205 protein-coding genes, 1 tRNA gene, 7 pseudogenes and 2 riboswitches (2 of these 215 cut by a window edge) are annotated in these 230,686 nt (G+C 53.3%); of the genes and pseudogenes, 131 read left to right on the plus strand and 82 right to left on the minus strand.

From position 1 onward, the window contains the following. The 7 genes from ABA45_RS01745 to ABA45_RS01775 form a co-directional block, all read left to right on the plus strand. Window positions 1-1,455: the 3' portion of a thiamine pyrophosphate-dependent enzyme gene (locus ABA45_RS01745; protein ID WP_048383974.1), read on the plus strand. It extends 198 nt beyond the left edge of the window; only the last 1,455 of its 1,653 coding nucleotides appear in the window; the start codon falls outside the window, past its left edge; it ends in the stop codon at window positions 1,453-1,455. Between the two features lie 39 nt (window positions 1,456-1,494). Further along, window positions 1,495-2,856 carry an NAD-dependent succinate-semialdehyde dehydrogenase gene (locus ABA45_RS01750; RefSeq protein ID WP_048383976.1) on the plus strand — a complete coding sequence of 454 codons (1,362 nt, stop codon included), beginning with the start codon at window positions 1,495-1,497 and terminating at the stop codon, window positions 2,854-2,856. Between the two features lie 519 nt (window positions 2,857-3,375). After that, on the plus strand, window positions 3,376-3,768 hold the full coding sequence (locus tag ABA45_RS01755; protein ID WP_048383978.1) for a LysR family transcriptional regulator: 393 nt from the start codon (window positions 3,376-3,378) through the stop codon (window positions 3,766-3,768). Window positions 3,769-3,770: 2 nt separating this feature from the next. Continuing rightward, window positions 3,771-4,331, plus strand: coding sequence for a LysR family transcriptional regulator substrate-binding protein (locus ABA45_RS01760; protein WP_198147026.1), 561 nt, complete (start codon window positions 3,771-3,773; stop codon window positions 4,329-4,331). A 728-nt stretch (window positions 4,332-5,059) separates the two neighbouring features. Beyond that, window positions 5,060-6,142: a TRAP transporter substrate-binding protein DctP gene (gene dctP / locus ABA45_RS01765; RefSeq protein WP_048383982.1), complete on the plus strand. Its 1,083-nt coding sequence runs from the start codon at window positions 5,060-5,062 to the stop codon at window positions 6,140-6,142. 115 nt (window positions 6,143-6,257) lie between these two features. Beyond that, window positions 6,258-6,803: a TRAP transporter small permease gene (locus tag ABA45_RS01770; RefSeq protein WP_048383984.1), complete on the plus strand. Its 546-nt coding sequence runs from the start codon at window positions 6,258-6,260 to the stop codon at window positions 6,801-6,803. After that, window positions 6,800-8,077 carry a TRAP transporter large permease gene (locus tag ABA45_RS01775; protein WP_048383989.1) on the plus strand — a complete coding sequence of 426 codons (1,278 nt, stop codon included), beginning with the start codon at window positions 6,800-6,802 and terminating at the stop codon, window positions 8,075-8,077. The genes ABA45_RS01770 and ABA45_RS01775 overlap by 4 nt, the downstream gene beginning before the upstream one ends. A gap of 236 nt (window positions 8,078-8,313) precedes the next feature. Here ABA45_RS01775 and ABA45_RS01780 read toward each other — a convergent pair whose 3' ends face one another. Continuing rightward, entirely contained in the window at window positions 8,314-9,297 is a 984-nt protein-coding gene (locus tag ABA45_RS01780; protein ID WP_048383991.1) for an aldo/keto reductase, read from the minus strand. A 99-nt stretch (window positions 9,298-9,396) separates the two neighbouring features. Between ABA45_RS01780 and ABA45_RS01785 the strand changes: the two genes are divergently transcribed. Continuing rightward, on the plus strand, window positions 9,397-10,305 hold the full coding sequence (locus ABA45_RS01785; protein WP_048383992.1) for a LysR family transcriptional regulator: 909 nt from the start codon (window positions 9,397-9,399) through the stop codon (window positions 10,303-10,305). A gap of 149 nt (window positions 10,306-10,454) precedes the next feature. On the opposite strand, the gene ABA45_RS01790 is transcribed toward ABA45_RS01785, so the two are convergent. Continuing rightward, window positions 10,455-11,612, minus strand: coding sequence for an iron-containing alcohol dehydrogenase (locus tag ABA45_RS01790; protein WP_048383994.1), 1,158 nt, complete (start codon window positions 11,610-11,612; stop codon window positions 10,455-10,457). A 434-nt stretch (window positions 11,613-12,046) separates the two neighbouring features. Between ABA45_RS01790 and ABA45_RS01795 the strand changes: the two genes are divergently transcribed. Further along, entirely contained in the window at window positions 12,047-12,310 is a 264-nt protein-coding gene (locus ABA45_RS01795; protein WP_048383996.1) for an aldehyde dehydrogenase family protein, read from the plus strand. Between the two features lie 207 nt (window positions 12,311-12,517). On the opposite strand, the gene ABA45_RS01800 is transcribed toward ABA45_RS01795, so the two are convergent. The 6 genes from ABA45_RS01800 to ABA45_RS01825 all read right to left on the minus strand — a co-directional run bounded on the left by ABA45_RS01800 (window position 12,518) and on the right by ABA45_RS01825 (window position 19,257). Beyond that, a complete protein-coding gene (locus ABA45_RS01800; RefSeq protein ID WP_041635026.1) occupies window positions 12,518-13,327 on the minus strand; it encodes an ABC transporter permease subunit in 810 nt (269 codons plus the stop codon). After that, window positions 13,324-14,256, minus strand: a complete 933-nt coding sequence (locus ABA45_RS01805) for an ABC transporter permease subunit (RefSeq protein ID WP_048383998.1) — start codon at window positions 14,254-14,256, stop codon at window positions 13,324-13,326. Before ABA45_RS01805 ends, ABA45_RS01800 begins: the two co-directional genes overlap by 4 nt. After that, window positions 14,253-15,392, minus strand: coding sequence for an ABC transporter ATP-binding protein (locus ABA45_RS01810; RefSeq protein ID WP_048384001.1), 1,140 nt, complete (start codon window positions 15,390-15,392; stop codon window positions 14,253-14,255). Before ABA45_RS01810 ends, ABA45_RS01805 begins: the two co-directional genes overlap by 4 nt. An 81-nt stretch (window positions 15,393-15,473) precedes the next feature. Then, window positions 15,474-16,556 (minus strand): polyamine ABC transporter substrate-binding protein, encoded by a 1,083-nt coding sequence (locus ABA45_RS01815; protein WP_048384006.1) that lies wholly within the window; start codon window positions 16,554-16,556, stop codon window positions 15,474-15,476. Window positions 16,557-16,597: 41 nt separating this feature from the next. Then, entirely contained in the window at window positions 16,598-17,908 is a 1,311-nt protein-coding gene (locus ABA45_RS01820; protein WP_048384008.1) for an NAD(P)/FAD-dependent oxidoreductase, read from the minus strand. Further along, window positions 17,908-19,257: a glutamine synthetase family protein gene (locus ABA45_RS01825; protein ID WP_048384010.1), complete on the minus strand. Its 1,350-nt coding sequence runs from the start codon at window positions 19,255-19,257 to the stop codon at window positions 17,908-17,910. The genes ABA45_RS01820 and ABA45_RS01825 overlap by 1 nt, the downstream gene beginning before the upstream one ends. A 124-nt stretch (window positions 19,258-19,381) precedes the next feature. On the opposite strand from ABA45_RS01825, the gene ABA45_RS01830 reads away from it, so the two are divergent. Beyond that, window positions 19,382-20,074, plus strand: a complete 693-nt coding sequence (locus ABA45_RS01830; RefSeq protein WP_048384016.1) for a GntR family transcriptional regulator — start codon at window positions 19,382-19,384, stop codon at window positions 20,072-20,074. Window positions 20,075-20,302: 228 nt separating this feature from the next. Here ABA45_RS01830 and gabT read toward each other — a convergent pair whose 3' ends face one another. Then, entirely contained in the window at window positions 20,303-21,574 is a 1,272-nt protein-coding gene (gene gabT, locus ABA45_RS01835; RefSeq protein WP_048384018.1) for a 4-aminobutyrate--2-oxoglutarate transaminase, read from the minus strand. A gap of 31 nt (window positions 21,575-21,605) precedes the next feature. After that, on the minus strand, window positions 21,606-23,066 hold the full coding sequence (locus ABA45_RS01840) for an NAD-dependent succinate-semialdehyde dehydrogenase (RefSeq protein WP_048384020.1): 1,461 nt from the start codon (window positions 23,064-23,066) through the stop codon (window positions 21,606-21,608). 116 nt (window positions 23,067-23,182) lie between these two features. Here ABA45_RS01840 and ABA45_RS01845 point away from each other — a divergent pair, with 116 nt between their 5' ends. After that, the gene (locus tag ABA45_RS01845; RefSeq protein ID WP_048384022.1) at window positions 23,183-24,100 is read left to right on the plus strand and encodes a LysR family transcriptional regulator; all 918 of its coding nucleotides are present in this window, start codon (window positions 23,183-23,185) and stop codon (window positions 24,098-24,100) included. 131 nt (window positions 24,101-24,231) lie between these two features. Here ABA45_RS01845 and ABA45_RS01850 read toward each other — a convergent pair whose 3' ends face one another. Continuing rightward, window positions 24,232-24,960 (minus strand): NUDIX hydrolase, encoded by a 729-nt coding sequence (locus ABA45_RS01850; protein WP_048384024.1) that lies wholly within the window; start codon window positions 24,958-24,960, stop codon window positions 24,232-24,234. 128 nt (window positions 24,961-25,088) lie between these two features. On the opposite strand from ABA45_RS01850, the gene pncB reads away from it, so the two are divergent. The 15 genes and pseudogenes from pncB (at window position 25,089) to ABA45_RS01920 (ending at window position 40,730) form a co-directional block, all read left to right on the plus strand. Beyond that, window positions 25,089-26,321: a nicotinate phosphoribosyltransferase gene (gene pncB, locus ABA45_RS01855; protein ID WP_048384026.1), complete on the plus strand. Its 1,233-nt coding sequence runs from the start codon at window positions 25,089-25,091 to the stop codon at window positions 26,319-26,321. An 11-nt stretch (window positions 26,322-26,332) separates the two neighbouring features. Further along, window positions 26,333-27,193 carry an ammonia-dependent NAD(+) synthetase gene (nadE, locus tag ABA45_RS01860; protein ID WP_048384027.1) on the plus strand — a complete coding sequence of 287 codons (861 nt, stop codon included), beginning with the start codon at window positions 26,333-26,335 and terminating at the stop codon, window positions 27,191-27,193. Between the two features lie 15 nt (window positions 27,194-27,208). Continuing rightward, window positions 27,209-27,907 (plus strand): isochorismatase family protein, encoded by a 699-nt coding sequence (locus ABA45_RS01865; protein ID WP_227506099.1) that lies wholly within the window; start codon window positions 27,209-27,211, stop codon window positions 27,905-27,907. Between the two features lie 304 nt (window positions 27,908-28,211). Beyond that, the gene (locus ABA45_RS01870) at window positions 28,212-29,354 is read left to right on the plus strand and encodes a transporter substrate-binding protein (RefSeq protein WP_048384028.1); all 1,143 of its coding nucleotides are present in this window, start codon (window positions 28,212-28,214) and stop codon (window positions 29,352-29,354) included. A gap of 8 nt (window positions 29,355-29,362) precedes the next feature. Continuing rightward, the gene (locus ABA45_RS01875) at window positions 29,363-29,935 is read left to right on the plus strand and encodes an ANTAR domain-containing response regulator (RefSeq protein WP_227506100.1); all 573 of its coding nucleotides are present in this window, start codon (window positions 29,363-29,365) and stop codon (window positions 29,933-29,935) included. 3 nt (window positions 29,936-29,938) lie between these two features. Beyond that, window positions 29,939-30,796 (plus strand): ABC transporter permease, encoded by an 858-nt coding sequence (locus ABA45_RS01880; RefSeq protein ID WP_048384032.1) that lies wholly within the window; start codon window positions 29,939-29,941, stop codon window positions 30,794-30,796. Continuing rightward, complete coding sequence (locus ABA45_RS01885) at window positions 30,796-31,722, plus strand: ABC transporter permease (protein ID WP_014869730.1); 927 nt, start codon at window positions 30,796-30,798, stop codon at window positions 31,720-31,722. Before ABA45_RS01880 ends, ABA45_RS01885 begins: the two co-directional genes overlap by 1 nt. A gap of 24 nt (window positions 31,723-31,746) precedes the next feature. Next, the gene (locus tag ABA45_RS01890) at window positions 31,747-33,366 is read left to right on the plus strand and encodes an ABC transporter substrate-binding protein (RefSeq protein ID WP_198147028.1); all 1,620 of its coding nucleotides are present in this window, start codon (window positions 31,747-31,749) and stop codon (window positions 33,364-33,366) included. Beyond that, on the plus strand, window positions 33,366-34,313 hold the full coding sequence (locus tag ABA45_RS01895; RefSeq protein ID WP_048384034.1) for an acetamidase/formamidase family protein: 948 nt from the start codon (window positions 33,366-33,368) through the stop codon (window positions 34,311-34,313). The genes ABA45_RS01890 and ABA45_RS01895 overlap by 1 nt, the downstream gene beginning before the upstream one ends. A gap of 11 nt (window positions 34,314-34,324) precedes the next feature. Further along, complete coding sequence (locus ABA45_RS01900; RefSeq protein ID WP_048384036.1) at window positions 34,325-36,094, plus strand: ABC transporter ATP-binding protein; 1,770 nt, start codon at window positions 34,325-34,327, stop codon at window positions 36,092-36,094. A 93-nt stretch (window positions 36,095-36,187) separates the two neighbouring features. Further along, window positions 36,188-36,349: pseudogene (locus tag ABA45_RS19855) on the plus strand (IS30 family transposase); the annotation flags it as partial. Window positions 36,350-36,897: 548 nt separating this feature from the next. Continuing rightward, the gene (locus ABA45_RS01905) at window positions 36,898-37,947 is read left to right on the plus strand and encodes a type 2 periplasmic-binding domain-containing protein (protein ID WP_048384038.1); all 1,050 of its coding nucleotides are present in this window, start codon (window positions 36,898-36,900) and stop codon (window positions 37,945-37,947) included. Window positions 37,948-38,029: 82 nt separating this feature from the next. Then, window positions 38,030-38,551 carry a TRAP transporter small permease subunit gene (locus tag ABA45_RS01910; RefSeq protein WP_048384040.1) on the plus strand — a complete coding sequence of 174 codons (522 nt, stop codon included), beginning with the start codon at window positions 38,030-38,032 and terminating at the stop codon, window positions 38,549-38,551. Continuing rightward, window positions 38,548-39,873 carry a TRAP transporter large permease gene (locus ABA45_RS01915; RefSeq protein ID WP_048384042.1) on the plus strand — a complete coding sequence of 442 codons (1,326 nt, stop codon included), beginning with the start codon at window positions 38,548-38,550 and terminating at the stop codon, window positions 39,871-39,873. The genes ABA45_RS01910 and ABA45_RS01915 overlap by 4 nt, the downstream gene beginning before the upstream one ends. A gap of 281 nt (window positions 39,874-40,154) precedes the next feature. Continuing rightward, a complete protein-coding gene (locus ABA45_RS01920; RefSeq protein ID WP_048384045.1) occupies window positions 40,155-40,730 on the plus strand; it encodes an LOG family protein in 576 nt (191 codons plus the stop codon). A 42-nt stretch (window positions 40,731-40,772) separates the two neighbouring features. Here the strand turns inward: ABA45_RS01920 and ABA45_RS01925 are convergent, their stop codons facing one another. Next, window positions 40,773-41,174, minus strand: a complete 402-nt coding sequence (locus ABA45_RS01925) for a LysR substrate-binding domain-containing protein (RefSeq protein ID WP_084708250.1) — start codon at window positions 41,172-41,174, stop codon at window positions 40,773-40,775. Window positions 41,175-41,561: 387 nt separating this feature from the next. On the opposite strand from ABA45_RS01925, the gene ABA45_RS19750 reads away from it, so the two are divergent. The 3 genes from ABA45_RS19750 to ABA45_RS19530 all read left to right on the plus strand — a co-directional run bounded on the left by ABA45_RS19750 (window position 41,562) and on the right by ABA45_RS19530 (window position 42,456). After that, a complete protein-coding gene (locus tag ABA45_RS19750) occupies window positions 41,562-41,720 on the plus strand; it encodes a M48 metallopeptidase family protein (protein WP_198147034.1) in 159 nt (52 codons plus the stop codon). Then, the gene (locus tag ABA45_RS19755; RefSeq protein ID WP_406564659.1) at window positions 41,717-41,800 is read left to right on the plus strand and encodes a hypothetical protein; all 84 of its coding nucleotides are present in this window, start codon (window positions 41,717-41,719) and stop codon (window positions 41,798-41,800) included. The genes ABA45_RS19750 and ABA45_RS19755 overlap by 4 nt, the downstream gene beginning before the upstream one ends. A gap of 530 nt (window positions 41,801-42,330) precedes the next feature. Continuing rightward, window positions 42,331-42,456 (plus strand): hypothetical protein, encoded by a 126-nt coding sequence (locus ABA45_RS19530; protein ID WP_264753045.1) that lies wholly within the window; start codon window positions 42,331-42,333, stop codon window positions 42,454-42,456. A 238-nt stretch (window positions 42,457-42,694) separates the two neighbouring features. On the opposite strand, the pseudogene ABA45_RS19650 reads toward ABA45_RS19530, so the two are convergent. The 4 genes and pseudogenes from ABA45_RS19650 to ABA45_RS01945 form a co-directional block, all read right to left on the minus strand. Continuing rightward, window positions 42,695-43,144 (minus strand): annotated as a pseudogene (locus ABA45_RS19650) (GGDEF domain-containing protein). 6 nt (window positions 43,145-43,150) lie between these two features. After that, window positions 43,151-43,699: a sensor domain-containing diguanylate cyclase gene (locus ABA45_RS18210; RefSeq protein WP_053076104.1), complete on the minus strand. Its 549-nt coding sequence runs from the start codon at window positions 43,697-43,699 to the stop codon at window positions 43,151-43,153. After that, on the minus strand, window positions 43,699-44,244 hold the full coding sequence (locus ABA45_RS01940; RefSeq protein ID WP_048384047.1) for a hypothetical protein: 546 nt from the start codon (window positions 44,242-44,244) through the stop codon (window positions 43,699-43,701). The genes ABA45_RS18210 and ABA45_RS01940 overlap by 1 nt, the downstream gene beginning before the upstream one ends. A gap of 186 nt (window positions 44,245-44,430) precedes the next feature. Continuing rightward, a complete protein-coding gene (locus ABA45_RS01945; protein WP_048384049.1) occupies window positions 44,431-47,010 on the minus strand; it encodes a bifunctional diguanylate cyclase/phosphodiesterase in 2,580 nt (859 codons plus the stop codon). A gap of 798 nt (window positions 47,011-47,808) precedes the next feature. Between ABA45_RS01945 and ABA45_RS01950 the strand changes: the two genes are divergently transcribed. The 7 genes from ABA45_RS01950 to ABA45_RS01980 all read left to right on the plus strand — a co-directional run bounded on the left by ABA45_RS01950 (window position 47,809) and on the right by ABA45_RS01980 (window position 55,083). After that, window positions 47,809-48,360 (plus strand): DUF4402 domain-containing protein, encoded by a 552-nt coding sequence (locus tag ABA45_RS01950; protein WP_048384051.1) that lies wholly within the window; start codon window positions 47,809-47,811, stop codon window positions 48,358-48,360. A 37-nt stretch (window positions 48,361-48,397) separates the two neighbouring features. Next, the gene (locus tag ABA45_RS01955; protein ID WP_048384053.1) at window positions 48,398-48,616 is read left to right on the plus strand and encodes a hypothetical protein; all 219 of its coding nucleotides are present in this window, start codon (window positions 48,398-48,400) and stop codon (window positions 48,614-48,616) included. A gap of 136 nt (window positions 48,617-48,752) precedes the next feature. After that, window positions 48,753-48,841, plus strand: a riboswitch (cyclic di-GMP riboswitch). Window positions 48,842-48,975: 134 nt separating this feature from the next. After that, the gene (locus ABA45_RS01960; protein WP_048384055.1) at window positions 48,976-49,530 is read left to right on the plus strand and encodes a DUF4402 domain-containing protein; all 555 of its coding nucleotides are present in this window, start codon (window positions 48,976-48,978) and stop codon (window positions 49,528-49,530) included. 51 nt (window positions 49,531-49,581) lie between these two features. Beyond that, window positions 49,582-49,670: riboswitch (cyclic di-GMP riboswitch) on the plus strand. Between the two features lie 135 nt (window positions 49,671-49,805). Then, entirely contained in the window at window positions 49,806-50,363 is a 558-nt protein-coding gene (locus tag ABA45_RS01965) for a DUF4402 domain-containing protein (RefSeq protein WP_048384059.1), read from the plus strand. A 331-nt stretch (window positions 50,364-50,694) separates the two neighbouring features. Next, window positions 50,695-51,168 carry a DUF4402 domain-containing protein gene (locus ABA45_RS01970; RefSeq protein WP_048384060.1) on the plus strand — a complete coding sequence of 158 codons (474 nt, stop codon included), beginning with the start codon at window positions 50,695-50,697 and terminating at the stop codon, window positions 51,166-51,168. Window positions 51,169-51,327: 159 nt separating this feature from the next. After that, the gene (locus ABA45_RS01975; protein WP_264753029.1) at window positions 51,328-52,089 is read left to right on the plus strand and encodes a fimbrial biogenesis chaperone; all 762 of its coding nucleotides are present in this window, start codon (window positions 51,328-51,330) and stop codon (window positions 52,087-52,089) included. A gap of 69 nt (window positions 52,090-52,158) precedes the next feature. After that, the gene (locus tag ABA45_RS01980; protein ID WP_048384062.1) at window positions 52,159-55,083 is read left to right on the plus strand and encodes an SPOR domain-containing protein; all 2,925 of its coding nucleotides are present in this window, start codon (window positions 52,159-52,161) and stop codon (window positions 55,081-55,083) included. A 136-nt stretch (window positions 55,084-55,219) separates the two neighbouring features. Here the strand turns inward: ABA45_RS01980 and ABA45_RS01985 are convergent, their stop codons facing one another. Beyond that, the gene (locus ABA45_RS01985; RefSeq protein ID WP_227506180.1) at window positions 55,220-55,504 is read right to left on the minus strand and encodes a site-specific integrase; all 285 of its coding nucleotides are present in this window, start codon (window positions 55,502-55,504) and stop codon (window positions 55,220-55,222) included. A gap of 79 nt (window positions 55,505-55,583) precedes the next feature. Here ABA45_RS01985 and ABA45_RS01990 point away from each other — a divergent pair. From ABA45_RS01990 to etfB, 7 genes and pseudogenes are all read left to right on the plus strand, one after another. Further along, a pseudogene (locus ABA45_RS01990) lies at window positions 55,584-55,926 on the plus strand (transposase); the annotation flags it as partial. Window positions 55,927-56,726: 800 nt separating this feature from the next. Continuing rightward, on the plus strand, window positions 56,727-57,809 hold the full coding sequence (locus tag ABA45_RS01995) for a dipeptidase (RefSeq protein WP_048384066.1): 1,083 nt from the start codon (window positions 56,727-56,729) through the stop codon (window positions 57,807-57,809). Window positions 57,810-57,879: 70 nt separating this feature from the next. Continuing rightward, a complete protein-coding gene (locus tag ABA45_RS02000; RefSeq protein ID WP_048384067.1) occupies window positions 57,880-58,413 on the plus strand; it encodes a DUF5943 domain-containing protein in 534 nt (177 codons plus the stop codon). A 10-nt stretch (window positions 58,414-58,423) separates the two neighbouring features. Further along, window positions 58,424-60,490: a dimethylglycine demethylation protein DgcA gene (dgcA, locus tag ABA45_RS02005; RefSeq protein WP_048384069.1), complete on the plus strand. Its 2,067-nt coding sequence runs from the start codon at window positions 58,424-58,426 to the stop codon at window positions 60,488-60,490. A gap of 45 nt (window positions 60,491-60,535) precedes the next feature. Beyond that, window positions 60,536-62,518 (plus strand): (Fe-S)-binding protein, encoded by a 1,983-nt coding sequence (locus ABA45_RS02010; RefSeq protein WP_048384071.1) that lies wholly within the window; start codon window positions 60,536-60,538, stop codon window positions 62,516-62,518. Then, complete coding sequence (locus ABA45_RS02015) at window positions 62,511-63,830, plus strand: electron transfer flavoprotein subunit alpha/FixB family protein (RefSeq protein WP_048384073.1); 1,320 nt, start codon at window positions 62,511-62,513, stop codon at window positions 63,828-63,830. Before ABA45_RS02010 ends, ABA45_RS02015 begins: the two co-directional genes overlap by 8 nt. Next, window positions 63,820-64,665: an electron transfer flavoprotein subunit beta gene (etfB, locus tag ABA45_RS02020; RefSeq protein WP_048384075.1), complete on the plus strand. Its 846-nt coding sequence runs from the start codon at window positions 63,820-63,822 to the stop codon at window positions 64,663-64,665. Before ABA45_RS02015 ends, etfB begins: the two co-directional genes overlap by 11 nt. A gap of 5 nt (window positions 64,666-64,670) precedes the next feature. Here the strand turns inward: etfB and ABA45_RS02025 are convergent, their stop codons facing one another. After that, window positions 64,671-65,957 carry an aromatic ring-hydroxylating oxygenase subunit alpha gene (locus tag ABA45_RS02025; RefSeq protein WP_048384077.1) on the minus strand — a complete coding sequence of 429 codons (1,287 nt, stop codon included), beginning with the start codon at window positions 65,955-65,957 and terminating at the stop codon, window positions 64,671-64,673. 311 nt (window positions 65,958-66,268) lie between these two features. On the opposite strand from ABA45_RS02025, the gene ABA45_RS02030 reads away from it, so the two are divergent. The 12 genes and pseudogenes from ABA45_RS02030 to ABA45_RS02095 all read left to right on the plus strand — a co-directional run bounded on the left by ABA45_RS02030 (window position 66,269) and on the right by ABA45_RS02095 (window position 80,590). Further along, window positions 66,269-67,363 carry a hybrid-cluster NAD(P)-dependent oxidoreductase gene (locus ABA45_RS02030; protein ID WP_048384079.1) on the plus strand — a complete coding sequence of 365 codons (1,095 nt, stop codon included), beginning with the start codon at window positions 66,269-66,271 and terminating at the stop codon, window positions 67,361-67,363. 59 nt (window positions 67,364-67,422) lie between these two features. Next, a complete protein-coding gene (locus ABA45_RS02035; RefSeq protein ID WP_048384081.1) occupies window positions 67,423-68,673 on the plus strand; it encodes a sarcosine oxidase subunit beta family protein in 1,251 nt (416 codons plus the stop codon). Between the two features lie 24 nt (window positions 68,674-68,697). Next, the gene (locus ABA45_RS02040) at window positions 68,698-69,045 is read left to right on the plus strand and encodes a sarcosine oxidase subunit delta (protein WP_048384082.1); all 348 of its coding nucleotides are present in this window, start codon (window positions 68,698-68,700) and stop codon (window positions 69,043-69,045) included. After that, complete coding sequence (locus ABA45_RS02045) at window positions 69,042-72,059, plus strand: sarcosine oxidase subunit alpha family protein (protein WP_048384084.1); 3,018 nt, start codon at window positions 69,042-69,044, stop codon at window positions 72,057-72,059. The genes ABA45_RS02040 and ABA45_RS02045 overlap by 4 nt, the downstream gene beginning before the upstream one ends. Continuing rightward, window positions 72,052-72,696, plus strand: coding sequence for a sarcosine oxidase subunit gamma (locus ABA45_RS02050; RefSeq protein ID WP_048384086.1), 645 nt, complete (start codon window positions 72,052-72,054; stop codon window positions 72,694-72,696). The genes ABA45_RS02045 and ABA45_RS02050 overlap by 8 nt, the downstream gene beginning before the upstream one ends. A gap of 16 nt (window positions 72,697-72,712) precedes the next feature. Beyond that, window positions 72,713-73,912, plus strand: coding sequence for a formaldehyde dehydrogenase, glutathione-independent (fdhA, locus tag ABA45_RS02055; protein ID WP_048384087.1), 1,200 nt, complete (start codon window positions 72,713-72,715; stop codon window positions 73,910-73,912). Between the two features lie 128 nt (window positions 73,913-74,040). Further along, entirely contained in the window at window positions 74,041-75,135 is a 1,095-nt protein-coding gene (gene gbdR, locus ABA45_RS02060) for a choline metabolism transcriptional regulator GbdR (protein WP_048384089.1), read from the plus strand. Between the two features lie 130 nt (window positions 75,136-75,265). Continuing rightward, entirely contained in the window at window positions 75,266-76,645 is a 1,380-nt protein-coding gene (locus ABA45_RS02065; RefSeq protein WP_048384091.1) for an L-serine ammonia-lyase, read from the plus strand. A 77-nt stretch (window positions 76,646-76,722) separates the two neighbouring features. Continuing rightward, window positions 76,723-77,589, plus strand: a complete 867-nt coding sequence (locus ABA45_RS02070; protein WP_048384093.1) for a formyltetrahydrofolate deformylase — start codon at window positions 76,723-76,725, stop codon at window positions 77,587-77,589. 206 nt (window positions 77,590-77,795) lie between these two features. Continuing rightward, window positions 77,796-78,729, plus strand: a pseudogene (locus tag ABA45_RS02075) (IS3 family transposase). Between the two features lie 288 nt (window positions 78,730-79,017). Then, window positions 79,018-79,593, plus strand: coding sequence for a hypothetical protein (locus tag ABA45_RS19190; RefSeq protein ID WP_227506102.1), 576 nt, complete (start codon window positions 79,018-79,020; stop codon window positions 79,591-79,593). A 757-nt stretch (window positions 79,594-80,350) separates the two neighbouring features. Then, window positions 80,351-80,590, plus strand: a complete 240-nt coding sequence (locus ABA45_RS02095; protein WP_048384095.1) for a hypothetical protein — start codon at window positions 80,351-80,353, stop codon at window positions 80,588-80,590. A gap of 1 nt (window position 80,591) precedes the next feature. Here ABA45_RS02095 and ABA45_RS02100 read toward each other — a convergent pair whose 3' ends face one another. From ABA45_RS02100 to ABA45_RS02115, 4 genes are all read right to left on the minus strand, one after another. Then, window positions 80,592-81,074, minus strand: a complete 483-nt coding sequence (locus ABA45_RS02100; RefSeq protein WP_053076106.1) for a nucleotidyltransferase domain-containing protein — start codon at window positions 81,072-81,074, stop codon at window positions 80,592-80,594. 4 nt (window positions 81,075-81,078) lie between these two features. After that, on the minus strand, window positions 81,079-81,318 hold the full coding sequence (locus tag ABA45_RS02105; RefSeq protein WP_048384097.1) for a hypothetical protein: 240 nt from the start codon (window positions 81,316-81,318) through the stop codon (window positions 81,079-81,081). A 91-nt stretch (window positions 81,319-81,409) separates the two neighbouring features. Next, on the minus strand, window positions 81,410-82,138 hold the full coding sequence (locus tag ABA45_RS02110) for a metallophosphatase domain-containing protein (protein WP_084708257.1): 729 nt from the start codon (window positions 82,136-82,138) through the stop codon (window positions 81,410-81,412). Next, window positions 82,135-82,749 carry a 3'-5' exonuclease gene (locus ABA45_RS02115; RefSeq protein ID WP_048384098.1) on the minus strand — a complete coding sequence of 205 codons (615 nt, stop codon included), beginning with the start codon at window positions 82,747-82,749 and terminating at the stop codon, window positions 82,135-82,137. The genes ABA45_RS02110 and ABA45_RS02115 overlap by 4 nt, the downstream gene beginning before the upstream one ends. Window positions 82,750-83,246: 497 nt before the next feature. On the opposite strand from ABA45_RS02115, the gene ABA45_RS02120 reads away from it, so the two are divergent. The 3 genes from ABA45_RS02120 to ABA45_RS02130 all read left to right on the plus strand — a co-directional run bounded on the left by ABA45_RS02120 (window position 83,247) and on the right by ABA45_RS02130 (window position 88,007). Beyond that, on the plus strand, window positions 83,247-83,735 hold the full coding sequence (locus ABA45_RS02120; protein WP_053076107.1) for a tetratricopeptide repeat protein: 489 nt from the start codon (window positions 83,247-83,249) through the stop codon (window positions 83,733-83,735). A 1,275-nt stretch (window positions 83,736-85,010) separates the two neighbouring features. Continuing rightward, a complete protein-coding gene (locus ABA45_RS02125) occupies window positions 85,011-86,468 on the plus strand; it encodes a type ISP restriction/modification enzyme (RefSeq protein WP_227506104.1) in 1,458 nt (485 codons plus the stop codon). 594 nt (window positions 86,469-87,062) lie between these two features. Next, entirely contained in the window at window positions 87,063-88,007 is a 945-nt protein-coding gene (locus tag ABA45_RS02130; RefSeq protein WP_157035517.1) for a competence protein CoiA family protein, read from the plus strand. Window positions 88,008-88,827: 820 nt separating this feature from the next. Here the strand turns inward: ABA45_RS02130 and ABA45_RS02135 are convergent. Beyond that, complete coding sequence (locus tag ABA45_RS02135) at window positions 88,828-89,142, minus strand: type II toxin-antitoxin system TacA family antitoxin (RefSeq protein ID WP_048384102.1); 315 nt, start codon at window positions 89,140-89,142, stop codon at window positions 88,828-88,830. Between the two features lie 331 nt (window positions 89,143-89,473). On the opposite strand from ABA45_RS02135, the pseudogene ABA45_RS02140 reads away from it, so the two are divergent. The 3 genes and pseudogenes from ABA45_RS02140 to ABA45_RS02150 form a co-directional block, all read left to right on the plus strand. Next, window positions 89,474-89,638: pseudogene (locus tag ABA45_RS02140) on the plus strand (helix-turn-helix domain-containing protein); the annotation flags it as partial. Between the two features lie 398 nt (window positions 89,639-90,036). Beyond that, the gene (locus tag ABA45_RS19040) at window positions 90,037-90,705 is read left to right on the plus strand and encodes a helix-turn-helix domain-containing protein (protein WP_053076108.1); all 669 of its coding nucleotides are present in this window, start codon (window positions 90,037-90,039) and stop codon (window positions 90,703-90,705) included. A 10-nt stretch (window positions 90,706-90,715) separates the two neighbouring features. Continuing rightward, window positions 90,716-91,438 carry a nucleotidyl transferase AbiEii/AbiGii toxin family protein gene (locus tag ABA45_RS02150; protein WP_048388596.1) on the plus strand — a complete coding sequence of 241 codons (723 nt, stop codon included), beginning with the start codon at window positions 90,716-90,718 and terminating at the stop codon, window positions 91,436-91,438. Window positions 91,439-91,814: 376 nt separating this feature from the next. On the opposite strand, the gene ABA45_RS18220 is transcribed toward ABA45_RS02150, so the two are convergent. From ABA45_RS18220 to ABA45_RS02170, 3 genes are all read right to left on the minus strand, one after another. Beyond that, entirely contained in the window at window positions 91,815-92,543 is a 729-nt protein-coding gene (locus ABA45_RS18220) for a nucleotidyltransferase domain-containing protein (RefSeq protein WP_053076109.1), read from the minus strand. A gap of 91 nt (window positions 92,544-92,634) precedes the next feature. After that, entirely contained in the window at window positions 92,635-93,363 is a 729-nt protein-coding gene (locus tag ABA45_RS02165) for a metallophosphatase domain-containing protein (RefSeq protein WP_084708258.1), read from the minus strand. After that, complete coding sequence (locus ABA45_RS02170) at window positions 93,360-93,974, minus strand: 3'-5' exonuclease (RefSeq protein ID WP_041635206.1); 615 nt, start codon at window positions 93,972-93,974, stop codon at window positions 93,360-93,362. The genes ABA45_RS02165 and ABA45_RS02170 overlap by 4 nt, the downstream gene beginning before the upstream one ends. Before the next feature lie 1,914 nt (window positions 93,975-95,888). Between ABA45_RS02170 and ABA45_RS02180 the strand changes: the two genes are divergently transcribed. Beyond that, window positions 95,889-96,245, plus strand: a complete 357-nt coding sequence (locus tag ABA45_RS02180) for a hypothetical protein (RefSeq protein ID WP_048384109.1) — start codon at window positions 95,889-95,891, stop codon at window positions 96,243-96,245. Between the two features lie 2,468 nt (window positions 96,246-98,713). Here ABA45_RS02180 and ABA45_RS02185 read toward each other — a convergent pair. Together ABA45_RS02185 and ABA45_RS18395 are read right to left on the minus strand one after the other, a co-directional pair. Next, a complete protein-coding gene (locus tag ABA45_RS02185; protein WP_084708259.1) occupies window positions 98,714-98,953 on the minus strand; it encodes a helix-turn-helix domain-containing protein in 240 nt (79 codons plus the stop codon). Between the two features lie 13 nt (window positions 98,954-98,966). Continuing rightward, window positions 98,967-99,236, minus strand: a pseudogene (locus ABA45_RS18395) (DDE-type integrase/transposase/recombinase); the annotation flags it as partial. A gap of 148 nt (window positions 99,237-99,384) precedes the next feature. Between ABA45_RS18395 and ABA45_RS02190 the strand changes: the two are divergent. The 3 genes from ABA45_RS02190 (at window position 99,385) to umuC (ABA45_RS02200) (ending at window position 101,717) form a co-directional block, all read left to right on the plus strand. Next, window positions 99,385-99,732 carry a RepB family plasmid replication initiator protein gene (locus tag ABA45_RS02190; protein WP_048384111.1) on the plus strand — a complete coding sequence of 116 codons (348 nt, stop codon included), beginning with the start codon at window positions 99,385-99,387 and terminating at the stop codon, window positions 99,730-99,732. Between the two features lie 241 nt (window positions 99,733-99,973). Next, entirely contained in the window at window positions 99,974-100,417 is a 444-nt protein-coding gene (locus ABA45_RS02195; protein ID WP_048384113.1) for a LexA family protein, read from the plus strand. A 22-nt stretch (window positions 100,418-100,439) separates the two neighbouring features. Next, on the plus strand, window positions 100,440-101,717 hold the full coding sequence (gene umuC / locus ABA45_RS02200) for a translesion error-prone DNA polymerase V subunit UmuC (protein ID WP_048384115.1): 1,278 nt from the start codon (window positions 100,440-100,442) through the stop codon (window positions 101,715-101,717). A gap of 230 nt (window positions 101,718-101,947) precedes the next feature. On the opposite strand, the gene ABA45_RS02205 is transcribed toward umuC (ABA45_RS02200), so the two are convergent. Continuing rightward, complete coding sequence (locus tag ABA45_RS02205) at window positions 101,948-102,676, minus strand: HNH endonuclease family protein (RefSeq protein ID WP_227506105.1); 729 nt, start codon at window positions 102,674-102,676, stop codon at window positions 101,948-101,950. A 699-nt stretch (window positions 102,677-103,375) separates the two neighbouring features. Between ABA45_RS02205 and ABA45_RS02210 the strand changes: the two genes are divergently transcribed. The 3 genes from ABA45_RS02210 to ABA45_RS02220 all read left to right on the plus strand — a co-directional run bounded on the left by ABA45_RS02210 (window position 103,376) and on the right by ABA45_RS02220 (window position 109,699). Beyond that, window positions 103,376-103,951, plus strand: a complete 576-nt coding sequence (locus tag ABA45_RS02210) for a hypothetical protein (RefSeq protein ID WP_048384117.1) — start codon at window positions 103,376-103,378, stop codon at window positions 103,949-103,951. 100 nt (window positions 103,952-104,051) lie between these two features. Continuing rightward, entirely contained in the window at window positions 104,052-106,319 is a 2,268-nt protein-coding gene (locus ABA45_RS02215) for a site-specific integrase (protein WP_157035518.1), read from the plus strand. Further along, window positions 106,316-109,699: a site-specific integrase gene (locus ABA45_RS02220; RefSeq protein ID WP_048384122.1), complete on the plus strand. Its 3,384-nt coding sequence runs from the start codon at window positions 106,316-106,318 to the stop codon at window positions 109,697-109,699. Before ABA45_RS02215 ends, ABA45_RS02220 begins: the two co-directional genes overlap by 4 nt. A gap of 356 nt (window positions 109,700-110,055) precedes the next feature. On the opposite strand, the gene ABA45_RS02230 is transcribed toward ABA45_RS02220, so the two are convergent. Genes ABA45_RS02230 through ABA45_RS19655 form a run of 3 tightly spaced genes read right to left on the minus strand, consistent with a single transcriptional unit; the run spans window position 110,056 to window position 111,776 of the window. After that, window positions 110,056-110,346 carry a hypothetical protein gene (locus ABA45_RS02230; RefSeq protein WP_048384126.1) on the minus strand — a complete coding sequence of 97 codons (291 nt, stop codon included), beginning with the start codon at window positions 110,344-110,346 and terminating at the stop codon, window positions 110,056-110,058. Further along, the gene (locus tag ABA45_RS02235; protein WP_048384127.1) at window positions 110,336-111,547 is read right to left on the minus strand and encodes an Arm DNA-binding domain-containing protein; all 1,212 of its coding nucleotides are present in this window, start codon (window positions 111,545-111,547) and stop codon (window positions 110,336-110,338) included. The genes ABA45_RS02230 and ABA45_RS02235 overlap by 11 nt, the downstream gene beginning before the upstream one ends. Next, the gene (locus ABA45_RS19655; protein WP_048384129.1) at window positions 111,540-111,776 is read right to left on the minus strand and encodes a hypothetical protein; all 237 of its coding nucleotides are present in this window, start codon (window positions 111,774-111,776) and stop codon (window positions 111,540-111,542) included. The genes ABA45_RS02235 and ABA45_RS19655 overlap by 8 nt, the downstream gene beginning before the upstream one ends. 157 nt (window positions 111,777-111,933) lie before the next feature. On the opposite strand from ABA45_RS19655, the gene ABA45_RS02245 reads away from it, so the two are divergent. From ABA45_RS02245 to ABA45_RS18225, 16 genes are all read left to right on the plus strand, one after another. After that, window positions 111,934-112,176, plus strand: a complete 243-nt coding sequence (locus tag ABA45_RS02245; protein WP_048384131.1) for a helix-turn-helix domain-containing protein — start codon at window positions 111,934-111,936, stop codon at window positions 112,174-112,176. Between the two features lie 41 nt (window positions 112,177-112,217). Then, window positions 112,218-112,655 carry a transposase gene (locus tag ABA45_RS02250; protein ID WP_227506106.1) on the plus strand — a complete coding sequence of 146 codons (438 nt, stop codon included), beginning with the start codon at window positions 112,218-112,220 and terminating at the stop codon, window positions 112,653-112,655. A gap of 358 nt (window positions 112,656-113,013) precedes the next feature. Then, a complete protein-coding gene (locus ABA45_RS02255) occupies window positions 113,014-113,622 on the plus strand; it encodes a hypothetical protein (RefSeq protein WP_157035519.1) in 609 nt (202 codons plus the stop codon). Between the two features lie 720 nt (window positions 113,623-114,342). Next, the gene (locus ABA45_RS02265) at window positions 114,343-114,651 is read left to right on the plus strand and encodes an Ada metal-binding domain-containing protein (protein WP_048384137.1); all 309 of its coding nucleotides are present in this window, start codon (window positions 114,343-114,345) and stop codon (window positions 114,649-114,651) included. 156 nt (window positions 114,652-114,807) lie between these two features. Beyond that, window positions 114,808-116,379: a transposase gene (locus tag ABA45_RS02270; protein ID WP_048384139.1), complete on the plus strand. Its 1,572-nt coding sequence runs from the start codon at window positions 114,808-114,810 to the stop codon at window positions 116,377-116,379. Window positions 116,380-117,077: 698 nt separating this feature from the next. Further along, window positions 117,078-117,647, plus strand: coding sequence for a hypothetical protein (locus ABA45_RS02275; protein WP_048384141.1), 570 nt, complete (start codon window positions 117,078-117,080; stop codon window positions 117,645-117,647). A gap of 72 nt (window positions 117,648-117,719) precedes the next feature. Beyond that, window positions 117,720-118,133, plus strand: a complete 414-nt coding sequence (locus ABA45_RS19660; RefSeq protein WP_084708261.1) for an excalibur calcium-binding domain-containing protein — start codon at window positions 117,720-117,722, stop codon at window positions 118,131-118,133. Window positions 118,134-118,283: 150 nt separating this feature from the next. After that, window positions 118,284-119,180 carry a hypothetical protein gene (locus tag ABA45_RS02280; RefSeq protein ID WP_048384143.1) on the plus strand — a complete coding sequence of 299 codons (897 nt, stop codon included), beginning with the start codon at window positions 118,284-118,286 and terminating at the stop codon, window positions 119,178-119,180. 99 nt (window positions 119,181-119,279) lie between these two features. Continuing rightward, window positions 119,280-120,104, plus strand: a complete 825-nt coding sequence (locus ABA45_RS02285) for a hypothetical protein (protein WP_048384145.1) — start codon at window positions 119,280-119,282, stop codon at window positions 120,102-120,104. A gap of 28 nt (window positions 120,105-120,132) precedes the next feature. After that, window positions 120,133-121,038 carry an AbiTii domain-containing protein gene (locus ABA45_RS02290; protein WP_048384146.1) on the plus strand — a complete coding sequence of 302 codons (906 nt, stop codon included), beginning with the start codon at window positions 120,133-120,135 and terminating at the stop codon, window positions 121,036-121,038. Between the two features lie 130 nt (window positions 121,039-121,168). After that, window positions 121,169-121,579, plus strand: coding sequence for a hypothetical protein (locus ABA45_RS02295; RefSeq protein ID WP_048384148.1), 411 nt, complete (start codon window positions 121,169-121,171; stop codon window positions 121,577-121,579). A 91-nt stretch (window positions 121,580-121,670) separates the two neighbouring features. Next, window positions 121,671-122,204 (plus strand): hypothetical protein, encoded by a 534-nt coding sequence (locus ABA45_RS02300; protein WP_048384149.1) that lies wholly within the window; start codon window positions 121,671-121,673, stop codon window positions 122,202-122,204. Window positions 122,205-122,502: 298 nt separating this feature from the next. After that, window positions 122,503-123,351 carry a hypothetical protein gene (locus ABA45_RS02305; protein ID WP_048384151.1) on the plus strand — a complete coding sequence of 283 codons (849 nt, stop codon included), beginning with the start codon at window positions 122,503-122,505 and terminating at the stop codon, window positions 123,349-123,351. Next, complete coding sequence (locus ABA45_RS02310; RefSeq protein WP_048384152.1) at window positions 123,348-126,344, plus strand: hypothetical protein; 2,997 nt, start codon at window positions 123,348-123,350, stop codon at window positions 126,342-126,344. Before ABA45_RS02305 ends, ABA45_RS02310 begins: the two co-directional genes overlap by 4 nt. After that, window positions 126,341-127,759 (plus strand): hypothetical protein, encoded by a 1,419-nt coding sequence (locus ABA45_RS02315; RefSeq protein ID WP_048384154.1) that lies wholly within the window; start codon window positions 126,341-126,343, stop codon window positions 127,757-127,759. The genes ABA45_RS02310 and ABA45_RS02315 overlap by 4 nt, the downstream gene beginning before the upstream one ends. Beyond that, window positions 127,756-128,367, plus strand: a complete 612-nt coding sequence (locus ABA45_RS18225; RefSeq protein WP_053076110.1) for a condensin complex protein MksE — start codon at window positions 127,756-127,758, stop codon at window positions 128,365-128,367. The genes ABA45_RS02315 and ABA45_RS18225 overlap by 4 nt, the downstream gene beginning before the upstream one ends. A gap of 900 nt (window positions 128,368-129,267) precedes the next feature. Here the strand turns inward: ABA45_RS18225 and ABA45_RS19200 are convergent. The 4 genes and pseudogenes from ABA45_RS19200 to ABA45_RS18845 all read right to left on the minus strand — a co-directional run bounded on the left by ABA45_RS19200 (window position 129,268) and on the right by ABA45_RS18845 (window position 132,470). Then, on the minus strand, window positions 129,268-129,678 hold the full coding sequence (locus ABA45_RS19200) for a hypothetical protein (RefSeq protein ID WP_227506107.1): 411 nt from the start codon (window positions 129,676-129,678) through the stop codon (window positions 129,268-129,270). A 12-nt stretch (window positions 129,679-129,690) separates the two neighbouring features. Continuing rightward, window positions 129,691-131,442 carry an ATP-binding protein gene (locus ABA45_RS02325; protein ID WP_227506108.1) on the minus strand — a complete coding sequence of 584 codons (1,752 nt, stop codon included), beginning with the start codon at window positions 131,440-131,442 and terminating at the stop codon, window positions 129,691-129,693. A 152-nt stretch (window positions 131,443-131,594) separates the two neighbouring features. After that, window positions 131,595-131,921 (minus strand): annotated as a pseudogene (locus ABA45_RS19205) (transposase); the annotation flags it as partial. A gap of 45 nt (window positions 131,922-131,966) precedes the next feature. After that, entirely contained in the window at window positions 131,967-132,470 is a 504-nt protein-coding gene (locus ABA45_RS18845) for an HNH endonuclease (RefSeq protein ID WP_157035520.1), read from the minus strand. Window positions 132,471-133,281: 811 nt separating this feature from the next. On the opposite strand from ABA45_RS18845, the gene umuD reads away from it, so the two are divergent. Continuing rightward, window positions 133,282-133,725 carry a translesion error-prone DNA polymerase V autoproteolytic subunit gene (gene umuD, locus ABA45_RS02330; RefSeq protein WP_048384156.1) on the plus strand — a complete coding sequence of 148 codons (444 nt, stop codon included), beginning with the start codon at window positions 133,282-133,284 and terminating at the stop codon, window positions 133,723-133,725. A gap of 31 nt (window positions 133,726-133,756) precedes the next feature. Continuing rightward, entirely contained in the window at window positions 133,757-135,025 is a 1,269-nt protein-coding gene (gene umuC, locus ABA45_RS02335) for a translesion error-prone DNA polymerase V subunit UmuC (RefSeq protein ID WP_048384158.1), read from the plus strand. 212 nt (window positions 135,026-135,237) lie between these two features. Here the strand turns inward: umuC (ABA45_RS02335) and ABA45_RS02340 are convergent, their stop codons facing one another. Continuing rightward, window positions 135,238-135,531: a helix-turn-helix domain-containing protein gene (locus ABA45_RS02340; RefSeq protein ID WP_048388606.1), complete on the minus strand. Its 294-nt coding sequence runs from the start codon at window positions 135,529-135,531 to the stop codon at window positions 135,238-135,240. A 330-nt stretch (window positions 135,532-135,861) separates the two neighbouring features. Here ABA45_RS02340 and ABA45_RS02345 point away from each other — a divergent pair, with 330 nt between their 5' ends. Together ABA45_RS02345 and ABA45_RS02350 are read left to right on the plus strand one after the other, a co-directional pair. Continuing rightward, the gene (locus ABA45_RS02345) at window positions 135,862-136,176 is read left to right on the plus strand and encodes a type II toxin-antitoxin system TacA family antitoxin (protein ID WP_048384160.1); all 315 of its coding nucleotides are present in this window, start codon (window positions 135,862-135,864) and stop codon (window positions 136,174-136,176) included. Next, on the plus strand, window positions 136,145-136,645 hold the full coding sequence (locus ABA45_RS02350; protein ID WP_048384162.1) for a GNAT family N-acetyltransferase: 501 nt from the start codon (window positions 136,145-136,147) through the stop codon (window positions 136,643-136,645). Before ABA45_RS02345 ends, ABA45_RS02350 begins: the two co-directional genes overlap by 32 nt. A gap of 255 nt (window positions 136,646-136,900) precedes the next feature. Here the strand turns inward: ABA45_RS02350 and ABA45_RS02355 are convergent, their stop codons facing one another. Next, a complete protein-coding gene (locus ABA45_RS02355; protein WP_048384164.1) occupies window positions 136,901-137,767 on the minus strand; it encodes a WYL domain-containing protein in 867 nt (288 codons plus the stop codon). A 767-nt stretch (window positions 137,768-138,534) separates the two neighbouring features. Between ABA45_RS02355 and ABA45_RS02360 the strand changes: the two genes are divergently transcribed. Next, a complete protein-coding gene (locus ABA45_RS02360) occupies window positions 138,535-138,882 on the plus strand; it encodes a hypothetical protein (RefSeq protein ID WP_048384167.1) in 348 nt (115 codons plus the stop codon). 511 nt (window positions 138,883-139,393) lie between these two features. Here ABA45_RS02360 and ABA45_RS02370 read toward each other — a convergent pair. From ABA45_RS02370 to ABA45_RS02395, 6 genes are all read right to left on the minus strand, one after another. Continuing rightward, window positions 139,394-139,810: a hypothetical protein gene (locus ABA45_RS02370; RefSeq protein ID WP_048384171.1), complete on the minus strand. Its 417-nt coding sequence runs from the start codon at window positions 139,808-139,810 to the stop codon at window positions 139,394-139,396. A 107-nt stretch (window positions 139,811-139,917) separates the two neighbouring features. Then, window positions 139,918-141,207, minus strand: a complete 1,290-nt coding sequence (locus ABA45_RS02375; protein WP_198147041.1) for a GIY-YIG nuclease family protein — start codon at window positions 141,205-141,207, stop codon at window positions 139,918-139,920. After that, window positions 141,153-143,231: a DEAD/DEAH box helicase gene (locus ABA45_RS02380; protein WP_048384175.1), complete on the minus strand. Its 2,079-nt coding sequence runs from the start codon at window positions 143,229-143,231 to the stop codon at window positions 141,153-141,155. The genes ABA45_RS02375 and ABA45_RS02380 overlap by 55 nt, the downstream gene beginning before the upstream one ends. Then, on the minus strand, window positions 143,228-145,879 hold the full coding sequence (locus tag ABA45_RS02385) for a class I SAM-dependent DNA methyltransferase (RefSeq protein ID WP_084708263.1): 2,652 nt from the start codon (window positions 145,877-145,879) through the stop codon (window positions 143,228-143,230). The genes ABA45_RS02380 and ABA45_RS02385 overlap by 4 nt, the downstream gene beginning before the upstream one ends. Before the next feature lie 343 nt (window positions 145,880-146,222). Beyond that, window positions 146,223-147,833: an N-6 DNA methylase gene (locus tag ABA45_RS02390; RefSeq protein WP_198147043.1), complete on the minus strand. Its 1,611-nt coding sequence runs from the start codon at window positions 147,831-147,833 to the stop codon at window positions 146,223-146,225. 61 nt (window positions 147,834-147,894) lie between these two features. Further along, complete coding sequence (locus ABA45_RS02395; protein WP_157035521.1) at window positions 147,895-148,188, minus strand: hypothetical protein; 294 nt, start codon at window positions 148,186-148,188, stop codon at window positions 147,895-147,897. Window positions 148,189-148,576: 388 nt separating this feature from the next. Here ABA45_RS02395 and ABA45_RS02400 point away from each other — a divergent pair, with 388 nt between their 5' ends. Beyond that, on the plus strand, window positions 148,577-149,119 hold the full coding sequence (locus ABA45_RS02400) for a recombinase family protein (RefSeq protein ID WP_048384182.1): 543 nt from the start codon (window positions 148,577-148,579) through the stop codon (window positions 149,117-149,119). A 1,989-nt stretch (window positions 149,120-151,108) separates the two neighbouring features. Here ABA45_RS02400 and ABA45_RS02405 read toward each other — a convergent pair. Both ABA45_RS02405 and ABA45_RS02410 read right to left on the minus strand, forming a co-directional pair. Next, a tRNA-Arg gene (locus tag ABA45_RS02405) sits at window positions 151,109-151,185 on the minus strand. 134 nt (window positions 151,186-151,319) lie between these two features. Then, window positions 151,320-151,856, minus strand: a complete 537-nt coding sequence (locus ABA45_RS02410) for a YaeQ family protein (RefSeq protein ID WP_048384185.1) — start codon at window positions 151,854-151,856, stop codon at window positions 151,320-151,322. A 103-nt stretch (window positions 151,857-151,959) separates the two neighbouring features. On the opposite strand from ABA45_RS02410, the gene ABA45_RS02415 reads away from it, so the two are divergent. The 12 genes from ABA45_RS02415 (at window position 151,960) to ABA45_RS02470 (ending at window position 163,401) form a co-directional block, all read left to right on the plus strand. Continuing rightward, window positions 151,960-152,328, plus strand: coding sequence for a CidA/LrgA family protein (locus tag ABA45_RS02415; RefSeq protein ID WP_048384187.1), 369 nt, complete (start codon window positions 151,960-151,962; stop codon window positions 152,326-152,328). Continuing rightward, window positions 152,321-153,052: an LrgB family protein gene (locus tag ABA45_RS02420; RefSeq protein WP_048384188.1), complete on the plus strand. Its 732-nt coding sequence runs from the start codon at window positions 152,321-152,323 to the stop codon at window positions 153,050-153,052. Before ABA45_RS02415 ends, ABA45_RS02420 begins: the two co-directional genes overlap by 8 nt. 178 nt (window positions 153,053-153,230) lie before the next feature. After that, window positions 153,231-154,793 carry an ABC transporter substrate-binding protein gene (locus ABA45_RS02425; RefSeq protein WP_048384190.1) on the plus strand — a complete coding sequence of 521 codons (1,563 nt, stop codon included), beginning with the start codon at window positions 153,231-153,233 and terminating at the stop codon, window positions 154,791-154,793. 113 nt (window positions 154,794-154,906) lie between these two features. Beyond that, on the plus strand, window positions 154,907-155,956 hold the full coding sequence (locus tag ABA45_RS02430) for an ABC transporter permease (RefSeq protein ID WP_014869779.1): 1,050 nt from the start codon (window positions 154,907-154,909) through the stop codon (window positions 155,954-155,956). Continuing rightward, complete coding sequence (locus tag ABA45_RS02435; RefSeq protein ID WP_048384192.1) at window positions 155,953-156,885, plus strand: ABC transporter permease; 933 nt, start codon at window positions 155,953-155,955, stop codon at window positions 156,883-156,885. Before ABA45_RS02430 ends, ABA45_RS02435 begins: the two co-directional genes overlap by 4 nt. Window positions 156,886-156,889: 4 nt before the next feature. Beyond that, window positions 156,890-157,888 (plus strand): ABC transporter ATP-binding protein, encoded by a 999-nt coding sequence (locus ABA45_RS02440; protein ID WP_048384193.1) that lies wholly within the window; start codon window positions 156,890-156,892, stop codon window positions 157,886-157,888. Next, window positions 157,885-158,898: an ABC transporter ATP-binding protein gene (locus ABA45_RS02445; RefSeq protein WP_048384194.1), complete on the plus strand. Its 1,014-nt coding sequence runs from the start codon at window positions 157,885-157,887 to the stop codon at window positions 158,896-158,898. Before ABA45_RS02440 ends, ABA45_RS02445 begins: the two co-directional genes overlap by 4 nt. A 73-nt stretch (window positions 158,899-158,971) precedes the next feature. Then, window positions 158,972-159,889: a LysR family transcriptional regulator gene (locus ABA45_RS02450; RefSeq protein ID WP_198147045.1), complete on the plus strand. Its 918-nt coding sequence runs from the start codon at window positions 158,972-158,974 to the stop codon at window positions 159,887-159,889. Continuing rightward, entirely contained in the window at window positions 159,879-161,183 is a 1,305-nt protein-coding gene (gene pepQ / locus ABA45_RS02455) for a Xaa-Pro dipeptidase (protein WP_048384196.1), read from the plus strand. Before ABA45_RS02450 ends, pepQ begins: the two co-directional genes overlap by 11 nt. A gap of 76 nt (window positions 161,184-161,259) precedes the next feature. Beyond that, window positions 161,260-161,466, plus strand: coding sequence for a bacterioferritin-associated ferredoxin (locus ABA45_RS02460; protein WP_048384197.1), 207 nt, complete (start codon window positions 161,260-161,262; stop codon window positions 161,464-161,466). Between the two features lie 93 nt (window positions 161,467-161,559). Beyond that, window positions 161,560-162,036: a bacterioferritin gene (bfr, locus tag ABA45_RS02465; RefSeq protein WP_048384198.1), complete on the plus strand. Its 477-nt coding sequence runs from the start codon at window positions 161,560-161,562 to the stop codon at window positions 162,034-162,036. Between the two features lie 9 nt (window positions 162,037-162,045). Continuing rightward, entirely contained in the window at window positions 162,046-163,401 is a 1,356-nt protein-coding gene (locus ABA45_RS02470) for a phosphohexomutase domain-containing protein (RefSeq protein WP_048384199.1), read from the plus strand. Window positions 163,402-163,510: 109 nt separating this feature from the next. Here ABA45_RS02470 and ABA45_RS02475 read toward each other — a convergent pair whose 3' ends face one another. After that, window positions 163,511-164,668: a phospholipase A gene (locus ABA45_RS02475; protein WP_048384200.1), complete on the minus strand. Its 1,158-nt coding sequence runs from the start codon at window positions 164,666-164,668 to the stop codon at window positions 163,511-163,513. Window positions 164,669-164,726: 58 nt separating this feature from the next. Next, complete coding sequence (locus ABA45_RS02480) at window positions 164,727-165,062, minus strand: hypothetical protein (protein ID WP_048384201.1); 336 nt, start codon at window positions 165,060-165,062, stop codon at window positions 164,727-164,729. A gap of 198 nt (window positions 165,063-165,260) precedes the next feature. On the opposite strand from ABA45_RS02480, the gene ABA45_RS02485 reads away from it, so the two are divergent. Continuing rightward, entirely contained in the window at window positions 165,261-165,674 is a 414-nt protein-coding gene (locus ABA45_RS02485) for a c-type cytochrome (RefSeq protein WP_014869791.1), read from the plus strand. Between the two features lie 44 nt (window positions 165,675-165,718). On the opposite strand, the gene rep is transcribed toward ABA45_RS02485, so the two are convergent. Next, complete coding sequence (gene rep / locus ABA45_RS02490) at window positions 165,719-167,737, minus strand: DNA helicase Rep (RefSeq protein ID WP_048388609.1); 2,019 nt, start codon at window positions 167,735-167,737, stop codon at window positions 165,719-165,721. Window positions 167,738-167,899: 162 nt separating this feature from the next. Here rep and ABA45_RS02495 point away from each other — a divergent pair, with 162 nt between their 5' ends. Genes ABA45_RS02495 through gshA form a run of 3 tightly spaced genes read left to right on the plus strand, consistent with a single transcriptional unit; the run spans window position 167,900 to window position 173,645 of the window. Then, a complete protein-coding gene (locus tag ABA45_RS02495; RefSeq protein ID WP_048384202.1) occupies window positions 167,900-169,624 on the plus strand; it encodes a putative bifunctional diguanylate cyclase/phosphodiesterase in 1,725 nt (574 codons plus the stop codon). 60 nt (window positions 169,625-169,684) lie between these two features. After that, window positions 169,685-172,036, plus strand: coding sequence for a Tex family protein (locus ABA45_RS02500; protein WP_048384203.1), 2,352 nt, complete (start codon window positions 169,685-169,687; stop codon window positions 172,034-172,036). 52 nt (window positions 172,037-172,088) lie between these two features. Next, window positions 172,089-173,645: a glutamate--cysteine ligase gene (gene gshA / locus ABA45_RS02505; RefSeq protein ID WP_048384204.1), complete on the plus strand. Its 1,557-nt coding sequence runs from the start codon at window positions 172,089-172,091 to the stop codon at window positions 173,643-173,645. A gap of 15 nt (window positions 173,646-173,660) precedes the next feature. Here the strand turns inward: gshA and ABA45_RS02510 are convergent, their stop codons facing one another. Continuing rightward, complete coding sequence (locus ABA45_RS02510) at window positions 173,661-174,104, minus strand: flagellar basal body-associated FliL family protein (RefSeq protein ID WP_048384205.1); 444 nt, start codon at window positions 174,102-174,104, stop codon at window positions 173,661-173,663. Window positions 174,105-174,172: 68 nt separating this feature from the next. Between ABA45_RS02510 and ABA45_RS02515 the strand changes: the two genes are divergently transcribed. Both ABA45_RS02515 and rsd read left to right on the plus strand, forming a co-directional pair. Beyond that, the gene (locus tag ABA45_RS02515) at window positions 174,173-174,703 is read left to right on the plus strand and encodes a disulfide bond formation protein B (RefSeq protein WP_048384206.1); all 531 of its coding nucleotides are present in this window, start codon (window positions 174,173-174,175) and stop codon (window positions 174,701-174,703) included. Between the two features lie 114 nt (window positions 174,704-174,817). Beyond that, window positions 174,818-175,300 (plus strand): sigma D regulator, encoded by a 483-nt coding sequence (rsd, locus tag ABA45_RS02520; RefSeq protein ID WP_048384207.1) that lies wholly within the window; start codon window positions 174,818-174,820, stop codon window positions 175,298-175,300. A gap of 71 nt (window positions 175,301-175,371) precedes the next feature. Here rsd and ABA45_RS02525 read toward each other — a convergent pair whose 3' ends face one another. The 3 genes from ABA45_RS02525 to ABA45_RS02535 form a co-directional block, all read right to left on the minus strand. Further along, the gene (locus tag ABA45_RS02525; protein WP_048384208.1) at window positions 175,372-176,088 is read right to left on the minus strand and encodes an FKBP-type peptidyl-prolyl cis-trans isomerase; all 717 of its coding nucleotides are present in this window, start codon (window positions 176,086-176,088) and stop codon (window positions 175,372-175,374) included. A gap of 193 nt (window positions 176,089-176,281) precedes the next feature. Continuing rightward, window positions 176,282-176,662 carry a DUF4124 domain-containing protein gene (locus ABA45_RS02530; RefSeq protein ID WP_048384209.1) on the minus strand — a complete coding sequence of 127 codons (381 nt, stop codon included), beginning with the start codon at window positions 176,660-176,662 and terminating at the stop codon, window positions 176,282-176,284. Continuing rightward, a complete protein-coding gene (locus ABA45_RS02535; RefSeq protein ID WP_048384210.1) occupies window positions 176,659-177,219 on the minus strand; it encodes a TIGR02444 family protein in 561 nt (186 codons plus the stop codon). The genes ABA45_RS02530 and ABA45_RS02535 overlap by 4 nt, the downstream gene beginning before the upstream one ends. Before the next feature lie 37 nt (window positions 177,220-177,256). Here ABA45_RS02535 and ABA45_RS02540 point away from each other — a divergent pair, with 37 nt between their 5' ends. Beyond that, entirely contained in the window at window positions 177,257-179,197 is a 1,941-nt protein-coding gene (locus ABA45_RS02540) for an ATP-binding cassette domain-containing protein (protein WP_048384211.1), read from the plus strand. 80 nt (window positions 179,198-179,277) lie between these two features. Here ABA45_RS02540 and ppx read toward each other — a convergent pair whose 3' ends face one another. Then, window positions 179,278-180,804, minus strand: a complete 1,527-nt coding sequence (gene ppx / locus ABA45_RS02545) for an exopolyphosphatase (RefSeq protein ID WP_048384212.1) — start codon at window positions 180,802-180,804, stop codon at window positions 179,278-179,280. Between the two features lie 276 nt (window positions 180,805-181,080). On the opposite strand from ppx, the gene trxA reads away from it, so the two are divergent. After that, the gene (gene trxA / locus ABA45_RS02550) at window positions 181,081-181,407 is read left to right on the plus strand and encodes a thioredoxin TrxA (protein ID WP_018402620.1); all 327 of its coding nucleotides are present in this window, start codon (window positions 181,081-181,083) and stop codon (window positions 181,405-181,407) included. Window positions 181,408-181,623: 216 nt separating this feature from the next. Then, window positions 181,624-182,229, plus strand: a complete 606-nt coding sequence (mobA, locus tag ABA45_RS02555; protein ID WP_048384213.1) for a molybdenum cofactor guanylyltransferase MobA — start codon at window positions 181,624-181,626, stop codon at window positions 182,227-182,229. 8 nt (window positions 182,230-182,237) lie between these two features. On the opposite strand, the gene ABA45_RS02560 is transcribed toward mobA, so the two are convergent. The 4 genes from ABA45_RS02560 to moaB all read right to left on the minus strand — a co-directional run bounded on the left by ABA45_RS02560 (window position 182,238) and on the right by moaB (window position 184,857). Beyond that, entirely contained in the window at window positions 182,238-182,720 is a 483-nt protein-coding gene (locus ABA45_RS02560) for a molybdenum cofactor biosynthesis protein MoaE (protein WP_048384214.1), read from the minus strand. A 3-nt stretch (window positions 182,721-182,723) separates the two neighbouring features. Beyond that, complete coding sequence (moaD, locus tag ABA45_RS02565; RefSeq protein ID WP_048384215.1) at window positions 182,724-182,984, minus strand: molybdopterin converting factor subunit 1; 261 nt, start codon at window positions 182,982-182,984, stop codon at window positions 182,724-182,726. A 2-nt stretch (window positions 182,985-182,986) separates the two neighbouring features. Continuing rightward, window positions 182,987-184,201, minus strand: a complete 1,215-nt coding sequence (locus ABA45_RS02570) for a molybdopterin molybdotransferase MoeA (protein ID WP_048384216.1) — start codon at window positions 184,199-184,201, stop codon at window positions 182,987-182,989. 83 nt (window positions 184,202-184,284) lie between these two features. Then, window positions 184,285-184,857: a molybdenum cofactor biosynthesis protein B gene (moaB, locus tag ABA45_RS02575; RefSeq protein WP_048384217.1), complete on the minus strand. Its 573-nt coding sequence runs from the start codon at window positions 184,855-184,857 to the stop codon at window positions 184,285-184,287. A 431-nt stretch (window positions 184,858-185,288) separates the two neighbouring features. Between moaB and rho the strand changes: the two genes are divergently transcribed. From rho to ABA45_RS02590, 3 genes are all read left to right on the plus strand, one after another. Beyond that, window positions 185,289-186,551 carry a transcription termination factor Rho gene (gene rho, locus ABA45_RS02580; protein WP_048384218.1) on the plus strand — a complete coding sequence of 421 codons (1,263 nt, stop codon included), beginning with the start codon at window positions 185,289-185,291 and terminating at the stop codon, window positions 186,549-186,551. Between the two features lie 175 nt (window positions 186,552-186,726). Continuing rightward, entirely contained in the window at window positions 186,727-188,238 is a 1,512-nt protein-coding gene (gene ubiD / locus ABA45_RS02585; protein ID WP_048384219.1) for a 4-hydroxy-3-polyprenylbenzoate decarboxylase, read from the plus strand. A 1-nt stretch (window position 188,239) separates the two neighbouring features. After that, window positions 188,240-189,241 (plus strand): 2Fe-2S iron-sulfur cluster-binding protein, encoded by a 1,002-nt coding sequence (locus tag ABA45_RS02590; protein ID WP_048384220.1) that lies wholly within the window; start codon window positions 188,240-188,242, stop codon window positions 189,239-189,241. A 26-nt stretch (window positions 189,242-189,267) separates the two neighbouring features. Here the strand turns inward: ABA45_RS02590 and ABA45_RS02595 are convergent, their stop codons facing one another. The 6 genes from ABA45_RS02595 to ABA45_RS02620 all read right to left on the minus strand — a co-directional run bounded on the left by ABA45_RS02595 (window position 189,268) and on the right by ABA45_RS02620 (window position 195,378). Beyond that, the gene (locus ABA45_RS02595; protein WP_048384221.1) at window positions 189,268-190,509 is read right to left on the minus strand and encodes a heme biosynthesis HemY N-terminal domain-containing protein; all 1,242 of its coding nucleotides are present in this window, start codon (window positions 190,507-190,509) and stop codon (window positions 189,268-189,270) included. Next, entirely contained in the window at window positions 190,506-191,669 is a 1,164-nt protein-coding gene (locus ABA45_RS02600) for a uroporphyrinogen-III C-methyltransferase (RefSeq protein ID WP_048384222.1), read from the minus strand. Before ABA45_RS02600 ends, ABA45_RS02595 begins: the two co-directional genes overlap by 4 nt. Window positions 191,670-191,682: 13 nt before the next feature. Beyond that, a complete protein-coding gene (locus ABA45_RS02605) occupies window positions 191,683-192,489 on the minus strand; it encodes a uroporphyrinogen-III synthase (protein ID WP_048384223.1) in 807 nt (268 codons plus the stop codon). Next, entirely contained in the window at window positions 192,470-193,411 is a 942-nt protein-coding gene (gene hemC / locus ABA45_RS02610; protein ID WP_048384224.1) for a hydroxymethylbilane synthase, read from the minus strand. Before hemC ends, ABA45_RS02605 begins: the two co-directional genes overlap by 20 nt. Before the next feature lie 124 nt (window positions 193,412-193,535). Continuing rightward, entirely contained in the window at window positions 193,536-194,285 is a 750-nt protein-coding gene (locus ABA45_RS02615; protein ID WP_048384225.1) for a LytR/AlgR family response regulator transcription factor, read from the minus strand. A 52-nt stretch (window positions 194,286-194,337) separates the two neighbouring features. Next, window positions 194,338-195,378: a sensor histidine kinase gene (locus tag ABA45_RS02620; RefSeq protein ID WP_048384226.1), complete on the minus strand. Its 1,041-nt coding sequence runs from the start codon at window positions 195,376-195,378 to the stop codon at window positions 194,338-194,340. A 115-nt stretch (window positions 195,379-195,493) separates the two neighbouring features. On the opposite strand from ABA45_RS02620, the gene argH reads away from it, so the two are divergent. Genes argH through ABA45_RS02665 form a run of 9 tightly spaced genes read left to right on the plus strand, consistent with a single transcriptional unit; the run spans window position 195,494 to window position 206,061 of the window. Further along, window positions 195,494-196,912 carry an argininosuccinate lyase gene (gene argH / locus ABA45_RS02625; protein ID WP_406564642.1) on the plus strand — a complete coding sequence of 473 codons (1,419 nt, stop codon included), beginning with the start codon at window positions 195,494-195,496 and terminating at the stop codon, window positions 196,910-196,912. Window positions 196,913-196,916: 4 nt separating this feature from the next. Next, window positions 196,917-197,102, plus strand: a complete 186-nt coding sequence (gene lptM, locus ABA45_RS02630) for an LPS translocon maturation chaperone LptM (protein ID WP_048384227.1) — start codon at window positions 196,917-196,919, stop codon at window positions 197,100-197,102. 13 nt (window positions 197,103-197,115) lie between these two features. Next, window positions 197,116-198,366: a diaminopimelate decarboxylase gene (gene lysA, locus ABA45_RS02635; RefSeq protein WP_048384228.1), complete on the plus strand. Its 1,251-nt coding sequence runs from the start codon at window positions 197,116-197,118 to the stop codon at window positions 198,364-198,366. Next, window positions 198,363-199,349 carry a diaminopimelate epimerase gene (gene dapF, locus ABA45_RS02640; protein WP_048384229.1) on the plus strand — a complete coding sequence of 329 codons (987 nt, stop codon included), beginning with the start codon at window positions 198,363-198,365 and terminating at the stop codon, window positions 199,347-199,349. The genes lysA and dapF overlap by 4 nt, the downstream gene beginning before the upstream one ends. A 15-nt stretch (window positions 199,350-199,364) precedes the next feature. Next, window positions 199,365-200,108, plus strand: coding sequence for a DUF484 family protein (locus ABA45_RS02645; RefSeq protein WP_048384230.1), 744 nt, complete (start codon window positions 199,365-199,367; stop codon window positions 200,106-200,108). Window positions 200,109-200,111: 3 nt separating this feature from the next. After that, complete coding sequence (gene xerC / locus ABA45_RS02650) at window positions 200,112-201,086, plus strand: tyrosine recombinase XerC (protein WP_048384231.1); 975 nt, start codon at window positions 200,112-200,114, stop codon at window positions 201,084-201,086. Window positions 201,087-201,125: 39 nt separating this feature from the next. Then, a complete protein-coding gene (locus ABA45_RS02655; protein WP_048384232.1) occupies window positions 201,126-202,508 on the plus strand; it encodes a GGDEF domain-containing protein in 1,383 nt (460 codons plus the stop codon). 56 nt (window positions 202,509-202,564) lie between these two features. Further along, window positions 202,565-205,414, plus strand: a complete 2,850-nt coding sequence (locus tag ABA45_RS02660; RefSeq protein WP_053076111.1) for a transporter substrate-binding domain-containing protein — start codon at window positions 202,565-202,567, stop codon at window positions 205,412-205,414. A 47-nt stretch (window positions 205,415-205,461) separates the two neighbouring features. Continuing rightward, window positions 205,462-206,061, plus strand: coding sequence for a hypothetical protein (locus tag ABA45_RS02665; protein WP_048384233.1), 600 nt, complete (start codon window positions 205,462-205,464; stop codon window positions 206,059-206,061). A gap of 20 nt (window positions 206,062-206,081) precedes the next feature. Here ABA45_RS02665 and cls read toward each other — a convergent pair whose 3' ends face one another. Continuing rightward, window positions 206,082-207,512, minus strand: coding sequence for a cardiolipin synthase (gene cls, locus ABA45_RS02670; protein WP_048384234.1), 1,431 nt, complete (start codon window positions 207,510-207,512; stop codon window positions 206,082-206,084). 179 nt (window positions 207,513-207,691) lie between these two features. On the opposite strand from cls, the gene ABA45_RS02675 reads away from it, so the two are divergent. Together ABA45_RS02675 and ABA45_RS02680 are read left to right on the plus strand one after the other, a co-directional pair. After that, window positions 207,692-208,501, plus strand: a complete 810-nt coding sequence (locus ABA45_RS02675; protein WP_048384235.1) for an alpha/beta fold hydrolase — start codon at window positions 207,692-207,694, stop codon at window positions 208,499-208,501. Window positions 208,502-208,628: 127 nt separating this feature from the next. Further along, entirely contained in the window at window positions 208,629-209,609 is a 981-nt protein-coding gene (locus ABA45_RS02680; RefSeq protein ID WP_048384236.1) for an NADP-dependent oxidoreductase, read from the plus strand. A 4-nt stretch (window positions 209,610-209,613) separates the two neighbouring features. Here the strand turns inward: ABA45_RS02680 and ABA45_RS02685 are convergent, their stop codons facing one another. Next, complete coding sequence (locus ABA45_RS02685) at window positions 209,614-211,464, minus strand: cation:proton antiporter (RefSeq protein ID WP_048384237.1); 1,851 nt, start codon at window positions 211,462-211,464, stop codon at window positions 209,614-209,616. Between the two features lie 18 nt (window positions 211,465-211,482). Continuing rightward, a complete protein-coding gene (gene tcdA / locus ABA45_RS02690; RefSeq protein WP_048384238.1) occupies window positions 211,483-212,274 on the minus strand; it encodes a tRNA cyclic N6-threonylcarbamoyladenosine(37) synthase TcdA in 792 nt (263 codons plus the stop codon). Between the two features lie 200 nt (window positions 212,275-212,474). On the opposite strand from tcdA, the gene ABA45_RS02695 reads away from it, so the two are divergent. After that, on the plus strand, window positions 212,475-213,206 hold the full coding sequence (locus ABA45_RS02695) for an SDR family NAD(P)-dependent oxidoreductase (protein WP_048388616.1): 732 nt from the start codon (window positions 212,475-212,477) through the stop codon (window positions 213,204-213,206). A gap of 45 nt (window positions 213,207-213,251) precedes the next feature. On the opposite strand, the gene ABA45_RS02700 is transcribed toward ABA45_RS02695, so the two are convergent. The 5 genes from ABA45_RS02700 to glnK all read right to left on the minus strand — a co-directional run bounded on the left by ABA45_RS02700 (window position 213,252) and on the right by glnK (window position 216,865). Beyond that, window positions 213,252-213,893 (minus strand): ChrR family anti-sigma-E factor, encoded by a 642-nt coding sequence (locus tag ABA45_RS02700; protein ID WP_048384239.1) that lies wholly within the window; start codon window positions 213,891-213,893, stop codon window positions 213,252-213,254. Beyond that, the gene (locus ABA45_RS02705; RefSeq protein WP_048384240.1) at window positions 213,890-214,489 is read right to left on the minus strand and encodes a sigma-70 family RNA polymerase sigma factor; all 600 of its coding nucleotides are present in this window, start codon (window positions 214,487-214,489) and stop codon (window positions 213,890-213,892) included. Before ABA45_RS02705 ends, ABA45_RS02700 begins: the two co-directional genes overlap by 4 nt. A gap of 185 nt (window positions 214,490-214,674) precedes the next feature. Beyond that, the gene (locus ABA45_RS19550) at window positions 214,675-214,803 is read right to left on the minus strand and encodes a hypothetical protein (RefSeq protein WP_264753024.1); all 129 of its coding nucleotides are present in this window, start codon (window positions 214,801-214,803) and stop codon (window positions 214,675-214,677) included. 382 nt (window positions 214,804-215,185) lie between these two features. After that, window positions 215,186-216,454 (minus strand): ammonium transporter, encoded by a 1,269-nt coding sequence (locus tag ABA45_RS02710; RefSeq protein WP_048384241.1) that lies wholly within the window; start codon window positions 216,452-216,454, stop codon window positions 215,186-215,188. Window positions 216,455-216,526: 72 nt separating this feature from the next. Continuing rightward, complete coding sequence (gene glnK, locus ABA45_RS02715; RefSeq protein WP_007350272.1) at window positions 216,527-216,865, minus strand: P-II family nitrogen regulator; 339 nt, start codon at window positions 216,863-216,865, stop codon at window positions 216,527-216,529. A 410-nt stretch (window positions 216,866-217,275) separates the two neighbouring features. Here glnK and ABA45_RS02720 point away from each other — a divergent pair, with 410 nt between their 5' ends. From ABA45_RS02720 to trmB, 3 genes are all read left to right on the plus strand, one after another. Continuing rightward, a complete protein-coding gene (locus tag ABA45_RS02720; protein ID WP_048384242.1) occupies window positions 217,276-217,527 on the plus strand; it encodes an accessory factor UbiK family protein in 252 nt (83 codons plus the stop codon). Window positions 217,528-217,555: 28 nt separating this feature from the next. Then, a complete protein-coding gene (locus ABA45_RS02725) occupies window positions 217,556-219,091 on the plus strand; it encodes a YifB family Mg chelatase-like AAA ATPase (protein ID WP_048384243.1) in 1,536 nt (511 codons plus the stop codon). A 101-nt stretch (window positions 219,092-219,192) separates the two neighbouring features. After that, window positions 219,193-219,933: a tRNA (guanosine(46)-N7)-methyltransferase TrmB gene (gene trmB, locus ABA45_RS02730; RefSeq protein ID WP_048384244.1), complete on the plus strand. Its 741-nt coding sequence runs from the start codon at window positions 219,193-219,195 to the stop codon at window positions 219,931-219,933. A 64-nt stretch (window positions 219,934-219,997) separates the two neighbouring features. On the opposite strand, the gene ABA45_RS02735 is transcribed toward trmB, so the two are convergent. The 10 genes from ABA45_RS02735 to ABA45_RS02780 all read right to left on the minus strand — a co-directional run bounded on the left by ABA45_RS02735 (window position 219,998) and on the right by ABA45_RS02780 (window position 229,177). Further along, window positions 219,998-220,558, minus strand: a complete 561-nt coding sequence (locus ABA45_RS02735) for a hypothetical protein (protein ID WP_048388619.1) — start codon at window positions 220,556-220,558, stop codon at window positions 219,998-220,000. Window positions 220,559-220,640: 82 nt separating this feature from the next. Continuing rightward, entirely contained in the window at window positions 220,641-221,792 is a 1,152-nt protein-coding gene (hemW, locus tag ABA45_RS02740; protein WP_048384245.1) for a radical SAM family heme chaperone HemW, read from the minus strand. Then, on the minus strand, window positions 221,789-222,400 hold the full coding sequence (gene rdgB / locus ABA45_RS02745; protein ID WP_048384246.1) for an RdgB/HAM1 family non-canonical purine NTP pyrophosphatase: 612 nt from the start codon (window positions 222,398-222,400) through the stop codon (window positions 221,789-221,791). Before rdgB ends, hemW begins: the two co-directional genes overlap by 4 nt. Window positions 222,401-222,422: 22 nt before the next feature. Continuing rightward, window positions 222,423-222,878 carry a DUF4426 domain-containing protein gene (locus ABA45_RS02750; RefSeq protein WP_048384247.1) on the minus strand — a complete coding sequence of 152 codons (456 nt, stop codon included), beginning with the start codon at window positions 222,876-222,878 and terminating at the stop codon, window positions 222,423-222,425. Continuing rightward, entirely contained in the window at window positions 222,875-223,480 is a 606-nt protein-coding gene (gene metW / locus ABA45_RS02755; protein ID WP_048384248.1) for a methionine biosynthesis protein MetW, read from the minus strand. Before metW ends, ABA45_RS02750 begins: the two co-directional genes overlap by 4 nt. Beyond that, a complete protein-coding gene (gene metX, locus ABA45_RS02760) occupies window positions 223,477-224,625 on the minus strand; it encodes a homoserine O-succinyltransferase MetX (RefSeq protein WP_048384249.1) in 1,149 nt (382 codons plus the stop codon). The genes metW and metX overlap by 4 nt, the downstream gene beginning before the upstream one ends. A 114-nt stretch (window positions 224,626-224,739) precedes the next feature. Continuing rightward, window positions 224,740-226,704 (minus strand): dynamin family protein, encoded by a 1,965-nt coding sequence (locus tag ABA45_RS02765; protein WP_048384250.1) that lies wholly within the window; start codon window positions 226,702-226,704, stop codon window positions 224,740-224,742. Window positions 226,705-226,959: 255 nt separating this feature from the next. Continuing rightward, window positions 226,960-227,544 carry a YggT family protein gene (locus ABA45_RS02770; protein WP_048384251.1) on the minus strand — a complete coding sequence of 195 codons (585 nt, stop codon included), beginning with the start codon at window positions 227,542-227,544 and terminating at the stop codon, window positions 226,960-226,962. A 25-nt stretch (window positions 227,545-227,569) separates the two neighbouring features. Beyond that, window positions 227,570-228,400, minus strand: coding sequence for a pyrroline-5-carboxylate reductase (gene proC, locus ABA45_RS02775; RefSeq protein WP_048384252.1), 831 nt, complete (start codon window positions 228,398-228,400; stop codon window positions 227,570-227,572). A 72-nt stretch (window positions 228,401-228,472) separates the two neighbouring features. Next, the gene (locus ABA45_RS02780; protein WP_048384253.1) at window positions 228,473-229,177 is read right to left on the minus strand and encodes a YggS family pyridoxal phosphate-dependent enzyme; all 705 of its coding nucleotides are present in this window, start codon (window positions 229,175-229,177) and stop codon (window positions 228,473-228,475) included. 136 nt (window positions 229,178-229,313) lie between these two features. Here ABA45_RS02780 and ABA45_RS02785 point away from each other — a divergent pair, with 136 nt between their 5' ends. Then, window positions 229,314-230,348 carry a type IV pilus twitching motility protein PilT gene (locus ABA45_RS02785; RefSeq protein ID WP_048384254.1) on the plus strand — a complete coding sequence of 345 codons (1,035 nt, stop codon included), beginning with the start codon at window positions 229,314-229,316 and terminating at the stop codon, window positions 230,346-230,348. A gap of 73 nt (window positions 230,349-230,421) precedes the next feature. Next, a protein-coding gene (locus tag ABA45_RS02790; protein WP_048384255.1) for a PilT/PilU family type 4a pilus ATPase crosses the window boundary here: on the plus strand, window positions 230,422-230,686 show its 5' end (the start). The gene runs 857 nt beyond the window's last position; only the first 265 of its 1,122 coding nucleotides appear in the window; the start codon lies at window positions 230,422-230,424; the stop codon falls past the right edge of the window.

Here is a 230,686-nt window from a genome sequence, read left to right on the forward strand (position 1 = left end):
ACTCCGGGTATTGCCATGGTTACGCGTGGGCCGGGCGCTGCGCAAGCCTACACCGGTGTCCATACCGCATGGCAAGACGGTGTGCCGCTGATTTTGTTTGTTGGTCTGATTCCCGTTTCCGATAGAAATCGAGAGTCTTTCCAAGAGTTTGACCTTAACCAATGGTTCTCTAGCCAATGCAAGCGTGTCTTGATATTGGACGAGGTCTCCAGAGCGTCCGAGATTGTGGCTAAAGCCTTTCACGCCGCGCTAGAAGGCAGGCCTGGCCCTGTTGTTGTAGGATTGCCTGAAGATATCATCCGGCAGGAGTTCCATGGACAACTGCATCCCGTCATACCCGTTGCCGAAGGCGGTGTCGACGACGACAGGCTCAACAGCATACTGAATGCGCTATCAAACGCTGCGAAGCCGTTGGTTTTTGCCGGTGGCCAAAATTGGACGGCGGAAGCTTCTAAACAATTAACGCAGTTTGCAGAAGCTAATCACCTACCGGTGATTCATGATTGGCGCGCTTCGGACCGTGTTGCTTTTGATTCTCCGGCAAATGCCGGGTATCTGGGCTATGGGCGTTCGGACGAATGTGCTGCACTAATTGAAGCAGCTGATGTCCTGCTCACCTTGGGAACCGTTTTGGGTGACGTTGCCAGTGATGGGTATCGTTTACGACAGTCCTTTGAAAAGCCCAATTACATCGTTAATTTAGACACCAGTTTGCGGGGGCACAGCGGCTCAGTCACAGAGCATATTGTCGCCAGTCCTATTAGCTTTATTAAAGCGCTAAGCAGAGCATCGTTGCCAAGTTCAGAATCTCGCAACGCTTGGTTCAAACATTGTCATCAACAGCAAAGAAAAGATTGTGATTTATCAAAGAAAGAAAGTGAAAGTGTTGGCGCTGGGCAATTATACGCGGATATGACGCAAGTGATCAGGGAGGTAGCAGCGCTATTGCCTGCAGACGCTGTGTATAGTTTTGGCGCTGGTAACCACTGTTTATGGGCGCAGCGCTATTTACCTACTCACACCTTTCCAAGCCAACTAAGCACTAGAAACGGCGCTATGGGTTATAGTTTGCCGGCAGGTATCGTTGCAGCGCTAGAGTCACCAGAACGCCTATCTGTTGTAGTCACTGGCGATGGCGAATTCATGATGAATGAAGCGGAGTTATCCACATCAATCCGTTATCAGGCGCCTGTTCTAATAATTTTGATGGACAACCAACAGTTCGGCACGATACGTCAACACCAAGAAGCAAATTATCCTGATCGGGTGTCCGGTACGCAGCTACACAATCCTGATTTCGCCGCGCTAGCCAATGCGTTTGGTGCACATGGCATACGAGTTGATAATGATAGGGATATCAAGATGAGTGTGGCCGAGGCGATGCAGGTTGTGACAAAAGAGCGAAAGAGCGTATTGCTGCATGTAATTACCGATCCCGGCAAGTTAGTGCCATAAGATTATAGCGCTATCAGTCACTTATAAAATGGAAATATCATGATAAGCTATCAAGTAACGAACCCTTCTAATGGCGAGATCGAAGAGAAGTATCAAGGCCATTCCCATCAGGAGGTTCAAGATGTTATTGCGGAATCGCACAATGCTTATCAAGCATGGCGTAAAAGTGATGTTGATGAGCGAGCAGCGATATTAAATACTATTGCTGATTTATACGAAGAGCAATGCGAAGATCTGGCAAAAATAATGGCGTGCGAGATGGGCAAGCCTGTTGCGCAAGGGGAAGGGGAGATTGCGTTAGTTAGTCAGATCTTTCGCTATTATGCCAAGTTTGGTGAGCAATTTTTAGAGACGTCGGAATTACCCGGCGCTAAAAACGCTGTGATAAAAAAAGAATCTATTGGCGTTCTGCTGGGCATTATGCCGTGGAACTATCCTCACTACCAGGTGGCACGCTTTATTGCACCAAACTTGATGTTAGGTAATGCGGTTGTACTGAAACATGCGCCTTCATGCCCAAGATCTGCGACAGCGATTATGTCTATATTGGCGCAAGCAGGCTTGCCTAAAGGTGTGTACAACAATATTTTTGCAACAAATGAACAAGTTAAAACAATCATTGGTGATAAGCGTATTCAAGGTGTGTCTTTGACAGGGTCAGAGCGAGCAGGTGCTGCCGTAGCGCAGGTGGCGGGTGCTTCGCTGACAAAAGTTGTGCTCGAGCTAGGGGGATCGGATGCATTTATTGTATTAGCAGATGCGGATATTGACCGATCAGTAGAATGTGCATTTATCGGTAGATTCGGCAATGCGGGGCAAGCTTGTAATGCGGCCAAACGTATAATCCTGCACGCAGATATTTATGATGAGTTTGTAGAAAAACTGACTCATAAAGTTAAGTTATTAGAGCCAACTGATCCACTAAATAAAGACACATTTTTAGGTCCATTGTCCTCCAGTCAAGCGTTAAAAACGATTCAAGCGCAATATGATGATGCGATCGATCAGGGTGCAACTGTATTAGTGTCTGGCGGAAAAATATTAAAGTCTGGAGCTTGGTTTAAACCTGCTTTGTTGGCCGATATTACACCAGATATGAGGGCCTACCATGATGAATTGTTTGGGCCAGTAGCCGTAGTCTATAAAGCGAACGATGTTGAAGACGCTATCCGGCTCGCTAATGACACACCATTTGGTTTGGGCGCATGCATTCATACACACGATATGGACGGCGGGCAACGCATCGCCGAGAGGTTAGAGGTCGGAATGGTGTCATTTAACCAAGCGCCAGGAACAGCGGCAGAGCTACCCTTTGGTGGTGTTAAACAATCCGGTTTTGGCCGGGAGCTTGGACCTTATGGTATGAGCGAGTTTGTAAACTTTAAGCTGTATAATAGATAGAGGATTAGGCAGGCACTCCACTCCCAGGTTTGGATTAGCAGTCAAGGAAATTCTGCTTAAATCCGTAGCGCTTGAGCTTCTAGCGAACTGGCCATTTTTGCAACTTTCTCGCACGGGTGTTGCCGTGCAGAGAACGAATTCTGCCAAAACACAGTGCTCCACTGAGAAAAAACGGCGCTCTCTATGCTCGGTCTGGCTAGTTTCGTACTGGCGAGCACCAAAAAGCCGCTTCAGTGCTCCCGAATCTGGCCAAAAGGGTGAGGAAAGCTCTTGTAGTGTTCTTGTTGCTCATATAATTCGACGGCAAACTTGAAAACCGATAAATTTTTTGCTTTGTAGAATCGAACTTACCGCTTTGGAGTGATAAGCTTTCGGCTAGTATCCCTTTAAAAGCAGTGACGAAAAGCAAATTAAGCCCCTGCAGGGTTAGCTAACATAAATATTAAGCGGTAGCAAATCCTGGTGAGTTTTTGCATTTTTGGTTATCAATATATTTAGAGTATAAACGCTAAAATTATTATGATACAAAAAAAATTGGCAGATAATTTGAATTGGACATTACTTCATGTATTAATTGTTATATATGAAGAGGGAAGTATTAGTGTTGCCGCTAACCGTTTAAAAATCACCCAGTCGGCTGTTAGTCAAAACCTTAAAAAGCTTGAAGAGCAAATCGGAAGTCAGCTTGTTATACGTAACACAAAGCCTTTAAAGCTCACGCCTATGGGCCATTACTGTTTGCAGGTTGCTCAAACAATATTTACAGAGATCACTTCTATTGAAGCTATGAAAGGCTTTAATTCTCATCTCTTAGAAGGCGAGATTAAACTCCTGGTAGCTAGCCGAATTCACAATCAAAAGTATAACGATTTTCTAGTATATTTCAAAAAAAATATCCAAACATCACTTTAGATTTGACGGTAAAATCAAGCAAAGATATTTTAAACGATATCGAACAAAAGAATCCTGCTGTGGGCATTTGTTTAGCTAGGCACACACCGGAAATCCTTAATCAAAAATTGTTATTTAAGCAACGTTATTATTTATACTGCGGATACCATCATCCTTTGTTTGCAGAAAAAGATGTGCGTTTTGACAGTCTATTGAAAGAAGATTTTGTAGCATTCAGCAGTGAAGATGTTGGCGAGGTCCTCTTCCCAATTACCGTATTCAAAGAAACTAACGGTTTAATAGGTCGTACCAGCGCCTACACCAATAACTTGGATGAGGCAGTACGTTTAATTTATACCGGATACGGCATAGGCGCTTTGCCTGATCAATTTATTGCTTCGACCTATCTAGAATCGAAGCTTAGGCGTTTGCCGCCAAAAGAAGGCGTTGCTGACATACCTGTCCATGTTTTTTGGCATAAAAATCGAGCTTTATCAATTATCGAGACTAAGTTTATTGAAGAAATTGTAGATTTTGATATCTCTGTAAGTGATCAGGCTACTGAGAGCGATGAAACCGTATAAAGACCTTATCTCAGTGGGTTTTTTAAGATATTTTATAAACAGAACTTAACCAAAAACGAGACAATGCTTCGTCTTCTATCTGATTTCCCCCTCTGGTTGACTTGTCCACAGAAATTCTGTTGTTGCTCTGTAATATTCACGGATTATATGGGTGTTGTGCCAGAATCCGATGCCGCGAGTACCACACTAAAAAGTGCAAGACTCGCTAGGAAATTGTGTTAGATAGGGTTGGTAAGCGGGTATTTTGTGCGCAATTCAAAATGGATGTAGTCCGGTTTTTTCAAAAACAACAAGCTGTTTTTGTTGGCCGCGTTCAGCACTCTTTAATGTGTAAAATACAGGCCGGTGTAGAGCCAGTACGTCTGAATTCCATCAAAACGGCGGAAAATTAAAAGTTACTCAGACCTTGACCAACATTACGGCTCTTAATTTATAAGCTGCACTTATATCTGATATTACTTTATATCGTTTGACTCCCGATATTCAGTGCCATACATTTAGTGGATACTACTTATCTAAGCTTTCAGAGAAAAACGTCTTCTGGATAAAATTCTTTATTGAAATTATTAGTGATAAACATAGACAATGCGGCTTTCAAGCTGTTTTAAAATTTTTATAAGTCTGAATTACCTGAATCAAAGATGGGTATATAGATTTACGACTTTTACGGCCAGCATTACTGGTGTTGGATAATAAGTACAGAAATATCAACCAGAGATTCTTCGCATATGAAATTAAAAATGTTCTCACGTATTGCCGTGATCGCCGCTTTGCCACTGGCTATGGCTGCCGTACAAGCTCAGGCCAAAGAAATGGCGATTGCCACTATTTTGCCCGAAAACATGAGCAACAACTCCGTCTACCCCGCGTTAATGCGCTTCAAAGACTTGGTTGAGACGCGCACCGACGGTGAAATAACCGTCAGGGTCTTCGGTAATAGCCAGCTGGGCTCGGAAGTTGACACCGCTAAGGAAGTTCAAGGCGGGCGCACCCTGCAGTCAACGATTATCACTACCGGTGCTATGTCTTCTTATTTTAGTGATTATCAGCTAATGACAGCTCCCTTCGTGTTTGATAACTGGCGTCAGGCCTGGGCTTTTCTCGACGGTGACTGGTTTGCGGACTTGATGTCCAACACTGTTGAAGAAACCAATATGCGTTATCTGGGCACCTTTGATGACGGCGGCGGTTTTGTGGCGTTTACCAACAACGAGCGTCTCATTAAGACGGTGGAAGACCTTAAAGGGCTTAATATCCGCACCGAGGAGAATCCCGGGCATGTTGCGATCATAAAGTCACTGGGAGGGTTTGCCACGCCGTTGCCTTGGGGTGAAGTGATCACCGCACTTGAAACCGGTCTGGCTGATGGTCAGTTCAACGCGCCGGTGCTCAACACGACCTATAACTTCCATGAGGTGACCGATTACACCACTCTGACTGGCCACGTCTACAACAGTGCTGCTTGGCTGATTAGTGAAGACTGGTACCAGGGGCTGACTGAGGAGCAGAAGGAAGCGATTGTTACCTCGGCGCGCGAAGCCATCGCGATTGGGCATGGCATGTCCGCAGCTTTGGCAACAGCAGGCTGGCAGGAGTCCTGCAAGACGTTTAAGGATTGTTACATCATGCCTACTGAGGAACGTGAGCGTATGGCTGATGTTGCGCGTCCGGCCTGGAAGAATTGGATCGTTAACGATTTTGGCATCGACGCTAAAAAGGTTGATGATTTTCTGGCAGAGGTGAAGCGTGTCGGTGAAGAAGTGAAGTCGTCTGACATGGACAACTATGGTTCAGTAAAAACGGTTCAGTAAAAACGGGTCAGTAATACTGGGCAATGAGCTTGGCCAGTGACGACTGATATTGTTTGCTCATCCATCGGCCGCCCAAGAGTTTCGGGTCGGCCGATGTTGCTTTTAAGGTGCATTAATGAAACTCCTTCAGCCTCTTCGGCAGCTGAGTGACTGGGTTAATCAGGCCGCGATTATAGCTTGTGTAGCCTGCGTGCTTATCATGTTGGGCATCTCTTTCACGGCTTTTATCTACAAGCTAGCCACTGGCAGCAGCCTGAGCTGGACCTATTCATTAGCGAGACTTTTTCTACCCTGGATTGGCTTTCTTTCCATGACCATCTCATTGCGCTACGGCGAGCATGTGGCTATGACATTATTGGTTCGCAGCCTGCCTAGGGCGCTGCTGACTCTTGCTGCTGCGCTTTGTCTGATCACTATCGCACTGTTTGGGGCGCTACTGCTCTGGTATGGCTGGACTTACTTTGCGACCGCAAACCAGGTTTACATGGTGTCTGACCAAATACAGATCTCTGCCAAGTTTACCACCGTCGTGGTGCCGATCAGTGGCGCCATCATTTTGCTGCACGTGACACAGGGCTTTGCTCTACTCGAGCATTTCATTGATGACGATGCGCTGATGGATGAGCTTATCGGAACCCAAGATACGGAGACTCGCTCATGATATTCGCTATTGTTGCGTTTGTGGTGCTTTTGCTTATCGGTATGCCAGTGGCCGTGGTGATGGCTCTCTCCGGTTTGGCCGGCGGTTTTTCCATGGGTGGAGAACAGATGCTCAGCATCATTGCTGACCGCATGTTTGCCGGTGTTTCGGGTTTTATGCTCATCGCGGTGCCTTATTTCATCTTTACTGCTGAGCTGATGAACCAGGGTGGCTTGACCCAGAAGTTGATTGATTTCAACAATGCGCTTTTTGGCCGGGTGCGCGGAGCGCTGTCGCACGTCAATATTTCGGTGTCGGTATTCTTCGCAGGACTAACCGGGGCGGCGATCACTGATACCGTGGCGATTGGTAAGATAATGATCCCCGAAATGAAAAGGCAGGGTTATGACGCCGAATATGCGGCGGCGATCACTGCTTGCTCCTCGATTATCGGGCCGATTATTCCTCCCAGCATTGTGATGGTGATCTACGCCACACTGCTGCGCGATATCTCGGTTATTGACCTATTTGCCGGCGGCATCATTCCCGGTCTTCTGATGGCTTTAGCGCTGCTTGCGGTGAGCTTTTTTCTGGCGTGGAAGCGCGGCTACCCCAAACAGGCACCTACGCCGCTCAAGGCGGCAGGGCTGGCTTTTCTGGTGGCCTTGCCGGCTATGTTCGTGCCTGTGATCATTCTTGGCGGGATTCTGTCTGGGCTGACCACTATCACCGAGGCTTCGGGCTTTGCCGCTGTTTATGCCATCGTTATTGGTGTGGTGTTTTACCGCAACCTCACCTGGAAGAAAATCTGGGATGCACTGATAGTGACCGTGCGCTTCTCGGGCGTGGTGTTCTTCCTATTGGCGACCTCGGCAGTGCTTGGCTGGTTTGTAACCCGCTCGGGCATAGCCCAAGACGCGGCAGGACTCATCATCGGCTTTAGTGATTCGATGTTCCTCCAGCTACTTCTGGTGTGCCTGCTGCTGCTGCTGGTTGGTACCGTGATGGATGTGCTGCCGGCGCTTGTCGTTGTGGCGCCGGTGCTGGTGCCAGCAATGATTCAGCTGGGTGTGGATCCGCTGCACTTTGCGATTCTGATGATCGTGGTGCTCAATATCGCCAACGTTACGCCACCTGTGGGGATGACGTTAATGACGGCGGCCCGAATCGCCGACGTGCCATTTGAAAGGGCGATCATAGCCTCACTGCCGTTTTACTTTGCCTTCGCTGCGGTGATTCTGCTGCTGGTGACATTTCCGGCACTTTCCACCTGGGTGCCCTCGCTGCTCAAATGAGGTTGCCTGGCGTCTTTTCTGCAGCGAATAGGGGTTTCATTAGGGCCGATGAAGCTCAATCGCTGACGCACTGACCGAGCAGTTTTACATATTAGATTCAGAGACTTGCAGACCAATCGGTCTGTAATGCCTTTGGGTAAAGACTGTGCGGTCATCGTGGCTACGAGTTCTCTTGATCGAAGGCTTCGATTTAGCTCAGAATCAGTTGATTCAAGCTTAGGTTGGCATGAAGGGGCTTAGGCATCCAGCCCCTTCATGCCTTCATCAGTATAGCGCCCACCGGCCACACTCAGTTCCGATACCCCGGCTTCCAGTGCTGTAACCTCGTCTGGTGACAACACTACATCGATGGCTGAAACGTTTTCTTCGAGGTACTTCAGTCGTTTGGTACCGGGAATCGGTACGATATGGTCGCCCTTCGACAATAGCCAGGAGAGTGCAATCTGTGCTGACGTGCAGCCTTTGGTTAACGCTAGCGAGTGCACGACATCGACAATGCGGCGGTTAGCGTCGATGTTTTCCGCCGAAAAACGCGGCAGGTTTGCACGAAAGTCGCCGTCGGAAAAGTTGCTTTGACCATCGAATGTGCCAGTAAGAAACCCCCTGCCAAGGGGCGAATAAGGTACGAACCCAATACCGAGTTCACGGCAGGTGGGCAGAACGTCCGACTCCACATCCCGAGACCAGAGCGAGTATTCGGTCTGCACCGAAGCAACCGGATGAACGGCGTGGGCGCGGCGCAGCGTGGCCGCGCTTACTTCGCTTAAGCCAATATGGCCGATCTTGCCGGCGCGAACCAGACTGGAAAGCGCCTCCATAACTTCTTCAATGGGGCGGCTGCGGTCGATTCGGTGAACGTAGTAAAGATCAATCCGCTCGACCCCGAGACGTCGCAGTGAAGCCTCGCAAGCGGCTCTGGCATACTCAGCACTGTTGTCAATTGTGCGGGCATACTCACCGGGCTTGCGTACGATTCCGAACTTGGTGGCGATTTCGACTTGCGGCTTCCGTTCCCGTAAAAAGCGCCCTAACAATTCTTCATTATGATGCGGGCCGTACATGTCGGCGGTGTCGAAAAAAGTTACGCCAAGATCGGCGGCGCGGCAGAGCACTTGCATCGATTGCACATCGTCCCGTGGACCGTAAAATTCACTCATGCCCATACAGCCAAGGCCGAGAGCAGAAACGTTTAAACCGGGGATGAGAGACCTGCGTTGCATGATGATGCTCCTTTGTTGGATTCTGCATCATCATGACTTTCCGATATCGGCTAATCTACAGTCTATAATGCAAATCTAATTTTCATTTTTGGAAAGCTGATGGCTGAACGCCTGAACTGGGATGATGCACCGGCTTTTCTTGCGGTTGCACGCACTGGAACCCTGACCTTTGCCGCCAAGTCTCTCGGTACCGGTATCGCGACGGTATCGCGGCGAATCGCGCGGCTGGAAAGTCGTCTTGGCGTGCCGCTCTTTGTGCGGCACCAGTCCGGCTATCGCCTGACCGACCAGGGCGCGACCCTGCTGCCCAGAGCCGAAGCTCTGGAGCAGGCCATGGGAGCATTTCGCGCCCAGGCGGCAACGGAAACAGAGGCCATTGGACATGTTCGGTTAGCAACGGCTGAGAATCTCGCCAATTCGATCATTATCCCGGGCCTTGCCCCACTGCTTGCGCGACATCCCGGTTTAAGCATCGAGATTTTGACGGACGTAAGTACCATCAATCTGCACGGCCGCGACGCGGATCTGGCGTTGCGCATGGTGCGTCCTGAGCGCGGCAACGTCAGCGTTCGCCGTGTTGGCACCTTAGGTTTTGGCCTTTACGGATCGCTGGATTACATGGCTGCGCGTGATACCGGCCCTGATGCGGGCCGTTTCGATGGTGACCGGTTCATCGGGTGGTCGGAACGTCAGGGTGGGCTTCCCGCAGCTCAATGGATTGAACGCACCTTGCGTGGCCAGATGCCTGCGATTACCACCACAACATTGTCCGCGCAGCTAAGCTCCGCGACCGCCGGATTGGGCCTGGCAGTTTTGCCACATTTTCTGGCGCGCGAGGCGGGCTTACGGGAAATGCCGCTTGAGTTGGGGCTGGATCAGCCAATCTGGCTGGCGCTGCACAGCGATTTATCCGCCTCGTTGCGCATTAGAGTCGTGGCCGATTATCTTGCGGAAATTGTCGAGCGTAATCGTGAGCGACTGGCGGGGTCAGATAGGCGACGTCAATAACCTGCTGGATGTTACGAGCGCTTATGATACGGTGCCAGGTTTGGAGGATTGGGTTGAACCTGACTCTGTTTCTGCGGCTGTTCGCCGAGAAATATTTTGGCGCCCTTAGACTTAGCAACGGTTGAACGCCCGAATGTCGGGCGGCTGTTTCAGAATGCGGCTTGGTAGATAGCCAGTGCGTCGGCTTCCGAGACTTCTCTTGGATTGTTTACCAGTAGGCGGGATTGTTTCATGGCATCGACTGCCATGACTGACAGATCGGACTCACCGATACCGACTTCACGCAAGGTCTGCTCAAGCCCCAGATCAGCACTCAGTGTTTCAAGACGATTGATAAACTCGTCCACCCGCAGCTCTCTCTGAACGGAGGCCAAGTCCGGAAAAACATCTGGCGCCAGGGTGGCATAGGCATCGGCGCACACGCTGGCGTTAAAACGCATAACATGGGGTAATACCAAAGCGTTGGAGAGCCCGTGCGGTACGTGAAAAATGCCACCAATGGGGTATGCCAAAGCGTGCACTGCTGCCACCGGCGAGTTTGCAAAGGCTTGTCCGGCTAACATGGCACCCAAGAGCATGCCTGAACGCGCCTGAACGTTACTGCCTTCTTTTACCGCTGTTTCTATATTAGCGCCGAGCAATCGAAGGGCTTCACGAGCTAAAGCACGCGACACGGGGTTGTTGTTCGCGGATGCGGAGGTATAACTCTCAATGGCGTGAACCATGGCGTCGATACCCGTTGCTGCTGTTACAGCTGCTGGCAGCCCAAGAGTAAGCTCGGCATCCAGTAGGGCAATATCTGGCAGCAGTTGAGGCGCCACCACACCTTTTTTCTCCGTTTCACCGACGGTGATGATTGAAATAGGCGTCACTTCAGAGCCCGTGCCGGCAGTGGTGGGGATCTGGATCAGCGGGAGTCTCTGGCCTTTGGCCTGTCCAACGCCGTAGACGTCTTCCAGTTTTTCGCCGCCTCCAATTAAGAGCGCAATCAGTTTGGCGACGTCCATTGAGGAGCCGCCGCCGAAACCGATAACGCCGTCGATGTTTGCCGCTCGGGCTTCTGCAAGGCCGGCCTCCACCACGGCAACGGAGGGGTCGGCGACAACGCCATCAAATACGCGATAGCTTACGCCAGCCTGAGTCAGAGAGTCTGTTGCGGCGCCCAGCAAACCCGCTTTGATCAGCCCTGCATCGGTCACCAAAAGAACGCTCTTACCAATCTGTGCTCGCACAAGAGCGCCGAGACGTTTGATAGATCCTGGCTCGCAAATGATGCTTTTGGTCGTGTTAAAAGTAAATGCTGTCATGATTCTTTCCTTGGTCAATGGCCCTAGCCAGGGCGACCCGCTTTTGTTGGCCACCGGACAACTGCAGCGCGCGTCGATCGGAAGATAGGATTCGAACCTGTGACCACGGCCCAAAAGTTATCCTTGGCGCTAGTTGATCAGAGTTTACGCGTTGGTGGTTGGTTCGCAACTGTTAGGTAATGAGTGGCCAGAATCCGGACATCAATGAATTGGGTGAGCGCAGCATGTGGTTGTATTGAATTAACCATAATGGGTGGATAGCCCATTCGTTTTCTTCTGGCTTTTTATTCATCGCCATCGCCTTGCCGATAACCGCGAATTTGATGTTTCGAGCTGAGGAATGAGGACAAATATTATACCCCTTGAGGTATATAGAGTTGCAGCGGACAGGCATTTAATCTGGAAAATTAATTAATCCGCGAAGGAAGCTGCTTATGAAAACGAAAGGCGAGTGGCAGGCACTCAGTAAAATAATAGTACTCCGGAATCTGGCCTATATTGGTGGACGTTTTCAGCCCGCTTCCTCTGGTGAAACTTTTCCTTCAATCAACCCGGCTACCGAAAAATTGCTGGCTGATGTTGCGAGTTGTGATAAGGCCGATGTGGATTTGGCCGTGGCGGCGGCGAAGAAATCATTTATGTCTGGGATCTGGTCACGGGTGACTGGATTGAACTGTCTTGGTTACATGCCAAGCTGATCCAGCATGGTGTAGTACAAGGCGCCAATGGCTGTGAGCAGAATGCGAAGTAAGCGCCCACCCGGGAAACTGTACTGAGGCAGACATGCAAACACATCGAAGCTTTTGACCAAGGAATCGGCTGTTTTGAGTGGGTTGCTGGATACGACAAGCCTGCTTCAGAGCCCACCATGAAGCGCATCAAACTCATCCTATTTTCTTTGCGTCTCAATTCTGGGACATCTTCTTGCTGCGGCTTACCTGCAAGGCCGCAACAATGATCCCTATCGAAGCAACGCCGATAATGATCGCCGCTAGTGCGTTCACATCCGGGCTTACTCCCAGTCGGACTTTAGAAAAGATCACCATCGGGAGGGTTGAAGCACCTGGGCCAGAGACAAAGCTGGCAACCACCAGATCGTCCAGGCTAAGGGTAAAGGCTAGCAGCCAGCCAGACATCAATGCCGGGGCAATGACCGGCAGTGTTACGTCGAAGAACACCCGGACAGGGTGTGCTCCAAGGTCCAGCGCCGCCTCTTCTATCGACAGATCCATGTCCACCAAGCGTGACTGTATAATCACCGCCGCATAGGCCGCTCCAAAGGTCGAGTGCGCGATAATAATCGTCATAATTCCACGTTGGCCGGGCCAACCAAGAATGCTCTCCATCGCAACAAACATCAGCAGCAACGCCAGCCCGATAATAACTTCGGGCATAACCAGCGGTGCGGTGATCATCATGCTCAGCAGCGTTTTAGTGCGAAAGCGCCTGAACCGGACCAACACGAAAGACGCCACCGTACCAATCACCACCGACAGAGTCGCGCTGGCCAGGGCGACACGCAGACTGACCCAGGCCGCATCCAGGATTTGGGGATCACGGAACAGCTCGCCATACCATTTGGTCGAAAATCCGCCCCAAACGGTCACCAGGCGGCTCTCGTTAAAGCTGAAAACCACCAGTGACAGGATGGGCGCGTAAAGGAACACGAAACCCAGAACGCCGAAGATCATGAGAGACCGGGATCTACGTTTCATCGGTTTTCTCCTTCGCCCGCTGACTGAGCCCAGCGCAGCAGCATGATGGGAATCACCAGCACAAATAGCATCACAATAGCCACCGACGAGGCGACGGGCCAATCCCGGTTCGAGAAGAACTCGTTCCAAAGTACCTGGCCTATCATCAGCGTATCCGGCCCGCCCAGAAGCGCCGGGATAACAAACTCGCCGACGGCGGGAATGAACACCAGCATGCAGCCCGCAATGATCCCACTCAGCGATAGCGGCACGGTGACGGTAAAAAACGTAGTGACCGGGAGCGCGCCCAAATCGGAAGATGCCTCAAGATACGCTTCGTCCAGTTTCACTAAATTGGCGTAAAGCGGCAGAATCATAAACGGCAGATAGGTATAAACAATGCCAACATAGACTGCAAAATCGGTCTGCAGCATCACCAGCGGCTCGTCGATGATGCCAATACTCATCAGCAGGTTGTTGATAACCCCATTGCCTTTGAGAAACCCGATCCACGCGTAAACGCGCAGCAGGAAAGATGTCCAGAAAGGGAGCACAACCAGCATTAGCAGCAGGTTACGCTGATCAGGAGGCGAGCGCGCAATCAGGTAGGCCATCGGATACCCGATCAACAGGGCAATGAGTGTCGCAACGCCGGCAATCTTGACCGACCCCAGATAGGCTGCAAGGTAGAGAGGGTCTTCTAACAGAAACAAATAGTTATTGAAGTTAAGATTTACCCTGAAAAACCCGTCAATCCACTCCACGACTGGCAGATAGGGCGGCCGGGCAATGGCAGCCTCGGAAAACGAAATTTTCGCGACCACCAGGAACGGAATCAGGAAAAAAACCAGAAGCCAGACGGTCGGGATAGCGATAACCAAGAGGCGTCCCTTCAGGCCCATTCGGCCCAGCAGCGACCCGATGCGCGATCCCAACGGCAGGCTGCTCATGACGTCACCACAATCCCGGCGTTACCCGCCCAGCCCAGATTCACCCGGTCGCCGTAATTCAGAGAACTCTCTTCGGACCGAAAAAGGTTGGATTGGTTGACGCGCACGCGTTTTCCGCTGTCCAGGCGTATCTGGTAAATCGACGAATCGCCCATATAGGCAATCTCATCGATGATGCCGCTGAGTTTGTTGCGCAAGTCGCCCAGGTCGTCTTTGCTGATCTGCATTTTTTCCGGTCGCACCGCAACGGCGACCTTTTGGCCAATAACACCGCTGATGCTGTGGGGTACGTAAATCCCCAAACCGGCTTCGGGGCAGGCCACAACAACGTGGCTCTCGCCGTCTTCGGCAATACGGCCCTCAAAGATATTCACCGAACCAATAAAGTCCGCAACAAACCGGTTCTGCGGATACTCGTATATCTCGCGGGGAGTTCCAACCTGGACGATCTTGCCCGCGGTCATGACGCCGATCCGGCTAGACAAGGTCATCGCCTCTTGCTGATCATGGGTAACAACCACGAAAGTGACACCCAGGCTTTCTTGAATCTTGATCAATTCGAACTGGGTCTCTTCGCGCAGCTTCTTGTCCAGCGCACCCAGCGGTTCGTCCAGCAGCAGCAGCTTGGGCTTTTTCACCAGCGCGCGCGCGAGCGCGACCCGCTGGCGCTGGCCGCCAGACAGTTGATGTGGTTTGCGGGCGGCGAACGCCCCCATCTGCACCAGCGACAACATGTCTGTAACGCGCGTAGCAATCTCTGCCCTGGGCAAACCGTCGCGTTTCAGCCCGTACGCGATGTTTTTTTCCACCGTCATGTGCGGAAACAACGCGTAGGATTGAAACATCATGTTGGTGGGTCGTCTGTAAGGCGGAATGCCGGCCTGGTCTTGACCGTCGATAATGATCTGGCCGGAGGTAAGGTCTTCAAATCCCGACAGCATCCGCAGTAACGTAGACTTACCGCAACCCGATCCGCCCAGAAGACAAAAAATCTCGCCCTTAAATATTTCCAGCGATACGTTGTTGACTGACGTGAACTCGCCGAATTTCTTGGTCACATTATTGATTTTTAAAAAAGGTACAGCGTTTGGATCTGTCCAGGGTTTTAAACCTGTAACTGTAATAGCGTCGGACATGATGATTCCCCATTTCCCCAAAAGAAACGATCTTGGAAAAGGATTGCCGCGCGAAGCGAACCCGCGCGGCAGTGCATAGGCTTACATGCCAGTCTTGATGGTAGTCCAGGCGCGGGTCAGTGCTCGGTCATAGCGCGCTGCGTGCGGCTTGGAAACGAACATTTTCTTTTTAATGTCCTGAGAAGGGTAAATGCCGGGATCATTAGCCACGTCTTCGTTCACGAATTCCGTCGCAGCGGTATTCGGGTTACCGAAGTAGACGTAGTTGGTGATGTCTGCGGCAACTTTTGGCTCGAGGATGTAGTCAATAAACTTTAACGCGTTTTCAGGATTGGGTGCATCGTCCGGGATTGCCAGCATGTCGAAACCGATCACAGCGCCCTCTCTGGGGATCGTGTAAGCGATATTGATGCCTTGTCCTGCTTCGGCGGCACGATCACGCGCTTGCAATATGTCACCGGAATAACCAATGGTTATGCAGATATCACCATTGGCCAAATCGTTGATGTATTGCGACGAATGGAAGTAGCGGATGTGCGGGCGCACGCCCATCATCAGCTCACTGCCCTTTTCCAGATCAGCACTATCTTCGGAGTGCGGATCCAGCCCCAGATAATTCAGCGCCGACGACATCACTTCGGTCGGGGAGTCCATTATCACAACGCCGCAATCGGCCAGCTTGGCCACGGTATCCGGATCAAACAACATGTCCCAGCTGCCAATCTTGTCGGCATCGATGCGCTCTTTGATCATATCAATGTTATAGCCGATCCCAACGGAGAACATCATGTAAGGCACTCCATAGGTGTTGCCGGGGTCATTCACCTCGATGATTTTGAGAATGTCGGGGTCAAGATTGCCGTAGTTCTTCAGTTTGCTCTTGTCGATCTTCGCATAAAGGCCTGCCTGCGCTTGGCGGGCGAGAAACTCGATAGACGGAACCACCACATCGTAACCGCTGGCGCCCGTCAGCATCTTGGCTTCCAATACTTCGTTGCTGTCGAACACGTCGTAATTAACCGTGATGCCGGTTCTTGCCTCGAAATTTTCAATCGTGTCGGGAGCCACGTAATCAGACCAGTGATATACGTTCAGCTCACCCTCGGCACAAGCTACGCCAGTGGTCAGCGCCAGCGCGCTAAAGATCAGTGTTTTTTTTAGCATGGTGTTCTCCTAAAGAATTTTTATATTTCACTGTTACTTTATTAGATACCGATTTTGTCGCGCACCCCGTACCACCAGGAACCCATTACCGAATACGGTATACGGAGCATGCGTCCACCGGGAAACGGATACCACGGTACTTTGGCAAACACGTCGAACCGGGTCAGGTCGCCGTGGATGGCTTCGGCCAGAATGCGCCCGAAGGTGTGCGCCCCGGTAACGCCATGGCCGCTGTAGCCATGGGCAAAATAGGTGTTCCCGCCGATGCGGCCCATCTGGGGGACACGGCTGAACGAGAGGGCGAAATTACCGCTCCACGCGTAGTCGATTTTGACCCCTTTAAGCTGTGGAAAGACCTTGTCCATGTTGCGCTGCAACTTGGCTTTGATGTCACTGGGATCGGCGCCACCGTAAACCGTGCCGCCGCCAAATAACATGCGGTTGTCGCCGGACAAGCGATAGTAATCGAGGATGTAACGGATATCCTCGACGCAGGCATCCGTCGGTATCAATTCCCGCGCACGTGCCTCACCCAGAGGCTCGGTTGCCATCACCTGCGTTGACACCGGCATCACCCGCGACGTCAGCGTTGGCACCACGTGGCCCAAGTACGCATTACCGCACAGAACCAGCGTCTTGCAGGTCATGGTGCCTTTGGCCGTTTTGATAACTGGCTGAACCGCCGCTTGATCAACGTCGATCACCGGCGACATCTCATAGATGATTCCGCCATTCTGCTCAAACGCCGCTGCCTCGCCCAAGGCCAGGTTCAACGGGTGCATATGGCCGCCGGAATGGTCGATCAACCCGCCCGCGTAGAGGTCGGAATTCACGTGTTCGCGCAATTGGTTCTTGTCCAGCATCTCTTGATTCTTGAGGCCGTAACTGGCCCAAAGCTTCATCCGCTCTTCCAGTTCGCCCATATGGGCGCTGGTCAGACCGGTAAAGATGTTCTTTTCCTTCAGATCGCATTTGATGTCGTAGGTGCTGATCCGCTCGCGGATAATCTCGCCACCTTCCTGCACCAGACCGGCGACGAATGTGGCTGTGTCTTGTCCGTAACGTTTCTTGATTGTCTGCAGACTGGCGTTCAGCCCGTTGACGATCTGCCCCCCATTGCGTCCCGAGGCGCCCCATCCAACCCGCGCACCCTCAATAATGGCGACCTTGTAGCCTTTTTCCGCAAGGTAAAGCCCCGTCGAGAGCCCGGTATATCCGGCGCCGACGATGCAGACGTCTATTTGATGGTCACCGGTCAGTTCCGCCCGTTCCGGCGCGGCATTAGCCGAGGCGGCGTAATAACTTGCGGCGTGGCTGCCGTTGCCGGCATAGGAGTCATTCCGGGGGTTCATCACACGATCTCCAGGTAGCTGTCATATTCAAACTTGGTCACGTAGCGGGCAAATTTACGCAATTCCTGCATCTTGCATTCGACCAACATGGTTTGCAGCCGTTTGGAGAAGATGGTCGGCACATCGGCACCCTTGCGAAAGGCGTCGATGGCGGTTGCCCAGTCCAGCGGCAAATTGTCGAGGTTCATCGAATACGCGTTCCCGGTGATGGGTGCCGCCGGTTGCATCTCGTTTTCGATGCCCAGCAGCGCTCCGCCCAGAATGCTGGCCAGCACCAGATAGGGGTTGGCATCGGCGCCCGCGACGCGATGCTCTATACGCCGCGCTATGGGATCACCGCCAGGAATACGGATGGCCGCGGTTCGGTTCTCGTAGCCCCAAGAGACGCTTGTCGGCGCGTGGGCGCCGGGCAGCAGACGGCGATAAGAGTTTTCGTGCGGCGCAAATGTCAGCGTGTTTTGCTGCATCGTGGCCAGCAGCCCGGCCACCGCGTTCAACAACAGGGGCGTGCCTTCGTCGCCGCCGTTGTCGAACACGTTTATCCCGTTTTCATCGATCAATGAGAAATGCGTGTGAAATCCGCTGCCAGACAGGTCGCCATAAGGTTTCGCCATGAAGGTAGCTGCAAGCCCGTGCTTGCGGGCAATGCCGCGCACGAGTCGTTTGAACAGCACAGCATCGTCGGCGGCGCGCAGAGGGTCCGCAACGTGGCGCATGTTGATCTCGAACTGCCCCGCCCCGTTTTCCGAGATCGCGGCATCGGCAGGAATGCCCTGCAATTCGCAGGCATCGTAAACGTCGTTCAGAAATTCATCGAAGTGTTGCAGTTCGTCCAGCGACATCGCGCCGTCGGACTCCAGCCGCTTGCCGGTGACCGGGGATCGCGGCGCCTGTGGGTAATCTTCCGAGGGGTCGACCAGATAGAATTCCAGCTCGGTCGCCACCACCGGCGTCAGTCCGAGTTCTTTGTATTGCTCGGCAATGCGCGAAAGGGCCCTGCGCGGGTCGCCCGGAAACGGTGCGCCTTCTTCTTGCCGCATCCACAGCATCGCCAGCGCCGTCGGGCGACTGGTCCAGGTGACCGGCATCAAAGGGCGGCCGGTAAAATCGCACAAGCCATCGGAATCGCCCGTCTCGAAAACCAGCTCGCTGTTTTCGACATCCTCGCCCCAGATATCCATGCCGACAATCGACAACGGCATCCGTAACCCGCCGTCTATTACCTTGGACAACTGATCAACAGGAACACGCTTGCCACGCATCGTGCCGTTTAAATCGCAAACGCAGGCAAAAATGGAATCAATCTCTGGATGCTGTGCCAGCCAGATTTCGGCCTTATTGTCAGACATGCGTCACCTTTCAATACCTTTTTTTAAATTGTGATATCATTTTTTAAATTTGTATATCATTCCCTTCATTGTGTCAATCTTTTTAGGTAATATAGTCCCAATCAACACACTTTAGGGCGGCCTGATGACCAGCAACGGCGAACTCAATATCCCAGATATTCCAGCAATATCCGGGACGACACAAGAATATGTATACAAGCGCCTACGCAACGCAATCATGCTGGGCGCGATCGAGCCTGGCACCTCACTGACAATGCGTGGGTTAGCTGAACGTCTAGGCCTAAGTCCGACTCCGGTTCGCGAAGCGGTACGGCAGCTCAGCTCGGAACATGCGATACAAATCAAAGACAACCGGCGCATGATGGTGCCTTTAATGACACTTGACCGCTTTGAAGAATTGGTTTCACTCCGCGTTGTGGTCGAAGTCCACACAGCCAAACGCGCGCTACACTACATGTCGGATTTCATCATCGAAAAGCTGACGGAAATGGATAACAGAATGGACGAGCTCATCTTTGAGAGAGATCTCGATCAACTGACCCTGCTCAACCAAGCCTTTCATCGCACTCTGTACATGGCTAACCCGGCCCGGGCCTCAATGCCCATCATTGAAAGTATCTGGTTGCAACTTGGCCCGTTCCAGCGCCAAGTCCTCACTCGGCTCACGGAATATTATGAGATTGATCGTCACAAGGAGATTCTGGCTGCCCTGACGACTCGCGACGAAACCGCCCTGCAAGACGCCATTACCAACGACATCAGAGACGGCGTCTTGAACTCAGGCCGAAACCTGCTGGTCTCGACAGGCGCGGCATGAGGGCTTGGACGTTGCAATGTCTGGGCTTGAATGGCGTTCAAGGTTAAAAACCGCTTAAGCGTCGGATTTCGTTTGTCATTGGCGAAAACTGCATAGAATGAACTCGAATGGCGCAGCGCAGTGCTGGCTGTTCATGAAATCGTGTCCGGCAACTGAACACCGGCTATCACTGACAAGGTGTGACAGCCGGACGATTATCGTTTGAGTGGCCTGCATAGATGCGTGTGCTTAACCTGCAAGTTCCGCAAGACACGCTTCAACGATTGCCAAGCCCTCATCGAGCACCTCATCTTCAATAGTGACCGGCATGAGAAAGCGAATCGAATTCCCATAAAGACCACAAGAAAGCAGGATCAGGCCTTTCTCGCGCGCGCGTTTGCAAAGCGCAGCCGTGAGCTCCGCATCGGGTGTTTGATCGGCTGACACAATATCTATCGCCGCCATGGCGCCCAGATGACGCACATTTTCAACGCAGGTGAAGCTCTCCTGCCACTGCAAAAAGCGCTGACCCAGCGTTGCCCCTAGCGAGAGGCTCCTTGCGAGGATGTTTTCCTCTTCAAACACCTCAAGTACTGCCAATACCGCTGCGCACGATGCGGGGCTGCCAGAATAGGTGCCGCCAAGCGAGTTCGGCCCGGGGGCATCCATATAAGTATCTGTTCCCACAACAGCAGAGATTGGCATGCCGGCCGCCATGCTCTTGGCCATGGTCATCAGGTCGGGCTCGACACCACTGTGTTCGATGGCGAACATCTTGCCCGTGCGGCCAAAGCCTGACTGAACTTCATCAACGATCATCAGCATGCCGTGTTCATCACAGATGTCGCGTACCTGTTTGAGAAAGCTCGCTGGCGCGGGATAGAAACCGCCCTCGCCGAGAACGGGTTCAATCACGATGGCTGCCGTATCACGTGGGTTAGCATCGGTTTTGAGCGTCATTTTCAACCCACGAATGGCATCTGCTTCACTAACGCCAAGAGAAGGCACTGGATACGGCGCACGGAAGACGTTACCTGGCATTGTGCCAAAATCGGCGGCATAGGGCGCCACTTTGCCGTTCATCGCCATGGTCATAAACGTGCGGCCGTGGTAACCGCCGTCAAAGCAGATGACGTTATTTTTACCCGTTGCCGCTCGCGCAATTTTGACCGCATTCTCCAAAGCTTCAGCGCCGGAGTTCACTAACATGACTTTCGCATGCCCTCGCACCGGGGTGATCTGGCTCAGCTTCTCAGCGACTTGGACGTACCCCGCGTAGGGCATAACGGTTTGGCACGTGTGCATCACCCGCTCTAGCTGCGCTTTTACGGCCGCCACAACTTTTGGGTGGCAATGGCCAATGTTTAGCACCCCAATACCACCGGCAAAATCGATAATACGGTTGCCATCTGCATCCCAAATCAGGGCATTCTCTGCGCGATCCGCAAACTGCGTGGCAGAGCTAGCAGCGCCGTTGGCAACATATTTTTTCTTCAATTCATTCAATTGCGCGTTAGTCATCAACTCTCTCCTTATCCGTTAAGAGCAACGCTCAAAGGCCGCCCATACACAAGTATTTGATTTCGACAAAGTCATCAATGCCATAGCGGGAGCCTTCCCGGCCGATGCCCGACTCCTTGATACCGCCAAATGGCGCAACTTCGGTAGAAATCAGCCCTTCATTGATTCCGACCATGCCGTACTCCAGAGCTTCCGCTACGCGCCATACTCGGCCGATATCGCGGCTGTAAAAATAAGCGGCGAGGCCAAATGGCGTGTCGTTTGCCAGCTCCACAGCTTCTGATTCTTCGGTAAAACGAAAAACCGTTGCCACTGGGCCGAAAATTTCTTCCTGTGCAATGCGCATGCCTGCGGTTACGCCGGTCAAAACAGTGGGCGGATAGAAGTTCGGGTTATCCGGAGTCCCAGAATTTTGCTGAGTGATCAGGGCGCCATTGGCCAGCGCGTCGTTAACAAGCCCGCGTACTTTATTGACCGCCTTGTCGTTAATCAGCGGGCCTATGGTTACCGCCTCACCGAATCCATCACCAGTTTTTAGCTTTCGTACGGCCGCGTTCAGTTTTTCAACGAACAGGTCGTGAACGCCGTCCTGAACAAGAATGCGGTTGGTGCATACGCAGGTCTGGCCGGCATTGCGGAACTTGGAAGCCATCAAGCCGAAGATGGCCGCATCCACGTCGGCATCGTCAAAAACAATAAACGGCGCATTACCACCCAGTTCCAGAGACACTTTTTTTACCGTATCCGCACATTGACGCATCAGTAGCTTGCCCACTGGCGTTGAACCGGTGAACGACAGTTTGCGTATCCGGGAATCTTCACACAGCGCGCGGCCCACTTCCGGTGCCTGCAGTGTGGTGACCACATTCAAAACGCCTGCGGGAATACCGGCCTGCTGGCTAAGTTCTGCCAGCGCCAGCGCGCACAACGGGGTGTCTTCACCCGGTTTGATCACAACCGTACAGCCCGCCGCCAGCGCCGGAGCGACTTTCCGGGTGATCATGGCAATCGGAAAGTTCCAGGGCGTGATCGCCGCAACCACACCAATCGGCTGTTTGATGGTTAGCAACCGCTTATCGGCACCGTGAGCGGGAATAACGTCGCCATAAATGCGTTTGGCTTCTTCCGCAAACCATTCAACAAAGGACGCGCCGTAGGCGACTTCGCCCTTGGCTTCTGCAAAGGGTTTGCCCTGTTCGCTGGTCATGATGGTGGCCAAGTCATCCTGATTCTTAAGGATCAGGTTGAACCAGTTGCGCAGGAGAGTAGCGCGGTCTTTTGCGGTAAGGGCCTGCCAGGGTTTTAGCGCTTTTTCTGCAGCGTCGATGGCGGCGCGGGTTTCGTCTGCGCCCAGATCAGGAACAGAGGCCAGCGTAGAGCCGGTGCTTGGATTGAAGACCGGAAACGTTCGCGCTTCGGCAGCCTGGACCCACTGCCCGTCAATAAAGGCACGATCCCGAAACAAGTCTGGCTGATTGAGATTTAACGTCATAAAGGGCTCCAAAACGTGCTGGCCAAAGTGGCTTATGCAGTTGAAGAGATGGTATAGCGAGGTGTTTGTGTGATAAATAAGAATGTTTGGGTGTATACGTTGAGAGCCATCAAACAATGAAAAAAGATCTGAAGATCAGGTTGGGGCAGATCGGTGATTACGAGATCCGTCTTCTTAAAGTGTTCGAGGCTGTTGTCGAGAGCGGCGGGTTTTCAGCGGCTGAGAGAGAGCTTAGCATTGGACGCTCAACCATCAGCACTCATATTGCAAACCTGGAAGGCCGCCTGAACCTCAAGCTCTGCTTACGCGGCAGGGGCGGTTTTTCATTGACGGAGGAGGGTGCTGAGGTTTATGAGCTGATGAAAACACTGCTGTCGGCACTCGAAGGCTTCCGTACCGGTGTCAACGCGTTGCACGTCAGCCTTACCGGTGAGCTTCGAATTATTGCCAGCGATGCCATTTGCATGGATCCGCAATCCGGGCTTTCACCGGCGATTGCGCGATTCTCGGAAGCTGCGCCCAGCGTGAATGTGTTGCTGGACGTGAGGCCACTCAGCGATATCGAACGGATGGTGCTGAACGACGAAGCGGATATAGGTCTGATTCCTTATCATCGCCGGCTCACCGGGCTGGATTATCGCCGTCTGTACGCTGACGCATGTCACCTTTATTGCAGTCGCACACATCCGCTATTCAATGCAAAGCCATCGCCACAGCTACGGGATCAGGTTCTCTCCAGCAAGGTTGTTCACGCAGGGATTCACACCAGCCCCGAGGTTGGCGCTCAATTGGCGGATATGAACAAGGCGGCCATTTCCTATTTCTACGAAGCACGTCTGGCGATGATTTTGTCCGGTGCCTACATCGGGTTCATGCCAGACGCCTACGTTCAGCGGCACGTTGAGGCCGGGGATTTGTGCGCTCTGGTGCCAGAAACCAAGCAATATTCGTTGGATGTTTGCGCTATTACGCGTACATACGGCAGAGCTAAGAGCGCGCGGGAACTTTTTTTTGAGCATTGGACGATTGCGTAAAAGCATGATTAAACTTGATGCTCTAACCCTAAACAGACTGTTTTGACCTGCCTGTTTCAGCCGTGTGGATTACGCTGAAATCAGCACATGCCAACATAGAGCCATCATGGAGAGGGCAGGGTTTCTGAAAATCAGGAGCGAGCGGCAGACAGCGCTTTGTTGTAGCTCTTGCCAATCTCGCTGTCGAAATAAGACAGAGATTCCTCTTCCAGTCCGTAAAGCTTTGATGGCTGGCCCTTTGCCGCCATCGAACGCTTCTCTCCGGTTTCCGCCAGTAGCCCCGTATTTACCCACCGACTGAACACCGTTTGTTTTTTCACGCAGATACCAAAGATATCGTACGCTTCAACGATCTGACGCACGGCAACCTTTTCGGGGAGCAGGTAGAGCAGCAACGACGAGTATTTGATTTTGTTCAGGAACGCTTCGTAAGCGATGTTCACGAGCTTGCGATGATCAAAAGGCAGAGGGTATTCCCCGGCCAGAATCGACTCGATGGGTTCCCACTTAATTCCGTCCTGCTGATCCAGCTCGGCCATATCCGGGCGATTGAACAGACATAGAAACGGAATCGTCACGGACCATCCCAGTGATGCGTCCCGGGTCACGCTTCCTTCCGGTGGGAGCTTCTCCAGATGACTTGGCAAGAAGCCAACCTTGCCTTTTAGAATGCGGGTTACGGCATCGCCTAGGGTTTCATCTGAAGAACCTCCGTCAGATGCAGGTTCTTCCCATATCCAACCACCCACAAGGGCGAACCGACCGCTCTCTGGCCCCTTCTGGCGCTCTTGCAGCATGACCTCCGGAAGCCCGGATTCCGGGTTCAGGCGCAGGCAAATGAAATCGAGTGTGACAACCATTAAGGCGTCTCCGGTCAGTAAGTGTTGACCCAAGAATACCATCCGAACTTTTTCTGTCAAATCAATTGACACAAGAATAATTAGGCGCTACGTTTATCAGTCAAATGAATTGACTGAAGAGTAGAGCGATGAATGCAACCGTCGATAAATCACTGTTCCGCCAGCAGACTATCACCAGCGCAATGGATACCGACGCCTACAAGTTGCACATGCAGCAAGTTGTTTTCGAAAAGTACGCACCGGTGATCGTGAAGTACAAATTCCGGTGCCGGACCGATGAGAACCTGGCGCAATATGTCGATGAAATTCGCAAAGCCTTGCACGATCTCGACGGGCTGGGTTTCACCGAAGACGAATTGACGTACCTGAGCAAGATTCGGTTCCTCAAGCCAGCCTTTATCGACTTCCTGCGCCAGTACCGCTTCGATCCCAAGCGCTACCTGTCAATCCGGGTGGAGCAGGGCAAGCTGGTCATTGAGTGCAACGGCCCGTGGCTCTACGCCATCCTGTTCGAGATTCCGGTACTGGCCATCGTTAGTGAAGTTCGTAACCGTCGCCGGTACGGCAATGTCGATGAGGGTCTGTTTCAGGATGTGCTCTATGAAAAAGTCGAGCAGCTGAAATTGGAGCTGGATCGTCGCGGCATTGAATCGTTCAAGTTCGCCGACTTCGGTACTCGCCGCCGCTTCTCCTACACCGTGCATAACCGCGTGGTGGGTTATCTGACCAAAGCACTGCCCGACAACTTCATCGGCACCAGCAATTACCACTTGGCCCAGAAATACAATCTCACAGCCATCGGCACCATGGCGCACGAGTATCTGCAGGCGCATCAGGCGCTTGTAAATGTCGCCCAGTCACAAAAAGAAGCTCTGGAAGTATGGAATCAGGTCTACCGCGGTCGCCTGGGTGTTGCCCTGACCGATTGCATCACCGCGGATGCCTTCCTGGCGGACTTTGATTATTTGTTCTCGGTGCTGTTCTCCGGTGTGCGCCACGACAGCGGTGACCCCATCATTTGGGGCGAAAAGTTCATCGCCCACTATGAAGCCTTGGGCATCGATCCGATGACGAAAACGCTGGTGTTCAGTGACGGCTTGAACTTCAATCGAGCTTTGGATATCGCGGAACATTTTCAGGGTCGGATTCAGACGAGCTTTGGCATTGGAACGTTTTTGAGCAACGACTTGGGCGACTACGTGACGCCCGACGGTGACGTTTACACGCCTCTGAACATCGTTATGAAGATGGTTGAGTGCAATGGCATGCCCGTGGCGAAGATCAGCGATGAGCCCGGCAAGAGCATGTGTGATGACCCTGTGTACCTGGCCAACCTGAAGGCCCGGTTCAACGTTCAATAAGGAGCAGACTGATGAGCAAAGAACTCTACATGACCGCCGGCCGCATTCTGGAAGAGTTGGGCGTTCAGCCCACAGAAGATCGCGATTGGGGCATGGAAATCACCAAACGTGTCACGTTCCTGTGCGAGACAATTCAAAGTGCCGGGCGCAGCACGTTGGTTCTCGGTATCAGCGGAGGCGTTGATTCACTGGTCGCGGGCAAGCTCTGTCAACTGGCGGCTGACCGAATGAAAACCAATAAACCGGAAGCCAGATTTATCGCTGTTCGCTTGCCTTACGGTGAGCAGGTTGATGAAGACGCTGCGCAGGCGGCGCTGCAATTCATTGACCCGGACCGCATCATGACCGTCGATATCAAGCCGAGCGTAGACGCACTTCATGCCGCGGTTGTGGTGAATGACTCTGAGATCAGCCTGGAACGCGCTGACTTTGAACGGGGCAACGTTAAAGCACGTGTGCGGATGACCGCCCAGTATGAGATTGCCGCCCTGAACAACGGGCTTGTCGTGGGCACCGACCACAATGCGGAAGCGGTAACCGGCTTCTTTACCAAGTGGGGTGATGGCGCCTGTGACCTGCTGCCGCTGCGTGGTCTTAGCAAACGTCAGGTTCGTCGTCTGGCTTCAGAGCTGGGCGCCAGCGATGAGATGGCCGGCAAACCGGCAACGGCTGATTTGGAATGCCTGCGGCCACAACTGGCGGACGAAGATGTGCTGGGGTTTTCTTACGACGTCATCGATGATTTCCTGGAGTTCAAGGGCGGTTCCGACGATCAAGTTCGGAAGCTGGTCGCTCAGTATGAAAAAACTCAGCACAAACGGTGTGACCCGCTGGCGGTTATGGGTGCCTTTAAGCCCGCTGACACACAGTAAGCACGGAGTTCTGATATGACCTGCATTGCCGCGTTTGACGTAGACGCACAAAAGACGTTCACGCCTTTGTGCCCGAATGAACTGCCGGTACCGGAAGGTGACCAAGTCGTCGATGAGCTGAACGCTCAGGCCGAGCTGGCCGCTTTCCGGGTTGGTTCCCGGGATGCTCACCCCTCAAATGCTAAGTGGATTGCTGACACGCCCGACGAGGTTTTCAGTAAGGTTGAGGGCGAAAATATTGATATTAAGTGGCCTCGGCACGCCGAACTGGGAACCCTCGGTTTCGAGTTGCTGGACGGCCTGCCGCACCCCGTCACCGGCTATGACTTTATGGTGAACAAAGGTCTGGACCCGGACTGCCACCCATACGGTGCCTGCTATCACGATCTGGCTGATACCGTGACCACGGGTGTTATCGAATTCCTCAAAAGCAAGGGCGTGACCGTTGTCATTGTTGGTGGTCTGGCGCTTGATTACTGCGTCGCCAAAACCGTTCTGCAGTTAAGAAACGCCGACTTTCAAGTCATCGTCAATCTGGCCGCCGTCCGGGGTATCGCTGAGGACAGCGTTGAGCAAGCGATGACCGACATGAAGCAGGCCGGTGCTGAGTTCGCCAACAATGCGGACGACATCAAGCGATCATTAACGGCAAGGAGGTTTGACGGCAACACCTGGGCTTTTAGTCCGGCGTATCCCTTCGGCGCACCCGTGTAGCTCAAACTTGCTTTTAGCGCACCAAACTGAGGCATTTTTGCCGACAGGCGGATTGCCGTGCGCACTCATAACTTGACCTGTCATGCACTAATTATCTTAATTATTTCAACATTTTATAATTTTATTACAATTGAATTACGCTTCTGGCACTGATTTTGTATGTCAGCTATTGAAGTATTCGAAGCTGGTCAGAGACCGTAAGTCTTCGCACAAAATGCGTTAATTTTAGCGCACAGGTGTCGATGCCTGAATGCCCGCTTGCACCGGGCATTCAGGTTTTTTTTGTTTCAGGGACACACTTTTTATGCAGCAAACGGCCGAAGTCGGGATTCTGGTGTCCACCGAAGGGACGTACCGGCGCATGGGCGCAAGCACCCTTGCGGGGCTTCGTCATGCCATCGCGGAGATCAATGACGACACCCGCCGTCGGTTTCGAATTGAACACCAGCATTATGACCCTGCGGGTCGGCTTGAAGGTTACGCTCAGGGCATTATCCAACTGATTGACGGTGGCGCCCGCCATATCTTCGGCACCACCACCTCCGCCAGCCGTAAGGAAATCATTCCCGACCTGGAACGAACTCAAAGCTTGCTCTGGTACGCCTGTCCCTATGAGGGCTTTGAATGCAGCGAGAACGTTCTCTACCTCGGCGGTTGTCCCAACCAGAATTTGATTCCGCTGCTCGGCTACGCCCTCGGAGAGTTCGGCGCCAATGCGTACCTGGTAGGTTCGAACTATGTCTGGGGCTGGGAAAGCAATCGGATCGCCCGGGAATTGATCGAACTCAGCGAGGGCCAAGTGCTTGGGGAAAAGTACTTTCGCTTTGGATGCACCGATTTTGGACCATTGATCGCCAACATTCTGAAGGACGAAGCGGCTTTTGTGCTCAATAACCTGGTTGGGGAATCGTCCTATCATTTTCTCCGCCAACTCAGCGATGCTTGCGCCTTTAAAGGGGTTCGCATGCCGGTTCTGAGCTGTAATTTCACCGAAGCAGAATTGCCCTGTATCCGCGGTGCGGACCAGATCCAACTGCTTTCCTGCGGCGCCTTTTTTGAGGCGGTGAATCCGGCCTTTGCAGTGACCCAGCGCCAACGCCACGAAGACCTGCCGTTGTCCCACTACTACGCTTGCGCCTACACCGCGATGCACCTCTACGCAAAAGCCTGTGAACTCGCAGGCACTGACGACCCTGATCGCATCTGTGATCTGCTTTCCCAAGGCCAGCATGAGACCGTGTTGGGAAGGCTCTCCTTGTCTGCCCACAACAATCACTTTTCCCTGCCCAGTTATATAGCAGCGGTCGAGGGGGATGGATTCGAAATTCTTCACAAGGTAGGGGGCTGCCTGTCGGCAGACCCCTACCTTGTGAAGACGGACCTGCGTGACTATCGCCAGCCGGCGCTACAAAAGATGACCGCTAGCAACCTGAGGATCGTGAAATGAGAGGTGCTATGGCAACCCCGACGCGCACCCTGCTGCTGGTGGACTGTGACCCTCACACCGAGGCCACACTGTGTAAGAGTCTGCACCGCCTCGGCATTGCTACCGCAACCCTGCAGCGGGACCAGGGCGACACATCTTTGGATGTCATTGCCCTGATCGTGGAGCTGGACCAGTTTGAAAGTCCCGATCTACTGGCGCGAGCACGGGTGTCAGGGCTTCCCATTATCGCCCTGAGCCATCACGAAACCCTCTCCCAAATTCAATGTGCGATGCGCATGGGCGCAACTGCCATGCTCAACAAGCCCATCACGCAGAGCTCGGTTTACACCACTCTTATGATGGCGCAAGGCCTGCGAAACCGATTGACGGTGCTAGAGAACACTAACGAAGACCTGAGCACCAAACTGCAGGCACGACACCTGATCGCGAAGGCGGTTGCCCGCCTGATGATCGACTGCACAATCGATGAGCATGAGGCGTTCGAACGTATCCGTACCCTGTCCATGAAGCTCAACCAAAGTATCGAGTCTATTTGTCAAGACATCGAGTGCCACACCCAACTCATGCGGCGGCGGAGCTAAGCGATGGCATTTCCAACGCTGATACGTAACTTGTGCCGGCACAAATCAGTCGCGGTATCACTGGTGGTCATCGTCACCGTGGTCTGCCTCGCAGTACTGGCACCTTGGGTCGCCCCTCATGACCCCAATATGCAGTATTTCGAAGGCCTAACGATGGAAGGCGCCCCGCTGCCACCGAACGAAAAGTTTCTTCTGGGTACCGACCTGCTGGGTCGTGATCTGCTATCCAGGCTTATTTACGGCGCTCAAACGTCGTTGATCATCGGCGTCGTGGCCAACGGCATTGCCATATTGATCGGTACATTAGTGGGTGTATGTGCAGGCTTCATTCGGGGCTGGACGGGGGCGGTGCTGATGCGGCTGACCGATCTCATGATGGCATTTCCGGCGCTGCTACTGGCCATCGCTCTGGCGGCAATTCTTCAGCCGAGTATCTGGATCGTGGCACTGGTGATTGCCATGGTGAACTGGGTGCAGGTAGCCCGCGTTATATATTCCGAGACCATCGCAATTGCTTCGCGGGAGTTTATCGCGGTAGAGCGCACTCTGGGGGCGAGCAGCCTCCGTATCCTTTTTTCTCATCTGTTACCCCATCTTTTGCCCACCATTTTGGTCTGGGCAACCTTGGGTATTTCGACAACCGTGCTGCTTGAAGCAACTCTGTCGTTTCTGGGAGTGGGGGTACAACCCCCCACTCCGAGCTGGGGCAATATTATTTTTGAAAGCCAGACCTACTTTACCTCTGCGGTTTGGCTTGTGCTGTTCCCGGGACTGGCGATCGTTCTTCTGGCCTTGAGCTTCAACCTGGTTGGCGACGCCCTGCGGGATGAGCTGGACCCATCACTGAAAGGGCGCGAATAATGCCAATGTATATTCTACGTCGCTTGGGTTATGCCATCCTGATTCTGCTTGGCGTGTCCTTCATTACTTACTTGTTGCTGTACATGATACCGGCAGATCCGGCGCGACAATTGGCGGGTCGCAGTGCGACGGCAGAAACCGTGGCCAACATTCGGGCCCAGCTTGGGCTGGATCTCCCGTTCTACCAGCAGTATTTCAACTACCTGACAAACCTTTTGCAGGGCGATCTGGGCCGTTCCTATATCCAGCGCACTGAAGTCTCGACTCTGATCATGTCACGCATTCGTCCCACCATGGAGCTGATGGCCTGGGGCATCAGTTTTGAGCTAATAATTGGCGTAAGTCTGGGCATGCTTGCTGCGCTCAAGCGCAACACCGCGATCGATCGGTTCCTGATGGCCTTGTCTTTTGTCGGTGTATCTTCACCCCATTTCATTGCCTCGATGCTGTTCCTGTACTTGTTCGCCGTCAATCTTGACTGGTTCCCCCTTGGGGGTTATGGCGAGTTTCAACATGTGTTGCTGCCCGCTCTAACTCTGGGGTTGTTGGGCAGCGGCTGGTATTCACGCATGGTGCGCTCGTCGATGATCGAGGTGTTGCAGCAGGACTACATCCGCACCGCTCGTGCAAAAGGCCTAACCCGTGCCCGGGTGCTTTTCCGCCATGTTCTTCCCAACGCCATCATTCCAGTGATTCCAATGATTGGTATCGACATCGGTATCTTTATTGGCGGCCTGGTGGTGGTTGAATCCGTTTTTGGATGGCCCGGCCTTGGGCAGCTTGCCTGGCAGGCGATCCAGCGGGTCGATATTCCCGTCATCGTCGGCGTCACCATGGTGTCCGCCGTCGCCATTGTTATTGCCAACCTGATTGCGGACCTGCTGGTACCTCTTGCAGATCCGCGTATAGCGCTCGATAAGTCCTAACCCTGAGTCAAAGGAAAACGCCCGATGAAAACGATGTTAATCCGAAGCTTGCTGGCAACTGCCATCGCCTCATTGCTCACCCCAGCCAATGCGCTGGCAGCCGAACCTAAGCCGGGGGGTGACATTATCGTCACCTACCAAAACGACGTCGCCACGCTGGATCCAGCTATTGGCTACGACTGGCAGAACTGGTCGATGATCAAAAGCCTGTTCGACGGTTTGATGGACTACAACCCCGGCACCACTGAACTGGTGCTTGACCTAGCACAAAGCTACGAACTGTCCGATGACGGCAAGACCTACACGTTCAAACTTCGAGAGGGCGTCGAGTTTCATAACGGACGGGAGATGAAGGCAAGCGACGTCAAGTATTCCCTAGAACGCACTGCCAATCCTGAAACTCAGAGCCCTGGAGCAGGCTTTTTCTCACCCATTCTTGGCTACGACGCTGTTTCGGCCGGCGACACCGATGAACTGGCAGGTGTCACCGTGATTGACGATTACACCGTTGCCATCGAATTGACGGCGCCCAACGCCACATTTCTTCACGTGATGGGGCTTAATTTTGCCTCCATCGTGCCCCGTGAAGCAGTAGAGGAATATGGTAAGGACTTTGGTAAAAATCCCGTAGGTACCGGTGCGTACGAACTCACCGACTGGACCCTTGGTCGGCACCTGATATTTTCAAAGAATCCGGACTATTTCAAACCTGGCGTTCCATACATCGACTCCATCACGTTTGAAGTAGGCCAGGAGCCTATGGTGGCTTTGCAGCGTTTGGAGCGGGGTGACGTTGACATCGCTGGAGACGGGATTCCGCCGGCGAAATTTCTGCAGTTCAAGAATGAGCCCCAGTTTGAAAGCCTGATGGTCGTCGGGGATCAACTTCACACCGGCTACCTGACCCTCAATGTCACCATACCCCCGCTGGACAACCTGAAAGTTCGTCAGGCCATTAATATGGCCATAAACAAAGACCGTATTGTCCGCATCATCAACGGTCGGGCTACCCCTGCAAACCAGCCCTTGCCACCGGCGATGCCTGGCTACGATAAGAACTATGAGGGCTATCCCTTCGATCCGGAGCAGGCCAAGGCCCTGCTTACAGAAGCCGGCTACGGAGATGGTTTTGAAACTGAGCTGTTCGTGATGAACACAGACCCTCAGCCGCGTATTGCTCAAGCCATGCAACAGGACTTACTCAACATTGGTATCAAGGCCGAGATTCGCTCCCTGGCTCAGGCCAATGTGATTGCGGCGGGCGGCGCCCAAGACCAGGCGCCTATGGTCTGGTCTGGTGGTATGGCATGGATTGCTGACTTCCCTGACCCGGCTAATTTCTGGGGTCCGATCCTTGGCTGTGAGGGCGCTGTGCCTGGTGGCTGGAACTGGGCCTGGTACTGCAACGAAGAACTGGATGCGATGGGTGACAAGGCTGACGCCATGGTTGCTGAAGATCAGCAAGAAGAGCGCGCGGCACTTTGGGGCAAGATTTTCACCGACGCCATGGCTGACGCACCCTGGGTACCGATCTTTAACGAGCAGCGTTTCACTGTGCGCTCTGAGCGTATGGCGGGTGACGAGTCATTGTATGTGGACCCGGTCCATGTTCCTGTCAACTACGACTACATCTGGGTGAAGTAATGTGCCAACAGACGCTCGTTAAGACTATCCATGGTGGCCATCACCACCATGGCTGGGATAACAGCTTCGCCCCTGTGGCCCGGGTAGCACCGGGCAGCATGGTGGAGTTGGAGTGCAAAGACTCCGGCAATGGTCATTTCACAACGGATTCAACCGTAGCGGCCGTGTCGTCAATGCCTTTTGACAAGATCAATCCGGTTACCGGGCCGATCTATGTGGAGGGCGCCGAGCCTGGTGACATACTCAAGGTGACGATCGACAGCTTTCGCCCGAGCGGCTTCGGCTGGACCGCAAACATTCCCGGTTTTGGATTGCTGACGGATCAGTTTCAGAACCCGGCGTTGATGCTCTGGCACTACGATCGTAACAGCATGACGCCAGCCGCCTTCGGTAAATTCGCCAAGGTTCCGCTGAAACCCTTTGCTGGCACCATCGGCTTGGCTTTGGCTGAGCCCGGTCTGCACTCGGTGGTACCCCCGCGGCGGGTGGGCGGCAATCTGGACATCCGCGACCTTAATGCGGGTTCTAGCCTATACCTGCCAGTCGAGGTGGCAGGGGCCCTGCTGTCCATTGGCGACACCCATGCCGCCCAGGGGGACGGCGAAGTCTGTGGCACCGCGATTGAAAGTGCGATGGATGTAACCGTAAAGCTCGACCTGATCAAGAACACGCCATTGGCCATGCCCCGCTTTACGACGGCAGGACCGGTGACACGCCATCTGGATGGTTCCGGCTACGAGGCCTTCACCGGGATCGGTCCGGACCTCATGCAGGCTGCGCGGGACGCGGTCAGTGGCGCTATCGACTGGATTACCCGGGAGCATCACATGCCCCCTGAACAGGCTTATATGCTGTGTTCGGTCTGCGGCGATCTGCGCATCAGCGAAATTGTCGACATGCCCAACTGGGTGGTGGCGTTTTACGTTCCTCGACTCGTGTTTGAGTGATAGAGACCCCCATGAGTGCAACAAAAGAAGTGACAGGAACAGCGCGCCCGCTCATCTCGGTTGAGAAACTCTCCATCGAGTTTGGTCAGGGTCCGGACTGTAAACGTGTAGTGGACAATCTCAGTTTCACACTGAGCCGATCGGAGACCCTCTGCATTGCCGGTGAATCCGGCAGTGGCAAATCTCTGTCGGCACTGGCGATTATGGGGCTGCTGCCGAAAATGGCGCGAGTGCCAGAAGGCGTCATCCTGTTCAATGATAAAGATCTCCTCAGTCAGTCTGAGCGGCATCTGCAGAACCTGCGCGGCAAAGAGATTGGCATGATCTTTCAGGAGCCCATGACCTCCCTCAATCCAACCATGCGGATTGGCGATCAGATGCTGGAAACAGTGCGCCGCCATCGGCTCGCCACTGGCGGTGGGGCTCAGCAGCATATCCGGAACATGCTTGATGCGGTAAAGATCCCTCGCGCCAACGATCGGGTAAAACAGTATCCGCACGAACTCTCAGGCGGGTTGCGCCAACGAGTCATGATCGCCATGGCGATGCTGTGTAAACCTCAGGTGCTGATCGCTGACGAGCCTACCACCGCTCTGGATGTAACCATTCAGGCCCAGATTCTGGACCTGGTACGCGAACTTCAGAGTGAGTTTGGGACCGCTGTTCTGTTGATCACCCATGACATGGGTGTTGTCGCAGAAATGGCGGACAAAGTGGTGGTAATGAATCAGGGCGTGGTGGAGGAAACAGCGGATATCCGCAAAATCTTTACCAATCCGGACGCTGCCTACACGCGCAAGCTGCTGGCGGCAGTGCCGCGCCTAGGGACGGCGCCGGCACGACCGCACCCGGTTTTTGGCGAGCCAGTGTTGGAAGTGCGTAATCTGCGGGTACGCTACCCCATGCGCCGTCAGGGGCTATTTGCCCCTGCTCGAGAGCTGATAGCCGTTGAAGACATCAGTTTCACCCTGCACCAGGGAGAAACCCTGGGCATCGTCGGTGAAAGCGGTTGCGGTAAATCCACCACCGGACGTGCGTTGATGAATATGGTGGATTTCGAAGGTGAAATACGCATTCTGGACACTGACATTCAAGGCCTCAAGGGCGCCGCACTGAAAAAGCAGCGTCAGGACATCCAGATGGTCTTTCAGGACCCTTACGCCGCGCTCAATCCCCGCAAAAACATTGCCGAACTGGTTGCAGAGCCTCTGCTTATCCATGGCCGCGGCACGCCCGCGGAACGTCATTCCAGAGTCAAAGAACTTCTCGCTCAGGTAGGACTTCCCGATGCCGATACCATGACTCGCTACCCCCACCAGTTTTCTGGTGGTCAGCGCCAGCGCATCTGCATTGCCCGAGCCTTGGCGCTGAACCCTCGCATCATCGTTGCGGACGAGCCGGTATCGGCCCTCGATGTATCGGTGCAGGCTCAAGTGTTGGATCTATTGGAACAGCTACAGCAAGAATACGAACTCAGCTACCTCTTCATTTCTCACGATATGGCGGTCGTGGAACGATTATGCCATCGCGTTGCCGTCATGTTCGCCGGGCGCATACTGGAAATCGGCAGCCGCGAGCAAGTGTTGAACAACCCATGCCATGCCTATACCAAACGCCTGCTCGCAGCGGTCCCCATACCGGCACTGGATAGCAAGCTCGCCCCCGCCGTCATGTCCAAAGACACCGAAACAGTGGATCTCATCAAACCCCGGGGCGCGGTACTGCAACCGATACGTTACGACCAGCCCGAGGCGGGGCATTTCGTGGCGGTTGCGGTTTAATTCTGGCCAAAGAGCGAGCTAGAACATATGAATCAGGAAAACCCGCGAAGAATCTGAACAGGAATGCTCAAGTCCTGGGTTCATAGAACAAGTGCAGCAACGCTTGTAGAACGGCAGTCTAGATTTACGATGCTAGTTCACGTTGAGGGCAAAGATACATCAAGCGTTGTTTCGGCACTTTGTCGCGGGGTTGGCTAGCCACCCAACGAGTTGAAGAAAAGTTTGACTTGGGACCGAAGGAGTGAAGCGGGTAACTAAAGAATGTTTACGCTGGCGACCGCCCAGCTCTATTCAACGTTGAATTCGTTTGAACAGATCCCGTGCCGCTTTTGCTACATCTATAAGCGGTTTAGTCCAACCAACTCAGACGCAGGCTGGTGGCGGTTAAATGTGTTGAGCACTCGTTCAAAGAAATGACAGAAGATGAGTTGGTTCTGGCTCTTGGTGCTCTTTGGGGTGAAGGTAAAAATACACTCATAAAATGTGGTAAGAGCTTCTCAAAGACAAAGAGGTTTTGCCTGTTTATTTTGATGCATTTGTAAATGGCTATCGAACGTTTGATCAGGTCGCCTCATCGCCTTTGAAGACATCACTGCCGTAGTCACCTTCAGAATGTTGGCCTTATTTTTGCAAATATTAAGTGCAAGCATCGAGCTTTTTAATTATCCAGTTTCGGCTCAAGTCTGCGCGTACTCCGGCAAGACGCCTTGTATGGAAGGCTCAAAGGTAAACTTTCTACCTGAAACCCTAATGAGTGATGCTTGCACCAAAACGAACCATGAGGAGATGAAACAGTGCACAAGATGACTCGAATTGCGATGTCTATGGGTCTTGCTACCAGCTTGATGGTAGGTTCGGTGGCGGCTGAAGCCGCCGAGAGCTGGCGTATGGCCACTCCTTGGAGTGGTGGCCCGTGGCTGGAGCGTGATGCCAAAACCTTCGCTGATTACGTCAATCAGTTGACTGGTGGGGATATTGAGATTGAGGTGTTTCCGGGCGGAACACTTGGTGGGGCGCTGCGTGTTACCAACACTGTGAAGTCCGGCGTGGCTGAAGTTAGCCACAACTATATAAATTATGACTACGGCACTGATCCCACCGCAGCACTGCTGGCTGGCCACTCAAGCGGCCTGACTCCGGAGGAGTTTATGCTGTGGATGTACGAGGGCGGCGGCGCAAAGCTCTATGAGGAGTTTCGTTTAGAGGTGTTTGACGTAGTGGCTTTCCCTTGCTCCACCTTGGGTACCGAGATATTTTTGCACTCCAACAAGAAGGTCGAGACCCTGGAGGACTTTCAAGGTTTGCGCCTGCGCACTTCCGGAGCCTGGGCTGAAATCGCTTCTAGCCTTGGCGCCTCTACCGTGGTGATGGCTGGTGGGGAAATCTACAGCGCTTTGGAACGAGGCGTGATCGATGCCGCCGAGTGGGGCAGCCCTGAGATGAATCGCCCCACCGGTTTTCAGGAAGTGGCCCAGTACGTGATCCTCCCCGGCGTGCACCAGTCTGGAGGATTTCTGGAGTGTCAGGTCAATCAAAAAGCTTGGGACGGTCTGAGCAAAGAGCAGCAGGAACTGCTTCGTCTGGCCGGCAAGCTGAGCGTCTTTGACTCTTGGCTGGCAAGCTCTTTCGCCGACCTAGATGCCTATCAGGAGCTGATCGACGGCCCCAACGAGATGGTACAGCTGGACCAGTCTTTTATTGATGCGATCTATGAAGAGACGGAAAAGTGGGAGAACAAATATGCCGCGGAGAACGAGTGGTTCGCCCGCGTGCTCACGTCTCAGCGTAGCTTTGAGGAAACAATGAGCCGTTGGCCCGAATATCGCCTGCCTATCGGTAGTGCGAATAACTGATTCACGCCCTTTCAGGGATCATTGAAAAGAGGCCACCAGGCCTCTTTTCTTCTGTTAGAGACGGCTTTGGGGAATTCGTTACATGAGAGTTATCAACCTGATTGAATCTGTGACCCGCCGGGCCGGCTGGTGTGGCGCGGTGCTGATCTTTCCGCTGATCGGTGCCTTGGTCTATGAGGTATTCAGTCGCTATGCGCTTGGGCGCCCGACCATGTGGGCCTTCGAGATTAGTTACATGGTAATGGGGGCCATTTTTATGCTGGGCATGGCCGATGCTCTGCGTGTTGGCCAGCACGTCACCGTGGACATTCTCAGCCTGCAACTGGGTGATCGCAGTAACGCGTTTGTTCGGCTGGCGGGCTATGCGCTCCTTTTGCCGGTGTTGGGGTGGCTGGTTTGGGAACTGTCTAAGTATGCCTTGGCTGCCTTCGAGTCCAACGAACGATCCGGTCGGTCGGCCTGGAACCCTGTCATATGGCCTGTTTTCACTGTCTGGTTTGTAGGTTTCCTGCTGTTGGTCCTGCAGGTGGTGGCGGAGGTTCTTAAATCTTTGGCTATCATTCTGGGCCGATCGTCGGGCGGAGAAGGAGGGGGAAAGGGATGAGCGATTTTCTGTCTCTGCTGATGTTTCCATCACTGATGGTTTTCATCATCGCCGGTTTCCCCATCGCTTTCTCGATGATCGTGGTGGCGACGATTTTCGGTATCACGCAATTTGGCGATGCCGCTGCTTACCAGTTGCTGACCAAGATCGAAGATACCGCTTCGAACTCGATCTTGGCGGCGGTGCCGCTGTTCATCTTTATGGGGGCCGTGCTGGAGCGCTCCGGAATTGCCGAGCGTCTGTTCGGAGCCATTCACCTCTGGACCACCAGACTGCCCGGCGGGCTGGGCGTCGGTGCCATCATCATGGGTACTCTTTTTGCAGCCTCGAGCGGTGTGGTTGGGGCGACCGAAGCGGTGATTGGCATGCTGGCGGTGCCGGTGATGTTGAAGCATCGTTACGACAAGCGACTGATTTCCGGCACCATCTGTGCCAGTGGCTCGCTGGGCACTGCCATCCCGCCCTCCATCACTGTGGTTGTCCTCGGCCCGGTGGCCGGGGTCTCGGTCGGCTCGCTGTTCAGTGGTTTGCTGATCCCGGGCCTCTTGATGGCAACACTGTTCCTGCTCTATATAATTGGAGTGTCTTACCTGAAGCCGGAGATGGCGCCGCGCATCGAAGAAACTGATCAGGTGTCGCTGGGCGAGAGGTTACGCATCAGCCTGTTTGCACTGCTGCCTACTTTGGCACTGATCTTCGTTGTGCTCGGTACCATCCTGATGGGCGTGGCTACTCCTACCGAGGCAGCCGCCTGTGGTGCACTCGGAGCGGTGGTGTTGGCACTGGCATACCGTAACCTGACGTTCAAAGTGCTTTGGCATGCGGCTGTCAGGACCATGAACATTTCGGCCATGATCTTGCTCATCGTGATGGGCGGGAGCATGTTTGCCGGGGTGTTCTTCGCGGCTGGAGGTATGGCTACGATGCAGTCGCTGTTGATCGGTACAGGCCTCGATCCATGGATGATTTTAGCGCTGATCCTCTTAATTACTTTTATTGCCGGCTTCGTCCTCGATCTGATATCGGTGGTGCTGATTGTCATCCCGATCGCCATGCCCATCGTGCGGATACTGGGATTTGATGAAATTTGGTTCTGTGTGGCTTTTCTGGTGGTGCTGCAGACCAGCTATCTGACGCCTCCCCTGGCGCCTGCGATCTTCTACTTGCGAGCCATTACTCCACCCGAGGTAACGCTGAAGCACATGTATGCAGGGGTGGTGCCCTTCATCGTTGTCCAGTTATTTGTTCTGGGGCTGGTGCTGGCCTTCCCGTCACTGGCCATGTGGCTTCCGGACGCCATGAGTGGCCCATCCTGGAAATAAGCCAGGCATATAAGTCGTCAGCCAAGTGTCTAGTCTTGGGATAGGTGTAAATCTATTTCAGGACTAGACACAGAAATCTGACCGCTTCGTGATTATGAAGCGCCATCAGACGTTTATTAATCGGTTGTTGCACTTGGCCTTGGGTACCGCCTACTCAAAAAAGTCGATCGGTTAGGGTATAGAACGAAGTTGATGTCGGGCAAGGCCAGACATGATCAGGATCTTGCCCATAACCCGTCGTCTTAAATCTTAGAGCCGACACTGAAAGGAGCTCCTTACACATGCGAAATATTCGCAGCATTGCTGTTTTCTGTGGCTCCAACATGGGGGCCAGTTCTGTCTATGCCGAGCAGGCTGAGGCGCTTGGCGCGACGCTGGTGGAAAACGGCGTCACATTGGTTTACGGGGGCACGCACAAGGGCCTCATGGGGGTTCTGGCTGATGCAGTGCTTAGCCGGGACGGCCGCGCCCATGGGGTCATAACGGAACGCTTGCAGGCCAAGGGGCATATACATCCCAACCTGACGAACAGCGAGATTGTACCGACCATGCGGACGCGCAAGGAGCGCATGGCAGAGCTTTCGGATGCCTTCATCGCATTGCCCGGTGGTATTGGAACCATGGAGGAATTCATGGAAGCCTGGACGCTTAACCAGTTAGGCGAATTGGACAAGCCTGTGGGCCTGCTTAATATTAACGGTTTTTTCGAGCCTTTCATGGCCTTTATCGACCAGATGATCAAAGAGGCCTTCCTTCCGCCGTCTCATCGTCAATCCATGGTGCTGGAATCCGATCCCCAGCAGTTGCTGAATGGCCTGCGTAATTTCCAGCCAGTTACCGTACCCAAGTGGCTTTAATGGCGCGGGCTTGACGGGCCTTGTCGCTCCAGTGTCATTCCACTAGCCGATGGGAGCGGTGGAGTTAAGGGCGACACTTACCCGATCCGCAAATTTAGCCGCCGCCACGGATAAGGTTCTGCCGCGCAACTGGGCACAGACCAGCGGAGCGGAGGGTAGGTCACGCCGACTAATCGGCGTGGACACTAGTTTATTATGATCGTCGTCCGACGCAGCACCGATTTTCACCTGAAAACCGATACTCTGAGCATCCACAAGCAGTCCACGCATCAGCTCGAAGGAGTCGGTTTCTGCCGAGACCTGCACGTTATTACAGCGTCGCAAAAGCACCGTATCCAACAACTCTCGCACGCCTAGTTCTGGGTCGGGCAGCACCATTGGATAATCCAGATATTCACTAAATCTGAGTCCGGGTTTGCCAGTTAGGGGATGCTGCCGCCCGATGGCCGGGTGCGGGTATCAGCACCTGAAAAGATGGTCGATACGACAATTCGCATGGCGTTTATCAGCCGTATTCCCTGGATTTAAAAGCAGCAAAGCGACTTTGCCAGGTAACCCAGACAGTCTGACCGCGAGATGCTGAACGGCGAAAGCTATTACCTGTGGGGCCGGCGCCACGGATTAAACGCAGTGGAACGGGCAGGGCGCCACGAGGTTAAAGTCGCGCCGGATAAAATGTATCTCTATGTAAATGCTTGCACTTGTACCGAAAACAGAGCCTTGCTCCTGTCGCAGTCCTATCGTGCCGCTCTGAAATCACGCATCAACGAGCTTTTGCAGCCCTGGTAGGAAGAAATTGGCGTTACAGCCAATAGCTGGGGCATGAAAAAAATGAAAACCAAGTGGGGCAGTTGCAGCATAGACGTAAAGCGTATCTGGCTGAACCTAGAGCTTGCCAAAAAGCCCCCCGAGTGCCTTGAATACATACTGGTGCATGAACTGATCCCCTGCGTGAGCGCAGGCACAACGAGCGTTTTAAGGCGTTCATGAATACGCACCTGCCTGATTGGCGAGAGCGCAGAAATCTTTTGAATAAGATGCCGTTGGCTCACAATAGCTGGATTTATTGATTTTAAATGATGGGCACAGCCAATAAAAAAGGCCCTACGTTTTCACGTAAGACCTGGAAAATATGGTGCGCCCGACAGGATTCGAACCTGTGATCACTGCCTTCGGAGGGCGGTAATTTCACACGGTGAGATGAGATGTTAGTCGGCATAAAGTGTGTTTTTCAACAGCTTATGACCGCTGTGCTAAAAAGGTTAAAACCTTTCTAGCACAGATATTTACACGTTTTACGCCACTTGTGGGCACACGATTGTCCGGTTTCTGGTGTCGAACTTTGCCCAATTTGAGTTCTACCTAAATCGCTACTTCTCGATGAATTTGCTGAAATGCAGGGCTAAGCGATTCTAAAAATCGTCTGGTCTAAAGTGTCGCATTTTCGCCGAGGGTTCTGGCCACTGATTTCATGCGAAGCCTGCCACCCATTCCACGCGAAAGCTGCCACCCCGGCAGGTTGCCTGACTCACCCCATCGAAACCGTTCGGCACAGGATAACTTAACGGTACTCTGAGGCTTTTCATCCGGAGAAGACCAAATGCCTGCGGAGAGGTTATCCACGCGCAAGGTCAAAGAAGTTCTTCGCCTGAAATGGGAGCAAGGGCAGAACAACCGACAGATTGCGGCGACCTGCGGCGTCAGCCGCCCCACGGCAAGCGAGTAACTTCGGTGTTTAGCCGAGGCCAGTCTGAGCTGGCCATTGCTGGAAGATCTGGGTGAGTTGGGTCAGTTACTGCGCCGCGAGAACCTCTATAGTAACCAGCTTCTCGACTGGCGAAAGCAGTTGCAGCAAGGCGGTGAGGATGTACTGTCCAAGTCATCACCGCCCTTCCCATCTATCGGTACCACAAACCAGTTATTGGCTTGAGCTTGCGTTGGGCTGGAATTCTGTTGGTCGGCGCTCAATCAACAAGTGAGTTTTCGTGGTTACGCCCCATTACCTTTGCCTTATAAAGCTGTTGGTCAGCGCGTTTTATGGCCAGTTTTAGTGAACTCTCTTCAGGATAGATAATCGTCACGCCAAGTGACGCAGTGTATGCCAGCTGCCCACCGTCAACCAGATCGGGTCCGATATCAACGGGGGTTGTTTCTAATGCCTGGCGCTGGCGTTCGGCAATCCTCCTAGCCTGTTCTATATTGGTGCCAGGAAGCAGTGCGGTGAATTCTTCGCCGCCCGTCCGGCACAGTAAATCTCAAGCCCGTAACTGCTCTTGTCCGGTTTGCGCGAAGTCTTGCAGAACCAGATCACCCACATCGTGACCATAGAGGTCGTTAATGCGCTTGAAACGGTCTAGATCGATGGCGATCAGGCACAAGGGTTCGCCGTTTCGCCGGGCCCTGGCCATTTCCATGTCCGCCTATTTTTCCAGGCACCTTCGGTTACCGAGCCCAGTCAGCATGTCGGTCATGGCCTGTCGGGTTAACAGGTCTTCCAGCTTCTTTTGTTCGGTCAGGTCGAACACCATGGCCCGGCTGTACTGAAAACCATCGGAGTTTGTCTGGGTGTTGGCTTTGATCGCGACCCGGAGGGTGCTGCGATCACGGCACATCAGTTCACACTCCACTGAGCCCCCATGGCCTTCCTCCAGAATTCGCCGGAAAGCTTCATCAAAGGCGCCCCGGGTTTCTGAGGTAACCAGTTCACGATACAGCTGTTTGCCAATGAGTTCGTCAGCGCTGTAGCCCAGCCACTGCAGCTCGGTACGGTTGATCTTGAGGATCACGCCGTGTTCGTTAAGGGAGTGGTATCCACAGGGCGCGTGTTCGACGAGATCGAAGAGTTCCCGGGCGTAATCTATTGTTTCCAGCAATAGTTTCTGCGCACAGGCCCTCAGAGTTCGCTGGTGGTGATTGGTCAGTACCCAGCCACTAACAAAGGCAATCGCCAGCACATAAACGAGCACCACTAACGCCCCGCTCCAAGGGTTTTCAGCCAGCAGGTAGGTGAGGCCTGGGTGCCCAGCAGCCCAAGGGCTTGCCCGCTCTGGCTGCGGAAATGGTGAGTGCTGATGTCATGGGTACGGGAAAAAATCAGGTGGTCACCGAGAAGCGCTTCGCCCCGGTTGGAGGAACTCATAGCCTGCCCGAACACGGGCGCGGTAACGTCCACAACAGCCGTGGTGATTTCCGGGCCGGCAGCTCCTGGCCGAAGGTAGGGAGATGCGACATAAAGATTACGCGCCTTCAATGTCATGGCATCCCGGAAGTACAAGGCACCTGCATGGACCGGATTAGCTGCTGCTGATGTGGGACTCTGTGTAAGGAAGTGTTCATCACCGTTTGTGTCAATTAGGGCCAGGCGGGTATAGCGGCCGAAGTGGTTTAATAGGGTGCTGAAGATCGCCCCCAAGTGGCCCCGATTCTGTTTTAGAAGGCGTTCCTGATAGGGCAATTGGGTTTCTTGCGCATTGCTGAGGTACTTCACCACAGAGGGAAACTCTGCAATGGCCAAAGAGTGATTCAGGCTCGTTTCAGGTCTTGCAGGAGTACATCATATTCGGCCCCCAGCAGCGCCTGGGCTGTTATGCGGGCACTCTCCACCCGACTTCAATGTTCGACCAGAAAAGCGGCACCAATGTCGAGGTGATCAGTAACTCAGGTATCAGTGTGGCCAGGGCCAGGCGTTTACTCAGTCTCTTCATGATGCCGCGGGATTCACCGGCAAGAGGTCAGGCAGTTTTTTCAACTCGGCCAGAGGCATCGGCCGGGCAAACAGAAACCCCTGCAGGATATCGCAGTGCCGGCGGGCCAGGTCTTCCTGCTGTTCCCGGGTTTCTACCCCTTCCGCAACCACGGTCATATCCATGTGATGAGTCATGGTGATCACGGCCTCAACGATGGCGGCCACCTTGTGATCTGTTGCGATTTTCTCCACAAAGCTGCGATCAAGTTTCACTTTGTGAACGGGCAGGTCCTGAAGGTAACTCAGGCTGGAATAGCCAGTCCCGAAATCATCCAGGACCATGCGTACGCCCAGGGTTTTCAGGGTTTCCATCAGCTCGATCACCGGCTTGTCTCCGTCCAGCAGGACGCTTTCAGTTACTTCCATTTCCAGCAGTTGCGGCGGCAGGCCGGTTTCGTTGAGTACCCGGCGGACGTCGTCAAGGAAGCCGTCACGAACAAACTGCAGTGATGATATGTTGACTGCAACCGGCAATGCCTGCCCTCTATGGGCATTGAAGTCTGCCATTTCTGCGCAGGCCTGCTCGAGAATCCAGAGGCCTAGGGGCACTATCTGGCCGGTTTGCTCGGCCAGTGGAATGAATTCACCGGGGGAGACCATCCCCCGGGTGGGATGATGCCACCGCACCAAAGCTTCCACACTGCGCATGTGTCCGGTAACGGCGTCCACCAGCGGCTGGTAATGGATTTCAAACTGGTTTTCCTTCAGCGCGGCGTGAAGGTCATGCCTCGTATTTACGCTGAGCCGGTGGTGCTCGGTTTTCTGATAACTGTACCATTGCCAGGTGTTTCTGCCCTGCCGCTTAGCCCGCTCCAGGGCAAGGCCGGCAAATCGGAGCAGTTCATAGGGGGCGGCCAGAGGCCCGCCGTTACAGGCAATCCCGATGCTGGCACTGATTTGAACCATCTGGCCATCCACGTCGATCGGCTGAGCAATGTTAGCCAATATACGCTTAGCCAGCTGGATGACCTCGTTTCGGTTCGTGTAGCCGGCTACCAACAGGCCAAACTCATCCCCATCCAGTCGGGCAACGGTCGCCTCAGGCTCGATCAGATCTGTCAGGCGCTGGGCAATGGTGATGAGTACCTGGTCGCCCACAGGGCGTCCTAGGTCATCATTAATATGTTTGAACCCGTCCAGGCCCAGATACATGGCGGCCAACGATACACGCCCATCATCCGCAGTCAATGCGTCACGCAGTGTCGCTTTAAACAAGGCCTCGTTAGGTAAGCCAGTTAGCAGGTCATAGGTTGCCTGAAAGGTAATCTGAGCTTGCTGCTCCTTTTGGTGGCTAATATCTTGCAGGGTGCTGATGAAGTGAGTGCAGAGGCCTTCCGTGTCAAACACGGGGCTGACCCGGAGATGGTTCCAAAAAGTCGTGCCGTCTTTCCGATAGTTAATCAGCTCAACGTTAATCTTGGTTTGATGGCGCAAGCCGCGCTCTATGGTTTCGACGGCTTCCGCTGATGTGTTTTCGCCATTAAGAACGTGCCAGCTATGCCCAACGATGTCGCTGTGGGTATAACCGGTTATTTCTGAAAACGCCGGGTTGGCATAGACCATCAGCATCTCTGGATGGAGTGCGTCTACCATAACGATACCGCTGGGATTTGCTTCTATGCCACGTTTGAGCAGGCGCATTTCCGCATCCTGATCTTTGCTATCGGTAATGTCTCGGCAGATACCGTAGACGCCAACAATCTCACCCTGAATGGTGACCGGAAAGTTGGTGATCTCCAGAAAGTAGGGGTGGCCAGCTGCGTGGTTTCGTATGGTTTCGTAGGTGATGGTCTCACCGTTTTGGGCTCTGTCAAACGCCTTCTGGGATAGTGCGCGGTGCTCAAGTTCAACAAAGTGATTGAAGTGTAGGCCATACAAGCGATCTGCCGTATAGCCGGTAATGCCTTCCATAGCCGTGTTACAGCTCTGGAAGTGGCCACCCATATCAAAGAGGCACATTCCATAAGGATGGTTATCGAACAGGGCTTGATGCTGCTCGGAGAGGACGTAAAAGTCTTCCGTATCCCGGTGGCGGAGAATGGCCAGTGCGGTGAGGGAAGCGCCCCGGGCTAGATTGCGCTGAGCTTCTGCGGTCGGGCTAGCGGGTGCAGAATAGTAGGTGGCGAAGGTGCCCAGGAGCTCCTTCTTCGAGGTTAGAATTGGCATTGACCAGCAGGCAATCACTCCCTCTGCCTCAGCAATGTCACGGTAACCGTCCCAGCAGCGATCTTTCTGAATATTTTCAGTAATAACCAGGTTTTTGGTGAAGGCCGCCGTGCCGCAAGTGCCCATGTTCTCAGCCACTGGAATGTCCTGCATGGCCCGGAAAAAATCATCAGAAAACCGGCTGGTGGGCATTAGGCTTAGATTCTTGGTGTCCGGGTTAAACCGCATGATGGAAACCAGCGCACCGGGCATCATACTATCGGCCCAGACAGCTATCGCGTCCAGGGTCTGTTCCAGCGGGCGTTGCTGTGCGATCAATTCATGGATTTCCTGCTGCGCTTTCAGCACAGAAAATTCAATGTCACTCATGGTGCTGCAGTCCGTTCTGCTGTGGGGCTAGAAGCGGAAAGCTGCTCCAGCGAAACCGTAGTGAGATGTTCAAACAAGTGCACCCGAGGAACTGATTTGGCAGGCTTAACATGATTTTTTTATGCTTCTGTGTAATGGTTTGGCTCAGAGATAGATATTCTACTATAGCATTGAAATGGGTGACCTATATGGTGCATATCAAACGTTCATTAGACCGAGTGTTGCACTTGGAAGCTGCCCAGCCTCACCTCGTTGACTACTTGAACAAACTCGCTAGAAGACTGTGCAGCTTAGTTAATTTTGTCGTGCTTCGCACAGATTACGGGGTGACTGGAGTGCTGTTCGGAATTCGTTGGCCACTACAAAATTCCATTCGCGGTTTTCTGAGTTTACCCTTAAGCCACTTCCAACTTTGGCAGATTCCTGACGATTTCTTGTGCCTTTAAGCTGGGCAGTCATCATCATTCCCTAATCTATTTGTCTAACCAGCAGGCCAGAGGGTCATTCTGCAGTATCTGACAGGCGTACGACTTCACCTACTTGCGAGGAAAGCAGATCTTAGCTACCTTAAAAATTATAAAAAAGTGAACCTGTCGAAAAGTAATAACGCAAAGTTACCGTTCGAGCGGACTTAACAGCTCTATGACAGCGGGAACGCCTACATTTCATGTATGTCTTCCGAGTATGTGTTCGCTGCATCCGCCTTCACCGTTGTGTGTTCGAATCCTCCCCGACGGGTATTAAATCAAGCAATTGCTAATCGTCATAATCCGGCGGCATGCTTACAGGGAAATCACCATGAACTCATCTATTTTCCTTAACAAAACTTTTCGACGTGCTGCGCTGGCTTCGGCTTTTACGCTCTGGGCATTTGGGGCGCCTAGCAGTTTCGCTGCCGGCGCTACAAGCAATTCGAGCGCCACCGTAATCGTACCAATCGCAATCACAAACTCGGCGGATCTGAATTTCGGTAAATTTGCGCCTGGCGCCGGTGGCGACGTGACCGTTGCCACCGATGGTGTCCGAACAGCAAGCGGGCCTATTCTGTCTTCCGCAGGTTCCACTCCAGCCGCCGCCAAATTCGACGTCACGGGTGATAACAGCGCGACCTATGGTATTACTTGGTCTGGTGCTGCCATGCTGACTGACTCCGTTTCTTCGGAGACTATGGCTTTGAGCAAGATAAGTGACCTTACCGCTGCCGGTGTAACAAACGGTGAAGTTACAAGCGGTGAGCTGGGCGCTGGCGGCGCCCAGTCCATCTACCTGGGTGGCGAGCTGTCCGTTACTTCAGGCCAGGCTAATGGTACTTATATTGGCGACGTGACAGCGACTGTAGAGTACAACTAAACGTCCGCCTAACTCGAGAAAAGCGAGTGCCAATCGGATGATTGCGCTGATGCATCTCGACCTGCGGCTGCCGGCTGACAAAGCACCGGTTCTGGCGTTTGTTGTGGAGCGAAGTGGCAACCAGTCCGTTTATGGCTATTTGACCATCAGCCTTACTCCGCATAGCGGTAGCGAGCAGGTGATTACCCGCGCCAACGGCGTTGCAATCTATACACCAAACCCTAGATATATGGGGTTTGGCGAGGTTTCTGCGTAACGTTTGGCCTCAAGAATCGCTGACAACGTTGTGCTTTCTATGCTGAACCAGAGTAGTGAAGGGCTGTCCTGCAGTATTTGGACAGGTACGTGACTTTGCTTATTTACTAAAAAAGCAAATCTCAGTTAGTGTCAAATTGTAGAAAAGGTAAACCCGTCGAAAGGCGGGGACGCAAAGTTACCGGTCTAACGGACTAAACCGTCCTATGACAGCGGGACCGCCAACATTTATGTGTTTTTTCGGATGCAGTTTTATTGTGTCCGCCGCACCAAGATTGTGTTTTCGGACCCCCCCGACTGGTATTAAACCAAGCAGTTGTTAACCGTCAATCCGGCGGTATGCTTAATAGGGGAATTTTAATGAACTCATCCATTTTCTTTAACAGAACTTTTCGTTTTGCTGCGATGGCTTCGGTCGTTGCGATCGGGGCATTTGGTGCGTCTAACAGCTTCGCAGCCAAAGCAGCTTCAAGCAATTCAAGCGCCACCGTAATCGTACCAATTGAGATCTCAAAAACGACGGATCTGATTTTCGGTAAGTTTGCGCCTGGCGCCGGTGGCGAAGTGACTGTTGCCACCGATGGTGCCCGAACAACAACCGGGCCTATTCTGTCTGTCTCAGGTGCCACTCCAACCGCCGCCAAATTCGACGTCATAGGTGATAACGACTCGACCTACGGTATTACTTGGTCCGGCGCTGCCGTGCTGACTGACTCCGGTTCTTCGGAGACTATGGCTTTAAGCAAGATCAGTGACCTTACCGCTGCCGGCGCAACAACCGGTGAAGTCTCAAGCGGTACGCTGAGCGGTTCCGGCGCCCAGTCCATCTATCTGGGTGGAGAGTTGACCGTTGGTGCAACCCAAGCTGACGGTAATTATACTGGCGACGTGACAGCGACTGTAGAGTACAACTAAGCGGCCGCCGTGCTCGACAAAAGCGAGTGCCAAGCTTCAATTACGCTAAGAAAGTAGAAAAAGTAAACCCGTCGAAAGGCGGGGACTCAAAGTTACCGGTCTAACGGACTAAACCGTCCTATGACAGCGGGACCGCCAGCATTTATGTGTTTATTTTGGATGCAGTCTTACTGTATCCGCCGCACCAAGATTGTGTTTTCGGACCCCCCCGACTGGTATTAAACCAAGCAGTTGTTAACCGTCAATCCGGCGGTATGCTTAATAGGGGAATTTTAATGAACTCATCCATTTTCTTTAACAGAACTTTTCGTTTTGCTGCGCTGGCTTCGGTCGTTGCGGTCGGGGCATTTGGTGCGTCTAACAGCTTCGCAGCCAAAGCAGCTTCGAGCAATTCAAGCGCCACCGTAATCGTACCAATTGAGATCACAAAATCGGCTGATCTGGTTTTCGGTAAGTTTGCGCCTGGCGCCGGTGGCACAGTGACCGTTGCAACCGATGGTGCCCGAACAACAACCGGGCCTATTCTGTCTATCTCAGGCTCCACTCCAACTGCCGCCAAATTCGACGTTACAGGTGATGACAACTCGACCTATGGTATTACTTGGTCCGGCGATTCTCAGCTTACTGGCGATGACGCTGGTACTTCTACTATGGCGTTGAGCAACATCAGTGACCTTACCGCTGCCGGCGCAACAACCGATGAAGTCGGAACCGGTACGCTGAGCGGTTCCGGCGCCCAGTCCATTTACTTGGGTGGCAAGTTGACCGTTGCGTCAGACCAACCTGATGCTAATTATACTGGTGACGTGACAGCGACTGTAGAGTACAACTAAGCGTCCGCTTCACTCGAGAAAAACGAGTGCCAAGTTGATGAAATTCAAGGTGGGGTATCAACAACTTTTTAGATGCGCCTCCCTTGAATTGACACTGATAACGACAATCGCCGTTATCAGTGTCAATGCGTTTGCAGACAGCATCAATATTGCGGCCAGTACGGTTGTCATTGCCCCGTCAACGTCAATGATATTATCTTGATATACTCTCCAAATGCTTTTATCAGCGACGTGATGTTAAATGTCGCCGATGATACCCGATCCGCCAGAAACAATGTCGGCGTTACCGTGACGGACAACGAGTATGGTCATTCCAAAAAGAAGCGCCGCAATGACGTCATGCTTGCCGAGAATACTGGCCGGCGTCGCCCTGGCTTCAATGGTGGTTCCCGCCAGTTTGGCACAAGCGAGCGTTGCGATCGACAATGTCCAGAGCTTGTCCTTTGGCAGTTTTGTGGCCGGTAACAGCGGTTCCGTGACGGTCAGTACCAATGGCAATCGCAACGCCGGCGGCGGCGTCGTGCTGATACCATCGAGCCAAGGTACCGCTGCACAATTTACGGTCAGTGGCGACCCTAACGCGACCTATACCATTCAACTGCCCGGTAATGACTTCGTCAGCTTGAAGGGTTCGGGTATCGATATGTTCATCAACAATTTTCTCAGTACCCCCTCAGGCGCGGAAGGGCAACTGGGAGCCGGAGGCTCACAGGCCCTATCGGTTGGAGGAACGCTCAATGTGGGCAGCGACCAAGCCCACGGCAGCTACTCCGGCACCTTCTCCGTGACAGTGAGCTACAATTAAACGGCAGTCGCCCGCGTCGGCTTGCCCGGATGAAGCTAATAAGGATCCCGAACAATGCCACACGCCTTGAACCAAAAAAACAGAGCCATGAATTTCTTTCACCGACTCACTCTGTTCGTCCTCCTCCTTTTATTACCTGTGAGCCATGCCTTGGCTGAGATGATGTTATATCCGACCAGGATCGTCTTCGCAGGAAACCAGCGCGCGGCGCAACTTGAACTGATCAATAATGGCACCGAGAGCGCAACCTATCGCATTTCCCTGGTTAATCGCCGAATGAGCGAAACTGGCGCATTTTCGGGGATAGACGTTCCACTGCCTGGCGAACAGTTCGCCGAGGACATGCTGAGGTACTCCCCCCGCCAAGTGACACTAGCTCCCGGAGCCGGACAGGCCGTTCGGATTATGGTCCGCAAACCCGCCAATCTGGCACCCGGCGAGTACCGCTCGCACATGCTTTTCGCCAAGCAACCCAATCCTGAGGGCAGAACCAGCGTTGAGAGCAGCAATGCCACGGCCGACAACGAGATCGGCATCACGCTGACGGCACTGGTGGGCGCGTCCATTCCAGTGATTGTGCGTCATGGCAACACCGACGCCAGTGTTGCACTGACGCACCTCGACCTGCGGCGGCCGGCTGACAAAGCACCGGTTCTGGGGTTTGTTATGGAGCGAAGTGGCAACCAGTCCGTCTATGGCGATTTGACCATCAGCTTTACCCCGTATAGCGGCAGCGAGCAGGTGATTGCCCGAGCCAACGGCGTTGCCATCTACACACCGAACCCTTTACGGCGCGCAAGCATTTCGCTGGGCCAGCTAAACGGATCTCGACTTACCAACGGAGCCCTGCGGGTCACCTATCGAGAACAGGCGGAGGACGGCGGCGCGCTGCTGGTCGAGACGGTTCTGCAGCTGCCTTGATGTGTGTTACCTGAAATGGTTTTCGCGTTGATTCGCCCCAGGGCACGCCTATGGGCGGCGGCAACGTTGATGTTCGCGTTGATTGTGCATCCCCAGCATCTCTTTGCCCAATATCAGAGTACAGAGCGGGAATTTCTTCTGCTTGAAGTCCGCCTGGATCAGTCGGTGCTTTCCAATGCTATCCCTGCCTATGAGCTGGGAGAGCATACGCTGCTGCCTCTGGGCGCGTTAGCCCGGTTGCTCACCCTCGCCATAAAAACTCAGCCCGGGCAAGCAACCGCCAGCGGCTATATTCTCACCGAGGATCGAGGGTTCAGCCTCAATCTGGACGAGACCCGCGTTACCCGCGCCGGAGTGACGGAAAGCTTTGATCCCGCCCTTGCTTTAACGGAGCCGGATGATATTTACATTGCCAAGTCTCTGCTGGAACGCTGGCTTCCGGTGAAACTTGAGATTAACCGCTCTAGCCTGTCTCTGCGCGTTCATGCCCTCGAAGTACTGCCATTACAGGCCCGACTCAAACGTGAGCGTCTGGGTGAACAGGCCGGTGTGCGAGGGGGCTACGAAAACCCGAATTATCCCCATTATGAGCAGCCTTACCGGTTACTAAGCATGCCTTTTATTGACCAGACGTTCGCCACCGAACTGCGCAAAAACGACGGTAGTACCCAAACCGACGCGCGTTATACGGCCTTGCTTGCCGGCGATCTTCTGGGCATGGAGTCGTCCCTGTATTTATCAAGCCACAAACAGGACCCAACGCCGGATGTCCGTGTTGCGCTTGGTCGTCGCGACCCCGGTGGAGACTTGCTCGGGCCGCTTCGGGCTCGGTCTTTCCAACTCGGCAGTATCTCGGCGCCCAGCGTCGACAATGTTACTCGAGGCGGTAGCGGTGAAGGGGTAACGTTGAGCAATCGCCCGTTGACGCAACCTACCAGCTTTGATCGGCAGGTCTTTGAAGGAGACCTGCCGCCTGGCTGGGACGTAGAGCTTTATTACAACGATGCCCTTGTAGGCTTTCAACTAGCCGACTCTGAGGGCCGATATCGGTTCGAGGATCAGCCCCTGAGTTACGGCCGCAATGAATTTCAGTTGATCTTCAACGGGCCTCTGGGGCAGACCCGGGTGGAACAATACAGTTTCCCTCTGGTCCAATCCATGGTGCGCCCCGGCGAGTTTCAGTACAGCCTTACCGAACATCGCGACGACGAAGGGCAGCCTCGGTCCGTTGCTCAATTCGACCTTGGCCTTTCCCGTTACCTTTCGGCATCCGCTGGATTCATTCGGGCGCCGGTAGATGATACCGAAAAGCAGTACACCACTCTGGGGCTGCGCACGTTTTGGCAATCTATGAGCATCAGCGGCGACTTTATCCAGTCCGAGGGCGGTGGTTCGCTTGCCGAGCTCGGGATGCAAACCCGTGTCGGCGGCGTAGCGGTGGACGCGAGCCGCACACGCTTGAGCGATTTTGCCAGCGCCGTGTTTTCCGCCCATAGCGACCCTATTCGCACTCGGGATGAGCTTAGGCTTAGCGGTTCCATTCCGGTGGGGGAGCGTTCAAGTTTACCGGTGGCCGTTGAGGCAACGCGAGACGAGCGGGAATCCGGCGTTGCCAACACGGGTGTCAGCGCACGGGTATCCGCGTATGCCTACGGTACGGCCCTTACCAACACGCTGAACTGGCGTGCATCCGGTGATACTGAACGTACATTGGGCACGCTGCGCATCAGTCGCCGGGTTCGCGACATGAGTTTACGCAGTCAACTGAATTACACTCTGGGCGCTGAGAGCGATATTTCCGCGTTGGCGTTTACGGCGAACAAGCCGCTGGGTGAAGGCTACCGCATGACACTGGGAGTGGCACATACCTTTGCTTCACCGCAAACCCGTTATACTGGTGGTTTTACAAAGAGTCTGGGCCGTTATGGGCTGGGTGTTAATGCCAGCTATGTCGACACGGGGGAGATTGCGCTCGGCGTCCAGCTGTTTGTCGCCATGGGGCGAGAACCGCGACAGGACGACTGGCTTTTCGACGCTCGGCCAATGGCCAATAGCGGTGGCGCTTCGGTACAGATGTTTCTGGATGACAACAATAACGGTGTTATGGATGAACATGAGCCGCCTCTTTCCGGTGCCGGCTTCACAGTTAACGGTGGCCCGCACAAGGCGCGGACGAACGCTGCGGGCGTCGCTCACATTAATCATCTGCCCGTTAAACAGTACGTCGACATCGGAGTAGATATGTCGACGCTGGAGAACCCCCAGTGGTCGCCTCAGCCTGACGGGATCAACCTGGTGCCGCGGCCCGGTACCGTGGCCAAGCTCGAATTCCCTGTGAGGCTGACTACGGAAATTGATGGCACTGTCTACTTGCTGGAGAATGGCGTCGAGCGAGGGATAGGCGACCTTGAGTTGGAACTGTTAAACGATCAGCATGAGGTAGTGGGTGAAACAACAAGCGGCTGGGACGGCTTTTACATCGTCCCTCAAGTGGTAGCGGGTGAGTATTGGCTAAGAATTTCACCTCAGCAGTTACGACGTTTAGGGCTGACAAATACCGGCGGGCACAAACTTACCGTTTCGGGCGATGGCTCGTTTATCAGCGGAATAAATTTTATAATAATGCTAGATGGCAGACAAAGCGATAGTCATTCAAGTCCTTTGGATACTGAGAAGTCAGCGCGGTACGATCAAGATTATTTCCGGACGGAATCGTGGGCACAAGAGCAACCTTCTGACTCTTTTACTATTCAATTGATGGCGGCCGGTTCGGAAGCGACTGTAAAGCAATACATTGAGCGGCATCAGATAAAACACACGGCCGGTTATGTGCGTACTTCGCGTCGAGGTTTGCCCTGGTATTCCGTTATCTACGGCAGTTTTACGAGCTACCAGGAAGCTCTGGCCACACTAGAGCAACTGTCACCGACTTTGACAGAGGCAAAGCCTTGGGTACGACGTTTTAATGATGTTCAAGCCGCTTTACGCCAGTAATGTCGCATTCTTGGATTATGAAATCGTTCATGGTGGTTGCACACACCAGCGCGCCTCACCTTCACGTAGATCATTTCAGCATCCTTCAAAGTGCCCCTCATAGCGCTTCACGGCATCTTTGAATTCCTGCAAAGGCTCAAGCTCTTGTGGTAGGGATATAACTATATCCAGCCGCTGTTAAGGCATCCTTGAGTGACTCCTCAGGAGGTTCGTCATAGATCAACGTCGTGGAAGCTGAAACATGACCGGCGATTTTCTGAGCAACCTTAACCGACTTTTTCTGCTCATGAATTATGTTCGTCATCAAAGTTCGCCTTCCGCTGTGGGAACTAGCTCGCTCAATACCTGTCCACTGTCCCTTCATCAACGCTAAGTGCTCTTGTAGCGTGTCAGGAGAGTAGGGGCCTCCTTTTTGGGTTATAAAGAGAGGATCTGTAGTGGTTCAATGATTCCGGACACCAACTTAGGTGGTAATATTGCCGCCATAAGCGTGGTGTCTGATGACTAGGAAACGACGATCTTTTACGCCGGAGTTCAAGCAGGAAGCCGCCTGTCTGGTGCTTGACCAAGGGTACTCTATTGCCGAAGCCAGCCGCTCTTTGGATGTCGGCGAAAATGCCTTGAGGCGATGGGTAATGCAGCTCTCTGAGGAGCGTGGCGGCATTACCCCAAAATCCAAAGCTTTGACCCTGGAGCAGCAGCGAATTCAGGAATTGAAAGCCCGTTGTGAGCGGCTGGAACGGGAGAAGTCGATACTAAAAAAACCACCGCTCTCTTGATGTCGGACGAGATGAATCGTACGCGCTGACAGACCAGTTGAGTGAGCAGGAGCCGGTTGAGATGACAGGATTCGAACCTGTGATCACTGCCTTCGGAGGGCGGTAATTTCACACGGTGAGATGAGATGTTAGTCGGCATAAAGTGTGTTTTTCAACAGCTTATGACCGCTGTGCTAAAAAGGTTAAAACCTTTCTAGCACAGATATTTACACGTTTTACGCCACTTGTGGGCACACGATTGTCCGGTTTCTGGTGTCGAACTTTGCCCAATTTGAGTTCTACCTAAATCGCTACTTCTCGATGAATTTGCTGAAATGCAGGGCTAAGCGACTCTAAAAATCGTCTGGTCTAAAGTGTCGCATTTTCGCCGAGGGTTCTGGCCACTGATTTCAGGCGAAGCCTGCAACCCATTCCACGCGAAAGCTGCCACCCCGGCAGGTTGCCTGACTCACCCCATCGAAACCGTTCGGCACAGGATAACTTAACGGTACTCTGAGGCTTTTCATCCGGAGAAGACCAAATGCCTGCGGAGAGGTTATCCACGCGCAAGGTCAAAGAAGTTCTTCGCCTGAAATGGGAGCAAGGGCTGATCAACTGCCGGATTGCAGCGGCCTGTGGCGTCAGTCGTCCCACCACTCGGTATGATGCCTAATAGACTTAGCCACGCGCCAGAACATCAGGCTAACGCCCATGTCTGCTGCAAGCAACATGGCAAGCTATGAAGAGCGGTTGTAATCCCGCCGGTTCAGTTGGGCGCTGATTCGCGCATGACGTTTTTGGGATTCTTTCGGTCGCAATCAGTCAATTTGGCAGATAGGGAGGACGCTATGCTGCGGCTGTAACGTCTAATGTCTGGAGCCGACAATGTCCCTCATCAACCTGCACTCCACTGCCGATTTGCACAGCAATGCCATCATTATCGATGGTTTGATCATCGCGAAATGGAGCCGTGCGCTCTTTGAGGATATGCGTAAGGGTGGGCTGACCGCCGCCAACTGCACGGTATCAGTGTGGGAAGATTTTCAGGGGACGATTGACAACATCGTCATGGTGAATCAGCTCATGCGTGACAGCGCTGACCTGGTGCGCCAGGTTCATACCACCGAGGATATTCGGCAGGCCAAGCGCGAAGGCAGGACCGGCATCATCCTCGGCTTTCAGAACGCACACGCCTTCGAAGACCAGCTCGGCTACGTCGAGATATTCAAGCGCCTCGGGGTGGGTATCGTGCAGATGTGCTACAACACCCAGAACCTGATCGGTACCGGTTGTTACGAGCGCGATGGCGGCTTGTCCGGATTTGGCCGCGAGGTGATTGCCGAGATGAACCGGGTGGGCATTATGTGCGATCTGTCTCACGTCGGGGCGGTCACGTCTGAAGAAGTCATCCTCGAGTCGAAAAAACCCGTTTGTTATTCCCATTGTCTGCCGGCCGGCCTGAAACAGCATCCGCGCAACAAGACCGACGAGCAGCTCAAGTTCATTGCCGACCGTGGCGGTTTCGTCGGCGTGACCATGTTCGCGCCCTTTCTGAAGAAGGGCATCGATTCCACCGTTGACGATTACTGCGAAGCGATTGGCTACATCATGAACATCGTCGGCGAAGACGCCATTGGTATCGGCACCGATTTCACCCAGGGCCATGGCCCCGAATTCTTCGACATGCTCACCCACGATAAAGGCTATGCCCGCTCCCTGACCGAATTCGGCAAGATTGTGAACCCGCTGGGCATACGCACCGTGGGGGAGTTTCCCAATCTCACTGAGGCGCTGCTCAAAAACGGATTTTCCGAACCTCAGGTTCGCAAGATCATGGGCGAAAACTGGCTGCGGGTTCTTGGCGACGTCTGGGGCACGGAACACAGTCAAACGCAGGAGTCTGGCGCTGGACTAGTGTCCGAACAGGTCGTCGCGGCGAGTGATGCCGAGTTAGCTTTTCAGGGCTAACGTCCTGTTATGGCGTCGGTAACGATCCTGAAAATTACCGGTGGTGGAAAATGATGCGAGGGAAGTGACCATGACGACAATGGCACCAAAACTGCCTATCGAGGTTGATAAGGAAACCGGCGTCTGGACAACCGACGCGTTGCCTATGCTTTACGTTCCGCGCCACTTCTTTGTCAATAATCACATGGCAATCGAGCACGAAATAGGCGCTGTGCGTTATGCCGAAATTCTCTACCACGCTGGATACACATCGGCATGGCACTGGTGTGAAAAGGAGGCTGAATTGCACGGTCTGGAAGGCGCAGCCGTGTTTGAGCATTACATGCTGCGCCTTTCGCAGCGTGGATGGGGCCTGTTCACCATAGAGATGTTCGATCTTGAGCAGGGGGTCGCACGCGTCCGCCTTGACCACAGTGCCTTTGTGTACGTCTACGGAAAAGTAGACCGCAAGGTCGACTATATGTTCACCGGCTGGTTTGCTGGCGCAATGGACCAGATTCAGCAAGCGCGAGGGCATTCGCTGCGGACCTGCGCTGAACAGGTCCAGAGCGCGGCGGAGCCTGCCTGCGATCACGGCATATTCATCGTTCAGCCCCTGAGTTAAGGACTTCCCCATGGCTTTCGAGGCGTTGTTCAAGCCCATCCAGATTGGCACCCAGACTATCCGCAACCGTGTGGTGAGTACCGCCCACGCCGAGGTTTATGCAACCGATGGCGGCATGACCACCGAGCGCTACGTGCGCTATTACGAAGAGAAAGCCAAAGGCGGCTGCGGTCTGTGCATTTGCGGGGGCTCGTCGGTCGTGTCCATCGACAGTCCCCATAACTGGTGGAGCTCGGTAAATTTGGCCACCGATCGCATCATTCCCCACTTCCAGAACCTGGCGGACGCCGTGCACAAGCATGGCGGCAAGATCCTGATTCAAATCACTCATATGGGCCGCAGGTCCCGCTGGGATGGTTTCGACTGGCCCTCGCTCGTGTCACCATCGGGTATACGTGAACCGGTCCATCGCGCGACCTGCAAGACCATCGAAGAAGAAGAGATCTGGCGCATTATCGGTAATTTCGTTCAGGCGGCGCAACGGGCCAAGGCTGGCGGCCTGGACGGCGTTGAACTATCGGCCGTGCACCAGCACCTGATCGATCAGTTCTGGAGCCCACGTGTTAACAAGCGCACCGACAAGTGGGGCAAGACCTTCGAAGATCGCATGCGTTTTGGTCTGGAGGTTCTAAAGGCGGTTCGCGCTGAAGTCGGTGATGATTTCATAGTCGGTCTGCGCATCAGCGGCGACGAGTTCCATCCCGATGGGCTCAGTCATGACGATATGAAGCAGATCGCGGCCTATTACGACGCGACCGGCATGGTCGACTATTTCGGTGTGGTCGGCTCCGGTTGCGACACCCATAACTCGCTGGCGAACGTGATTCCAAATATGTCCTACCCGCCCGAGCCGTTTCTGCATCTGGCGGCGGGCATTAAAACCGTGGTCAATGTGCCGGTGATCCATGCCCAGAACATCAAAGATCCGAACCAGGCGCAGCGCATACTGGAAGCCGGCTATGTTGATCTGGTGGGGATGACGCGGGCGCAGATTGCCGACCCGCACATCGTCAATAAAATCAAACTGGGGCAGATAGACCAGATCAAGCAGTGCGTGGGCGCCAATTATTGTATCGATCGGCAGTACCAGGGGCTGGATGTGCTGTGCATCCAGAATGCGGCAACCTCGCGTGAATACAAGGGCCTGCCACATATCATCGCAAAGAGTGCGGGTTCCCGGCGCAAGGTGGTGGTCGTGGGTGGCGGTCCTGCCGGTATGGAGGCAGCGCGGGTGGCTGCCGAGCGGGGTCATGCTGTGACGTTGTACGAGGCGAACCCTGCACTCGGCGGACAGATCACCATAGCGTCCAAGGCGCCGCAGCGCGATCAGATTGCCGGTATCACCCGCTGGTTTCAGCTTGAACTGGCCCGCCTCAACGTCGAAGTATGTCTCGGCGTACGAGCGGACGAAAGCGTGCTCGACATGCGTCCAGACATTGTGATCGTCGCAACCGGCGGTACGCCTTTCCTGTCGCAGGTGCCCGAATGGGGTGCCGAAGAAGGCCTCGTCGTCAGTACCTGGGACATCCTCAATGGCGTTGTCGCGCCCGCCAAGAACGTGCTGGTGTACGACACAATCTGTGAATTCCCCGGCGTATCGGCGGCCGATTTCCTCTCTGAGAAAGGTGCCCAGGTCGAGATCGTGACCGACGACATCAAGCCCGGCGCGGCCGTTGGTGGCACCAGCTTCCCAACCTACTATCGTAGCCTGTACGCCAAGGAGGTGATCATGACCTCCGACCTGATGCTGCAGAAGGTCTATCGCGAAGGCGACAAGCTGGTGGCGGTACTCGAAAACGAATACACCGGCGTTCAGGAAGAGCGGGTAGTCGATCAGGTGGTGGTTGAAAACGGCGTACGACCCGATGAAGCGCTGTACTACGCGCTCAAGCCGCGCTCGTTGAACAAGGGTCAGATCGACCTTGAGGCGTTGTTTGAAATCAGGCCGCAGCCATGCCTGAACACGCTGAGTGGCAACGGCAGCGATTTTCTGCTGTTTCGCCTGGGTGACTGCAACGCGCCACGCAACACCCACGCCGCCATTTACGATGCGCTGAGGCTGTGCAAGGACTTCTGACGCGGTTGTCGGGCAGCCGCTCACGCAGGTCACAGGAGAACCACCATGCTTGAAATTATCCTACCCATCCTGATCTTCACGGCGCTGGTGTTGGCGTTCATAGGGGCGGCCCGCCGGGTTCACTTGTGGCGACAGGGGCGTCCTTCGGACGTTGGTTTTTTCAGTGGGCTGGCGGCGGTGCCCCGGCGCTACCTTGTCGACCTTCACAGCGTGGTGGAGCGTGACAAGTACATTTCCCGCACCCACGTGGCGACGGCAGGTGGGTTTGCCCTTGCGGCGCCAGTCGCGATTGCGGTGCACGGTCTGGGCCTGGGCAGCGCCTGGCTGACGTGGCCTCTGCTGGCGGCCACGCTATGCATGTTTGTTGGCAGCGTGTTTGTGGCCTTGCGCCGACGCAATCCGCCCGCTCGGCTCTCGAAAGGGCCCTGGATGCGTCTGCCCAAAAGCCTGGTTGCGTTCTCGTTGGGGGTTTTCGTTGTTACTCTGCCGGCCGCGGGTGTTGTACCTGCTGCCATCGGCGGTTGGGTACTGGCCGTGCTTCTCGCGGTTGTGGTGGCCTGGGGCCTGGCCGAAATGTTTTTGGGTATGACTTGGGGTGGGCCGATGAAACACGCCTTCGCTGGTGTGCTGCATCTGGCGTTCCATCGCCGGCCGGAACGCTTCGGAGGCGGTCGTTCCACCGGTCTGAAAGCGCTCGATCTCGCCGACCCGCAGGCGCCGCTGGGCGCAGGAAAACCAGCAGATTTCACCTGGAACCAGCTACTGGGGTTCGATGCCTGCGTTCAATGCGGGCGTTGCGAAGCGGTCTGCCCGGCGTTTGCTGCGGGCCAGCCCCTCAACCCGAAAAAACTGATACAGGACATGGTGATCGGGCTGGTCGGGGGCAGCGATGCCGGTTATCACGGGTCTCCGCACCCCGGCAAGCCGGTGGGCGAGCACCATGGCGCACTGGATGAGCCGATCGTCGGAAGAGAAGGCAATGCCTTGGTCAGCGCCGAGACTCTGTGGTCTTGCACCACCTGTAGAGCGTGTGTCGAGGAATGTCCGATGATGATCGAGCATGTTGACGCCATTGTCGACATGCGCCGCCACATCACTCTGGAGTTGGGCGTTACACCCAGACGGGGCGTCGAGGTTATCGAAAACCTGATTGCGACCGACAATCCCAGTGGCTTCGCCCCCGATTCGCGCATGCACTGGGCCGCGGACCTCAACCTGCCGTTAATGGCCGACGTGCGCGACGCGAAGGTCTTGCTGTGGATTGGCGATGGCGCCTTCGATCAGCGTAACCAGAGAACACTGCGTGCGCTGGTCAGCATACTGCGCGCCGCCGACGTCGATTTCGCAGTTCTCGGTAATGACGAGCGCGATAGCGGTGATCTCGCTCGCCGCCTTGGCGACGAAGCAACCTTCCAGAGCCTTGCGAGGCGTAACATTGCAACATTGTCCCAGTATGGCTTTGGCTGCATCCTCACCTGCGATCCCCACAGTCTCCATGTACTCAAAAACGAGTATCCCGAATTGGGCGGCAGCTATCAGGTTGTTCATCACAGCACCTATATTGCTGAATTGCTCGCCGAAGGCCGCATGGAGATTTCCCCGTGGAAAGGCGACAAGGTCACCTATCACGATCCCTGTTACCTGGGGCGTTACAACGGTGAGTACGAGGCGCCGCGCAACGTGCTCAAGGCCCTTGGTATGGAACTGGTGGAAATGCAGCGCAGCGGCTCTCGTTCACGCTGCTGCGGCGGCGGTGGGGGTGCGGCGATCATCGACATTCCCGGTAAACGCCGGATCCCCGACATGCGCATGGATGACATCCGTGAAACCGGCGTGAGTGTGGTAGCCGTCGGTTGCCCGCAATGTACCGCGATGCTGGAGGGGGTGGTAGAACCGAGGCCGGAGGTACGTGACATTGCCGAACTCGTGGCCGACTGCCTGGTGCCCTCGGCGCAGAAAGATCAATCCGGCCGGAAAGACAAGGCCGGTCAGCCATCGCCAGCCGGGGAGCTACTCGCTGATGCATAACGGCACAGATTCTGTTCCGCGTCGCGACTCACGCAAGGAGCGGATCGCGCGCAATCGCCTGCACCCGGACCACAATGCAGTGCTTGCGGAGATGCATGGCACAAGCCGGGTTGGGCCGTCGCTCTGGGCTGGCCCCAATGGGCTGGCGCGGCGTAACCCGCATCGAGTGGGATTTAGTGGCCCCAACGGCATCAAGCGGATCGACCGCAGCGGCGCCCAGACAGATACGAGTCTGAACTTGCGAACTGAACGCCAGCCAGTGGCGGCCGATCGGCGTACCACCGTTGAGATCGAGACCCCGGCTTTTCTGATTGCAGTGGTGCCTGATCTTCCCGGTGGGCGGCTCTCTGCCCATGACCGGGACCTGCTCGGTTTGGCCCGGCAATTGGCCGATGCGGACCCGGCCGTGCCCGGCGCTGTGTTGGCCATAGTCTTTGGCGCCATTCGGGAGAATGGCTTCGGGACTGCCGGTGTCGACCGGCTGCTGCACGCTCTACAACACCCTGCCGATCGATCCTTTGGCTTAGGCGCCACGTCTCACACCGAGTATAGCCCCGAGGCACGTCTGGCCGTGTTGGTTGACGTCGAGCGCGAGCTCTTGCCGTGCCATTGGCTGTTGCCGGATTCGCCAATGGGTGGCGCCGATCTGGGCCGCCGGTTGGCGGCGAGATTGTCCGAACGCCCGGCGACACAGGTTTGGCAGATTAACCAGGATGCAAACGGAAAGCGCTGCAACGGGCTTGGTGCTGCGGGCAGCACGGACATAAACCGGCCGCTACCAGGGTTGGTGTTGGCGCTGGCCGAGTGCGCTGAGCCCGTGGCCATGACTCGCCACGCGGCTCGACAGATAACTCTGCCGGAGCCATTGTCACGGATGCCCGGGCGCATTCAGGACCTCGGCGCCGTGGCCGTCGACCCCGCGACGGTCGCGTTAGACGAAGCGGAGTTTATTCTGGCCGCCGGTCGTGGCGTAAGCGACTGGGCCGGATTTCACAACGCCGCGGCAGCTTTGGGGGCGACCGAAGGTGCCTCGCGCGTTGCGGTGGATGACGGTTTCATGGCGCGCGACCGCCAGGTTGGCGCTAGCGGTACATGGGTCACTGCGCGGGTGTACCTCGCGGTTGGTATTTCCGGCGCCATCCAGCATCTGCAGGGTATAAAGAGCTGCGACAAGGTCGTTTCGATCAACCTCGACCCGGACTGCGATATGAACAAACGCGCCGACCTCACCGTGATCGGCGACGCTGACGAAATTCTGGCGGCTCTGGTGGCGCTGCAGCAACGGATCGAGGAGAAAGCGGATGCCGCCTGACGTTCTTGTGGAATCGGCGTCTGCCGACCGGCTCGGTATTGCCGTGTTGGTCTCGGTCGGGCGCCATCCGCTGACAGGGCGCACGCGCCGCGCCGACCAGGATGCTCGTGCGTACGAGCTGGCACTTTCTATTGCCGGCGCCCGCACAGCGCTGCTGCACGCTGGACAAAACGATGCCGAAAACGAGCTGGCGTTGCGTGGCTATCTGGGTATGGTCGGCGTATCCGAAACTGGCGAAAACACCGCGGATCAATTGGCGGTGATAGAACAGGCCACTGGCGCCGATGTGTTGCCGGCGCTGGTTAACGCGCTGCGTGAGCTGTCGCCAGAGCTGGTACTGTGCGGCATGCGGGCCGAAACCGGTGAAGGTTCGGGAATGCTTCCCTATCTGCTGGCCGAGTGGCTGGGCTGGCCCATTGTTAGTGGTGTGGCACAGGTAGAAAGCGTAAGCGACGGCGTCGCGACGTTGTTGCAGGCTCTCCCGCGCGGCCAGCGACGTCGGCTCTCGGTGCGGCTTCCTGCAATCGTAACGGTCGATAGCGCGGCGCCCGGCGCGCGTGCCTCGGCTTTTGGTCCGGCACGCAGGGGCGGGCTTGCGGTGTCCGCTGCCGCGTCTATGCCTGACGAAGCGCGGGCCGGATGGCTTACCACACCGGCGCGCAAGCGACCCAGACGATTGAAGATCATCACCGCGTCGTCGGCGCGGGACCGTTTCAAGGCGGCAGCGTTAAAGACGCAGGGCGGCGGCGGTAAAGTGTTGACCGGCTTCAGTCCCGAGATCGGGGCTGAAGCCATTCAGGCGCTGCTGAAAGAGGAAGGGGTACTGCCAAGCTGACGCTTTTATTTCCCGACGATACGCAAATGATCCTGGCCGTAACCCAGGTTGCTGAGCATCTGTTCGCTATACCATTGCAGGAAGTCGATGACGCCGTATTCGTAAGTCTCTGAATAGGGGCCTGGCTGGTAGGCTTTGGAGTTGATACCAAGCTGGTTTTCCTCCACCAGGCGCCGATCTTGGTCGTTGGTTGCGTCCCAGACCCGACGCATGTGGGCCAGATCGTAGTCGACGCCTTCGACGGCGTCCTTATGTACCAGCCATTTGGTGGTGACCACGGTGTGCTGGGGCCCAAGCGGCAACACGCGAAACACCACCGCGTGATCTCCCATGAAGTGGTTCCAGGAATTGGGCAGGTGAAATATACGCAGCGAGCCCATGTCAGGATTCTGGATTCGGCCCATCAGTTTGGTGCAAGCAGGTTTGCCGTCCATTGTCATGGCGACCGTACCCTCCAATAGGGGGGTTCTGGTAAGGCGGCTGCGCTGACCGAAACGCCGCAGTTGCCAGGGTATATTCTGGGCACTCCATTCGGCCTGCTTGCGCGCGACCAGTGCCTTGTACTCGGGTGTGGCGCGGGGATCCTCGGTGTCATCGAATTCCTGCAGGCTGTTCAGTAATTCGGGGTGCGCCCCGTTGCAGTGATAGCACTCGCGATTGTTTTCAACCACCAGCTTCCAGTTAGCCTGTTCAACCAGCGTCGATTCGGCGGCGACCTTGACGTTTTCCATGTCGTAGGGCTCGAGGTATTCACCCAGCGTGAAGATAAGGTCATCAACGGCGGGTGGCTCTTCGGCCAGACAGATCAGGATGAAACCGCCGCCGGTTTTGACCTGCACGGGTTTCAGGCTGTAGTCGGACGGGTCGAAAGTGTTGCCCATATTGTTGCCTGCGTACAACAGGCGCCCATCGAGCTCGTAGGTCCATTGGTGGTAGGGGCACACCAGCTTGGCAACTTTGCCCTTAGCCTTACTGCACAGGCGTGAACCACGATGGCGACAGACGTTGTGAAATCCTTGCACAGCGCCTGTGTTGTCGCGCATCACGATCACGGAGTTACTGCCCACCTCGACTGTTATGTAGCTGCCTCTGGTTGGGATTTCGCACGTCATTCCGGCGAAAATCCACTCCTTCTCGAATATCTCTTCGATGTCGAGTTTGAACATGCTCGCGTCGTTGTAGAAGGCTTGTGGTAAGGAGAAATTCTGGCGCCTGCTTTGCAGCATCTCAGCCATTACTCTGCGTGGATCATTCATTGGGTGGTCAAAACCTGCGGTAAAATCACGGTCCATCGCTTTCTCTCCTCATGGCGTGAATGATCGTAACAGATGCCATCTGACGATCGACAGAGTGTGGACCAGGTTCGGAAAATAGAGTTGTCTATTCACGACATGCACAGCGCTGACGACGACATCCGGTGTCGGGGTCGTAATGGCAGTTCCAGATACGCCAGTGTCGTATATAGACAAGTCGTGCCAAGGGCAGACGGCGAAAATCATCTCGTTGACCATGCGTCGGTGGAACATGCATCAGTGCATAGAGTGATGGCGATACCTGGCTTGAGTTGTCGTCGCCTGCAGGCCGTTCAGACGAGAGAGATTCTATGACTACGCAGTTTCTCAATCCCGTTAACACGCAGACCTGGAGCAATGGCCGCCACGTGGTGCGCTGCACCCAGGCGGTCCAGGAAACCCGGGATGTGCGCACGTTCTGTTTTGTTGCGGAACAGCCGATTCTGTTCTACTTCAAGCCCGGTCAGTTCGTCACGTTGGAGCTAGAAATCGACGGGGAGCAAATCATGCGCTCCTATAGCATTTCCAGCTCTCCATCGGTGCCTTACAGTTTCTCGATTACGGTAAAGCGCATACCCGGCGGCAAAGTGTCTAACTGGCTCCACGATAACCTCGTTGAAGGTTTTGAGCTTGCAGTGCACGGACCGATTGGCGACTTCAATGCTATCGATTACCCCACCGAGAATATCCTGATGCTCTCCGGTGGTGTTGGCATAACGCCGGTGATGTCGATGGCGCGCTGGTTTTTCGATACCAATGCCAATGTTAATGCCTGCTTTATCCACAGCGCCCGCACTCCCCAGGATGTTATCTACAGTCGCGAGCTCGACCACATGTGCTCGCGCATCGACAGCTTCAATGTGCATGTCATCTGTGAGCGGCAGGAGCCCGGCCAACCCTGGGTCGGCTATAGGGGCTATTTGAACCAGCAGATGCTGGAGTTGATCGCGCCGGACTTTATGAATTTCGAAGTGTTTTGCTGCGGCCCAACCCCCTACATGCGTGCGATCAGACAGATCCTGGGCAACGCGGGGTTCGACATGGCTCACTACCACGAGGAGTCGTTCGGCTCGACACCGGCGGCGGTTGCGGAAGACGTTATCGAGCACGCCGAAGCTGCGGCTGAGGCACTCGACCAGGCTGACATGGTCAGCGTCACCTTCGCTGACAGCGACAAGTACGTGCGCGTGCCACGGGGCGAGACTGTCCACGCCGCTGCGGCCAAGGTGGGCCTGCACATTCCGAAGGCTTGTGGCATGGGTTTGTGCGGCACCTGCCGGGTTGAGCTGAAGGCTGGCACGGTCGATATGCAGCACAACGGCGGCATCACTGAGGAAGACGAGGAGGTGGGCTTCATCCTGGCCTGTTGCAGTCGGCCCTTGGGTGACGTTGTGGTTGGGTACTGAGAATGTCGCAAAAGCTGCGTGACGCCACGCCATTTAATTTAACAACAGGGTTGCTCGCTATGGAACGGTATTCGGTTTTTGGACTCATCAAACACGCCCTGAGTTACCACGAGAACTGGCAAAAAACCTGGCGTAGCCCCACGCCGAAGAAAGAATACGACGTGATCATCATCGGCGGCGGCGGTCACGGCCTCGCCACCGCCTACTATCTCGCCAAAAACTACGGCATCACCAATGTGGCGGTGATTGAGAAGGGCTGGCTCGGCGGCGGCAATACGGCACGCAACACCACAATCGTGCGCTCAAACTACCTTTGGGACGAGTCGGCAGCGCTGTACGAGCACTCGATGAAGCTTTGGGAGGGGTTGTCGCAGGACCTGAACTATAACGTCATGTTCTCACAGCGCGGCGTGCTCAACCTTGGGCACACCCTGCAGGACATGCGCGACATTCAGCGCAGAGTTAATGCCAACCGTCTTAACGGCATCGATGGTGAGGTGCTCGATGCCCGCCAGGTCGCGGAGCGGGTTCCCATAATGGACTGCTCCAGCAACACCCGTTACCCGGTGCTGGGCGCCTCGTGGCAGCCGCGTGCAGGCGTGGCCCGCCATGACGCCGTGGCTTGGGGCTATGCCCGCGGCGCGGACCGGCTCGGGGTCGACCTGATCCAGCAGACGGAAGTCACCGGGCTCAATATTCGCAACGGCAAGATCCTCGGTGTGCATACCAGTCGCGGTGATATCAATGCCAGAACAGTGGGCTGTGTGGTCGCCGGTAATTCCGGCGTGGTTGCTGGTATGGCCGGTATCAAGTTGCCCATCGAGTCGCATCCTCTGCAAGCCTTCGTGTCGGAGCCGCTCAAGCCGATTCTCGACACGGTGGTCATGTCCAATCACGTGCACGGGTATATCAGCCAGACGGACAAGGGCGATCTGGTCGTTGGCGCCGGCATTGACGGATATAACGGTTACGGTCAACGCGGCAGTTATCCGACGATTGAACACACCATGCAGGCGATTATTGAACTGTTTCCGATCTTCTCGCGAGTGCGCATGAACCGGCAGTGGGGCGGCATTGTCGACACCACGCCGGATGCCTGTCCGATCCTTTCCGCCACACCGGTTGAAGGGCTGTTTTTCAACTGCGGCTGGGGCACTGGTGGCTTCAAGGCCACCCCGGGTTCGGGCGATGTCTTCGCCTGGACTCTGGCGAACGGTCGGCCCCATGCCTTGGCGGCGCCGTTTTCAATCGATCGCTTCTACACCGGTTCGCTGATTGACGAGCACGGCGCCGCAGGCGTAGCTCACTAGTCTTTCACTACAGGAGTCTGGACCATGTTTTACATTCATTGCCCCTACTGCGCCGAGCGACGGTCTGAGGAAGAGTTTCACTGCATGGGCCAGGCCCATATTCAGCGGCCGAAAAACCCGGAGGCAGCGTCAGACAGAGAATGGGGCGACTACCTGTTCTTCCGTGACAACCCCAGAGGGCTGCATCAGGAAATGTGGGTTCATGCGGCGGGCTGTCGCAAGTTCTTCAACGTTGCTCGCAACACTGTCAGCTACGAAATCCTCGAGACGTATCGCATAGGTGAACAAACCAGCGTCACGGTCGGCACGGCAGCGCACGGTCGTGAAGGGAAGGTTGATCAAGCACACGAAGTACAGGGGGTCCGTGCATGAATCAGGTCAATCGTCTGGCAAAGGGTGGGCGCATTGATCGTGGTCGTCCACTGACGTTTTCGTTCAACGGTCAGACCTGTCACGGCTACATCGGTGACACGCTGGCTTCCGCTTTGCTCGCCAATGGCATAGACATCGTCAACCGCAGTTTCAAGTACTCGCGCCCGCGCGGCATTGTCGCCGCCGGCGCCGAAGAGCCCAATGCGATCATGCAATTAGGGGCTACGGAGGCGACTCAGGTTCCCAACGTACGGGCTACCCAGCAGGCTCTGTTCGATGGCCTGTATGCCCGCAGCACCAATCCTCACAACAACTTGCTAAGCACCATCGGGGAACTGTTCAGCCCGATGATCCCTCCCGGTTTCTACTACAAGACATTCATGGCGCCGGCGTCAATGTGGATGACCTATGAAAAGGTGATCCGCAAGGCGGCTGGTCTGGGGCGTAGCCCACGCGAAATAGACCCGGACCATTATGAACACAGCAAGCAACACTGCGACGTGCTGGTGATCGGTGCTGGTCCTGCTGGATTGGCCGCCGCCCTCGCGGCCGGCAGGAGTGGAGCGCGCGTTATTTTGTGCGATGAACAGGAAGAGCTGGGTGGATCCCTGCTCTGTTCGCGGGAAATGCTCGACGGCAAACAGGCCTCTGTATGGGTGGCCGCGGTGGTGGCCGAACTGGCAGGCATAGACAACGTCCTCCTGCTGCCGCGCACCACGGCCAATGGCTTGCACGACCATCAGTTTGTAACACTGTACGAACGCCGCACCGAGCATCTTGGCGATCGCGCACCGAAGGTCAACAACCAGCAGTTGGCGCGCGCCTGCATGTATCACGTTCGCGCCGCGCAAATCGTTCTGGCTTCAGGCGCTCACGAAAGGCCGCTGGTCTACGCGAAAAACGATGTGCCGGGCAACCTCCTGGCCGGCGCCGTATCCACCTACATCCGCAGATACGGCGTTGTACCAGGCAAGCGCCTCGTTGTCTCGACCTGCCACGACGACGGCTACCGCGCCGCACTCGACTGGGCGGAAGCTGGCCATGAGGTCGTCGCTATCGTTGACGCCCGGGAACGTGCCGATGGCCACTGGAGTGAAATGGCGCGTGCGCAAGGGCTGAACATCATTATGGGCAGCGCCGTTATCGAGGCGAAAGGTAAAAACCGGGTGACCGGTGCGCGCATTGCCAGCATCGACGTCGCCCGCTTTCAGACGACGGGTGTAGCCAGCGAATTGAGTTGCGACACCATTGCCAGCTCTGGCGGCTATAGTCCCGTGGTTCACCTGTCCTCGCACACCAACGCGCGCCCGGTCTGGCGTGAAGACATTCTTGGTTTCGTGCCGGCAGAACTGCCCGGCCTGACGCCTGTTGGTGGTGCTTGTGGCGTTTACGCGCTTGCCGATGTGCTCAAGGGCGGCGCCGAAGCAGGTGCCGAGGCCGCGATAGGGTGTGGTGACACGTCGGCGGCAATTGACCTGCCTGACGTTGAACGCCTTGAAACCGGCGAAGCTCTGGGTCTGTATCAGGTGCCCCATGAGAAGCCGTCGTTGCGTGCGCCCAAGCAGTTCGTCGATCTGCAGAACGACGTGACCGCAGCGGCCATAGAGCTTGCTACCCGTGAAGGGTTCGAAGCCATCGAACACGTCAAACGCTACACCGCACTGGGGTTCGGCACCGATCAGGGCAAGCTTGGCAATATCAACGGCATGGCAATCGCCGCCCGCTGCCTTAACCAGACCATTGCTGACACCGGCACCACGATATTCCGCCCGAACTACACTCCGGTGGGCTTTGGTGCAATCGCCGGCCGCCATCGTCGCGACCTGTTCGACCCCGAGCGCTACACCGCTTTGCACGAGTGGCACCTTGCGCGTGGCGCAAAGTTTGAAGATGTCGGCCAGTGGAAGCGGCCCTGGTACTTTCCCATTAATAATGAAGAGACGATGCACGATGCGGTCGTGCGCGAGTGTCGTGCTGTGCGCGAGAAGGTCGGCATGCTTGACGCGTCGACCCTGGGCAAGATCGATATTCAGGGCAAGGATGTCCGCGAGTTCCTTGGCCGGATCTACACCAACGGCTGGGAAAAGCTTGCGGTCGGCAAGGCGCGCTACGGCCTGATGTGCAAAGACGACGGCATGGTGATGGACGACGGCGTGACCACCTGCCTTGCCGACAACCACTTCCTGATGACCACAACCACTGGAGGCGCCGCTCGGGTACTGGAGTGGCTTGAGCTGTGGCATCAGACCGAGTGGCCCGACCTCGATGTCAGCTTCACCTCGGTTACCGATCACTGGGCAACCATGGTCATCACTGGGCCAGAAGCACGCCGCCTGCTTGCAGAAGTGACTGACATCGACCTTGATCGCGATAGCTTCAAGTTCATGGACTGGCGCGAGGGTACGGTGGCCGGAGTACCGGCGCGGGTGTATCGGATCTCCTTCACCGGAGAGCTCAGTTATGAGGTCAACGTACAGGCCCACTATGCCATGCATGTCTGTAAGACCCTGTTCCAGCATGGTGACAAGTACGGTCTGACGCCTTACGGCACCGAAACCATGCACGTGTTGCGGGCGGAAAAGGGGTTCATCATCGTCGGTCAGGAAACCGATGGTTCGGTAACGCCCGAGGATCTCGGAATGCAGTGGTGTGTTGGCTATAACAAGCCGTTCTCCTGGATCGGGAAGCGCTCGCTGACACGGCCGGATACCTGCAGGGAGGACCGCAAGCAGATGGTCGGGCTCAAACCCTTGGACAAGACGGTTGTGCTTCAGGAAGGGGCGCAGATCGTTTTCGATCCGCAGCAGCCAATACCCATGACGATGGTCGGACATGTGACGTCAAGCTACTTCAGCCCGACACTGAACCATGGTTTTGCGCTGGCGTTGGTCAAGGGCGGCCAGAAGCGCATCGGCGAGCGGGTCTATTGTCCGATGACCGGTGGCGTTACCCATGTCGCAGAAATTGTCAGTCCGATCTTCTATGACCCAAAGGGGGAACGCCAGAATGTCTAAGGTCGCCATTTTTGAACAACGTCCAGCTGACACGATCGCGGCCGAATCGCCACTGCATTATTCGCTTCACCGGCATGCTGTCTCTGCTCAAGGCGTTGACTCTAAGAAAGGCTCTGCCGTGGCAATGGCTGAACGTGCCTTTCTGGGCCACCTGATTGTGCGGGGCAGTGCAGACGTGTTGCGTACGGCGATAAAAAAAGTCGTCGGTATCACCCTGCCCGAAACCGCCTGCGGCCTGAACGTCGAGGGAGGAAAAAGCATCCAGTGGTTGTCACCGGACGAGTGGCTGGTGATTTTGCCACCGGGTGAGGAATTTGCCACCGAGAACGCCTTGCGCCAGACACTGGGGAGTAATGCCTATGCGGTCGTGAACGTCAGCGGTGGCCAGACAGTGCTCACCCTGTCCGGCCCAAGTGCGCACGAGGTGCTGATGAAGTCGACACCCTGTGACGTCCATCCGCACGCGTTCCCCGTTGGCAGAGGCGTGTCGACGGTGTTCGCCAAGACCACAGTGCTGCTTCGCCGTCCCGATGCTGAGCACTGGGAGCTGGTGATCCGGCGCAGTTTCGCTGATTACCTGTATCGCTGGTTGCTGGGCGCAGGTGAAGAGTACGGAATCACCACAAAACACACTTAAAATAAGGACAACAACAATGAGTGACAATCGCGGTGTAGTTTACATTGGCCCGGGCAAGGTTGACGTTCAGTCAATTCCGTTCCCGAAACTGGAGAACCCGCAGGGCCGCAGGATCGGTCACGGTGTATTGCTGAAAGTGATCACGACCAACATCTGTGGGTCGGACCAGCACATGGTCCGCGGCCGCACATCGGCGCTTGCAGGGTTGGTGCTGGGTCACGAGATTACCGGCGAAGTGATTGAGATCGGCTCCGATGTCGAGAACTTCAAGGTTGGTGACCTGGCGTCGGTGCCGTTCAACGTAGCGTGCGGGCGCTGCCGAACCTGCAAGGAGCAGGACACCGGGGTCTGCCTCACCGTCAACCCGTCGCGCGCTGGCGGTGCTTACGGTTATGTGGATATGGGGGGCTGGGTCGGTGGTCAGGCCGACTATGTGATGGTGCCCTATGCCGACTTCAATTTGCTGAAACTGCCGCACCGCGATCTTGCAATGGAAAAGATCCGTGACCTCACCTGTCTCTCCGACATTCTGCCCACAGGCTATCACGGCGCGGTAACAGCAGGTGTCGGTCCGGGTAGTACGGTCTATATCGCCGGTGCAGGACCGGTCGGGCTTGCCGCTGCAGCCTCGTCGCGCTTGCTGGGCGCAGCGGTCGTCATCGTCGGCGACGTCAATCCGACCCGTCTGAGCCATGCGAAATCTCAGGGGTTCGAGGTGGTGGACCTGTCGCAGGACGCTTCTTTGGGTGATCAGATCGCTGAACTGCTGGGCATACCCGAGGTGGATTGTGCGGTAGATGCCGTCGGGTTCGAGGCTCGCGGTCATGGGCATCAGGGCGTTCAGGAAGAGGCGCCGGCGATTGTGCTCAATTCGCTGATGGAGATCACCCGTGCTGCAGGCAAGCTGGGCATTCCCGGCCTGTATGTCACCGAGGATCCGGGCTCTGCGGATACAGCCGCCCAGAAGGGCAATCTGAGCCTGCGTTTTGGCCTTGGCTGGGCCAAGTCCCATAGCTTCCACACCGGCCAGACACCGGTGATGAAGTACAACCGCCAGTTGATGCAGGCCATTATGTGGGATCGTATCAAGATAGCGGATGTGGTCGGGGTCGAGGTTATCTCGTTGAACGATGCGCCGCTTGGTTACGGCGAGTTTGATGCGGGCGTGCCCAAAAAATTCGTCATCGATCCGCACAACTCGCTCAAGCTGGCATAGCCAATAAGACATACATTAGCGATGTCTTATTGCTAGGATGCAACACGAGGGGTCAGTTTAGCGCGCCACCCTGAGTGCGCCGCGACGGCGGCAAGCCCCGGTATTAGCCAGCATGGAGCAATTGTCTGATGATGAGCACCAATGAGCGCCCGGGTATAGACAAGCTCCATGCCTCTATTCCTGCCCACGGGCAGATTCAGACGCTGGGTTTTCTCCTGCTGGACAATTTCACTCTTATTTCAATGGCAGCCGCTATCGAACCGTTGCGCATGGCCAACCAGCTGGCCGGCCGCACACTCTATCACTGGGTGACCTTAAGCCTGGACGGAGCACCCGTGCGAGCTAGCGACGGCGTGCTGATAACGCCGGATGCTGCAACGTCCACAGCGCCGCCGATAGACACGGTCATCGTTTGTGGCGGCGTAGGCGTGGAACGCAGCACCTCCCGCGAACACATCGTCTGGTTGAAGGCTCAGGCACGACTGTCACGCAGGCTAGGCGCAGTTTGCACGGGCAGCTGGGCGCTGGCCAGGGCCGGGCTGCTGGATGGCTACGAGGCCAGCGTGCATTGGGAATACATGGTTGTAATGAAAGAGACCTTTCAGCGCGTCACCCTGACCGAACGGCTTTTCTGCATTGATCGGGATCGGCCAACGGCGTCTGGAGGCACCGCGCCGCTGGATATGATGCTCAGTCTGATCGCACGCGATCATTCTAAAACGCTCTCTTCCGCTATCTCCGAAATGTTCATTTATGACATGGTGCGCAACGAGCAAGACCTGCAACGGGTGCCGCTGAAACACTGGTTTGGCAGTACCCAACCCAAACTACTGGAAATCGTTGCCCTGATGGAGGCCAATCTTGAAGAGCCCATTTGTCTGGATGAGCTTGCAGTCTTCGTGTTGATGTCACGGCGCCAGCTCGAACGGCTTTTTCAAAAACATCTGCTTTGCTCGCCCTCACGGTACTACATCAAACTGCGCCTGACCCGCGCGCGCCAGCTGCTCAAGCAAAGCTCGCTGTCAATCGTCGAAGTCGCCTCCGCATGCGGCTTCGTCTCCACCTCGCATTTTTCCCGGTGTTACCGTGAGTACTTCGGAATTCCGCCACGCAGTGAGAGAATCAGCTGTGTGTCCGGTCCGTTCGATGCAGGGGCCGGAGGCGCGGCAACGGCCTTGATTGATGCTCAGGGCGAGCCGACCTACGGTAGCGTGCAGACCTAACCCTAACGGAAAATGACGTTTTTAGAAGCCAGCCAGTCGTATTCAAGCGGCTCTGGGCCATGACGGCAGCGTATGCTTCATTCTTGTCAGGAATCTAACATCAGGAATCTGCATTCACCTGAGGTGATCCATGTCCATCAGCGTCTTCGACCTGTTCAGAATTGGGATCGGACCCTCCAGCTCGCATACCGTCGGCCCCATGCGTGCCGCCTATGATTTTGTTCAGGCGCTTCGCCGCCAAGGCATGCTGGAGCAGGTAAGGCGTATACAAATTCACTTGTTTGGTTCGCTGTCGGCTACCGGCGCGGGCCACGGCACGGATCGTGCCGCCATTATGGGACTAATGGGGAAACAACCGCAGACCATTGACCCGGTTGTCATCGGCCCGGCCATGAAGGCGCTTCAAAAGACTCAGACCCTGCTACTCGATGCCCGGTTTCCGATTAACTTTAACGTGAACCGCGACATGCAGTGGCATCCGGAAAATCTTTTGCATCATCCGAATGCGATGCGGGTGATCGCCTATACGGATAGCGACGAGCTGTATTGCAACACCTACTACTCAGTCGGCGGCGGCTTCGTGATCGATCAGGCCCAGGCCGAGCAGGGTGAATCCGACACCGACTTGACGCGGCTGCCCTACGAGTTCAACACGGCGGCGGAGCTGCTCGCCCTGTGCAAAACGCACGGCCTGAGTATTTCCGGGGTGATGCTGGAAAACGAAAAAGTGTGGCGCGATGAGGCCACCATCTGTGCCCAGCTGATGCGGCTTTGGGAGGCCATGCAGGCCTGCGTGAAAAACGGCTTGCGCAATGAAGGCATGATCCCCGGCGGACTTTTCGTGAGGCGCCGGGCAGCGGCCTGGCATCTGCGCCTGCTGGCCAAGAAAAACAACGGCAGTTTGATTGCATCCACCTCGTCCGCGATGGACTGGCTCAATCTCGTGGCCCTGGCTGTCAACGAAGAGAATGCCGCTGGCGGGCGGATGGTGACGGCGCCGACGAACGGCGCAGCTGGCATCATTCCGGCGGTGTTGCATTACTACATGCAGTTTCAGCCTGACGCGAACGATCGCGATGTGGTCAATTATCTGCTTACCGCCGCTGCCGTTGGTATTCTCTGCAAGAAAAACGCATCCATTTCAGGCGCAGAAGTGGGGTGTCAGGGCGAGGTCGGATCGGCCTGCGCGATGGCCGCCGCGGGGCTTGCAGAGATCTTGGGCGGAACCCCTGCGCAGGTTGAGAATGCAGCGGAAATCGGTCTGGAGCACAACCTTGGTTTGACCTGCGACCCCATCGGTGGCCTGGTCCAAGTGCCATGCATCGAGCGCAATGCCATCGCCTCAGTCAAGGCGGTCAATGCAGCGCACATGGCGCTGGCAGGCGACGGTGAGCACATCGTTTCGCTCGACAAGGTCATTCGAACGATGCGCGATACCGGGCGCGACATGCATGACAAATACAAGGAAACCTCGCGCGGCGGCTTGGCGGTCAATATCGTTGAGTGCTGACGCTTTGCAATCCCATCCATCTAACCATCAACGACCAACACGGTATGCGTTCAGAACGCGCTGCCCCGGAGGACAAAATGCCCCTGAATGACGCGCGTTACATTTTAACCGCCACCGGGCCCAGCGCTCAGGGCCAGGTTGCGGTTATTACTGCCTTCATCAACAACCTGGAAGGTTACGTTGAGGAGTTCAATCAGTTTGACGATGTGGAAGAGGAGAGCTTCTTTGCGCGCGCCTGTTTCCGTATCAAGGCCGCCGCTAATCCCGGCTGTGCTGAGCTGATTGAGGCGTTCACCAAAACCGCTACCCGGTTCTTTATGGAATGGAGTATCACCGACGCCGACCACCGGCCCAGAGTGCTGATATTTGGATCTCGACTGGACCATTGTGTGCGCGACATTCTCTACCGTTGGCGGTCTGGCGAACTCAACATGGACGTCATGGGCCTCGTCTCGAATCATGAAAACCTGGCGCCGATAGCAGCGGAACACGGTATTCCTTACTTTTTCCTGCCGGTTACGGACGCATCCCGCAGTCAGCAGGAAACGCGGTTGATGGAAATAGTCTGTGAAACCGAAAGTGAACTCCTGATTCTGGCCAGGTACATGCAGGTGCTTTCAGACTCGTTGTGCGAGCAATTACTGGGACGAGCCATCAATATCCACCACTCTTTTCTGCCCGGTTTCAAGGGCGCGCGGCCGTATCACCAGGCGTACAAACGAGGAGTCAAGGTGATTGGCGCGACGGCCCATTATATTACGACGGACCTGGATGAAGGCCCGATCATCGATCAAGTAGTAGAGCGCGTTGACCACAGCCTAACGCCAGTCAAACTGGAATCCCTCGGGCGCAACTGTGAATGCGTTGCGCTGCACCGTGCGGTAAAGCTGCACATTGAGCGGCGCGTGTTCCTTAACGGGATGCGGACGGTCATATTTGTCTAGGAGGCTGTCGGGCTTAAGACTGACCTACTGCGTCGGCGACAAGTGAACTTCGCTGTAAAAACACAGGATCCGCTCGTTATTGCCCTTTTCCACATACGCTTTAAAGTGGGTTGTAAGGGTGGCGATGACTTGCGACTCTCATTGTAGTGGTTCAATGATTCCGGGCACCAACGTAGGTGGTAATATTGCCGTCATAAGCGAGGTGTCTGACGACCAGGAAACGACGATCTTTTACGCTGGAGTTCAGGCAGGAAGCTGCCTGTCTGGTGCTTGACCAAAGGTACACTATTGCCGAAGCCAGCCGCTCTCTTGATGTCGGACGAGATGAATCGTACGCGCTGACAGACCAGTTGAGTGAGCAGGAGCCGGTTGAGATGGTCTGTAGTAGATGCCGAACGAGTGGTTCTGCGAGCTGATGTAAACCGGATATTTCGCAAGAGCCGAAGCTCGGCAGGAAGCCGGATGATCACCACCATGCTCAACGACGAAGGCGTTTTGATTGGACGCTTCAAGGTTCGTCGACTGATGAGTGAACTGGGGCTGATATGCAAACAGCCAAGGCCGCATGCATACAAACAGGCAACAGTGGTGAGGCCGGACATTCCCAATCGACTGAATCGTGAGTTCAGCGTCAGTCGCCCAGACCAGGACTGGTGCGGCGATATCACATACATCTGGGCTGGCCAGAAATGGTGCTATCTGGCAGTCGTTCTGGACCTTTACGCCCGCCGCATTGTTGGCTGGGCACTGTCTACCGGCCTGATGCTGAATTGGTGGTAAAGGCGCTGGATCGTGCTTATGAGCAACGAAGAAAGCCAACTGGGGTTCTGCTTCACTCCGACCAAGGCAGTCAGTATGCCAGTCGATTATTCCGTCAGAGGCTCTGGCGTTACTGCATGGAGCAAAGCATGAGTCGCCGGGGAAATTGCTGGGACAATGCCCCCGATGAAAAGGGTCTTCCGAAGCTTGAAGAGTGAATGGACTCCCTTACTCGGCTACCGATCAATTCTTGATGCACGGAAGGATATTGGAGACTACCTGATTGACTACTACAACCGACAACGCCCTCACACTTTTAATGCAGGTATGCTGTCTGTGGTCGCCGAAGAAAAGCTTAAAATACTGTCCGGGATTAGTTGACCACTACATTTTTACTTTCAGCTTCTCTGAGCTAAAAAGTCGAATAACTATGCTCTCTAGGAGTTTACGGGTCTTTTGTTAAAGGTCGAAAGGAGGGTGATTCCCCCTAAAAAACGTGATGTCTTCGTGCAGAATCTCCCTGCGTTTAGCTTACGGAAAATTCTACTTTTGAGCACCACCTCGGTTTTTAGGGGGGATTACCGTTCCATCAAACTGCCTCTGCATAGTTGCCGAGGTTACCCACCTGCTATACTGAATGAATTACTCCCAACAGCCATAGGCAGACAAATGGCGCGTAAAAAACTGACTGAACAAGACCTCTTAAAAGGCTTAAACGCTCACACAGCCCATGCGGACGAGCTAGCCGATCCGCTGCCCCAGGAGCTTACGCCTCTGGAGCGCCGGAAGGGCTCGGTTAAGCACTATGACCGGCCAACCGATCCTGTCTGGGATGAGTTTCTTGGTTCCAGTGAGGGTGTTAGTGACGATTTAAGAGAAGACTCAGGCCAGGTTCTCTGCAATGTCGCAGATGAGCCGGCTCCTCCCGGCCTAAGAGTGGCGATAAAAATCCTTGACCGTTGGGGGTGCTCTCCCCACGAGCAGGCCCAGATTCTGGCATTATCGGGTTCCGATTCAGCTAGCGGTCTGTCGAACGAGCAGCTACATCGAATCAGTGGCGTTCTGAACCTACATGCAGCGTTGCGGGGGCGATTTACAAACCCGGAAAACGTTTACGGGTTCATGGCGAAACCAAACGCGCACCCTGTTTTTTCCGGACACCGCCCGATTGATAGATTGCTCAACGGCGATTTGGAGGACTTCAAGATGATTAGCCGCCACATTGACAGAATGGGCAGCTGGTGATAACGCGTTAGTTGCAGAAACACTGAATGCGTTGGTTGAACAAAGCATCCACTCTTTTGAGCAACATTGAGGCGAAAAGCTTACATAGTTTTTTAGTGTGGCTGGGCTCGATAATCAAAGTATCGCCGGACCTGTTGCAGGTCTTTTTCAGAACGCTGCATCAGATCCATTGGTGAATCGCCGCTAAAGGGTTCATCTGAGGAGGGCCGACGCAAACGCCGAGCGCCGCGCTGGGGATCTGTGTATAGGATATTCAGAGCTTTCGCGATACCCAGTAAGAGCGAACATTTGCGCGCTTCTAACACTGGCCTGTCGTTCTCTATCTCAGTCTGATATCCGCAAATAGAAAATAGCTCCAAATTGCTTAGGCGAAGCTCTTTTGCGACAGGCAACATTAACCGGTGTAGTGTTTCTGCATCATATTTTTGGTGTGAGCGCATCGTCAGGCCTATTTTTTATTCCCAAGGACCGCCTGGCTAAAAACATTCGTCAGGATTTGAGCGCTTACGAATGACCACACTCAGATTTGCCCTGGCGCACGGACAGACCAATACTGAACTCCTTAGACTCCTCCGCGAAGCGTATCGATTCGCTTGTAGGTTCCATATAGGCCTCGCTTCATGGGCGTGACAAGTGCTGTGTATTCGGACTCGGTGTATAAGGGCAAAAGGATAGGCCCGTTAAAACGTGGCCACCCATGTTTACTTTGCTGAAATCTGATAGTTTTGGATAGGCGTTTAGCGATGAGCGATGAGCGATGAGCGATCACTTAAGCATCAGGGAATACGTTATCGAATTGGCTACTGAGCTTGGCATTCGGTATCACCCGACCCCTGACGATACGTTGGCAGAAATCGCTACACGTCTTGCGGGTGATGACGTCGTGACTGATGAGATTGAAGATTTGATTGTGACGCTAAAGCGCGCCGGAGTGATCAGCGGCAATGAGATGGGGACTTTGTTGAGTCGGTATTTGTCGGAGAAGACCCAAATCTAAATCAGGCCTGCCAGACGACAATGCCCTCACTGGCAATCCTCTCTAAAACCTCCAAATCGACAGGCCGCGATCGCTCAGGGTTTGACCATTCGGCCTCCCAAACCGGATGTGGCCGGATACGAACACCCGTTACCAACAAAATTTCATAAGCCACGCTGGCAAGGGCGAGCTTCACATCAACAAACTCTCTGAGCCCCTCATTTTCTCCGCGCAATAAGACCGCCACATTGGTATCGCTTTCCGCGCAGTAGTCACCGCGAGCCCGGCTACCGTACAAAACCAGCTGGACAACATCGAATTCTTTTGAAAGGGCTTCAGCGAACGTCAGAATGGGTTCGCGAATATCAACCTGGTTGACGAGAACCATTTGTCCATAGCCAACGGGTGCCGCCTGTTCCCAGGCCTGAAGCTCTGCAGGCACTGGCGCACTTAGATCACAATGGGCCACCAACTCTTTCAAGCTATAGGATTTTCGTTCCGACATGGCTTTATCTCCTGGTTCCTTTACGCCCCAGAATAACAGCGGCCTGGAGGGTTGCAGCCTCTGAATCAGAGAAATGTTCCGGCGCTTGGTATTCGCCACCCCACTCCTGAGCATTCCGATACCGAACAGCCGGCCGGGGCACTAGCTCGATAATATCGTCAAACCCGGTTTCATAACCCTCGACCAGAACCGGTGTATCCGGTGGCAAGGTTTTCAGCTGTGTGATTAATTCTTCGACCGTCATAGTTAACCTCTCTTGCCAACGACTGATAACAGCGCGAGAAAACCAGAAACACACAAACCCTCAGTTGAACTATGGCGATCGATGGATCGCGTCACAGATCATCCAGATCGATACGCAGGCTTGGTTCGCTGAGGCGCTCCCTTACCAAATCAACGAGCGCTTGATCACGCGGTAACGGCTCGTTGGCAGAAAGTTCCAACACCACGGGCGCATTGGAAGGTTGGTACCGGAGGGTGCACGTGCTGGCGTTAACCAGTCGGGTGTTGCCCAGGCGATACTCGCCATACCCCTCATGAATATGTCCGAAGATGTGCGCTTTCAGGGCGAGCTGTCGGACTCGATCCAGCAACTGCTCGCATCCTACGTTCTGGCACTTGAACCCCAGGTTTGCCTCGTCGCCAAAGCCTTTGGGCGGGCCATGAGTGATCAGAACATCGGTGTCTTCTGGGATCTGCATCCATCGATCATGCAGGGCTTGCCCGCGATCCAGCATGAACGCCCAGTCCTGAAATGTTGGTGTCCACAGTGAGCCCCAAAACCGAACGCCTTCGATTTCAATGCCACTGTCTTCCAGGTAAACGGCGTTCGTCAGTGCCTCCCGAGCCAGCGCCGGCGTTTCTTGAAACGCCCAGTCGTGGTTGCCGGCAATCACGATTTTGTGTCGATGGGGCAGGGTGCCCAGCCACTCGTTTAGATCTTCCACGTTTTTTAGCGTGCCTTGCCCCAGGCTGTCACCGGCGTGAATCAAAACATCGCCGTCCGGAATTTTCGGTATTTGCCTGTGCAGGCTGTGGGTGTCGGAAATACAAACGATCCTCACAGGCCTTCTCCCTGTGGGGTTAACAATTCCGCTTCTAACGTCCAGTCCATAAAGGGCAATAAGCGCACCATGTTACGCGCGTCGTCTACGCCGCGGTGATGATGCCCTTCCAGCGCCAGTCCATGGAACTCGAGAGCATGGGCCATCCCGTTTTTACGTTTTTGCCCCGTGGTCCGGCGCCAAAGTCGTTTCAGGTTTAAGTGCGGGTAGTTCATCAGCGATGGGAATACCTTGTGCTTCTCGCTGTCTGCTTGAATGTGTAGGCGGTCATAGTTGCCCCAGCTGCACCAGAGAAAATCCTCGTGGGGTTGACCTAGCCATACATTTATTAAGTGGCACGCTTCCGAAAAAACGGGGGCAGCATCGACCATCGACTGTTGGATGCTCGTTAGCGACTTGCAGAACTCACTGAGCACGGGGTTTAGTGTCGGCCGCACCAGAAATGACTGACTATCCAACAACTCGCCGTCCCGAGTCGCCAGGGCACACCCAAACTCGATAATCTCCATATTATGCGTGCTTTGGCGCTCGCCAGAGGGTGCTAATCGACGCTCCCAACAGGTCGCTTCCAGATCAACAACTAATACCGGAGTTTCATAGGCGGAATTCATTTTTGATAACTCTGGATCATAACCGACTCGTTTTATTTTGCGGCTCCATCAGACTGCCTGCTTTTTAGCTCCCGCACCATACCTAGTTCTGTGCGGGAGTTGGCGCTGTAGAACCAGTTCAGAGCATGAACTCTGTTGCCTGAGGCACAGATTTTGTTGCCGCTGGAGAGAAACAGTGAAGCGTAATTCGGCTTAAAGTTATCCCCAAAATTTGGGGAAAAGCCTGTGGTTAAAGCTGTTTTTCGTAGGTCTTTCCCATCCGCTCCGGCAGACACGCTGAGTCGGTCAAAAAACAAACAAAGTGGCTTTGCCTCCCCTGCGCTACAGACGATCCGAGTCTACTGCCGATAACAGGTCTTATGGTAAACAGGCTATCGCCCAATGAACATAAGATCCGTTGGGCGCAGCGAAGCATGCCAATAAAATCAGTCGTTTTTTGCCATTCATGCCCCATTCTGAGTACATTGACGACTCCAACAAACAAGCAGGAAGCAGTCATGCCATTAAGAACCGCGAGAGCCATAGGGATGTTTTGCGTTGCTCTGAGCATAGGCGCCACACAGATAGCTGGTGCGGCGGATTTTGATAAAGGTTTGGCAGCGCTACATAGTGGCGACTACGCCACCGCCTTTCAGGAGTTTCGGTCCTTGGCCGAACAGGGCCATACCAGTGCCCAATACAATCTGGGGAATAGGTACGCTAATGGGCAAGGGGTTCCGCAGGACTATGCTGAGGCGGTGACCTGGTACCGGAAAGCGGCCGAACAGGGCGATGCCAATGCCCAACTCAATCTGGGGTATATGTACGCTAAGGGGCAAGGGGTTCCGCAGGATTATGTTCAAGCTCACATGTGGTTTAACTTGTCAGCTTCACAGGATGGTAAAGACGCAGCTTACAATCGCGACATTGCAGCCGAGCGCATGACAAACCAGCAGATTTCTGAATCTCAAGCCCTTGCCCGAAAGTGGGTGGCCAAAAACAGGTAGTAAATGGCTAGAAGTAAAACCGTAGGGGTGTCGCGACATAAGATTGGCTGGTATGACGCTAGTTAAGGGAGCTCTGGGCCAGAACCACACAGCCTCATCCTCCGCACCCTTGTTTACCCTGAGTCGATTTGAGACAGACCTCAGGTTTTCTGTATAACGCCCATCAAACGGTCGTTTTCTGAGCGCTAATTTTGCACTCTCAAAAACTAACTTTTCTTGTGGTTTTTTGATAAACAATTGCGTCTAAAAATCTACGACTAGAAAACGGTAAGGCAGCTTGGCAGTGAGCAGACTACCTGTAGCGACGAAAAAGTTACTTTAATAAAGCTTGTGCCTGTAAAAACTGACCGTGAAGGGTAGGTGTCGCCAGTAGCGGTCAAATTTGACCGAAGAGCGCAGGGATTGGGAGGCAAAAAGTGGTAGCCGGCAGGGCGAAAGCAATTTGTGTGCGCGCACACAGAATGCGGTGAATGGAGAATCGGCAGTTGGAAGCGGGGCATGGCGCGGTTAAATTTGACCGTCACCCTGGTTAGACAATGCTTTCTCAATCTGTGGTCGCGACCACAACTCTGGGGTTTCCCCTTATCCACTCGAAAATCCAACTTACTGTGGGCGGTCAAATTTGACCGTTACCCTGGCTAGACACTGCTTGTTCAATCTGTGGCCGCGGCCACAACTCTGGGGTTTCCCCTATGTACCCGAAATCCCAGCCGGCTATCGACGGTCAAATTTGACCGTCACCCTTGCCAGACAATGCTTTCTCAATCTGTGGTCGCGACCACAACTCTGGGGTTTCCCCTTATCCACTCGAAAATCCAACCTACTGTGGGCGGTCAAATTTGACCGTCATCCTGGCCAGACAATGCTTTCTCAATCTGTGGGCGCGCCCACAACTCTGGGGCGTTAAAGAAAACCCTGTATTAGTAGGATAAATTACTAAAGGCTACTAAGCGCATCTACGAAATATCTTAAGGGCGAATTTGTTACCAACTTAATTATTTTTTCACCCGAAACCCCCAGCCTGCAATGGGCTGGTCAAATTTGACCGTCACCCTAGTTGGAAGTTATGTATGTATAAAGGCCAATGTTCTATATATGTCGGCACGAATATGTATAGAAAATTGAGAAAACTATACATGACGGTGGTTGTTCCGCCTTTTTTTCGCCAACTCAGCTTTGAAACGATGATCTATGTCGATGGAATCAACACAGCTTCATCACGTCGACTGCAACGGCCGAATTGGCAGTCTCAGGTGGGGTGTGGAGCGGTCAAATTTGACCGTCACCCTGGCCAGACAATGCTATCCACAGGCCGAAGAGCACGGGAAGATCTACTTCCATGATATCGGCGACTATCTGACCCGTGAGCAGAAGCTGGAGGTCGTCTCTGAGTTCGGCAGCATAGCTGGTATCACCCAGAAATCGGGTTGGCAGATGATCGAACCTGATGAGTTTGGTGACTGGTTGAACCAACGTGATCCCTTCTTTGACACCTATATGGCCTTAGGTGACAAGAAGGATAAGGCAGCTGCAGAAATATTTGATAACTATTCGAGGGGTGTAGAAACAAGTAGAGATGCTTGGGTTTATAACTACTCTGAAAGCAAACTCAAAAATGTTGTTGAGGAGATGGTTGACTTCTACAACTCTGAAGTCAAAAAGATCAGTGGGCTTTCGGTCCCAAAAGAAGAACATGCAGATTATATTGACTTCAATACTCAAAAAATTTCTTGGGGACGAGCAATCAAAAATGATCTATTGAAGTTGAAGAGTCATACGATTGATAGATCCGGTTACCGGACCTCGCTGTATAGGCCATTCACCAAATCTAATTTCTACTTTGATAATAATTTCAATAACATGGTCTATCAGATGCACAAGTTCTTCCCTCAGCGGGATTCGGCTAATCTGGTTATCTGTTTGACGCTTGCAGGCACTAAGGGGTTCTCTGTGCTGATATCTGACACTCTACCTGATCTGCACTTGGTAGGTGATGCACAGTGTTTCCCCTTTTATCTGTATGAGTCAAATGAAGACCAGTCGGATGATCTCTTGTCTCAGGGTGGTTCCGGTCATGTACGGAAGGATGCCATCACGAATGATGCACTGGAGCACTTCCAATCCGCTTACCCTAGCTCCACCATCACCAAGGAAGACATCTTCTATTACATCTATAGCCTGCTTCACAGTGAAGAGTACCGCGAACGTTATGCAGACAACCTCATAAAGCAGTTGCCACGTATTTTGCGCATGAAGCAGTATGGGGACTTCGTTGCCTTTGCCCAGGCCGGACGTGACTTGGCGGCGCTGCACCTGAACTACGAAAGCGTTGATCTGAATACCCAGGTGACGCTGGGAGGTTCACTGGGACTACGTGTGACGGAGCAAGGCGTTAAAGGTGGCCAGGATGCCGATTTCACGGTAACCAAGATAAAACCAGCCAAACGGGGTGAGAAATCCAAAGTCATCTACAACAGCAAGATCACCATCGAGAACATTCCGGAAGAGGCCTACGACTACGTGGTAAACGGTAAGCCGGCACTGGAGTGGGTGATGGAACGCCAGGCGGTCACGACCGATAAAAAGTCCGGAATCGTCAATGATGCTAACGACTGGGCGGTCGAGACTATGGACAACCCGCGCTACCCGCTGGAACTGTTTCTTCGTGTGATTACGGTGAGCTTGGAGACACAGAAAATCGTTAGAGGTTTACCAAAGCTGGATATTTTGTAAGAGCTAGACCTCAGAAAGCCAAGGATGGCACTGGGCGCTCGGGCTACTGCGCATACTCTTCGGTTATGTTAAGTCAGAGGGGAGCAGGTCAGTACAGCAGTAATCGCAAAGATCTCGTGAACCATAATGAACACCGCACCTGGTTTAACTTATGCGTCGTGTGTCCGTTCATGAAAAGGCCGAAATTCTATATTAATTAATGGTTTCAGTGGGTTATGAATATAGATCGAATCTGAAGTTCATGTGGCGCTTCATCAGCACTACTTTGTGCCCTTCTTACGAACCAAAACTTGTCAGATATCGCTATTGCACAAAAAACTAGAGATCGAAAGCGCCGGGGATATGGAGGGCGTCAGTCCCACAACTCGGGATAAGCGAATAGCGAGCCCGGAGAGGCCCGTTTCGAAGGGCTCGCCAAAAGACCACCAAGTTCACAACGAACCTGTACGATTGATCAAACAGAAGCCGCTCTGTATTCTCTGCTCACATAAACCTATGCGCTTCCAATGAATAGCCATTGGAGTAATCACGGATTGCTTCAACGATCAATTAACTGATTGTGAAGGTTGAAGTACAGCCACGGATGAACGATGCATGAGCAGTTTAAAAATACCTTTTGGTTTCAAAAAAGGACGGCTAGTCGAGGTCGATGATGTCCCTTCAGGCTTGAGATGTGGTTGCGTTTGCCCTGGTTGCAAAGGAGATTTAATCGCTAAAAAAGGCGAGGTGAATGCTCATCATTTCGCCCATGCCCACGCCAAAGATAGTGATCTCTGCGAATACGGAACTGAAACCGCAATCCATCTGATGGCAAAGCAAATCCTCTGCGAAGAAAAAGGAATATTTGCCCCAGCGAGCCTTATTGAAAAGAAAGACGTTGATGATCGAGGTAACAGCCATACAGCATCTCGCGTAGCTCACAACAAAGGCTCGCTTGTTTTTGATGAGGTAGTCAGTGAAACATCCTTTGGCGCGGCTATCCCAGACATCCTTGCAACCATGGGTGGCAAACAATTCATCATTGAGATCGCAGTCACCCATTTCTGTGGCAAAGACAAAATCTCCGCCTTCCGAGAAGAACACTGCAACGTACTTGAAGTCGATCTTCGATCGTTCACCAAAAACCTTCCAACCAAGGAGGAATTGCGGTCCTATCTGATGGAAGAAGAAGCTACCCGTGAATGGCTGTCACTCAAATCGTATGGGGATGTTGAAAATCAGGTAGAAAAGGAACTGCAAGAGAAGATCGCTGCCGCCAATTTACGAAACAAGGCCAAAACAGTAACCCGAGTGGAACGTCCACAGCCCCAACCACCAGGAATCTACCAGCGGTCCGAGCTGATTACTTACAGCAAAGTCGATACGAAGAGACGATGGCTGGCCTGTTCGTCATGTAAAGAAAATCAAAAAGCCTATCCAGACTGGCAGGATCACCTCCCGGAGGAGGTTTTTCTGTTTTCTTGCTCGTGGGAAGAAGCACCTTGGGAGGCAACAAGCGTCCCATGCCCATTCTGTAATTCGCCCGTTATCGTCAAATAAGGCGCTTTGCGGGAACATGACATGCCATTGCCTATTGAGCTTTGATAAGCAGTGCCGATTTAAAAAGTATCGATGATTTAGGCGGTGCGCGGGAGGTGAGTCGTCACGGGAAATTTGGCAGCTAAGTTAAAAGGCACTGCGCATAATACCCATTCTGTAAAACGCCCGTCCCCTAGACTTAGGGGCATGCATATTTAAAGAGAGATGAAATGCGCAGTAAATTTCTCGCTTATAAAGAGATTAATTCGAAGCAGTAAAAACAGCGGTTTCGCTAAAGTCGATATCTGGGGCGTTAAGCCCCAATTGCTTTCGATGCTGAATGCGCAGACTGCTTGTCTTTTTTAACCACTTTAACAATTAACAATTTTGGCGCAGACAGTAATTGGCAGCCAGAGTGTTAACCCATCATCACTAATTGGCATGAAATGCTCGGTGTATCTCATGTAAAAACCGACAACATCACTATTTTTACAGTCAACCACCACCCCCGTACCGCCGACGCTTTCTGACGCAGCGACAGCTAAATGTATGGCATGAGTTAATAAGAGATGGCCGAAACCATTACCGGACTGGTTCTTGTCTACTGCTAGCTTGGCGAGGCGATAAATCGGAACATTTTTCCCGAATGTTCCTTGCGGCTTTAGAGCCTTCGGGAAAATCTTGTTCGCTGGGAACGAGGGTGATGTACCCTAGAATGGCAGTGGGAACGTCGTCGTCTACCAAGACCCAAGTCCTTGTTGATCGCTTGGTATCTGACTGGCGCGCTGTACTTCTTAAATAATTATTGAGTTCCTCATGACCGCAGTCAAAATTTTTGCGGTCATGCTGTTTCGTGATTGTTTCGATTTTCATTGATTACATCCTTGTATCTCTTAACTTTTGCAATTGTGCTTGCGCTGAGAGAGACAGGACGGTCTAAGGCTTCTAACATTCGATTCGATGTATCGAGAGATACATGTATCTTTGTCATCTGCTCTGTCACGACCTGTGCTCGCTCGCGGGCTGCGTCTATCAAAAATTGACTGACGCTCATGCCAGACAATTCCGCAGCTGCGCTGATGAATTGTTGAGTTGCATCGTCGACTCTAGCGACGATGCGTGACTCCTTTCTCCCAGAGTTATTGATAGTTTTCATATATATTCCCCAGCCCCCTGCTACCATTTTTACTTATAGCAAGGATGACCTTTCGTTAGTTTGGGTGGCCGTTATTGGCCTATCCTATTTTTGCTCGTGAGTCTTCGCTCACTGTTTGCCATAGTGGCACACATTTTACCTTTTGTGAAGGCGTGTGCCAAAAAGACACACACTATCCTGGGTTGATTCCTAGGTGTGGCCAAATTCCTTCTCGAGCATTGGTAATGCTCCAAAGGTTGCGCAGACCCGTCAAAGCGAGATTCCAGACTAGAAACCAAGGTACCAACGAAAGACCCAACAGAACTACATGGAACCTAACCAGGTGACAGACATGGCAAACGAACGATTCGAAAGTGTGTGGGATGCGATTGAAGACACCCCTGAAGAAGCCCTGAACATGCGCCTGCGCTCCGAGCTGATGATTCAGATAACCAGGCGCGTGAAGGAGTGGGGTGTCACTCAGAAAGAGGCGGCGCGGCGCCTGGGCATCACCCAACTGTGGGATAGGAATAAAGTTGGTAATTAAAAGTTGCTGTAGGGCACGCATTTTAACCTCAACATCGACGTGACGAAAATAAAGTTGGTAACTTTGGAGTCGGTCCAAGTAGCAGAGCTGGCACTGCATGATAATAAAGTCGGTAACTATTAAAACTTGGCTGGCACGACGAATTCCAGCTTCCAATTTCAGGCTAAGACTCTGGTTACCTCGTTAATATGATTTCCAGCATTCCCCAGCCTGTATCCAGAGTGAATTTGGCAAGCTTCGTTTTCGTCATGGCCAGGGAATTCACATTTACAGGGTAAACACTTGCTTTCTACATCCCTACTAAATGTGGCATAATACTGCCATGCGTATAATGTTGCGCATATTTGACGGTTACTGGAGGATCAATCATGAGTACGGCCGTATCATTAAAGGAGATGTCGCAGCCCTTCTATGAAGAATTGGGGCGCTCTATTGCTTTGGCTCGGGGCACGGAAAGTGGCAGCGAACTTTCTGACCGCGTTGATATATCACGGCGGACGCTGACGAAAATTGAAAAGGGTGATCCTTCGGTAGCATTTGGCAGTTACTGTGCTGTCGCTCAGGCATTAGGTCTTCAGTGGCTGTTTGATTTGGTCATGACCTCGCCTGCGTCCAATCCTTCGGTTCCACAGCACTACCTCACCGGGGCCTCAGCACTATCACTTGCTAAAGAAGGCGAAATGCCGGCGCTCTGGTATTCATCATCATTGTCCAATCCAAGTCGTTGGCAGATAGCCGGTGTAGGCATCAATGGCGCCAGTCATCTTCTCGGGGCTCATGAGCTCTGGGATGCGACAGAAGAAATCAAAAGTCTCGGGGTCAATGTTGCACGGATCTGGTCAGCGACACATGAGCGTGCGTTGTTCGATCTGATGTATCACTTCTTCGAAGTGCGCCAGAAACCAATGCCTAACATCCAAGTCAGCGATATCGATGATGTGGTGAACATGGGCAAGGTTCAGCAGTGGGTGAAGGACTTTCGCCCGTTCCTATCTTCTAAGGGGGCAAGCACGATGCTCAAGTGGATAAATCATTAGGGTGGTGGCCATGAAACTGTCTGAGCGCGAAAAAGCCCACGCAAGGATCATGAGGGCGATCTGTGAGGTAATCGGAGCGGGAAATAAGCCTTTGGTGCTGAAGGGTGGCACCGCCTTGATGCTCTGCTACCAGATAGACCGGTTCAGTGAGGATTTGGACTTCGATCTTTTGCGTGAACTGAAAACGCACCTGAACCTTGAAAGCATTTGTAAGGATGGCCTGAAAAAACTTAACAAGCAGGGAGAAGGAATTGAGCTGAGTAAATTTGCTGATCTCAAAATGACTGATACAACCCATCGTGCTCGCGCCTTATTCAAATTGCCGGGGGAAAAGATGCCGGTAAGTGTGAAGCTGGAGATTTCGGCCAGACGGTTACCTGATCCGAGTGTTGTCCAAGAGCTAAACGGTATCAGGGTTTACAACATTGACGAGATAGCCCGACTCAAGTTACTCGCGGCTCAAGCAAACCCGGAGATGCCGTATCGAACAGCAGCAAGGGATCTGCACGACTTGGCGTTTATTGCCAGTGAGTACGAAGATGATCTGTCGGATGAAACTATTAGCGATCTTGAGGTCTTTTTTGCGGATACTGAAGCGCTTATGATGCGCTACGCAGACGCCTATGAGGTGGATAGTATTCTGAATGGGCGCCTTTATGGTGATCTGGATGTTATCGAGAAGTGGAATGATAACCGCGGGGACGACAGCAATTTGATCTTGTTTCAGCCCTGAGTGATTCTATTGTGAATGGGGTGTTTTATGGTCAAAACCATCGCTCGACCAGCGAATCCTTTGCGCCACTGAAACCATAGTGTCGCCAGAAAAAACAGCGTCTAGGTTGACGTACATAACCACCGGGAAAGAGTTACCAACTCTATTAGTAAGTTACCGACTATATTATGATCCCACACTACTGAGCTTGGCATTCGGTATCACCCGACCCCTGACGATACGTTGGCAGAAATCGCTACACGTCTTGCGGGTGATGACGTCGTGACTGATGAGATTGAAGATTTGATTGTGACGCTAAAGCGCGCCGGAGTGATCAGCGGCAATGAGATGGGGACTTTGTTGAGTCGGTATTTGTCGGAGAAGACCCAAATCTAAATCAGGCCTGCCAGACGACAATGCCCTCACTGGCAATCCTCTCTAAAACCTCCAAATCGACAGGCCGCGATCGCTCAGGGTTTGACCATTCGGCCTCCCAAACCGGATGTGGCCGGATACGAACACCCGTTACCAACAAAATTTCATAAGCCACGCTGGCAAGGGCGAGCTTCACATCAACAAACTCTCTGAGCCCCTCATTTTCTCCGCGCAATAAGACCGCCACATTGGTATCGCTTTCCGCGCAGTAGTCACCGCGAGCCCGGCTACCGTACAAAACCAGCTGGACAACATCGAATTCTTTTGAAAGGGCTTCAGCGAACGTCAGAATGGGTTCGCGAATATCAACCTGGTTGACGAGAACCATTTGTCCATAGCCAACGGGTGCCGCCTGTTCCCAGGCCTGAAGCTCTGCAGGCACTGGCGCACTTAGATCACAATGGGCCACCAACTCTTTCAAGCTATAGGATTTTCGTTCCGACATGGCTTTATCTCCTGGTTCCTTTACGCCCCAGAATAACAGCGGCCTGGAGGGTTGCAGCCTCTGAATCAGAGAAATCGTTCCGGCGCTTGGTACTTCGCCACCCCACTCCTGAGCATTCCGATACCGAACAGCCGGCCGGGGCACTAGCTCGATAATATCGTCAAACCCGGTTTCATAACCCTCGACCAGAACCGGTGTATCCGGTGGCAAGGTTTTCAGCTGTGTGATTAATTCTTCGACCGTCATAGTTAACCTCTCTTGCCAACGACTGATAACAGCGCGAGAAAACCAGAAACACACAAACCCTCAGTTGAACTATGGCGATCGATGGATCGCGTCACAGATCATCCAGATCGATACGCAGGCTTGGTTCGCTGAGGCGCTCCCTTACCAAATCAACGAGCGCTTGATCACGCGGTAACGGCTCGTTGGCAGAAAGTTCCAACACCACGGGCGCATTGGAAGGTTGGTACCGGAGGGTGCACGTGCTGGCGTTAACCAGTCGGGTGTTGCCCAGGCGATACTCGCCATACCCCTCATGAATATGTCCGAAGATGTGCGCTTTCAGGGCTAGCTGTCGGACTCGGTCCAGCAGTTGATCACACCCTACGTTCTGGCACTTGAATCCCAGATTCGCCTCATCGCCAAAGCCTTTGGGCGGGCCATGGGTGATCAGAACATCGGTGTTGTCAGGGATCAGCGTCCATTTGTCATACAGCGGCTTACCTCGCTCGAGCATAAACGCCCAGTCCATGAAGGTGGGTGTCCAGGGTGAGCCCCAAAACCGAACGCCTTCGATTTCAATGCCACTGTCTTCCAGGTAAACGGCGTTCGTCAGTGCCTCCCGAGCCAGCGCCGGCGTGTCTTGAAACGCCCAGTCGTGGTTGCCGGCAATCACGATTTTGTGTCGATGGGGCAGGGTGCCCAGCCACTCGTTTAGATCTTCCACGTTTTCTAGCGTGCCTTGCCCCAGGCTGTCACCAGCGTGAACCAAAACATCGCCGTCCGGAATTTCCGGTATTTGCCTGTGCAGACTGTGGGTGTCAGAAATACAAACAATCCTCACAGGCCTTCCCCCTGTGGGGTTAACAATTCCGCTTCTAACGTCCAATCCATAAAGGGCAATAAGCGCACCATGTTACGCGCGTCGTCTACGCCGCGGTGATGATGCCCTTCCAGCGCCAGTCCATGGAACTCGAGAGCATGGGCCATCCCGTTTTTACGTTTTTGCCCCGTGGTCCGGCGCCAAAGTCGTTTCAGGTTTAAGTGCGGGTAGTTCATCAGCGATGGGAATACCCTGTGCTTCTCGCCGTCTGCTTGAATGTGTAGGCGGTCATAGTTGCCCCAGCTGCACCAGAGAAAATCCTCGTGGGGTTGACCTAGCCATACATTTATTAAGTGGCACGCTTCCGAAAAAACAGGGGCAGCATCGACCATCGACTGTTGGATGCTCGTTAGCGACTTGCAGAACTCACTGAGCACGGGGTTTAGTGTCGGCCGCACCAGAAATGACTGACTATCCAACAACTCGCCGTCCCGAGTCGCCAGGGCACACCCAAACTCGATAATCTCCATATTATGCGTGCTTTGGCGCTCGCCAGAGGGTGCTAATCGACGCTCCCAACAGGTCGCTTCCAGATCAACAACTAATACCGGAGTTTCATAGGCGGAATTCATTTTTGATAACTCTGGATCATAACCGACTCGTTTTATTTTGCGGCTCCATCAGACTGCCTGCTTTTTAGCTCCCGCACCATACCTAGTTCTGTGCGGGAGTTGGCGTTGCAGAACCAGGTCAGAGCATAAAAAGTGTTGCCTCAGGCACAGATTTTGTTGCCGCTGGAGAGAAAGTGTGAGGGTTTTTTATATAGAATTGGCTCCAAACCCCGCAAAGGTTCCATCAAACTGCCTATACTGCTCACTATCGCACCATACCTAGGTCTGTGCGGGAGTTAGAATTACGGAACCAGATTCCGCCCCTCACGAGCAAAGCACGAACCAAATTCCACCCCACATTATAAAAAAACGAACCAGATCCCTGATTTTTGGGTCAGATGACAGGTGCTGAAAACTTTAAGTATGGTTCAGATGGCACCTTTTTAAACGTACTTTGCTTTCAGTTTGGTTCGTGACGGACGCTGTAAACGCACACTTGGTTCGCCACAGGCAATGTAGACTGCACATTGCTAAAGCGAGAATCAAAAATATAACGTAACTCTATGGTTTATCGAGGAAAAGCCCTAATTAGTTGGCTAGACGGGAGACGAAGTTGAGAGACCTAAACGGGAGAAGACATATCCACAGGGAGCGAGATTTTTACTGATTGAGTTATTTTTTATTGAAAAATTGCGTACTTATAGCGTTTTAACATCTTGTTTTAAATAGTTTTTTTATCGATTCAGCAATGGTTAAACCGTCAGAGCCAAAGAGCGAACCATAGACGTCAATGGTCGAACCATGAGAGCGAAAACAGTTAGCATTACGGAACCAGGTCAGAGCATAGAAAATGTTGCCGCTGGCATGAACTCTGTTGCCTGAGGCACAGATTTTGTTGCCGCTGGAGAGAAACAGTGAGGGGGTTTTTATAGAACCGGTTCCAAACCCCGCTGTTCGGCGACAATTAAGATGACCGGTCGCCAGACAGAATGGTATTGAACCCATAAATTGGCCGCTCGGTTCTCAAAGCGGTCCTTTCTTACGGTGCCGCGACTGACCGTTTCACCACAGAATCAAGCCAGAGTAAAAGATCCTCTCCTAAACAAAAGCGAACATTGGTAAGTCCGCTTTAAAGATGCATGCTTCCATTGGAAAGCGGACCTTTTTGCAGCGCCAGAATCGGCTGGTGATGTGCCTAAATTAGCCGCCATTGCAAAGCGGTGAGTGGCACAATTACTGGGGAGCGGGTCACGGGCGGCGAGAACCAGTTCGTTCCGCTATAATCAATAGCAAACATTTGTTGCTAATTCGACTTCGGCAAGACACTTGATGAGGGGTATCGTAAATGGGGTTTTTGAGGAAGCTGTTGGGCGGTGGGGATGGAATCTCCAAAACGGAGTTAATACGCGCTCTTGCGAAGCGCAGGATCAGCACTGATCCTGTAGCAAAAGGGATGGGCTATGACGAAAGCATGGTTGACTCACTAGGCGAGATGGAACTTATGGGCACGCCAGAGGCGGCGCTTGTCACAATAGTAGAGACGTACGCCGTCTCCCGTAAGAGCGGTACATCCGAAAAAGCAATACTTGATCATATCGAAGCACATCGCTCTCAGGTTGGCTCCGGACAACTACCGAAGCCACTGACTCTAGACTCTTTCATCCGATATCGATTTAAAATCGAGTTCAGTTCCGGTCCTCCAATCAGTGATGAGTTTATTTCAGAAGCCATCGCAACCACTAAACGACACTATGGTCTGAATTAGCACCACTGATGATCGGATGGAGGTGATGTCACCGACAATTTGCCGGAAGCTTGTCTTCTCTTCACATATCTTTCATGACGAGAAGCCAATCTACGGAATCACGCCGGTCAACATGGATGGTGAAAGCTGACACCTAAAAGTCCATTTGAGCCGACTTAAAAGGAAATTGTATGTTCGGGTTTAGAAATAGGAAAAAGTACAATGGCTCAGTGGACATCAAACTCAACAACGAGTACCAGATTCCTACTAGTGACAATCCGGGCTTTCCGGGAACGCTCGCGTACCTCGAACTAATCGACAAAGCCTGGGATGGAAAAATGTCGGAGGATGAAGGCGCTCTCTATATTGCCACACTGTATTATTGTGGCCTCCGCAAACATGGCCTTCACTCAGAGGCAGACGCCCTTTATTCGCGGATTCAATCCATTGTTAGCTTTGGCCTACCCAACGGCTTGATCTCACATGAGCGTTGGGACAAATTCAGTGGCGCAATCGAAAGAGCGAATCATGAGGCTGGCGAGGGGTGAGTGCAAATTAAACTTGCCTCTCTGTAGTGACTCTACCCTGGAATGTCGGTCCGTTCAAAACTGAAAAATCCGACATCGTAGAGCCTTGAGCCGGAGGCAAATGCCGAAATTAGGGCGATGTAAAAGATCTGCTTCGTGGTCAATCTGAATGTTCGCTTTGCGACCAAAACGAACTTCGTTCCAGAATAGCAAATCGGGTAAACCCCTATCTGGAAAAGGACCGCTTTTATCAGAAAACGGTCGTTTTCTGAGCGCTAATTTTGCACTCTCAAAAACTAACTTTTCTTGTGGTTTTTTGATAAACAATTGCGTCTAAAAATCTACGACTAGAAAACGGTAGGGCAGCTTGGCCGTCGGCAGACTACCTGTAGCGACGAAAAAGTTACTTTAAGAAAGCTTGTGCCTGTAAAAACTGACAGTGAAGGGTAGGTGTCGCCAGTAGCGGTCAAATTTGACCGAAGAGCGCAGGGATTGGGAGGCAAAAAGTGGTAGCTGGCAGGGCGAAAGCAATTTGTGTGCGCGCACACAGAATGCGGTGGATGGAGAATCGGCAGTTGGAAGCGGGGCATGGCGCGGTCAAATTTGACCGTCACCCTGGCCAGACAATGCTTTCTCAATCTGTGGGCGCGCCCACAACTCTGGGGTATCCCCTTATCCACCCGAAAATCCAACCTACTGTGGGCTGTCAAATTTGACCGTTACCCTAGCCAAACAACTCCATCTCCATCTCCATCTCCATCTCCATCTGTGGACGCGTCCACAACTCTGGGGCTCCACCTATTCACCTGAAATCCCAGACGGATATGGGCTGTCAAATTTGACCGTCACCCCGGCCAGACAACGCGATCTCCATCTGTGGGCACGCCCACGACTCTGGGGCGTTAAAGAAAACCCTGTATTAGTAGGATAAATTACTAAAGGCTACTAAGCGCATCTACGAAATATCTTAAGGGCGAATTTTTTACCAACTTAATTATTTTTTCACCCGAAACCCCAGCCTGCTATGGGCGGTCAAATTTGACCGTTACCCTGGTCAGACACCGCTTTCTCCAGTTGTGTGCGCGCACACAGAATCTGGTGATTGGGGAATTGGCAGTTTAGGGTAGGGCGTGGTGTGTTCAAATTTGACCGTCAAGGTCACAGTTGCCGAGGTGAAACTAGGTTGTGCGCGCGCACAGAATGCGGTGACTGTCGAATTGGCAGTTTCAGGTGGGGTGCGAAGCGGTCAAATTTGAACGTCATCCTGGCCAGACAACGCTCTCTCCATCTGTGGGCGCGTCCACAAATCCCGAGTTCTGCCCTTTCCACCCAAATAATCGAACCTACTATCGACGGTCAAATTTGACCGTTACCTTGGCTAGACAATGCTTTCTCAATCTGTGGTCGCGACCACAACTCTGGGGTTTCCCCTTATCCACCCGAAAATCCAACCTACTGTGGGCGGTCAAATTTGACCGTCACCCTGGCTAGACACTGCTTTCTCAATCTGTGGGCGCGCCCACAACCCTGGCGCCTCCCCTATTCACCCGAAATCCCGGCCTGCAATGGGCGGTCAAATTTGACCGTCACCCTGGTCAGACACCGCTCTCTCCACTTGTGGGCGCGTCCAAAAATCCCGAGTTCTGCCCTTTCTACCCGAATAATCGAGCCTACTATCGACGGTCAAATTTGACCGTTACCTTGGCTAGACAATGCTTTCTCAATCTGTGGTCGCGACCACAACTCTGGGGCGTTAAAGAAAACCCTGTATTAGTAGGATAAATTACTAAAGGCTACTAAGCGCATCTAGGAAATATCTTAAGGGCGAATTTGTTACCAACTTAATTATTTTTTCACCCAAAATCCCAGCCTGCAATGGGCGGTCAAATTTGACCGTCACCCTAGTTGGAAGTTATGCATGTATAAAGGCCAAAATTCTATATATGTCGGCACGAATATGTATAGAAAATTGAGAAAACTATACATGACAGTGGTTGTTCCGCCTTTTTTTCGCCAACTCAGCTTTGGAACGATGACCTATGTCGATGGAATCACCACAGCTTCATCACGCCGACTGCAACGGCCGAATTGGCAGTTTCAGGTGGGGTGCGGAGCGGTCAAATTTGACTGTCACCCTGGTCAGACAATACTTTCTCAATCTGTGGCCGCGGCCACAACTCTTGGGTTTCCCCTATTCGCCCGAAATCCCAGCCTGCAACGGGCGGTCACATTTGACCGTCACCCTGGCCAAACAACGCTTTCTCCATTTGTGGGCGCGTCCACAACTCTTGGGTATCCCCTTATTCACCCAAAATCCCAGCCTGCTGTGGGCAGTCAAATTTGACCGTCACCCCGGCCAGACAATGCTTTCTCAATCTGTGGACGCGTCCACAGAATCCGGTGAGTGGTGAATCGGCAGTTTCAGGTAGGGCATGGCGCGGTCAAATTTGACCGCAGATGGTCGCGATTTGATTGAGCCAAAAAAAATTCTATTTGTTGAGAGCCCGATAAACGGTCATTCGTGAAGCTCCCAATTCTCTGGCAACCTGGGCCTTTGTTTCTCTGTTTTCTATACGTTTTCGAATATCGGCGTCATCGACACTTTTTTGGCGACCTTTATAGGTGCCTTTAGTCTTCGCTAACTCAATTCCGGCGCGCTGCCGGTCTTTAATAAACTTCAGCTCCATATCCGCAACCATGCCAAGAACAGTGGTCACCATACGACCCATTTCACCCTTGGTTGCTTTGCTCCATTTGGTAACGCCGGAGCCTCTGAAGGAATAATCGACTGGTATACTGACGGCCTTGGTCGGAGTGAAACAGAGCCCCAGTTGGCTTTCCTCGTTGCTCGTAATCACGATCCAGCGCCTTTACCACCAATTCAGCATCAGGCTGGTCTGATAGTGCCCAGCCAACAATGCGGCGGGCGTAAAGGTCCAGAACGACTGCCAGATAGCTCCATTTCTGGCCAGCCCAGATGTATGTGATATCGCCGCACCAGGCTTGTTCTGGGCAGCAACAGGCTGCATAAAAGTATGATCTACACGACAACTACGGTGACAAATAACAGCGAGGCGAATCTATCCAAAAGCAACAAATTGGTCGTTACCAAGGAGGGGATCTCTGTGAGAATTAGGTTTTAATCTGTAAGGCAACAATCATGAATCAAGTCATTCTGCCTAATCGACTAGCTGAAGCCTCTTACCGATTGTCCCTTTTAGGGATGCGGCTCAAAATATTAGCAATGAGCAAACTGACGTTGGACAATTACGCCTTTGGTTACGCTGATCCCATCACGATTACGGCGGAAGAATGGTTAAGATTTTTTCCAGAGTCCGAAAACCCCTATCGAGACCTGAAACGAGGATTAAAATCCCTTGTTACAGCGAGAGTCAGATTCCCTCCGTACCGAGAAGACGATAAATTCTTGAAAAGTGGAGAATATCTGAGTGCCGAAGGCAAAGTGGTCCTACATTTTTGCCTTTTGTTCCTCAAAAAATGCTTTTGAATTAAACCGTATGGCGACCGCCCTATGTGTCAGCGTAGTTGTCGCCTGATTATTTTAGAGGACAACCATTCCCCTAACTCTTTGCTAGCAGGGTTTGAGGCAAGAAGTGTGTGCAGTTGTTCCCGTCAACGCTGGTTCTCGTTCCGCTTTTTACTATTGCTCTTCTTTCAAATTATCGAGTTGACCCTTCGCGTGTTTCACTCCAATATACTGTACAAATAAACAGTACTCGGTGCAAATCATGCCCTGCATTTTGCTTGGTGACTCCAGCTCGTTCTTGCGCCTCAACATCCCGCTCTTCCTTGAGCGAGTGTCCGCGGGTTTTCCTTCGCCTGCTGAGGACTATATTGAGAAAACCCTCGACCTGAATGAGCTGTGCGTTCAGCATCCGGCCGCTACTTTTTTTGTGCGAGTTGAGGGGGAGTCGATGATCGGCGCGGGAATCTTTCCCGGTGATGTGCTGGTGGTCGACCGGTCTTTGCGCGCGCAGCACGGTGACATCATTATCGCCAGCCTGGAGTCTGAGATGACTGTTAAAGAACTGCACCTCAACCCTCCGCCGGTTTACCTGCTGCCACGAAATCCTGCATATCAGCCCATTCTGATTGAAGAGGGCATGGTGCTGGAGGTCTTTGGTGTGGTCACCAATGTCGTTCGGTCACTCAAGCGGGGAGGAAAGTCATAATGACATCCACTGTGATAGCTGGATGAAAACCGTATTCGCTCTCGTTGACTGCAACAACTTCTACGCCAGCTGTGAAAAGCTTTTTCGACCGGATCTGCGGGATACCCCAGTGATCGTGTTGTCCAACAATGACGGCTGCGTGGTCGCCCGATCCCGAGAAGCTAAAGCCCTTGGCATCAAAATGGGCGTTCCGGTACACCACATTCGCTCGGAAATTCGACTGCATGGCATCCAACTGTTTTCGTCTAATTACACTCTGTACGGCGATTTGAGCCGGCGAGTGATGACGACCTTGGAAGCCCTGGCACCGCGAGTTGATGTGTACTCCATTGATGAGGCGTTTCTGGACCTGACTGGCGTAGAGCGCGCGGTCTCCCTAGAAAGCTTTGGACGCCAGGTCAAAGACACTGTTGTTCAGGATACCGGCCTACCGGTCTGTGTCGGCATCGCGCCCACTCGAACGTTAGCCAAGCTTGCTAACTATGCAGCCAAAAAATACCGGGCAACTGAGGGTGTTGTAGATTTAACCGATATAGGTCGACAGCGGCGCCTGATGGCTTTGGTACCCGTGGAAGAGGTTTGGGGTGTCGGTCGAAAACTATCAACCAAGCTCCAGGGAATGGGTATTACCAACGCGCTCGAACTCGCTGACGCTGACCCTTCAACATTGCGTAAACAGTTTTCCGTGGTGTTAGAGCGGACGATTCGTGAGCTTAACGGAATTGGCTGCATTCCTTGGGAAGATGTCCCTCAGCCAAAAAAGCAGATCATGTGCTCCCGTTCGTTCGGCTCCCCGTTAAAAGCCTTATCCGATCTGGAAGAAGCCGTTGCCCAATTTGCAACGAGAGCCACAGAAAAACTACGGAAAGGGGAGCAGTACGCCGGCGCACTGATGGTGTTTTTCCGAACAAACTCGTTCCGAACAGATCTTCCCCAGTATTCCAACAGCGCGTCAGTAAAGCTGATTACATCCACACAGGATTCGAGGGCCATCGTCCAACAGGTTTTAAGTTTACTCAGACCGATGTACCGAAACGGCTACGACTATGCGAAAGCCGGTGTGATGCTGAGCGACTTGGTTAATGCGACGACCATTCAAGACGATCTGTTTGCCAGCGCTTCACCTGGTGAGGGTGATCGGGCAGTCCGGCTAATGTCCGTAATAGACGAGATCAACCGAAAGTCACGGACAAAGGTGCGCAGCGCTCGGCAAGCGGGGCCCTCGGCTTACGCGATGCGCAGAGAACATTTGTCACCGGCCTACACGACAAATTGGACTCAGTTGCCGTCAGTGACCTGATGTGTAAAAACGCCAATGATGAGTAACCTTTAGTTCACTGAAAAGACCTGTCGCCATCGGAGTGCTGGGTAAAATTCATATTGGACAGAGAGTTGTAGCAGCGCACAAGCAAACCGGAGCAGTGTGCGGATATGCAGGCCTGTGAGCCTTTAAAAAGGCGTGCGTATCTTGCGGTATAAGATGCAGAGAGCCTGGGGTAGGGGGTTAAGCTCCACATAACGGGTAGGCAGTCAGCTTCTGCATTGGGTTATAAAAGCCTTAATCCACGCAGCTTCCTGACGGGAGGGTTTCAGGTTGTATTGTTTAACGATCCGTAAAAAACGAGCCACGTAGCCACACTGGCCAGCGGGCGGTAACCATTGATCTGGGCCTTGAGCACCTTTGCTTCGATTTAAACTCAACTCAACAGGCCATAGATTTACTGGATCGTTGGCAAACTGCTCACGCTTGTCTTTTGGCCATTGATTTGCACCGTGATGCCATGCCCAGGCCAGAGGCACAACATGATCGATATCGATATCGGATGCGTTCTGAATTATTTTGCTGCTGAACGGACTGATCCAGCGTCCGGTTACAACGCGACAGCGCTTAGCGTCAGCAAATCGAACCTGTGTGGTTGAAGTGGCGATCAATGCTTCTGCCCGGCTGTTCTGACAGTCTCCGTCCGCATCATCCCAGCCATGGCCAAAGGCTGCTCGCGAGTAATCATTGCGTCCCTTCGAAGGATTCTCTTTGCTGATAGCCGTCTTGGTCATGCCTTTTGGCAGCCGACCGTTTGATGCCATGCAAGCATCTAGCGAGTCAAAGGCAGTGTACTGAGTGGTCCGCTCATACCAGCGACTCTCAGGGCTATGACATAGGCCACTGCTGGATTTTTTAACGAGTTGTGCCGACGTTGTATGGGAAAAAATCAGCAAGAAGAAAGCAAAGCAAAGCCGTTTTTCTATAGTTTTCATCATGAGAGTAGCTAGGAGAGGTATTGATATGGAGTGGTGCATCATTTTGCGACGGTCTGGAGCTTATCACGGCTTTTACAGTAATCAAGATGAGTTCGTCGTCTGAGTGCCGTTTGTCGCTGACTGATTGAGGGGGGCGTCTTATTACGGGTGAGTGCCACCCCCTTTTAGGTGGCTCTGAATCGCTTGAATTCAAAGTTTTCTGTGAAGTTGTCTTGGCTTCGGCTTAGTATTCTAGAGGTGTTACTGGCTGACCATGCAGGTTACGGGTTGAGCTCAACAACACTGCCGACTCTCAATGGCTATCTAGAATAAATCTCGCCAAATAACGATGCCCTGTCCTATAAACTCCCGTCATTTCTATTCTGCTTTCGCGCGACTTGATGTGAAGTTCTTCGGAAAAAAATACGTCAATTTTTGTCTATAACACCAAATTTTCAGTGTCGTCGACGCCGACAAAATCAAAGCGGCACTGCCTGATTTTATAAATTAAGCCTGATGGGATTGGCCTATGGCAATCGACTCTCTGCACGACCGCTCTAAGCCCCCTCAGGACGAAACTTGTTAATTCTGAGTAGGCCATTGGCCTATAACTAATTGAAACGTATAATTTATTTTTAAACTATTTATCCGTTTGGCCAAAAAATGCGCTTTTCTTGTGTTAGAAATAAATGGTCTTAAACGTGTTAAATAGGTCTAGCGATGATTCCTGAATTTTTATGTCATGCCAGCTTTCAGTTTGTGAAGGTGTCTCACCTGCGATCCCAAGCGGGTATTTCGAGCAGAGTAGCCGCCCTGTTGATATCGCAAATACCTGCGATGAAAAGTCCCGGTTACCTGACACCTGAGGCCATCATTTTGCTCTTCGCGATGAATCCGCCTTGGGTTATAAAAAATCGCCAGGAATATCGTCTGATCCTGGCGAATAATTTGAGTTCGTGCATAGGGATGTTGTCCCCAGAAACCGAAATTCCTGTTCTGGTCATGCCAAAACAATTCAAGCACACGCCGGAAAAGTTTTATCAATTACAACTCCAGGCCACGTTTTTGCAAAAAATCGTGTTTGGGCTCGATCTATCGACAGCTGGCCCAGCAATCATTGCATTGTGGAAAGAGCTGGGGGGCCGAGAACGCCTAGCGCTCTCATCAGATCTAGGGACAAAAAGTGGTTTTTCGAGGGTGACTGGCGTCGATCGGCGCGTGAGGCCGCACGCTCAAACAATAGTGAAATCGACGTTTAGACAAATAGATCTGTTAGAGGGTGCTAATGGTGAATAGACAGTTAAACGCTGAGGTTCTGGAATTGTTGAGGCGAATTATTCGGCCTAGAGGCGATTGGTATGAGATCCAGTCTATTTGCGGGCTGTTGGACGAGTTGTTGGCCGACCTTGAAGCGCTGTCGCCCGACCGTTTCCCCAAGGCCGCTATAGGCGGTGCGGTTCACTTGCTGAAAAACGCAGACGCAATTGACGAAATTTTAGTGCTTACAGAGGACGCCAGAGGCATCAGTGGCCTGAAAACTCAATATCCCCAGCATGCGGGTTTACTGGCGAGCAGCGAGAAGGAAACGCTTTCGGAGACACGGAAAAAACTGATTGTTTGGTTGGTTGTTTGCACCGACCACTGGGTGACGAGAATCGAATCGCGCGATGATAACGAGTCAAAAAAAGATGAGGAACAACATAAACTGGACGCGCGATTGAATGAGGCATGGCGTGCGATACGTAGGTTGAGCGATGAGGCCATGATTCACCTGGATGGAAACTTTGACAGTGTGGAAGCGCTGACTGATCGACTGGACGAGCTGATCCAAGGCTTCGATTCGAGAACGTCTGACGAGAGCTCACATCGGGGCTTCATTGGGTTAGAGCGATATTTTGCCTACTACGCAGAGCAGCGAAAAAGCCGCGCGATCAGCTGTCGAGAGTTAAAACAGCGCGAGTCACCAAAAATCTATGCCACGTACGTTGAATTTCAGAGTGATCCAGACACGGAGGTCGACGACCCTGCCATTAAAATGGTGCGTAACGAGCGCGAGCTCACAGAACAGAGAACAACAGAACATTATCTCGCTGGTAACAGTATTGATGAGCTCAACGACGGGCCGACATTCTGGCAAAGCGACAAGCCGGTTCTACCTCAGTTTGGTGACAGTGTTCAGAGCGCCGTCATCCGATCGAAAAGCCAGCAGGCTCAACGGCGCCGTGCGGCTCAGAAATTGCCGGGGCGCTGGGAAACACTGACAGAAAACGAGATCTCCCGCTGGCTGAACGAGGTTCGTGACCGGCTACTGGGTGAGCCGCATTTAGCCATCGCAATGCTCCTACTGTTGCTCTCTGGCCGTCCACTGACGTCAGTTATCGGGACTCGATTTGTAAACACCACAACACAACTACCCGGCAAGCTGCGGCCCAGTGATGTGTTTATAGACGTCAGTCAGCAAGCGATTGTGTCCGGCGTTATGCGGCCAGAAGAGCGGCGTAAACGGTCAAAAGAGTGGACGCCCGTTCTGCGTGAACACGATGGACTTTTAGGCCTGCCTATTCCGTGGTTGTTCTGGCATTGGATTACGACAGTGACGAATCCATTGCTGGATAATTGCAAAAAACGTTCTGTCAGTATTTTTCCGGCGAACACGCACGAAAAAATTTCAATCGGAATACATGACGTGCTGGTGAAGCTGCGCAAGGGCCGATCCACTCGAATCACGCAGCTTCGCGTGGAGAGTCATCTACAGTCAGCGGTGTTACAAAAAGGTGGCGACCGCGTTGAAGCCATTCTGATTGCGGGCCAAAAAATTTCCTCTTCCAGTTCCGCCGGACTCTATTATCACAGCGTTGAGAAAGGCGCGCTCGAGAGGCTGTATGCAGAGGTGACAGCCGAATGGGCGGATGAATTCCCTCCGGAGCCGGGCGCTAAATTTCAGGCGCAGGCATCCATGTTTAGTGACACCGTCGGCAGCGATCTGGTGTTGATATCCGAGTCGCATCGTTCTCTGGTCTCCGATTTGGCGCGCCAACTCGAAGCGGATCGTAAAAGTCTTATGTCACCGGATGGCTTGGTTCGATTCCATAACTCTTTTATGAATTACGCGCTTTTATTTCTAATGTACGGCACGGGGTATCGTTCGGTACGAGACCCCATCAGCCGCGAATCAGACATTGATTTCGACAACAAAACGTTAGTTATTGCCGATAAAACCAGTGACGGATTCGGCCATTCAAAAATAGTTCCGCTGGCCGGTGAACTCCTTAATCAGCTGATTTACGTGAAGGCCCATCTCGACTGGCTAAGCTCGCAACTCCAATGGTATGGGCTGCTTGAAAAAGAGCAAGCACCGTTTCTTTTTTACCTGTCGTTGGATCTTGAGCCGATACAAATCACACCAAAAACCATGACGGAGCAGTTTAAATGGGCGTACCCGATGCCACTGAATCTAAATCGACATTGGCTGCGAACGGAGTTGAAGAACCAGGGGGTTTCGGGTGCTTTTGTCGACCATTTCATGGGGCATTGGGACGGCGGCGGAGAGCCTTGGGGTAAATACTCCTGCGTGGACCCGAGAGAGTTTTGTGAGGTGGTGCGAGCTGCGCTGGACCAGCTCTTGAGGGCGCAAAAGTTTATTTCGATTAGGGGCGCTGTATGACGACCGAAGCGGAAGTTTGGATCGGTTGGACGACCAAGCGAGCGAAGGTTCCAAATCCCAAAGATGACCGAGTATTCGGGGATCAGCAACGGTCTATAAATCGAGCAACGAACCGTGCCCACGACGAAGACGTGGTTATCGAGCGCCTTAGAGAACATTATCCGGCACTGTATCGTGGCGACGAGGACGTATTCTTTTCAGATAACGAGATGGCGGGCCTGCTGGAGAGAGTTTTGGATGGCCGAGGAGGTCATTCATACAGAAACAGGCACAATTTTTTAATAAAAGGTCTGATGAAGGGCAACAGAACTCTTGGATGGCGCATGAAAGTTCCGGCGCCAATCACTGTAGCTTTGCCTGAGCAGTCGTTGTTCACGCCCGAATCGTACGCAGAGCTAGGCGGTGGGGACGCGTTGTACGAAGCATTCTGGGGGGACCTGCATACCCCAATACCGGGAGGTGCATTAAGTCCTCAGAGTCGAGACGCAGGGCAGTTGCTTTTTAGCTGCCTAATGGACTCGGCGTGCATATCACCTTTTTGGTTTAAAGCACTGCCGGCCTCGATTCGACGGGGATGCAGTGTTCATGGCGATTTGGTTTGGCTGGATCTGGAGCCTGAACCCTCAGAGGATTCCACGGATATTGATGGTCACCGCCGGTTTTTTCCGGCACCGATAACTCAACTTCTTTTGCAACGCTGGTCTGATCGTTGGCATCAGAAGGGAGGGGGTACCTCTTGGCCCCTAGAGGTAAAAAGTCAGGACAGTATCTCCGCGAAAACACTGTTACTGCAATACTCGGACATGCTGAGCAAGGCGATGGGTCTACGAAAGGTCAGTCATAGCCGACTGATCAGCGTTACCGAAACTCGCGCTGCACAGCAGATGCCCACTGTACTTGTGCATTATCTCCGCAGTCCAAAACTCGGTAAGTCCGTTTCGGAAATAAATTTTTTGAGACTGATTTCGGGAGAATACCCTAAAGAGACGTACAAGAGCGTTATGAGTGAATTGGGTGAAATGCCTGTCCATAAGAAGGGTTTTGAGCTCACCCCAACGGGTTCAAACGACGAATTCCCTGATCAGATGGCGCTGTTTCGTCGGCTAAAAATAATAATGAATGAGAAAAAACAGGGCACCAAAAAACCTGTTGAACAAAAGAAGACCCTTTCAGCCGTCCAAGCATTCTATGCAGAAAATGCGTTAACACCCATCTTGCAGTTGCTCATTATTTGGGCTTGCGCGTACCTGGAAACGGGAGGTGGCAGCGGAAAAGGGTTAGCGGCGACCGCCGTTCGATACCTCGATCGAATTGGTAAACCGCTCGTGGCGCAAGCCAGCGCGATCATGTATCCAGGCTCGATGGACAGCGATCAGTGGCAGGACGTTTATGATAATAGTTTGAGTTATGGTTCGGGAATGACCGGAGCCGATGCTGGACAACTTGCTCAATTTTTTCGATTCTTAACCGTCAATTACAGCGTGCCGGCTGTCGAGTTTGACCGCATTTTAGGCTCAAATAACGTCGATGCGAGCATCCTCACTCCCAGAGAATATGACGCGGTAAAAAAATTCCTTAGGCAGCGCCCAAAAGATGAGTTGTCTGATGTTTATGAGCTGGTTCTGATTCTGGGATACCGATGTGGTCTTCGCCGCAGTGAGGTGTGGAGCCGGGTAATAAAAGACTTTGATGGTTTTGACAATCCGCTCATCTCGAAAGTTGAATTGCTGGCTCGGCCAAATAAGTGGGCGAACATCAAATCCTGGTGTGGAACCCGTCGACTGCCGTTGTGGCTATTGTTGGATGACACAGAACTGGAGTTATTGAAGTCATTTTATCGTCGGCGCAGAGACAGGGTGGTTGGGAGTTCGGCTCATCACGCTGTTTTTGCCAACGACATGGCAACGGGAGAGCCTTTTGATGAGGGCGTCGTTTTCGACATTATTACTAAGACGATTCAATTTGTGACTGGAGATGACCGCTTCCGGTTTCATCACTTAAGGCACTCTTTTGTCAGTATTACATTCCTTCGCCTGATGGAATCTAAATTTCAGAAGCATTTGCCGAAGTCTTGGATTTATGACGCACAAGGGAAACCGCTTTTGCCACATAGCGAGGAATTTCTGGCTGAATTGGTGAGTGCGCCGCATAGCACGTGCCCGCTGTCAGTAGTCTCTATGTGGGCTGGTCACGCTTCTGTTCGAGAAACTCTGCGCTCATACAGTCACTTGTTGGATTGGATTGTGCGAAGCTATTCCTGGGACAGAAAAAACCCCGAACTCACCATTGCAAGCCAGTCGGCCCTTCTGGGCAAGAGTGTGAAAGCTGTAGAAAAATACCGTTACCGCAATCTTGAGGAAGGTGAACTCCATTTGCACGCTGCCGATGTGTGCAACCTGTTTGTTCAACAGTGGCGAAAAACCACACTTAAAAAATTGCCTTTTTTGATTGAGCGGCCCTCATGCGTTGTCGATACAGGCGCACTTCAAGAAGAAGTTTGGCACCCTAAAGAGCGCCTTTTAGCGGCCTATGAGCTGGCCTATTCTTCAGAAGAAATGATTCAAAACTTAGCTGGGGAGCGCCAGCCCAGGGGTTTGGAGGCGGCAGCTTCGAAATTGAATGTGCCCATTAAAGACGCTGTGCGCTGGATGAGTAATGCGAACATTTTGATGAGTATGCGCACATCTCGAAAAAGAGATCCTATCGCTGACCATATCTTTACTGGGCCTATACCGAAACGGACTCGGATGTCCGTCGAGACGATGGGCGTCAAACGATCTTTGGATCAGAAAGATCTATTAGCGGGATATCCAGAGTTACGAGCGTTTATAGCACCACCGAGAACACCAACTGGCCGAAAATACTCTGCGTTGTGGTATGCGACGCTATTGGCGTGGGAAAAAGAAAGTACCGAAGAAGCGCAGAACACAATGCGAATGGTTCTTGAACATAGTCAGCGAATTCGAGCGAGAATCAAAGTGCGGTCAATCGATAACCAAATAAAATACAAAAAACTTTTGGAAAGATTGGGTTTAAAGAAGCGGCTGAGGCTAATAGTTAACTGTTTACCTAGTGCTGACAAGAGCCGAATTCGGAAGTACTGGGCAGCTGTTTACGACCTGCCGTTGTCTGCTGTCTCGATCAGTACGGCAGAGGACGTTAACGCGAGGCTCGGTGTCGATGGCCGTTCACATCTATACATCGAAGAACTCGACTGCTTGGTCCAATACAGTAAAGAGGGAAAAAAGAACCACGATGCCTTTTGGTGGGCGTTCAGGTTTGCGCTAATGTCGGCGTTGACCGTCACTGGGAAGTTGCACACAAAATGCACGATGGGCGATAAGGATAGTCGCGTTTTGACCGAGTTTGACGAGTCGTAATCGGATCACGAGAGCGTGTGATGTCCTGGATCGTATCAAAGGCATGGCAAGCGGTGTAACGTTTCCGCCCGCCATGCGCCGGGGTCAGACTTTTTGGATTAATTGAACAAACAGACGCCATCTGTCAGGTCGAGTGATTCGAAGCGTTGCGCTGACCTTGTCGCCTGGCTTAGGAATCCCGTCAAAGGGCTCTCGGGACTGCGTTAGGTAGCCCAACGTGTGACGTCCACGGCAATACAAAAGCAGCTCTGTCACGCTCGTGTTCAGAGGCTTTACATAGACTTGTCGTACATTTAGAACGGTAAAGTCGTCCTGCCAGTAGGCCAAGCGAAGCCTTGAGTCTAGGCGATTTAGCATTACAGATATCTCCACTCAGCTTCTAGATCTTGAAGTTTGCGAATAAGAAGAGGGAGTGAGTCGCGCCCCACTTCAAGATAACTTTTTGCTAGCTCGCAGTAGACCCAGGTTCTCATGGCTTCAAGATTACTGCGTTCACTACCAAGACCTAGCAACGCAATCAGCTGTTTACCCTGTTGAGGAATGCCCATGGCCTGGCAAAGACTGCTGGCTAGATTTCGAAGAGTTCGACGCTCGGCTGGAATGAGTTGATGGGTTGGGTAGTCCGTGTAAATGGCATTAGGCTTCATTAGTGCTCACCTCCTCCAGCGCGGTAGTTGTGTTGGGTTCGAACTCTGTAATCAACAGACGCTCGAACGCACTGCCATCTTTGCGCGTCAGGTTCGGAACGTATCGACTGTAAACGCGAAACAGCATTTCGGTTGTGGTGTGGCCCATTTGACGAGCGATCCATTCAGGGTTCTCACCCGCCGCTAGCCAAAGCGTGGCTGCAGTATGGCGGGTCTGATACGGCCGACGTTTGCGAAAACCCAAATAGCTGAGCAAGGGATACCAGACTCGCTTCGTCACATTGCGGTGACTTAGAGAACTGCCGGTTCGGGTACAGAAAATGAAGTTTTTACCGCCGGTAGACTTCTGCTGATCCAGCATGGCATCAACAACCAACTGCGACATCTCGATCGTGCGGAATGAGCCGTCGTTTTTGGTGTACTCCAAGCGGCCTTCAACCAATGCTTGTCTAACCAGAATCTGTCGGCGTTTAAAATCCACATGCTCCCATTGAAGGCCGTCGACTTCTCCTGTTCTCAAACCTGTGAAAAATCTCACGGTGTAATAATTTCGAAAATCAGGCCGAACGGTGTTGATAACCTGCTTTACCTCGTCAATGCTGAATGGCTCAACATCCGTGCGGGGAACCCGTAGGGATTTAATCCCGTGGTAGGGTGAGATAAACTCAAATCGGTTGGCTGCTTCTCTAAGGATCATGCGCAAAGGCGTCATGATTTTGTTCACTCGACTGGCGGAAAGACTGTTATTGCTCCGGGTTGTAACTTTGGCGAGTGAGGCCCGGAATTCGAGAATGTCTTTCTTAGTGATGTGGCCAACCTCTTTTTTTCCGAAAAAGGGATTGAGGTAGTTTTTCAGTGTGCCTTCAACCGTCGAGACATGAGACTGACGCCACTGTATTTTCATTTCCCCCACCCAGTCCTGTGAGAACGCCTCGAAGACAGGCGTGTCGTGAGCATCCAGAGCCTTCTGGATCTGCGCCTGTTTTGTAAACTGCCGCGCCAATGGGCTGTTTGGGAAGTAAGTGTGATATTCAAACGATCCCAGCGTGATTTCTGCCTCAATGCGTTTGAGAATACTTTCCAATTTTTTTCGGTTGGAAACTGTATTTTCCAGAGCAGTCTGCTCCCGGCAACGCTTTCCTCGAAATTGGAAATCAATAAACAGTTTTTGCGTGGATTCACGCGCTCTAACGCTACCCATTCATTCGTCCTCCGTTGGCCATTGGAATCGCCAGTGTGTGGTGCCCTGAATGCAGGACCATATCCCGCTCAATTGGCTCCCAGAGATACAAAATTTTCCGACCACCAAACGGTCTTATGTAGTGAATTCCTTCGATGAGCACCGAATCCTTAAGGCGCTCACGGATTGTCCGGACGTCGTACCGGATCCTTTTAGATAGCTCTTCTGTTGTAATGTATTCTATATTCATCATATAAATCCTTTGATCGTCATTTGTAGCTTTCAAGCTACATAATAAGACGATAAAAGGTGTTGTCAAGCATCCTTTGTAGCTTATTTTCAGCATTAGCTGCGTAGAGGCATCTATTTTGGTAAAATCGCGTCTCTGCTAAGAGGCTAAAGGCACCATGATCAGATTCCGGTTAAAAGAATTAATTGCGGAGAAAGGGTTTCAGGAAAATCGGAGGGTTACGCTGGATGAGGTTGCCCAACACACTGGCGTTCACAGAACGACATTGTCCAAAATCGCCAACCAGCGTGGCTACAACACAACGACTGACATTCTTGACAAGCTATGCGGGTATTTTGGTGTGCAACTGGAGAATGTTGCGGAGTATGTTGAAGTAATTGAGAGCGATCCTGAGGAATGATGGGCCTTGCGTGATTTTCTAATGGCGTTACCAAATTCAATATGCCACTTCACTGCCTGAACCAGACCGAGAGCGTAGTGGATTATCTGGCTCGCTACACTCACCGAATCGCCATCAGTAATGGGCGTTTGTTGACGATGGAGGATGACCGGATCGCGTTCCGCTATAAGGACTATCGGGATCATTCCCGATTGAAGACCCAATGGCTGGATGGCCAGGAGTTCGTACGGCGATTCCTGATGCATATCCTGCCGAAGGGCTTCATGCGAATTCGTCATTTTGGCTACCTGAGCAACTGCACTCGACTCCGCAAACTGGCGGTTATCCGGCACTGTTTATCGCAGCCGCCCAAACCAGAGGAGACACCGGAGAGCCCGGTGTCTCAGCGATGCTGGCCGTGTCTTATCTGTGACAGCGGTGTGGTTCGCATGGTTCGCCAGGTTCCACGATTTAGACCAGCGGTGATCCTAACGGGGTAACCCATCTCCGCCTGGTTCGGTGCTTGGAAAACAGCCATTCAAAAGGAGCTGGGCGTTTCTGCGGGCGAACGCTGGAAAAAGGGGTATACGAGGGGTAATCTGAGGGTAGTCACAACAAGGAACCGCCTCGTGAAGGATCGAATGAGACCAAAACCCGCCGACATTGCTTCGTACCGGGCCCCAGATGTACCGCCAGGCTTCGCCTCCAAATTACTTTATCCTTAAGCATCGTTAGATAGCTGCGGAGTTGGCGGCTTAGTCCAACAGACATTTAAAGGTCATGCTGCGCACGACCATTAAATGCTTAGGTGTTATGCGTCAAGATTGGCGTAAAATCAACCAGTTCTGGAGTTTTTTGATGTCCAAAAAATTATTTGCTTTCGTGTGCCTGACTACTTCGATGCTGGCTCAGGCTGAGGGGTACACCACCAAAAGCATATTTAGCGCTGACTATAAATGCACTGCTCAAGAAACCGGTGGCTTCAACCACGCAGAAACCGGGCACAAGCTAGTTCTATTCAAGCCGGATGAGGAGTTTTTTTTGATTCACATATCTAATATTCCTCAAAAAGCTGTCTTTGAGATGAAAAGCAAAGAAATAGTCGCGTTATTAGGGAATGATGAGGACCGAGTGCGAGAGGAAGTAGAAAGAAGCTATATGAAGCAGGAAATTTACTCGGAAGATTTTGTATCTGAGAAATCTTCTTACTTCATAAGAGAGTCAGATGATAATCCGGAAAAAGTCTCGACATATTTGTCTAACCATTCCTGTTCAGCGGCAAAATTTAAAAAAGATTTTGACATTAACTGTTATGAGGGTGATGGCGGCAAAACATTTCAATTTAATTCAAAAACAGGCAGGTTCGCATACTCCTATGCTGGCAGTTGGCATAGCGAGTCAGAAAATAACTATTATGGTGACTCTTCCATATTCGTGTTCGGATCATGCAAAGAGTACTATCGATAGAAAGCAAATCTAAATATTGAAAAGGCGCCAGCTACAGTGCTCAGTAAAGATGTTTTATCGGTTTTGCGTGATAACATGTCCATAGATATAGAACACCTATTTTCTAAGATAAGTAGTGCAAGCATGTCTCCATACGCTTCTGCCTGTTTCAGTAGCCTAACCAGATTTTCTTCGTCCTTGAATAACAGAAAGTCAACAGAAAAGATTAACTCTATTGCCTCTGAGATGAGTAAATCGATTTCCAGCCCTGAATTTGAGGAGTTCATCGATTCGATGCGACATGCCTTCATATCTTTTAGTAGTGGAGGTATACACGACCTGTTTCTGTATCAAGAAAATCAGGCTTGGTATCCGAAAATTCGGTTGAATAAACCAATTTTTCCTAACGATATAAATGCCTTGAGTAGCGTCGTACTATTGTATCGTGGCTGTAATAGATCGGAGTACAGCAGTAGAACGTATGGTCAATCATGGAGCACGTCGGAAGGAGTAGCGTATGATTTCGCTTTCATACATTACAGCTCTCAAGCTGGGTTTAATAGGGCGTCAAGGTGTATATTGATGGCGAAAGTTTATAGAGATTATGTGTACTATTCAGACCAACGTAAGCACGAGCGTGAGGTGGCGGTTGACACGGAGAAACTAAGAGATGTCGAGGTCCACGCATAACAAGCGCGTCAATTAGGACGCTCGCAAGCTCGCGCCTATTACGCGAGCGTTATGGGTAAGGGAGTATCTGTGAAAACGTATAAGTTGTTAGCAGCAGACGGAACTATAGTCGTCAGCAAAACGCCTGGCACTCTGGGCGGCAACTCCAAAGCGAAAATCTATGGCCGCTTGGATTGCGCCGCAGCCAATGGAGCGCTTTCGAAAGGCTATGCAGAACATCGTGTCTTCTTTGCGGGCGAGCAGAATGCCATTCACACTGGATATAGACCCTGCGGAAGGTGCATGAGCTCACAGTATAAAGATTGGAAATCTGGCCCAGAAGGTAAGGAGAGCTATCCGTGGAAACAGCTGCCAAAGTAAAAACTATAACAAGTCGCTTAAGTTTGTTCCCGGCCCGTCGGCCGTCCACCGGACGTCCCTTTCGGGCCGCCGCTTAGCTTCGCGTTGAGGCTGTAGAAAAACCCCAAATCAGACTGATTTTGGTAGCATTGAGCAAACAGACAAGGAGCCGTCGGAATGCCTCGTTTCAAGCACTACAACTACGATCAAGATTCGATGGTGGTCATCAACTACCAGGAACAGCTCCAGCCCGGTACCTTTGAACACGCCGTTCATTACCTGATTGAGCACAAGCTGGATCTGTCGATTTTCCATCCCAAATACCGCAACGACGACACTGGTCGCCTGGCCTACGATCCGGCCATTCTGTTGAAAATAATTCTGTTTGCTTACTCCAAGGGCATCACTTCCAGCCGCGAGATCCAGTGGTGCTGCGAGACCAACATCATTTTCAAAGCGCTGTCCTGCGATACCGTCCCGCATTTCACCACCCTGGCCAAGTTCGTTAGCCAGCACGCTGGTGAAATTGAAGAACTGTTTGAACAAATACTGCTGGTGTGCCATGAACAGGGCCTTCTGGGTAACGAGCTGTTTGCTATCGACGGCTGCAAAATGTCGTCAGACGCCGCGAAGGAATGGTCTGGAACCTTTAAGGAACTTAGCGAAAAACGAGACAAGCTAAAACGGCTGATTCGCCATCATCTGCATGAGCATCACGAGCGAGACGAGGCGGAGACGGAAGCCGAACTGGATAGAGATATTCGCCGCGTCAAAACCGTGCTCGCTCTGGATGAGTCCATGAAGAAAGTGGACCGCTTCCTAAAGACGAACAGCCCAAGAATGGGCCAGGGTAAACGACTCAAGGAAGTGAAGAGCAACATCACCGATAACGAAAGCGGCAAGATGACCACCAGCAAAGGCACGATTCAAGGCTATAACGGCGTGGCTACGGTGGACAAAAAACACCAGATTATCATCGATGCTCAAGCCTTCGGTGAAGGCCAGGAACACCATACTTTAAAGCCGGTGTTGGAGACGGTTCAGCGTCGTTATAAAAAGCTGGGTATTGCTGACAACATCTATCAAACCGGCGCGATCTTGACCGCCGATACCGGCTTCGCCAATGAAGCCAATATGCAGTACCTGCATGAGCAACAGATCAACGGCTACATCCCGGACAACCGCTTCCGCAGTCGTGATCCCAAGTTCGCCGAGCAGAAAGGCAAGTATGGAAAACGCCACCAGAGCCAACCAAAGTCTGGGTGGAAGCAGGTGATTCTAGCCAGTGAATTCCAGTTCGATCCGGTTACGATGACGTGCATCTGTCCCGTCGGAGAATCCCTGCGCCACGAAAGCACCCGAACCGACCAAAACGGCGTACTCAGAGCCCACTTCCAAGGCCGGTTATTGCAGTGTCGCCACTGTCCAAAAAAACACCAATGCATGCAAAACCCCAGCTCAGCAGATCATCGTAAAGGCAAAGGAAGACAGGTCTCTTACACCCTGGAGCTCAGGCGAGGCCCAACGTATACCGACTGGATGAAACACCGAGTCGATAGCCAGCAAGGCAAAGCGATTTACGGTCATCGCATGTCTGTGGTGGAGCCCGTGTTCGGCAACATTAGCAGCAACAAACGTCTGAATCGCTTCAGCTTGCGGAGCAAAAAGAAGGTGCAGGGCCAGTGGCAGTTGTATTGCCTGGTGCACAACATTGAGAAACTGGCGAATTACGGACAGTTAGCGGCATGATGCAAGCCCATGAGGCCACAAGAAATAGCCCTGAAGCGGCTGACAAGGCGGTGCTAGGCGTTGATTGATGCTAATTGAGCCGGTATTGCCGAAGAATAAACGAGCTTGCACGAGTTAGTGGCGGGCAATGACAAAACAACAAAGCGGCTGTGGATTGGGCTCTGTGAAGGGTTTTTCTACAGGCTCGTTATGAGTAGAAAGTATGAGTAAGCGCAAAACACCGAGTAGCAGTTTCGTGTTGCGGGAAGAGAATGGGGTCGTTGAGGCGTCGCTGAACGACGAAAACGATCTATTTCTCAAGCATACGATCCACGATATGCCTCACCCTAGAGTAATTGCACCGAGGCGCTCTAAAGCCCAGATTGAAGAAGATTCAAGGTTTTAGCTGCTTGTAGTCCTGATTCCCATGAAGCCTTTTTGAGAAAGAATATCGCGGGAATGAATCAGGAAATTAACAAACAAATTCAAGAAATTAGGAAGTCGCTTAAACGCATGCAGAGCTATGCTCACTATGTCGTTAGAGCAGAGGAAATTCTGCGTGAGCTTGAGCAAACACATAACAAGTAGTTTCAGTTCGTTGCGGGCCTGAAGCCCTCCACCGGACAGCCTTGTCGCCGCTTCGCTCTGCCAAGGCTACCGCTGAACAACGGCGTTATGCGTGGCACTAGTAAATTTTGGGTATCTTGAAGGAAGAGTTCGTGGATTATAAAAAAAGGTTCATTGCTGCACATAAAAAGTCGTCTGAGTTAGGCCTTAATCCTGAGCCCCAAGCCTTACCGTTCGCGAAAGAGTATTCGAAACAAAGGGTTCAGAAAATCCTTCAAGCTTGCGCTGACTATTTATATTCCTGTGAGCTAGAAACATCTTCTGACTTAGCAACGAATTGCATTCCTATTCATATGCAGCTCCAGGCCTTTCTTAGGGAGCACCTTTCTGTCCGCAGCAGTATCACGATCGGTGACAAATTTTGGAAGGATTATGTGTACTGCCACATGTCTTACCAAGATATACTGGAAGAGCTTCAACATCCCATGGCTGATGCGGCACTAAAGGCTCATGTTTGGCTGACGTTGGGAGATGGGAGCGTCCTTGACTGTACAGGTGAAGCCCACATGGACTTGCTCTTCAATCGAAGTGAACACCCTACACATGAATGCTTTGCATTTGTTCGCCCCAGTCAAACAATTCCGGATGGTTACTACCGGCCATATTTAGTAGGTAGTGATTTCTTAGAACGAACAGGGGCGTTTGCCATTGTATCAGCATAACAATGCCATGCACGCGACGAGCGCGTGATGGCTGGCGTTAGGATCAACTAAAAAGGGAAAGACACGTCGACGATGAATAAAATTATTATACTTGCCGTAGTTTTGGCTGTTGGATGGTACGGAAACTTTCTATACAAACAAAATGATTTACCGTTCATACAAAATTCGGCGACCTACTTTGGATCTGGCGAACAAGTAAAGTGCATTACTAAAGATGGTAAAGTTTTATATGGGAGCGTACCACAAGGAACTATATGTGAAAGGCGAGAGCCAGTTGAAGGTTCATTGACAATAGTTTCTAGTGAATCCTTTAGCTCCAATAAAGACAATATCCATAGCGGTTCAAGTTTTAAATGTGATGGCAGGCAACACTGTAGTCAAATGAACTCCAGAGCTGAAGCTGTATATTTCGTCAAAAACTGTTCAAATACCAAAATGGATGGGGATCACGATGGAGTCCCATGTGAAAATGATTCCCGATTTTAGTCTGACTACATAAGGTCGTGGTGTATTTTAATCCTAACACGGCGGTCCAGCGGACCAAGTGCCGCTCAGCGGTTTTTGTAAAATTTCAAGTTTTGGTGCAGCGGCACTTCTCCGCTTACCTTGGCGTTAGGGCGTGGGTATGATGACCCGATGATTGTATATCTTGATCAAAACAAGTGGATTGAGCTTGCACGAGCCATTAACGGTGTGGATAACTCGGATGAAGCCGAGCTGCTGAGGAGAAATATGCCAGCAGCTATCAGGGCCGGCTGCATTTTTCCACTGTCAGCCATTCACATCATCGAGTTTTCTAGGATAAAAAAAGACCAGCGTCGGTCTCGTCTTGGGCAGGTCATGTGGAATTTTTCGCGAGGCATAACCACTTCTCCTCTACACGCTATTATCTTTCGAGAGTTAGAGGTGGCCTTTTCCAATGCGGGCTACGAGGTCAGCTCGAAACCATTTGAATATCTTGGTCGCGGTATACCATATGCCTTTGGTGAGGTGTTGGAAGGAACGATTTCCAAGATGTACCCAGATGAGATCGATAGGGCAATGTTGTGTGGGTTTGCCGATATACCGCCGATTCAGGGAGGCACAAAAACGTACCGAGAGAACTTTGTGAGCCACCTGAGCTCTCTTCACGAGCGGAAGCAAGATCTGGACAAGTCAAAATGGTCGAATTGGCTCTATGCAATTTCCATGGTTGATATCCTCGACCCATTACACAAGGTCATGACTGAAAATCGCATTCCAAGTGGAGATTTCGAGACTTGGGGGCCTGAGCGACTTAGCGGTTTTCTGGATAGCATGCCTACCCGGGCCGTAGATATTCATTTGCATCGCCAGGTTTTAAAGAACCCAGAATACAGGCCAAAACTGAGTGATTTGGAGGATTGGGCTGGCCTCAGTCCGGCAGCCTGTTATGCAGATGTAGTAATCTGTGAAAAACACTTTGCTGATTTGCTCAAGCGGGACGGATTCAAAACAAAAGCAAGAATAGAGACCAGTTTATGCTCCTTTGTTCAGGAGGTAGGTCAGCCCTAACCAGGCCAGTCACGGCGACGCCTACTACATTGCGGCTTCGCCTCCATTCCGTAGCCGCGCATGCTGGCTGGCGTTATTTGGTACTCATGGTGAGTAATTATGGAAGTTGATATCCATTTCTACTGCCCTTGCGGCGCAGTCATCGAAAAAACGCTACCCGTACCGCCTCAAGATCCAATGGCGGAGCAGCACAGCGATAGTGGGACAGAGTATTTTGATTCCGCAATCTGCGATGGGTGTGGCAAGAATTTTGACGTAGAAGTCACGGACACCTATTTCGAAGTCGATGTGATTGTCGCCGAAGCTGTTGATCTCTCATTTGATGTGCGAGACCTACCTGAAGAAGATGATGTCTCCTGGATTATTCAATCTACCCAGCAATTTGAGGAGTTCACTGAGGTCATTCAGGGCGTGGTGGCGTTGGTAGAAACGTCTGTACCAACGCACGCGGATCGGACATTGAGAAATATGCTCTATGTTCAAACAGTAACCACTGTAGAAGCATATTTATCCGGCGCTTTCATCCACGCCGTTCTTAACTCCGAAGAGTTGATTCAAAAGCTAGTTGAGTCTGACCCAGAGCTGGCCAAGCAGAAATTCTCACTGAAAGAGATTTTCACACAATGGGAAGGCCTCCGAATAACAGTTGGCAAATACCTGAAGGCTTTGATTTTTCATGATTTGCGTAAAATTAAGCCAATGTTTAAAGATGTGCTGGGCATCGAATTCCCGGATATTCCTTGGTTATTCCAGGCGGTCCTAATAAGGCATGACTGCGTTCACCGGAATGGTTTGGACAAAGATGGCAACCGACACGAAATCACGAAGTCACAGGTCATGGAGTTGGCCCGCAGCTCAGCTGACTTTGTAAGTCAGATTGATCAAGAGCTCAGATGCCTGGTTTACGAAAATACGTCCAAATAATTACTGTTAGCAAAAAAAGGAGATGGTCATGACCTTGCTAATCGACATACAGAACGCAGCAGTTGATGCAAGCGAAGATCTTGGCACTCTGTTGCGGAAGTGCAAGGTACTGGCAGCAAGGTTGGATAACCAGCCTTTAGAAAACTGGCTTATCTGGGAGTCCAATGGCTACCTAGAAGATGTTGCAGTGCCCGACTACAGGAAGTGGCCATTAGAGGTTAAGGGACACTTTTCGGGCTACGCTGGCTCAGGATTGCGGGATGCTCCAATCCCATCGGTCTGCCTACCTAAGCATGTCAGAGACAGCTATAAAAACTACAGTTGCAGGTTAAGTATATCCAGTATCGAGACCGCGCTCAGAGAAAGCGACGGTCGTCCTCTTCGGGTACCCACTGGGGATCTTGCTGTTGCGCTGGGCACCAAAGTGTACGAGGGGAATAGTTGTTTACAAGCATGGGCCGAGTTCAGTCCAAATAACTTGCATGAACTTGTAAACGCAGTGAGAAACAAAGTTTTGGACTTTTCGCTTGCTCTCTGGAAACGATTTCCAGAACTGGGAGAAATTGACGCCAAGACGTCTGAAACTGAGGCGAAAGCCATCAATCAGATCTTTAATACTACTGTTTATGGTGGCTCAGCTAATTTGGTCGGAAATGCGACCAACTCAACTTATAATCTAAATTTTTCCGCGGGTGACTTTGCCGGTCTGCGACAGTTTTTAGCCGAGCATGGGGTTGCTATAGACGAGATTCAACTTCTTGAGAAAGCAATAGCCCAAGAAGAAGAGCCGATTACCGATAAAGGTTTCGGACCTCACATCTCAGACTGGATTTCTCGAATGGTTGCAAAGGCTGCCTCCGGTGGTTGGAACATAAGTGTCGGTGCTGCTGGAAGCTTACTTGCTCAAGCATTGGGTAGGTTCTTTGGGCTTTAGTGGCGGCCAGTGCTAACCAGTCATTCCAGTTTGTTCTGGCTCTGACGGGCCTACACCGGACGGCTTTTTCTGCGCTTCGCTACGTAAAGGTCGCCGCTGAATATTGGCGTTATATTTTTTGGAGTAGTGCATGAGCGAAAGTGTAATCGCCGCCTTGGTAGGGGCCATCGTAGGCGGGTTTATCGTATATTTTTCTGCGCTATGTGTATATCGGCGTTCCGCTCTCAGCCAAGCTGCGGCTAGATTTCGTTCCCAGTTTGTTGAAGAAATTATGTTGCTTGAGAAAGGTTCCCTGGATGTCACGCGCGTGCTGACTAACGAGGCATACACGAAACACCTGAAAGCAAAAATAGAATTTGAGCCTTATTTGCGTGCGGGGGAGCTGAAATACTTTACCGAGGCATGGAATCGTTATTTCCAGTACCGGGGATTCTTTATCGGTCAGAAGGTAGCTCCGGGCAGTATGAATGTAAGGAAGGATGAAATTCCAAAAGCAGTGGAGATTCTTCAGGATCTTTTTTTCTATACTCAGCAAAAATGATATAACAATTGGCGGCAGTACGCGGCCGATGGCCGCCGCTGTGCTCTGCGCCATTTTTTTAGGGAATATATAGTTTGCTAAAGGACCTTCGATGAAAGTTACTTTAAAGAATTTCCTTGTGTTTTTGCTAATCTGGTGCGGTTTTAGTATTTATCAAATGGATAATCAGCTAAGGGTAACAGTTTATTACTCTCACCTAGTATCAAACTCTTCAGCTTTCAAAGCTGAGGTGACTGACGGAGAACATTCTCGTGTTACTCGCAGGAAAACAGGTTCTACAGACACCTATGAAGTCGAGTATCAGTTCATAGATAATTCTGGCGTATTGCGCTCTGGCCACTCATTCGTACCTAAAGAAGAATATAAACGGTTAGAAGGCTTGCCTAGCTCTGAAAGAAAATTGTCAGTTCTGCAATATAATTTCATTCCCTCAAAACACTACTTTAAAGATGATTGGCTATTTAGGGCTCAGAAAAATGAAATAGAGATCGAAATTGCTACTGCAATATTCTCAGGCTTACTCGCTGGTGCATTTACATTTTTCATTCTGATGAAGCTATGGTCACTTATTAGGCCGTGCTTTTTTAAAATAAAACATAACAAGTGGCACCAACGGACTCCGTAATATTGGCACCTTTTGTGCAAAAAACGCACAAAAGCCACCAACATCACTACGCCGTTGTGCTTCGCGTTAGATTTTTAGGAGAAGACTTTGCTGTGGTCTAGGTATCAATGGAAGGCACTTGAAATACTGGCAACCAAATTTGAGCTTGAGCCCCAATTTGAGTTTAGGTGTGGCGCGTTAATAAAGTCGGTAACAACATAATAAAGTTGGTAACTCTCATGATGGCTAAGGTGCCTAATTAGAATATCCCCATGAATTAAGGTCTGGCATATCATCAAACTTTGCAGGAGTAAAAATCGTGTCACGACGCATTTCGCGGAGCCAGCTGTTGGGCTACCTCGATAAACTATCGCGAGAAGAACCCCTGTCTGAGCCTAAACTATATCAGGCAGCAGACCAGTTCGGCCTGTCCATCGATCAGTTACTTGCCAACGCCACTCGATCGCATATCCGGCACGACCTGGTGACATATTCGGGGGTGGATCAAGACACCCTGGCACAGTGGCAACGTATGGCTGAGGAGCGCCATGCAGTCGCCCGAATTGACCAGTCCATCATGGGTAACAGCCATGGCGCTCGCGTCAGTGGCGCTATGGTCAGTGTGCGTAGCGGTCGCCAACCGCACCCTCAGGTAGTCATGGTGAATGACCAAGGCGAGGTCAGCGCTCCACCGGGGAGCACTCCAGCCGCTCGGCTAATTATCGTCGAGAACCTTGAGAACTTCCTGAGCCTTGACGGCACGCTGTCACTTCTCCCTGCCTGTGGGCTAAGCCCGGCCTGGCAGGAAGCTGATATCCTCTACGGCAGTGGTAACAGCATCACGAACATCCTGCTTACCCCTTTTTTCCAGCAGTACCAGGAAATCGGCTGCCTGTTCGATCCCGACCCTGGTGGAATCCGCATGTGTGACACGCTTCACCAGCGGGGAGACCTCCCGCCCCTCTACTTTCTGGTACCAGCGGATCTTCGGGAGCGCCTGAGTGCGTCCACGCGAGAAATCAATATGAAGCAACGCCAGCAGTTAGCCATTCACATACGCCGTTCACCGCCCTGCGCTCATGTAGGTGGACTGATCCGCACTACGGGTAAGCACCTCGAACAGGAAACCTACCTTCTACCCGTGTCAACTACGGAGGCCACCCGATGAATCTGGGCTTTGATACCTTTGATACCTTCCGCTTAAAGCAACTGGTCTTCGTCAACAGCGCGGCTTATGCATACACCCAGATCCGCATCGACCAGCACACCGCGCTTTTCGGCGAGAACAACCTGGGCAAGACCTCCATGCTCAACGCCCTGAAGCTGTTTCTCCTGCCGGAGGTTAACTTCCGAAACTGCGGCAGCAAGTTCAACTTTCGGGGTACCAACGGCAATCTCTATGACGGGATGGCGAGCTTTCGCTACTATTTCCCGGAAGACCGCACCTTCATCATACTTGAAGCCGAGAACCCCCACGGCGACTTCTGTATTGTCCTGCATCGTGGTGGGGCCACCGATAAGATGGAATATGCACGCCTAGTGGTGCCTTGCCCTTATGCAAGGCTCGAACCGCTGTTCTGGAATATCGATGCTGACGGTAACGGTGGGGTCGGCGCTCCGGTCGAGAGCATGACCCTTCAGGGGGTGAAGACTGTACTGCGTGAGATGGGCGGTGAACCGCTGAGTGACTGGAAGACCATTTTGGAGCGCCTGTTCACCAATCAGCCCTACGACAAGAAGGCCGGACGTTACAGCCTGCTCCCCCTACGCAACGGCGCCGGCAAGCGGGAGATGGATGCTTGGCGCAAGCTGGTGCACCTCGCCTTCGATATCTCCGCGTCGGACGAGCGCACCCTGCCGGATACCTTGGCCACCATCATTGAGGGCCAGAAGAGCCGTAAAGAAGAAGAGTTGCAGCTCGACCTCAATGCTATCGTAGAAGAGGCGTACCAGCTTCGTGAGGAAGGCGACCGCATCACTCGCATCCGCAACGCCTCCGATAGCTGGGAGAAGTTTGACGAGAGATTCCAGGATGAGACGCAACTGCGCGGCCATGCGGCCAAGGCCTATGCGGATCTTAATAAGAGCGTTGAGGTCGAGGAGAGACGCCTGCAGGAGGCGCTGGAGAAAGCCTCCGGTGCCCTCAACGAGGCCGAAAACCGCGCAGAGACCCTTGGTGGCATCAAGCGAGATACCAATAATTCGGTCACCAATACCGCTGCCGATGTGAAGGCCACCGGCAAGCAGGTAGAGCGCCTACGCAAGGACATCAATGCGGCATACACCACCCTGAACGAGTTTCCTGACGGCACGCCTCGTCAGGAAATCATCAAAAGCCTCGATGAGCATATTGACCAGCAGTCGCAAGCCATAAATGGCTACGACGACAAGGCGGTAGCTCAGCAGGAATACGCCAAGACCTGTGGTCGACTGGAGAGGAACGAACGCCAAGCCAAGCGACTGGAAGAACAGCTCACTAATCGCACCCCAGCCCTGCTGGACGACCTCACCGTTAGTGATGCCAGCATCCTAAACTCCTTGAACCGCTCACTGGGCACCACCCATGGAGTGCTCACCCAAGAGCAGAAACAAGTATTCACCCAGTTCAGCCAACAGTTCCTGTCAGAAGATGGCCACCTGTTGTTAGGCGATGCCCAGGAGGGTATCGCTCTGAGTGATATTCCTTACCATGAGTACGACGCTGAGAAGACTCGCCAGTACCAGCAGAGCCACCTGGACGAATTGAAGGCAACTGTTGCCCATGACAAGAAGCAGCGCGACAAACTCCTGGAAGAGGCGACCATAGGCCGCGAGGAAATAGCTCGGCGCCGCAAGCAGGCTGAGAGCGAACGCAGCAAAGCTAAGGATGACAAAAACGCGCTCAACGCCCTCGATGCCAATCTCCAGACGGTGAAGAGCGTGGAAAGCGAGCTGCGCGAGAATGAAGAAAAACTGGAAGAGCAAAAGCGCCAGCACGACATGGCTGATGCCCAGTGGAGGGAAGCCGATGAGAACCGCAGTAAAGCGCGGCAGGGCCATAAAACCCTTCAAGGCCAGGCACAGCAGGTACGATTGATCCGGCAGCGCCTCGACCGCATCGGCAGGGATGCCAACAACGTCCTCGAAGGGCGCCACAAGGTGATCGAACCGACCCCTTGCGAGGTCAGCGAGGCCAATATCGAGACCCTTGAGAAGAGTGTCGATGAGCTGAGTGCCCAGCGCAACAAGGTTCACGAACAGCTCCGTAAGCTGCTCACCATGAACATCCTGCCCAACGCCGACAGCCAGGCCCACCTCAGCTCTTTCACCAGTGATCAGGTGGCCGAGTTCCACGAGCAGCTCAAGGCGATGTTCAACAACCTCGACACCCAAGAGGCGAACTACCGCCATCAGGTCGATCGCCACAACAAGACCACACACTCCCAGGTCGAGATCCTGCGCAGCGCCAAACAACTGGTGGCCGCCTTCATCAGCGGGATCAACGCTGAAATGGGACAGTTCTCGATCTCTGATCTGGAGGAGGTGCGGGTGGACTACAAGCTTCACCCACGCTTCGAACAGCTCCTGGCCGACCTTGAGAAGGCCGACCTCCTAAGCGACGAACTGCAGGACAACAGGGTCTACGAACAGCTAAAGGCCTTCCAGGCCGACTTCTTTAACGCGGACGCTCGGCGCACAGGTATCCTGCTCAGCCTCGACAAGATCCTGGCCGGCGTGCATTACAAGTACCGCAAACGCGGCGAGGAAGGCTGGACGACGAATGCCCAGTCTAACGGCACGACCATGATGATCACGACCAACTTGCTCTCGGTGCTGATGTCGCGTCTGATGGACGGTGACGCCCAGGTGACCATGCCACTTGTCATGGACGAATTCGGCTCTCTGGCCACCCAAAACATGCGCACCGCTCGCCAGATAGCCGAGGAACACGGCTACTGCCTGTTCGTGGCCAACCCCAACCGAGACTCGAAGATTACTCAGGTGCTCGGCAACTACGTCCACCTCGGCCTGTTCCACGCCACCCAGGCCTATGCAGAGAATCGCACTGTCGTGCACCACGGCCTCTGCGAGTCACTCGCCCGCAAAGGGACGCTCACCAGACGGCTGGCAGACACCCAGATTGAAGGAACGCCCCTTTCGGAAGAGGAGGCTGACCTGTGAACATCAAGTCGCCGTTCGTGCTCAAGCAGATCATCGAGCACCGTCAACTCTTTACCCAGCTGGTGGCCTACATAGAAGAGCACGACGGGGATGTAGAGATCCCCTCCAGGCTCTACCGTTTCATTGTGCGCCAGGCTATCCAGACAGAAGCAACCCAGGGCAATGACCGCGAACGTGATCGCATCCGCTACACCCTCTCGGAAGACAATCTGTTGCGTGAACGGCTGATCATCCGGAAAGATCCTGCTCGCGGGACACTGGTGCTGGCACCCTTCGTCGTCGACATGCTGCGCCACTTTGATATCGGGCGCATGCGAGGGTTGAGCCAGGCGGAGCTTGAGGATCTACGTGACGGCCTCAACCAGAGCCTGGCGGCCTTCCAGGAGCTGCCCATAGACCTGAAGAACGACGACTTTACAGATGAACTGCGCCTGCTCCGGCGTCGGATACAGGACACTCTCGGTAAGATGCAGGAAAGCATCGCGGCACTCGAAGCTCAAGGGGATCACCTGGCGGATCAGGTGGAGCAACAGGATGTAGGCAGCCTCGAAGGTGCGGCGGAAACCCGCAGGGCCTTAGAGAACATAAACCGCATCTACCAGCGATATATCCTGCCAGCGCTCGAATTCCTCGACCCCAAGACACGTTTCAAGAAAGGCGTCCCGGCGATCACTGCCATACGCCGCATCGCCAAGCTAGCGGGAGAAAGCGACCAACCAGCGCTTAATGAAGAAATGCAGCTCTCAGCCAACGCCATCCAGAGCTACGTTAAGGACATCGACTCTTTGCGTCTTTCACTTGAACGCTATGTCCGCCAGGACCGGCAGCAGCGCCAGCAATACGACGCCGTCGAGCGAGCCTTCAATGCTATTCGGCTCGCCACAGAGGAACGCCATGATGATAGCTTCCGCAATCTCTACATTCCCGTTCGTCACGCGGCCATCCAGTCACCAGGCACCTTCGCGGGAATCAAGCGGATGCGCTTTGTCCGCCTGGAATGGCACGACATCGACCACCGGGCCGATATTGAGGAGTTCACAGATCGACGCATTGAGGAACTACGCAGCCAGCTCGATAAAGCCGGCTCTGTTAAGGTAGACCCGGCACGAGCGAGGCGCTCAGAGGCCGAGCTGCAAGAACAGTTACGCCAACACGAGGTCCAGGCGCTACTCGAAAGGTGGACGATTCCGGATGATTGCCAAGACCTTCACGCTTCTCTTCACGATTACTTAGGCAGTCACCTTGAGGGCTACACCCTCAACGACCTTCTCGAAGCCCTGGACTGGGTAATGGCTCTGCCGGACTTCAAGTTCCACGCCCGCTTCCAGCACCTCGAAATTGCCCACGGCGAGTTGGCGTTGTCATACCACCCCCTTATTCCCCGGGAAGCCCCCGCCACGGAGATTACCGTATGAACGACACCCTTATTCAAGAAACGCATCCTGGCCGCCCGGTTGTCAATCGTCGCTTGAGTCAAGAGGCTTTCCGAAAACTGACTGCGGGCCAGGTCATCAACCAGACCCAGTATGTGAATGGGCAGGTAGAGCCCAACCCTCTGTTCGGCGAACTCTTTAAGGAGCGGGATCGCTACTACGTCGAGGCTTACGCCAACATGGGAATGGAACTGGTACAGCGTCCCGGCTTCTTCTACATTCGCTCTCTCTCTGAGGCCCAGAACGATGATGACACCAGGGATCATGAAAGCACTGGCGCCATCCGCCAAGTTCAGGGGGTGCTATTGGTGCTGGGTCGCGGCGTGCTTGAGAAGGGCTTCATGTTCGAAGTCCTGACGCTACCTGATGCCGGCATCTCTCGGGAAATCCTCGAAAACATCGGTAACGATCCGGTCTTTAATCAGATTCTAAAGGCATGCAAGATGGATCAACCGCTCCCAGAGGCGGCAAAGGTGGCTCTGGTGGACCGAGACATCGCCTACTTCAATGTGAAAGGGAATCTGGTGCTTGCCGAAGCCGGGAAGGCATTCTTCGATGACCTCTTCATCGAATATCAGTCTGGTGAATAGACATCGGAGAAAATGCTTTTTTGTGGTTTTATCAGTTACAACTAGAGCAAAGCCCGGTCCATTCCGAACAAGCAGCGTAGCGCTATCATTGACGGCGACCTAGCGGGTTCTTTGGATGCACGGTTTCTCAGTCCCGGCGACTGGTAAACTGGACGGAAAGGACCGCGAATACAGGTTCATGGGAATACGGCACTGAATCGCTTTATCATCTAGTTCGGTGATCGCCTGTACGGTCACCTGTAATGGAGTGGGCAGTTACACAGATTTATTTACAGGCTCAGTTACCGTCTTTATTAGTACCCATTGCGAGCTACATGATACTTGAGCGGCCATTCCCGCCCAAAGTTACCAACTCTATTTTTCAGGTTTTTGCTCGCAAATCCATTTCATGCGGCCTGCAGGGTTGATCTGTTACCAACTTTAATATGCTCCCACAGTAGGCGTTATAACTATGGTAAGACACAATTATCAACTAAAAGGTTAAATCGAAATGCAGAATAATGATCAAATCCTTTTGGGTGAAATCCTGAGACAAAAAACGGATAAATTCCAAGAATACTTTACAAAAAGTGAGGTTTTTACATTTTATTCAGCAGTTCAGGTACTCTGTGTATAACTAGAAAGCTCTGCTTTGCGCTGTTATTGAATACTTCCAACAATCCATCTTCAGCTCTCGAAGCTCTTTAATAGCCATGATGATGAGGAGGTTGCCATTGCCCATGCACCCGTAATATATAGTGTTGGTGACATTCGCTCTAGCCCTCAATTTCTATGCATTACAAGCAGCTTTGAAAATGCCCATAGATTACCTTTTCAAATGGTGATATTTTCTACCGTTTTGTCACAACCAAAACTTTTAACATTTATTGGACATGAGACATTCCATGCGCTAACCAGACATTAAATCATTAGCTGCTTTATTTCATCGTACAAATCATAGAGCCGAAGGGCGGACATGTCCAATATTGGTTCGTACATGAAAGAGTTCAAGTGTATGTTCTCTGGTGTCATTAGATTGACCTGATCAAGCAAACAAATTGACCTAGTTTCACGAGGGAACACCTCAACAAATTTATCAAACAGTTCCCTGGTTTGATTGGATTTTATTGCATCAAGAAAGGCTTGGTCGTTGATTCTTGAAATCATGAACTCCTCAGTCTTTAATCTAATCGCCATTGCAACGATAACTTTGGATTCGAGTTCTGGTGACTCATTGGAAGCATTAGATAAAGCGTCGCTATTTATAAAAAGTCTATCAATTACGCAAATCGCGCTATTTGGTAATGTTAACTCCGCATTATCAGCAAACATGCTTCTATAGATTTACTGTAAGTCCTCGACAGTAATACTTTTGCTATCCTGCTTTAAATGGAGAAGAGACGTCAGCTTTTTTTTATGTGCATCGCGTCCACAATACTCAGCAAGATTGCGAACAAATGGTATGCTAGCCAGCATATACAGTTCATTCTGATGCATTCCACGTTTCCAGGCATTAAATACATCATTCTGATATTTCTCAGTGTTCAGTTGTATATTTGTTGCTGTTTTTGAGGCTAACAATCGTCGATCTCGAGCGCTACCAATAATTCGACTACCTACAATTCGATGAAAGTCGAAGTTATGAGTCAACAAAAGAAGATTAAAATGTGGAACTTTGGCGATATCACGCAAATACTCAACAATTGCATATTTATTTTTGTAATCAAATGAATCAGCAATGTCGTCAATTACAATTAAGGTAGGTATTCTTGCTTTAGTTCTAACCTCTATTTCGAATAGTACGTTCAAAATATAGAGCGCGCGTTTCTCACCCTGACTAAGTACTGAAAGCAAACTTTGGTGACTGACTTGATCACTGGTGTCGCGACCATCATAAAATACGAATCGTATTACTGGCACTGCATTGCTCAGAATAACTTCATCTTGGTTATCAACGCTCAGTTTAAATGGCACACTAAATCGCATATTAAACGTTTCTATAACGCTTCTCCATAAAGTCTCTTGCTGTTTCGCCTGATCAATAATATTTTTTACTATATGCTTATTAGACTGATAGATCGTTACCAGATCTTCCCAGGCTGACTGGTGGGCTTGAAGATAGCTAATCACAATTTTTTGTTTGAATTTATTTACATCTTTATACTCAGGAAATAATGCCTGATTTTCAGAGATGAGGTCACGAAATTCCTGCGTCTCTTTTGTCGTAAGCTTCTTATCTAGTTTGCTGAACTTTTCTTTAAGCTCTGGATTATGGAAAACTTTATTTTGTTCTTCTTGAAGAATCTCATCCAAATGTTTTTTTGAAGTTATTTCTTGTCTCTCGCCTCTAACTGATAGATTAACACTATGCGAAGCAGTAAAAAATCTCGTGTCAGACAAGCTTTTAGAAATAACACTAGCTTTTTGATGATTAAATGTTCTTGAAAGCACTGCTGATTCACTAATAAGCTTATCGTAAGTTTCAACATAATCAGCGAGGTCTTGACCAAAACCATCGGTAGAAGCGAGTTCGAGAACTTTCGGGCTGAATAAGTCGCCGTACTTAAATCCATTAAAACTAGAAAAGTCCTCATTCTCTTTGGCAAACAGTTCACTTAGCAGCTCAAGTAGCTCTTTTTCTGGCCGGTTAAAAGCTTGGCAAACGATCTCTGGAACCGACTTTGCCTGTTTTCCTGAAGATTTTGCTAGGTCTTTAACCAACAAAGCTCTTTTGTCATCGATCTCTTTCAACGCCTCGTCGTACTGTTGCTTGAGGCTATCATTAACCAATAACGTCGAAAGTTGTTTTGAGCTATAGCTTTCATCGTAAGAATCAATGACCATTACTTGGTCTTTTAGAATGGGTTGGCCATTTACTTTAATATCTCTTTTTGTTTTTCGCTGAGGAAAAATAAGATCTTTAGTCTCTCTTTCAGCCTCTATATCTTTGAAAGTTTTAGCCAGCGATGTCTTTAGTGTCCCATTAGGGGCATACAAGGAATGTACGCCATTACTGGCGTCTGATTTTGTAAAATTAAATTCTTTTATTAGCTGGTTTATGCCATAACAATTCAACAAATCAAGTTCAAGTTTCATTGAGACTTCCTTACCTATGATCATAAAAGGTAGCTATCCTATTCATAGATTGTTGTACGTGATTGTTGGCTATAAAACAATGGAAAAGCATGCTTGGTAAGGAGATTTTGTCAGAACTAAGGAATAGCTAGTGTCCCGTCTGGTTAATCCGTTTATTTATTATCAATAACGCTCAACTTAGCTCGCGCTACTGAGGTCATTATAGATTCTGCGCTTTTATGCCATCGGAACGGCTTTGCCAGTTTCTCGTTATGGGTCTTGGTATACCGGAGAATCGCTGTCTTGAGTTTGCCCACTCTGGTAAAGATTCCACTGTACAAAGCCCGACGTTCCAGCCGACCAAGCCAGCCTTCAACGGCGTTCAGCCAGGAGGTACTTGTGGGCGTGAAGTGAAGTTTAAAGCGAGGATTTTTCTCCAGTCAGGCTTTAACTTCCGATGTTTTGTATGTCGAACTGTTGTCCAAAATTAGATGAAGATTTCATGGGGAATCAAAAAAGTGCCACTTTAATAATTTCCATAAAAATCAGACACTAAGCCAAATTTTACATGTAACTGAAGTACTAAAAACGTGGTCGATGTCTCCAGTATTTTGAATCACCTTGCTAGTAAACGGGCTGATCCAACGACCGGTTATTACTCGATAACGCTTTGCGCCGGCAAATCGAACAGGTGTAGTTGATGTGGCGATTAACGCTTCCGCACGACTGTTTTGGCAGTCGCTATCGGTGTCATCCCAGCTATACCCGAAGGCAGATCGGTCGTATTTTTGTACCATTACCAGTGTATGTTGTGGGGAGACCGGTGTGATTTCCCCCGTTACGCCTCTAGGCAGCTTGCCACCGGCATCTAAGCAGTCATCCAGCGATTTAAAGGCACGATAGTTTCTTGTTCGTTCATACCAACTGCTCTGTGGAGGATGGCATAGGAAGCTGGTGGATATTTTCACTACTTTGGCAATCGCCGAATTGCTGAGCAGTCCGAAAATACTCACAACTAAGAAGGATACTATTCTGATACTGCGTTTCATTGGTCTATCTTGTCCGCGGGAGACGGCATCCAAATCCGCCCCTAGAGGTGAATGATATGGGTTCATCAAGCAACTGGGCTGAAAAACGCAGGAGGCGTTACTACAAAAATTAGAATGCTCAAGGTCGCACCGTAAAAGCCAAAGGTGCCAACCACTTATCATCGCAGAGCCAGGCGGTCGGGAATTTTACTGGGCGACCTATGTTGGTCATAACTATTGTCGTCTGCGGCTGTCTTATGGAGCGCTTGGAGCGCCAATGAATTTGAAGTATCAGGCTTACAATTCCGGAGTTACAGCGTGTGTTACGGCTTACGCTGACGTGAGATTTCGCTTACAGAACTGTTGGTACGCGGGGTGTAATCTGTCGAAGAGTCGTTTTGTCAGGATAGTTTCGGTTCACATCCAGCATGGATGCCAGGAAAGCGCGACACCTGCGAAGTGGTGTGACGCGCCAGGGAGAGGCCTGGCTGGGTGGCCTGCGAAAAAATAGCGCGCAACGTGGGGCACTGCCCGTCAGAATTTACGCAGAAGCGCAGGCACTTGACCTTTGTGTCATCTTTTTCTTACTGCCGAGGGTGTACTGATTGCTTTGAGCTGCTACTATTTTCACGGGTTTTGAATATTTGTTCATGCCCCATGCCGACTCGGATGTCTGGCTAGAGCGACACCTGCAAAGTGGTGTGACCCGCCAAGGAGAGGCTTGGCTTCGATCTGCCACAAGATCAGCGCTCCATTCCCCCCCTATTAGATTTGACCCAGCGAAAAAAGCGCTTCAAAATACTGTATAAATAAACAGTATCAGGTACAAGCCATGTCTTGCATTTTGCTTGGTGACTCTCGATCGTTTTTGTGCCTGAAAATCCCGTTATTTCTGGAGCGGGTATCGGCTGGTTTTCCGTCGCCGGCTGAGGACTATGTTGAAAAAACCCTGGATTTAAATGAGCTGTGTGTCCAGCACCCAGCCGCTACTTTTTTTGTGCGAGTGCAGGGTGAGTCAATGATTGATGCCGGCATCTTTCCTGATGATGTACTGGTAGTTGACCGGTCTTTGCACGCGCAGCACGGTGACATCATTATCGCCAGTCTAGAGTCGGAGATGACCGTCAAAGAGCTACACCTCACGCCACCTCCAGTTTGTCTACTGCCACGGAACCCTGCTTATCAATCCATTCTCATCGAAGAGGGTATGGTGCTGGAGGTTTTTGGTGTGGTCACCAACGTCGTTAGATCGCTCAAGCGGGGAAGGGCGCGTTGATTCCCGCTTCTACGATACGTGGGTGAAAGCAATGTTTGCTCTCGTTGACTGCAATAATTTCTACGCCAGTTGTGAAAAGCTGTTTAGACCGGACCTTCGAGATACGCCTGTCATTGTATTGTCGAACAACGACGGCTGTGTGGTGGCCCGCTCGAAAGAAGCTAAAGCTTTGGGCATCAAGATGGGCGTGCCGGTCCACCACATCCAGTCGGAAATCCGTCAGCACGGTATCCAGGTATTTTCTTCCAACTACACCCTTTATGGGGACATGAGCCGGCACGTCATGGTGACCCTGGAAGCGCTGGCGCCACGAGTTGATGTGTACTCGATAGACGAAGCGTTTCTGGATATCACGGGGGTCAACCGAGTTGTGGCTTTGGGTGGTTTTGGACAGCAGGTGAAAAGCACCGTTGTTCGAAATACGGGGCTACCAGTGTGTGTTGGTATCGCGTCTACCCGAACTTTAGCCAAGCTGGCGAACTACGCAGCCAAAAAATACCGTGCAACAGACGGTGTTGTTGATCTGAGCAAGACTGATCGACAGCGCCGATTAATGGCATTGGTGCCTGTCGACGAAGTTTGGGGGGTTGGTCGGAAAATTTCAGTAAAACTTCAGGCTGTAGGCATCACCACGGCGCTGGATTTAGCTGACGCAGATCCCGCAACACTGCGGAAACGATTTTCCGTGGTGTTAGAACGCACGATGTCTGAGCTGAACGGTGTGGCCTGCTTACCCTGGGAGGATGTTCCGCAACCCAAAAAGCAGATCATGTGTTCTCGTTCGTTTGGTACCGTCGTAAAAACGCTGTCCGGATTGTTCGAAGCTGTGGCGAACTTTGCCGTGAGAGCCGCTGAAAAACTCAGGGCTGGAGAACAATGTGCGGGGGCCGTGATGGTGTTTGTTCGAACCAATCCTTTTCGTTCCGAGCTTCCTCAGTATTCCAACAGTGCTTCGGTGAAATTGATCACGCCAACGCAGGACTCTCGGGTCATTGTCCACCAGGTACTGAGCTTGCTGAAACCCATGTTTCGAGACGGTTACGACTATGCCAAGGCAGGCGTTATGTTGGGTGATCTGGTGAGCCAGGTGCACTACCAAGAGGATCTTTTTTCCATCGAACCATCGGGTAAAAATGAACGATCCGATCGGCTTATGTCGGTTATGGACGAGATCAATCGCCACTCTGGGGTGAAGGTGCACAGCGCCCGTCAGGCCGGCCCTGCCGCTCACAAGATGCGTAGAAAGCATCTCTCGCCCGCGTACACAACGGACTGGCGTCATTTACCAACGGTGCGATAAGACAGCGCTGAATTGCAGTAGTAACGCTCATAAAAAGTAGGGCATTTCATAATGCAGAGTATGCGCAGTAGCGTTTTCAGCAAAGGGCAGTCAAGAGCGAACGCGACAATCTAGCCGAACGCCTGGCGGCGCTGGAAGCTACAGAAAAGGGGCTACATCGGCTGTGACCCCTTCGGTTAATGGTTTGCGGAATATCCCCGGGAGGCATGACCTCAGGCCACAGCCGCCTCCTTGTCTTCCAGCGTCAGCTCCACGTGGAAGTGCGCCGGACCGGTCAGGTTGACCAAGGCGTCGAGGCCAAACTTGTTGATGCGGCCCTTCAGCAGGTCGTTCAGGCGGGGTTGGATGATACCCAGGCGCTGCGCCGCCTCTTTCTGAGTGACGCCCCACTCTTTCACGCGCCTGGTGATCTGAATCATCAGCTCGGAGCGCAGGCGCATGTTCAGGGCTTCTTCAGGGGTGTCTTCAATCGCATCCCACACACTTTCGAATTGTTCGTTTGCCATGCCTGTCACCTGGTTAGGTTCCATGTAGTTCTGTTGGGTCTTTCGTTGGTGCCTTGGTTTCTAGTCTGGAATCTCGCTTTGACCGGTCTGCGCAACCTTTGGAGCATTACCAATGCTCGAGAAGGAATTTGGCCACACCTAGGAATCAACCCAGGATAGTGTGTGTCTTTTTGGCACACGCCTTCACAAAAAGTAAAATGTGTGCCACTATGGCAAACAGTGAGCGAAGACTCACAAGCAAAAATAGGATAGGCCAATAATGGCCACCCAAACTAACGAAAGGTCATCCTTGCTATAAGTAAAAAATGGTAGCAGGGGGCTGGAGAATATATGAAAACTATCAATAACTCTGGGAGAAAGGAGTCACGCATCGTCGCTAGAGTCGACGATGCAACTCAACAATTCATCAACGCAGCTGCGGAATTGTGTGGCATGAGCGTCAGTCAATTTTTGATAGACGCAGCCCGCGAGCGAGCACAGGTCGTGACAGAGCAGATGACAAAGATACATGTATCTCTCGATACATCGAATCGAATGTTAGAAGCCTTAGACCGTCCTGTCTCTCTCAGCGCAAGCACAATTGCAAAAGTTAAGAGATACAAGGATGTAATCAATGAAAATCGAAACAATCACGAAACAGCATGACCGCAAAAATTTTGACTGCGGTCATGAGGAACTCAATAATTATTTAAGAAGTACAGCGCGCCAGTCAGATACCAAGCGATCAACAAGGACTTGGGTCTTGGTAGACGACGACGTTCCCACTGCCATTCTAGGGTACATCACCCTCGTTCCCAGCGAACAAGATTTTCCCGAAGGCTCTAAAGCCGCAAGAACATTCGGGAAAAATGTTCCGATTTATCGCCTCGCCAAGCTAGCAGTAGACAAGAACCAGTCCGGTAATGGTTTCGGCCATCTCTTATTAACTCATGCCATACATTTAGCTGTCGCTGCGTCAGAAAGCGTCGGCGGTACGGGGGTGGTGGTTGACTGCAAAAATAGTGATGTTGTCGGTTTTTACATGAGATACACCGAGCATTTCATGCCAATTAGTGATGATGGGTTAACACTCTGGCTGCCAATGACTGTCTGCGCCAAAATTGTTAATTGTTAAAGTGGTTAAAAAAGACAAGCAGTCTGCGCATTCAGCATCGAAAGCAATTGGGGCTTAACGCCCCAGATATCGACTTTAGCGAAACCGCTGTTTTTACTGCTTCGAATTAATCTCTTTATAAGCGAGAAATTTACCGCGCATTTCATCGCTCTTTAAATATGCATGCCCCTAAGTCTAGGGGACGGGCGTTGTACAGAATGGGTATTATGTGCAGTAGCAGTGCCACTAAGGGGAAAGGGGGTCACTGACCTCATGTTAGTTCCCGATTTCGGGGTTGTATCCAGGTGCCAGTTGAGCACTTACTACATCATAGAGAGCCGGCGGATTTCTCAAATAAAGCTGGTACTGTTTGCCGCGTTTTGATTGGTCTAGAGAGCAGTCAACATTCCACAAGCGAAGCCAGTAACCTACGTTAGCTGCACGCACTTCCTGAATGATGAAGCCATCCTGCATACCGTATTCAAATTCGATTGCTTTCGGATTTTGTAAATTTTTAGAGCTTGGATGGGGCGCCAATTCCAATTTAACAATACGGTTCCACTGATGATCAGCATCGACTGACTCAGTGTCACTGATTGGATCAGGTATAACAGTAGCGTTGGAGATTCGTCCTAGCACAAAGTCCCAGAATTTTTGTTGTGAACGGTCAAAGGCACGTACATGCCAGCGGATTCCATTATCTACCAATGAATGGGGGGCGATTTCGATATTTTTGCAAGAACCGGAGGCATGCATATAACGAACTCGTATTGCTTTTTTGTTGGCAATCGCACGAGTTACACAAGCTAGAATATTAACATTGGGCAAGGAGAGTCTGGGGGCGCCAGTTGCGAAACTTATACCCAACAACGCGCTGTATTTTTGACCTCTGAGTCTCGACAATACTGACTGAGCACGATGATTAAAGCATGGCTTGAACGAATCGACTTGGATTTCCCACCGCTTGGTTACGCTATTCAAATGCATGTTGCCAGGACAAGATTCGTTGTATTGACGGAAATCTCTCGTGGCTGCTGCTTCACCTATCTCAAAAGCCTCTATTAGGTCTTGTCGAGAAATGGATCCTCGAAAAAGCAGGACGAATTCTATGTGTTCAAGTCGAGATTCGGCGGCATTAGACATCGGTGGCTCCAGTTTTTATTTCTCTTGAACTGTGCAACATAAATGATCGTTTGACAAGATCATTTTGATCATGCATGATCAGAAAGTACACTGATTTATGGTGTGCTTATGTAAACCACTACGATAGGTGATTAGCAATGGCAACTAATAGACCGTATGGAGATAACCGACGACAAGGAGCAGTTCGAAGTCGTTCACAGTTCCGGATGCCCTCTGGGAATTGGGCAAAAAGAGATGCGGACACAGGACGGATAATGGACGTTAAACAGGATGGAACGCCATTTAAAGGGGTAAGGCGAGAAAAGTAAGCACTGACACCACATCAATGCCCACTTAGATTGATGGACACCCAGTTCGCCACAAACTGCGGTGTTGGCCCTATGTGAGGAGGTTCTTAGCCCCACCCGTACAAGGCTTACATCAGGTAACGCGATGAAGCATAGACGGTAGCGTCAATCTTTTCAAGGAATCCCTCCTCTTCTCTGACATTAGGAGGAGCAAATGGCTAAACCGAAAATTGTACACGTGAGTAGTTACGTTCGTTTTCGATTTGGACGCTGGGAAAGCGTCATAATGCACTGGCGTTCCGCGCCGGCTTAACTGCAATAGAAACCTCAGGGATGAGGTTTCTATTCTCAGTATCAAAGACTCTGTGCAAAGTCCGATCCATCCCACAGAAACCTTATCCTCGATCAAAACAGTATTCGAAAAATCACCCCGTCCAGCCTACTCTGTAAATATTGAAAACTTCAAATCATGGGTGAATCATGAGTTTTAATGAGCAGGAATTGATTGCTATAAAGCACGCCACTTCGGGATTTTTTAAGGGCGGAGCAAGGAGGCAAATTGCCCAATCCTTACAGAAACTTGCTGCATATCTTGAACACATCAAATCTACGCAACAGCAAGACCATCACCAGGAACTGCTCAAATTGTTAAATAGCTTTACAGAAATGCGGCAAGAAGCGCTGCGTCGAGGGGCTAAAGGGTACAGTGACCCAAACTGGGCTTCCGCTGCCGCTTGCGAATCATGGCTTCAAGAATTATTAGGAGGGGATGAGAAAAGCGTTCAAGACGTTGAGATAGTCGTCTTAGACCTGATCGAACGAGGGTAAAAAACCTTTCGGGCATGTCGATGAAAATGGCCTAATTATTATCGAACGAAACAACTTTCCAGAGAGGTGAAATGGGGATCTCGAATTGGTTGGCAAGAAAAGGCAATGTGGGCGGAACGGCAAGGTGGGCAGGAAAGTTATATTTATCGATCTCGCAAGAAAATCCGAGAGCTGGGCCCACAGTTGTTATAAAAGACGTTGTAAAAATTCGGTACTCAGCGGAATCTTCACAAAGCATAAAAGACGCGCTACTTTCCCATATTGACTCTGGTGAATCACGAGGGCTGGCTCACTTGGTGACGAACATCTTAACGATAGAGTCGGGTTATCGCGAAAATACTCAGGAGGATAGAGTTAAATTTATGAAAATTATCCAGGAAGAACTCCGTCAGCTTGGTATACCCGAAAACATTATATGACGACTGAACTTCGGTTGTACGCTGGCAAGTCTCTAGGGTCTGCGGATCAACCTCTGGCGCCTATTGAGTGTGGTTTTTAGCTGTTTTAATCATTAAAGTTTGTCGCTCGGCAGCGTCACGCTACGAATTCGTGACCCTGCAGGCAGTGTTTTCAAGAACTCCACCGTAACCTCTGATTTTTGTTTACCCGCTTCACGCTCGTTCTGCGTCCCTGACAGTTCAACTGTGTCTCTGGACTCCAAACCTAACTGCATTTGCCTCCCGGCATGCACCGCCGCCATATCGTCATCTTGACGCCTCAGTTGCTCAATGATGCTGCCCATCAGGCTGTATCCTGCGTGAGACTGCACATTCTCCGCCTTGAGATTGTCGGCCTTAATTTGTTCAAGCGGCGTCTTTCTTAGGTACTCGTTCACTTGCTCACGGCTTATGCCTTGGTTCAACATTCGATCGGCAGCCCGGTGAAGGATCAGGTCGTTTGCTGCTTCGATCATTTGTTCCCTGTTCATAGCTCAGTAACTCCCGGTTTCAGATCCTTGAGGGCGGTGATGCTTAATTATAAAGCAGATTGTGCCTTTCACACGGTCGACTAATCCGTTCCAGATTCACCCTGAGGTCAGTACCGCCGGTTTTTGGCCACCAGTCTTCCGCTTACGCCATCTATCCGGTAGTTGCTGATCGTTCCATCGGCAATCCGCTCCACGACCCCCTTTGCTGTCTCCAGATCTACACAGAACCATTCCCTTGGCCGGTACCGGCGCCCTTGGCTATCTGTGAGAGTGACGTTCAGCTTCTGCGAAGACAACATTGCGTGGACCAGCCGCTCCACCGCCCGTGGGCTAGCTCCATAGCAATCGTAAGTGGCTTCCTTTTTCACCGGAGCTTCAAGATAGGTGGATGAGCGCTGAGCGCCGGCAATACGCTTATCAAGCGACTCCTCGGTGTAACCGATTTTGTAGAGATCTTTCATGGCAGCCAGTTCCGGATTGGTGCTCTGCGATGAAAGGATATAGAGCACGCCTTTGCGCCGATCGTGATGCGATAGCCCCTGCATCTTTTCAAATACCCGATTCGGGTCCATCAAAATACGCCGCCCATTCGGGTCTTTGTAAAGCGCCCGGGCGAAAGAGTGCAGGAGTAAATTAGATTCGGTTTCATTATCAAAGACGACTCTGATCCGGGGATTGTGGCGGGCGCGGACAGAACCTTCATTCCTCTCACCAATCTTATCGACCAGGCACATAACGCCATCAAGGATGAAAACATCCCCTTCCTGGATCTGTGCGCCTTGTGCAAATCGTATTGTTTCACTTTGACCCTCACGGATCTCAGATTTAGCGCCGCTGAACAGCCCCCCGAAGCGATCAAAGTCATGGCAGGGCGTGCGCTGGGCTATCTCATCGGGCGTGTTCTTTTTGGTGCCGAAGTGAATGTGGCGTTCCTCAAAAAGCTCATCAGCCTCACTATCCAGCAAGCCGCCGGCATCAGTGAAGATGTCGTCAAGCGAGGTGACATTCTCAGACACCGCATCGAAATCCTCATCCACCGGCACTGCGTCGTCTTTTAACGCGCTGCGGAGCAAGCCGTGCCGATCATCCTGCGTAAGTACCCGTACCTTACTGCGATCCCGGGAAATGGCCGCGAGACGCCTGGCTAGGCGTCGCTCCAACTGACCACCCTCGTTAAATGGAACCCGCCCGTTTTCATCCAAAAAGCCATTAATCTCAGCGAAGCCCTCACGCAGACGATGAACCTGACTCGGGGCCTGGCTGGTGCCCTGGCTATCGAGCAACCCTTGATCGTCATCCCCGAATATTTCGTCCAGGCTGAAAAATTCTCGCGGCGCCATAATCAAACCGCCTGTTGTGAGCGTTGGCGCTTTTGTTTTTTCAACCACAGCAGACATTCTGCGTAACGCTTCTCTATGGGATGGGGAGAGGACTCAGAGGGGTTTCGACCTTGCTCTTTAACGAAGCGTTTGATCTTGGGCCATAAGATTGTCGCTTCCCCTTCGGTCATCTCGACCCGGTTCCCCTGAATCTCATCCTGGATGGTTTTGAGCACCCCGGCGGTGACGGATTTGCTCAGAATTTCGTAGGCACCCTGGAATGGATTGATCTGATCGATCAGATCCATGTTCAGGTCTTCGATGTTCACGAACTTGCCTGCCAACCGCAGAAAACGTTTGTCCTCACCAGTACCCTGTCCACCCGGGCTCTCTTTCCCAGGAATGATCCGGGGGGCGGCCGGCGGCTCATCTTCACCCTCTCGCACGGGTTCTGGCGTAATGAACTCGGCATCCTCAGGTAGGGTTTCTTCAGTAAACAGCCCTCCACTGGCGCTCAGCGCCATTTGTGTCGTGATCCCCATACGGACATTCTCGACTTCCTCAGACGTTAACTGGGGACAGCGCTCTTGAATTACCCGGGTCAGGACGGCCTGGGTCATCACTTCTGGATCATTGGTACCGGTGATCGCAGCGGCCGCTTCAGGCTGCTGGATAAACGCAGCCAAGATGTCGCTGCTGTTATCCAGTGCTTGCTGGACCTGCGGGGAAGGTTTATTTCCGCCTATACCATTTATCTCAATCGAACCGGGACCTTCCACTGCCGGCTCCCCGCCAAGATCCCGAGGGCGGAAATTGAAGTTCGGCGCCATCACCTGCTCCATCAGCAAAGATACAGTGATCGCCTTGAGCATGTTGTTGACCGCGAATTTAACGTCTTCATCCTCGGCATCGGGCTGGGCAATAAGATTGGTGAACTGCGCGTGGTTCTTTCCGGGAGCGTCGCGAGTGGCCCGGCCAATAATCTGCACGACTTCTGTCATGGAGTTTCGGTAACCAATCGTCAATACGTGCTCGCACCATGGCCAGTCAAAACCCTCCTTGGCCATACCCAGAGCAATAATGATGTCGATATCGTCGTATCCCTTGGCCTGCCTTAAATAGGCCATTACCTTGGGACGCTCAACCGTATCATCGACCAGATTGGCCACACGTAGTCGCTTACCGCCATCTACAAGGACGACGAGAATGCCAGTATCTGGCTCAGTCTTCTCGACGGTGCCCAGAGCATCCACAATCTGATCCACTTCCGTGAACTTATCCTTGGTCGATTCCCGGGAATTAACGTTGGGGATGTGAATGATGGTCTTTTTACCCGGGTCCAGAACTTGCTTGATCGCGCTCATGTAGCGGCCGGTGTAGAAGTGATAGCCAATACCCAGTGAGCGCAGATGTTCGTAGCCGTTGAGCTGCTCGTAGTAGGTGTACGTGATACGGCTGAACTTCTCCTCGTCCTCTGGCAGCAGGATCGGTACGGTATCGCCCCGAAAGTAGGAGCCTGTCATGGCGACAACATGGGCACTGGAATGCTTCATCAGCCGGTCCAGAAGATTGCCCAGACGGTTCTCGCGGTCAGCCGAAGCGTGGTGGAATTCATCAATAGCCAGCAGCGTGTCGTCGAACTCGGACGTCGCGAGCTTCTCGAAGGCAAATCGCAGGGTGGCGTGTGTGCATATAAGCACGCGATCCCTGACGTCCGTGGACTCACGGTGCATGAACCGACGGAAAGCGTCGATCTTGCCGTCACTGCCTTCGCTGCCAGGGGTGCACAGATTGTGCTCGGGACGTACTACCCAATCGGCATAAAATCCATGCTCGGACAGCGCCGTGTTATCGAATGAGGCACCGATGGATGTCTCTGGTACCGCCACAATCGCTTTACGGACCCCCTGGTTGATCAGCTTATCCAGCGACAGGAACATCAAGGCCCGGGACTTACCCGACGCCGGCGGCGCTTTGAGTAACAGGTATTGCTGACCACGTGCTTCATAGGCTCTGGCTTGCATCTCGCGCATTCCCAGCTCATTGGTCTTTTTGCTTTTGCCGTTTTGCGCGTACTCCACGCGGATCAGGTCCGTAGTCATACTGCGACTCCTGCTTCCTGTTTGATAAGTTTTTCATACCGCGCCAGCAGGAACTCCTGACGTTCGGCCTGATCGCGAAAAGGGGTGCGGCGGTACAGCCGCTCTAACGCTTCATCCAGATTCCTATGCGCCTCCCGAAGTGCTGGAGGCATCTTGTCGGGGTCATACATCTCGGCCATCGTCCAGTCGAAGGTATCTTCTCGGACGAGCAGAACTTCATCGGCCAGAGCTTCGATTTCAGCGCGTTGTTTAGCGTTGTAATCCGGCCAAGGAAAGGTGTTGTAAACGAGTTTTGCGCTATAACGAAAGTCACTCTTTAGACGACCACCGACTAAGTGTAGCCAATCCATGTGGATGCGGGTTGAGAGCACGCCGAAATCGTACAGTGTTCCACCAGCAACGGTATTAACCAGGTTGGTGGCAATGATATCGCTGCCGAAGAACCCGATAGGCGCATATTCTCTGCGCTCGGAGGTGACGCACGGAACAAGAAGGAAGCTGTCAGGATTATTGAGGTCACGAAATTGATGCGGCCTCAATGCCAGCTGTCTCGCTCCTGCATCTCTGCTGGCTGAGCGAGCTTCTCTAACCCGTTCTACCCTGGATCTTACTGCCGGCATTGAATCTATGTCTGCCTCGGTGGCATCTTTGAGCCACAGACACCACCGCTCTTTGTTCTTTATAAATTCCTCAGCACCTAAAAGCCTCTTTAGCCACTTCCCAGCATTGGGCTCGGCGTGAAGCAGCTTTTCTTTTTCACCTAGCGTAAGCAGAAGATTTCCGCCGTCAACAGGCTTGTTGCCATGCTCCATTCTGGTTGATTTTATGAGAGGCGAGGCACGATCTTTTACGACGATATCAGTCCCCTCTAGCAAATAGGGGCTAATGTTTGAAACTGTCTCTTTATGCCAGTCGCCATCCACTTTCTTGTAGAGACTCTTCGTAGTCGCGTTATTACTAAGCCCAATTATTGCAACATGAACCCCGGCATTATCCCGAGCACTGTTCTTCCATTGAAAGCCTTGATAAGCAAAGTGAATCGAAAGGTCTTTCTCTAGGATAGGCGGCCATAACATTGAGGTCTGCATGCCCTGGCAAATGGAGTTGGTTGCAACCAGACCCATTTCCGCTTGAGTACCCGCTATGTACTGGGCGCCTTTCCAGAACCAACAAGCAACAAAGTCCAGGTATTTGAATGTCCGAAACCCCTTAAATACCTGCGCCATCGACTCATTTTGCTCAGGCGTTCGGGAGTTGGCCCCATTGAAAGGGGGGTTCCCACAAACGTACACCTCCTCATGCGGGCGCCTCGGGCAAATCCGCGTCCAGTCCAGACTCAGGGCATTACCCAGTTCGATATTGCCGCTAGCCTTCAATGGCAGCGTGGGTTCGTAATGCCCGAATTTATCTAGGAACGCCATGTTCATCTGATGCTCCGAAAGCCACAGGGCAAGAAGCGCTATTTCATGGGCAAAATCATCTGTTTCTATGCCGTAAAAATTCTGGATCTGCACTCCAGGCATGACCAGAATGTTCTGCTTTGTGCTGTCATTGAGAGCTTCCAGCACTTGCATCTCCAGCTTCCGCAGCTCTTTGAAAGCGATGATCAAAAAATTGCCACTTCCGCAGGCCGGATCAAATACTTTGATGTCCCGAATCCGCTGTAACAGTTTTTCTAGTTGTTTCGGCTTTCCCTTGGCCTTATCCAGCGCATCCTCTAATTTGTCGAGAAACAGTGGGCGAAGTACCTTCATGATGTTCGACAACGATGTGTAGTGCTGACCCAAGTTTCCCCTCTGTTCCGGGTCAATCACGGACTGAAACATAGAACCGAAAATGTCAGGGTTGATCGTAGACCAGTCCAGTTGCCCTGCATCCAGCAGCATGCGACGGGCTCGGGCGCCCATGACAGGCACCGGTAGGTCATCGCGGAACAGACCACCATTCACATAGGGGAAGGCAGCCAGGTGTGCGGGGAGATCTCGTGGCCGTCGCTCGGTATTCATCGCAAGAAAGATCTGGCGCAATACCTGATGGGCGTCACTGCCGTCCTTGTGGGTGTTGCCCTGCACAGCAGTCGTGAACTGGTTTTCTTCAAAAATGCCGGTGTCCTCGGCAAACAGGCAAAACAGCAGTCGGGTAAGGAAAACATTAAGCTCATGGACCCGGCCCGGGGCGCCCATTTCGTTACTCTGACGAAGTAGGTCGCACAGGCGCCCCATTTTCTCAGCGGCCTTAACGTCGGCGGGCGAGTCGGAGTATTCCACGGCTTTTTCGTAACCTGCCAGCGGCAGGAAGAAGCTGTAGTGCAGAGAAAGATCGCGGAAGGCGCATTCCATCCGGTCACCAACCCCTAAATCGTAAGCCACCAGGTCTTTAAAATCGGTGACGATCACAAAGCGGATCTTGTGCCGGGAAATCACTTCTTCGTCCAGTAAGGCCACGGCCGTCGTGTACGGATCTTCAGTCACCGGGCGGAAATACAGTTTCTGGCGTACCCCAACATCCCCGGGCCGCTCGCCAACATTGCGATCCCCGCCCTGCATCAGGCGAGTTAGTGTGGCGTTCGGCGTTTGGTAGGCACGCAGAAAGTCGAAGATGAACTGATCGGTGTCCGGTTGCGACGATAGGCGCTCCAGATCTTGCATCAATTTTCCATGATTAAGAGCCACGAAACCCTCCCAGGGCCAATATGTTTGTTAGTCAATGTAGAGCAGCGGGTCATACACAAAAAGTGTGGCAACGTCAGTCTTCGTGACCTGAGAGTCAGATGCGGCTCAGCTTTTAAAATCTTTCCTACCGCTTTATCTACTCTGGCTCAACCCAGCATCCAGGGGTTTTCTTGACTACAGATCGCTGATTTTGGATACGTTTCCCATTATTTAGCGCTCCATATTGCCAGTAGCCCCTACTGTGAGACCAAGATCTTCTTTGGTTTTAAATAGGGTGTGTAGTCCTATCCCGGCTCTATGACATCATTCACCGGGAGAGTCATAATTCCTCGTCAGGTGCTGTATTGGTGCTTTTTAAAGTCCAGTGCCGTTTTTCAAAGCCCTGAATATTGTTGCGATGCTCTCTAATTGCATCGTATTCCGACAAAATTTCGGTGTGCGTTGACTCAACAGCGTGCTTGAACTCAGCGTCGGGCAAAGGCACTTGGATATTTGACACGTCAGCAGCCTTTAGCAGCGCCATGACTGCACCCGTAGCCGTTTCTTCGATGTATTCCTGAATCAGCTCTGACGCTAAGTAACGATAAAGATAAGGCGATGAAACCGCCGTACCTTTCGGCCGGATGATCACGAACGCTTGGCTGGCAACCCAATTGTCACCGCAAGCATCATCGACATACGCGACACGCCCAACACTGCCTTTTATAGCAAGCAGTAAATCACCGGGGTACAAACGTTGGCTCTGAGCTCGGCGCAGATTCTTCTTGTCCACATGAACCGTTTTCTCTGGGAGACCCATTCGTCCAGGCTCAGTAATATCTCGTACGGAAGCTTCTAGAAAGACTGTAGCCCCTTCATGATCGTCGGCGTCTTTTAAGCTTTGCGCTCGCACAATTTCGGCAACGCCATCTAAGGACACAGCAGATTCTAGCTGCTTCAGTTGCTGGGCTGCTCGTCCAAGCTTGTACCGGCTAATAGTGAGGTCGTAGTCGTTTTTTTGAAGATCGGACTGAAACGCCGTGGCACTTTGAGGGCTCGTTTTTTTATTCCTAACGATGGTTAGCAGTTTGTCGATATCACTATCGGTTTGAGGCGCCTCCGCATCGATGAACACGATGGGCGTATCCTTTTCCCGGTCTTTATTGATCACCAAAATGACCGACGCCAAATGCGTATTCAGCAAGGTCCCTTTCGGCAAACCGATAACTGCGTCCAGCCAGTTTTCATTGATCAGCTCTTCTCGGATGCCCATGGCCGCTCTTGAAAATAGAATACCCAGCGAGGCACACACAACGCCTCTGACACGGCACTCTCGGGCCGTTCTCAGAACGGCCAGCTCATCCGATTTTAGTTTGGAGCTCTTTGAGAACTCTGAGGCCTGGAAAGGCGGCGTAGAAATAACAAAGCCGGCGGTTCCAGGCGGTGTTTCCGAACCAAAGGCATCGCCTACTGTAAGCGTTGATCCGAGCAGGTCACTCACGACCCACGAGTACGCCGAAACAGTGCGCATAGAAAGGTCGGCTTTTTCTGGGTTTTCCAATGCCACAAGCGCAGTGACACTTCCATCGTGATGAAGCACTGTTTTCTCTTGGCCAGGTGCACAGAGCTCTGCCAATAAGCGCCCCAACTTATACGTTATCACCTGGCCAGAGCGTTCCAGCCCTTCAACCACTGCGACCAACGCTTTTGCTAAACCAATGGCCGAGGCATCTGATAACGCATTCAGATGGCCCTTAATCGCATTGACCGATTTCGCAGAGAGCTTGGGTAAACGACTCTCGCTAAAAAAGCGGCCGTGCTCTCCCAAGCTCTCTGTCATTTGCTCAAACGCATACCCAAGATCTGGTTGCTGTTCGCTCCATTCCAGCCCGCCATGCTCTTTATGGCTGAGCGAAGCCCAGCTCACGAGCACCGCCAATTCGTCTGCCATACGGCTTGGGTCTATACCTTCCTGACGCAGAATGTCAGCAACGCCCTCTAATGCGATGTATTCAGCCGAGTGCATGGTCACCTCCTACACGTAGTTTCTTGCGTGAATAGCTATTCAGTGAGTAAGTGGTGATTTGGTAGTCACCCTGCTCCACGACGGCAAGCCCTCCTTTTGAGTGAACCTCTAGCAGTTGGCGCTTCAAACCCTCGACGGCGCCCAGCAAGGCTTCTACGTTTTTGCGGGTCAGGATAACTTTGTCATCGTGATCAACGCCAAACTGTGACACCAGATCAACCAAGCGTGATTTGATGCCACGCTGACTCATGCGCTTATGGATATGCCTTGTTTTTGCCACGATGACGCTCCTGTGGTGTTCGTCGATTTCAGGTGATAGTTTGGCACAAACTAAAACACTGCGTCAAGGGAGAGGTAATTTTCAAAAAATTTGCAAATTTTTAAATGCAAAAATTTGTAGAGCTACGCTGACGCCCTACGTGGGACTTTTCACGCGTCCTAGTCTAGGACGCTTAAAAAATCCTAGTAAAAAGCATGAAAAGCATTAGTTTTGATTTAGATTATTATTACTAGAAAATATACAGGGCAGTCTTTTAAGTCACAGGAGAGTACACCCCAAGGTTACTTTTCAGTGTTACATGTTAAAGTGTCACTATAGGGTTACTAATTGAGGTTAGTGACAGTATCATCACCATAGCCACCCTAATGTGACAATTGAGCGGAAAACTATGTCTCGTATCGGATATGCGCGTGTTAGCAGTGCCAGCCAGGATCTCGACATTCAAATCGATAAGTTGGCCGCGGCAGGTTGTGAGGTTATTCGGTCTGAAACCGGGTCAGGCGCTTCGCGGGATGGGCGAACAGAGCTGAATACCGTACTGGAGTTTCTACGCAAGGATGATGAGCTTGTTGTACACCGTTTAGACCGTCTTGGTCGCTCTACGCGCGATGTGCTGAACCTGGTCCACGAGTTGGACACCAGAGGTGCTTCGTTACGAGTTCTTGAACCGGATATCACAACCGAGGGCGAAATGGGTCGCATGGTGATCACTGTTCTTGGCATGGTTGCGGACATGGAGCTGAAGTTTATTAAGGACCGGCAACGCGCCGGAATTGAGGTAGCGAAGACTAAAGGCACCTATAAAGGTCGCCAAAAAAATATTGATGACGCCGAGATTCAAAAGCGTGTCGAAAATGGAGAAACCAAGGCCCAGATTGCCAGAGATTTGGGAGTCTCACGAATGACCGTTTATCGGGCTCTCAACAAATAGAGTTTTGTTTGGCTCAATCGCGGCCATCTGCGGTCAAATTTGACCGCCCACAGTAGGTTGGATTTTCGAGTGGATAAGGGGATACCCCAGAGTTGTGGGCGCGCCCACAACTGGAGATAGCATTGTCTGGCCAGGGTGATGGTCAAATTTGACCGCTCCACACCCCACCTGAGACTGCCAATTCGGCCGTTGCAGTCGGCGTGATGAAGCTGTGTCGATTCCATCGACATAGATCATCGTTTCAAAGCTGAGTTGGCGAAAAAAAGGCGGAACAACCACCGTCATGTATAGTTTTCTCAATTTTCTATACATATTCGTGCCGACATATATAGAACATTGGCCTTTATGCATACATAACTTCCAACTAGGGTGACGGTCAAATTTGACCGCCCATTGCAGGCTGGGGTTTCGGGTGAAAAAATAATTAAGTTGGTAACAAATTCGCCCTTAAGATATTTCGTAGATGCGCTTAGTAGCCTTTAGTAATTTATCCTACTAATACATGGTTTTCTTTAACGCCCCAGAGTTGTGGGCGCGACCACAGATTGAGAAAGCAGTGTCTAGCCAGGGTAACGGTCAAATTTGACCGTCCATAGCAGGCTGGATTATCGGGTGGATAAGGGGATACTCCGGAGTTGTGGGCGCGCCCACAGATTGAGAAAGCAGTGTCTAGCCAGGGTAACGGTCAAATTTGACCGCCCATAGCCGACTGGGATTTCGGGTGAATAGGGGGAACCCCAGAGTTGTGGGCGCGCCCACAGATGGAGAAGCCATTGTCTGGTCAGGGTAACGGTCAAATTTGACCGCCCATAGCAGGCTGGGATTTCGGGTGAATAGGGGAGCCCCAGAGTTGTGGCCGCGGCCACAGATTGAATAAGCAGTGAGTAGCCAGGGTAACGGTCAAATTTGACCGTCGACAGCCGGCTAGAATTTTGGGTACATAGGGGAACCCCCGGAGTTGTGGTCGCGGCCACAGATTGAGAGGGCAGTGTGTAGCCAGAATGACGGTCAAATTTGACCGCCCATTGCAGGCTGCGTTTTGGGCGAGCAGTGAGTAGCCGGAGTAACGGTCAAATTTGACCGTCGATAGCAGGCTGGGATTTTGGCTGGACAGGGGAATACCCCGGAGTTGTGGACGCGTCCACAGATGAAGATCCCGTTGCTTAGTCAGGGTGACGGTCAAATTTGACCGCCCATTGCAGGACCGGATTTCAGGTGAGCAGGGGAAACCCAAGAGTTGTGGTCGCGACCACAGATTGAGAAAGCATTGTCTGGCCAGGGTGACGGTCAAATTTGACCGCGCCATGCCCCGCTTCCAACTGCCGATTCTCCATCCACCGCATTCTGTGCGCGCACACAAATTGCTTTCGCCCTGCCAGCTACCACTTTTTGCCTCCCAATCCCTGCGCTCTTCGGTCAAATTTGACCGCTACTGGCGACACCTACCCTTCACTGTCAGTTTTTACAGGCACAAGCTTTCTTAAAGTAACTTTTTCGTCGCTACAGGTAGTCTGCCGACGGCCAAGCTGCCCTACCGTTTTCTAGTCGTAGATTTTTAGACGCAATTGTTTATCAAAAAACCACAAGAAAAGTTAGTTTTTGAGAGTGCAAAATCAGCGCACAAAAAACGACCGTTTGTTGGGTAAAGGGGGCAATCGCTGCTAAAGCGATTTGGCCTCTATTGAAACGATAGTGATGTTATCACTTCGTTTCCAATTTCGGGCTGAACTCCGTGTTGTTGGTTTTTTTACGGTGAAGTGGTGGCAATGCCTCTTTAGCTTAGTTTTGGTTTTTAGCCTATCGGTAGAGATTTCGACTGGTTAGGCTGGCGTTTACTGTGCCCGGTAGGGGGAGTTTCCGAATTCAGGGCAGGGTTCGTAACTTCAGGGGTAAGAAAAAGCAGTTTAAAATTTTGGGCACACCACGGGCACCGTTTGGGCACAGCCAATAAAAAAGGCCCCACGCTTTCACGTAAGACCTTGAAAAATATGGTGCGCCCGACAGGATTCGAACCTGTGACCACTGCCTTCGGAGGGCAGTACTCTATCCAGCTGAGCTACGGGCGCTTACGAGCTTAACGGCTGCGCGCTAATTTCGAGTGCGTAATCTTACGTTTGCAGCGGGCGACTGTCCAGCCTTTGCCGGGCAGCGGCGCTTAATTTGCGGGTTTGGTCCTGAATAAGAGGCCAACTTAGCTCCGCTAGGCGAACCGCTCGGGCGTTAGGGCTACAAGCCCGTGCTCATTACTGAAGGTCACTTCGCCGTCCTGAGTGGTCACCTGAAGGCTCATGGCACGCTGTGCCAGGCCTGCCAGTTGTTCGGTGGCTTCCGGGTCCAGATTCACACAAGTCAGGTTGTTAAAACGTGCCAGTTTTGCTTTATTTTTGTCCCACCATATGGGCACGCCGCGGCCGCCGTAGGTGTATAGAATCACCTGTTTTGAGCGGTTGCAGGCTTTGCGCAGGCGGCTTTCATCTGGCAGGCCCAGTTCAATCCAAAGTTCAATTTCGTTGCTCAGGCTTTTTTGCCACAGTTCTGGCTCGTCGTCTGTGCTCAGGCCTTTTGTGAACTCCAGTTGGTCACTGGCGTTTAGTGCAAACGCCAGCAGCCGTACCATCATGCGTTCGTCGTTTTCTGAAGGGTGGCGCGCCAGGGTCAACTGGTGGTCGGCATAGTAATGGCGATCCATATCGGCAATATTCAGCGTGGCTTTAAAAATGGTAGCTTTGAGCGCCATGAGATTCCTGTGGTAATCGCGGGGCGGTTTGCGCCCTTTCGGTGCGTGGGTGACAATGCGCGCGACGAGTGTAATTCATTTAAGGAATAGCTGGGCGCCGCCTATGTCGATATTACGGGGTTTTCTGATTCTGGTGCTGTTTTTCCTGCTAGGCGAAGCACTGCGGCTGGTTTTTTTAGTGCCGATTAGCGGCGGTATTCTGGGGCTGATGATGCTCACGCTGTATTTTATGGCGACCGGTGGCGTGGGAAATGCTGTGGCCAGTGCCAGCCAGGCTCTGATCTCGGTGCTTATTTTGCTGATTATGCCCGGCCTAACAGAGATATTTTTCATCTCCGGCAAGTTCACCGGTCAGTGGCTGGCGGTGAGTGTGTCTTTGCTGGTGGGCACTTTTTTGAGTGTGGTCACCACCTTGGTTCTATTAAACGTGCTGGCGCGCAAACTGCCCTCTAGATCAAACACTCATGAATAGCCCGTTGACGATTTGGGAGCGTTTACTAACGCTGTCTCACGTGCTGGCAGACACGCCGATGCTCGCCATCGCGATGACTATACTGGCGTTTTTTGCAGCGAACAGTGTGTACATCGCTATTGGCCGCCCGGTGTGGCTGCCACCGGTTGTGCCCGCAGCCACTATTCTGGCCGGCATGATTGCGCTGCTAGGCTTAGATCCAGACAGTTATCGCGACGGTGCGAACTGGCTAATGCTGCTGCTGGGCCCGGCTACAGTGGCGCTGGGCGTGCCGCTGTATCAAAACATTCATCATATTCGTGCCATGTTCTGGCCTATCGTTCTCACCTTGCCTATAGCCGCCTCACTGGCGGTGCTGTACACGCTCGTCATTGCCTGGGCGCTGGGTGCGTCGCCAACGGTTATGGCGTCGCTAGCACCAAAATCGGTTACAGCAGCCATCGCGCTGGGTATTGGTGACATCATTGGCAGCTCGGTCCCGATGTTGATGGCGGCTCTATTGATTACGGGCGTATTTACCACCTTTTGCGTCGAGGTCGCCACCCGCCTGTTGAAAATTACGGATGAGCGGGTGATCGGTTTTGCACTCGGCTTGAATGGCCACGCCATTGGCACCGTGCGGGCGTTTGAAATCAGCAGTACCGCAGGTGCTTTTTCTTCATTGGGCATGAGCCTGACCGGGCTGTTTACCGCGCTGCTGCTGCCGGTTCTTTTCAACTGGTGACAGGCTTTTTACGCTAACCCATGGGTCCATTCAAACGCCTGTATGCATCTCGCGTATAGGGGTATGTCGCAATTTCAATTGCCGTTTTGCTGTGTGTTGACTAGGTTACTAAAAGGTATCTGGTGCCTTTGGGTGCCGATTCGTCCGTAAAATTCTTAAAACAGCAACGGAAAACGCGATGAGAAAGCTATTAACCGCATTTGTTGGCTCTATGGCTTTGGCCGCGGCGCCCTTAGCGCTGTCTGCTGAAGCGACGAAAGAACTGAAAATGGCCTACGACGCCGATCCCGTCACCCTGGACATCCATGAACAGTTGTCTGGCGGCATGCTGCAACTGTCCCACATGACCTTTGACCCGCTGATACGCTGGAACAAGGACCTGGGTTTTGATGCCCGCCTGGCAGAAAGTTGGGAGCGCATAGATGACAAAACCATGCGCTTCAAACTGCGCGAAGGCGTTAAATTCCATTCCGGTAATGAGCTAACCACCAAAGACGTCGTGTTTACCTACGATCGTCTGAAGCAAAGCTCTGATTTTAAAGCGATCTTCGCGCCTTTCAACGGCATCAATGTGATTGATGACTACACCTTTGAACTGGTTACCGCCGAGCCTTACCCGCTGTTGCTGAACACCGCGACTTACATTTTTCCGATGGACAGCGAGTTCTACTCCGGCGAGACCGAAAATGGCCAGAACAAAGCGGCCATTACCAAGCATGGCAGTTCCTTTGCATCTGGCAATCTGTCCGGCACTGGCCCGTACATTGTTACGTCGCGTCAGCAGGGCGTGCGTATGGAGTTTGAACGCTTTGCCGATTATTGGGATGAAGCATCACCCGGCAACGTGAAGAAAATCGTGCTGACGCCCATCAAAGAAAACAACACCCGCGTATCGGCGTTGTTGTCTGGTGGTGTGGATTTCATCGCTCCGGTACCGCCAACCGATCTGGAACGCATCAAGCGCGACGAAGACACAGATTTGGTGGCCATGAGCGGTACCCGCATCATCATGTTCCACATGAACCAGGATCGTGTTGAGGCCTTCAAGAACCCCAAAGTGCGTCAGGCGGTGGCTTACGCCATTAACCAGGAAGGCATTGCGGCTAAAATCATGAAAGGCTTTGCAACTCCTGCAGCGCAGATGTCACCGGCTGGCTATTCTGGTCATAACGAATCGTTGCAGCCTCGTTATGATGTGAAAAAGGCGCAGGAACTGATGAAGGAAGCCGGCTACGAAGACGGCTTTACCATTACCATGATGTCGCCCAACAACCGCTACGTGAATGACGACAAGATTGCCCAGGCGGCGGCGGCCATGCTGGCGCGGATCAACATCACGGTGGATCTGAAAACTCTGCCCAAGGCTCAGTACTGGCCCGAATTTGATGCCCGTTCAGGTGACATGATGCTGATTGGCTGGCACGCCGACACTGAAGACTCTGCGAACTTCTTCGAGTTCCTGACCTTCTGCCCGAATGCCGACACCGGCGCTGGCCAGTACAACGCGGGTAACTACTGCAATCCGGAAATTGACGCGCTGGTCGCGAAAGCCAATGTGGAAACCGATCGTGAAAAACGCGCTGCGATGCTGCAAGACGTAGAAAAGCAACTCTATGACGATGCTGCGTTCATCCCCCTGCACTGGCAGGATCTGGCTTGGGCTTCAAAGAAGAACGTAAAACTTGAACCCATATTGAACGTGATGAACTTTCCGTACCTGGGAGACCTAGTGGTCGAGTAACCGCCTCTAATCACACGTGATCAAACCGTAAAACCCGGTCGGTTGCGGGCACCCACTCTCCCAAGGGCGCCTGTAACCGGCTTTTTTATTGACGCCTAATCCGGACATTTTTCATGCTAGCGTTTTTGGTTCAACGGATTTCCCAGGCATTTCTGGTCATGTTCGTGATCAGCGTGATTGCGTTTGCCATTCAGGACGGCCTGGGTGACCCGCTGCAGGAGCTGGTGGGCATGTCGGTGTCGCTGGAAGAGCGCGATGCCATACGTGAAGACATGGGTTTGAATGACCCCATTTACGTGCAGTATGCGCGCTTTGCCGGTAATGCTCTGCAGGGAGATCTGGGCATTTCGTACTTCTACGGCAAGCCTACGTTGCAGGTTATTGCTGAACACCTTCCGGCTACCCTGGAATTGGTGATTGGTGCCAGCCTGATCATTTTGGTGTTTTCGGTGCCTATTGGTGTTTACGCAGCTATTCGCCCACAAGCATTTTTGTCGAAATTTTTTATGGGCATCAGCACTGTGGGTATTTCAATTCCGGTGTTCTTGACTGCCATCGTGTTGATCCAGCTGTTTTCGATTGGGGTCACGATTGAAATGTTTCCAACGGATACCGGTTGGGGCACCTGGCTCAATGGCGCCCTGTCTACCGATGGCGGTTTGCCGTCTTACGGCCGCGGCGACGAGCTTACCCATTTTTTCGGTACCTGGAATTCAGGATTTTTTTCCTGGGACGGCCTTCTGCACCTTGTGCTGCCCTGTGTGTCTTTGGCGTCTATTATGCTGCCGCTGTTTATCCGGCTGATTCGTGCGGAAATGATGGAAGTGCTGCAAAGCGACTACATTCGCTACGCGCGTGCCAAGGGGCTGTCTTCCGGCCGCATCAACTTTTTGCACGCCTTGAAAAACACCATGCTGCCGGTGATTACGGTCGGCGGTGTGCAACTCGGCATCATGGTCGCTTACACCATTCTTACTGAAACCGTATTCCAGTGGCCGGGCATGGGCTTGATGTTTCTGGAAGCCATTACCCGCAGCGACATTCCGCTGATTGTGGCCTACCTGATGGTGGTGGGGCTGGTTTTTGTGATTACCAACACGATTGTGGATCTGATCTACGGCCTGGTGAACCCCACTGTAAAACTGACAGGTAAAAAAGCATGATGACCGCGACTGTCTCCCGTTGGGCTCGCGTCCGCGACTCTTTCCTCTGGTACAGCTTTAAACGCGACAAAGTAGCCATTGCTAGCTTTATCGTATTGTTGGCGATGGTTCTGTCGGCGATTTTTGCACCCTTGTTAGCACCGACTGATCCTTACGATCTGGCGCTGATCGACATCATGAACTCAGAGTTGCCGCCGATTGGCATGAGCGGCGCCGACGGGGCCTTCCCGTTAGGCACCGACGCCCAGGGCCGGGATATGCTGTCGACCATTCTGTACGGCACCCGGGTGTCGTTGATGATTGGTTTTGGTGCGGTCATTCTGCAAGCCGCTCTGGGTATTATGTTCGGCCTGCTGGCGGGCTACCTGGGTGGTCGGGTAGACGCTATTCTGATGCGCATTGCCGACGTGCAACTGTCGTTTTCTACCTTGATGGTGGCTATTATTGTGGGCGCCGTGTTCAAGGCCAGCTTTGGCAGCATTATGTTTGGTGAAATCGCCATCTACATGCTGATTTTTATCATCGGCGTGGCTGAATGGCCACAAATCGCCCGTACCGTGCGTGCCTCGGTGCTGGCAGAGAAGAAAAAGGAATATGTAGACGCGGCCAAGGTGATGGGTTTTCGCACCAACCGTATTATGTTCCGCCACATTCTGCCCAATACTCTTTCGCCGATTTTCGTGATCGGTACGGTGCAAATTGCCAACGCCATTATTTCTGAAGCGGCGCTGTCGTTTCTTGGCCTGGGTATGCCTGAGACCCAGCCTTCACTGGGTTCGCTGATCAAATCCGGCTTCGACTACATTCAGAGCGGTTCCTGGTGGATCACTCTGTTGCCCGGCCTGGTGCTGGTGGTGTTGGTGCTGGTGATCAACCTGCTGGGCGACTGGCTGCGCGATGTAATGAACCCACGGCTGTACAAGGGATAATTCGATGGCATTGCTGGAAGTAAAAAATCTGGATGTTCGCTTTGCCGTGCGAGGTGGCGATTTGACAGCCCTGCGGGGCATCAGCTTTTCGCTGGACAAAGGTGAACGGCTGGGCCTGGTGGGCGAATCTGGCGCGGGTAAATCCGTGGCGGCATTTTCCATTCTCAATCTAATCGCACAGCCGGGCTACATTGCCGGCGGGCAGATTCTGTTTGAAGGCAAAGACCTAGCGGCCATGAGTGAGCGTGAACTGCGGAAAATCCGCGGCAATCGCATCGCCATGATTTTTCAGGACCCGATGATGACCCTGAATCCGGTGCTGACCATTGGTACCCAGATGGTGGAAGCCATAAAGGCCCACCGCCGGATCAGCACCAAAGACGCGCGGGCCATTGCCGTAGACAAGCTGCGTAAGGTGCAGATTCCGTCCCCCGAGAAGCGCCTGGACCAATATCCCCATGAGCTGTCTGGCGGTATGCGCCAGCGGGTGATTATTGCCATCGCCTTGCTGCTAGACCCTGAAATTATTATTGCCGACGAACCCACTACCGCTCTGGATGTGACCATTCAAGCGGAAATTATGGCTCTGCTGCTGGATCTGTGCGAACAGGAAAACGTTGCGCTGATGCTGATTACCCATGACTTGGGCGTGGTGTCCCAGGTGTCCCAGCGCATGCTGGTGATGTACTCCGGCCGTATCATCGAGCAGGGGCCGACCCGCGAAATTATCAACGATGCCCAGCATCCTTACACTCAGGGGCTGATAAACGCACTGCCGCAAATGGGCGAGCCCGGTGCGCGGCTGTTTCAGATTCCCGGTGCCATGCCGTCGTTGAAGAATGTACCCAGCGGGTGCCCGTTCAACCCGCGCTGCTCATTCGCGACCGATGAGTGCCGCAGCACCATGCCCGAGTATGTGCGGACCGGTAATGTAGATGTGGCCTGCTATGAGGTGGAACGTTTGATTGCACAAGAACAGCAAGCCCGGGAGGTGACCCCATGAGCGCCTCGCCGTTGGTTGATATTCGCGGACTGGAAAAGAAATTCGACCTGTCTGGTAGCTTTCTGGAGCAGGTCAGCTTCAAAAACGGACGCTTTCAGCGCAAACAGGAAGCGGTGCACGCCATCAACGGTGTGGACCTGCAGGTGTTCAAAGGTGAAGCCTTGTGCGTTGTAGGCGAGTCTGGCTGCGGCAAGTCTACGGTTGCTCGCACTATTATGGGCTTGCTGTCGCCCACCGCTGGTGAAGTGCACTATGAAGGCAAGCGCATCGACACGCTGGAAGGCAAAGCGCTGCTGCCGTACCGCCGTAAAATGCAGATGATTTTCCAGAACCCTTACGCCTCGCTGAACCCGCGGATGACCATTCAGCAAACTCTGGAAGAACCCATTCACTTTCACCACCCCGAGTGGAGCAAAGCCGACGTGCTTAATAAGGTACAGGAGGTAATGCAATCGGTGGGTATTGATCCGGATTGGGGCAGCCGCTTCGGCCATGAGTTCTCCGGCGGCCAACGCCAGCGTATTGCCATAGCCCGCGCCTTGGCGGTAGACCCGGAGTTTATTGTGGCGGATGAGCCCATTTCGGCGCTGGATGTGTCTATTCAGGCGCAAGTGCTGAATTTGATGATGGACGCCCAGGAATCGCGCAATCTGACCTATCTGTTTATTACCCACGATTTGGCAGTGGTGGAGCACTTTGGCACCCGTGTGGCGGTGATGTATCTGGGCCGGGTCTGTGAACTGGCGCCTACCAAGGCGTTGTTTGCCACCCCGCGGCATCCGTACACCCAGGCATTGCTGTCTGCGATACCGCGGCTGGAAGACGGTCGGCCCAATTACATTCGCCTGCAGGGCGAAGTGCCTACGCCGGTCAATTTGCCGTCGGGCTGCGTATTCCATGGCCGTTGCCCCTACGCTAATGATCGTTGCCGCCAGGAAATCCCGGAATTGTTTGCCACAGATGACGGTGGTCAAGTGGCCTGCCACGGGGTCGAAGAAGGCCGTTTGTGAACACCCAGTAGCCGATGCGTTATTATGGCGTCTTTGATGTAAAGCCAATGGTTCGCGAAGCCGTGGGGGGGTAATGGAAGTACGCTGGATGGAAGATTTTATGGCGCTGGCCCGCACCCGCCATTTTTCTCGTGCGGCTGAGCTTCAACACGTCAGCCAGCCCACCTTCAGCCGGCGTATTCGCCTGCTGGAAGACGCCATGGGTGCAACCTTGGTTAACCGCCAGACGTTGCCACTGTCGCTGACTCCTGCGGGTGAGGTTTTCGCCGAGTTGTGCGCGCGGGTCACCCGCGATGTTCGCGACACCCACGAGCGGGTAAAACACCTTGAATCCGATGCCAGTGCCCGCATCAGTGTGGGTTCTACCCAGGGCCTGTTCTCCCACTTTTATCAGACCTGGGCGCAACAGGCCGGGGTAGCCGAGCGACTGCAACTGAACCTGAAGGCCACCAACTGGATAGGCGAGCAATTTCTGGATGCGCTCGACAACGGCGACTGCGATCTGGTGCTGTGCTACTGGCATGAGGATCTGCCCTGGCGTGAGCGGCTCAACAGCGGCGCCTACCGCTCCCTGACCCTGTCAAAGGAGGCGCTGATACCGTTGAGCGTTGGCGACGAACAGGGCGCCCCGCGTTTTGCTCTGCCTGGCAGCGCTGCGCAGCCGGTGCCGCTGATTGCTTACCACCCTCGGGGTTTTTTACAGCCCGCCATTACCACCCATCTGGCGCGGCAGAAGACCACTGCCAATCTGTTGCCGCTGAATGAAAACGCCCAGTCGGCCAGCGTGAAAGCCTTGGTAGAGAAGGGCTTTGGCATGGGCTGGCTGCCCCAGCGCATGGCACAAAAAAGCGAAGAATCTGGAAGCCTGGTGCGCGCCGGCGATGAGCGCTGGGACGTAAAACTGGAAATTCGATTGCTGCGCCTGAGCCAACCCCGTAGCCAGGAATTCAATACACTCTGGAATACATTGGAAGCTCAATATGACCGATAACCAAATTCTGGCCTTGCAACCTGACCACATTGCCGAGTTGCAGCAGCGCTACCAGCGAGCGCTTGCGGACCATGGCTATAGCGCTCTGTTGATCAGCGCCGGCGCAACACCCGCGCGCTACGGCGACGACCAGGGCGCGCCTTTCCAGGGCTTTGGCCCGTTCCTGCACTGGACCGGCCTGACCGGTTACGAGCATGCCTGGCTGCTGATTCAGGCAGATACAACGCCGCTGCTGTGGCTGTATCAGCCGGTGGATTTCTGGCACGCGACTTTACAGCTGCCAAGCGAACCCTGGCAGCAGGCTATGGACATTCGCTACACTGCCAACCGGGCTCTGCCGCCATTGCCGGCCGGGACTGGTCAGGGTGAAGGGCTGGCCGTTTTGGGCGATCCAGCCCTGCTTGCGGGCGTGCCGGGTGATCATAATCCGGTGGCGTTGACGGTGGCTCTGGATGAAACCCGCATGCACAAAACCGACTATGAAGTGGCCTGCTTGACACGTGCCAATAATATTGCCCTGGCAGGTCACCAGGCTGCCGCCGCTGCGTTCGCCGATGGCGACAGCGAATTTAAGATCAACCTGGCGTATCAGCAGGCGACCTTGCAGCGTGAAACAGAGGCGCCTTATCACAGTATTATCGGCTTGAACGAACACGCTGGTACTCTTCATTACCAGTATTACGACACCACGGCACCGGCGCAGTCCCGCAGCCTTTTGATGGATGCAGGTGTGCGCTACCGCGGTTATTGCTCAGATATTACGCGTACCTACGCGGCCGCGGGCGAAGGCCGGTTCGCAGCACTGGTAAAAGGTATGGACCTGTTGCGCGAACACTTGTGCAATATGGTTGCACCGGGTGTTGAGTATCTGGCTATTCACCGCAAGGCTCACTCCGGTGTCGCTGTGCTGCTCAGTGCCAGTGGGCTGGTCAGCGGTATCAGCGATGAAGCCATGGTAGAGCAGGGTATCACCCGGGTGTTTTTCCCCCACGGCATCGGCCATTTTCTGGGTATACAGGTGCACGATGTGGCTGGGAAACCCGTACCGTCGCCAGCGGAAGCGCCGTTTTTACGCCTGACACGAACGTTGGAAGCTGGCATGGTACTGACCATCGAACCAGGTCTGTATTTTATCCCTTCGCTGCTGGAACCCTTGCTACAAGGACCATTGGCGCAGCATATCAACATCGCGATACTGGGTGAGCTGAAGGGCTGCGGAGGTGTGCGTCTGGAAGATAACGTGCTGGTTACCGAGACGGGTGCGCGAAACTTGAGCAGATTGACTGAAAATTAATCTCTAAAGGGCTTGAACTTTAAGATCGGAATGTTAATAATTATCACTAACATTCAATTGCGTAAGTGAGAGCCCTATGTATGTCTGCCTTTGCCACGGCGTAACCGATCGTGATATCCGTGCCGCAGCGGACAACGGCGTAACGTCCATGCGCCAGTTGGGTGAAGAGTTGGGCGTGGGCACGCAGTGCGGCCGCTGTGCACCGACCGCCCGCGAAATCCTCCGCGATTACAGCTCTCCGGGTTATATGGCTCTGGCGGGTATGTTGGCCCACCCGGTTTGATTGCCCGGCCAAGTTTATTATTCCAGCGAGTTTAATTTTTGTCATAACGCGCTATTCTTACCTAACGTGATTAAAATCTTTAGGGGAAGCGCTATGAAAGGCGATAAACAGGTTATTCATTTTTTAAACAAAGTGTTAGGCAACGAGCTGACGGCCATCAATCAGTATTTTTTGCACTCACGCATGTACAAAGACTGGGGCATCGCCAAGCTTGCCGCTAAAGAGTACGAAGAGTCTATTGACGAAATGAAACACGCCGATCAGCTGATCGAACGCATCCTGTTTCTGGACGGCCTGCCGAACCTGCAAGATCTGAACAAGCTGATGATTGGTGAGCACGTTCAGGAAATGATCGAAAGCGATCTGAAAATCGAACACCTTGCTCATAAAGATCTGAAAGATGCCATCGTTTACTGCGAGTCTGTTCAGGACTACACCAGCCGCGAGTTGTTCCGTAGCATTCTGGACAGTGAAGAAGAGCACATCGACTGGCTGGAAACCCAGCTGGAAATGATCAGTCAGATGGGCATTCAAAACTACATCCAGTTACAGTCTGCCGCAGCGGAGTAAATGTCGACAATGGATCTGTCCTGCTTTAAAGCGTATGACCTTCGTGGCCGTGTTCCAGACCAGCTGAACCCTAAGCTGGCGGAGCATATTGGCCGTGCCTATGTGGAAGTAACCGGCGCGAAAAAAATCATTGTCGGCTATGACATTCGCTTGTCCAGCCGCGAGATCAGCGAGGCATTGTGCTCGGGTTTAATGGCCGCGGGTGCAGACGTGTACGACATTGGCCTGTGCGGTACCGAAATGGTGTACTTTGCCACCAGCCATTACGACATGGATGGCGGCATTATGGTAACCGCCAGCCATAACCCCCGTGACCACAATGGCATGAAAATGGTGGGGCCAGAATCGCGGCCGATCAGTTCAGACAATGGCCTGAACGACATCCGCGACCGCGTTTTGGAACCGTTTGCGGATGCCCACGATCAGGGCCGTTACCAAACCCTGGAAACCATGAGCGCCTATATCGATCACCTTCTGGGCTATATCAACGGTGCAGATCTGAAACCGCTGAAATTGGTCGTCAATGCTGGTAACGGCGGTGCCGGGCTGGTGATTGATGAGCTTGAGGTGCACCTGCCGTTCGAGTTTTTGAAAGTACACCACAACCCAGACGGCCACTTTCCCAACGGTGTTCCCAACCCCATACTGGAAGAAAATCGCGCAGCCACCGCAGATGCGGTAAAAGCCAGTGGCGCTGCTATGGGCATCGCCTGGGACGGTGATTACGATCGCTGTTTTTTCTTTGATGAAAATGGCCGCTTTATTGAAGGCTATTACATTGTTGGTCTGCTGGCCGATCAGTTTCTGCGCAAGACCGGCCCGGGTAAGGTGATTCACGATCCGCGTCTGATCTGGAACACGTTGGATCTGGTTGCCGCTGCTGGCGGAGTTGCCGTCGAAAGCAAAACTGGCCATGCGTTCATCAAGCAGCGTATGCGCGATGAAGATGCGGTGTACGGCGGTGAAATGAGTGCCCACCATTATTTCCGGGATTTTGCTTATTGCGACAGCGGGATGATTCCATGGCTGCTCGTGGCCGAGCGCTTGTGCCAGGCTGGTTGTACGCTGTCATCGTTGATTGATGCCCGTATTGAAGCCTACCCGGCCAGCGGCGAGATTAACCGCACGATCGCAGACCCCGCTACCGTCATTGCTGCCATCGAAGCAAAATACGGCGCTGATGCAAAAAGCGTGAGCCACGTCGACGGCGTGAGTGTGGAATACGATGATTGGCGCTTTAACCTGCGCATGTCCAACACCGAACCGGTGGTAAGGCTGAATGTGGAGTCCCGTGGCGATATACCGTTGATGCGAGAGAAAACCGACGAGCTGCTGGTGGAAATGGAGCGTTTGAACGCTCTGTAAACGTGATGGTGGCTTGTTCTTTGTAATCAGTGCCAAGGCCCTGCCAGACGATCAAATCTGGAGGGCTTTTTGCTTCTTGAGGCTTCCAGCCTTGGCGCTGCGCTAACGATTAAAGCCAGTCGTTCAGCATAATTCCCACGCCGATCCTCTGAATGCGCTCGTTGTAGTCAATTAGGCTCTCGCCGTAACCGTTGTAATAATGCACGAAGCCTTTGATGGCCTCGCCGATGGGGAAGCTATAGCCAAACTCCACCGAGGTTCTGTTGTCTGAGATGCGCAGGTTGTTCAGCAGTTTCAGCGAGAAGGTGCGGTCTTCCGTCAGCTTGTAAACTGCGTGGTAACTGCCATGGCCCAGATAGCTTTCAATATCGTTGTTGTCGTCGGTGCTGCCCTCTGGCAAGCGTATCCAGGGTTGAACCATGAACAGCCAGCGCTTGTAAGTGTAAGTTCCCATGCCAACAATGCGGTTCCAACTGCGCGAGCGCGGCTCGGCCTGACCGTTTGACTGGTGGTTAATGCCCACATACAACGTATCCAGGCGGCCTGGCCCAATGTTCCAGTCGGGTTGGTAGCGCAGGAATAGTTCAGGCTCGTAGTTGGTTTCACGAAACGGCGCGGACTCATCCTGATTGTAAAGCTGCCAGAAAGACTTCTGGGTGTAGCCGAACCAAAGGGTAGCGCGTTTATCCATAAGGCCGGTGAATAGCGGAACTTTGAAGCTGATCTGGTACTTGGCTTCTTCCTGCTTAAGGTCGTAATCGTAGCCGGTTACGCCCAGGCGCGGACTCGTAGGTGCCTGATTTGGGTGGTCGGACCAGGTGACTGGCAAAATATAGTTTGGGCGGTGGCGAATAAAACTGCCAGAGAACGAAAACAGGGCCTCTTCTGCTTCCAGGTAGCGGTCCAGAATCGACGACATTACGGCGGTTTCGTCGTCTGCCCCGGGGCTATTCAGTCCTCCTTTTATGTTCCGCTTGCTTGGCGGTAGTGCTTCGGTAGCGCTTTCTATCCGCTGCCGTTGCTCGGTGCTGGCGTTGTCGCGGGCTAGATCAGGCTGGTAAACCTCATCGAAACAGGCCAGGCGCTGCAATCCATCGCGAATCAGTGCGCAGTCTTGGGCGGACAGAGGCTGACCCGCCATGGGCTCAGCATCGGTTTGGGCACCGGCCGCAGGCGCCCAGGCCAAAGTGTACAATGCGGCGGATATTGCCGTTGCCAACACGTGGCGTCGCTGCCGGATAATTGTTAACGCAGGTGTGAATAGCATGGTGGTAATGTCTCTTTGACCCTTAACGGAAGAAAAACGGCGTGTAAATGGTGATGTTTTACGGGGCGTTCAGGCTGATCCAGGTATTTGCTATGCCGTATAACCACACGCTGGACATGGTCAATGCCATTAATGCGAAAATCAGTTTATGGCGATTTTGCCGCTCTGCGCCGGCGGCAACTACCCAACGCAGGTACATCAAGCCAATAAAACTGGTGAAAACCAGCAGGCTGGCCACAGCCGGTATCAGCAACCAGGCGGGCGCCAGAACTTCCCCCGGCGGCGTACTGGAACCAAACCAGAGCATAGAGCCCAATAGTGTAGCTAGCGCAGTAAACTCTAGAATTAAGAGCGGCTTGCGTAAGCGGTTGGAAGAGTGACCGGGATCTTTCATGACGAATTCCTGAGCGATAAACGGGCCGAGAGCGTATGGTAACCATAACGGTGCGACAGGTCTTGTGATTTGCCAAATGGCAACAAATGATGCTGAAATTGATGTATCAGTCTGCGTGTTGGTTTTTTTGCCAAGGTACAGCCGCTATAATGCGGCGACTTATTATTATAACGCTTGAATGCGAGGTGCATTGTGAAGATGAAGAGAATTCTGGTCGCTGTTCTGCTTGGTTTTGGTCTAACAGCCGGCGCCGCTATGGCAAATTTTGAGGACGAAATTTTGTCCCGTATCCAGCCGGTAGGCAGTATCTGCTTGCAGGGCGACGATTGTGGCGCAGCCGCAGCTCCAACGGTTGCAGTCAGTGCTGGCCCTCGCTCTGGCTCTGAGGTTTATGGTGCCGTTTGTCTGGCATGCCACACCACGGGTGCAGCCGGTGCGCCGGTGATTGGTGATGCCAGTTCCTGGGCGCCGCGTGTCGAGCAGGGCTTAGATACGCTGATCTCCCACGCTATCAATGGCTATAACGCCATGCCAGCTAAAGGTGGCTGTGCCAGCTGCCCGGATGAAGAAATTGCAGCCGCTGTTGAATATTTAGTGGCAGAGAGCAAGTAACACTGCGCAAAACTGGGTTGTTCGCCATTGCGGACTGCCCGGTTTCAGGCGCCCAAGTCTCCTAGCAGGGCGCTGAGCGTTGCTTTTCCCTTCTTTTGATTTACTTCTACGTCTGCTTCCCCCAAACCCAACCAGCGCACATCATCCTCGGGCAGTTCGTCTAGAAAACGGCTTGGAATGGTCTCCATTTTTTCGCCGTATTGCCGGCGAGACGCGGCATAAGTTAGGGTCAGTGTTTCCCGCGCCCGGGTAATACCCACGTACATCAGCCGCCGTTCTTCCTCGATGTTTTCTTCTTCAATGCTCATCCGGTGCGGCAAAATTTCCTCTTCCAGGCCGATGATGAACACATGGGGAAACTCCAGGCCTTTGGAGGCGTGCAGAGTTAGCAGCTGAACTTTGTCGCTGTCGTCTTCTTCTTCGCGCTGTTCCATCATGTCCCGCAGGATCAGCTTGGTAACGGCGTCTTCTACGCCAATTTCGTCCGCGGTGCCTTTGCCATCGTCAAGCATGCGCTGGATGGAATCTACCAGATACCAGATGTTCTCCATGCGCCGCTGCGCCTGTTTGGGAGAGCCCGAATGCTGGTGCAGCCATTCCTCGTACTCTATATCGGTAAACAGCTGCTTAATGACCTGCACAGGGTCATCGCTGTGTAACCTTTTGCAGGTAGCGTCTACCCAGTGAGCGAAGCGCCGCAGGCGCTCCAAACCCTTGTCTGTCACGTGGCTTTGCGCGCCCATATCGCCCAACGCCTTGAACAGGCTGACGTTGCGAGCGCGGGCGTAGTGGCTCAATTGCTCGAGTGTGCGTGGGCCAATCTCACGGCGGGGCACGTTAACCACCCGTAAAAATGCGGCGTCGTCAGTGGGATTGATCAGCAAGCGCAAATACGCCATGGCGTCTTTGATCTCACTTTTGGCAAAAAACGATTGACCGCCGGAGATGCGATAAGGAATTTGATAGGCCTGTAGCTTCACTTCCAGTAGTCGGGCCTGATGGTTGCCCCGGTAAAGCACCGCAAAATCTTTGAATCCCAGGCCCTGCTTCAACTTCTGATCGAGTATTTCGGTGGCTACACGCTCGGTTTCTGCTTCTTCATTGCGGCAACGGATAATGCGGATTTCTTCGCCAATGGCGTGATCGCTCCACAGCACTTTTTCAAAGGCGTGTGGGTTATTGGCAATCACCCTGTTGGCGGCACGCAGTATGCGGCTTGTTGAGCGGTAATTCTGCTCCAGCTTAACCACTTTCAGACTGGGGAAATCCTGTTCCAGTTGTGCCAGGTTCTCCGGTCGCGCTCCGCGCCAGGCGTAAATGGACTGGTCATCATCACCCACTACGGTAAAAGCGGCGCGCCCAGCCACCAAAAGCTTCACAAGCTCGTATTGGCACACATTGGTGTCTTGGTACTCATCCACCAGCATGTAACGAATCTTACGCTGCCATTTCGCCAGCACGTCCGGGTGTTGGCGAAACAGCATCACTGGCAGCAGGATCAGGTCATCAAAGTCAACGGCGTTGTATGCTTTCAGGTACTCATTATAGTAACCATAAATAATAGCGATTCTCTGTTCACGCTCGTCTGCAGCCTTGCTCAGTGCTTCGGCAGGTGCACGCATGGCGTTTTTCCAAGAAGAGATGGTCATCTGTACCGGGTTCAGTTCATCACCAGCGTCGGTGCTACCATGGGTCAGCATTAAATCCTGTATTAGAGCTTTGGCGTCTTCAGCATCAAAAATGGAAAATCCGGGGTGATAGCCCAGGTGGTCATGCTCCTCACGGATTATGTTCAGACCCAGGTTATGAAAGGTGGAAACGGTTAATCCACGGGTTAGCTTTCGATCGATGATGCGGCCAACACGCTCTTTCATCTCTCGTGCGGCTTTGTTGGTGAAGGTCACGGCCGCAATGTGCCGACCAGGAATGCCCAGCTGTTCAATAAGAAACGCAATTTTGCGGGTAATGACGCTGGTTTTACCGCTGCCGGCACCAGCCAGTACCAGCATGGGGCCGTCTGCATAGCGCACGGCTTCGCTTTGTCTTTTATTGAGTTTCGTCACGGCGTCACAGCAGCCTAGTTGCAAAGTGCATTAATATTGTGATTATTCTACAGCACCTGGGTAATCGGCACCCTACCGAAAAGTCAGCTATTGTTAGTGAAGTGTATGGCTTGAATGACTGCGCATTGGTGAAGAGAATCTTACAAACGCATGGATCCATAGATGGTATCGCCTCTCGTTTTTTTTGATCAGCCTCGCATTCGCCTGTTGGTGCTAACTCCGGATTATCGCGATTTCCTGTGGATAAATAGCTTGCTAGTGGCCATCGATGACTTGGCTATGAGTGCTGCCTGGTGTGCAGACACTGCAAGCTTCGAGCGTGCTATGGCCGACAACCCGTTTAACGTGCTGCTATGGGACTGCCAGCTGCACAACGGTGACATGAATGCTTGGTTAATTCATCTTGTTCAGGCCTGCGGCGATAAGCCCGTAGTCGTTATGGGCGCTGACCTGCCGGCAAGCCAGAGTGCAACTATGACTGCGGAGGGAGCCGCAGATTATTTATGCCGCCAACAGCTGGACGGTTGGCAATTGCGGCGCGCGGTAAAAGCGGCGTTAGTGCAATCCGAGATGTCCATTGAGGCCCAAAGTGCGGGTGTTGATTCCGGCGGGCAGATCAACCGCAAATTGTTTTTTTCAAACTTGCGCCTGGCGTTGCAGCACGCAGAAAGCCTGGGCCAGCGTCTGGCACTGTTGCATCTGAACATCGATAAATTCCGCAGCATTAATGAAATCTTTGGTTATCATCAGGGCGATGAGCTTATGCTAAAGTTGGTTGCGGGCATTCGCCAGGTTCTGCGGTGCTCGGACTCCATACTGCGTATTGGCGGGGACGAGTTGGCCATTATCATCGAGCACGTGGAAGATCTTGCGGACATCAGCCGTGTGGTTCGCAAGATTGATTTAGTGATGGAAGACGTTATTGTTCTGGACGGGTGCCCGGTCAACGTCAACGCAAGCATTGGTGTGGCCACCTATCCTGAAGCAGGTAACGATGCGGAGAATTTGCTGCGCCAAGCCAACCGGGCCATGTTTGAGGCCAAGCAGGACGACGGCACCAGCTTTCGCTTTTACGATCAGCAGTTTCACATTTCAGCTGGCAAGCAACTGGAGATGGAAGCAGATTTACGCACGGCTCTGCGCGCCGGTGATCTGGAACTTTACTACCAGCCCAGGGTAGAGCTGGCCACCGGCGACGTTCGCGGCGTGGAGTGTCTGCTGCGCTGGAACCACCCGCGCCTTGGCATGGTTATGCCGGATGAATTTATTCCGTTGGCTGAGCGCAGCGGGCTGATCGTTCCTATCGGCTACTGGGTGATTGATCAGGCCTGCCAGCGGCTGCGTGAATTGGCCGATCTAGGTTTTGCGGAGCTGGTGCTGGCGGTGAATCTGTCATTTCGCCAGTTTCACGACCGCAAGATGACCGAGACTATTTTTCGAATTATTTATAACGCGAATATCGATACCAGTTTGCTCGAATTGGAGCTTACCGAAAGCGCGATGATGCACGACCCAGACTACGCCCGGCAATGCCTGCGGGAGCTAAACGAACTGGGGGTCAACTTCGCTCTGGATGACTTTGGCACCGGCTTTTCATCGCTCAGTAATCTTCAACATTTCCCCATTGCCCTGGTAAAAATCGACAAATCTTTTGTCCAGGGGTTGGGCGAATCTGTCGATTCCGAACACATTATTCGAGCTATTATCAGCTTGGCTCATAGCCTTGATATGAACGTAGTAGCAGAGGGCGTGGAAACCTACGCACAGATGGAGTTTTTACGGCTACTGAACTGCGACCACGTACAGGGTTACTATTTTGCCCGGCCGATGCCTTGGGGCAAGTTGGTACCGTTCCTTCGTAATCAGAGACAGTCTGCTTGCCTGTAATCCTGTGCCGCTGTACCTTTGCCACCTTGTTTGTTAGCGAACGTGATTAGTAGAGGTAGCATGAACAGTATTTCCCGACGCATTGCGAATGAGCTTGGTGTACGTGAAGAGCAGGTTAACGCCACTGTTGAGCTGTTAAACGGCGGTGCGACCGTGCCTTTTATTGCCCGCTATCGCAAAGAGCTGACCGGCGCGCTTGACGACATCCAGTTGCGAGCCCTGGAAGAGCGCCTGCGCTATCTGCGCGAACTGGAAGACCGCCGCGCCACCATTTTTGCCAGTATTGACGAACAGGGCAAATTGACCGATCTGTTGAAAGCCAGCATTAACGGTGCAGACACCAAGAACCGTCTGGAAGATCTCTACCTGCCTTACAAACCCAAACGCCGTACCAAAGCCCAGATTGCCCGTGAGGCCGGTCTTGAACCACTGGCCGATGGCCTTTATAACGACCCAACACACGTGCCAGAGGTTTTGGCAACGCAATTCGTGAGCGCCGATGTGGCTGACAGCAAGTTAGCCTTGGAAGGCGCCCGTGCCATCCTGATGGAGCGCTTTGCAGAAGACGCTGAGCTTCTGGGCCAGCTGCGCGGTTTCATCTGGCAGCAAGGCCAGCTGAAAGTCACCGTTATTGCTGGCAAAGAGGACGAAGGTGCCAAATTCCGTGATTACTTTGACTACAGCGAAGCGTTAAAAAAAGTGCCGTCACACCGCGCTCTGGCTATTCTACGTGGCCGCAACGAGGGCATTCTGAGCTACACCATTGCCGTTGGAGAAAACAGCGACGATCGTCGCCAGCCGCACCCGGCGGAATCTTACATTGCCGCCCACTGGAATGTCCGCGACCAGAGCCGGGCGGCCGACAAGTGGCTGGCCGAAGTGGTGCGCTGGACTTGGCGGGTAAAGCTGTCTGGCCAGCTCGAAACTGACCTGATAGGCCAGATCCGAGAGGCCGCTGAAACCGAGGCTATTCAGGTATTTGCGGATAACCTCAAAGATTTGTTGTTGCTTGCTCCGGCCGGGCCCCGAGCCACCCTGGGCCTGGATCCCGGCCTGCGTAGCGGCGTGAAAGTGGCCGTAATTGACGGCATAGGGCAGGTGGTGGACCACGGGGCAATATTTCCCCACGCCCCACGAAACCAGTGGGAAGCGTCGATAGAGCAATTGCGCAAATGGTGTCGCCAGTACAACATCGAGTTGGTGGCTATTGGCAATGGCACTGCCTCGCGGGAAACCGATAAACTGGTGGTCGATCTGTGCAAGCGCTACCCGGAACTGAAATTGGCGCGCATTGTGGTCAGCGAATCGGGTGCGTCTATTTATTCAGCGTCGGAATTCGCCTCGCGGGAGTTGCCGGACCTGGATGTCACCATTCGCGGTGCGGTATCCATTGCCCGGCGTTTGCAGGACCCGTTGGCGGAATTGGTTAAAATTGAGCCAAAATCTATTGGTGTGGGCCAATATCAGCACGACGTATCGCAGGTACAGCTATCGCGCAGCCTGAATGCAGTCGTAGAAGACTGTGTAAACGGCGTAGGAGTCGATCTGAACACCGCGTCGGTGCCGCTGTTAACCCGTGTATCTGGCTTAAACCCCACCATTGCCCAGAATATCGTGGATTATCGCAGCCAGAACGGCCAATTCCGTAATCGCAAGCAGCTGATGAAAGTGCCGCGTTTGGGGGCCCGCAGCTTCGAACAGGCGGCGGGCTTTTTGCGCATCAGCGATGGTGACAATCCGCTAGATCGGTCTTCGGTGCACCCGGAAGCTTATCGCGTGGTGGAAACCATCGCCGCTAAAAATCACCGGGATGTTAATAACCTGGTGGGTGATGCGGCGTTTTTGCGCAGTCTGAACCCGCAGGATTATGTGACCGAGCAGTTTGGCTTGCCCACGGTCAAAGACATCTTTGCTGAGTTGGAAAAGCCGGGGCGCGACCCACGGCCGGAATTCCGCTTCGCCAGCTTTGAAGAAGGCGTAGAAACCCTGAAAGATCTGGAGCCGGGAATGGTGCTCGAAGGGTCGGTCACCAACGTTACCAATTTTGGCGCCTTCGTGGATATTGGCGTGCACCAGGACGGCCTGGTCCATATATCGGCGTTGGCAGACCGTTTTATAAAAGACCCGCGGGAAGTGGTGAAAGCTGGCGACATTGTAAAAGTGAAGGTGATGGAGGTGGATATTCCGCGTAAGCGCATCGCTTTGACCATGCGCATGAGTGATCAACCTGGCCAGCAGCCGGCTGAACGGCCCCGTGGTGACAAAAAACCAAGCCCAAATCGCAACAATGCGGCTAGCGTGCAAAAACCGGCGCCGGCTGCGAGTCAGAATCAGGGTCAGGGTCAGGGTCAAGGCGCCATGGCAGGAGCTCTGGCTCAGGCCATGGCGTCGGCCAACAAGCGCGCCCGTTAATTTACTTGGCAACTTTACTTGGCAACCACAGCGGTTGCAGCAGGAGTTTTTCATGGCTCAATCACGCCATCACATATTTAAGCAGTTTGCCGCCAGCGAATGGCAGGGCTTTCGTAAAGGTGTTGAAAAAGAAGGTTTGCGTGCCGATGCCAGCGGCTTCATTGCACAAACCCCGCACCCGCACGCTCTGGGTTCGGCGTTGACCCACCCGCGCATTACCACCGATTATTCGGAATCTCTGCTGGAGTTGATTACGCCGGTGTATGACACCACCGCCGGCATGCTTGAAGCGCTGGGCCACACCCATCAATTTGTGCAGCAGAACTTGGGCGACGAAGTATTCTGGGCCGCCAGTATGCCCTGTGGTCTGGATGGCGACAGCAGTATTCCCATCGCCAACTACGGCAGTTCCAATGTGGGTAAGATGAAACACGTGTATCGCCAAGGCTTGGCGGTGCGCTACGGGCGAATGATGCAAAGTATCGCCGGTACCCATTACAACGTGTCGTTACCCGAAGGGTTTTGGCAGCAGTGGCAACAGGCTGTGGGCGACAGCGAGCTGAGCCTGCAAGATTTCAAATCTGAGCAGTACTTCTGGTTGATTCGTAATTTCCGCCGCCGTAGCTGGTTGTTAATGCTACTATTTGGCGCTTCACCAGCGCTGGACCAGAGTTTTGTTGCCAACGTAAGGCACAACCTCAGCAGCTTTAATGCAAATACTTTTTTTGGTGAGCAGGCCAGCTCGCTGCGCATGGGCGATTTGGGTTACCACAACAATGCCCAGGCGTCTTTGAACATCTGTTTTAACGAGCTAAAAACCTATACCCGCACTTTGGAACGAGCCATTCACACGCCCTGGCCGCCCTACGAAAAAATGGGTATAAATCGCGACGGTGAATATATTCAGCTTAATACCAGCGTGCTGCAGATTGAAAACGAGTATTACAGTGCCTTACGGCCGAAGCGCACCGTTGCCAGTGGTGAAAAGCCCATACACGCGTTGATGAGCCGCGGGGTGGAATACATCGAGGTGCGGTGTCTGGATCTGGACCCGTTTGCCGCCGTGGGTATTACCGCGCCGCAAGTGGACTTCCTTGACCTATTCTTGTTGGACTGTCTGTTACAGGACAGTCCGCGGATTGGTGACGATGAGTGTGCCCGGTTGGATAACAATTTCAAAGATGTTGTAGCGCGCGGACGCGGACGCGACTTGGCGTTGCAGCTGGGTAATCGCAGTGTTAACGCCGGAGAGACGGCGCTTGAACTTCTGGATTCGTTGCAGCCACTGGCGGAACAGCTCGACGGTTGGAATGGCGACGCCACCTACGTGCGGGCTCTGGCGGAGCAGCGGCACAAGTTGGAGGGCAGCTGGTGTTTGCCATCGCAGCAGGTCTTGGATGCAATGGTCAGTAGTGGCTTGGGCCACCGCGACTGGGCGCTGGACATGTCCCTTAAGCATAAGCACAGCTTGCTCGCGCAGCCGTTGTCAGATGCCGTGCAGCAGCAATATACAGCGTTTAGCCTTGAGTCCTTGCAACAGCAGCAGCAGATTGAAGCTGCGGATACTCTAAGCTTTGCCGACTACCTGAATCAGTATCAGCAAAGCTGAGTATCAGAGTGTCGGTCACTTCTGCACCACAAACTCGGTAAACAGCACGCCGCTAACGGCTTCACCGGTGTGCTGGCTTTCCAGGACCTGATTGATGCGGGAGGTGGCTTCTGTTGCCAGTGTTTGCTGAGTGCCTGGCAGGGTAAGCGCATCAACATCGTTTTGCTCGCCAAACAGCAGTATCAGCTCATGGCGTATGCGGGGCATGTGAGCTTCTACGGCGGGGCGAGCGGTGCTGGCGTTGGCGCGCAAGCTAACACTGGCTTTCAGATAGGAAAGCTTGCTGCCTGGCGGCCCTATGTGGGTCACAAACGCGGGCTCCAGTGATATATAATCGGTAACGGTTGGTTTTGCTGGTTCAGCCGGTTCGTCAGGCTCTTCACCGTAGGCGACAACTGCTAGCGCCGTCAGAAAAAGAGCGATGAAGATTTTTGGCATCATTTTTTTCAATACATTCATAACCCTGACAACTCTGATAACCGCGATAGTTTCACAACAATTATTACAGTAACAGGCTGGTAGCACAGATGCAGTCCCATTCCTATTTTCGAGGTGATCTTTTGACCAGCAGGATCCTGTTTGCCGTTATTTTTTTGGTGTGTACCGCACTGCTTGCGGTGGCATTTTATATGGAACATGTGATGGGGCTGGAGCCTTGTCCTTTGTGCTGGTTACAGCGGTTTGCCTTCATGGCAGCCGGGTTGGTCAGCCTGTTGGCGTGGCTACATGGCCCGGGGACGATCGCTACACGGATATACGGTTTTTTTCTGGCGCTGGCTGCGGGCACGGGGTTGGGGTTGGCCAGCCGCCAGCTCTGGCTGCAAAGCTTGCCTGCGGACCAAGTGCCGGCTTGCGGTCCATCGGTGGATTACATGCTGGAGGTGCTGCCTTGGTCGGAAGTACTGGCGACCGCAGTTCGCGGGACCGGTGACTGTGCGGCGGTGGTCTGGCGTTTTCTGGGCCTGAGCATTCCGGGGTGGAGCGCGCTGTTTTTTGTTTGCGTGGTGCTGGTCGGTCTTTATCTGTGTTTGCGCCCCGCGCCAAAGCGGCCCTGGTAAGATCGCAGCCACAAACGGTTGCGGCTGGTCACTGCCATAGGGTAACTTGCATAGACTTATCTGCACGTTCAGAAGGTATTAGCCAGATAGAACACCAAGTGGAGTACAGGCGTTATGTTGGAGCATTGTCGAAATGCCCGTGAACGGTGGGGCGGGGTCAGTGATCTGATCGACCGTTGGCTTAAGGAGCGTCAAGATGTCTTGGTGCGCTACTGTGAGCTGTCTGCCGAAAACGACTATTCCCAGACCGAGAGCCTAAGACCAAAACTGATTCTGCTGTGTGAAATGTTGATGGATTACGTTTCCGCCGGGCACTTTGAAATCTACGAGCAACTGGTGCGTGAGGCGCGAGAATTTAACGACGACGAGGGCTTGGGACTGGTCGCAAAGGTGTATCCGCGTATTACCGAAACCACCCAAGTGATTCTGGATTTCAATGACAAGATAGATGGTCGCGAACTCTCCGAGTCGGAAATGCAGGCGTTGTTTACGGAGTTATCGCGAGTGGGTGAAATCCTGGCTAGTCGTTTTGAACTGGAAGATCTTCTGATTGCTCATCTCCACACCGCCAACGCAGACAAAGTAGAGCCAGCCTGAGAGCTGTTGGTAAACTTGGGCGGCATGCTTTTGGCGCCGCCCAGATGCTAATGGTTAACTGCAACAAGCCGTTACTGGGCGCTGTCCGGGTTAACCGCTATCAGTTCCACGTCAAAAACCAATGTTTCATTGGGACCAATCGCGCGATTGCCGCCCGGGCCATATGCTAGGTCTGATGGGATATAGAGTTTGTAACGCGCGCCTTCGTTCATCAGCTGCAAGCCCTCTGTCCAGCCGGGAATGACCTGGTCTAGGCGGAATGAAACAGGTTCACCGCGCTCGCGGGAGCTGTCAAACACCTCGCCATTCAACAACTCGCCCGTGTAGTGGACTGTTACCGTTTCGCCGGCGCTTGGTTGTGGGCCATTACCGGCTTCGAGCACTTCGTACTGCAAGCCGGAATCGGTGGTTGCTACGCCCTCGCGCTTGGCATTTTCAGCCAGAAAAGCGTTTCCCGCATCCACATTTTTCTGCGCCATTTCCCCCATTTGCTTGGACTGATCTTCCTGCAGTTTCTGCTGGTAAGCCATTAGCGCTTCTTGAATTTCTTCCTGGGTCATCCGGCGCTGTGCCTGATCGCTGCTGTTGCCGTGCTGAATGCCCTGCAGAAACTGTTCCATCTGCAGGTCTGGCAGGTCGTTACCCATGCGCTCACCCATTACTAAGCCCATGCCGTAACTGACTTTTTCGCTGTTGGATTCCAGCGTGGGGTCATTAGGTGCTTCTTGAGCGGAAGAGCAGCCCGCAACAAGGCCGGCAATCGTCAGTGCAAACAGCGTTTTCTTCATGAATCCATCCTTTATATTAATAAATAAATCGCAACGGCCAGGCTTGGCCGGCGCCGGCTGATTGAGGGTATCCGATATAATGCTGGCGAGAAGGTACCTATAACATCGGCTTTACGCCACTGAATATCTGTTAATGGCCAAACGGCCACTCACTTAATTGCCCGAAGCACCGACTAACGTCATGAGGCACTTACTAACTTCCTGAAGCACCCACGCCCATGTTGAATGGCGCTTTATACGGTGCCTGCCAGTCAACTTCAGACTCTGCGTTGCCAGCCGTGCCACGTAGTGGGTTCGGCCGTTCTATGGCCAAGGTGTTCCAGGGCCCCCGGGGCGGTGGCTGGTCAGCATAATGCCAGTTGCCATTGGTATCTCGCCACTTGAAAATAATGTCGGGTGAATCTATCACCACTGATTCTGGAACCAGAGTTTCGAAGGCGGGAATTTCTGTCGATTTTTTTTCTTGAGCCAATGGCTGTGTTACTTGCTCGGGCGTTCCCAAACCAAAAATAATGAGCAATAACAATACGCCCAAAGCAGGAAAGGCTAGCCGTACCAGCCATTTAATCATCATGTTGATTGCGCTCCGGGGCGCGAAAAAGTCAAAACAGATGCCAGTTGATGAATATCTGAGGCAGCTGCTCGTGCGCTGTCTGCACAAGGCGCCGCTGCTGTCAGATTGCCGATGATCAAAATGTTGCGATCTTGCATCGCCGGCTCTTCTGTTTGAGTGTTCAGCGTTTGCCACGCCAGAGCGAGTTCGACACGCTCGGCTTCAAGTTCCAAGCGGGCCACGCCTGCGCGCAAGTTATAACAACTTCCGGACTCTTTCGGCAGTGCTCTTTTTATGTCACGCAGTGCCACGGTTACACGGTTGCGCCACTCTGTTACCGTAACAGCCTCTAGCCCGGAGTAAGTTCTGTGCTGATTTGCTTGCCAAGCCGCACATAGAATGCGGGTCACACTCCAGCCTTGTTGTTGCAATGACAGGCAGGCAGACGCAACGCCCGGTTTTTGCCAGCATGATAGGGCAAAAGACCAAAGCTCTGTGTCGGTCTGCAAAACTGCCGGCAGTGCCAGGCTGGCTGCGGTTTGCGGTATGACCGTAATATCGTCCGGTGCAGTTTCCAAGGCTTCCCTGAAATTATTAAAGTGCCAGAATTAAAACATGTTAACAATTAGTGATCTTAGTTTACAACGAGGTGGTGCGTGGTTACTAGAAGGCGTCAGCCTGACCGTGCAACCGGGCCAACGCATGGCCATTGTGGGCGCCAATGGTGCCGGCAAGTCCAGTTTGTTTCAGCTTTTATTGGGTGATTTGGCGCCAGAGCGCGGCAATTTTTCTCTGCCCGGAGGCTGTCGCATTGCTCACATGGCTCAGGAAGTTGAGGCGACCGGGCGTAGCGCGCGAGACTTTGTATTGGACGGCGATTTCGATTTGCGCCGCCTGGAACACGAACTGGCAAGAGCGGAAGTTGCGCAGGACGACCTGGCCCAAGCCCGTATCCATGGCGAGTTAGACCTGCACGAGGCGTGGTCTGCATCGCGCCGCGCCGAGTCGCTGCTACGCGGGTTGGGCTTCAGTGATGGCGATGCTGATCACCCGGTTTCGAGTTTCTCGGGAGGCTGGCGGATTCGTCTGAATTTGGCCCAGGCGCTGATGCGCCCGTCCGATTTGATGCTGCTGGACGAGCCGACCAACCACCTGGATCTGGACGCTTGTCTTTGGCTGGAAAACTGGCTACGGCGCTACTCTGGAACCCTGCTGTTCATCTCCCACGACCGGGATTTCATGGACAGAGTCGCGACACATGTCGTGCACTTTGATCGGCGCGATCTGGCACTGTATAGCGGTAATTACTCAGCCTTTGAAGTCCAGCGCAGCGAGCGCCTGGCCCAACAGCAGGCCGGATTCGAGCGTCAGCAAGCCCGCATTGCTGAGATTCAGCGTTTTATTGACCGATTCAAGGCTCAAGCCACCAAGGCTCGTCAGGCCCAGAGCCGAGTGAAATCTCTGGAGCGCATGGAAAAAATTGCCCCTGCACACATTGATTCACCGTTCAATTTTCAATTTCCTTTAGCCGAAAAAGTGTCAAACCCGCTGCTGAGCATCCGCCAGGGCCAAGCCGGTCACGGCGACGTGACGATTCTGCGCAACCTGAACCTGAGCTTGTTACCGGGCAGTCGCATTGGTCTGCTTGGCCCTAATGGTGCGGGTAAATCCACTCTTATGGACAGTCTGCGGGGTGAGGCGACGCTGATTAACGGTGAGCGTACCTGCGGCGAGCATCTGGCTATTGGCTATTTTGCCCAGCATCAGCTCGAATCCCTTGATTTGGACGCCAGCCCCTTTTTGCACCTGCAGCGCTTGAGCCCGCGGGCGTCGGATCAGAGTATTCGCAATTTTCTCGGCGGTTTTGACTTTCATGGCAATGCGGCCCTGTCACCGATACGGTCCTTCTCCGGCGGCGAAAAAGCTCGGGTGGCGCTGGCAGTGATCGCCTGGCAGCGGCCCAATCTGCTGCTGCTGGATGAGCCTACCAACCATCTTGATCTGGAAATGCGCCAGGCGCTCACCATGGCCTTGCAGAACTTTGATGGCGCCATTGTGGTGGTGTCGCACGATCGCCACTTGCTGCGCAACACCGTCGATGAGTTCTGGCTGGTGAACGATGGCCGCGTCGTTGAGTACCAGGGAGACCTTGAGGATTATGAGCGCTGGCTGGCGGATCGCCGCAAAGACGACACCGAGGCGCCAAAGCGACTGTCTGTTGCCGCAGAGGGTGGCCAAGACGCGGCATTCAATGGTGAAAGTGCCGATGACCGCAAGGTCCGCAAGCGCGCCGAGGCGGCTGTGCGCCAGAAAATTAGCCCGTTCCGCAAACAGCAGGCCACACTGGAAAAACAGATGGATAGCATGCAGGCTGCGCTGGCGGAGATGGACGCCGAGCTTACCAATCCGGCGCTGTACAGTGACAGCGGCAAACAACAGTTAAAAACGCTGTTGGGCCGGCAGGCCGAGGCGCGCCAAAAAATGGCAGCTGTAGAGATTCAGTGGCTGGACGTCAGCGAAACGGTCGAAGCTCTGGAAGCGGAGCTGGAAAGTTGAGGCTGGCCCACTACTTTGCAGCAGAAACTGATACGTCTGGCGCCAGTTTCTTACTCGGTGATTTTTTAATCAGTGATTTTTTATTCAGTGATGATGTCCAGACTGAAGTCCTGACGTAACAGGTAGTCCCGTTCATTTTCCAGGTCTGCCAAGGTTAGTGGGCGTTGTTCCAGCCAGCCCTTAGGGAAGCGGATGCTGAGCTTGTTCGTTGACGCTTTCAACGTCAGCTCTGGTGGTTCTTCCAGATTGCGGGCGTGCTGCAGCAGTACGCCCAGGCGCACCAGTATGCATAGGTAGCGCAAGCGCGGGATGTCTTCAGCTAAGGTTCCGGCCCAAATGGCTGAAGTAAACTTGCGCCGGTGCCCGCGCACCAAGGCCGCCAGATCCCACTGGAACTGTTGGGTAAAACCGGGCAAGTCCGAATATTGTAAAAGATAAGCACCGTGCTTGTGGTATTGGCTGTGTGAGATGGTCAAGCCAATTTCATGCAGCTTGCAGGCCCAGCGCAGGGTATCTTCGTCGCTGAAGCTGTTCACCTTCCAGGTTTCCGCAACTTGCGCCCAAGCTGCCACCGCGCTGGCTTCTACGGCGGCGCCGTGCTGCTGGTCAACGTGGTAGCGTTCTTGTAATGCGGAAATGGTTCGTTCCCGCACATCTTCATGGCGTATTCGCCCGACAATTCCGTACAGTAGGCCTTCGCGCAGCGCGCCATCGGCAAAGCTCATGGTTTCAATTCCCAGCGACTGAAACGCGCCCATTAGAATGGCGAAGCCGCCAGGGAAAATACTTTGCCGGTCTGGGCGCACACCAATTTCGCTTAAACGCTCAACGTGGCCCATGCTAACCAGCCGTTTACGCAATTCCTGCATGGCTTCCAGAGTGATGGTGCCATCGGTAATCTTGAGCGTGGCCAGAGCCTGGCCGATGGCTTTTACCGACCCTGACGAACCCACGGCGCTTTGCCAGCCCATCGCCCGATACTGGCGGCGAATACTCTGCAGTTCTTGCTCGGCATGAGTGATGGCACGGTCTAAACTGCGGCGACTGATTTTTCCGTCCTGAAAGTAGCGATTACGAAACGACACGCAGCCCATGTGCATGCTTTCCAGGGCTTCCGGCTCAAAGCGTTGGCCAATCACAAATTCGGTGCTACCGCCGCCTATGTCGATCACCAGCCGGCGGCCGGTGTCGTCAGAAAGAGTGTGGGCAACGCCCAGGTAAATCAATCGCGCTTCCTCACGCCCGGCAATCACTTCTACCGGGTAGCCCAGCACTTCCTCAGCCCGGCTGAGAAACTCGTTGGCATTGCGAGCAATGCGCAGGGCGTTAGTGCCAACAATTTGTACAGCTTCCGGAGGCATGCCCTGCAGGCGCTGGGCAAAGCGGCTCAGGCAGGCCAGAGCTCGTTCCTGAACTTCGTCGGTCAGGCGGTTTTGGGCGTCAAGCCCGGCTCCGAGCTGAACTTTTTCGCCCATTTTTTCCATGGTACGAATTTCACCGTGCACCAGGCGCGCAACCACCATGTGAAAGCTGTTTGAGCCCATATCGATAGCGGCAAGCATATCAGGAGGCGCGGTAACGTTTTCGGCGTTGGGTTCTGCCGTCACTGGGTTATGAATCCTTGTGGGATGAACGTAGGGCGTACTATAGCGATAACCCAAGGGCCTGTCAGCCAGCCTGACTGTCGGTGGTTTATCGAGCGTGGAATTCCCCGCATGTCAGCGAAGGCTTCACAACTGCTGGAGCAATGGCGTAAAGTATTGTCCATTGAAAGCATGGTCTAAGAAAAGCGTGAATTGTCACGCAGTTTTCAAAATGATAACGATAGTCAATACAGCTAACTGCATCTGTTACCGGGCAGATGCCAGAAACAGGAAATCAGAATGAGCGCAAATATTGTTAACGTAACCGATGCCTCCTTTGAACAGGACGTACTGCAGTCTGATGTGCCGGTACTGGTGGATTACTGGGCTGAGTGGTGTGGCCCATGTAAAATGATCGCGCCGGTGCTGGAAGAAATTGCCGAGGAGTATGCCGGCAAGCTGAAAGTCTGTAAGCTCAACATCGATGAGAATGAGCAAACGCCACCCAAGTTCAACATCCGTGGTATTCCTACGTTGATGCTGTTCAAAAATGGCAATGTGGACGCGACCAAAGTAGGTGCTTTGTCTAAGTCCCAGCTGGCAGCGTTTCTGGACAGCAATCTCTGATTGCATAGCCCGACTGGAGAACCGACTCAACAGCCTGACTGAAAAGCCAGGCTAAAAAACCGCCCCGGAGCTCTGCTCGAGGGCGGTTTTTTATGGTGCCAGTCGCGCCCCTGACGCCTGTAATGACACTAGCGGAAATGCTGGTTACGGTCATAATGCAGACATTGGCGACAATGAACTCGACGGCGACAGGTAAAACGGCCATAAAAAAACGTGATGAACACTGACCCCCTCAGTCCCCAAGCACCCTTGCCGGTTGTTGGCCTGCTATTGGCAGGAGGTGCGGGCACGCGTATGGATGGCAAAGACAAAGGCATGTTGCACTGGCGCGGCAGGCCTATGGCAGCCTGGGTTGCGGAGGCTTTACGATCCGCAACCGGTTCGCCGCTGATCAGCGCCAACCGTTCCATCGAGGAATACAGCCGCTTGGGAGAAGTGTTTACTGACGCTCCTGAGTTTGCTGGGCAAGGTCCACTGGCGGGCCTGTTAGCAGGTTTGCAGGAAGCCGGAGACCGCGGATACGGGGCGGTGCTGGTGTGCCCCTGCGACACGCCCGGCGTTACCCCTGCGCTACTGCGGCAGCTGTTGCAGGCCTGGCGCAGCGCTCCCGATCGGCCAGTGATAGCCCGGTGCGACGGGCGCGATCATCCGTTACACGGGGTTTATCCGGTGGCTATGGCGGCGGCGCTTGAGCAGCAGCTGTGTAACGATAACCGTCGGGTTATGATGTTTGCCCGCAGCCAGCAGGCCCAATCTTTAGAATGTCCTGGACTGTCTGAGCTGTTCACCAACCGCAATCGGCCGCAAGATTTAAAGGATTGACGGCCATGCTACCAATCTTCTGAGCGCGCAACGTCTGATGCTTTCTGCTCGACCCAATGTTCACCTGCGTCTGTCAGTTCTTTCTTCCAGAACGGCGCCGATGTTTTTAGCGCGTCCATAATAAATTCGCAGGCGGCAAAGGCGTCGCGCCGGTGGGCACTGCATACTCCTACAAACACAATTTGTGACTTTAGGGGTAAGCGGCCTATGCGATGTATCACTCGCGCTTTGCGCACATCCCAGCGCTGGCAAGCCTGTGCGATCAAATCACCAATGACCTGTTCAGTCATGCCTGGGTAGTGTTCCAGAAACAGCCCGGTTACGCCTTGGCGATCACCGCTGTCGCGCACCAGTCCGGTGAATGTGGCGATAGCGCCCGTGCCCGCGCCGCTGTCGCGAAGTTGCGAGTACTCTTGCGCTGCATCAAAATCCGCGTTTTGGATACTGACGCTGGGTACAGTCTGTGAATAGGCAAAAGACTTTTGCGGCATTCACTAACCTCCTGTCACGGGCGGGAAAAACGCTACTTCATCACCTGGTTTAACGGGCGATTGCGGTTTTGCCATGGCCTGGTTGATGGCAATCATCACCGGTTGGCCGGTGATTAGCTGGCCCCAGGGCCCGCCTCGGCTGGCCAGAGTTGCCAGCAAGTCTGCGGCCGTCTGGCCTGCGGGTGCCGGCATGGTTAAATGTACGGTGCCCAGTTCTTCGCGTAAGCGGGCAAAAAAACGAACGCTAAGGGTCTGCTCAGGCATGGTCAGTTCACCAATTCAGAAAATGGAAAGTAAGTGATGATGTCGCCAGGGCCTAGGGTGCTGTGTTCCGGCACTAATGCTAAGCCGTCAGCCCAGCAGGCTGAACTGAGAACCCCAGAACTCTGGTTGGGGAACGCTTTGGCCACGGTGTTGCCCTGGTCCTGCTCCAGCCGAACGCGCGCGTATTCCCGCCGTACGGAGGCAGAACCAACGCTGAACCCGGCCGCGACTTGCTGGCCTAACGGGTGGATGTTTAGGCGCCCCTGGCGCTGGCGAATATACGGCATGCCCACCACTAAAAATGTGACCAGCACCGCCGCCGGATTGCCAGGCAAACCCAGTACCGGGGTACCGCCGATATCACCAAATGCCAGCGGTTTACCGGGCTTGATCGCCATGCGCCACAGTGAGAGTTGGCCAGATTCGTCCAATACCTCACGCACATGGTCTTCCTCACCCACAGACACGCCGCCACTGGTAATTACCAGGTCGGCGGCCTTTGCTGCGCGCTGAAGAGCAGTTCGGGTACCCTCACGGGTGTCTGCCAAGCTCTCACACAGCACCACCTCACAGCCAGCTTGGTCCAACAGGCCCAACAACGTGTAGCGGTTGGTGTTGTAAATCTGACCGACTTCGAGCGGTGTGCCTGGATCGACCAGCTCATCGCCGGTGGTTAGTATTGCCACTTTCAGTTTTTCGAACACTTCAACCTCGGCAATGCCCATGCTGGCCAGCAGGCCCATTTCCTGGGGGCGAATCAGGGTGCCTTGGGCCAGAGCCAAGTTGCCCGCGGCCAGGTCTTGGCCACGACGGCGGATATTCTGATCAAGTTTTACGTCGCCGTCGATTAGCACGCCTTCGGCATCAACCTTTGTGCGCTCCTGCATCACAACGGTATTAGCACCTGATGGTATTTCGGAGCCAGTAAAAATCCGTGCGGCAGTGCCGGCAGCCAACGCCCCCGGTGCCTGGCCGGCGGGAATTCGCGCCGAAACCAAAAGCGGCTTTCCGGGTCGGAAATCCTCTGCGCGCAAAGCATAGCCGTCTACCGCGCTGTTATCGGCTGGCGGCACATCAGCGAGCACGGTGTAATCTCGAGCCAACACCCGGCCCAGAGTGCTGTGAACCTGGGCAAGTTCAATCGCCGCTGGCGGTGCGGCAAGGGTCAGTAAATGCCGTATGGCATCTTCAACGGGGGTTAGATCGACGGCGGCCATGGTATCTGCTTTCCTTGTTAGGGGTTGTTAGGCGTGAAAACGAGATGACTGATGGGCTGTTAGCGCACCTTCTATAGTACTTTTTAGCGCACAGCGTTTTTACCGATCACTTGGCTCAGGCGTGCTATTGCCCGATCTGGCTTGCGCCCGACCAGTGCCGAAAAGTTGCAAGGGCCGTGGCGGCTGTCTAGCTGGGTGGACAGAATGCCGTTCCAGCCTGTGCGACAGGCGCCGGTAGATCCAGGCAGACAGAATATGACTGTGTGATTGGCCAGTCCGCCAAACGCTCGGGACTGGATGGTCGAGGTGCCAATTTCTGCGGCTGATAGCCGGCGAAATTCTTCGCCGAAACCTTCTATGCTTTTGTCCAGCAAAGGCCGAAGGGCCTCTGGCGTGCTGTCGCGCTCATGAAAGCCGGTGCCGCCGGTAATCACAACGGCATGAACCTGTGGGTCCGCTATCCAGCTACTGATCAGCGCACGCATCAAATAAACATCGTCTGGCAAGATGCGCCGCGCAATCAGAGTGTGGCCGGCCTCGACCACGCTGTCTTCCAGAAATTGGCCGGAGCTGTCCTGGCCTTCGCCGCGGGTGTCCGACACTGTCAATATGGCTATATTCATAGGAATCAGTTCGTGGCTTGGCTTGCTGCTCATGGGCGGCTCCTGTTTTTAGCGATAAAAAGTGTGAAAGAGTTCAGCCTTTAGTATCCGCATCGTGGGGCGACAATGGAAGGGAATACCTCTTTGTAGGGAACCGCCCAAGACCCATAGGAAGCGCCCAAGGCAAGCCTCCGGATGTAAGCGATGCCTGGATAAAACGGCCTGAATGCGCAATCCTTTGCGAAATTAATGGTTTTTTCGGCTATGGCCTTGACATTCGGAGCCGAGGTAGCAGATTATCAATGTCGCCTTGCGAACGATTGTTCCCACTCGCTGGCTTCGGTACTCATTTTCTGGACTTTATTATCTCCCGGTTGCTCCATCTGGCCAGCATCCCATTCTTTAGACTGTACTTATCAATCCGTTCCGGGGCACCCCTTCACCCTAACGTTCGCTTTCTTCCATTCCTGAAAATTCAATAAACTATGAATCTTACTGAACTCAAACAGAATTCCATGCCCGAGTTGCTCGAAATTGCGCAAGAAATGGGCCTCGATAATCTTGCACGCTCGCGCAAGCAAGACGTTATCTTCACTATACTCAAGCGCCACGCCAAAGGCGGAGAAGACATCTACGGCGATGGCGTACTGGAAATTCTGCAGGACGGTTTTGGTTTCCTCCGTTCTGCCGATGCTTCCTATCTGGCGGGTCCTGACGACATTTATGTGTCACCCAGCCAGATTCGCCGTTTTAATCTGCGTACTGGCGACACCATTTCAGGGAAAATTCGCCCGCCCAAAGACGGCGAGCGCTATTTTGCGCTGTTGAAGGTCAGCGAGATCAACTTTGACAAGCCCGATAACGCTCGTAACAAGATCTTGTTTGAGAACCTGACCCCGTTATTCCCAGACGAGCGCATGCACCTGGAAGCCGGTAACGGCAGCACGGAGGACTTGTTTTCTCGGGTATTGGATCTGGTCGCGCCTATCGGTAAGGGTCAGCGTGGTTTGATTGTGTCGCCGCCCAAGGCCGGTAAAACCTTGCTGATGCAGAGTATTGCCCAGTCGATCACCCGTAACCATCCGGAATGTCACATTATTGTGCTGCTGATCGATGAGCGCCCGGAAGAAGTAACGGAAATGCAGCGCACCGTGCGCGGCGAAGTGATTGCGTCAACCTTTGACGAGCCGCCAGCCCGCCACGTACAAGTGGCAGAAATGGTTATCGAAAAAGCCAAACGCTTGGTCGAACACAAAAAAGACGTGGTCATCCTGTTGGATTCCATCACCCGTCTGGCCCGGGCCTACAACACTGTGATCCCGTCCTCTGGCAAAGTACTGACCGGTGGTGTTGACGCCCACGCCCTGGAAAAGCCCAAGCGCTTTTTCGGCGCTGCGCGTAATGTTGAAGAAGGCGGCAGCCTGACCATTGTCGCCACCGCTTTGGTGAACACCGGTTCCAAAATGGACGAAGTGATTTACGAAGAATTCAAAGGCACCGGCAACATGGAGATCCACTTGGATCGCAAGATTGCCGAAAAGCGTACCTACCCGGCTATCAACATCCGCAGCTCCGGTACCCGCCGCGAAGACCTGCTGATGAGCGAAGCCGACATCCAGAAAGTGTGGATACTGCGCAAGCTACTGCACTCTATGGACGACGACACCGCAGCCATCGAGTTTTTGTTGGATAAGCTCAAAGACACCAAGACGAACGACGAGTTCTTCCAGTCTATGAAGCGCCGCTAAGATTCCTAGCGCATTTTTGGGGTGTTGCGCCGTACCGGAGGAAAGTCTCCCCCGGTACGGCTCCCAGAATGCGGTCCCTCATCCTGTTAGAGCTCAGAGTTACATTGTCTGAACGATTAACCAGAACCAATCTCCCAGAACTCACGTACATGACCGGAACTAACCGGAGCAACGCATGAAGTACAACGACCTGCGAGATTTTATTAACCAGCTGGAAAAGTTGGGCGAACTCAAACGCATTTCAGTCGAAGTAGACCCCCACCTGGAAATAACTGAAATCTGCGACCGCACACTGCGTGCTGGCGGACCGGCCTTGCTGTTTGAAAATCCTAAGGGGTATGACATGCCGGTGCTGGCCAACCTGTTTGGCACCACTAGGCGAGTTGCTTTGGGTATGGGGCAAGAGAACGTTACCGCGCTGCGCGATATTGGCAAACTACTGGCGTTTTTGAAAGAGCCCGATCCCCCCAAGGGTTTTAGAGACGCCATCGAAAAACTGCCGCTGTTCCGACAGGTTATGCGCATGAGCCCTAAAGTTTTACGCTCTGCACCCTGCCAGGATGTGGTGATCGAGAAAGACAAAGTCGACCTCTACCAGATACCCGTGCAGCACTGCTGGCCGGGGGATGCTGGCCCGCTGGTTACCTGGCCGCTGGTGATTACCCGTGGTCCCCATAAAGAACGCCAGAATCTGGGTATTTATCGGCAGCAGGTGATCGGACGCAATCGCTTGATTATGCGCTGGCTTAGCCACCGTGGTGGTGCATTGGATTTTCGCGACTGGCAGAAAGCAAATCCCGGCCAGCCGTATCCGGTGGCTGTCGCTCTTGGTGCGGACCCCGCAACGATTCTGGGAGCAGTGACGCCGGTTCCGGACTCGCTGTCCGAATACGCCTTTGCAGGTTTGCTTCGTGGCAGCCGTACCGAGTTGGTGAAGGCCGGGTTAAGCGATCTGCAGGTGCCAGCAAGCGCTGAAATTGTGTTGGAAGGGTTTATTTATCCCGACGATATGGCGCCGGAAGGCCCGTTTGGTGACCATACCGGTTATTACAACGAGGTTGGCCGGTTCCCGGTGTTCACCGTCGAGCGTATGACCCATCGTAAAGACCCGATTTACCACAGTACCTACACCGGCCGCCCGCCCGATGAGCCGGCGATTCTGGGTGTGGCGCTGAACGAAGTGTTCATCCCCATTCTGCAAAAGCAATTTCCCGAAATTGTTGATTTCTATCTGCCGCCAGAGGGCTGTTCATACCGCCTGGCGATCGTAACGATGAAAAAGCAATACCCGGGACACGCTAAACGGGTGATGATGGGTGTATGGTCGTTTCTGCGTCAGTTTATGTACACAAAGTTTGTTATTGTGACTGACGACGACATCAATGCCCGCAACTGGGAAGACGTTATCTGGGCCATGACCACCCGAATGGACCCGGCACGCGATACCATGATGGTGGAAAATACCCCTATCGACTATTTGGACTTTGCCTCACCGGTATCGGGTCTGGGCTCGAAAATGGGCATGGATGCGACTAATAAGTGGCCTGGTGAAACCGACCGCGAGTGGGGTGAACCCATTGCCATGACTTCCGAGGTGAAACAGCGGGTGGACGAACTGTGGGATAGCTTGGGAATTACTTTGCCGGCGAATTCCGGGGTTAAAACCGTGTCCGGCCGCCCCGACTGATATGGCGGACAGTTACCGGGTTCGGTTACAGCCTTCTGGGTTGGAGTATTGGGTCAGTGCCGGTGATGATCTGCTGAGCGCCGCATCTGCTGCAGGTATTGCAGTGCCTATGGCGTGCTGCAACGGTGTGTGCGAGATCTGTGAAGCGCGCATGCTGGCCGGCACGGCTGTAAACACGAGAAATCAAAATACACTAGCTGTTGCCAGTCGCCTGATGTTGTGTCGTACTCGGGCCCTGGCTGATGTGGAACTGGAGATAACGTCTGTGATCGCTGCTGGAAAAAATCCGCCGCGGAAAGTCCTTGCTAAAGTGCTGGACGCCCGCCCACTCAATCACGATATTTTTCGGATTGAACTGCAATTACCGCGGCGCCGCGAGCTGTCGTTCCATGCTGGCCAGTATTTGGCAATTCATCTGGATAACGCCGGCCCTGCGTTTTTTTCCATTGCCAGCAGTCCGCAGCAGGCCAATATAGAATTGAACATTCAGGCTTCGCCGGGTTGGGCGTCGGGGCAGATTATTGTAAACGCACTGCAAGTAGGCGCCGAGGTGATGGTGGAATTGCCTCATGGTAAAGCCTGTTTGGCGGTGATACCCAAAAAGCCGCTGCTATTAATCGCAGCAGGCACCGGGTTTGCGCAAATGAAAAGCCTGATAGAGTACTTGCGCAGCACCGATTACAACCAGCCAGTGATATTGTTCTGGGGCGTGCGTCAACGACAGGACTTGTATTTACAAAGCCTGGCCGAGCAATGGGCCAAAGACTGGCCGCTATTCCGCTTTGTGCCGGTTGTGGGTGATAACGAAGACAACGAATGGTCTGGGCGCCATGGCCAACTGGCACATGCTGTGTTGAGCGCAGACATCGATTTGAGCAATGTAGAAGTACACGCCAGTGGCTCACCCACCATGGTGTACACTCTGATGGACGCCTTAAAAGATGCCGGGTTGCCAGCGGACGTGTTTTTTTCAGATGTGTTGGAATACGCGCCGCGGCCATAGTCGCAGTGCGCACTCAGCTTCAGTCGTCAGGCTTTTGGCATAGGCAAGTGGGGCAGGCCGTTATCATTTTCCAGGCTCTGCATCAGCAAATTTATGCTGGCAGTGTCGTGGCCCATGTGAGCGTTCAAACGGCTCAGCTCGGCTAGGGTTTCACGCTTACGCTGCAGTTTCAGGCTGGTTTCAAAGTATTCTCGTGCCTTCCCCCACAGCTCATTGCGCAAGCTTAACCGACCCAACGCCAACATCAGTTCGGCGTTATTGGGTCGGTCCTTTAGCCATTGCTCAGCCAGTAGTAGCTGCTCGTCAGGCGCCTGGCTTTCTACTCGGCCGTAAAGATTAATCAGTTCGTCGCTCCAGTGATTGCGCAGCACTTTGCGCAGCAGTGTTTCGGCCTGCGCTTCATCTCCCAGGCCAGCCAGAAGGCTGGTGTAATTGAAGATTGTGCGTTCGTCACGGCGCATAGAACTGGGTAACTGATCCCACAGATCAGTGAGTGGATCCAGGCTGGCGTTGGGAATGTTGGCTTGCTCCTTACGGCACTTGTTGGCGGCTTGTTCCAACAGATTGTGCCAGGTCTGGCGCTCAAGATTGTCCAATTCAGCTGGAACAAGAATGTTGTACTTGCGCAATTCCGCTAGTAATTTGGAAAGCTCACGCCAGTCTTCCAAGCGCAAATAAGCGGTTTTTAGCAGTTTGAGTACAAACGGATGATGAGGCGACTGCTTGCGCAGGCGCAGCAATGTGGCCAAGGCCTGTTCCACCCGATTGCCCGCCAGCTGCAGCTGGGCCTGGGTAATGCCAACGGCCATATCAGACCCCGGCGTGCTCTCAAACGCTTTGCGCAGCAGTTTGTCTACGGCTTCATTGTCACCGCATTCAAACGAGGCCTGTGCCGCTGCCAGATAATTGATCAGCGGCGTATCAGCATCGCTTGCCGATGAGGCTAGCATCTTTTTTGCTCGCGGCCAGTTGCCTTCGGCTAGCGCTAAAAGCCCTTGAGTGGTGCGGCGGCGCGCACGCCGCTCTTTGCCACGGGCTATCCAACCCGACATCACGCTGGTGCCGTTGCGTAAACGCCGCACCAAGCCAATCAGCATAACTGTCAGTACCACTATTACCACCAGCAGTGCCAGACCGACCCAAAAGTTGGTTTCGACCAGATAATTGCCAAAGCTGACTCTAATGTAGCCCAAATCATATTGCAGGCCGAACGCCAGCCCGGTTCCCAGCAGCAGTGCCAGCACAATAATGGCCAGAAAACCTATCATGTGTTGCCTCCGTCGCCGGCGGCCCCATTGACTGGCGCATCGCCATTTTGGTCATCGCTGTTTGCAGGGGCATCCTGATCGCCGTTATTGTTAACGCCGCGGCCGGAAACACGTTGTTTTAGCAGTCCCAAAGAGCGGCTGATATCGGGTAGTTCAGGGTCTACATTATGGCTGGCGAGCTCGCCCAAAGTGTCTGCCATAGCGCCAACACGGGCGTTATCGGCGTTGTACCACTCCTGCACAGTGGTGCGGGCTTTTTCCAGGGATTTCTGGTATAACGCTTGGTTGCCGCGCAGCACCGCCAGTTCGGCTTCTTCCAGCATCAGCTGCAGATTCAGACGAGCGTAGGCGGATTGATCCGGCGACAATAACGGTTTTACCTGTTCGTCGAGCCGTCTTACAACAACAACCTGTTTGAGCGTGCGCGTAAATGACTGCCAGGCGCGAACCGCCATGCTGGGCTCGCCCGCGTCGACGTCGGGGGCATCGGCCGAAAGGATGAAGCCAGGTGCGTTTTCATGAATCAACGCCTGGTTGGTAAGCTGATGAATACTGTCTATAACAGCTTCCAATTGTAGGTACAGGCCGGTTCTATCCACCGCGACGATGCTCTTTAATGCCAGCATTTCCCGAGCTAATTGTTGGCGCACCGGATACACGCCGATATCATCCGACTCGGCCAATACGTCATCTGCAGCCTGCAGCGCAGAAGCCGCCCCTTTTATGTCTTTCTCGATCAGCAAGCGTTGGTTGGCTACCCGCAACAGATACTCGGCTTCGGCCAACAACCAGTCAGTGCGGGTTCGATTGCCGGCTTCCAGCAGGGTGGTGGCGTTGTGGTCTATCTGCCGCTGCTGGGTGGCAATCAGTTCTCGCTGTGCCGCCATCGCGTCGGTCAGCGACTGTAGGCGCTGAGCCTGCTGACTGCCACGTTCACCGTAGCGTGAATCAAGCTGGGCGGTTTCTTGTTGCAGGTCTTTAAGGACTCGCTGACTGGCCTGATTGTTATTCCACTGCTGCCAGTTCCAAAGCACCAGTAACAGCACCAGAACCAAAGCTATCATGCTGATCAGCCACAGAGGCCAGGTGTGCGGGCGCTCCGGCTGCTGTTGCTGGGCTATGGGGGCAGGGAGTTGTTTCTGTGTGTTGGTCACGGGCATCCTTACTTCGCTTTTACAGGGCCACCGTCTGGCCAGTGAGTCGTTCTGTCACACTGGCCACTATGTTGTTGTCTGTCAGGCCTGCTGGAACATGTGGGTGAATGAAGCCGGCTGCCTGAGCCTGCTCGGCCACCCGCTCCACGGGCACAATCAATAGTTTTCGGTACAGATTATGGTCGTTCTTTGCACACAGCGCGACGAGATTTCTCAGGGTTCCACCGGACAAGGTAATCACAGCGTCCGGGTTAAAGCCATCTAAAGCATGCGCCAGTTGTGCCGCGGAATACTGTGGACAAAAGCGTTGGTACAAGGGTAGCACAGTTATTTGAGCGCCCCGCTGGCGCAGCGTGTTCCGCAATAAGTCGCGACCTTCGCCGCCGCGAGCCAGCAGAACTCGCTGGTTTTTCAGGTTTTGTAGTGGCGGCAATGCCAGCAACGCTTCGCTGGTCCAGCCTTGAGCGGGCCTGCGAGCGGTAATTCCGCAGCGTGACAGTTCCGCTGCTGTGCCGGCGCCCACGCCATACCAGTTAATGCCTACGGGCAGTTGCGGCCACCAGGCATCAACCTGTTCCAGCAGTTGGCGCGCAGCGTAAGGGCTCACCGCCACAATATGCTGAAACAGGTCCAGGTTTTGAATGTGGGCCTGGTGTTCTGCGCTCAGTGCCAGCGGCGCGCGGTCAATCAGCGGTAAGCACTCAGCCTGTGCCCCGGCTGCCTGAAAGGCGATCGCCAGGCGATCAGCCTCTGGCTGCGGGCGGCAGATAAGAATGCGCCGCCCGGCAAGGGGCAGTAGCGCAGACTCAGGTCGGCGTGTAGCCATAGACTTCAGCCAGTACTTTGTCAGCGCCTTGTGCTAGCAAGTCCTCGGCTAATTCGCGGCCCAAGCGTTCCCCCTCGCTGCGGTGTACGCGGCCTTCGGCGCGGAAAATAAGGCTGCCGTCCACCGCGCCAACCAGGCCGCGTAACCACAACATGTCGTTGTCTTCCAGCAGCGCATAGGCCGCAATGGGTACCTGGCAGCCACCGTTAAGGCGAGTATTCAGTGCGCGCTCAGCTTTGACCCTATCTGCACTGTCGGTGTGATTCAACGGCTCCAGCATGGTCCGCAGTTCCTGATCGTCAAGCCGGCATTCTATGCCTAAAGCTCCTTGGCCCACAGCTGGCAGGCTTAGCGTGTCTGGCATGCAGCTGCGAATGCGGGCTTCGAAACCCAGTCGCTTCAGACCCGAGCTGGCCAATATGATGGCGTCGTAATTGCCGGCGTCGAGCTTTGCCAGGCGGGTGTTTACATTGCCCCGTAGCATACGAATTTGCAGGTCCGGCCGGTTTGCCCGCAATTGAGATTCGCGGCGTAGACTGGATGTGCCCACTACCGCGTTCTGCGGCAGGTCATCCAGGCTGCTGAAATGGTTGCTGACAAAGGCGTCAGTGGGGTCGTCACGCTCGCAGATGGCCACCAGCCCCAATCCTTCGGGGAAGGCCATGGGTACATCTTTCATGGAATGCACGGCCAGGTCGGCGCGGCCGTCGAGCATGGCTTCTTCCAGCTCTTTGACGAACAGGCCTTTGCCGCCCACTTTGGCCAGTGGCACGTCCAGAATCTTGTCACCCAAGGTTTTAATCTTGACCAGTTCCACTGTGACATTGCTGTGCAATCGTTCCAGCTCGGCTTTGATAAATTCGGCCTGCCACAACGCCAGTGCGCTGCTGCGGGTTGCAATGCGAAGATTTCTTGCGGACATGGCGCTCACTGTCGGTTCGTTAAAAGTGTATTAAGGGTACCTTGTCTCCCAAAAAAAGTCTCGCCAGGGTCGGTCAGGTTGCTTGCTGGCTTAGGCTGCTCGTTAATGCAGATCAGGGTTTTCACTAGTGTTTTCCAGGTCGATAGTCCTGCAGCCATTGGCGTAGTTCGCTAGCGTGGCGGCGGCTAACCGGCAGTTCGCCAAGGCCATCACGCAGAACCAGAGTCGCCTGGCCACTGATGTTGCGGTGCAGCGCCTGAATAAATCGTGTGCCTACCAAGGTATTACGGTGCACCCTCAAAAGGTGGTCACCGTAATGTTGCTCAAGCTCTTTAAGGGTGTAGTCGGACAATACGTTACCCTGTAAGTGGTGAAGGGTGACGTATTTTTGGTCAGCCTGGCAGTAAATTAAGGAAACCAAGTCGATCAGTTCGGTGCCGCGATACGTGCGCACCGCCAGTTCGGCAGCGGCGGGGGCAGTGCCGGCTAGTGGCTGCTGTTGCAGGCGGTTGGTTTTTGCAGCCTGTTGCAGCGCCTTGGTCAGGGCGTCTTTGCGTATCGGCTTCATCAGGTAAGCAGAAGCGTTTACCTCAAACGCCTGCAGCGCATAATGGTCGTAGGCAGTGCAGAAAATGACCGCGGGCGGGCGCTCAAGCTGGCTCAGGTGGGCGGCCACGTCCATACCGTCGGCGCCGGGCATGCGAATGTCCAGCAATACAATGTCTGGCTCCAGTTCTGCAACGGCTTGCAGTGTTCTGTCGCCGTCGGCCGCTTCACCGCAAACGCTGTACTCGGGAAGTCCTTCGACCAGCCTCCGCAGGCGATCGCGGGCCAGGGGTTCGTCGTCGGCAATCAGAATTCTCTGGCTGGTCATGGGTTTTTTGTGGCGCTTCTTTTCATAATGTCTCTCGCTTCGCTTTTGTTAATCATGTGTGTCGTTGCGCTCCCTGGCGGTCTACTTGCTGCGCGGGCAGGCGAAGGGTCACGGTGTAAATGTCGCCCTGATGGCTGTGTTTGAGCACCGCGCGGTCGCCGAATAACGCCTGGATACGGGCCTGAATATTGTCCAGCGCCATGCGGTTGCCGTCGTGGCCGCTTTGGCCGGGCTCGGGTTTCGGATTCTGCACGAGCAAGTATACAAAATCGCCGCTGGCCTGCGCTTCTACCCTCACAATACCGCCTTGGGCTCGGGGTTGAATGCCGTGGTAAATGGCGTTCTCAACCAGCGGTTGCAAGGTTAGGGGCGGAATAGCCTGGTTTTGTAAGCCGTCAGCGATATGCCACTGCAGTTGAAGGCGATCCCCCATGCGCAGGGCCTCGATGTCCAAATAGCGTTGGCACAGTTCCAGTTCTCGGTGCAGGGGAATCAGCTGTTCACTGGTGCGCAGACTGGCGCGGAAAAGCTCTGACAGGTCCAGCACCGCGTCTTCCGCCCGCTGGGGGTCGCTGGCGATAAGGCTGGCGATGGTATTCATACTGTTGAATAAAAAGTGGGGCTGAATTCGGCTCTGCAGCGAGCTTAAATGTGCTTGCAGTTCGGCTTCCTGTTGCTGTTGCCATTGGTGCTGAAGATAAAAGTAGCGAAGTACTATTAAAGTGGTCAGCATCGCCAACAGCATTTTTTTGGCAATGCTATGCCATTGAGGCGCGCCGGGCCCCGGATTTAGCACTCGGTCGGCAAATAGGCTAAAAGCGAAGACATCCGCCAGCACCAGAACAACAATGACAAACGTTGCGCTGGCCACAGGCAGTTGCGCCAGGCGCGGGCGCAGCGGGCAGATCATGGCGACACTGGTGAGCAAGGTCCACTGCACGAACAACGACAGCAAACCAAAATACTCCCAGTCAATCCAGTCGTGCTGCGCCTGCACCATCGCCAGCGCCAGCACCACCAGTTCGCTGGTAACGAGTAACATGAACAAGGCCCGCACCCGGCACAGGTCTGGCACAAAAAATCGCGAATCCATGGCGGTCTCGCTGTTACTGAGTGTCTGCTTTAAGCGGGTCAGAATGTTATACTCCCGTTACTGATTATTGACCCATTTTGGCCCTGTGACCTCGGGCTACCAGTAGGAACTATAGATGATGACGGATAACAAATCGCCGGAGCAGGCCTCAAACTCGGAAAAACCTTGGGGTGGGCGCTTCACCGAGCCTACCGACGCCTTTGTCGAGCGCTTTACTGCCTCTGTTGGTTTTGATCAGCGCCTTTATCATCACGACATCACCGGCTCCATTGCCCATGCCACGATGTTGGCAGCAGTGGGCGTTCTGACCAACGAAGAGCGCGACACCATTCTGGAAGGGCTGAAGGCGGTGAAAGCAGACATCGAAGCGGGGACGTTTCAGTGGTCGGTCAGTCTGGAAGACGTGCACATGAACATCGAAGCGCGTCTGACCGATCGCATCGGCGTTACCGGTAAAAAGTTACACACCGGCCGTAGCCGTAACGACCAAGTGGCCACCGATATCCGGCTTTATTTGCGTGACGAGATTGACGTGATTGCCGAGGAACTCAAACGATTGCAGGCCGGGTTGCTGAACTTGGCTGAACGCGAAGCCGACACCATCATGCCGGGCTTTACCCACCTGCAAACTGCGCAGCCGGTGACTTTTGGCCATCATTTGTTGGCCTGGTACGAAATGTTGGTGCGCGACGGCGAACGCCTGCAGGATTGTCGTAAGCGGGTGAACGTCATGCCCCTGGGCGCTGCGGCGCTGGCCGGCACCACGTATCCTATTGACCGGGCGATGACCGCCAAACTGCTAGGTTTTGACCGTGCCTCGGAAAACTCGCTGGATTCGGTCAGCGACCGTGATTTTGCCATTGAATTCTGCAGCTTTGCCGCGCTGCTGATGACCCACCTGTCGCGTTTTAGTGAGGAGCTGGTGCTGTGGACTTGCGCGCAGTTCGATTTCATTGATTTGCCAGACCGTTTCTGTACTGGCTCGTCTATTATGCCGCAGAAGAAAAATCCGGACGTGCCAGAACTGGTTCGGGGCAAGACAGGTCGGGTGAATGGCCACCTGATCAGTCTGCTCACGTTAATGAAAGGCCAGCCGCTGGCCTATAACAAAGACAATCAGGAAGACAAAGAGCCGCTGTTTGACACCGTAGATACCGTAAAAGGTTGCCTGAGAGCCTACGCAGACATGGTGCCGGCGATTACCGCCAAAGCTGATAATATGCGGGTAGCAGCCAAGCGGGGCTTCTCCACAGCGACGGATCTGGCCGATTATCTGGTCAAGAAAGGCATGCCGTTCCGCGATGCCCACGAAGTGGTGGGCAGGTCCGTGGCCTTTGGCGTAGAGCAGAAACGCGATTTGTCAGATATGACACTGGCGGAGCTACAGTCTTTTTCGGGTATTATCAGTGAAGACGTATTTGACGTGCTGACTCTTGAGGGCTCGGTGCAGGCTCGTGACCACCTTGGCGGTACCGCGCCGACGCAAGTTAGGGCAGCCGTTAAGCGTGCCCGTAACGCACTTAAACAGGGTTGAGGTAATGGGTCTGAAATTCCCCGCGGTTGTTAAAGTCGCAGCGCTGTTAAGCCTTTTGTTGGTGGTTGGGCTTTCAGGCTGCGGTCAGAAAGGCGATCTCTACCGCGAAGCGCCTGGCAAGGAACTCTTAGCAAAAAGCGCGGAGCCGACGCCCGTGCCCATATCAGAAACGTCGGGTCAGGCCCGTTAATTCAGGAATTTTTATGGATTATTTCATTTACAAGAACGATGAGCTCTGGGTCGAAGATGTGCCGCTGGCGCGCATTGCAAAGCAGCATGGCACGCCGGCTTATGTCTATTCCCGAGCGACCCTCGAACGCCATTACCGCGCTTACGACAACGCTCTGCAGAACCACCCGCACTTGGTGTGCTATGCGGTAAAAGCCAATAGCAATCTGGCGGTATTGGACGTGCTGGCCCGCCTGGGTGCGGGTTTTGATATCGTATCTGCCGGTGAGCTGGAACGGGTGATTCGAGCCGGTGGTAACCCGGCCAAAGTGGTTTTTTCCGGCGTTGGCAAGCAGCCCTGGGAAATGCGGCGCGCGCTGGAAGTGGGTGTGCGTTGTTTTAACGTAGAGTCTGATATCGAGTTGGACCGCTTGAACGCCATTGCCGGTGAGCTGGGCGTGAAAGCGCCGGTGTCGCTGCGGGTAAACCCCGACGTAGACGCGGGCACTCATCCTTATATTTCTACCGGTCTGAAAGAAAACAAATTCGGTATCGATATTGAAGTCGCGCCGGCGGTATATGCCCGCGCTGCTAGCCTGCCTAACCTCGACGTGCGTGGTGTGGATTGCCACATTGGCTCACAGCTGACCACGTTGGCGCCATTTCTGGACGCTCTGGACCGGGTTCTGGCACTGGTAGACAACCTGGCAGAGCAGGGGGTCGAGATAAAGCACCTGGATTTGGGCGGTGGCTTGGGCGTTACCTATAACGATGAAACACCGCCCCAGCCCGGGGAGTATGTGGAAGCGATTCTTGCGCGCCTGGGCGACCGCAAATTGGAGCTGATTCTGGAGCCCGGGCGTTCGATCGCCGCCAACGCCGGCGTGCTGCTGACCCGTGTCGAATTTCTGAAGTGTACAGAACACCGTAACTTCGCGATTATTGACGCCGCCATGAACGACCTGATTCGCCCTGCGCTCTATGGCGCATGGCAGGCCATTGTGCCGGTGGCTCCACATAATAAGGGCGACGAAAAAGCTTGGGATCTGGTGGGGCCTGTGTGCGAAACCGGTGATTTTCTGGGTAAAGATCGCCAGCTTAGCTTGAGCGCCGGTGACCTGCTTGCGGTACGTTCAGCCGGGGCGTATGGCTTTGTGATGAGTTCCAACTACAACACCCGTAATCGCCCGCCTGAATTGATGGTCGATGGCGATCAGGTGCACGTGGTTCGCCGCCGCGAAACCCTGGAAGAACAATTGGCTCCCGAGAGTAGCCTGCCGTTATGAGCGGTGACGGTGAGCTCCTGGCCAACGTCGACGGCCCTGCCTCTCGGCGCGGCGCTGGCGGCGCCTTTGTCGGTAGCCCGAGCGCCGCTCTTGGTGGCGTTCTGCGTTTTACGAAAATGCACGGCTTGGGTAATGATTTTATGGTGGTTGACGCCATCAGCCAGACGTTTCGCCTGCGCCCGGAAATGATTCGCGAGCTGGCCGATCGCCATTTTGGCATCGGTTTTGATCAGCTGCTGGTGGTGGAGCCACCAGGGCTACCGGATGTGGATTTCCGCTATCGGATTTTCAACGCTGACGGCTCGGAAGTGGAGCAATGTGGTAATGGAGCCCGTTGTTTTGCCCGTTTTGTACGCGATCAGCGCCTGACCAACAAAAAAGTGATGCGGGTGCAAACAGCAGGCGGCATTATTGAATTGCGGATGGGGAAGGACGGATTGGTGAAAGTAAATATGGGCGTGCCACGCCTTGAACCCGCCACCGTACCGTTCAGCGCCGACGAATTTGCACCGGTTTACAACGTAGACGTAAATGGCCAGAACATAGAGTTGTCGGCGGTGTCTATGGGCAACCCCCACGGCGTCCTGCTGACTGCCGACATCGACAACGCTCCGGTGGCAACGCTGGGGCCGCTGTTAGAGAAGCATTGGCGCTTTCCTGCCAAAGCGAATATTGGGTTTATGCAAATTGTAGATCGCGGCCATATTCGCTTGCGCGTGTTTGAACGCGGTTGTGGTGAAACTCTGGCTTGCGGCACTGGCGCTTGCGCTGCGGTTGTTGCAGGATGTTTGAGGGGTTTGCTCGATCCGCGGGTAGAAGTAGAACTTATAGGAGGCCGTCTGATTATCGAATGGCAGGGGCAGGGAGCCGCTGTTATGATGGATGGACCCGTTGCTAATGTTTTTGAGGGCCAGCTGCGACTGCCAGCAGAGCCCGGCATTCGCCGCCGTAAACCCGCCAGAACCGGCAGGCAACGATCCTGACACCAGGAGCACACGATGACAGATTCAGCGGCCCGCCAAGAGGCCGGCGTTCCAAATGCAGAGCAAGTCGCGCAATACCTGCGTGATAACCCTGATTTTTTTGTTGGGCAGAGCGACCTGCTGCGCGACTTAACGTTACCTCACGATAGCGGGCGGGCCATTTCGTTGGTTGAGCGCCAGGTTCATCTCTTTCGCGAGCAGAGAGACACCCTGCGTCATGAGCTGACTGAGTTGGTGGACATCGCGCGCCAGAACGACCAGCTGTTCCAAAAAAGTAAGCGCTTGCTGATGCAGATTATCGAAGCCAAAAATCTGAACGACATGGCGGCGGTGATTGATGACAGTATTTGCGGTGACTTTGGTCTGGACGCGGCCAGTGTGATTTTATTTACCGATGGCCCTCTACCGCAGGCGGCTCAAGGCTCTCTGCATGTGGTGTCGCCGGCGGTAGCGCACAAACGGTTGGGTAATCTGCTGGACGGCGGCCGCGCAGTGTGCGGACAGTTCCGCGAAAGCGAACGCGCTTTTTTGTTCCCTGATCGCGACGAGCCTGTTACTTCAGTGGCTTTGGTGCCGCTGCGAAATCACGAACTTGTCGGTGTGTTTGCCATTGGCAGCTGCATACCGGGCTATTTTGACCAGAGCATGGGTTCGCTATTTTTAAGTTATATTAGTGACACTTTAAGCCGGTTACTACCGCCCATGGTGCAGCGCCACTTGGTAGCATTGCCGCTAACCGACATCGCCGAGTCTCGTTAACCGATGCACTCGGCCGGTGACAAGCCGCGACACACTGGCCTGTTTCAGGGTGTTGACGGCTTCATTCGCCACCTAGCCTCTGAAAAACGCCTGTCACCGCTCACTTGCGAGCATTATCAGCGAGATTTGCTGCGCCTACAGCGTTGGCTTCGGGAGTGCTATCAACAGCACCCGATTGATCAATTTCAAGAGCCCTCGGAAGCCCGCTGGCAAAATCTTAGCAGTCACGACATCCGCCGATACGTTGCTCACTTAAGCCGTATGGGTTTGAACGGCCGCAGCATTGCCCGCCACCTTTCAGCGATACGCCGTTTTTACCATTACTTGTTGCGTGAAGGTTTGGCAGAAAATAGCCCGGCGGAGGGTATTCGCGCACCAAAAAGCGGGCGGAGGTTGCCTGTCGTTGCCGATGTAGACCAACTGACGCACCTGTTGGATGCCCAGGCGGACGATCCGTTGGAATTGAGAGATGTATGCATTTTTGAATTACTGTATTCTGCAGGTTTAAGGCTGGCAGAAGTCGCTGCTTTGGATTTGGGCACTGTAGACTTGGCAGCCGCTCAGGTAAAAGTGACTGGCAAGGCCAATAAACAGCGCGTTTTGCCCGTTGGGCGACCTGCCCTGGCGGCGCTTCAGGCTTGGTTAGCGGTGCGGCCGGAGCTCGCCGGTGCAGGGCAACAGGCATTATTCGTCAGCCGCCGCGGCGACCGCCTTAGTCATCGAAGTATTCAAGTGCGGCTGGCGCGTTGGGGCTTGGTAAAGGGCGCCGATCAGAAACTGCACCCGCACATGCTGCGGCACTCATTTGCCAGCCACTTATTGGAATCCAGTGGCGATCTGCGGGCGGTTCAGGAGTTGCTGGGCCATGCGGACATTGCGACCACTCAGGTCTATACTCATTTGAACTTTCAACACCTTGCCAGGGTGTATGACCAGAGTCATCCAAGAGCAAAACGGCGACGAATCAATCATGAATAAGCCGATTAGCACACGGCCGTGTGGCGCGCAGGAGGTCCCATGAGCCCAGAGTTGTCTTGGAAAGACCAATATTTACGGGAGTTGGATGCTGCCGAACACCGTGAGCAACAATGGCAACAGCACCGCACGTTGCTTGAGCGAATGTTGGTGCGGACTAGCTTGGGTCTGAAGGGACAGTCTGGCGAGCTTGACCAACTATTAGATAATGTTCGTGACCAAGTGCGTAGCCCCTCTATTGACGTTGAGCACTGGGAGTTGTTGCAAACAAAGATTGATTGCCAGATGGTGCTTCTTGAACAAGCGGAAGTTGCTTCACAAGGGTCTGGTGCAAGCCCTGCTGCAGGTTCTATGGACCTGGGCCGGGACGGCGACCGCCTGCGTATTGCCCGCCGTGTTGGCCAGTTAGTGGAACAAATCGTCAGCGAGATACCGATAAGTGCAGACGCGGAAAAAAAGGCCCGCGCTCTGCAGCAGATTCTGCTTTATAGCGAAGACTGGAGCGTGTTGCGCAAATGTCTGCGCGATGTGGCTGAATTGGTGATGATGGCGATTAAGCAATGCCGCGCCCAGTTTGACGAATTTATTCAACAGCTTGACGATCGCCTGGCCGTGCTGCGCCAGAGCTTTGTAGCGCATACGTCCGCGCAAAGCGGCCGGCTGAGTGCTTCAGAGGCGTTGGGCCAAGATTTGCAGGGCGGGCTAACGCGCCTGAGCCAGCACATTCAAAGCAGTAACAACCTCTATCAGCTGAAACATTCTGTGACGGGTCACCTGGACGACATAGCCCAGTCAGTCGTCCAGTTTCGCAAACGCGAAAGTGACCGTGAAAAAGCCCTGGCGACTCAGTTGGAAACCCTGCAGCAGAAAATCGTCACCATGGAAACCGAGTCTGAGCTGATGCGCGAACAGGTTCTTAAAGAGCGCCGGCGCGCCAATACCGATATGCTCACCCAGCTACCCAACCGGGACTCTTGGAACGAACGCCTGCAACTCGAGGTCGAGCGGTGGCAGCGCTATAAAGGTGAAATGACAATTGCCATTGTTGATGTCGACTTTTTCAAGCGCATTAACGATTCTTACGGCCATAAAGCGGGCGATAGAGTGTTGCAACTGCTGGCTCGGGAGTTGAAAAAAGGACTCCGTTCGACAGATTTTATCGCCCGTATTGGGGGTGAGGAATTTGTGGTTTTACTCCCGGAAACGACCGGCACCCAGGCGAAACAAGTAATAGACGGTTTACGCTCTAGTGTCGAAAAGATGCCTTTTCACTGTAGCAATCAGCCGGTTACTATTACCTTTTCGGCAGGAATTGCGAGCATCAGAAGTGGCGATGACGAAGACACCCTGTTCGAACGCGCCGACCGCACGCTGTATATAGCCAAGAATGCCGGTCGCAACCAAGTCAAGATCAGCACGGACTAAATGGGCCAAGTCCGCCGTTATCGCGTTCAGCTCAATCAAACTTTTGAGGAACCTCAGTGAAGGCTGCGCACGTTCTAATTTTGTGTTGGCTGTTAAGCGGGCTTTCTACTCCGCTGCGCGCCGAACCAGCGAACATGCTGGGAGCTCCGGTTGCAGCCGGCGCTCCGTCTGCCAGCGCCAGCCCGTTTAACGAACCTGAGCTTGCCACTAAGCCGCCCCTCGGCTTAGCGCAGGATAGCGCCGACCGGCTTTGGTTGGCCGAGCACGAGCGGGTTACCGTGTCGGTTAAGGCGGAGCAGGTGCCGCTGGTGTTTAATACCGGGAGCGGTTCCCTAGCGGGCATTTATATCGATTACCTGGCCAAGCTGTCAATAAAACTGGGTGTGCCGGTAGAGCCGCGGCCGCCAGGCAGTGACGTGGATGCCGCACTGGTGACCCGTTTCAGCGATGCGCCGCCAGCCACCGATTTCGTCCATACCCAGCCTTTGATGTCGTTAACCTACGGCTTGTTCGCCCGCGCCGGTGACGGCATTATTCGCAGCCTGGCAGACTTGGAAAACAGCCGAGTGGCGGTGATTAGCAACGATGTGAATCAATACCCGCTGCTAGACCCCGTGGAGAACTTTGAGCCAGTTATGGTGGCCGACGTTGCCGAGGCGGTGAATGTGGTGCTGTCAGGGCAGGCGGTTGGGTTTTTGGGGCCGGTGCCGGTGGTATCGGATTATCTGCAATCGGCGCGGGTGAATGGCATTAGCCTAGCTGTCCTGCCAGACCAGAAGACCATTGATGTTGTGCTGCGGTTACCCGCGAGCGAAGCTGAATCACCCCTGTTGCGACTGCTCAACGATGCCATAGCCCGCATTGACCTCAACGAGCATCGCCAAGTGCTGGAAGCCTGGCTGACCACCGAAGTGCCGCCCCAGGAAAAGCCCGGCAATGACCTGTCAGCGCGGGATTTGGCTTGGCTCAAGGGCAACGCCAATTTGGTTGTAGCGTATCGCACAGACTGGCCGCCATTCGAGTTTCAGCAGGATGGAAAGCCCGCTGGCCTGGTGCCGGATTTGATGTCGCGGCTGGAAACCAAGCTGGGCGTGCGCTTTCAGAATACCGCGCCGATTGGCCGGTTGCAGGCTGAAGAACAGCTCAAAACCGGCGAGGTGGATATTTTACCGGGCATCTCACGCACCCCCCGCACAGAACAGGATTTTCTGTTTACCCGGCCCTACCTGACTGTACCTATTGCTCTGGCGATCCGCGACGACGGCCGTTTTATCGGCGATTTGCGTGAACTACGCCAGGAAAAAGTGGGGGTGGTGAATCGCCATGCCGCTCACGATTATCTGTTGATCAATCATCCGAATCTGAATATCTATCCGGTGACCAGCGTGGAAGAGGGCTTGCTGGCACTGTCGAACGGCGATCTGGACGTGATGGTAACGCACATTCCGGCGGTCAGTTACACCGTGACCCGTCTAGGATTAACCAACCTTCGCATTACCAGCGTGACGCCCTATGAGTACGAATTGCGGTTGGCGGTGCGCAAAGACCATCCGGATTTGCAGCGCATTCTCAACAAGGCGTTGAGCAGCATGGAAAGCGTGGAAACCGAATCCATTTATAACCGCTGGATTCATCTCGATATCGAACAGGCGACTGATTACACCGTGGTGCGCCGGGTGGTTCTGCTGGCGGTGGTGGTGGTGCTGATATTCTTGTACTGGAATCGTAAACTGTCGCGGGAAGTGGACGAGCGAATCCGCTCGGAAAACGCACTGCGGCGCAGTGAAGATGAACTGCGGGCGGCTAAGCTCGAAGCTGAGCGGTTGGCGCGGGAAGCGGAAGCCGCTAGTCTGACAAAAAGTGAATTTCTGGCCAACATGTCCCATGAGATTCGCACCCCGATGAACGCGGTGATCGGCTACAGCGATTTGTTGAGCAATACGGTAACAGACCCACAGCAGCGCAATTATTTGGACGCCATTCGCGCCGGTAGCCGTGCATTGTTGATGCTGATTAACGACATTCTGGACTTGTCTCGAATTGAAGCGGGCAAAATGCGGCTGGATTATGCGCCGGTGTCTATGCGCAGAATGCTCGGCGATGTGTTGCACATTTTCGACCTGCGTGCCCGCGACCAAGGCGTTACCCTAGAGGTCAGCGTGGGTAAAAAGATGCCGGCAGCGCTGATGTTGGACGAAACACGCCTGCGCCAAGTGCTCTTCAACCTGGCGGGTAACGCTATAAAATTTACCCACGAGGGCGGGGTGACGGTACGCGCTAAGGCTAGCCCCTTGCCAAAGCAGAGCTATCCGCCGGGCACCAAACCCGGAGAACCCGAGCACCCGCGTTACCGGCTGGAAATTACCGTCACCGACACCGGAATCGGCATTGCGACTGACCAGCAAGAGCGAATTTTCGATGCTTTTGAGCAGCAGGAAGGCCAGAACTCGCGGCGCTACGGCGGCACTGGCCTTGGGCTGGCCATCAGCCGTAAACTGGCGCTAATGATGGGCGGAGAATTGACCCTGAAAAGCACCCTTGACGAAGGTTCAGTGTTCAAGCTGATTCTTCCGGATGTGGCCTCAACCGGCGAAGAAGTCGAGGAAGAAGGCAAACCGGAAGAAGGTGAGCGCCTGCTTGCGCAGACTTTGAGTATGCACGAGCGGGGTTGGTTGCGGCAGCAGTTGGCGGAAGATTTCGGTGACGAGTGGGAAAGCGTGCGCAAAAGCGGTGATCCGGAGAAAATGCGCGATTTTGCCGAACGCCTGGTGGCCTGGGGCCAACGTTACCGTTCGCACTCGGTATCCAGCTATAGCGAAAAGCTGCTGGCAGACGTGTCGGCGTTCAACCTTGACGCGGTGAATAGTTCATTAGAGTCGTTCCCGCGCTTGCTGGGTCAGGGCTAAGGACAGGGTAATTCGTCATTCTGATTCGATTGCAGAGGTAACAGTATATGTTCCAGCTCATATTCAAAGGCGAGTGTGTTGCAGGCACTGACCCTGCGGCAGCTCGCAGTAATGCGCAGCAATTATTCAAAGCCAATGATGCCCAGCTTGACCGCATGTTCAGCGGCAAGCCAGTGGTTATTCGCAACCAACTCGACCAAGCCGAGGCTGAAAAATACCGCGCCTTACTGCAAAAGCATGGGATGCGGTCTTACGTTCAGGCGATGGCGCCCGTGCAAGCCGGTGCGCAGGCGCAAACGGCGCGTTCAAACTCTGCACCTCAGTCAGCCGCTGCTTCTAAGCCACCGCCACGCAAAGCCAGTAGCCCCTTCGCGGTAAATCAGGCGAGCGGCAGTGGCCTGCCCATCGCTGGCGAGCGCACCGATGCGGTGCTGGCAGGGTCTGCGTTGACTCTGGATCCACCGGGCGTAAGCCTAGCTGAGTCCGTACCGGTAGAGGTCCCGAGTTTTGATCATCTTGATGCGTGGAGCCTGGCACCGGCTGGCAGCGATATTGGCAGCAAAGAAGAGTTGCCGCCGCCCATCGTGCCAGACACGTCGCACCTGGCTGTAGATCCGTTGCCGTCCGATGAAAAAAACCCGCGCTGAAACTGCTATTGGTCAGCGGTTTATAGCAGCGGTGCGGCAAGGCGTATGGCGCGGCAGGTAATTCGAAACGCTAGGGACCTGTCGCGATAATCGCGCTCGTCCATCAAGTGGGACTGTTTGAAGTCCTCGGTCAGCATCGCGTCTACTTCCTCGACAAACTTGCCTGATGTGTTGATCGCCGTAATTTCGAAATTCAGGCGCATGGAGCGGTTGTCCAGATTAGCCGTGCCGACCGCGGTGTAGCGGTCGTCCACCAGAATCACCTTTTGGTGCATGAAGCCGGGCTGATAGCGATAAATCTGAATGCCGGCCTGGCAGGCTTGTACCAGATAGGAATAGGCCGCCAGGCCAATGATGCGGCTGTCGGATTTTTCCGGAATTAAAATTCTGACGTCTATCCCTCTCAGCGCCGCCAGTTGCAATGCGTTCATCACCTGAACATCGGGCACGAAATAAGGTGATGCAATCCACACCCGCTCGCGGGCATTGTTGATGCAGTTGAGGAAAAACAGCGTACAGCTTTCCCAACTGTCGGCGGGCCCGGTAGGCAGAATCAGAATTCGTTCGTCACCGGGGGTATTGTGATGTGGCGCCCAGTTCAGCTCTGGAAAGGTGTCGCTGGCCCAGTTCCAGTCTTCTAACCAAGCCAGTTGCAACCCGGTTACCGCGGGGCCTTCAATACGGCAGTGGGTGTCGCGCCAGGGTTCCTGTTCCATGGCGGCGCCCAGATACTCGTCTGCCAAATTAATACCGCCAACAAAGCCTACTTTGCCATCACAGACCAGAATTTTGCGGTGATTGCGAAAATTCATCTGAAAGCGCCAGCGGCGCACATTGCCATCGTCAAAGGCGGCGGTGTGGGCGCCGGCTTGTGTCAGTTCCCTGATGTATTTGCGAGGCAAGCCAAAGCTGCCAATGTTGTCGTGTAAAAACCACACATTCACTCCTTCCGCCAGCTTGCGTTCCAGAATGGACTTTATGCGCTGCCCAACACGGTCAGAGCGCACAATGTAGAACTCCAGCAAGATGTAGTGCTGAGCGTTTTCCATGCAGTCAAACAGGGCGTCGAAAGTCGCTTCGCCGTCGCGTAATAAAGTGCTGTGATTGCCGTCCGTAAACGGCTGGCGTGCCAGCTTGCTGAGTACCTGAAGTTCGTCGCTGAAATGGTGGTGCGCTGGTGAGCGTAACGAGGTTTCTTGCTGTTCAAACCGGTTCAGCAGATTGGTCAGCGCGTCGTCGCCCATGCGTCGCGCTTTAATGTACCCACCAAAGCGCGAACGTCCAATAAGCAAGAACAATGGCAAGGTAATCCACGGCAGTGCCAGTAAGGCGAAAACCCATGCCAAAGCCCCCTGGGCCGTGCGATACGTCATCAGGATCCGGTAGATGCACATCAGAGATGCCACATACACCAGAGCAACAATAACGGCAATCAGAGAGAATTCGGGCATCTGGGTTCCTGCATTGGCGGGCACGGCGGGCGCGGTGTTGTAATGAGTCAAGATAGCATGGCGTCTGTCATCGGGCACTGCATGTGGCACTGCGGCCGGTGTGAGGAGCGCAGGATCTTTGTCGATGTGGCTGTTCCAGTGCTAATCTAGCGACCAAAAGCGTCGCAAGGAAATCTCTGATGACTGTTGAACTCAATGCCCGCCAAGCCGGACCTGCCGCATCCGGGCGTTTGCCATTAATTGTGTTGCACGGGTTGTTCGGTTCGCTGGACAACTTGGGCGGGATAATCCGTCGTTTGGAAGACCGTTGGCAGATTCATGCCCTGGATCAGCGTAATCACGGCCAGTCGCCCCACACCGACACCATGGACTACCCAGCCATGGCGGCGGACGTAATAGCCTACATGGACAAGCAGGGCCTTGAACGCGCTTGCGTGTTGGGCCATTCCATGGGTGGCAAAGTGGCGATGCAACTGGCATTACTGGCGCCGGATCGAGTTGACCGGGTGATTGTTGCCGATATTTCGCCGGTCGCTTACACACCGCGCCACGATGCCATTCTTGAAGGGCTCAAAGCCATGGACTTAAGCGCGGTAGGCTCGCGCACCGAGGCGGACCGACAGATGGCAAACTTTGTGGTCGACGCCGGCGTTCGCCAATTTCTGCTGAAAAATTTGGAACGTATTCCGAAGGACCAAACGATTGAAGGCGGGCCGGTCTTTCGCTGGTTGCTGAACCTGGCGACAATCGAGCGTTGCTATTCGCAGCTCGCCGATGCTCCGCAAGGTGAAGGCCCGTTTGAAGGGCCGGTGCTGTTTATTAAAGGCGCCGATTCGGCGTATCTGCAAAGTAAGCATAAAGACATCATTTTGCAGCTGTTCCCCAATGCCAGCGTAAAGGTGATTGAGGGCACAGGCCATTGGCTGCACGCCGAAAAACCGGACACCTTTGCTACCTTGTGTGTGGACTTTCTTGCCACTGACGATTGAGTCAATATAAGGCTAAGCGTGATGTCTTGAATGAAGGGGCACACCGCCTTATCTGATACACTCAAAATGCGCAGAGTTCACTATTATCTCTGCCGAACTATGACTGACCCCCTTGCCGGAGCACCCCATGGAAGACACCGTTAACACCAGCATGCGAAAAGTAGTTTACGAGGAGTTTGGTGACCGTGATGTTTTACAGCTTGTTGATGCTCTGGTGCCTGAGCCTCAGGCGGGCCAGGTGCTGGTCAAGGTCCACGGCGCCGGCCTTAACCCGATTGACTGGAAAACCCGCAAAGGCTTGGGCTTTGTGGCCAAGCAGCTGAGCGAACAAGATCTGCTGCCGTGGACGCCGGGTTATGATCTGGCCGGTGAAGTTGTCAGCGTAGGCGATAATGTAAACACCTTGGTACCAGGGGACCGGGTGATGGGGTTGGCAGGTTTCGCCCTGACGGGCGGCAGCTATGCCAGCTATGCGCTGGCCCAGGCTGATGAACTGGCCATTGTGCCGGAAAACCTGGATTTGGTGACTGCCGGGGCGTTGCCGTTGGCAGCGCTGACTGCCTGGCAGGCGTTATTCGAGGTGGCTGACCTACAGTCCGGTCAAAAAATTCTGATTCACGCCGGCGCCGGCGGTGTCGGGCACCTGGCCGTGCAATTTGCCCTGACCCAAGGCGCCCACGTCATTGCGACCGCCTCGAAGGACCACCACGATTTTCTGGGCCGCCTGGGTGTGCACGAAATCATCGATTACACCACCACCGACGTAGCTCAGGAATGTTTTGGCCTGGATGTGGTGTTGGACCTAGTGGGCAGCGATGCTGGTCGGCGTTCTTTAAACTGTTTGGGTGAAAAAGGTGTGCTGGTAACGGTGCCCACTGTGACCGCAGATGTGATTATCTGTGCCGCCGAAGCCATGGGCCTGAGAGCGCACGGCATGACGGTGCGCCCGGATGTGTTTCATCTTGAGGAAATCGCCGAACTGATTGAAGACGGCGATGTCACCGTTCATATCGAAAAGGTGTTTTCACTGGTCGAGGTCGCTGCCGCCCACGAGTTGCTGGAAGGCGGCCACGTTTGCGGCAAGCTGGTACTGGACTGCCGCGATTGATTGGTTATTTTGCGCCATTACCTTCGGCGTTTTCACGGTCTTTGCGTTCTTTGCGCTCTTTTGGTGCGCGGTCCGGAACCAGGCTGATCAGCGTAGAATTCTCACCGGGCTTGATTTTGTCCATGGATTTCACTGGGGTAATGCGGCCTTTGCCATCAAACATAAACAGTACTAGGGCCTGGCTCTGGTACTTGTCCAAAAAGTTTTGATAGCTGAACTCATCGCTAAGCTCGGTGGTTTTTACCGAGTAGCCCTGGCTTGCCAGGCTGGCCAATTTGGCGTAGCTGACGCCGTTGAAAAGGCCGCGTGTCTGTTGGATTTTTTCGGCTGTTTGATGACGCGCTTTCTGGTCCTGATCGCCTTCTGCCAAGCTATACACGCTGTTGTCACCAAACCAGTCCAGAAAGTGATAGGTGGCTAGGGAATTCATGTGTTTGTAAGGTGAAATAACCAGCAGGTTGCCGACTCCGGTCAAATCCAGCTGGTTAGACGCGTGCTCAGACACCGGGTTACCAAAGTACACCTGCAGATTCTCCATTCGCGCCTGGCGCACGTTCTCCCAGTTGGTGTCCGCAAGCACCACCGGGACCTCGTGTTTTTTTAAGGTAAGACCAATCATGCGCGCCACCGGGTTGGCCCCCAGAATCAGAAACCCGAACTCTGACGGCTCCGCCACATTTAGTAGGTTTGCCAGTGGCCGAGCGGTCAGACTCTGAATGGTTACGGTGGCAATAATTAACATGAACACGAGCGGTACAATAGCGCCTGCGCCATCATAGCCTACTTTTTGCAGTTGGAAGGCGAACAGTGCAGACACCGCCGCGGCAACAATGCCCCGCGGTGCTATCCAGCTTAAGAACAGTTTTTCGCGCCAGTTCAGATTGGTACCAATAGCCGATAGAAAAATGCTCAGAGGCCGCGCTACCAGCATCAATATGGCTAATACCCAGGCTAAGCCCCAGCCCAAGTCGGCTATTGCAGAAAATTCGATGCGCGCCGCCAGAATAATAAACAGTGCGGAAATCAGCAGTACGCTCAGGGATTCCTTGAATTCCAGAATGCTGTCGACTGGCACCTGTTTCATATTCGCCATCCAGATACCCATGATGGTCACCGTCAGCAGGCCGGACTCGTGCGCCAGTTCGTTCGACAGTGCATACACGCCGAGCATGAAGGTCAGCGTGCCGGCATTGTGCAGGTATTGGGGTATCCAGTGTTTACGTAGCACCTGACCATTCAAATAGCCCGCTGCCGCACCTAAAAAAGTGCCTACCGCGATGGTTTTGGCAAAAATATACAGTGAGTGGCCAAACACATTGCCCTGACCCCAAGACACAATGCCCTCGAACACCAGTACTGCCAGCAGGGCGCCAATGGGGTCAATAATAATGCCTTCCCATTGTAGAATATTAGCGAGTTTCGAGCTGGGCCGGACCGAGCGCAGCAGTGGCGCAATCACGGTAGGGCCTGTAACAATGGATATGGCGCCAAACAGCAGGGCGATTTCCCAAGAAATGCCCAGAATATAGTGCGTCGACAAGGTGCCGATGGTACCCGTAACAATCGCGCCAATGGGGAGCAAATTGCGAACCATTTTGCCGTGGCCGCGAATTTCGGCAAAGCGCAGCGTTAGGCTACCTTCAAACAGGATAATGGCCACAGCCAGTGACACCATCGGAAATAGCAGGTCGCCAAACACATCTTCGGGATTCAAATAGCCTAGTACCGGGCCCGACACAATACCGCCAGCCAGCAAAAACAGTATGGCTGGCATACGTACGCGCCAGGCCAGCCATTGGCAAAACAGTGAAAGCACACCGATAGAAGCGAGCAGCCAAACAGTGCTTACGGGCATAGAAATCGGTTCCGTGAATTAGGGTTGGGCGCGTTGTGCGATTTTGTTAAGCAGCCGCGAGGCCGCAAAAAAACCGAAGCTGGCAGTCACCGGGCTGGCGGCACCAAAGCCGGTGGCGCAATCGAGCCGAACCGGGCCCGCGTTAACCGGTTTTTGCAGGCAGGTTGTACCGTCGGCGGCGGGATACGTCAGCTGTTCCAGCGAGTATACGGCTTCTATGCCAAAACGCCGTTGCGGATTACGTGAAAAACCGTACTGTCGGCGCAGCAGGTTGCGCACTTTGGCCAGCAGCGGGTCTTGGGTAGTTTTGCTTAAATCGGCCACGCGAATTTGAGTTGGGTCCATTTGTCCTCCGGCGCCCCCAGCACACACAATCGGCAGCTTGTTGCGCTGGCAGTAAGCCAATAAAGCGGTTTTTGGCCTCACACTGTCGATAGCATCGATGACGCCGGTGATGTCGGCGGTTATCCGTTGCGGGATGTTATCGATAGTAATGAACGCAAACTGGGTGCGAATATCGGCGGCAGGATTGATGGCCCGCAAACGCTCGGCCATGGCATCGGTTTTAGTTTTACCGTACTGTCCACTGAGCGCGTGCAGTTGGCGGTTAGTGTTGGATACACAGATATCGTCCATATCAATTAACGTTAGCGTGCCAATGCCGCTGCGAGCCAAAGCTTCTGCTGCCCAAGAACCCACTCCACCAAGGCCGACAATGGCAATGTGGGCTTGGCGAAAGGCCTCAAGTGCACTGCGGCCATACAAGCGCTCAATGCCGCCAAAGCGGAAGGCGTAATCGTCGGCGTTCATAATCTCTCCAATGGGCTTTAGCCTGCTATTGTAACCCAGCGCTGGCAGATACAAAAAAGCTGAAATAATGAAGTAATGGCGCGGAACATTGGCTCTTTGAGCTTTGGCAGGCGTAACAATTATTGCTCGAAGCACAGCTTAGCTCTGCATGGCAACAAACAGCCGTGCACGATTCTTTTAAACGGACCTTGGTGAATGCTATGCGAATTTTGATAGCGGGTGTGTCTGGCGCGATTGGCGCAGCGCTGGCCGAAAAACTTGGGGCTCGAGCTGATGTTGAGATTATTGGCCTTTGCCGTCAGCCGGGAAAAGCGCCGGCGTTTCTGCACGAGCAACATCAGGTATTGGCTTGGGATGCAGAAAAACCCGAGGCCCTAGGTCAGGTTGCCGCGGAATTAGCCGCTACTGTGCCAAAAGCAGAAGGGCTGGATATGATTATCTACGCTGCAGGCATACTGCACGGAGAAAATATGAAGCCAGAGAAACGCTTGGAAGATTTGCAGGCCAGTTCCCTGGTGCGGGCTATGGCGGTGAACGCCAGTGGCTTTGGGTTGCTGGTGCAAGCATTATTACCTTGGCTGCGGCACAAGCGCACAAAGCGCATTGTGGCGATTTCCGCCAAGGTAGGTGGCATTGGCGACAACCGCTTGGGGGGTTGGTACGCCTATCGTAGTTCCAAAGCAGCGCTGAACATGTTGGTAAAAACGCTGTCTGTAGAGCTACCCAGGCGCATGTCGCCGGTGGTCTGTATTGCGTTACATCCAGGTACAACTCATTCGGCATTGAGTGAGCCATTCTCTCAATCGCTGGCTAACTTGGAAGTACACGATCCCTGTGAAACCGCTGCCAACCTGTTAACCGTGATTGACCACATTGACGAATCGATGAATGGCAGCTTTTTATCGTGGGACGGCAACATACTGCCTTGGTAAAGACAGCGTGCTAATAGTGATTTTATTGGTTAATACGTAACCTGCTCAGCTCATGAAAGGGTTGAGCAGCCGGGTAAAGGTACCCGTTAGTTTCAGCGGTGCACTAAGCACTGACAATGTAATGCAATCTTCGTGGCCAACAGCGATCGGGCGGTGATTGTCATTCACGTCAAGCACTGCAAAATCCCACTGATTGAAGATACCGTTCTGGTCAGAAAATGCACCCTGCAAGACGATCGTGGTCTCGGTTCCACGGTGGGTGTGGGCAGGCGCTTTGCCTCCAGAGGACAATTTTTGCAATACCACCCTCTCTGCCTGTCCGGGGAAACGATCAGTTACGTCAAGCATGCTGACATCGCCCAGTTGGCGCTTCCAAGGCAAATCGTTGATGTTGCAACCCAACAACTTCTCAATAAGGTCTCTGCGCTTCTGCTGGGTTTCTACAGGCCCTATGTTGTTGTCAATACAGGCAAGAATCGCGTCGAAGGTGGACACAGCCGGCTTGGAACTTTCAGTCAAGGGTTGTTGTTCCAACATTACTGCACCCAAGCTCTCTAAAGTGTCTACCCTACTGCTGCAAAGCGGACACCTTTCAAGATGTAACCGTATGCATAGGGCGTGAGGATCAGACAACGTACCCGCACTGAATTCCATCAGGCTTGTACCTTCGGGGTGATGCCGTGTCATTGGTTTTGATCCTGCAAAATCACTTTAAGTTTGTTGAGTGCCAGACGGACCCGGCTTTTTACTGTTCCCAGAGGTATTCTCAGTTCGTCAGCAACCATCTGATGAGACTTGCTTTCCATATACACTTTGGCAATGACAGTCGTTTGTTCTTCTGGTAACAAACTAAGAGATTCACGTACTCGGCGCTCCGACATCAAACGAACCAGCGACGTAACGGGCTCGTTTTCGTGATCGCCCGGGATCTGCCACAGATCTTCAGTCTCTACCGATATTTCAGCGCTGATACGCTTCATTTTGCGTAACATATCAATACGCTGGTTTCGCGCAATGGTAAAAATCCAGGTAGATGCCGCCGCTTTGCGCCAATCATAAAGACACGACCGGCGCCAGATCGATACAAATACTTCCTGCACAAGCTCTTCTGCGTGATTCGCCATGCCGTTGGCCATGGCGTAATACTTAATCTGCGGGCCGAAGTGCTCGAACAGCTGGTGATAAGCTTGCCGGTCTTGGTTTTTCCCTACTTTTACCAACAGGTTACTCCAAGGGTCGTTACGCCCTTCGGATTTAACCGACTTCTGCTCCAGTGTTGTCACCGGATGCTCCTTGGCTGTTGCATGATTTGAGTTAGATTTTGTCATCATACTATGAACTCATTCAAGGCTTGTAAGACATTAATTTACGCCCTGTTGATATGCCCGGATCACCATCCGCGGTGGTTTACCCCCTAAAACCTGGAAAATTGTTGGTGATGTTTGGCGGCGACGGCTGCCGCTTCGAGCTACTCCACCACCCAGATCCGCTTCAGCGTCAGCTCTTCGGGGTTAAACTGGTACACGCTTATGCCACCGGTGGACTGGTGGCCCATAGCTAGAATGCCCGCTTCTGGGGATGGGGCTGATGGTGGCATGGGTCTTGACTGAGTTGCCAGCGAACTTTGCAACAGGGCTCTACGTTTTGTAACGCCAAAGTACAACGCCGGGAAAATTGGATGAAAAAACGCAGATCACTGACCGGAGGAACGGTAGGCGTTTTATCTGTAGCAGGGCGCTTATCAACGACACGGTCGCCCTTACCCGCTGTTATAAGAAATCGTTGTCCGACAGGTCAAGATTCAGAAGTTTGCCGCTCCCCCTCAGGCTAGGGCTGTGGCATTTTGACTTAATACTGCCCAAGGAATCTTCTTCCCTGTTCTTTAACCTGGGAAGAGTGCCAGATTTCTAAAATGAAGGCCTCAAAACGCGAAGGAGCGCCCATTTGGGCGCTCCTTGTCACTGGTGTTCGCAGCTTTACTATTTGATGCTGACAAACTCCGGATAGGCTTCCATGCCGCATTCGACAATATCGACGCCCTCGTACTCTTCCTCTTCGCTGACGCGTAAGCCCATGACAGCCTTAATGATGCCCCAGGTAACCAGGCTGGCCAAGAATACCCAGCCAAATATGGTGGCTGCGCCAATCAACTGGCCACTGAAGCTTGCGCCACTGTTGGTGATTGGTACCAGCAGCAGGCCCAGCAGACCACAAACGCCGTGTGCTGAAATAGCGCCGACCGGATCATCAATTCGCAGTTTGTCCAGACCAATAATGCTAAATACGACTGCTATACCGCCGAGCGCACCCCAAAGGGTTGCCTGCAGAGCCGTTGGTGTGGATGGCTCGGCGGTGATAACCACCAGGCCAGCGATAGCGCCGTTCAGCAACATGGTCAAGTCTGCTTTACCAAACAATATGCGAGCGGTAATCAGCGCGGCAATAGAGCCACCCGCAGCAGCGGCATTGGTGTTTAAAAACACCATGGCAACCGAATTGGCACTGGCGATATCACCCAGTTTAAGTACCGAGCCGCCGTTAAAGCCGAACCAGCCCATCCAAAGAATAAAGGTACCAAGAGCTGCCAGAGGCAGGTTGGCGCCGGGAATAGCGCGGATTTCACCGTTCGGACCGTACTTGCCTTTGCGTGCTCCGAGCAGAATTACGCCTGCCAGAGCGGCTGCAGCACCGGCCATGTGCACAATACCGGAGCCGGCAAAGTCACTGAAGCCAAGGTCACCCAGGTTATACAGGCCGAACACATCATTACCGCCCCAAGTCCATGAACCTTCCATTGGATAAATAACGCCGGTCATTACGACTGCAAATGCCAGGAATGCCCAGAGTTTCATGCGCTCGGCTACAGCGCCGGAGACTATGGACATAGCCGTCGCTACAAACACCACCTGAAAGAAAAAGTCTGATGGAGCAGAGTAGATGGAACCGCCTTCAAAACCGTCTTCACGGCCGGCAAAGTCGGCAAGTACTGAGGCTGTGTCTGTTTCACCAATGCCTGCCAGCAGGATTGAGCCGTCATACATAATGGCGTAGCCACAAACAAGATACATGATGCAGGCAATAGAATACAAAGCCACGTTTTTGGTGAGAATTTCGGTGGTGTTTTTGGCGCGTACCAAGCCAGATTCAAGCATGGCAAAGCCTGCGGCCATCCACATGACCAAGGCACCGCACACCAGGAAATAAAAGGTATCCATCGCGTACTGTAATTGAAAGACGTTGCTTTCCATAAAGACCCTCCGCACAAGGCTCTGTTTAATAAAAAAGGTTTTTGCGTTGGCAGTTAAGGCGAGAGAGCGAGTTTAAACCGCTTCTTCGCCGGTTTCGCCGGTACGAATCCGGATCGCCTGCTGCAGCTCGGTCACGAAAATCTTGCCGTCACCGATTTTTCCAGTGTTGGCGGCTTTAGTAATGGACTCGATTACTTGGTCCATCAGATCATCGCCAATGGCGACTTCCACTTTCACTTTGGGCAAGAAATCCACTACGTATTCGGCGCCACGATACAGTTCGGTGTGGCCCTTCTGGCGCCCGAAGCCTTTAACTTCTGTAACAGTGACACCCTGAACACCGATCTCGGACAAGGCTTCACGCACGTCGTCCAATTTGAATGGCTTGATGATTGCTGTAATCAGTTTCATTGATTTCTCCTTGGTAAAGCTGTTCCAACTGGCAGCGCCATGGGGCTGCTGACTGGGACCGGGATGCGGCCACCCCGCACGGCAATTGTGCGGATTGTGTATGGGGCTTTAGCATCGGATGTGCCAACGCAAAAAAATAGTTTAAAAACAAATGGATAAAATTAATTCTCTGGTCCTAGGCTGGCTTTACCTGCACCATATCAGTGCGTTTTTAGCGTCATGGGATCATAATGGCGCGTTCGACTACAGTCCTCGCCTTCTTATTGCTCTGTGGGATCACCTCCACAGTCTCAGTATGGCAGGGCAGGCGGTGTGATACACTGATCGGTAATAATTCTGCGATAGATAAGGCCTTTGAAGCCGCTGCCGCAAAGCTTGTTTAAGCGTGTTTACATAAATAAGGGGTGTTCATGAAAGGTCCACAGGACATTTTTTCCCAACTGCAGGGTCGGTTTGGTCAATTCGTACCGGATATGGCCCGTGCTGCCAAAGACGACTTTGAAGCACAGGCGCGGGCCAGTGTTGCCTCAGTATTGTCGCGTCTTGAGTTGGTTACTCGTGAAGAGTTTGATGCCCAGCAAGCGGTATTGTTGAAAACCCGCGCCATGGTGGAAACACTGGAAGCCCGCGTAACCGAACTGGAGCAGTCAACCAAAGGCTGACGGAAAATAATAACCATGGAAGGTTACTATGCTTGCTATTGTTCAAACCCGCGCCTGTGTTGGCGTATCTGCGCCGGCGGTCAGCGTTGAAGTGCACCTGTCCGGCGGTTTGCCTGCACTGTCGATTGTAGGTCTGCCAGAAACGGGCGTGCGCGAAAGTAAAGAACGAGTGCGCAGCGCCCTGATTAACGCCGGTTTTGATTTCCCCGCACGTCGTATTACCATCAATCTTGCCCCCGCCGACCTGCCCAAAGAGGGTGGCCGTTTTGACTTGCCAATTGCCCTTGGCATTTTGGCGGCTTCTGGCCAAATTCCGGCCGCGGCGCTGAGCACCTGCGAGTTTGTCGGTGAGCTGTCGCTAGATGGCGCATTGCGCCCGTTGAAAGGTGTATTACCGGCGGTTCTGGCGGCCCGCGCAGAGGGCCGCCAACTTTTGGTGCCCCAAGCCAATGCCGCCGAGGCAGCATTGGCCAGTGAACACGACGTACTGGCCGCCAGCCATTTGTTGGCTGTGTGCGAACATTTGCATGGTCGCGCTCGGCTTGTGCCGCTAGCGCCTGCGGATTTAAGCGGCGCCAACAGCGGACAAGCGACAATTGGGCCGGATTTAGCCGATGTTCGGGGCCAACAGGTGCCGCGCAGGGCGTTAGAGGTGGCCGCTGCAGGCGGTCACAATCTATTGTTTTTTGGCCCGCCTGGAACCGGTAAAAGCATGCTCGCCAGGCGTCTGCCGGGCATTATGCCGGCGCTTGCCGACACCGCTGCGATGGAAGTGGCGAGTGTGCATTCTGTAGCCGGCCTGACAGTGGCCGAGGGCGGTTGGCGCCAGCCGCCTTTTCGGGCGCCACACCACACGGCTTCGGCGGTGGCTATGGTCGGTGGCGGCAGCAGTCCGCGGCCCGGGGAGATTTCTTTGGCTCATCGCGGCGTGTTGTTTTTGGACGAACTTCCAGAATTTGAACGGCGGGTGCTGGAAGTGCTGCGTGAACCTATGGAAACCGGCGAAATTCACATCAGCCGAGCTGCACGCCAGGTTACATTCCCCGCCCGCTTTCAGGTTGTCGGTGCGATGAACCCGTGCCCCTGTGGTTACAGCGGCCATCCCACTATCGAATGCCAGTGTAGTCCCGCCCAAATTGTTCGTTATCGCTCGAAGATTTCTGGCCCGTTGTTGGACCGTTTCGATTTGCACGTAGAAGTGCCGGTGCAAGGTGGTGATGTGTTTATGCAGCACGGTGAGCCCGGCGAGAGCAGCGCTCAGGTGCGGGCGCGAGTCGTAGCGGCTCGTTGCTTGCAGAACGCCAGAGGTGCGTTGAACGCCGAGTTGTCGGGCAAGGCGCTGCAAACGGCTTGTCAGCTTGATAGTGACAGTGAGCAACTGCTATTGAGGGCAATGGAAAAACTCGGGCTGTCTGCTCGTGCCTTGCATCGGATACTACGGGTGGCACGTACACTGGCGGACCTAGATGCCAGTACTGACGTAGCCCGCGCCCATCTGGTGGAAGCCTTGGGCTATCGGCAGCTAGACCGCCGCAACGGTCAAAGCTCTCTGGTTTCGTCTTGAGCTGCAGTCGTTAGCTCACCTTGTACTCTGGTGCTCAGGCGTCTGGTAAACTGGCCATATCGATTCGCCAGAATCCGCCAGCAGCAGTTTAAGGATGCATGATGACTGAAGAAAATACCCCAAAGGATCACGCCAAAAACGGCCGTTCCGAAGAGTCCCCGGTAACCACCCGCCGTGGTGTACGCAGTTTTGTGTTGCGTCAGGGCCGGATGACTGAGGGCCAGCGCAAAGCCTACGAACGCAACTGGCCCAAATTCGGTCTGACTCGAGAACACGGCATGATTGATCCGCGTCAGGTGTTTGGCCGCGATGCCATGCTCAATCTCGAAATAGGTTTTGGTATGGGGCGTTCGCTGGCGGATATGGCTGAGGCCGCGCCAGAGCAGGACTTTATCGGTGTGGAAGTGCACCTGCCGGGCGTAGGTGCTTTGCTGAAAGAAATCGCTGATCGTGGATTAGAAAACATCCGCATTTACAGCATTGATGCCAACGATGTGATCGACCTGTGTCTGGCGGATGCCTGCCTTGACCGGGTAATGGTGTTTTTCCCGGACCCCTGGCACAAAAAGCGCCACCATAAGCGCCGCTTGGTGCAGCAGGAATTTGTTCAACGTCTTCGCCACAAGCTTAGAGTTGGAGGCATTCTGCACTTGGCGACCGATTGGGAAAATTATGCCGAACACATGATGGAAGTGATGGCTGATTCGGAAGGCTTCGCCAACACCCAGATTGAAGGTGGTTTCTCGCCAAAGCCGGAAGGCCGCCCGGTGACTAAATTTGAACAACGCGGTGAACGCCTGGGCCACGGTGTCTGGGATTTGTTGTTTTATCGCACCAACTAATAAGCAGCCAGCACAACACCCGGTTACGGTTCGTTGGCCGTCGTTTTTGAACATGCTTGCCAGTTCACGCGTGAGTAAGCGGATGTCGCCGGGCGGCGCGAATAATCACTAGGCCTGCACTGCCCAGTAGCAAACCGGTAAATTTCACCAGCGCAGAAAATGTGGCAGCCAGGCTGAACAGGTCGTTTGGCTCTTTCAAATTGTTCAGTAGCAACAGGTTTTCAATGCAATCGCTGACGGCCGCCAACGCAAAGAGAATAAGCACCCAGCGGCCTGCTGTGCGCTCGCGCACACCGGGGCGGTCTATCAGAAGCCGGCGGGTTAGTAGAAACAAGGTAATGGAATAGAGCGCAACCATTAAGAAATCTAAAAGTAACGAGATTCTAGCCCACGCCTGTTGTTGCGGGCTCCAGCTTTGCAATATATCGCGGGTATATGCGGCGTTGCCGGCCAGTTGTAAATTAACAATACCTTGAGGCGCTTGGGGCGTATGGAGCAACTGGTTGATCAGCAGCAGGGCGATAGCGAGAAGTGCTGACAGCGCAAAGCCGACTTTCAGTCGCTCAGAGAGGCGCCGCCGAGTGCGCTGACTGTCAGGCGTGCGTTGAATTGGGGCAGATTTCATCGGGTGTGCTCCCTTGCCGCTGGCGCCGAGATTATTGCCGCCATCATCATCACTGGCATCACGTTGCAATCACTACAGCCGTCTACAAAAACCGCTGCAGCAGGCTGTTCAAATAGCGTTGGCCGAGTTCGGTGGCCTGAATGCGTTGAGGGTGCACTAAACCCTCCTGCCTTAATGTTTCAAGTTGTACCGCAATCGTGCTTAAGGGTAAACCTGTGCGTTGTTGAAACAGGTTTTCGGGCACGCCCGCGCCAAGGCGCAGCGCGTTCATCAGAAACTCCAGCGGCCGCTCTGCCACTGCTATCGCCTCACTGCCGGCGGTGCGGCTGCCTATTCGATTTAAATAGGCTTGCGGTTGGCGGGTTTTCCAGTAGCGCAAAATTTGGCCATCCGGCTGACTGATCTTACCGTGTCCTCCGGCGCCCAGGGCCAAATAGTCGCCAAACGTCCAGTAATTCAGATTATGGCGCGATGCCATATTCTGTTGGCTCCAGGCGGATACCTCGTAATCGGTAAAACCGTGGCTGCGCAGGTAGTCGCCGCCTTGGCTAAAAATATCCCATAGCCGATCGTCGTCTGGCAGCTCTGGTGGCTGGCTGTAGAACTCGGTGTTGGGCTCCACCGTAAGTTGATACCAGGACAAGTGCGGTGGTTGATACGATAGGGCCTGAGCCAGATCGTCCAGTGCCTGTTCAGGCGTTTGACCAGGCAAGCCGTGCATAAGATCGATATTGAAGTTGTTAAAGCCGGCCTGGCGCGCTGCTGTTATGGCGTTGTGGGCGGCCTGGCTGTCGTGAATGCGCCCAAGCACCTTTAGGTGCTCTGGGTTAAAGCTTTGCACACCTATCGACAGCCGGTTGATACCGGCCTCGCGGAACGCCTCAAAACGGCCCTGCTCGAGAGTGCCAGGATTTGCCTCTAGGGTGATTTCAGCGTCTGCCGCAAATTCCAGCTTTGTTTTTAGCTGGCGAAACAAATCTCTGTAAAAACCACCGCTCATCAGCGATGGCGTGCCACCGCCAATAAACACCGTTTGTATGATGCGGCCTGCGGCCAGGTGTAAATCCTGATCAAGGTCGTCCAGCAGCGCCTTTAAATACGCGCTTTCAGGGATGTCCCCGGTAATAGCATGGGAGTTGAAGTCGCAATACGGGCATTTGCGCACGCACCAAGGCACGTGCAGATACAGGCTCAGCGCAGGCTCAACGGCCGCAGGTGTCGGGTCTAAGCTCAAGAGGCGTCCAGCAGTTCGCGCTTCAATTGTTCGGCCATCATCGCTAGGGCCTTGCCGCGGTGGCTAAGCTGGCCTTTTTCAGCGCGGCTTAACTCAGCGGCGCTGCAGTTGCGCTCAGGCACAAAGAATATCGGATCGTAACCAAAACCGCCGGCGCCTGAAGCCTGGCGCAATATATTGCCGTGCCATTGGCCGTGGCACACCAGCGGCGTAGGGTCATCGGCGTGGCGCAAGTAAACCAGCACGCTGTGGAATTGGGCGCTGCGTTTGCCGTCTGGCACATTGGCCATGTTGACTAACAGCGCATTCAAGTTGTCTGCATCGCTGGCGTCGTCGCCGGCATAACGCGCTGAGCGCACACCCGGCTGGCCGCCCAAGGCGTCTACAGCTAAGCCGCTGTCGTCTGCCAATGCTGGTAGGCCGGTAATACGGGCCGCGTGGCGGGCTTTCAGAATGGCATTTTCCACAAAGGTGACCGCCGGTTCTTCGGCTTCACCCACGCCCAGTTCGCCTTGGGCAACGGGCGCCAGCCCCAATGGGGCCAGAAGATCATTGAATTCTGCAATTTTGCCAGGGTTGTTGCTGGCAATAACCAGTGTCTGGGGCATTGAAGGCTCAGTTGTTAGAGGCTTAGTCGTTAAACAAAGCTTGGGAAAATCGTACAGGCAGTTCTTGGTCGTGACCCGTTGGGCGCGCGGTAACATTGAACGTCAGTAATTCAGCCGTGCCATACTGGTACTCGGCAATAAAGTATATCGCGCTGCCTTCTTGTATGCGGCGAAATGCCAGAAAGCGAACTTGTTGAATGTCGTTGGTGACTCGGCCCTCAACCTGGCCAGCCACCGGCGACAAAGTACCGTCGGCGCCGGTTTGCATAATGGCAACGTTCACAATGCCGATACTTTTACTGCGTTGCAATTTGTTTTCTTTCGCTATTTCCGGTGTCAGGAAGGTGCTGGGTAGCACGCTCCAGGAAACGGTGTATTCACCGAAGTTCTTGCTGTCGGCTTGGGCCAAACCGGCGAAGCACAAAATTAACAGCGCAAAAGCCGAGCGTATAAAAATCGAATGTTTGGCAATCATCATTGTGAATTCTCCTTTGTGATGCGGTAAATCGCAATTTCGCCTAGCAGGTTTGGCCACAAACGGGCCACCCAGCTGTTCTGGTGCTGGCCGTCTACAACCTTGCGGCTGGTGATGCGTATGCTTTTCTGGCGGCACAGAGCTTCAAAGTCTTGGAACGTACACAGCCGTATGTTGGGGGTGTTGTACCACTTATACGGAAGCGCTTCGGATTCGGGCATGCGCCCGCTCAATGCCAATCCCCAACGCAGGCGCCAATGGGCAAAATTGGGAAAGGTCACTATGCCTTCGTTGCCCAGACGCAGCATTTCGTCCAGTACTTTGTCGGGCCGGCGGACCGCTTGCAGGGCCTGGGTCATCAGCACGACATCAAAGCTGTTGTCGTCAAAGTTGGCCAACCCCTGGGTATCGAGGTTCTGTTCTATCACTGATACGCCGCGGCTCATACAGTGTGTGATATACGCCGGATTAATTTCCAGGCCGTAACCGCTTGCGCCGCGTTCGCGTTGCAGAAAATCGAGCAGCGTGCCGTCACCGCAGCCCAGGTCCAATACGTGATGGCCCGGTTTTATCCACTGTTGGATAATTTCAAGATCGGCTCTCATGCTCCAACCTCCCGCGCGACACGGTCCATATAGGCGGTAAATACATCGGTATAACGTGGCGTGGGAATCAAAAACCCGTCGTGGCCCCAGGGAGCATCAATTTCAGCGTAACTGACTTTGCGGCGTGCGGCGATCATGGCTTTAACCAACTCTTCAGAGCGCTCTGGTGCAAAGCGCCAGTCGGTGCTGAAGGACAACACCAGGAATTCGCACCGTGCGCCCTGCAGGGCTTTGGCCAGGTCGCCACCGAATTCGTAGGCGGGGTCGAAGTAGTCCAAGGCCTTGGTCATTAACAGGTAGGTGTTAGCATCGAACGATTCGGAAAAGCGTTCGCCCTGATAGCGCAGATAGCTTTCAACTTGAAATTCCGCGTCGTAACCGAATTTGTAGGCTGTTTCACGTAACTCACGGCCAAACTTTTCGCCCATGGAAGCGTCAGACAGATAGGTAATGTGGCCTACCATGCGCGCCAGCATCAAACCGCGCCGGGGTAGCGTAAAATTGTCGCTGTAGCGCCCTGCGTGAAATTCCGGATCACTCGTAATAGCCTGTCGCGCTACCTCGTTAAAGGCAATGTTCTGAGCGCTCAGACGCGGCGTTGACGCGATAACTGCCGCGTGGCGTATGCGCTCGGGATAGGTAAGGCTCCATTGCAGTGCTTGCATGCCGCCTAGCGATCCGCCCACCACCGCAGCCCAGCATTCTATGCCGAGCTTGTCGGCCAGCCGCGCCTGGCTGTTGACCCAGTCAGTTACCGTGACAACTGGAAAGTCCGGGCCATACAGTGAACCCGTGTCCGGGTTGGTGCTGCTGGGGCCGGTGCTGCCGTGGCAGCCCCCCAGATTGTTAAGGCTCACCACAAAAAAACGGCGGGTATCAATGGGCTTTCCGGGACCAATACAACTGTCCCACCAGCCTGCTTTGCGTTCGTCGGCGCTGTGATAACCAGCAGCGTGATGATGGCCGCTAAGGGCGTGACAAATCAAAATCGCATTGCTGGCGCCGGCATTCAGTTCGCCATAGGTTTCCACTACCAGCTCATAGCGGTTCAGCACCTTGCCGCAAGCAAGCTCCAGCGGTGTATCAAAATGGTAGGTCTGCGGGGTAACAAGCCCAACAGAATCTGCGGGCAATGGATCGGGCATTGGCGCGATGACTTCCTGGCTGGAATCGAGAGATACGGATGCGCCACAGAGGAACGGCGCTCGAGCGTTTTAGTGTAAAGGCGGCAGCAGCGAGCTGCAACTGCCGCCGGTGAATCACCTAGCGCTGGAAAGGTTAACTGCTTTTTGATGAGCGAGGGATGGTGCGGGCTTGCGAATTTGACGGTGTATGGCTTCTGCCAGTTCTAGCTGGCGCTGCAGATTGCTGATGGCATCCTGAAGGCGCTTTGTTTCGGCCCGGCCGTGGCGATCATTGTTTGCCAGCTCTTTTAACCGTCCGATTTGGTGTTGCAGCAGTTGTTTTTGTTCAAGCGTGTACTGCATCACCGGCAGTAGCGCTTGTCGTGGCCAGCGTTCCGCGTCTTTTTGCGCTATCAGATAGAGATTACGCACTTCGTTAATCATCAGGTTGGAAAACCGCCGCACCAGCACTGACTGTTCGGTGAGCAAATTGCGGGGGTTGCTGCGAAAGCTCTCTGATTTCTGGCGCAGCTTGCGGATGGCGATTACATGACGGCCAGCCCGGAAGGGCGTTGGCTCTAAGTGGCGAGCACCTGGGTCATCGCTGTAGCGTTTGTAAATGGCCGTTACCATGCGCTCCGCAAGCCTGCTTTCGGTCAGCAGGTGGGAAAGATCGCCTTCCAAACCGTCAAAAAACTGATCTATTGCTCGGTTCATACCCATTGTGGTCCAGCTTTTGGACATGTTATCGCGCACCTGGGTCACCTGGGCATCAAAATGTGTCGCAGCTACCAGCCCTTGCAGGGTTGCGCCCTGAGCCTCCACCAGGCGGCGACTTGACCGCAGAATGATCAGTTTTTTATGGTAGAACTCGTAATCGATCTGGGTTTTTTCCGCCAACCGTTTCAGCCGCGCTCTGTCGGGGGACGGCCCGCTGCAGGCCTGCTGTTCCTCGTGCATCGCGCTCAGCTGGCTATGAAGAGCGACTTGGCTGTTCTGAAGCATAGCGAGCAGGTCATTGACCAGGTCGCTGTTAATCAGCTTTTCTTTGTGTGTCAGAATGCGCTGAATAATCAGTTCTTCAAGTTGTTCGATCCCTGAGCGCTGGAATAGATCAAAATCGTTTTTTATGCGCCCGATCAAGCCCTGTTTGGCCGACACGGGAATCACATCTTGTGGTTGAATACCTAGATGGTTGGCGCTGTAATCGCGTACTCTTTCGATGGCTTGTCGGGTAATTGCTTCACCTTGAAGCTCGTCCCACAGCATGTCTATCTTATTCATCACCGCAAAGCGACCGGCACGGTGATCGGCTTGGTCGGTGGCAATAAAGTCATGCCAGATGGCCAAATCGCTAGCGGTTACGCCGGTGTCGGCGCTGAGTACAAATATGATGGCGTGGGCTTTTGGCAGCAGGCTGATGGTCAGTTCCGGTTCAGAGCCCAAGGCGTTCAGGCCTGGAGTGTCCAGAATGCGCAGGCCGCGTTCAAACAGCGGGTGGCGAATGCTGATCTGCGCGTTACGCCAGGCCGGTATTAGAACCTGGCCCGGATTGGCACGGTCGAGCTCCAGCATTTGCTCGTCGAAGCCCAATGTGCGTGCTGCAGCAAGTGTGACGCTTTTTACCCGCGCCACTTCTTCTAACATTTGACGCATTTGGTCCGGGGTTTCCGGGTCTAGCTCATGCTTTAACCAGCGCTCGGGTTGGGCCCGCAGCTGCTGCAATGAGAGTTCTCCCATGCGGGTTTCTATGGGCAACAGCAGTAAATAGTTTTGCTGATGGATGCGGTCAAAAAATAGTTCGGTAGGGCACATAGTGGTGCGTCCGGCCTGGGAGGGCAGCATGCGCTGACCGAAGTCTGAAAAGAACAGAGCGTTGATGAGTTCGGTTTTACCGCGGGAATATTCGCCGACAAAAGCGATGGTTAGCTCGTCTTCCATCAGAAGCTGCAGGCCTTCGTGAATACGCTCACTGATGTCGTCAGAAAAAAGTTGGTTATCTTGTAGCCACAGACGGTAGCGGCCGATCTGCCGGATCAGCTCTTTTTTCCAACTGTGATAAATTTCTACTTGGTGAGACAGGGCCCCATGAGGTGTCATCGTAGAGTCCTTGAGCATGTTCGAGCCGCACCGGAACGAAAGGCGAAAGCCATGGCGCATGACTTTTGATGTTACTACTGACACGGGCAAAATATGTAGCCCATCAAGCGACATTTTATTTTGAAAAAATGATTAAGTTGGCAGAAATAAGGCCTTAAAAATAAAAAAACCCGCTGAATCAGTAGATTGATTCAGCGGGCTGGTGCAGCGTTGCGACTTTTTTGATTATTAAAAAATGCAATTATGAGACTTGGGTTACATTCCTGCCAGCAGCGCTGGCATGCCGGTGGCTACCTTCATGTGATTAATCATCACAGTAACTACCTGCAGTATCAGAAAGACAATAATAGGCGACAGGTCCAAACCGCCCAGTGATGGCACCACTTTGCGAACCGGGCGCATTACCGGTTCGGTAATCTGGGCCACCAACTGTATCGCTGGGTGGCTGCTGCCGGGTGCGATCCAACTAATAACCACGACGGCAATCACCGCCCAGAAATACAGACTTGCTACCAGTCCCGCCACATTCAACACGGACCAGGACAATAACCACGCCGGATTGAACAGCGCAGCGCCGGCGTCATACAGCAGCAACACCAAGGCAAAGGTGATGGCCTGAATTAGTATGACCAGCACGATAGCTGCACCGTCAATACCGCCCCAGCCGGGAATCACCTTGCGCACAACACGCAGCGGAGGATTGGTGACCTTCACCACGAACTGCGAAATGGGATTGTAAAAATCGGCTCGCGCCAGCTGTAACAAAAACCTTAGCAATACCAAGGTCATATAGAATGACGACGCGATCGACAAAATTGTGAGCAGAATCTTCGGCAGCATCAGCGGGTGTCTCCGTTTGCTATGGTTATTTACCGGCCAGTTCTTTGGCCATTTCCTGGGAGCGGGTATAGGCCGCGGAGTAGGCTTTTTGCACCAGTTCGCGCAAACCGCCTTGCTCGAAAGTATTCACCGCCTGCTCGGTAGTGCCACCGGGTGACATTACATTACGTTTGAGTTGCGCCGGTTCCAGGTCACTGCGAGCTGCCATTTCTGCGGCACCTGCCATGGTTTGGATGGCCAGTTCACGGGCTGTTTCTGCCGCCATGCCAGCGTTAGTGGCGGCTTCTTCCAAAGCTTCCAAGATTAAGAAAAAATAGGCGGGGCCACTGCCAGACAATGCGGTTACTGCGTGTAATTGTTCTTCCTGCTGCACCCAGTTGGCAGAGCCTACGCTGTCAAAGATGGCGGCAACGTCGTTTTTTTGTTGTTCGCTGACCCGTGAGTTGGCAAACAAGCCCGCGGCTCCTTTGCCCACCAGTGACGGCGTATTGGGCATCACCCGCACCATGGGTACGCCGCCGCCAAGCCATCCGTCGATAGTGTCGGCGGTCAGGCCTGCGGCGATTGAAACCATCAGTGGCCGGGTATTGCGCACCACCGCGGCAATATCTTCACACACACTGGCCATTACTTGAGGCTTTACCGCCAATACAACAACGTCAGATTGTTGGGCGCAGTAGCGGTTGTCGGTGGTTACGCTGATGCCGAAACGCTTGCGCAAGCCTTGCAGATGCTCGTCGTCTGGGGCGCTGACCCAAATTGCGCCGGCTTTATAGCCATTATCCAGCATGCCGCCAATAATCGCGCTCGCCATATTACCGGCACCAATAAATGAAATGGTCGGTGATTTGCTCAAGATTCACTCCAGGGTTGGACCCAATCGAAAAATGGTTGTGCCTGCTACAGATCATAACAGGAACCGATGTTTTCAGCTCTTTTGCTGGCGTGGACCAAACACCGCTGTGCCTACCCTTACCCAGGTCGACCCCTCGCCAATGGCCAGCTCCAGATCGTCAGACATGCCCATAGACAAGGTGTCCAGGGGCCCGGCGCCGGGCTGATCCTGGCGCAACTGGATCAAGGCATTGTTCATGGCCCGAAAGCTTTTGCGTAATGCAACTTCTCCGCGCTCTGGGTCTGGAATCGCCATAAGCCCGCGCAATGTCAGCTGCGGCAGTTCGGCAATCGCGGCTACCAGCGCTGGCAATTCGTTCAGCGAGCAGCCGGATTTGCTGGGTTCATTATCAATATTAACCTGTAGGCAAATATTCAAGGGGGGCAAAGCAGTGTCGCGCTGGTCGTTTAGGCGGCGGGCTATTTTCAGGCGTTCAACACCGTGTACCCAGCAAAACGCAGACGCTATCTGTGCGGTTTTATTGGATTGAATCGGCCCTATGAAATGCCAGCGTAACTCTGGTATATCCTGCAGGTTCGCTATCTTATCCAGCGCCTCTTGCAGATAGTTTTCACCGAAATCCTGCTGGCCTGCTGCTACGGCCTCACGCAACTCGTCCGCCTGGCGGGTTTTACTAACCGCCAACAAGCGCACAGAATGAGGTTTTCGACCTTTTTCTAGTGTTGCTTTCTCGATACGCTGGGTTACGCTATTGATGTTGTCTGCTATGCTGCTCATGGTGTGAAATCGCTCTGCTTGTACAGCTTAAGGTAGCTTACACGTTACCTGCAGGTCACTGAAATGCCAAGTGATCACCGGTTTTGATAGGCCGGTTACGGCAGCCGGCGAAAAAGAAAAACTCCCGGGGTACTCTATGGATATTACTGAACTGCTTGCCTTCTCGGCGAAACAGGGTGCGTCGGACTTGCACCTTTCTGCTGGCTTGCCGCCGATGATTCGTGTGGACGGTGATGTACGCCGTATCAACCTGCCGCCTTTGCCTCATAAGGAAGTGCATGGCCTGATTTACGACATCATGAATGATAAGCAGCGTAAAGATTACGAAGAGTTCCTGGAAACCGACTTCTCGTTCGAAGTGGCGGGGGTTGCCCGCTTCCGGGTCAACGCCTTTAACCAGAATCGCGGTTCCGGTGCGGTGTTCCGGACCATCCCGTCGAAGGTGCTGACCATGGAAGACCTGGGCATGGGCCAGGTCTTCAAAGACATTTGCGCGGTGCCACGGGGCTTGGTTCTGGTAACTGGGCCCACCGGTTCTGGCAAGTCGACCACGCTGGCGGCCATGGTAGACCACATCAACGACCACCGTTACGAACACATATTGACCATTGAAGATCCCATTGAGTTCGTGCACGAATCAAAAAAGTGTCTGGTTAACCAGCGCGAAGTGCACCGCGACACCCTAGGCTTTAATGAAGCACTGCGCTCGGCGCTGCGGGAAGACCCGGACATTATTTTGGTGGGTGAACTGCGAGACCTTGAAACGATTCGTCTGGCGCTGACGGCAGCTGAAACCGGCCACTTAGTATTTGGTACCCTGCACACCACCTCGGCGGCAAAAACCATTGACCGGGTGGTTGACGTGTTTCCGGCCCAAGAAAAATCCATGGTGCGGTCGATGTTGTCTGAATCCTTACAGGCGGTTATCTCGCAAACCCTGATGAAGAAAATGGGCGGCGGGCGTATTGCTGCCCACGAAATCATGATTGGCACCTCGGCTATTCGCAACTTGATACGTGAAGACAAAATCGCGCAGATGTATTCGTCGATACAGACGGGCGGCTCGCTGGGCATGCAGACCCTGGACCAGTGTATGGAACGCCTGTTGCAAAAGGGTCTTATCTCACGCGAACAAGCGCGTTTGAAAGCAAAAATGCCCGATGCCTTTTAATCTGGACAGGATCTTCTCCAGCTGAGACAAAACGACTCGGGCGCGTGGGCGCACCCACAAAAAGGTGATGAAGATGGAATTTGAAAAGCTACTGCGGCTGATGGTTGAGAAAGGCGGCTCGGACTTGTTCATTACCGCCGGCGTTGCGCCCAGTATGAAAGTGAACGGTAAGGTGTGGCCTGTCACAAAGACTGCCCTCACACCCGATATGACTCGCGAGTTAGTTTACGGCGCCATGAGCGACAAGCAACGCGCTGAGTTTGATGAAACTCACGAGTGCAACTTTGCCATCAGCGCCCGTGGCATTGGTCGCTTTCGGGTTAGTGCGTTTTTCCAGC

This window comes from Marinobacter psychrophilus (assembly GCF_001043175.1).
Classification (GTDB): Bacteria; Pseudomonadota; Gammaproteobacteria; order Pseudomonadales; family Oleiphilaceae; genus Marinobacter; species Marinobacter psychrophilus.

Coding starts and splice junctions, on each gene's coding strand:
- ABA45_RS01750 (WP_048383976.1), top strand. CDS start 1,495: ATGATAAGCTATCAAGTAACGAACCCTTCTAATGGCGAGATCGAAGAG.
- ABA45_RS01755 (WP_048383978.1), top strand. CDS start 3,376: ATGATACAAAAAAAATTGGCAGATAATTTGAATTGGACATTACTTCAT.
- dctP (WP_048383982.1), top strand. CDS start 5,060: ATGAAATTAAAAATGTTCTCACGTATTGCCGTGATCGCCGCTTTGCCA.
- ABA45_RS01770 (WP_048383984.1), top strand. CDS start 6,258: ATGAAACTCCTTCAGCCTCTTCGGCAGCTGAGTGACTGGGTTAATCAG.
- ABA45_RS01775 (WP_048383989.1), top strand. CDS start 6,800: ATGATATTCGCTATTGTTGCGTTTGTGGTGCTTTTGCTTATCGGTATG.
- ABA45_RS01780 (WP_048383991.1), bottom strand. CDS start 9,297: ATGCAACGCAGGTCTCTCATCCCCGGTTTAAACGTTTCTGCTCTCGGC.
- ABA45_RS01785 (WP_048383992.1), top strand. CDS start 9,397: ATGGCTGAACGCCTGAACTGGGATGATGCACCGGCTTTTCTTGCGGTT.
- ABA45_RS01790 (WP_048383994.1), bottom strand. CDS start 11,612: ATGACAGCATTTACTTTTAACACGACCAAAAGCATCATTTGCGAGCCA.
- ABA45_RS01795 (WP_048383996.1), top strand. CDS start 12,047: ATGAAAACGAAAGGCGAGTGGCAGGCACTCAGTAAAATAATAGTACTC.
- ABA45_RS01800 (WP_041635026.1), bottom strand. CDS start 13,327: ATGAAACGTAGATCCCGGTCTCTCATGATCTTCGGCGTTCTGGGTTTC.
- ABA45_RS01805 (WP_048383998.1), bottom strand. CDS start 14,256: ATGAGCAGCCTGCCGTTGGGATCGCGCATCGGGTCGCTGCTGGGCCGA.
- ABA45_RS01810 (WP_048384001.1), bottom strand. CDS start 15,392: ATGTCCGACGCTATTACAGTTACAGGTTTAAAACCCTGGACAGATCCA.
- ABA45_RS01815 (WP_048384006.1), bottom strand. CDS start 16,556: ATGCTAAAAAAAACACTGATCTTTAGCGCGCTGGCGCTGACCACTGGC.
- ABA45_RS01820 (WP_048384008.1), bottom strand. CDS start 17,908: ATGAACCCCCGGAATGACTCCTATGCCGGCAACGGCAGCCACGCCGCA.
- ABA45_RS01825 (WP_048384010.1), bottom strand. CDS start 19,257: ATGTCTGACAATAAGGCCGAAATCTGGCTGGCACAGCATCCAGAGATT.
- ABA45_RS01830 (WP_048384016.1), top strand. CDS start 19,382: ATGACCAGCAACGGCGAACTCAATATCCCAGATATTCCAGCAATATCC.
- gabT (WP_048384018.1), bottom strand. CDS start 21,574: ATGACTAACGCGCAATTGAATGAATTGAAGAAAAAATATGTTGCCAAC.
- ABA45_RS01840 (WP_048384020.1), bottom strand. CDS start 23,066: ATGACGTTAAATCTCAATCAGCCAGACTTGTTTCGGGATCGTGCCTTT.
- ABA45_RS01845 (WP_048384022.1), top strand. CDS start 23,183: ATGAAAAAAGATCTGAAGATCAGGTTGGGGCAGATCGGTGATTACGAG.
- ABA45_RS01850 (WP_048384024.1), bottom strand. CDS start 24,960: ATGGTTGTCACACTCGATTTCATTTGCCTGCGCCTGAACCCGGAATCC.
- pncB (WP_048384026.1), top strand. CDS start 25,089: ATGAATGCAACCGTCGATAAATCACTGTTCCGCCAGCAGACTATCACC.
- nadE (WP_048384027.1), top strand. CDS start 26,333: ATGAGCAAAGAACTCTACATGACCGCCGGCCGCATTCTGGAAGAGTTG.
- ABA45_RS01865 (WP_227506099.1), top strand. CDS start 27,209: ATGACCTGCATTGCCGCGTTTGACGTAGACGCACAAAAGACGTTCACG.
- ABA45_RS01870 (WP_048384028.1), top strand. CDS start 28,212: ATGCAGCAAACGGCCGAAGTCGGGATTCTGGTGTCCACCGAAGGGACG.
- ABA45_RS01875 (WP_227506100.1), top strand. CDS start 29,363: ATGGCAACCCCGACGCGCACCCTGCTGCTGGTGGACTGTGACCCTCAC.
- ABA45_RS01880 (WP_048384032.1), top strand. CDS start 29,939: ATGGCATTTCCAACGCTGATACGTAACTTGTGCCGGCACAAATCAGTC.
- ABA45_RS01885 (WP_014869730.1), top strand. CDS start 30,796: ATGCCAATGTATATTCTACGTCGCTTGGGTTATGCCATCCTGATTCTG.
- ABA45_RS01890 (WP_198147028.1), top strand. CDS start 31,747: ATGAAAACGATGTTAATCCGAAGCTTGCTGGCAACTGCCATCGCCTCA.
- ABA45_RS01895 (WP_048384034.1), top strand. CDS start 33,366: ATGTGCCAACAGACGCTCGTTAAGACTATCCATGGTGGCCATCACCAC.
- ABA45_RS01900 (WP_048384036.1), top strand. CDS start 34,325: ATGAGTGCAACAAAAGAAGTGACAGGAACAGCGCGCCCGCTCATCTCG.
- ABA45_RS01905 (WP_048384038.1), top strand. CDS start 36,898: ATGACTCGAATTGCGATGTCTATGGGTCTTGCTACCAGCTTGATGGTA.
- ABA45_RS01910 (WP_048384040.1), top strand. CDS start 38,030: ATGAGAGTTATCAACCTGATTGAATCTGTGACCCGCCGGGCCGGCTGG.
- ABA45_RS01915 (WP_048384042.1), top strand. CDS start 38,548: ATGAGCGATTTTCTGTCTCTGCTGATGTTTCCATCACTGATGGTTTTC.
- ABA45_RS01920 (WP_048384045.1), top strand. CDS start 40,155: ATGCGAAATATTCGCAGCATTGCTGTTTTCTGTGGCTCCAACATGGGG.
- ABA45_RS19750 (WP_198147034.1), top strand. CDS start 41,562: ATGAAAACCAAGTGGGGCAGTTGCAGCATAGACGTAAAGCGTATCTGG.
- ABA45_RS19755 (WP_406564659.1), top strand. CDS start 41,717: ATGAATACGCACCTGCCTGATTGGCGAGAGCGCAGAAATCTTTTGAAT.
- ABA45_RS19530 (WP_264753045.1), top strand. CDS start 42,331: ATGCCTGCGGAGAGGTTATCCACGCGCAAGGTCAAAGAAGTTCTTCGC.
- ABA45_RS01945 (WP_048384049.1), bottom strand. CDS start 47,010: ATGAGTGACATTGAATTTTCTGTGCTGAAAGCGCAGCAGGAAATCCAT.
- ABA45_RS01950 (WP_048384051.1), top strand. CDS start 47,809: ATGAACTCATCTATTTTCCTTAACAAAACTTTTCGACGTGCTGCGCTG.
- ABA45_RS01955 (WP_048384053.1), top strand. CDS start 48,398: ATGATTGCGCTGATGCATCTCGACCTGCGGCTGCCGGCTGACAAAGCA.
- ABA45_RS01960 (WP_048384055.1), top strand. CDS start 48,976: ATGAACTCATCCATTTTCTTTAACAGAACTTTTCGTTTTGCTGCGATG.
- ABA45_RS01965 (WP_048384059.1), top strand. CDS start 49,806: ATGAACTCATCCATTTTCTTTAACAGAACTTTTCGTTTTGCTGCGCTG.
- ABA45_RS01970 (WP_048384060.1), top strand. CDS start 50,695: ATGACGTCATGCTTGCCGAGAATACTGGCCGGCGTCGCCCTGGCTTCA.
- ABA45_RS01975 (WP_264753029.1), top strand. CDS start 51,328: ATGATGTTATATCCGACCAGGATCGTCTTCGCAGGAAACCAGCGCGCG.
- ABA45_RS01980 (WP_048384062.1), top strand. CDS start 52,159: ATGTTCGCGTTGATTGTGCATCCCCAGCATCTCTTTGCCCAATATCAG.
- ABA45_RS01995 (WP_048384066.1), top strand. CDS start 56,727: ATGTCCCTCATCAACCTGCACTCCACTGCCGATTTGCACAGCAATGCC.
- ABA45_RS02000 (WP_048384067.1), top strand. CDS start 57,880: ATGACGACAATGGCACCAAAACTGCCTATCGAGGTTGATAAGGAAACC.
- dgcA (WP_048384069.1), top strand. CDS start 58,424: ATGGCTTTCGAGGCGTTGTTCAAGCCCATCCAGATTGGCACCCAGACT.
- ABA45_RS02010 (WP_048384071.1), top strand. CDS start 60,536: ATGCTTGAAATTATCCTACCCATCCTGATCTTCACGGCGCTGGTGTTG.
- ABA45_RS02015 (WP_048384073.1), top strand. CDS start 62,511: ATGCATAACGGCACAGATTCTGTTCCGCGTCGCGACTCACGCAAGGAG.
- etfB (WP_048384075.1), top strand. CDS start 63,820: ATGCCGCCTGACGTTCTTGTGGAATCGGCGTCTGCCGACCGGCTCGGT.
- ABA45_RS02025 (WP_048384077.1), bottom strand. CDS start 65,957: ATGGACCGTGATTTTACCGCAGGTTTTGACCACCCAATGAATGATCCA.
- ABA45_RS02030 (WP_048384079.1), top strand. CDS start 66,269: ATGACTACGCAGTTTCTCAATCCCGTTAACACGCAGACCTGGAGCAAT.
- ABA45_RS02035 (WP_048384081.1), top strand. CDS start 67,423: ATGGAACGGTATTCGGTTTTTGGACTCATCAAACACGCCCTGAGTTAC.
- ABA45_RS02040 (WP_048384082.1), top strand. CDS start 68,698: ATGTTTTACATTCATTGCCCCTACTGCGCCGAGCGACGGTCTGAGGAA.
- ABA45_RS02045 (WP_048384084.1), top strand. CDS start 69,042: ATGAATCAGGTCAATCGTCTGGCAAAGGGTGGGCGCATTGATCGTGGT.
- ABA45_RS02050 (WP_048384086.1), top strand. CDS start 72,052: ATGTCTAAGGTCGCCATTTTTGAACAACGTCCAGCTGACACGATCGCG.
- fdhA (WP_048384087.1), top strand. CDS start 72,713: ATGAGTGACAATCGCGGTGTAGTTTACATTGGCCCGGGCAAGGTTGAC.
- gbdR (WP_048384089.1), top strand. CDS start 74,041: ATGATGAGCACCAATGAGCGCCCGGGTATAGACAAGCTCCATGCCTCT.
- ABA45_RS02065 (WP_048384091.1), top strand. CDS start 75,266: ATGTCCATCAGCGTCTTCGACCTGTTCAGAATTGGGATCGGACCCTCC.
- ABA45_RS02070 (WP_048384093.1), top strand. CDS start 76,723: ATGCCCCTGAATGACGCGCGTTACATTTTAACCGCCACCGGGCCCAGC.
- ABA45_RS19190 (WP_227506102.1), top strand. CDS start 79,018: ATGGCGCGTAAAAAACTGACTGAACAAGACCTCTTAAAAGGCTTAAAC.
- ABA45_RS02095 (WP_048384095.1), top strand. CDS start 80,351: ATGAGCGATCACTTAAGCATCAGGGAATACGTTATCGAATTGGCTACT.
- ABA45_RS02100 (WP_053076106.1), bottom strand. CDS start 81,074: ATGTCGGAACGAAAATCCTATAGCTTGAAAGAGTTGGTGGCCCATTGT.
- ABA45_RS02105 (WP_048384097.1), bottom strand. CDS start 81,318: ATGACGGTCGAAGAATTAATCACACAGCTGAAAACCTTGCCACCGGAT.
- ABA45_RS02115 (WP_048384098.1), bottom strand. CDS start 82,749: ATGAATTCCGCCTATGAAACTCCGGTATTAGTTGTTGATCTGGAAGCG.
- ABA45_RS02120 (WP_053076107.1), top strand. CDS start 83,247: ATGCCATTAAGAACCGCGAGAGCCATAGGGATGTTTTGCGTTGCTCTG.
- ABA45_RS02130 (WP_157035517.1), top strand. CDS start 87,063: ATGAGCAGTTTAAAAATACCTTTTGGTTTCAAAAAAGGACGGCTAGTC.
- ABA45_RS02135 (WP_048384102.1), bottom strand. CDS start 89,142: ATGAAAACTATCAATAACTCTGGGAGAAAGGAGTCACGCATCGTCGCT.
- ABA45_RS19040 (WP_053076108.1), top strand. CDS start 90,037: ATGAGTACGGCCGTATCATTAAAGGAGATGTCGCAGCCCTTCTATGAA.
- ABA45_RS02150 (WP_048388596.1), top strand. CDS start 90,716: ATGAAACTGTCTGAGCGCGAAAAAGCCCACGCAAGGATCATGAGGGCG.
- ABA45_RS18220 (WP_053076109.1), bottom strand. CDS start 92,543: ATGACGGTCGAAGAATTAATCACACAGCTGAAAACCTTGCCACCGGAT.
- ABA45_RS02170 (WP_041635206.1), bottom strand. CDS start 93,974: ATGAATTCCGCCTATGAAACTCCGGTATTAGTTGTTGATCTGGAAGCG.
- ABA45_RS02180 (WP_048384109.1), top strand. CDS start 95,889: ATGTTCGGGTTTAGAAATAGGAAAAAGTACAATGGCTCAGTGGACATC.
- ABA45_RS02185 (WP_084708259.1), bottom strand. CDS start 98,953: ATGGGTCGTATGGTGACCACTGTTCTTGGCATGGTTGCGGATATGGAG.
- ABA45_RS02190 (WP_048384111.1), top strand. CDS start 99,385: ATGAATCAAGTCATTCTGCCTAATCGACTAGCTGAAGCCTCTTACCGA.
- ABA45_RS02195 (WP_048384113.1), top strand. CDS start 99,974: ATGCCCTGCATTTTGCTTGGTGACTCCAGCTCGTTCTTGCGCCTCAAC.
- umuC (WP_048384115.1), top strand. CDS start 100,440: ATGAAAACCGTATTCGCTCTCGTTGACTGCAACAACTTCTACGCCAGC.
- ABA45_RS02205 (WP_227506105.1), bottom strand. CDS start 102,676: ATGATGAAAACTATAGAAAAACGGCTTTGCTTTGCTTTCTTCTTGCTG.
- ABA45_RS02210 (WP_048384117.1), top strand. CDS start 103,376: ATGATTCCTGAATTTTTATGTCATGCCAGCTTTCAGTTTGTGAAGGTG.
- ABA45_RS02220 (WP_048384122.1), top strand. CDS start 106,316: ATGACGACCGAAGCGGAAGTTTGGATCGGTTGGACGACCAAGCGAGCG.
- ABA45_RS02230 (WP_048384126.1), bottom strand. CDS start 110,346: ATGAAGCCTAATGCCATTTACACGGACTACCCAACCCATCAACTCATT.
- ABA45_RS02235 (WP_048384127.1), bottom strand. CDS start 111,547: ATGGGTAGCGTTAGAGCGCGTGAATCCACGCAAAAACTGTTTATTGAT.
- ABA45_RS19655 (WP_048384129.1), bottom strand. CDS start 111,776: ATGAATATAGAATACATTACAACAGAAGAGCTATCTAAAAGGATCCGG.
- ABA45_RS02245 (WP_048384131.1), top strand. CDS start 111,934: ATGATCAGATTCCGGTTAAAAGAATTAATTGCGGAGAAAGGGTTTCAG.
- ABA45_RS02250 (WP_227506106.1), top strand. CDS start 112,218: ATGCCACTTCACTGCCTGAACCAGACCGAGAGCGTAGTGGATTATCTG.
- ABA45_RS02255 (WP_157035519.1), top strand. CDS start 113,014: ATGTCCAAAAAATTATTTGCTTTCGTGTGCCTGACTACTTCGATGCTG.
- ABA45_RS02265 (WP_048384137.1), top strand. CDS start 114,343: ATGGGTAAGGGAGTATCTGTGAAAACGTATAAGTTGTTAGCAGCAGAC.
- ABA45_RS02270 (WP_048384139.1), top strand. CDS start 114,808: ATGCCTCGTTTCAAGCACTACAACTACGATCAAGATTCGATGGTGGTC.
- ABA45_RS19660 (WP_084708261.1), top strand. CDS start 117,720: ATGAATAAAATTATTATACTTGCCGTAGTTTTGGCTGTTGGATGGTAC.
- ABA45_RS02280 (WP_048384143.1), top strand. CDS start 118,284: ATGATTGTATATCTTGATCAAAACAAGTGGATTGAGCTTGCACGAGCC.
- ABA45_RS02285 (WP_048384145.1), top strand. CDS start 119,280: ATGGAAGTTGATATCCATTTCTACTGCCCTTGCGGCGCAGTCATCGAA.
- ABA45_RS02290 (WP_048384146.1), top strand. CDS start 120,133: ATGACCTTGCTAATCGACATACAGAACGCAGCAGTTGATGCAAGCGAA.
- ABA45_RS02295 (WP_048384148.1), top strand. CDS start 121,169: ATGAGCGAAAGTGTAATCGCCGCCTTGGTAGGGGCCATCGTAGGCGGG.
- ABA45_RS02300 (WP_048384149.1), top strand. CDS start 121,671: ATGAAAGTTACTTTAAAGAATTTCCTTGTGTTTTTGCTAATCTGGTGC.
- ABA45_RS02310 (WP_048384152.1), top strand. CDS start 123,348: ATGAATCTGGGCTTTGATACCTTTGATACCTTCCGCTTAAAGCAACTG.
- ABA45_RS18225 (WP_053076110.1), top strand. CDS start 127,756: ATGAACGACACCCTTATTCAAGAAACGCATCCTGGCCGCCCGGTTGTC.
- ABA45_RS19200 (WP_227506107.1), bottom strand. CDS start 129,678: ATGTTTGCTGATAATGCGGAGTTAACATTACCAAATAGCGCGATTTGC.
- ABA45_RS02325 (WP_227506108.1), bottom strand. CDS start 131,442: ATGAAACTTGAACTTGATTTGTTGAATTGTTATGGCATAAACCAGCTA.
- ABA45_RS18845 (WP_157035520.1), bottom strand. CDS start 132,470: ATGAAACGCAGTATCAGAATAGTATCCTTCTTAGTTGTGAGTATTTTC.
- umuD (WP_048384156.1), top strand. CDS start 133,282: ATGTCTTGCATTTTGCTTGGTGACTCTCGATCGTTTTTGTGCCTGAAA.
- umuC (WP_048384158.1), top strand. CDS start 133,757: ATGTTTGCTCTCGTTGACTGCAATAATTTCTACGCCAGTTGTGAAAAG.
- ABA45_RS02340 (WP_048388606.1), bottom strand. CDS start 135,531: ATGGCAAACGAACAATTCGAAAGTGTGTGGGATGCGATTGAAGACACC.
- ABA45_RS02345 (WP_048384160.1), top strand. CDS start 135,862: ATGAAAACTATCAATAACTCTGGGAGAAAGGAGTCACGCATCGTCGCT.
- ABA45_RS02350 (WP_048384162.1), top strand. CDS start 136,145: ATGAAAATCGAAACAATCACGAAACAGCATGACCGCAAAAATTTTGAC.
- ABA45_RS02355 (WP_048384164.1), bottom strand. CDS start 137,767: ATGTCTAATGCCGCCGAATCTCGACTTGAACACATAGAATTCGTCCTG.
- ABA45_RS02360 (WP_048384167.1), top strand. CDS start 138,535: ATGAGTTTTAATGAGCAGGAATTGATTGCTATAAAGCACGCCACTTCG.
- ABA45_RS02370 (WP_048384171.1), bottom strand. CDS start 139,810: ATGAACAGGGAACAAATGATCGAAGCAGCAAACGACCTGATCCTTCAC.
- ABA45_RS02375 (WP_198147041.1), bottom strand. CDS start 141,207: ATGTCTGCTGTGGTTGAAAAAACAAAAGCGCCAACGCTCACAACAGGC.
- ABA45_RS02380 (WP_048384175.1), bottom strand. CDS start 143,231: ATGACTACGGACCTGATCCGCGTGGAGTACGCGCAAAACGGCAAAAGC.
- ABA45_RS02385 (WP_084708263.1), bottom strand. CDS start 145,879: ATGCAAGATCTGGAGCGCCTATCGTCGCAACCGGACACCGATCAGTTC.
- ABA45_RS02390 (WP_198147043.1), bottom strand. CDS start 147,833: ATGGCAGACGAATTGGCGGTGCTCGTGAGCTGGGCTTCGCTCAGCCAT.
- ABA45_RS02400 (WP_048384182.1), top strand. CDS start 148,577: ATGTCTCGTATCGGATATGCGCGTGTTAGCAGTGCCAGCCAGGATCTC.
- ABA45_RS02410 (WP_048384185.1), bottom strand. CDS start 151,856: ATGGCGCTCAAAGCTACCATTTTTAAAGCCACGCTGAATATTGCCGAT.
- ABA45_RS02415 (WP_048384187.1), top strand. CDS start 151,960: ATGTCGATATTACGGGGTTTTCTGATTCTGGTGCTGTTTTTCCTGCTA.
- ABA45_RS02420 (WP_048384188.1), top strand. CDS start 152,321: ATGAATAGCCCGTTGACGATTTGGGAGCGTTTACTAACGCTGTCTCAC.
- ABA45_RS02425 (WP_048384190.1), top strand. CDS start 153,231: ATGAGAAAGCTATTAACCGCATTTGTTGGCTCTATGGCTTTGGCCGCG.
- ABA45_RS02430 (WP_014869779.1), top strand. CDS start 154,907: ATGCTAGCGTTTTTGGTTCAACGGATTTCCCAGGCATTTCTGGTCATG.
- ABA45_RS02435 (WP_048384192.1), top strand. CDS start 155,953: ATGATGACCGCGACTGTCTCCCGTTGGGCTCGCGTCCGCGACTCTTTC.
- ABA45_RS02440 (WP_048384193.1), top strand. CDS start 156,890: ATGGCATTGCTGGAAGTAAAAAATCTGGATGTTCGCTTTGCCGTGCGA.
- ABA45_RS02445 (WP_048384194.1), top strand. CDS start 157,885: ATGAGCGCCTCGCCGTTGGTTGATATTCGCGGACTGGAAAAGAAATTC.
- ABA45_RS02450 (WP_198147045.1), top strand. CDS start 158,972: ATGGAAGTACGCTGGATGGAAGATTTTATGGCGCTGGCCCGCACCCGC.
- pepQ (WP_048384196.1), top strand. CDS start 159,879: ATGACCGATAACCAAATTCTGGCCTTGCAACCTGACCACATTGCCGAG.
- ABA45_RS02460 (WP_048384197.1), top strand. CDS start 161,260: ATGTATGTCTGCCTTTGCCACGGCGTAACCGATCGTGATATCCGTGCC.
- bfr (WP_048384198.1), top strand. CDS start 161,560: ATGAAAGGCGATAAACAGGTTATTCATTTTTTAAACAAAGTGTTAGGC.
- ABA45_RS02470 (WP_048384199.1), top strand. CDS start 162,046: ATGGATCTGTCCTGCTTTAAAGCGTATGACCTTCGTGGCCGTGTTCCA.
- ABA45_RS02475 (WP_048384200.1), bottom strand. CDS start 164,668: ATGCTATTCACACCTGCGTTAACAATTATCCGGCAGCGACGCCACGTG.
- ABA45_RS02480 (WP_048384201.1), bottom strand. CDS start 165,062: ATGAAAGATCCCGGTCACTCTTCCAACCGCTTACGCAAGCCGCTCTTA.
- ABA45_RS02485 (WP_014869791.1), top strand. CDS start 165,261: ATGAAGAGAATTCTGGTCGCTGTTCTGCTTGGTTTTGGTCTAACAGCC.
- ABA45_RS02495 (WP_048384202.1), top strand. CDS start 167,900: ATGGTATCGCCTCTCGTTTTTTTTGATCAGCCTCGCATTCGCCTGTTG.
- ABA45_RS02500 (WP_048384203.1), top strand. CDS start 169,685: ATGAACAGTATTTCCCGACGCATTGCGAATGAGCTTGGTGTACGTGAA.
- gshA (WP_048384204.1), top strand. CDS start 172,089: ATGGCTCAATCACGCCATCACATATTTAAGCAGTTTGCCGCCAGCGAA.
- ABA45_RS02510 (WP_048384205.1), bottom strand. CDS start 174,104: ATGAATGTATTGAAAAAAATGATGCCAAAAATCTTCATCGCTCTTTTT.
- ABA45_RS02515 (WP_048384206.1), top strand. CDS start 174,173: ATGCAGTCCCATTCCTATTTTCGAGGTGATCTTTTGACCAGCAGGATC.
- rsd (WP_048384207.1), top strand. CDS start 174,818: ATGTTGGAGCATTGTCGAAATGCCCGTGAACGGTGGGGCGGGGTCAGT.
- ABA45_RS02525 (WP_048384208.1), bottom strand. CDS start 176,088: ATGAAGAAAACGCTGTTTGCACTGACGATTGCCGGCCTTGTTGCGGGC.
- ABA45_RS02530 (WP_048384209.1), bottom strand. CDS start 176,662: ATGATGATTAAATGGCTGGTACGGCTAGCCTTTCCTGCTTTGGGCGTA.
- ABA45_RS02540 (WP_048384211.1), top strand. CDS start 177,257: ATGTTAACAATTAGTGATCTTAGTTTACAACGAGGTGGTGCGTGGTTA.
- trxA (WP_018402620.1), top strand. CDS start 181,081: ATGAGCGCAAATATTGTTAACGTAACCGATGCCTCCTTTGAACAGGAC.
- mobA (WP_048384213.1), top strand. CDS start 181,624: ATGAACACTGACCCCCTCAGTCCCCAAGCACCCTTGCCGGTTGTTGGC.
- ABA45_RS02560 (WP_048384214.1), bottom strand. CDS start 182,720: ATGCCGCAAAAGTCTTTTGCCTATTCACAGACTGTACCCAGCGTCAGT.
- moaD (WP_048384215.1), bottom strand. CDS start 182,984: ATGCCTGAGCAGACCCTTAGCGTTCGTTTTTTTGCCCGCTTACGCGAA.
- ABA45_RS02570 (WP_048384216.1), bottom strand. CDS start 184,201: ATGGCCGCCGTCGATCTAACCCCCGTTGAAGATGCCATACGGCATTTA.
- moaB (WP_048384217.1), bottom strand. CDS start 184,857: ATGAGCAGCAAGCCAAGCCACGAACTGATTCCTATGAATATAGCCATA.
- rho (WP_048384218.1), top strand. CDS start 185,289: ATGAATCTTACTGAACTCAAACAGAATTCCATGCCCGAGTTGCTCGAA.
- ubiD (WP_048384219.1), top strand. CDS start 186,727: ATGAAGTACAACGACCTGCGAGATTTTATTAACCAGCTGGAAAAGTTG.
- ABA45_RS02590 (WP_048384220.1), top strand. CDS start 188,240: ATGGCGGACAGTTACCGGGTTCGGTTACAGCCTTCTGGGTTGGAGTAT.
- ABA45_RS02595 (WP_048384221.1), bottom strand. CDS start 190,509: ATGATAGGTTTTCTGGCCATTATTGTGCTGGCACTGCTGCTGGGAACC.
- ABA45_RS02600 (WP_048384222.1), bottom strand. CDS start 191,669: ATGCCCGTGACCAACACACAGAAACAACTCCCTGCCCCCATAGCCCAG.
- ABA45_RS02605 (WP_048384223.1), bottom strand. CDS start 192,489: ATGGCTACACGCCGACCTGAGTCTGCGCTACTGCCCCTTGCCGGGCGG.
- hemC (WP_048384224.1), bottom strand. CDS start 193,411: ATGTCCGCAAGAAATCTTCGCATTGCAACCCGCAGCAGCGCACTGGCG.
- ABA45_RS02615 (WP_048384225.1), bottom strand. CDS start 194,285: ATGACCAGCCAGAGAATTCTGATTGCCGACGACGAACCCCTGGCCCGC.
- ABA45_RS02620 (WP_048384226.1), bottom strand. CDS start 195,378: ATGGATTCGCGATTTTTTGTGCCAGACCTGTGCCGGGTGCGGGCCTTG.
- argH (WP_406564642.1), top strand. CDS start 195,494: ATGATGACGGATAACAAATCGCCGGAGCAGGCCTCAAACTCGGAAAAA.
- lptM (WP_048384227.1), top strand. CDS start 196,917: ATGGGTCTGAAATTCCCCGCGGTTGTTAAAGTCGCAGCGCTGTTAAGC.
- lysA (WP_048384228.1), top strand. CDS start 197,116: ATGGATTATTTCATTTACAAGAACGATGAGCTCTGGGTCGAAGATGTG.
- dapF (WP_048384229.1), top strand. CDS start 198,363: ATGAGCGGTGACGGTGAGCTCCTGGCCAACGTCGACGGCCCTGCCTCT.
- ABA45_RS02645 (WP_048384230.1), top strand. CDS start 199,365: ATGACAGATTCAGCGGCCCGCCAAGAGGCCGGCGTTCCAAATGCAGAG.
- xerC (WP_048384231.1), top strand. CDS start 200,112: ATGCACTCGGCCGGTGACAAGCCGCGACACACTGGCCTGTTTCAGGGT.
- ABA45_RS02655 (WP_048384232.1), top strand. CDS start 201,126: ATGAGCCCAGAGTTGTCTTGGAAAGACCAATATTTACGGGAGTTGGAT.
- ABA45_RS02665 (WP_048384233.1), top strand. CDS start 205,462: ATGTTCCAGCTCATATTCAAAGGCGAGTGTGTTGCAGGCACTGACCCT.
- cls (WP_048384234.1), bottom strand. CDS start 207,512: ATGCCCGAATTCTCTCTGATTGCCGTTATTGTTGCTCTGGTGTATGTG.
- ABA45_RS02675 (WP_048384235.1), top strand. CDS start 207,692: ATGACTGTTGAACTCAATGCCCGCCAAGCCGGACCTGCCGCATCCGGG.
- ABA45_RS02680 (WP_048384236.1), top strand. CDS start 208,629: ATGGAAGACACCGTTAACACCAGCATGCGAAAAGTAGTTTACGAGGAG.
- ABA45_RS02685 (WP_048384237.1), bottom strand. CDS start 211,464: ATGCCCGTAAGCACTGTTTGGCTGCTCGCTTCTATCGGTGTGCTTTCA.
- tcdA (WP_048384238.1), bottom strand. CDS start 212,274: ATGAACGCCGACGATTACGCCTTCCGCTTTGGCGGCATTGAGCGCTTG.
- ABA45_RS02695 (WP_048388616.1), top strand. CDS start 212,475: ATGCGAATTTTGATAGCGGGTGTGTCTGGCGCGATTGGCGCAGCGCTG.
- ABA45_RS02700 (WP_048384239.1), bottom strand. CDS start 213,893: ATGACACGGCATCACCCCGAAGGTACAAGCCTGATGGAATTCAGTGCG.
- ABA45_RS19550 (WP_264753024.1), bottom strand. CDS start 214,803: ATGCCACCATCAGCCCCATCCCCAGAAGCGGGCATTCTAGCTATGGGC.
- ABA45_RS02710 (WP_048384241.1), bottom strand. CDS start 216,454: ATGGAAAGCAACGTCTTTCAATTACAGTACGCGATGGATACCTTTTAT.
- glnK (WP_007350272.1), bottom strand. CDS start 216,865: ATGAAACTGATTACAGCAATCATCAAGCCATTCAAATTGGACGACGTG.
- ABA45_RS02720 (WP_048384242.1), top strand. CDS start 217,276: ATGAAAGGTCCACAGGACATTTTTTCCCAACTGCAGGGTCGGTTTGGT.
- ABA45_RS02725 (WP_048384243.1), top strand. CDS start 217,556: ATGCTTGCTATTGTTCAAACCCGCGCCTGTGTTGGCGTATCTGCGCCG.
- trmB (WP_048384244.1), top strand. CDS start 219,193: ATGACTGAAGAAAATACCCCAAAGGATCACGCCAAAAACGGCCGTTCC.
- ABA45_RS02735 (WP_048388619.1), bottom strand. CDS start 220,558: ATGAAATCTGCCCCAATTCAACGCACGCCTGACAGTCAGCGCACTCGG.
- rdgB (WP_048384246.1), bottom strand. CDS start 222,400: ATGCCCCAGACACTGGTTATTGCCAGCAACAACCCTGGCAAAATTGCA.
- ABA45_RS02750 (WP_048384247.1), bottom strand. CDS start 222,878: ATGATGATTGCCAAACATTCGATTTTTATACGCTCGGCTTTTGCGCTG.
- metW (WP_048384248.1), bottom strand. CDS start 223,480: ATGAGAGCCGATCTTGAAATTATCCAACAGTGGATAAAACCGGGCCAT.
- metX (WP_048384249.1), bottom strand. CDS start 224,625: ATGCCCGATCCATTGCCCGCAGATTCTGTTGGGCTTGTTACCCCGCAG.
- ABA45_RS02765 (WP_048384250.1), bottom strand. CDS start 226,704: ATGACACCTCATGGGGCCCTGTCTCACCAAGTAGAAATTTATCACAGT.
- ABA45_RS02770 (WP_048384251.1), bottom strand. CDS start 227,544: ATGCTGCCGAAGATTCTGCTCACAATTTTGTCGATCGCGTCGTCATTC.
- ABA45_RS02780 (WP_048384253.1), bottom strand. CDS start 229,177: ATGAGCAGCATAGCAGACAACATCAATAGCGTAACCCAGCGTATCGAG.
- ABA45_RS02785 (WP_048384254.1), top strand. CDS start 229,314: ATGGATATTACTGAACTGCTTGCCTTCTCGGCGAAACAGGGTGCGTCG.